This is a genomic window from Rhizobium sp. Leaf321 (assembly GCF_001423215.1).
Lineage (GTDB): Bacteria > Pseudomonadota > Alphaproteobacteria > Rhizobiales > Rhizobiaceae > Neorhizobium > Neorhizobium soli.
The window spans coordinates 342,980-573,665 of record NZ_LMOF01000008.1 but is presented as its reverse complement, the minus strand read 5'-3'; the positions used below and the strand labels follow the sequence as shown (position 1 = coordinate 573,665).

At 61.1% G+C, this 230,686-nt stretch carries 209 protein-coding genes and 1 pseudogene (2 of these 210 cut by a window edge); 73 read left to right on the top strand and 137 right to left on the bottom strand.

Features of this window, described 5'->3' with window-relative positions:
- The 8 genes from ASF70_RS19740 to ASF70_RS19705 all read left to right on the top strand — a co-directional run.
- On the top strand, window positions 1-580 hold the 3' portion of the coding sequence (locus tag ASF70_RS19740) for a TadE/TadG family type IV pilus assembly protein (protein ID WP_062461028.1). The gene continues 641 nt to the left of window position 1, outside the view; 580 of the gene's 1,221 nt are visible here — the last part of the coding sequence; its start codon lies off the left edge, out of view; the stop codon is at window positions 578-580.
- Window positions 581-801: 221 nt separating this feature from the next.
- Entirely contained in the window at window positions 802-3,264 is a 2,463-nt protein-coding gene (locus tag ASF70_RS19735) for a glycogen/starch/alpha-glucan phosphorylase (protein WP_062582182.1), read from the top strand.
- Entirely contained in the window at window positions 3,264-5,471 is a 2,208-nt protein-coding gene (glgB, locus tag ASF70_RS19730; RefSeq protein ID WP_062582180.1) for a 1,4-alpha-glucan branching protein GlgB, read from the top strand. The genes ASF70_RS19735 and glgB overlap by 1 nt, the downstream gene beginning before the upstream one ends.
- An 18-nt stretch (window positions 5,472-5,489) precedes the next feature.
- Window positions 5,490-6,752 (top strand): glucose-1-phosphate adenylyltransferase, encoded by a 1,263-nt coding sequence (gene glgC / locus ASF70_RS19725; protein ID WP_062461037.1) that lies wholly within the window; start codon window positions 5,490-5,492, stop codon window positions 6,750-6,752.
- A gap of 13 nt (window positions 6,753-6,765) precedes the next feature.
- Window positions 6,766-8,211 (top strand): glycogen synthase GlgA, encoded by a 1,446-nt coding sequence (gene glgA / locus ASF70_RS19720; protein ID WP_062582178.1) that lies wholly within the window; start codon window positions 6,766-6,768, stop codon window positions 8,209-8,211.
- Between the two features lies 1 nt (window position 8,212).
- Complete coding sequence (locus ASF70_RS19715) at window positions 8,213-9,841, top strand: alpha-D-glucose phosphate-specific phosphoglucomutase (protein ID WP_062582176.1); 1,629 nt, start codon at window positions 8,213-8,215, stop codon at window positions 9,839-9,841.
- Between the two features lie 204 nt (window positions 9,842-10,045).
- Window positions 10,046-11,989: a glycogen debranching protein GlgX gene (glgX, locus tag ASF70_RS19710; RefSeq protein WP_062583098.1), complete on the top strand. Its 1,944-nt coding sequence runs from the start codon at window positions 10,046-10,048 to the stop codon at window positions 11,987-11,989.
- A 76-nt stretch (window positions 11,990-12,065) separates the two neighbouring features.
- Entirely contained in the window at window positions 12,066-12,551 is a 486-nt protein-coding gene (locus tag ASF70_RS19705) for a MaoC family dehydratase (RefSeq protein ID WP_062582173.1), read from the top strand.
- Between the two features lie 27 nt (window positions 12,552-12,578).
- On the opposite strand, the gene ASF70_RS19700 is transcribed toward ASF70_RS19705, so the two are convergent.
- The 6 genes and pseudogenes from ASF70_RS19700 to ASF70_RS19675 form a co-directional block, all read right to left on the bottom strand.
- On the bottom strand, window positions 12,579-12,899 hold the full coding sequence (locus tag ASF70_RS19700) for a hypothetical protein (RefSeq protein WP_062582172.1): 321 nt from the start codon (window positions 12,897-12,899) through the stop codon (window positions 12,579-12,581).
- A gap of 75 nt (window positions 12,900-12,974) precedes the next feature.
- Window positions 12,975-13,529 carry a sarcosine oxidase subunit gamma gene (locus tag ASF70_RS19695; protein WP_062582169.1) on the bottom strand — a complete coding sequence of 185 codons (555 nt, stop codon included), beginning with the start codon at window positions 13,527-13,529 and terminating at the stop codon, window positions 12,975-12,977.
- A complete protein-coding gene (locus tag ASF70_RS19690; RefSeq protein ID WP_062582167.1) occupies window positions 13,522-16,497 on the bottom strand; it encodes a sarcosine oxidase subunit alpha in 2,976 nt (991 codons plus the stop codon). Before ASF70_RS19690 ends, ASF70_RS19695 begins: the two co-directional genes overlap by 8 nt.
- A gap of 86 nt (window positions 16,498-16,583) precedes the next feature.
- A pseudogene (locus ASF70_RS19685) lies at window positions 16,584-16,850 on the bottom strand (sarcosine oxidase subunit delta); the annotation flags it as partial.
- 19 nt (window positions 16,851-16,869) lie between these two features.
- Complete coding sequence (locus ASF70_RS19680; RefSeq protein WP_062461061.1) at window positions 16,870-18,123, bottom strand: sarcosine oxidase subunit beta family protein; 1,254 nt, start codon at window positions 18,121-18,123, stop codon at window positions 16,870-16,872.
- A gap of 300 nt (window positions 18,124-18,423) precedes the next feature.
- Window positions 18,424-19,398: a zinc-binding dehydrogenase gene (locus ASF70_RS19675; protein ID WP_062582163.1), complete on the bottom strand. Its 975-nt coding sequence runs from the start codon at window positions 19,396-19,398 to the stop codon at window positions 18,424-18,426.
- A gap of 310 nt (window positions 19,399-19,708) precedes the next feature.
- Here ASF70_RS19675 and rpsU point away from each other — a divergent pair, with 310 nt between their 5' ends.
- The 3 genes from rpsU (at window position 19,709) to ASF70_RS19660 (ending at window position 22,089) form a co-directional block, all read left to right on the top strand.
- Complete coding sequence (gene rpsU / locus ASF70_RS19670) at window positions 19,709-19,957, top strand: 30S ribosomal protein S21 (RefSeq protein ID WP_062461068.1); 249 nt, start codon at window positions 19,709-19,711, stop codon at window positions 19,955-19,957.
- Between the two features lie 135 nt (window positions 19,958-20,092).
- Window positions 20,093-20,980: a tetratricopeptide repeat protein gene (locus tag ASF70_RS19665; protein WP_082472031.1), complete on the top strand. Its 888-nt coding sequence runs from the start codon at window positions 20,093-20,095 to the stop codon at window positions 20,978-20,980.
- 14 nt (window positions 20,981-20,994) lie between these two features.
- Window positions 20,995-22,089, top strand: a complete 1,095-nt coding sequence (locus ASF70_RS19660; protein WP_062582162.1) for an FAD-binding oxidoreductase — start codon at window positions 20,995-20,997, stop codon at window positions 22,087-22,089.
- 6 nt (window positions 22,090-22,095) lie between these two features.
- Here the strand turns inward: ASF70_RS19660 and ASF70_RS19655 are convergent, their stop codons facing one another.
- From ASF70_RS19655 to ASF70_RS19640, 4 genes are all read right to left on the bottom strand, one after another.
- Entirely contained in the window at window positions 22,096-23,118 is a 1,023-nt protein-coding gene (locus tag ASF70_RS19655; protein WP_062461071.1) for an LLM class flavin-dependent oxidoreductase, read from the bottom strand.
- A 222-nt stretch (window positions 23,119-23,340) separates the two neighbouring features.
- On the bottom strand, window positions 23,341-23,565 hold the full coding sequence (locus ASF70_RS19650; RefSeq protein ID WP_062582159.1) for an aa3-type cytochrome c oxidase subunit IV: 225 nt from the start codon (window positions 23,563-23,565) through the stop codon (window positions 23,341-23,343).
- Window positions 23,566-23,736: 171 nt separating this feature from the next.
- On the bottom strand, window positions 23,737-24,489 hold the full coding sequence (locus ASF70_RS19645; RefSeq protein WP_062461904.1) for a hypothetical protein: 753 nt from the start codon (window positions 24,487-24,489) through the stop codon (window positions 23,737-23,739).
- 171 nt (window positions 24,490-24,660) lie between these two features.
- Complete coding sequence (locus ASF70_RS19640; RefSeq protein ID WP_062461077.1) at window positions 24,661-26,985, bottom strand: GGDEF domain-containing phosphodiesterase; 2,325 nt, start codon at window positions 26,983-26,985, stop codon at window positions 24,661-24,663.
- 302 nt (window positions 26,986-27,287) lie between these two features.
- On the opposite strand from ASF70_RS19640, the gene ASF70_RS19635 reads away from it, so the two are divergent.
- Both ASF70_RS19635 and ASF70_RS19630 read left to right on the top strand, forming a co-directional pair.
- Window positions 27,288-27,827, top strand: a complete 540-nt coding sequence (locus ASF70_RS19635) for a TRAP transporter small permease subunit (RefSeq protein ID WP_062582157.1) — start codon at window positions 27,288-27,290, stop codon at window positions 27,825-27,827.
- Between the two features lie 31 nt (window positions 27,828-27,858).
- A complete protein-coding gene (locus tag ASF70_RS19630) occupies window positions 27,859-29,376 on the top strand; it encodes a TRAP transporter large permease subunit (protein ID WP_062582155.1) in 1,518 nt (505 codons plus the stop codon).
- A 434-nt stretch (window positions 29,377-29,810) separates the two neighbouring features.
- Here ASF70_RS19630 and ASF70_RS19625 read toward each other — a convergent pair whose 3' ends face one another.
- A complete protein-coding gene (locus tag ASF70_RS19625) occupies window positions 29,811-30,929 on the bottom strand; it encodes a TRAP transporter substrate-binding protein (RefSeq protein ID WP_062461086.1) in 1,119 nt (372 codons plus the stop codon).
- Window positions 30,930-31,187: 258 nt separating this feature from the next.
- Here ASF70_RS19625 and ASF70_RS19620 point away from each other — a divergent pair, with 258 nt between their 5' ends.
- Window positions 31,188-31,988: a gamma-glutamyl-gamma-aminobutyrate hydrolase family protein gene (locus ASF70_RS19620; protein ID WP_062582153.1), complete on the top strand. Its 801-nt coding sequence runs from the start codon at window positions 31,188-31,190 to the stop codon at window positions 31,986-31,988.
- A gap of 27 nt (window positions 31,989-32,015) precedes the next feature.
- Here ASF70_RS19620 and ASF70_RS19615 read toward each other — a convergent pair whose 3' ends face one another.
- From ASF70_RS19615 to ASF70_RS19605, 3 genes are all read right to left on the bottom strand, one after another.
- Complete coding sequence (locus ASF70_RS19615) at window positions 32,016-32,978, bottom strand: 2-hydroxyacid dehydrogenase (RefSeq protein ID WP_062582151.1); 963 nt, start codon at window positions 32,976-32,978, stop codon at window positions 32,016-32,018.
- A 25-nt stretch (window positions 32,979-33,003) separates the two neighbouring features.
- Window positions 33,004-34,023 carry a LacI family DNA-binding transcriptional regulator gene (locus tag ASF70_RS19610; protein WP_062582147.1) on the bottom strand — a complete coding sequence of 340 codons (1,020 nt, stop codon included), beginning with the start codon at window positions 34,021-34,023 and terminating at the stop codon, window positions 33,004-33,006.
- Between the two features lie 132 nt (window positions 34,024-34,155).
- Complete coding sequence (locus ASF70_RS19605; protein ID WP_062461102.1) at window positions 34,156-34,653, bottom strand: MarR family transcriptional regulator; 498 nt, start codon at window positions 34,651-34,653, stop codon at window positions 34,156-34,158.
- An 83-nt stretch (window positions 34,654-34,736) separates the two neighbouring features.
- Between ASF70_RS19605 and ASF70_RS19600 the strand changes: the two genes are divergently transcribed.
- The 5 genes from ASF70_RS19600 (at window position 34,737) to ASF70_RS19580 (ending at window position 38,483) form a co-directional block, all read left to right on the top strand.
- A complete protein-coding gene (locus ASF70_RS19600) occupies window positions 34,737-35,537 on the top strand; it encodes a creatininase family protein (protein WP_062582145.1) in 801 nt (266 codons plus the stop codon).
- 49 nt (window positions 35,538-35,586) lie between these two features.
- Window positions 35,587-35,832 (top strand): type II toxin-antitoxin system VapB family antitoxin, encoded by a 246-nt coding sequence (locus tag ASF70_RS19595; RefSeq protein ID WP_062582142.1) that lies wholly within the window; start codon window positions 35,587-35,589, stop codon window positions 35,830-35,832.
- Between the two features lie 6 nt (window positions 35,833-35,838).
- Window positions 35,839-36,243 (top strand): type II toxin-antitoxin system VapC family toxin, encoded by a 405-nt coding sequence (locus ASF70_RS19590; protein WP_062461111.1) that lies wholly within the window; start codon window positions 35,839-35,841, stop codon window positions 36,241-36,243.
- A 111-nt stretch (window positions 36,244-36,354) separates the two neighbouring features.
- Window positions 36,355-37,497 carry a GTP-binding protein gene (locus ASF70_RS19585; protein ID WP_062582141.1) on the top strand — a complete coding sequence of 381 codons (1,143 nt, stop codon included), beginning with the start codon at window positions 36,355-36,357 and terminating at the stop codon, window positions 37,495-37,497.
- Window positions 37,497-38,483: a WD40 repeat domain-containing protein gene (locus ASF70_RS19580; protein ID WP_062582139.1), complete on the top strand. Its 987-nt coding sequence runs from the start codon at window positions 37,497-37,499 to the stop codon at window positions 38,481-38,483. The genes ASF70_RS19585 and ASF70_RS19580 overlap by 1 nt, the downstream gene beginning before the upstream one ends.
- An 80-nt stretch (window positions 38,484-38,563) precedes the next feature.
- On the opposite strand, the gene ASF70_RS19575 is transcribed toward ASF70_RS19580, so the two are convergent.
- The 3 genes from ASF70_RS19575 to odc2 all read right to left on the bottom strand — a co-directional run bounded on the left by ASF70_RS19575 (window position 38,564) and on the right by odc2 (window position 41,581).
- Window positions 38,564-39,595, bottom strand: a complete 1,032-nt coding sequence (locus ASF70_RS19575; protein WP_062583089.1) for a serine hydrolase — start codon at window positions 39,593-39,595, stop codon at window positions 38,564-38,566.
- A gap of 172 nt (window positions 39,596-39,767) precedes the next feature.
- On the bottom strand, window positions 39,768-40,337 hold the full coding sequence (locus ASF70_RS19570; RefSeq protein ID WP_062582136.1) for an N-acetyltransferase: 570 nt from the start codon (window positions 40,335-40,337) through the stop codon (window positions 39,768-39,770).
- Between the two features lie 110 nt (window positions 40,338-40,447).
- On the bottom strand, window positions 40,448-41,581 hold the full coding sequence (gene odc2, locus ASF70_RS19565) for an ornithine/lysine decarboxylase (protein WP_062461910.1): 1,134 nt from the start codon (window positions 41,579-41,581) through the stop codon (window positions 40,448-40,450).
- A 554-nt stretch (window positions 41,582-42,135) separates the two neighbouring features.
- Here odc2 and ASF70_RS19560 point away from each other — a divergent pair.
- The 4 genes from ASF70_RS19560 to ASF70_RS19545 all read left to right on the top strand — a co-directional run bounded on the left by ASF70_RS19560 (window position 42,136) and on the right by ASF70_RS19545 (window position 45,489).
- Window positions 42,136-42,360 (top strand): hypothetical protein, encoded by a 225-nt coding sequence (locus tag ASF70_RS19560; RefSeq protein WP_062582134.1) that lies wholly within the window; start codon window positions 42,136-42,138, stop codon window positions 42,358-42,360.
- Between the two features lie 354 nt (window positions 42,361-42,714).
- Complete coding sequence (locus tag ASF70_RS19555; protein ID WP_062461123.1) at window positions 42,715-43,608, top strand: LysR family transcriptional regulator; 894 nt, start codon at window positions 42,715-42,717, stop codon at window positions 43,606-43,608.
- 145 nt (window positions 43,609-43,753) lie between these two features.
- The gene (locus tag ASF70_RS19550) at window positions 43,754-44,410 is read left to right on the top strand and encodes a DUF1007 family protein (protein ID WP_062582132.1); all 657 of its coding nucleotides are present in this window, start codon (window positions 43,754-43,756) and stop codon (window positions 44,408-44,410) included.
- Complete coding sequence (locus ASF70_RS19545; protein WP_062582130.1) at window positions 44,404-45,489, top strand: nickel/cobalt transporter; 1,086 nt, start codon at window positions 44,404-44,406, stop codon at window positions 45,487-45,489. The genes ASF70_RS19550 and ASF70_RS19545 overlap by 7 nt, the downstream gene beginning before the upstream one ends.
- A gap of 4 nt (window positions 45,490-45,493) precedes the next feature.
- Here the strand turns inward: ASF70_RS19545 and ASF70_RS19540 are convergent, their stop codons facing one another.
- Entirely contained in the window at window positions 45,494-46,402 is a 909-nt protein-coding gene (locus tag ASF70_RS19540) for a LysR family transcriptional regulator (protein ID WP_062582128.1), read from the bottom strand.
- A 93-nt stretch (window positions 46,403-46,495) separates the two neighbouring features.
- Here ASF70_RS19540 and ASF70_RS19535 point away from each other — a divergent pair, with 93 nt between their 5' ends.
- Window positions 46,496-47,371, top strand: a complete 876-nt coding sequence (locus tag ASF70_RS19535) for an aldo/keto reductase family oxidoreductase (RefSeq protein WP_062582126.1) — start codon at window positions 46,496-46,498, stop codon at window positions 47,369-47,371.
- 93 nt (window positions 47,372-47,464) lie between these two features.
- Here the strand turns inward: ASF70_RS19535 and ASF70_RS19530 are convergent, their stop codons facing one another.
- From ASF70_RS19530 to ASF70_RS19510, 5 genes are all read right to left on the bottom strand, one after another.
- Window positions 47,465-47,665: a hypothetical protein gene (locus ASF70_RS19530; protein ID WP_062582124.1), complete on the bottom strand. Its 201-nt coding sequence runs from the start codon at window positions 47,663-47,665 to the stop codon at window positions 47,465-47,467.
- Window positions 47,662-48,357 carry a GNAT family protein gene (locus ASF70_RS19525; RefSeq protein WP_062582121.1) on the bottom strand — a complete coding sequence of 232 codons (696 nt, stop codon included), beginning with the start codon at window positions 48,355-48,357 and terminating at the stop codon, window positions 47,662-47,664. Before ASF70_RS19525 ends, ASF70_RS19530 begins: the two co-directional genes overlap by 4 nt.
- A 113-nt stretch (window positions 48,358-48,470) precedes the next feature.
- The gene (locus ASF70_RS19520) at window positions 48,471-48,854 is read right to left on the bottom strand and encodes an ester cyclase (RefSeq protein ID WP_062582118.1); all 384 of its coding nucleotides are present in this window, start codon (window positions 48,852-48,854) and stop codon (window positions 48,471-48,473) included.
- An 11-nt stretch (window positions 48,855-48,865) separates the two neighbouring features.
- Window positions 48,866-49,579 (bottom strand): tellurite resistance TerB family protein, encoded by a 714-nt coding sequence (locus ASF70_RS19515; RefSeq protein ID WP_062582116.1) that lies wholly within the window; start codon window positions 49,577-49,579, stop codon window positions 48,866-48,868.
- A 98-nt stretch (window positions 49,580-49,677) separates the two neighbouring features.
- Window positions 49,678-50,340, bottom strand: coding sequence for a 2-dehydro-3-deoxy-phosphogluconate aldolase (locus ASF70_RS19510; RefSeq protein ID WP_062582114.1), 663 nt, complete (start codon window positions 50,338-50,340; stop codon window positions 49,678-49,680).
- 217 nt (window positions 50,341-50,557) lie between these two features.
- Between ASF70_RS19510 and ASF70_RS19505 the strand changes: the two genes are divergently transcribed.
- The 4 genes from ASF70_RS19505 to ASF70_RS19490 are packed head-to-tail and all read left to right on the top strand — an operon-like array spanning window position 50,558 to window position 53,285.
- Window positions 50,558-51,055 (top strand): CYTH domain-containing protein, encoded by a 498-nt coding sequence (locus ASF70_RS19505; RefSeq protein WP_062582112.1) that lies wholly within the window; start codon window positions 50,558-50,560, stop codon window positions 51,053-51,055.
- Window positions 51,030-51,938: a CHAD domain-containing protein gene (locus ASF70_RS19500; protein ID WP_062582110.1), complete on the top strand. Its 909-nt coding sequence runs from the start codon at window positions 51,030-51,032 to the stop codon at window positions 51,936-51,938. Before ASF70_RS19505 ends, ASF70_RS19500 begins: the two co-directional genes overlap by 26 nt.
- 55 nt (window positions 51,939-51,993) lie before the next feature.
- Window positions 51,994-52,938: a rhodanese-related sulfurtransferase gene (locus tag ASF70_RS19495; RefSeq protein WP_062461160.1), complete on the top strand. Its 945-nt coding sequence runs from the start codon at window positions 51,994-51,996 to the stop codon at window positions 52,936-52,938.
- Between the two features lie 26 nt (window positions 52,939-52,964).
- The gene (locus ASF70_RS19490; RefSeq protein WP_062583087.1) at window positions 52,965-53,285 is read left to right on the top strand and encodes a low molecular weight protein tyrosine phosphatase family protein; all 321 of its coding nucleotides are present in this window, start codon (window positions 52,965-52,967) and stop codon (window positions 53,283-53,285) included.
- A gap of 12 nt (window positions 53,286-53,297) precedes the next feature.
- Here the strand turns inward: ASF70_RS19490 and ASF70_RS19485 are convergent, their stop codons facing one another.
- From ASF70_RS19485 to ASF70_RS19380, 22 genes are all read right to left on the bottom strand, one after another.
- Window positions 53,298-55,487 carry an EAL domain-containing protein gene (locus tag ASF70_RS19485; protein ID WP_062582108.1) on the bottom strand — a complete coding sequence of 730 codons (2,190 nt, stop codon included), beginning with the start codon at window positions 55,485-55,487 and terminating at the stop codon, window positions 53,298-53,300.
- A gap of 150 nt (window positions 55,488-55,637) precedes the next feature.
- A complete protein-coding gene (locus tag ASF70_RS19480; RefSeq protein ID WP_062461166.1) occupies window positions 55,638-56,414 on the bottom strand; it encodes a MetQ/NlpA family ABC transporter substrate-binding protein in 777 nt (258 codons plus the stop codon).
- Between the two features lie 43 nt (window positions 56,415-56,457).
- Window positions 56,458-57,126: a methionine ABC transporter permease gene (locus ASF70_RS19475; protein ID WP_062582106.1), complete on the bottom strand. Its 669-nt coding sequence runs from the start codon at window positions 57,124-57,126 to the stop codon at window positions 56,458-56,460.
- Window positions 57,116-58,150 (bottom strand): ATP-binding cassette domain-containing protein, encoded by a 1,035-nt coding sequence (locus ASF70_RS19470; RefSeq protein WP_062583085.1) that lies wholly within the window; start codon window positions 58,148-58,150, stop codon window positions 57,116-57,118. Before ASF70_RS19470 ends, ASF70_RS19475 begins: the two co-directional genes overlap by 11 nt.
- Window positions 58,151-58,445: 295 nt before the next feature.
- Window positions 58,446-59,822, bottom strand: a complete 1,377-nt coding sequence (locus tag ASF70_RS19465; protein WP_062583082.1) for a GH1 family beta-glucosidase — start codon at window positions 59,820-59,822, stop codon at window positions 58,446-58,448.
- A 159-nt stretch (window positions 59,823-59,981) separates the two neighbouring features.
- On the bottom strand, window positions 59,982-60,254 hold the full coding sequence (locus ASF70_RS19460) for a Txe/YoeB family addiction module toxin (protein WP_062461172.1): 273 nt from the start codon (window positions 60,252-60,254) through the stop codon (window positions 59,982-59,984).
- 1 nt (window position 60,255) lies between these two features.
- Complete coding sequence (locus tag ASF70_RS19455) at window positions 60,256-60,507, bottom strand: type II toxin-antitoxin system Phd/YefM family antitoxin (protein ID WP_062582104.1); 252 nt, start codon at window positions 60,505-60,507, stop codon at window positions 60,256-60,258.
- A 290-nt stretch (window positions 60,508-60,797) separates the two neighbouring features.
- Window positions 60,798-61,985: a Gfo/Idh/MocA family oxidoreductase gene (locus tag ASF70_RS19450; protein ID WP_062582101.1), complete on the bottom strand. Its 1,188-nt coding sequence runs from the start codon at window positions 61,983-61,985 to the stop codon at window positions 60,798-60,800.
- A 163-nt stretch (window positions 61,986-62,148) separates the two neighbouring features.
- Entirely contained in the window at window positions 62,149-63,204 is a 1,056-nt protein-coding gene (locus ASF70_RS19445) for a sugar phosphate isomerase/epimerase (RefSeq protein WP_062582098.1), read from the bottom strand.
- Window positions 63,205-63,433: 229 nt separating this feature from the next.
- Window positions 63,434-64,399, bottom strand: a complete 966-nt coding sequence (locus tag ASF70_RS19440) for a substrate-binding domain-containing protein (RefSeq protein ID WP_062582095.1) — start codon at window positions 64,397-64,399, stop codon at window positions 63,434-63,436.
- Window positions 64,400-64,633: 234 nt separating this feature from the next.
- Complete coding sequence (locus ASF70_RS19435; RefSeq protein WP_062582093.1) at window positions 64,634-65,632, bottom strand: ABC transporter permease; 999 nt, start codon at window positions 65,630-65,632, stop codon at window positions 64,634-64,636.
- Window positions 65,629-67,164 carry a sugar ABC transporter ATP-binding protein gene (locus ASF70_RS19430; protein ID WP_062582091.1) on the bottom strand — a complete coding sequence of 512 codons (1,536 nt, stop codon included), beginning with the start codon at window positions 67,162-67,164 and terminating at the stop codon, window positions 65,629-65,631. Before ASF70_RS19430 ends, ASF70_RS19435 begins: the two co-directional genes overlap by 4 nt.
- Window positions 67,165-67,355: 191 nt before the next feature.
- Entirely contained in the window at window positions 67,356-68,447 is a 1,092-nt protein-coding gene (gene pqqE, locus ASF70_RS19425) for a pyrroloquinoline quinone biosynthesis protein PqqE (protein WP_062583080.1), read from the bottom strand.
- 74 nt (window positions 68,448-68,521) lie between these two features.
- Window positions 68,522-68,821 carry a pyrroloquinoline quinone biosynthesis peptide chaperone PqqD gene (gene pqqD, locus ASF70_RS19420; protein ID WP_062582089.1) on the bottom strand — a complete coding sequence of 100 codons (300 nt, stop codon included), beginning with the start codon at window positions 68,819-68,821 and terminating at the stop codon, window positions 68,522-68,524.
- Complete coding sequence (pqqC, locus tag ASF70_RS19415) at window positions 68,818-69,609, bottom strand: pyrroloquinoline-quinone synthase PqqC (RefSeq protein ID WP_156461917.1); 792 nt, start codon at window positions 69,607-69,609, stop codon at window positions 68,818-68,820. The genes pqqD and pqqC overlap by 4 nt, the downstream gene beginning before the upstream one ends.
- A gap of 4 nt (window positions 69,610-69,613) precedes the next feature.
- On the bottom strand, window positions 69,614-70,531 hold the full coding sequence (pqqB, locus tag ASF70_RS19410) for a pyrroloquinoline quinone biosynthesis protein PqqB (protein WP_244474088.1): 918 nt from the start codon (window positions 70,529-70,531) through the stop codon (window positions 69,614-69,616).
- Window positions 70,532-70,551: 20 nt separating this feature from the next.
- The gene (gene pqqA / locus ASF70_RS19405) at window positions 70,552-70,647 is read right to left on the bottom strand and encodes a pyrroloquinoline quinone precursor peptide PqqA (RefSeq protein WP_062461193.1); all 96 of its coding nucleotides are present in this window, start codon (window positions 70,645-70,647) and stop codon (window positions 70,552-70,554) included.
- Window positions 70,648-70,862: 215 nt separating this feature from the next.
- Window positions 70,863-72,173, bottom strand: coding sequence for a xylose isomerase (gene xylA / locus ASF70_RS19400; RefSeq protein ID WP_062461195.1), 1,311 nt, complete (start codon window positions 72,171-72,173; stop codon window positions 70,863-70,865).
- Between the two features lie 132 nt (window positions 72,174-72,305).
- On the bottom strand, window positions 72,306-73,760 hold the full coding sequence (gene xylB / locus ASF70_RS19395; RefSeq protein WP_062582082.1) for a xylulokinase: 1,455 nt from the start codon (window positions 73,758-73,760) through the stop codon (window positions 72,306-72,308).
- 98 nt (window positions 73,761-73,858) lie between these two features.
- Window positions 73,859-74,884: a LacI family DNA-binding transcriptional regulator gene (locus tag ASF70_RS19390; protein WP_062582080.1), complete on the bottom strand. Its 1,026-nt coding sequence runs from the start codon at window positions 74,882-74,884 to the stop codon at window positions 73,859-73,861.
- A 156-nt stretch (window positions 74,885-75,040) separates the two neighbouring features.
- Window positions 75,041-76,654 (bottom strand): DHA2 family efflux MFS transporter permease subunit, encoded by a 1,614-nt coding sequence (locus tag ASF70_RS19385; protein WP_062582078.1) that lies wholly within the window; start codon window positions 76,652-76,654, stop codon window positions 75,041-75,043.
- A gap of 43 nt (window positions 76,655-76,697) precedes the next feature.
- A complete protein-coding gene (locus tag ASF70_RS19380) occupies window positions 76,698-77,897 on the bottom strand; it encodes an HlyD family secretion protein (RefSeq protein WP_062582076.1) in 1,200 nt (399 codons plus the stop codon).
- Between the two features lie 134 nt (window positions 77,898-78,031).
- Between ASF70_RS19380 and ASF70_RS19375 the strand changes: the two genes are divergently transcribed.
- Both ASF70_RS19375 and ASF70_RS19370 read left to right on the top strand, forming a co-directional pair.
- A complete protein-coding gene (locus ASF70_RS19375; protein WP_062582074.1) occupies window positions 78,032-78,736 on the top strand; it encodes a TetR/AcrR family transcriptional regulator in 705 nt (234 codons plus the stop codon).
- Between the two features lie 98 nt (window positions 78,737-78,834).
- Window positions 78,835-79,596: a TerC family protein gene (locus ASF70_RS19370; protein WP_062461215.1), complete on the top strand. Its 762-nt coding sequence runs from the start codon at window positions 78,835-78,837 to the stop codon at window positions 79,594-79,596.
- A gap of 82 nt (window positions 79,597-79,678) precedes the next feature.
- Here ASF70_RS19370 and ASF70_RS19365 read toward each other — a convergent pair whose 3' ends face one another.
- Window positions 79,679-80,221, bottom strand: a complete 543-nt coding sequence (locus ASF70_RS19365) for a glutathione peroxidase (RefSeq protein ID WP_062582072.1) — start codon at window positions 80,219-80,221, stop codon at window positions 79,679-79,681.
- Window positions 80,222-80,461: 240 nt separating this feature from the next.
- On the opposite strand from ASF70_RS19365, the gene ASF70_RS19360 reads away from it, so the two are divergent.
- The 3 genes from ASF70_RS19360 (at window position 80,462) to lysS (ending at window position 85,575) form a co-directional block, all read left to right on the top strand.
- On the top strand, window positions 80,462-82,234 hold the full coding sequence (locus tag ASF70_RS19360; protein ID WP_062461221.1) for an SLC13 family permease: 1,773 nt from the start codon (window positions 80,462-80,464) through the stop codon (window positions 82,232-82,234).
- Between the two features lie 177 nt (window positions 82,235-82,411).
- On the top strand, window positions 82,412-83,869 hold the full coding sequence (gene gltX / locus ASF70_RS19355) for a glutamate--tRNA ligase (RefSeq protein WP_062582070.1): 1,458 nt from the start codon (window positions 82,412-82,414) through the stop codon (window positions 83,867-83,869).
- A gap of 206 nt (window positions 83,870-84,075) precedes the next feature.
- The gene (gene lysS, locus ASF70_RS19350; RefSeq protein ID WP_062582068.1) at window positions 84,076-85,575 is read left to right on the top strand and encodes a lysine--tRNA ligase; all 1,500 of its coding nucleotides are present in this window, start codon (window positions 84,076-84,078) and stop codon (window positions 85,573-85,575) included.
- A 415-nt stretch (window positions 85,576-85,990) separates the two neighbouring features.
- Here the strand turns inward: lysS and ASF70_RS19345 are convergent, their stop codons facing one another.
- The 3 genes from ASF70_RS19345 to tal all read right to left on the bottom strand — a co-directional run bounded on the left by ASF70_RS19345 (window position 85,991) and on the right by tal (window position 90,500).
- The gene (locus tag ASF70_RS19345) at window positions 85,991-87,427 is read right to left on the bottom strand and encodes a hypothetical protein (RefSeq protein WP_062582066.1); all 1,437 of its coding nucleotides are present in this window, start codon (window positions 87,425-87,427) and stop codon (window positions 85,991-85,993) included.
- A gap of 248 nt (window positions 87,428-87,675) precedes the next feature.
- Entirely contained in the window at window positions 87,676-89,382 is a 1,707-nt protein-coding gene (locus tag ASF70_RS19340; protein ID WP_062582063.1) for a PAS domain-containing methyl-accepting chemotaxis protein, read from the bottom strand.
- Window positions 89,383-89,534: 152 nt separating this feature from the next.
- Window positions 89,535-90,500, bottom strand: a complete 966-nt coding sequence (tal, locus tag ASF70_RS19335) for a transaldolase (RefSeq protein ID WP_062582062.1) — start codon at window positions 90,498-90,500, stop codon at window positions 89,535-89,537.
- A 173-nt stretch (window positions 90,501-90,673) separates the two neighbouring features.
- Here tal and ASF70_RS19330 point away from each other — a divergent pair, with 173 nt between their 5' ends.
- A complete protein-coding gene (locus ASF70_RS19330; protein ID WP_062461931.1) occupies window positions 90,674-91,657 on the top strand; it encodes a sugar-binding transcriptional regulator in 984 nt (327 codons plus the stop codon).
- A gap of 304 nt (window positions 91,658-91,961) precedes the next feature.
- Here the strand turns inward: ASF70_RS19330 and ASF70_RS23750 are convergent, their stop codons facing one another.
- The 4 genes from ASF70_RS23750 to ASF70_RS19310 form a co-directional block, all read right to left on the bottom strand.
- On the bottom strand, window positions 91,962-92,120 hold the full coding sequence (locus tag ASF70_RS23750; protein WP_082471984.1) for a type II toxin-antitoxin system ParD family antitoxin: 159 nt from the start codon (window positions 92,118-92,120) through the stop codon (window positions 91,962-91,964).
- Window positions 92,121-92,210: 90 nt separating this feature from the next.
- Window positions 92,211-92,819 carry a dual specificity protein phosphatase family protein gene (locus tag ASF70_RS19320; protein ID WP_082471983.1) on the bottom strand — a complete coding sequence of 203 codons (609 nt, stop codon included), beginning with the start codon at window positions 92,817-92,819 and terminating at the stop codon, window positions 92,211-92,213.
- Between the two features lie 94 nt (window positions 92,820-92,913).
- Window positions 92,914-93,810, bottom strand: a complete 897-nt coding sequence (locus ASF70_RS19315) for a bifunctional helix-turn-helix domain-containing protein/methylated-DNA--[protein]-cysteine S-methyltransferase (protein ID WP_062582058.1) — start codon at window positions 93,808-93,810, stop codon at window positions 92,914-92,916.
- Between the two features lie 66 nt (window positions 93,811-93,876).
- Window positions 93,877-94,374 carry a DUF2244 domain-containing protein gene (locus tag ASF70_RS19310; protein ID WP_062582056.1) on the bottom strand — a complete coding sequence of 166 codons (498 nt, stop codon included), beginning with the start codon at window positions 94,372-94,374 and terminating at the stop codon, window positions 93,877-93,879.
- A gap of 21 nt (window positions 94,375-94,395) precedes the next feature.
- Between ASF70_RS19310 and nth the strand changes: the two genes are divergently transcribed.
- On the top strand, window positions 94,396-95,166 hold the full coding sequence (gene nth, locus ASF70_RS19305) for an endonuclease III (RefSeq protein ID WP_062582054.1): 771 nt from the start codon (window positions 94,396-94,398) through the stop codon (window positions 95,164-95,166).
- Here nth and ASF70_RS19300 read toward each other — a convergent pair.
- Window positions 95,148-95,876: a sulfate transporter family protein gene (locus tag ASF70_RS19300; RefSeq protein ID WP_062582052.1), complete on the bottom strand. Its 729-nt coding sequence runs from the start codon at window positions 95,874-95,876 to the stop codon at window positions 95,148-95,150. The genes nth and ASF70_RS19300 overlap by 19 nt on opposite strands.
- A 141-nt stretch (window positions 95,877-96,017) precedes the next feature.
- Here ASF70_RS19300 and ASF70_RS19295 point away from each other — a divergent pair, with 141 nt between their 5' ends.
- Window positions 96,018-96,668, top strand: coding sequence for an NAD(P)H-binding protein (locus tag ASF70_RS19295; protein ID WP_062582050.1), 651 nt, complete (start codon window positions 96,018-96,020; stop codon window positions 96,666-96,668).
- 8 nt (window positions 96,669-96,676) lie between these two features.
- Here the strand turns inward: ASF70_RS19295 and ASF70_RS19290 are convergent, their stop codons facing one another.
- The 12 genes from ASF70_RS19290 to ASF70_RS19235 form a co-directional block, all read right to left on the bottom strand.
- Window positions 96,677-98,269, bottom strand: a complete 1,593-nt coding sequence (locus tag ASF70_RS19290) for an FGGY-family carbohydrate kinase (protein WP_062582047.1) — start codon at window positions 98,267-98,269, stop codon at window positions 96,677-96,679.
- 73 nt (window positions 98,270-98,342) lie between these two features.
- Complete coding sequence (locus ASF70_RS19285) at window positions 98,343-99,053, bottom strand: HAD family hydrolase (protein ID WP_062583078.1); 711 nt, start codon at window positions 99,051-99,053, stop codon at window positions 98,343-98,345.
- Between the two features lie 19 nt (window positions 99,054-99,072).
- Window positions 99,073-100,557, bottom strand: coding sequence for a mannitol dehydrogenase family protein (locus ASF70_RS19280; protein WP_062582045.1), 1,485 nt, complete (start codon window positions 100,555-100,557; stop codon window positions 99,073-99,075).
- 45 nt (window positions 100,558-100,602) lie between these two features.
- Window positions 100,603-101,607, bottom strand: coding sequence for an ABC transporter ATP-binding protein (locus ASF70_RS19275; protein ID WP_062461262.1), 1,005 nt, complete (start codon window positions 101,605-101,607; stop codon window positions 100,603-100,605).
- A gap of 11 nt (window positions 101,608-101,618) precedes the next feature.
- Window positions 101,619-102,443 carry a carbohydrate ABC transporter permease gene (locus tag ASF70_RS19270; protein WP_062461266.1) on the bottom strand — a complete coding sequence of 275 codons (825 nt, stop codon included), beginning with the start codon at window positions 102,441-102,443 and terminating at the stop codon, window positions 101,619-101,621.
- A gap of 11 nt (window positions 102,444-102,454) precedes the next feature.
- Entirely contained in the window at window positions 102,455-103,327 is an 873-nt protein-coding gene (locus ASF70_RS19265) for a sugar ABC transporter permease (RefSeq protein WP_062461269.1), read from the bottom strand.
- Window positions 103,328-103,504: 177 nt separating this feature from the next.
- Entirely contained in the window at window positions 103,505-104,821 is a 1,317-nt protein-coding gene (locus ASF70_RS19260) for a sugar ABC transporter substrate-binding protein (protein ID WP_062582043.1), read from the bottom strand.
- A gap of 153 nt (window positions 104,822-104,974) precedes the next feature.
- Complete coding sequence (locus ASF70_RS19255; RefSeq protein ID WP_062582041.1) at window positions 104,975-105,928, bottom strand: sugar-binding transcriptional regulator; 954 nt, start codon at window positions 105,926-105,928, stop codon at window positions 104,975-104,977.
- A 519-nt stretch (window positions 105,929-106,447) separates the two neighbouring features.
- On the bottom strand, window positions 106,448-106,705 hold the full coding sequence (locus ASF70_RS19250) for a type II toxin-antitoxin system Phd/YefM family antitoxin (protein WP_062582038.1): 258 nt from the start codon (window positions 106,703-106,705) through the stop codon (window positions 106,448-106,450).
- A 12-nt stretch (window positions 106,706-106,717) separates the two neighbouring features.
- Window positions 106,718-106,912: a hypothetical protein gene (locus tag ASF70_RS19245; RefSeq protein WP_062582036.1), complete on the bottom strand. Its 195-nt coding sequence runs from the start codon at window positions 106,910-106,912 to the stop codon at window positions 106,718-106,720.
- Window positions 106,913-107,011: 99 nt separating this feature from the next.
- On the bottom strand, window positions 107,012-108,859 hold the full coding sequence (locus ASF70_RS19240; protein ID WP_062582034.1) for an ABC transporter ATP-binding protein: 1,848 nt from the start codon (window positions 108,857-108,859) through the stop codon (window positions 107,012-107,014).
- Window positions 108,860-108,935: 76 nt separating this feature from the next.
- A complete protein-coding gene (locus ASF70_RS19235; RefSeq protein ID WP_062582033.1) occupies window positions 108,936-110,099 on the bottom strand; it encodes a M20 aminoacylase family protein in 1,164 nt (387 codons plus the stop codon).
- A 321-nt stretch (window positions 110,100-110,420) separates the two neighbouring features.
- Here ASF70_RS19235 and ASF70_RS19230 point away from each other — a divergent pair, with 321 nt between their 5' ends.
- The 3 genes from ASF70_RS19230 to ASF70_RS19220 all read left to right on the top strand — a co-directional run bounded on the left by ASF70_RS19230 (window position 110,421) and on the right by ASF70_RS19220 (window position 114,230).
- Window positions 110,421-112,130: a peptide ABC transporter substrate-binding protein gene (locus tag ASF70_RS19230; protein ID WP_062583076.1), complete on the top strand. Its 1,710-nt coding sequence runs from the start codon at window positions 110,421-110,423 to the stop codon at window positions 112,128-112,130.
- Window positions 112,131-112,300: 170 nt separating this feature from the next.
- Window positions 112,301-113,311, top strand: a complete 1,011-nt coding sequence (locus ASF70_RS19225) for an ABC transporter permease (protein ID WP_062582030.1) — start codon at window positions 112,301-112,303, stop codon at window positions 113,309-113,311.
- Complete coding sequence (locus tag ASF70_RS19220) at window positions 113,304-114,230, top strand: ABC transporter permease (RefSeq protein ID WP_062582028.1); 927 nt, start codon at window positions 113,304-113,306, stop codon at window positions 114,228-114,230. Before ASF70_RS19225 ends, ASF70_RS19220 begins: the two co-directional genes overlap by 8 nt.
- 414 nt (window positions 114,231-114,644) lie before the next feature.
- On the opposite strand, the gene ASF70_RS19215 is transcribed toward ASF70_RS19220, so the two are convergent.
- Both ASF70_RS19215 and ASF70_RS19210 read right to left on the bottom strand, forming a co-directional pair.
- Complete coding sequence (locus ASF70_RS19215) at window positions 114,645-115,586, bottom strand: sensor histidine kinase (RefSeq protein WP_244474087.1); 942 nt, start codon at window positions 115,584-115,586, stop codon at window positions 114,645-114,647.
- A gap of 381 nt (window positions 115,587-115,967) precedes the next feature.
- On the bottom strand, window positions 115,968-116,762 hold the full coding sequence (locus ASF70_RS19210) for a response regulator (RefSeq protein WP_062461304.1): 795 nt from the start codon (window positions 116,760-116,762) through the stop codon (window positions 115,968-115,970).
- Between the two features lie 168 nt (window positions 116,763-116,930).
- On the opposite strand from ASF70_RS19210, the gene ASF70_RS19205 reads away from it, so the two are divergent.
- Both ASF70_RS19205 and ASF70_RS19200 read left to right on the top strand, forming a co-directional pair.
- Entirely contained in the window at window positions 116,931-117,113 is a 183-nt protein-coding gene (locus ASF70_RS19205) for a NepR family anti-sigma factor (RefSeq protein WP_062461941.1), read from the top strand.
- Window positions 117,110-117,676, top strand: coding sequence for an RNA polymerase sigma factor (locus ASF70_RS19200; protein ID WP_062461307.1), 567 nt, complete (start codon window positions 117,110-117,112; stop codon window positions 117,674-117,676). The genes ASF70_RS19205 and ASF70_RS19200 overlap by 4 nt, the downstream gene beginning before the upstream one ends.
- Before the next feature lie 237 nt (window positions 117,677-117,913).
- Here the strand turns inward: ASF70_RS19200 and ASF70_RS19195 are convergent, their stop codons facing one another.
- The 21 genes from ASF70_RS19195 to ASF70_RS19095 all read right to left on the bottom strand — a co-directional run bounded on the left by ASF70_RS19195 (window position 117,914) and on the right by ASF70_RS19095 (window position 139,709).
- Entirely contained in the window at window positions 117,914-118,363 is a 450-nt protein-coding gene (locus ASF70_RS19195) for a hypothetical protein (RefSeq protein ID WP_062582026.1), read from the bottom strand.
- Between the two features lie 2 nt (window positions 118,364-118,365).
- Window positions 118,366-118,716: a DUF883 family protein gene (locus ASF70_RS19190; protein WP_062461311.1), complete on the bottom strand. Its 351-nt coding sequence runs from the start codon at window positions 118,714-118,716 to the stop codon at window positions 118,366-118,368.
- Between the two features lie 256 nt (window positions 118,717-118,972).
- Window positions 118,973-120,370: an amidase gene (locus ASF70_RS19185; RefSeq protein WP_062582025.1), complete on the bottom strand. Its 1,398-nt coding sequence runs from the start codon at window positions 120,368-120,370 to the stop codon at window positions 118,973-118,975.
- A 33-nt stretch (window positions 120,371-120,403) separates the two neighbouring features.
- Window positions 120,404-121,222 carry an ABC transporter permease gene (locus ASF70_RS19180; RefSeq protein WP_062582021.1) on the bottom strand — a complete coding sequence of 273 codons (819 nt, stop codon included), beginning with the start codon at window positions 121,220-121,222 and terminating at the stop codon, window positions 120,404-120,406.
- Complete coding sequence (locus ASF70_RS19175) at window positions 121,219-122,169, bottom strand: ABC transporter permease (protein ID WP_062582020.1); 951 nt, start codon at window positions 122,167-122,169, stop codon at window positions 121,219-121,221. Before ASF70_RS19175 ends, ASF70_RS19180 begins: the two co-directional genes overlap by 4 nt.
- Window positions 122,170-122,451: 282 nt before the next feature.
- Window positions 122,452-123,978, bottom strand: coding sequence for an ABC transporter substrate-binding protein (locus tag ASF70_RS19170; protein ID WP_062582017.1), 1,527 nt, complete (start codon window positions 123,976-123,978; stop codon window positions 122,452-122,454).
- Between the two features lie 90 nt (window positions 123,979-124,068).
- On the bottom strand, window positions 124,069-124,818 hold the full coding sequence (locus tag ASF70_RS19165) for an ABC transporter ATP-binding protein (protein ID WP_062582015.1): 750 nt from the start codon (window positions 124,816-124,818) through the stop codon (window positions 124,069-124,071).
- Window positions 124,815-125,663 carry an ABC transporter ATP-binding protein gene (locus ASF70_RS19160; RefSeq protein WP_062583074.1) on the bottom strand — a complete coding sequence of 283 codons (849 nt, stop codon included), beginning with the start codon at window positions 125,661-125,663 and terminating at the stop codon, window positions 124,815-124,817. Before ASF70_RS19160 ends, ASF70_RS19165 begins: the two co-directional genes overlap by 4 nt.
- Window positions 125,664-125,703: 40 nt before the next feature.
- Window positions 125,704-126,633 carry an ABC transporter permease gene (locus tag ASF70_RS19155; protein ID WP_062582012.1) on the bottom strand — a complete coding sequence of 310 codons (930 nt, stop codon included), beginning with the start codon at window positions 126,631-126,633 and terminating at the stop codon, window positions 125,704-125,706.
- Complete coding sequence (locus tag ASF70_RS19150; RefSeq protein WP_062461333.1) at window positions 126,630-127,694, bottom strand: ABC transporter permease; 1,065 nt, start codon at window positions 127,692-127,694, stop codon at window positions 126,630-126,632. Before ASF70_RS19150 ends, ASF70_RS19155 begins: the two co-directional genes overlap by 4 nt.
- A 19-nt stretch (window positions 127,695-127,713) precedes the next feature.
- Window positions 127,714-129,372: an ABC transporter substrate-binding protein gene (locus ASF70_RS19145; RefSeq protein WP_062582010.1), complete on the bottom strand. Its 1,659-nt coding sequence runs from the start codon at window positions 129,370-129,372 to the stop codon at window positions 127,714-127,716.
- 67 nt (window positions 129,373-129,439) lie between these two features.
- Window positions 129,440-130,489 (bottom strand): dipeptidase, encoded by a 1,050-nt coding sequence (locus tag ASF70_RS19140; protein ID WP_062582008.1) that lies wholly within the window; start codon window positions 130,487-130,489, stop codon window positions 129,440-129,442.
- A 245-nt stretch (window positions 130,490-130,734) separates the two neighbouring features.
- Window positions 130,735-131,412 carry a phosphoribosyltransferase gene (locus ASF70_RS19135; protein WP_062582006.1) on the bottom strand — a complete coding sequence of 226 codons (678 nt, stop codon included), beginning with the start codon at window positions 131,410-131,412 and terminating at the stop codon, window positions 130,735-130,737.
- A 9-nt stretch (window positions 131,413-131,421) separates the two neighbouring features.
- A complete protein-coding gene (locus ASF70_RS19130; RefSeq protein WP_062582004.1) occupies window positions 131,422-133,221 on the bottom strand; it encodes an adenine deaminase in 1,800 nt (599 codons plus the stop codon).
- A complete protein-coding gene (locus ASF70_RS19125; RefSeq protein WP_062582002.1) occupies window positions 133,221-134,150 on the bottom strand; it encodes a nucleoside hydrolase in 930 nt (309 codons plus the stop codon). The genes ASF70_RS19130 and ASF70_RS19125 overlap by 1 nt, the downstream gene beginning before the upstream one ends.
- A 12-nt stretch (window positions 134,151-134,162) precedes the next feature.
- A complete protein-coding gene (locus ASF70_RS19120; protein WP_062582001.1) occupies window positions 134,163-135,200 on the bottom strand; it encodes an ABC transporter ATP-binding protein in 1,038 nt (345 codons plus the stop codon).
- Entirely contained in the window at window positions 135,193-135,975 is a 783-nt protein-coding gene (locus tag ASF70_RS19115) for an ABC transporter permease (protein ID WP_062581999.1), read from the bottom strand. Before ASF70_RS19115 ends, ASF70_RS19120 begins: the two co-directional genes overlap by 8 nt.
- A complete protein-coding gene (locus tag ASF70_RS19110) occupies window positions 135,972-136,817 on the bottom strand; it encodes an ABC transporter permease (RefSeq protein ID WP_062581997.1) in 846 nt (281 codons plus the stop codon). The genes ASF70_RS19115 and ASF70_RS19110 overlap by 4 nt, the downstream gene beginning before the upstream one ends.
- Window positions 136,818-136,948: 131 nt before the next feature.
- Window positions 136,949-137,971 carry an ABC transporter substrate-binding protein gene (locus ASF70_RS19105; RefSeq protein WP_062581995.1) on the bottom strand — a complete coding sequence of 341 codons (1,023 nt, stop codon included), beginning with the start codon at window positions 137,969-137,971 and terminating at the stop codon, window positions 136,949-136,951.
- The gene (locus tag ASF70_RS19100) at window positions 137,968-139,047 is read right to left on the bottom strand and encodes a LacI family DNA-binding transcriptional regulator (RefSeq protein ID WP_062461364.1); all 1,080 of its coding nucleotides are present in this window, start codon (window positions 139,045-139,047) and stop codon (window positions 137,968-137,970) included. The genes ASF70_RS19105 and ASF70_RS19100 overlap by 4 nt, the downstream gene beginning before the upstream one ends.
- 212 nt (window positions 139,048-139,259) lie before the next feature.
- On the bottom strand, window positions 139,260-139,709 hold the full coding sequence (locus ASF70_RS19095; RefSeq protein WP_062581994.1) for an Rrf2 family transcriptional regulator: 450 nt from the start codon (window positions 139,707-139,709) through the stop codon (window positions 139,260-139,262).
- 129 nt (window positions 139,710-139,838) lie between these two features.
- Here ASF70_RS19095 and ASF70_RS19090 point away from each other — a divergent pair, with 129 nt between their 5' ends.
- Window positions 139,839-140,762, top strand: a complete 924-nt coding sequence (locus ASF70_RS19090) for an NAD(P)/FAD-dependent oxidoreductase (protein WP_062581992.1) — start codon at window positions 139,839-139,841, stop codon at window positions 140,760-140,762.
- Between the two features lie 70 nt (window positions 140,763-140,832).
- On the opposite strand, the gene ASF70_RS19085 is transcribed toward ASF70_RS19090, so the two are convergent.
- Window positions 140,833-141,750: a LysR family transcriptional regulator gene (locus ASF70_RS19085; protein WP_062581991.1), complete on the bottom strand. Its 918-nt coding sequence runs from the start codon at window positions 141,748-141,750 to the stop codon at window positions 140,833-140,835.
- A gap of 110 nt (window positions 141,751-141,860) precedes the next feature.
- On the opposite strand from ASF70_RS19085, the gene ASF70_RS19080 reads away from it, so the two are divergent.
- A complete protein-coding gene (locus tag ASF70_RS19080; protein WP_062461376.1) occupies window positions 141,861-143,036 on the top strand; it encodes an acyl-CoA dehydrogenase in 1,176 nt (391 codons plus the stop codon).
- Window positions 143,037-143,280: 244 nt separating this feature from the next.
- Here the strand turns inward: ASF70_RS19080 and ASF70_RS19075 are convergent, their stop codons facing one another.
- A complete protein-coding gene (locus ASF70_RS19075; protein WP_062581989.1) occupies window positions 143,281-145,014 on the bottom strand; it encodes an ATP-binding protein in 1,734 nt (577 codons plus the stop codon).
- Window positions 145,015-145,348: 334 nt separating this feature from the next.
- Between ASF70_RS19075 and ASF70_RS19070 the strand changes: the two genes are divergently transcribed.
- Together ASF70_RS19070 and ASF70_RS19065 are read left to right on the top strand one after the other, a co-directional pair.
- Window positions 145,349-145,945 (top strand): cupin domain-containing protein, encoded by a 597-nt coding sequence (locus tag ASF70_RS19070; protein ID WP_062581988.1) that lies wholly within the window; start codon window positions 145,349-145,351, stop codon window positions 145,943-145,945.
- A gap of 196 nt (window positions 145,946-146,141) precedes the next feature.
- On the top strand, window positions 146,142-147,578 hold the full coding sequence (locus tag ASF70_RS19065; RefSeq protein WP_062581986.1) for an NAD-dependent succinate-semialdehyde dehydrogenase: 1,437 nt from the start codon (window positions 146,142-146,144) through the stop codon (window positions 147,576-147,578).
- Between the two features lie 105 nt (window positions 147,579-147,683).
- Here the strand turns inward: ASF70_RS19065 and ASF70_RS19060 are convergent, their stop codons facing one another.
- On the bottom strand, window positions 147,684-148,148 hold the full coding sequence (locus ASF70_RS19060; RefSeq protein WP_062581984.1) for a hypothetical protein: 465 nt from the start codon (window positions 148,146-148,148) through the stop codon (window positions 147,684-147,686).
- 341 nt (window positions 148,149-148,489) lie between these two features.
- Window positions 148,490-148,861, bottom strand: coding sequence for a VOC family protein (locus tag ASF70_RS19055; protein WP_062581983.1), 372 nt, complete (start codon window positions 148,859-148,861; stop codon window positions 148,490-148,492).
- 72 nt (window positions 148,862-148,933) lie between these two features.
- On the opposite strand from ASF70_RS19055, the gene ASF70_RS19050 reads away from it, so the two are divergent.
- On the top strand, window positions 148,934-149,380 hold the full coding sequence (locus ASF70_RS19050; protein ID WP_156461884.1) for a MarR family transcriptional regulator: 447 nt from the start codon (window positions 148,934-148,936) through the stop codon (window positions 149,378-149,380).
- A gap of 63 nt (window positions 149,381-149,443) precedes the next feature.
- On the opposite strand, the gene ASF70_RS19045 is transcribed toward ASF70_RS19050, so the two are convergent.
- A complete protein-coding gene (locus ASF70_RS19045; RefSeq protein ID WP_244474086.1) occupies window positions 149,444-150,340 on the bottom strand; it encodes an AraC family transcriptional regulator in 897 nt (298 codons plus the stop codon).
- Window positions 150,341-150,527: 187 nt separating this feature from the next.
- Between ASF70_RS19045 and ASF70_RS19040 the strand changes: the two genes are divergently transcribed.
- Window positions 150,528-151,262, top strand: a complete 735-nt coding sequence (locus ASF70_RS19040) for an SDR family oxidoreductase (RefSeq protein WP_062583069.1) — start codon at window positions 150,528-150,530, stop codon at window positions 151,260-151,262.
- A 69-nt stretch (window positions 151,263-151,331) separates the two neighbouring features.
- Here ASF70_RS19040 and ASF70_RS19035 read toward each other — a convergent pair whose 3' ends face one another.
- Entirely contained in the window at window positions 151,332-153,353 is a 2,022-nt protein-coding gene (locus ASF70_RS19035) for a DEAD/DEAH box helicase (protein WP_062581980.1), read from the bottom strand.
- Between the two features lie 439 nt (window positions 153,354-153,792).
- On the opposite strand from ASF70_RS19035, the gene ASF70_RS19030 reads away from it, so the two are divergent.
- Complete coding sequence (locus ASF70_RS19030) at window positions 153,793-154,374, top strand: DUF1349 domain-containing protein (RefSeq protein WP_082471981.1); 582 nt, start codon at window positions 153,793-153,795, stop codon at window positions 154,372-154,374.
- Between the two features lie 12 nt (window positions 154,375-154,386).
- On the opposite strand, the gene ASF70_RS24685 is transcribed toward ASF70_RS19030, so the two are convergent.
- The 9 genes from ASF70_RS24685 to ASF70_RS18985 all read right to left on the bottom strand — a co-directional run bounded on the left by ASF70_RS24685 (window position 154,387) and on the right by ASF70_RS18985 (window position 165,903).
- Window positions 154,387-154,863, bottom strand: a complete 477-nt coding sequence (locus ASF70_RS24685) for a hypothetical protein (protein WP_244474085.1) — start codon at window positions 154,861-154,863, stop codon at window positions 154,387-154,389.
- Window positions 154,864-155,089: 226 nt separating this feature from the next.
- Window positions 155,090-156,109: a sulfate/molybdate ABC transporter ATP-binding protein gene (locus ASF70_RS19020; protein ID WP_062581978.1), complete on the bottom strand. Its 1,020-nt coding sequence runs from the start codon at window positions 156,107-156,109 to the stop codon at window positions 155,090-155,092.
- Window positions 156,106-156,984 (bottom strand): sulfate ABC transporter permease subunit CysW, encoded by an 879-nt coding sequence (gene cysW, locus ASF70_RS19015; RefSeq protein WP_062581977.1) that lies wholly within the window; start codon window positions 156,982-156,984, stop codon window positions 156,106-156,108. Before cysW ends, ASF70_RS19020 begins: the two co-directional genes overlap by 4 nt.
- Before the next feature lie 4 nt (window positions 156,985-156,988).
- Entirely contained in the window at window positions 156,989-157,813 is an 825-nt protein-coding gene (gene cysT / locus ASF70_RS19010) for a sulfate ABC transporter permease subunit CysT (RefSeq protein WP_062581975.1), read from the bottom strand.
- A 259-nt stretch (window positions 157,814-158,072) separates the two neighbouring features.
- Window positions 158,073-159,056 carry a thiosulfate ABC transporter substrate-binding protein CysP gene (cysP, locus tag ASF70_RS19005; protein ID WP_062581974.1) on the bottom strand — a complete coding sequence of 328 codons (984 nt, stop codon included), beginning with the start codon at window positions 159,054-159,056 and terminating at the stop codon, window positions 158,073-158,075.
- A 556-nt stretch (window positions 159,057-159,612) separates the two neighbouring features.
- The gene (locus tag ASF70_RS19000; protein ID WP_156461883.1) at window positions 159,613-160,698 is read right to left on the bottom strand and encodes an enoyl-CoA hydratase/isomerase family protein; all 1,086 of its coding nucleotides are present in this window, start codon (window positions 160,696-160,698) and stop codon (window positions 159,613-159,615) included.
- 178 nt (window positions 160,699-160,876) lie between these two features.
- Complete coding sequence (locus ASF70_RS18995) at window positions 160,877-164,056, bottom strand: efflux RND transporter permease subunit (protein WP_062581972.1); 3,180 nt, start codon at window positions 164,054-164,056, stop codon at window positions 160,877-160,879.
- A 25-nt stretch (window positions 164,057-164,081) separates the two neighbouring features.
- A complete protein-coding gene (locus ASF70_RS18990) occupies window positions 164,082-165,251 on the bottom strand; it encodes an efflux RND transporter periplasmic adaptor subunit (protein ID WP_062581970.1) in 1,170 nt (389 codons plus the stop codon).
- A gap of 49 nt (window positions 165,252-165,300) precedes the next feature.
- Window positions 165,301-165,903, bottom strand: coding sequence for a TetR family transcriptional regulator (locus tag ASF70_RS18985; protein ID WP_062581968.1), 603 nt, complete (start codon window positions 165,901-165,903; stop codon window positions 165,301-165,303).
- Between the two features lie 167 nt (window positions 165,904-166,070).
- Between ASF70_RS18985 and ASF70_RS18980 the strand changes: the two genes are divergently transcribed.
- Complete coding sequence (locus ASF70_RS18980) at window positions 166,071-168,029, top strand: PAS domain-containing sensor histidine kinase (RefSeq protein ID WP_244474084.1); 1,959 nt, start codon at window positions 166,071-166,073, stop codon at window positions 168,027-168,029.
- 109 nt (window positions 168,030-168,138) lie between these two features.
- Window positions 168,139-168,423, top strand: coding sequence for a BON domain-containing protein (locus tag ASF70_RS18975; RefSeq protein WP_062461431.1), 285 nt, complete (start codon window positions 168,139-168,141; stop codon window positions 168,421-168,423).
- A 91-nt stretch (window positions 168,424-168,514) separates the two neighbouring features.
- On the opposite strand, the gene ASF70_RS18970 is transcribed toward ASF70_RS18975, so the two are convergent.
- Complete coding sequence (locus ASF70_RS18970) at window positions 168,515-170,857, bottom strand: glucose/quinate/shikimate family membrane-bound PQQ-dependent dehydrogenase (protein WP_062581965.1); 2,343 nt, start codon at window positions 170,855-170,857, stop codon at window positions 168,515-168,517.
- 221 nt (window positions 170,858-171,078) lie between these two features.
- Here ASF70_RS18970 and ASF70_RS18965 point away from each other — a divergent pair, with 221 nt between their 5' ends.
- A complete protein-coding gene (locus tag ASF70_RS18965; protein WP_062581963.1) occupies window positions 171,079-171,807 on the top strand; it encodes a glutathione S-transferase in 729 nt (242 codons plus the stop codon).
- Window positions 171,808-171,967: 160 nt separating this feature from the next.
- Here ASF70_RS18965 and ASF70_RS18960 read toward each other — a convergent pair whose 3' ends face one another.
- Window positions 171,968-172,474, bottom strand: coding sequence for a sigma-70 family RNA polymerase sigma factor (locus tag ASF70_RS18960; RefSeq protein WP_244474083.1), 507 nt, complete (start codon window positions 172,472-172,474; stop codon window positions 171,968-171,970).
- 204 nt (window positions 172,475-172,678) lie between these two features.
- On the opposite strand from ASF70_RS18960, the gene ASF70_RS18955 reads away from it, so the two are divergent.
- From ASF70_RS18955 to ASF70_RS18945, 3 genes are all read left to right on the top strand, one after another.
- A complete protein-coding gene (locus ASF70_RS18955; protein WP_062581961.1) occupies window positions 172,679-172,900 on the top strand; it encodes a hypothetical protein in 222 nt (73 codons plus the stop codon).
- Window positions 172,901-173,093: 193 nt separating this feature from the next.
- Complete coding sequence (locus tag ASF70_RS18950; protein WP_062461446.1) at window positions 173,094-173,273, top strand: hypothetical protein; 180 nt, start codon at window positions 173,094-173,096, stop codon at window positions 173,271-173,273.
- Window positions 173,274-173,439: 166 nt separating this feature from the next.
- Entirely contained in the window at window positions 173,440-173,940 is a 501-nt protein-coding gene (locus tag ASF70_RS18945) for a ferritin-like domain-containing protein (protein WP_062461448.1), read from the top strand.
- A gap of 216 nt (window positions 173,941-174,156) precedes the next feature.
- Here ASF70_RS18945 and ASF70_RS24065 read toward each other — a convergent pair whose 3' ends face one another.
- Complete coding sequence (locus ASF70_RS24065) at window positions 174,157-174,396, bottom strand: hypothetical protein (protein WP_139283771.1); 240 nt, start codon at window positions 174,394-174,396, stop codon at window positions 174,157-174,159.
- Window positions 174,397-174,561: 165 nt separating this feature from the next.
- On the opposite strand from ASF70_RS24065, the gene ASF70_RS18940 reads away from it, so the two are divergent.
- The gene (locus ASF70_RS18940) at window positions 174,562-174,927 is read left to right on the top strand and encodes a DUF2934 domain-containing protein (RefSeq protein WP_062461451.1); all 366 of its coding nucleotides are present in this window, start codon (window positions 174,562-174,564) and stop codon (window positions 174,925-174,927) included.
- 379 nt (window positions 174,928-175,306) lie between these two features.
- A complete protein-coding gene (gene glgA / locus ASF70_RS18935; protein ID WP_062581959.1) occupies window positions 175,307-176,782 on the top strand; it encodes a glycogen synthase GlgA in 1,476 nt (491 codons plus the stop codon).
- Window positions 176,783-176,871: 89 nt separating this feature from the next.
- On the opposite strand, the gene ASF70_RS18930 is transcribed toward glgA (ASF70_RS18935), so the two are convergent.
- Window positions 176,872-177,576, bottom strand: a complete 705-nt coding sequence (locus ASF70_RS18930; protein ID WP_062581956.1) for an SDR family oxidoreductase — start codon at window positions 177,574-177,576, stop codon at window positions 176,872-176,874.
- A gap of 173 nt (window positions 177,577-177,749) precedes the next feature.
- Window positions 177,750-179,825, bottom strand: a complete 2,076-nt coding sequence (gene glgX, locus ASF70_RS18925; RefSeq protein WP_062461460.1) for a glycogen debranching protein GlgX — start codon at window positions 179,823-179,825, stop codon at window positions 177,750-177,752.
- A gap of 188 nt (window positions 179,826-180,013) precedes the next feature.
- Between glgX (ASF70_RS18925) and ASF70_RS18920 the strand changes: the two genes are divergently transcribed.
- Window positions 180,014-180,280 carry a hypothetical protein gene (locus ASF70_RS18920; protein WP_062581954.1) on the top strand — a complete coding sequence of 89 codons (267 nt, stop codon included), beginning with the start codon at window positions 180,014-180,016 and terminating at the stop codon, window positions 180,278-180,280.
- A 664-nt stretch (window positions 180,281-180,944) separates the two neighbouring features.
- A complete protein-coding gene (locus ASF70_RS18910; protein ID WP_062461469.1) occupies window positions 180,945-181,505 on the top strand; it encodes a type 1 glutamine amidotransferase domain-containing protein in 561 nt (186 codons plus the stop codon).
- Between the two features lie 110 nt (window positions 181,506-181,615).
- Here ASF70_RS18910 and ASF70_RS18905 read toward each other — a convergent pair whose 3' ends face one another.
- The 7 genes from ASF70_RS18905 to ASF70_RS18875 form a co-directional block, all read right to left on the bottom strand.
- Window positions 181,616-182,641: a DNA topoisomerase IB gene (locus ASF70_RS18905; protein WP_062583059.1), complete on the bottom strand. Its 1,026-nt coding sequence runs from the start codon at window positions 182,639-182,641 to the stop codon at window positions 181,616-181,618.
- Between the two features lie 85 nt (window positions 182,642-182,726).
- A complete protein-coding gene (locus ASF70_RS18900; protein ID WP_062581949.1) occupies window positions 182,727-184,448 on the bottom strand; it encodes a sensor histidine kinase in 1,722 nt (573 codons plus the stop codon).
- A 175-nt stretch (window positions 184,449-184,623) separates the two neighbouring features.
- On the bottom strand, window positions 184,624-186,507 hold the full coding sequence (treZ, locus tag ASF70_RS18895) for a malto-oligosyltrehalose trehalohydrolase (protein WP_062581947.1): 1,884 nt from the start codon (window positions 186,505-186,507) through the stop codon (window positions 184,624-184,626).
- Window positions 186,508-186,641: 134 nt separating this feature from the next.
- A complete protein-coding gene (locus ASF70_RS18890; protein ID WP_062581944.1) occupies window positions 186,642-187,733 on the bottom strand; it encodes an ABC transporter ATP-binding protein in 1,092 nt (363 codons plus the stop codon).
- A 6-nt stretch (window positions 187,734-187,739) separates the two neighbouring features.
- Window positions 187,740-188,621, bottom strand: a complete 882-nt coding sequence (locus ASF70_RS18885) for a carbohydrate ABC transporter permease (protein ID WP_062461481.1) — start codon at window positions 188,619-188,621, stop codon at window positions 187,740-187,742.
- Window positions 188,618-189,520, bottom strand: a complete 903-nt coding sequence (locus ASF70_RS18880) for a sugar ABC transporter permease (RefSeq protein ID WP_062461963.1) — start codon at window positions 189,518-189,520, stop codon at window positions 188,618-188,620. The genes ASF70_RS18885 and ASF70_RS18880 overlap by 4 nt, the downstream gene beginning before the upstream one ends.
- A gap of 224 nt (window positions 189,521-189,744) precedes the next feature.
- The gene (locus tag ASF70_RS18875; protein ID WP_174197229.1) at window positions 189,745-190,995 is read right to left on the bottom strand and encodes an ABC transporter substrate-binding protein; all 1,251 of its coding nucleotides are present in this window, start codon (window positions 190,993-190,995) and stop codon (window positions 189,745-189,747) included.
- 254 nt (window positions 190,996-191,249) lie between these two features.
- Between ASF70_RS18875 and ASF70_RS18870 the strand changes: the two genes are divergently transcribed.
- Window positions 191,250-192,338 (top strand): LacI family transcriptional regulator, encoded by a 1,089-nt coding sequence (locus ASF70_RS18870; RefSeq protein WP_082471978.1) that lies wholly within the window; start codon window positions 191,250-191,252, stop codon window positions 192,336-192,338.
- A 285-nt stretch (window positions 192,339-192,623) separates the two neighbouring features.
- Here ASF70_RS18870 and ASF70_RS18860 read toward each other — a convergent pair whose 3' ends face one another.
- The 5 genes from ASF70_RS18860 to ASF70_RS18840 form a co-directional block, all read right to left on the bottom strand.
- Complete coding sequence (locus ASF70_RS18860; RefSeq protein ID WP_062581938.1) at window positions 192,624-194,129, bottom strand: tripartite tricarboxylate transporter permease; 1,506 nt, start codon at window positions 194,127-194,129, stop codon at window positions 192,624-192,626.
- Between the two features lie 12 nt (window positions 194,130-194,141).
- Window positions 194,142-194,603, bottom strand: a complete 462-nt coding sequence (locus ASF70_RS18855; protein ID WP_062461489.1) for a tripartite tricarboxylate transporter TctB family protein — start codon at window positions 194,601-194,603, stop codon at window positions 194,142-194,144.
- Window positions 194,604-194,861: 258 nt separating this feature from the next.
- Window positions 194,862-195,845, bottom strand: a complete 984-nt coding sequence (locus ASF70_RS18850) for a tripartite tricarboxylate transporter substrate-binding protein (RefSeq protein ID WP_062461492.1) — start codon at window positions 195,843-195,845, stop codon at window positions 194,862-194,864.
- Between the two features lie 240 nt (window positions 195,846-196,085).
- Window positions 196,086-197,465, bottom strand: a complete 1,380-nt coding sequence (locus ASF70_RS18845; RefSeq protein WP_062581936.1) for a sigma-54 dependent transcriptional regulator — start codon at window positions 197,463-197,465, stop codon at window positions 196,086-196,088.
- Entirely contained in the window at window positions 197,462-199,264 is a 1,803-nt protein-coding gene (locus tag ASF70_RS18840) for a sensor histidine kinase (protein WP_082472027.1), read from the bottom strand. Before ASF70_RS18840 ends, ASF70_RS18845 begins: the two co-directional genes overlap by 4 nt.
- A 168-nt stretch (window positions 199,265-199,432) precedes the next feature.
- On the opposite strand from ASF70_RS18840, the gene ASF70_RS18835 reads away from it, so the two are divergent.
- The 3 genes from ASF70_RS18835 to ASF70_RS18825 all read left to right on the top strand — a co-directional run bounded on the left by ASF70_RS18835 (window position 199,433) and on the right by ASF70_RS18825 (window position 201,734).
- A complete protein-coding gene (locus ASF70_RS18835; protein ID WP_062461499.1) occupies window positions 199,433-199,909 on the top strand; it encodes a DUF4126 family protein in 477 nt (158 codons plus the stop codon).
- Between the two features lie 13 nt (window positions 199,910-199,922).
- Window positions 199,923-201,302, top strand: coding sequence for an FAD-containing oxidoreductase (locus tag ASF70_RS18830; protein WP_200943572.1), 1,380 nt, complete (start codon window positions 199,923-199,925; stop codon window positions 201,300-201,302).
- Between the two features lie 210 nt (window positions 201,303-201,512).
- Entirely contained in the window at window positions 201,513-201,734 is a 222-nt protein-coding gene (locus ASF70_RS18825; protein WP_062461504.1) for a hypothetical protein, read from the top strand.
- A 14-nt stretch (window positions 201,735-201,748) separates the two neighbouring features.
- On the opposite strand, the gene ASF70_RS18820 is transcribed toward ASF70_RS18825, so the two are convergent.
- Complete coding sequence (locus tag ASF70_RS18820; RefSeq protein WP_062461507.1) at window positions 201,749-202,255, bottom strand: ferritin-like domain-containing protein; 507 nt, start codon at window positions 202,253-202,255, stop codon at window positions 201,749-201,751.
- 153 nt (window positions 202,256-202,408) lie between these two features.
- Here ASF70_RS18820 and ASF70_RS18815 point away from each other — a divergent pair, with 153 nt between their 5' ends.
- Window positions 202,409-203,947, top strand: coding sequence for a phospholipase D-like domain-containing protein (locus ASF70_RS18815; protein ID WP_062583051.1), 1,539 nt, complete (start codon window positions 202,409-202,411; stop codon window positions 203,945-203,947).
- Here ASF70_RS18815 and ASF70_RS18810 read toward each other — a convergent pair.
- The gene (locus ASF70_RS18810; protein ID WP_062581932.1) at window positions 203,918-204,868 is read right to left on the bottom strand and encodes a lysylphosphatidylglycerol synthase domain-containing protein; all 951 of its coding nucleotides are present in this window, start codon (window positions 204,866-204,868) and stop codon (window positions 203,918-203,920) included. The two genes, ASF70_RS18815 and ASF70_RS18810, sit on opposite strands and share 30 nt — an antisense overlap.
- Window positions 204,869-204,929: 61 nt before the next feature.
- Here ASF70_RS18810 and ASF70_RS18805 point away from each other — a divergent pair, with 61 nt between their 5' ends.
- Complete coding sequence (locus tag ASF70_RS18805) at window positions 204,930-205,703, top strand: endonuclease/exonuclease/phosphatase family protein (RefSeq protein WP_062581929.1); 774 nt, start codon at window positions 204,930-204,932, stop codon at window positions 205,701-205,703.
- Here the strand turns inward: ASF70_RS18805 and ASF70_RS18800 are convergent.
- Both ASF70_RS18800 and ASF70_RS18795 read right to left on the bottom strand, forming a co-directional pair.
- A complete protein-coding gene (locus tag ASF70_RS18800; RefSeq protein ID WP_244474082.1) occupies window positions 205,700-206,410 on the bottom strand; it encodes a phosphoribosyltransferase family protein in 711 nt (236 codons plus the stop codon). The genes ASF70_RS18805 and ASF70_RS18800 overlap by 4 nt on opposite strands.
- 256 nt (window positions 206,411-206,666) lie before the next feature.
- Window positions 206,667-207,221 (bottom strand): XRE family transcriptional regulator, encoded by a 555-nt coding sequence (locus ASF70_RS18795; protein ID WP_062581925.1) that lies wholly within the window; start codon window positions 207,219-207,221, stop codon window positions 206,667-206,669.
- Window positions 207,222-207,316: 95 nt separating this feature from the next.
- On the opposite strand from ASF70_RS18795, the gene ASF70_RS18790 reads away from it, so the two are divergent.
- Both ASF70_RS18790 and ASF70_RS18785 read left to right on the top strand, forming a co-directional pair.
- Entirely contained in the window at window positions 207,317-208,681 is a 1,365-nt protein-coding gene (locus ASF70_RS18790; RefSeq protein WP_244474081.1) for an LLM class flavin-dependent oxidoreductase, read from the top strand.
- Window positions 208,682-208,770: 89 nt separating this feature from the next.
- Window positions 208,771-209,973 (top strand): pyridoxal phosphate-dependent aminotransferase, encoded by a 1,203-nt coding sequence (locus ASF70_RS18785; protein WP_062581923.1) that lies wholly within the window; start codon window positions 208,771-208,773, stop codon window positions 209,971-209,973.
- A 32-nt stretch (window positions 209,974-210,005) separates the two neighbouring features.
- Here ASF70_RS18785 and ASF70_RS18780 read toward each other — a convergent pair whose 3' ends face one another.
- A complete protein-coding gene (locus ASF70_RS18780; RefSeq protein WP_062581921.1) occupies window positions 210,006-210,311 on the bottom strand; it encodes a hypothetical protein in 306 nt (101 codons plus the stop codon).
- A 79-nt stretch (window positions 210,312-210,390) separates the two neighbouring features.
- Window positions 210,391-210,768 carry a helix-turn-helix domain-containing protein gene (locus ASF70_RS18775; protein ID WP_062581919.1) on the bottom strand — a complete coding sequence of 126 codons (378 nt, stop codon included), beginning with the start codon at window positions 210,766-210,768 and terminating at the stop codon, window positions 210,391-210,393.
- Window positions 210,769-210,876: 108 nt separating this feature from the next.
- On the opposite strand from ASF70_RS18775, the gene ASF70_RS18770 reads away from it, so the two are divergent.
- Window positions 210,877-211,938, top strand: a complete 1,062-nt coding sequence (locus ASF70_RS18770) for an SDR family oxidoreductase (RefSeq protein WP_062581917.1) — start codon at window positions 210,877-210,879, stop codon at window positions 211,936-211,938.
- A 106-nt stretch (window positions 211,939-212,044) separates the two neighbouring features.
- Here the strand turns inward: ASF70_RS18770 and ASF70_RS18765 are convergent, their stop codons facing one another.
- The 3 genes from ASF70_RS18765 to ASF70_RS18755 form a co-directional block, all read right to left on the bottom strand.
- Window positions 212,045-212,359: a hypothetical protein gene (locus tag ASF70_RS18765; protein ID WP_156461880.1), complete on the bottom strand. Its 315-nt coding sequence runs from the start codon at window positions 212,357-212,359 to the stop codon at window positions 212,045-212,047.
- A gap of 495 nt (window positions 212,360-212,854) precedes the next feature.
- Entirely contained in the window at window positions 212,855-214,111 is a 1,257-nt protein-coding gene (locus ASF70_RS18760; RefSeq protein ID WP_062581913.1) for a DUF763 domain-containing protein, read from the bottom strand.
- Window positions 214,112-214,137: 26 nt separating this feature from the next.
- Window positions 214,138-215,334: an aminotransferase gene (locus tag ASF70_RS18755; RefSeq protein ID WP_062581911.1), complete on the bottom strand. Its 1,197-nt coding sequence runs from the start codon at window positions 215,332-215,334 to the stop codon at window positions 214,138-214,140.
- Between the two features lie 90 nt (window positions 215,335-215,424).
- On the opposite strand from ASF70_RS18755, the gene ASF70_RS18750 reads away from it, so the two are divergent.
- Window positions 215,425-216,084, top strand: a complete 660-nt coding sequence (locus ASF70_RS18750) for a sulfite oxidase-like oxidoreductase (RefSeq protein ID WP_062581908.1) — start codon at window positions 215,425-215,427, stop codon at window positions 216,082-216,084.
- Between the two features lie 457 nt (window positions 216,085-216,541).
- Here ASF70_RS18750 and ASF70_RS18745 read toward each other — a convergent pair whose 3' ends face one another.
- The 3 genes from ASF70_RS18745 to ASF70_RS18735 are packed head-to-tail and all read right to left on the bottom strand — an operon-like array spanning window position 216,542 to window position 220,324.
- Window positions 216,542-218,833, bottom strand: a complete 2,292-nt coding sequence (locus ASF70_RS18745) for a xanthine dehydrogenase family protein molybdopterin-binding subunit (RefSeq protein ID WP_062581906.1) — start codon at window positions 218,831-218,833, stop codon at window positions 216,542-216,544.
- A complete protein-coding gene (locus ASF70_RS18740) occupies window positions 218,830-219,828 on the bottom strand; it encodes a xanthine dehydrogenase family protein subunit M (RefSeq protein WP_062581904.1) in 999 nt (332 codons plus the stop codon). Before ASF70_RS18740 ends, ASF70_RS18745 begins: the two co-directional genes overlap by 4 nt.
- Window positions 219,821-220,324 (bottom strand): (2Fe-2S)-binding protein, encoded by a 504-nt coding sequence (locus tag ASF70_RS18735; protein WP_062581902.1) that lies wholly within the window; start codon window positions 220,322-220,324, stop codon window positions 219,821-219,823. The genes ASF70_RS18740 and ASF70_RS18735 overlap by 8 nt, the downstream gene beginning before the upstream one ends.
- Before the next feature lie 323 nt (window positions 220,325-220,647).
- On the opposite strand from ASF70_RS18735, the gene ASF70_RS18730 reads away from it, so the two are divergent.
- The 3 genes from ASF70_RS18730 (at window position 220,648) to ASF70_RS18720 (ending at window position 223,440) form a co-directional block, all read left to right on the top strand.
- A complete protein-coding gene (locus ASF70_RS18730; RefSeq protein ID WP_244474080.1) occupies window positions 220,648-221,235 on the top strand; it encodes a TetR/AcrR family transcriptional regulator in 588 nt (195 codons plus the stop codon).
- 79 nt (window positions 221,236-221,314) lie between these two features.
- Window positions 221,315-222,421 carry a carbohydrate kinase gene (locus ASF70_RS18725; RefSeq protein WP_062581897.1) on the top strand — a complete coding sequence of 369 codons (1,107 nt, stop codon included), beginning with the start codon at window positions 221,315-221,317 and terminating at the stop codon, window positions 222,419-222,421.
- Window positions 222,422-222,516: 95 nt separating this feature from the next.
- A complete protein-coding gene (locus ASF70_RS18720; RefSeq protein WP_062581895.1) occupies window positions 222,517-223,440 on the top strand; it encodes a pseudouridine-5'-phosphate glycosidase in 924 nt (307 codons plus the stop codon).
- 100 nt (window positions 223,441-223,540) lie between these two features.
- Here ASF70_RS18720 and ASF70_RS18715 read toward each other — a convergent pair whose 3' ends face one another.
- The gene (locus tag ASF70_RS18715) at window positions 223,541-224,143 is read right to left on the bottom strand and encodes a DUF2026 family protein (protein WP_062581893.1); all 603 of its coding nucleotides are present in this window, start codon (window positions 224,141-224,143) and stop codon (window positions 223,541-223,543) included.
- A gap of 210 nt (window positions 224,144-224,353) precedes the next feature.
- Between ASF70_RS18715 and ASF70_RS18710 the strand changes: the two genes are divergently transcribed.
- Together ASF70_RS18710 and ASF70_RS18705 are read left to right on the top strand one after the other, a co-directional pair.
- Complete coding sequence (locus ASF70_RS18710) at window positions 224,354-224,995, top strand: SatD family protein (protein WP_113111834.1); 642 nt, start codon at window positions 224,354-224,356, stop codon at window positions 224,993-224,995.
- Window positions 224,992-225,396, top strand: coding sequence for a hypothetical protein (locus ASF70_RS18705; RefSeq protein WP_062581889.1), 405 nt, complete (start codon window positions 224,992-224,994; stop codon window positions 225,394-225,396). The genes ASF70_RS18710 and ASF70_RS18705 overlap by 4 nt, the downstream gene beginning before the upstream one ends.
- Window positions 225,397-225,432: 36 nt before the next feature.
- Here ASF70_RS18705 and ASF70_RS18700 read toward each other — a convergent pair whose 3' ends face one another.
- The 3 genes from ASF70_RS18700 to ASF70_RS18690 all read right to left on the bottom strand — a co-directional run.
- Window positions 225,433-226,806 (bottom strand): M20/M25/M40 family metallo-hydrolase, encoded by a 1,374-nt coding sequence (locus ASF70_RS18700; protein WP_062581887.1) that lies wholly within the window; start codon window positions 226,804-226,806, stop codon window positions 225,433-225,435.
- 10 nt (window positions 226,807-226,816) lie between these two features.
- On the bottom strand, window positions 226,817-228,619 hold the full coding sequence (locus ASF70_RS18695; RefSeq protein WP_062581885.1) for an adenine deaminase C-terminal domain-containing protein: 1,803 nt from the start codon (window positions 228,617-228,619) through the stop codon (window positions 226,817-226,819).
- Between the two features lie 168 nt (window positions 228,620-228,787).
- Window positions 228,788-230,686, bottom strand: the 3' portion of a protein-coding gene (locus ASF70_RS18690; RefSeq protein ID WP_062581882.1) for a Wzz/FepE/Etk N-terminal domain-containing protein. The gene runs 441 nt beyond the window's last position; 1,899 of the gene's 2,340 nt are visible here — the last part of the coding sequence; its start codon lies beyond the right edge, outside the window; it ends in the stop codon at window positions 228,788-228,790.

Here is a 230,686-nt window from a genome sequence, read left to right as displayed (position 1 = left end):
CAAGATCGAGGCCCTGCAGACGGCGGCAACGGGGCTGTTCACGTCGCTGAAGACGTCCGACCCGAAAAATACGCTGATCCGTGTCGGTGCGGTTTCCTACACCGATGAGACGCAGTCTCCGACACCGATGACATGGGGCACGACCGAGGCTGCCAAGTACGTGGCGGCGCTTCCAAGCGTTCCGACCGGCGGCACCGATGCCAGCGGCGCGATGACCCTCGCACTGAATGCACTGAAATCGAGCAACACGACCGAGGCAACGGCGCATACGGCCAAGGGCAATGCCACCTTCAACCGCTACATCGTGCTGATGACGGATGGCGAAATGACCGGCAAAAGCGCCAACTGGAATCCGGCGCTGGACAGAACAGTGCGCAGCCAGTGCGAAACCGCCAAGGCCGATGGCATCAAGATCTTCACCGTTGCCTTCATGGCGCCGGACAAGGGCAAGTCGCTGCTGAGCACCTGCGCAAGCGCCAGCGACTACTATTACGAGCCCGAAGACATGACCGATCTCGTCAACGCGTTCGGCGATATCGCCAACAAGGCGGCAAAATCCGCGGTTCGCCTCACCAACTAGGCGGCAGTCTAAGTCTCTCGGAACGTTTGATTATTTGCAGAACCCCGTCCAACCGGCGGGGTTTTGCTTTTTTGCGATTTTACATGCCCATGACATATTTCAAGACCAATATCATTGCCCGTTGCAAGCGTTTCGTAACGGTGCATAACTGGTTTCCCAGATCTTCAACGAGGGTCCGAATCGGACGCAATTCTCACGCTTAACCAGAAAGTTAGCGCGACATGGACAAGACCTCTTCTAACGTCGAACTCCCCTTTCCGGCACCACGCAGCTCCCGGCCTGAAATCATGGCAGAGGAGATCATCGAGCGCCTGACCTATCGGATCGGCAAGGATGCGCAGGTCGCCAAGCCGCATGACTGGCTGACAGCAACGATCCTGGTGGTGCGCGACCGCATTATCGACCGGTGGATGGATTCGACCCGCAAGGTCTACAAGACAGGCGAGAAGCGCGTTTACTATCTATCGCTGGAATTCCTGATCGGCCGCCTGATGCGCGATGCCGTCAGCAATCTCGGCCTGATGTCGGAAATTCGCGATGCGCTGACATCGCTCGGCGTCGATGTGGCTGTCATTGCCGGCCTCGAACCCGACGCAGCCCTCGGCAACGGCGGCCTCGGCCGTCTCGCCGCCTGTTTCATGGAGAGCATGGCAACCGTCGAGATCCCGGCCTATGGCTACGGCATCCGCTACGTCCACGGCCTGTTCCGTCAGCAGATGGCCGATGGCTGGCAGGTGGAACTGCCGGAAACCTGGCTCGCCCACGGCAACCCCTGGGAATTCGAGCGCCGCGAAAGCTCCTACGAAATCGGCTTCGGCGGCACGGTGGACACGGTCGGCGGTTACGACGATGCGCCGCGCTATGTCTGGAAGCCGGCCGAACGCGTCATCGCCATGGCCTACGACACGCCGATCGTTGGCTGGCGTGGCAAGCGCGTCAACACGCTGCGCCTCTGGTCGGCCCAGCCGATCGATCCGATCTTGCTCGATGCCTTCAACGCCGGCGACCACATCGGTGCGCTGCGCGAAAGCAACAAGGCCGAAAGCCTCACCCGCGTCCTCTACCCGGCCGATGCCAATCCGGCCGGCCAGGAACTGCGCCTGCGCCAGGAATTCTTCTTCTCCTCGGCCTCGCTCCAGGACATCCTGCGCCGCCACCTGCAGCAGTATCCGGATTTCACCAATCTTCCCGACAAGGTCGCGATTCAGCTCAACGACACCCATCCGGCGATTTCGATCGGCGAACTGATGCGCCTTCTGGTCGACATCCACGGCGTGGATTTCGACGAGAGCTGGGAAATTGTCCGCAAGACCTTCTCCTACACCAACCACACGCTTCTGCCCGAGGCGTTGGAAAGCTGGCCGGTACCGTTGTTCGAGCGCCTGCTGCCGCGCCACATGCAGCTCGTCTATGCGATCAACACCAAGATCTTGCTGGAAGCGCGCAAGCTGAAGAACTTCTCCGAAACCCAGATCCGTTCGATCTCGCTGATCGACGAGGGCGGCGAGCGCCGCGTGCGCATGGGCAACCTTGCCTTTGTCGGCTCGCATTCGATCAACGGCGTTTCGGCCCTGCATACGGACCTGATGAAGGTCACTGTGTTCCAGGACCTGCACACGCTCTATCCCACCCGCATCAACAACAAGACCAACGGCATCACCCCTCGCCGCTGGCTGATGCAGTGCAATCCGGGCCTCACTTCGCTGATCCAGGACGCCATCGGCGACAAATTCCTTGATGACACCGAGGCGCTGACAGATCTTGAGAAATTCTCAAGCGACAGCGCGTTCCAGGACAAGTTTGCGGCGATCAAGCGCACCAACAAGATCGCACTTGCCAATCTGGTCGGCAGCCGCATGGGCATCAGGCTCGATCCGTCGGCCATGTTCGACATCCAGATCAAGCGCATCCACGAATACAAGCGCCAGCTCCTCAACATCATCGAGGCGGTAGCGCTCTACGACCAGATCCGCTCGCATCCGGAACTTGACTGGGTGCCGCGTGTCAAACTGTTCGCCGGCAAGGCGGCGCCGAGCTACCACAACGCCAAGCTGATCATCAAGCTGGCCAACGACGTCGCTCGCGTCATCAACAACGACCCATCGGTGCGCGGTCTCCTGAAGATCGTCTTCATACCGAACTACAACGTGTCTCTCGCCGAGATCATGGTCCCCGCGGCCGATCTTTCCGAGCAGATCTCGACGGCCGGCATGGAAGCGTCGGGAACCGGCAACATGAAGTTTGCCCTGAACGGGGCACTGACGATCGGCACGCTCGACGGCGCCAATGTCGAAATGCGCGACCATGTCGGGGAAGACAACATCGTCATCTTCGGCCTGAAAGCCGACGAGGTGCAGAAGGTCCGCGACGAGGGCCACGATCCCCGCGCCGTTATCGACCAGTCTCCGGAACTTGCACAGGCCCTGAATGCCATCGCGACCGGCGTGTTCTCGCCGGATGACCGGTCGCGTTTCACGGTCCTGATGGACGGGATCTACAATCACGACTGGTTCATGGTTGCCGCCGACTTCGATGCTTACGCAGCAGCGCAGCGCAGCGTTGACCAAATCTGGTCGGACCCTAAATCATGGTATTCGAAGACTATTCTCAACACCGCCCGCATGGGTTGGTTCTCCTCCGATAGAACCATTCGCCAATACGCGTCGGAAATCTGGAGAGCCTGATGACAAAAGCGCCGCGTACGCTCGATGACGGGAGAGCTCCTGGAGAAATCCCGTTATCCGAGATCGAGGCGATTTTGGAAGGCAGGCATACAAACCTCTTTGCCGTTCTCGGCCTGCACAAGGTCGGGGACGTCTACAGGGTCCGCTGTTTCATCCCCGGCGCCGAGGCCGTCACGGCCACGGCGCTGAACGGCACGGAACTGGGCGAACTCACCTGCCGCCACGAAGCCGGTTATTTCGAAGGCATCGTCTCCGCCTCGCAACGCCAGCCCGTCCGTTATCGCGCCCGCCGCGGTGATGACGAGTGGGCGGTGACGGACCCCTACTCGTTCGGCCCGGTTCTGGGACCGATGGACGATTATTTCGTCCGCGAGGGATCGCATCTTCGCCTGTTCGACAAGATGGGCGCCCATCCGATGAAGCACGAGGGCGTCGAGGGATATCACTTCGCCGTCTGGGCACCGAATGCCAAGCGCGTCTCTGTCGTTGGCGATTTCAACACCTGGGATGGCCGCCGCCACATCATGCGGCTGCGTCAAGACACCGGCATCTGGGAAATCTTCGCGCCCGATATCCTGGCTGGCACCCCCTACAAGTTCGAGATCGTCGGCAGCGACGGCGAAGTTCTGCCCCTCAAGGCCGACCCTTACGCCCGGCGCGCCGAAATGCGCCCGAAGACGGCGTCCGTCACCACGCCGGAACTGGTGCAGAAGTGGGATGACGAGGCGCACCGCGAATTCTGGGAAAAGGCCGATCATCGCCGTCAGGCGATCTCGATCTACGAAGTGCACGCCGGTTCATGGCGCCGCAAGCAGGATGGTTCGTTCCTCTCCTGGGACGAGCTTGCCGCCGAACTCATTCCCTACTGCACCGACATGGGCTTTACCCATATCGAATTCCTTCCGATTACCGAACATCCCTATGATCCGTCCTGGGGCTACCAGACCACCGGCCTCTATGCTCCGTCGGCCCGTTTCGGCGAGCCGGAAGGCTTTGCCCGCTTCGTCAACGGCTGCCACAAGGTCGGCATCGGCGTCATCCTCGACTGGGTGCCCGCCCACTTTCCGGTCGATGCGCACGGGCTTCGCCATTTCGACGGTACCGCACTCTACGAGCATGAAGATCCGCGCCAGGGTTTCCACCCCGACTGGAACACGGCGATCTACAATTTCGGCCGACTGGAAGTCCTGTCCTACCTCGTCAACAACGCGCTCTACTGGTCGGAGAAATTCCACCTCGATGGCCTGCGTGTCGATGCGGTTGCCTCGATGCTCTATCTCGACTATTCCCGCCGCGAGGGCGAATGGGTGCCGAACGAATATGGCGGCCGCGAGAACCTGGAATCTGTCCGCTTCCTGCAGAAGATGAATTCGCTTTCCTACGGCAATCATCCCGGTGTGATGACCATTGCCGAAGAATCCACATCCTGGCCCAAAGTCTCGGCGCCGGTCCACGAAGGCGGTCTCGGCTTCGGGTTCAAGTGGAACATGGGTTTCATGCACGACACGCTGAGCTATCTCGCGCGCGAGCCTGTTCACCGCAAGCATCACCACAGCGCCATCACCTTCGGCATGGTCTACGCCTATTCCGAAAACTTTGTCCTGCCCCTCAGCCATGACGAAGTCGTGCACGGCAAGGGGTCGCTGATCGCCAAGATGGCCGGCGACGACTGGCAGAAATTCGCCAATCTGCGCGCCTATTACGGGTTCATGTGGGGTTATCCCGGCAAGAAGCTGCTGTTCATGGGCCAGGAATTTGCCCAGTGGAGCGAATGGAGCGAGGAGCGGTCGCTGGACTGGAACCTGCTGCAATACAGCCCGCACGAAGGCATGCGCCGTCTCGTCCGCGATCTGAACTTCTGCTACCGCTCCAAGCCCGCCCTGCATGCCCGCGATTGCGAGAGCGAAGGGTTCCGCTGGCTGATTGCCGATGATGCCGAAAACTCCGTGTTTGCCTGGCTGCGTATGGCGCCGGGGGAAAAGCCGGTGGCGGTGATCACGAATTTCACCCCGGTCTACCGGGAAAATTACCGTATTCCCTTGCCAAGCGAGGGCAGATGGCGGGAAATCCTCAACACCGATGCCGAGATCTATGGCGGCACCGGCAAGGGAAATGGCGGACGCGTGCAGGCGGTGAATGCGGGAGGAACGATCACCGCCGACATCACGTTGCCGCCTCTGGCGACGATCATGCTGGAATTGCAATAACGACCGGGAGGGAGAACCATGAACGACAAACGCATACAGCCACTCTCACGCGACGCGATGGCCTATGTCCTGGCCGGCGGCCGCGGCAGTCGCCTGAAGGAACTGACGGATCGCCGCGCCAAGCCAGCGGTCTACTTCGGCGGCAAGGCGCGCATCATCGATTTCGCGCTGTCGAACGCGCTGAATTCCGGCATCCGCCGCATCGGCGTTGCGACCCAGTACAAGGCGCATTCGCTGATCCGCCACATGCAGCGCGGCTGGAACTTCCTGCGTTCAGAGCGCAATGAAAGCTTCGACATCCTGCCCGCCTCCCAGCGCGTTTCGGAAACGCAATGGTATGAAGGCACGGCCGACGCAGTGTTCCAGAACATCGACATCATCGAAGGCTACGCGCCGGAATACATGGTCATCCTTGCCGGCGACCACGTCTACAAGATGGACTACGAGTACATGCTGCAGCAGCACGTGAACTCCGGCGCCGACGTCACCGTCGGTTGCCTCGAGGTTCCGCGCATGGAAGCCACGGGCTTCGGCGTCATGCATGTCAACGAGAAGGACGAGATCATCGATTTCGTCGAAAAGCCGGCCGACCCGCCGGGAATTCCCGGCAATCCCGATTTCGCGCTGGCCTCGATGGGCATCTACGTCTTCCACACCAAATTTCTGATCGAAGCGCTGAAGCGCGACGCGGAAGCCGAAGGCTCCAGCCGGGACTTCGGCAAGGATATCATTCCCTATATCGTCGAGCACGGTAAGGCCGTCGCGCACCGCTTTGCCGATAGCTGCGTCCGGTCCGATTTCGAGCGCGAGCCCTACTGGCGCGATGCAGGGACGGTGGACGCATACTGGCAGGCCAATATCGACCTGACAGAAATCGTGCCCGGCCTTGATCTCTACGACAAGTCCTGGCCGATCTGGACCTTCGGTGAAATTACCCCACCGGCAAAGTTTGTGCATGACGACGAAAACCGCCGCGGTTCGGCAACATCCTCGGTCATTTCCGGCGACTGCATCATTTCCGGTTCGTCGCTCAACCGAAGCCTGCTGTTTACCGGCGTGCGTGCCAATTCCTATTCCAAGCTCGAAGGCGCGGTTGTGCTGCCGAACGTGCGGATCGGACGACGCGCCCAGCTTCGCGACGTCATCATCGACCACGGCGTGACCATTCCGGAAGGCCTGATCGTCGGAGAGGATCCCGAACTCGATGCCAAGCGCTTCCGCCGCACCGAGAGCGGTATCTGCCTGATCACCCAGGCGATGATCGACAAGCTCGAGCTGTGAACGGGATCCTCCGATGAATGTTCTGTCGGTCGCGTCCGAAGTCTTTCCGCTGGTAAAAACCGGCGGCCTCGCCGATGTGGCCGGCGCACTGCCGCTGGCACTCAAGAGCCAGGGCGTCTCGATGAAGACCCTGATGCCGGGCTATCCGGCTGTCATGCGGGTGCTGAAGGATGCAAAACTCGTCATGAGTTTCGACGACCTTCTCGGTGCCAGTGCCGATATCCTCGAAGTCACGCACCAGGGGCTAGACCTCCTGGTGCTCGACTGCCCCATGTTCTTCGACAGGCCGGGCGGCCCCTATCTCGATCAGACGGGCAAGGACCATCCCGACAACTGGAGACGCTTCGCGGCACTGTCCAAGGCGGGTGCGATCATCGCGCAGGACGGTATCGCGGGCTGGCGGCCCGACATCGCACATGTCCATGACTGGCAGGCGGCCATGCTTCCGGCCTTTATGCGCTACTCGGAAACGCCCGAAATCCCGACGCTGATCACCATTCACAACATCGCGTTCCAGGGCATGTTCGGCGCCGATATCTTCCCCTTTCTCGGTCTGCAGGACCATGCCTTTGCGATGGACGGGATCGAATATTTCGGCGGCATCAGCTATTTGAAAGCCGGGCTGGAGACGAGCTGGGCAATCTCTACCGTTTCTCCCTCCTATGCCGAGGAAATTCTGAGCGGCGAATACGGCATGGGGCTCGAGGGTCTGCTCTCCCGCCGCTCCGTGGATCTGACGGGTATCGTCAACGGCATCGACGCTGAAATCTGGGACCCGGAAACCGACATCAACCTGCACACCCGCTACGGTGCCGAAAGCCTTGCAAGCCGCGCCGGCAACAAGCGGGCGATCGAGGAGCGGTTCGGCCTCGTCGAAAGCGACGGTCCGCTGTTTTGCGTCATCTCCCGCCTCACCTCGCAGAAGGGCATGGATCTGCTGGCGCAGGAGATCGACAACCTTGTCGAAGCCGGCGGCAGGCTGGCGGTGCTCGGCTCCGGCGATCAGGCGCTCGAAACCGCATTTCACGCCGCTGCAGGCCGCCATCCGGGCAGCGTTTCGGTTCTGACTACCTATGACGAGCCGCTGTCGCACCTGCTTCAGGGCGGCTCCGATGCCATCATCATCCCCTCCCGGTTCGAGCCGTGTGGCCTTACCCAGCTCTACGGTCTGCGTTACGGCTGCATCCCGGTCGTTGCCCGCACCGGTGGCCTCAACGACACGGTCATCGACGCCAGCCCCGCCGCACTCGCTTCGAAGGCCGCAACCGGTGTCTCCTTCGGCCCGGCAACAGCCGACAATCTTGGCCGCGCCCTGCGCCGCGCCATCCGTCTCTACAAAGACCCTGATGTCTGGACGGAAATGCAGAAGCAGGGCATGAAATCCGACGTTTCCTGGGACAGGAGTGCTGGCCTCTATGCCGCGCTCTATTCCGATCTACTTGCAAGAAAAGGCATTTGAGATGATCAAAACCGTATCGACCACGCCCTATCAGGATCAGAAGCCTGGAACCTCCGGCCTGCGCAAGAAGGTGCCCGTCTTCGCCCAGGAAAACTACGCCGAAAACTTCATCCAGGCGATCTTCGACAGCCTCGAGGGGTTTGAAGGCAAGACGCTGGTGATCGGCGGCGACGGCCGCTATTACAACCGCGAAGTCATCCAGAAGGCGATCAAGATGGCCGCGGCTTCCGGCTTCGGCAAGGTCATGGTCGGCCAGGGCGGTATCCTGTCGACGCCGGCCGCCTCCAACATCATTCGAAAATACCACGCCTTCGGCGGCCTGATCCTGTCGGCCAGCCACAATCCCGGCGGTCCGAACGAAGATTTCGGCATCAAGTACAACACCGGCAATGGCGGCCCGGCGCCTGAAAAGATCACCGACGCGATCTTTGCCCGCACCAAGGTGATCGACACCTACAAGATCGTCGACTCCGCCGATATCGACCTCGACGAAGTCGGAACGTTCAAGATCTCCGGAATGGAAGTCCAGGTCATCGATCCGGTCGCTGACTATGCCGAACTGATGGAGCAGCTGTTCGATTTCGTGGCAATCCGCGCCCTGCTTGCGAGCGGCGTCCGCATTGCTATCGATTCGATGGGCGCCGTCACAGGCCCCTATGCCGTGGAAATCTTCGAGAACCGGCTTGGCGCGCCCGAGGGCTCGGTACGCAACGCGATCCCGCTTCCCGACTTCGGCGGTCATCATCCGGACCCGAACCTTGTCCATGCCAAGGAACTCTATGACGACGTGATGAGTAAGAGCGGCCCGCATTTCGGTGCCGCCTCCGATGGCGACGGCGACCGCAACATGGTCGTCGGCAAGGGCATGTTCGTGACACCGTCGGACAGCCTGGCGATCATCGCAGCAAACGCGACGCTCGCACCGGGCTACGCCAAGGGTATTGCAGGCATTGCCCGTTCGATGCCGACAAGTGCGGCAGCCGACCGCGTGGCCGAAAAGCTGAAGATCGGCATGTACGAAACGCCGACCGGCTGGAAGTTCTTCGGCAATCTGCTCGATGCCGGCAAAGCCACCGTCTGCGGCGAGGAAAGCTTCGGCACCGGTTCCGACCACGTGCGCGAAAAGGACGGCCTCTGGGCGGTTCTGTTCTGGCTGAATATCATGGCAGCCAGAAACGAGAGCGTCGCTGAAATCGTCAAGTCGCATTGGGCCGAATACGGCCGCAACTACTATTCCCGCCACGACTACGAGGAAGTGGATTCGGATGCAGCGAACGCTCTCGTGGCGGCCCTGCGCGAAAAGCTCCCGACGCTCCCCGGCCAGACCTTCGGCGCACTCAAGGTCGAATTTGCTGACGATTTCGCCTATCTCGACCCGATCGACGGCTCCGTTTCGAAGAACCAGGGCATCCGCATCCTGTTCGAAGGTGGCTCCCGCGTCGTGTTCCGCCTGTCGGGCACCGGCACGTCGGGTGCGACGATCCGCGTCTATGTCGAGCGCTACGAACCCGATGCCAGCCGCCACGACATCGAGACCCAGACGGCGCTCGCCGACCTGATCGCAGTGGCAGACGAGATTTCGGATCTCAAGAAGCGCTCCGGCCGGGATGCCCCGACGGTGATCACCTGATCGAGGCTGCCGGGTGACATTGCCCCTCATCCGGCGACAGCAACCTTCTCCCCGCAATCGGGGAGAAGGATTTGCCGCAGCGACACGGGACCCTACTTCCATAGGACATGTCTCTTCTTCCCACCAAGCCGAGAGAAGGCAGGCTGATTGTCAGCCGCGAACGCACGGTCGCTGGCGAAATGGATGAGCGATAAGGAACCCGATATGTCTCACGCACACGCTCAAAGACGCGGCGCTGTTCTCCTGGATAAGATGGCGGAATTCTCGGTCTGGTCGCAGCATGCGGAAAAGATCGAACTCTGCCTGTTCGATGCCGATGGCGAGACGGAAACCGCCCGCCACCCGATGACGCGCGGCGACGACAACCTTTACCGCATCGACCTTCCCTCGATCAGACCCGGCCAGCGCTACGGTTTTCGTGCCCATGGCATCTATGATCCGGATAAAGGCCTCTGGTTCGACCCGTCGAAACTGCTTGTCGACCCCTACGCCAAAGAACTCGACCGCCCCTTCGTCTACGATCCGAACCTCTCGCAGTTCCACTTCGACACGGCCGGCCTGGTGCCCAAGGCGATCGTCACGGAGCACGTCGCAGCCAAGATCGAGGCGCCGCGGTTTAACGCCGGCGGACTGATCTACGAAGTCGCCGTAAAACCCTTCACCATTCTCCACCCCGACGTGCCGGAAGATATCCGCGGCACGGTCGCGGCGCTCGCGCATCCAGCGATCATCGCCCATCTCAAAAGGATCGGCGTCGACGCGATCGAGCTGATGCCAATCACCGCCTGGATCGACGAACGGCACCTCCCGTCGCTGGGTCTCACCAATGGCTGGGGCTACAATCCCATCGCCTTCATGGCGCTCGACCCGCGCCTTTGCCCGGGCGGGGTTGAGGAACTGCGCGACACCGTCGCCACCCTGCACGAGGCCGGCATCGGCGTCATCCTTGATCTCGTGTTCAACCATTCGGGCGAAAGCGATCGCTACGGTGCCACGCTGTCGATGCGCGGGATCGACAACCTCGCCTACTATCGCCACGCGAAAGACGAGCCGGGCCTTCTCATCAACGACACCGGTACCGGCAACACGCTCGCCTGCGACCATCCCGAAGTCCGGCGCCTGATCGTCGATACGTTGCGCCATTTCGTGATCCACGCTGGCGTCGACGGCTTCCGCTTCGATCTGGCGCCGATCCTCGGTCGCACCTCGAACGGTTTCGACGCCGATAGCGAAACGCTGACCGCGATGCTCGAAGACGAGGTCCTGAAAGACCGCGTCATGATCGCCGAACCCTGGGATATCGGCCCCGGCGGCTATCAGCTCGGCAATTTTCCGGAAAAATTCCTCGAGTGGAACGACCGCGCCCGCGACGACATCCGCCGTTACTGGCGCGGCGACGAGTGGACGACAGGCGCGCTCGCCACCCGGCTTGCCGGCTCGTCTGACCTTTTCTCCGGACACACGCGCACGGTCAATTTCCTCGCCGCCCATGACGGCTTCACGCTGATGGATCTCGTGTCCAACGAGCACAAACACAATGAGGCGAACGGCGAAGACAACCGCGACGGTCACGGCGACAACATGTCCTGGAACAACGGCACCGAAGGCGTGACCCGCGACCGCGATATCCTCGCCGACCGTCGAAGGGACGCCGAAGCCCTGCTCTCGACGCTGTTTGCCAGCCGAGGCACGATCATGCTGACGATGGGCGACGAGGCCGGCCGCTCCCAGCGCGGCAACAACAACGCCTATGCGCAGGATAACGAGATCACCTGGATGGACTGGGCAACGCTCGACGAGGCGCTGGTCGAGCACACGGCAATGCTTTCAGCTCTCCGCAAGCGGTTCTCCGTATTCTCCGAAACCAGCCTGCTCACGGGCGATGGCGATATCGAATGGATCTCGCCAAGCGGCCAGCCGATGCAGGTGTCCGACTGGGAAAACCCCGCCAATCCGGTCCTCGGTTTCATGCTGAAAACCGACGATGCAACGACCGGAAAAACCACGCGGCTCGCCATCATCATCAACCGCGGCCACACCCCGCAAACCTTCGCCCTGTCCGACCCGAACTGGCGTAGTTATCCTCAGAACCAGCCGTGGGATACGGCACTTGCCCCCCGGTCGGTCCGCTTTTGCATCGAAAATTGATGCACTGCAAAAACCTGTCGCCAAGTCCTTTAAAGCCTGTAAGAGTCCGCATCACAACCAACGGAAAGAGCAGCGCATGCGTGAAATTTCCCTCGCCGATGTTGCAGGACTGGTCGGTCAGGAACTGGGTGTTTCCGACTGGATTACCGTCAACCAGACAATGATCGACCAGTTCGCCGATGCGACGCTCGATCACCAGTTTATCCACGTGGATCCAGAGCGCGCCAAGGCCGAAAGCCCATTCGGCGGCACCATCGCCCACGGCTTTCTGTCGCTGTCGCTGCTGTCGGCCATGAACTACGAGACCATGCCGAAAATCCGCGAACAGACGATGGGGATCAACTACGGGTTCGACAAGGTCCGCTTCATGTCGCCCGTCAAAAGCGGCGCGCGGGTCCGCGGCCACTTCACGCTGGCCGACAGCCGCTTCCGCGGCGCCGGCATGCTGATGACCACATACGAGGTTTCGATCGAGATCGAGAACGAGAAAAAGCCGGCACTGACCGCCACCTGGATCACCATCGTCCAGTTCGACCCGAAGGATCGGCCGGACGACGCCTGAGTTACCTCCCGTTCATCTCCTGTCGCGTCATCTCAATTCCAGCATCAGCAACCCGATGATCGGCGGCAAGGCGGCACCGATCAGAAGGGGCGCCGTCCGGGATGCCGTCAGCCCCAGCGCAGAACCGGAAATCCCGGCCGCGATCAACCCGGCGATCGGCATCGACAGACTGCGGTCGATTCCCGGCACGAGCGAAGCCAGTAGCGCCGCAATGACCGCTACCCCGCCGACCAGAATGCCCTTCCACAGTTCGACACCGGACAACTTCGCCGCTACCGCGCCCCCGGCAATGGCGGCAGCGATCCCGAGCAAGACCCACTGAATATCCGGCCAACCAGCGTCCACCATAAAAAACCCTCCCATTCTGCAATGGGAGGGTGCGGTATTGTCGAACCCAATTCAAGTCAGGCGATGGTCGAAGAGCTAGAGCGCAGCGTCTTTCGCGCCCTCCGAGAGAAGGCCGAAGGCGTAGTCGGAAAACGACCGCCAGACTTCCATTCGGAACGCCTCCTCGCCCGTACGCAGAAGCACCACTTCCACCTTGCCAAACAGCGTGCGCGAGCAGGCACCGACCGGAAAGACTGATAGCGACAGATCCTGCGGGCAACCCGTGTTGATCGCGGCCTCCGCACCCGGACCCGAAATCAGGATCGCGGTGTTGCGGTGAGACACGTCGGTCGCGGAATGCAGCACACCGGAATTGGCGGCAGCGGTCATCAGGCCGCTTTCGCTTTCGTCGATCAACAGCCACTCGTCCGGTCCGAGCCACAGCGCGGTGCGGCCGTTGGCGGATGCGGACGTCTTCGGCCTTGTCGGCAGATCGACGCCGAGCGAGCCTGAAAGTGCTGAGACATCCTCAGCCTTCGCCCGCAGCGAGATGCGGCCAGCCGGAGCTGCCGGTTCAAGCCGGACGACGGAAGATCCGCCGTGAAAACCGGTCATCGGGAGTACGCGCTGAGGCATTGCAAAATCAGCCATTGATGCGGCCTCCTTCCTTGTCGAAGAACACCATGTCGGTCACTTCCACCGAAATCGTCCTGTCCGCCATCGGCACGTAGAGCGTGCTTCCCATCTTCGCCCGACCGCCGGCAACCAGCGCGATCGCGATCGATCGGCCGAGAGTTTCCGACCAGTAGGACGAGGTCACATGACCGAGCATGGTCATCGGCTTTGGCTGGTTTGGATCGGCAACGATCTGCGCGCCCTCTTCCAGCACATCCGTCGGATCCTTGGTGAACAGGCCGACCAGCTGCTTGCGTCCCTCGCGCACGAGGTCCGGACGCTTCAGCCCTCTGATGCCGACGAAATCGGTCTTCTTCTTCGAGACGGCCCAGCCATAGCCGGAATCGTCAGGCGTGACCGTGCCGTCCGTATCCTGGCCGACGATGATATAGCCCTTTTCGGCGCGAAGAACGTGCATGGTTTCCGTGCCGTAGAGGCAGGCCCCCATCGATTGCGCCCGCTCCCAGATCGCTTTCCACACGGCCGCCCCGAAATCGGCGGGCACGTTGACCTCGAACCCGAGCTCGCCGGTAAACGACATGCGGAACAACCGCCCCGGAACGCCCATGATCGTGCACTCGGCAACGCTCATATGCGGGAAGGCTTCGTTGGAAATGTCGAGCCCGTCGATGAAGGGCGCAATGATCTCGCGCGCCTTCGGACCCTGAACTGCGATGACAGCCCATTGTTCGGTGATCGATGTCAGCCATACGTTGAGATGCGGGAATTCCGTCTGCAGATAGTCTTCCATATGCTGCAGCACCCGCGGCGCACCGCCGGTCGTGGTCGTCACATGGAAACGGTCTTCCGCCAGACGCCCGACGACACCGTCGTCATAGATGAACCCGTCTTCCCTTGTCATGATGCCGTAACGGCTCTTGCCGGGTTTCAGCGTATCCCAGGCATTGGTGTAGAGCAGGTTGAGAAATTTCGCCGCATCCGGGCCAACCACCTCGATCTTGCCGAGCGTCGAGGCATCGAACACGCCGCCGACATCACGCACGGTTCTGCACTCGCGGTTGACGGCTGCGTGCATGTCTTCGCCGCGCTTGGGGAAATACCAGGCGCGTTTCCAGTTGCCCACATCCTCGAACTCGGCGCCCTCAGCCGCTTCGAGCGCATGCATCGGCGTCTTGCGGGCCGGATCGAACAGGTCGCCGCGCGAATGGGCGATCAGCGTGCCGTAGGTGACAGGCGTGTAGGGCGCGCGGAACGTGGTGAGACCCACCTGCGGGATCGGCCGGTCGAGTATTTCCGACGCGATGGCGAGGCCATGCATGTTGGAAAGCTTGCCCTGATCGGACGCCATGCCATTGGTGGTGAAGCGCTTGATATGCTCGATCGAATGCATGCCCTCGCGCACGGCAAGACGGATATCCTTGGCGGTCACGTCATGCTGGAAATCGACGAAGGCCTTGACCGCATCATCAGGTCCGGCCCCTTCGGCCGCACCGATCATGCCGCCGGTCCATTCGAACCGGTTTTCGCCCGAGACAACAGCTGCACCGCCGCCTGCGGCAATCGCCTCGTCGATCAGATCGGCGAGATCGTCGGTTCCGTTGCAGGCCCCGACCGAGATGCAGTTCTGGGCGTAGATATCCGGCAGGAACCGCTGGTTTGCCTCGTCGAAGCGCAGTTTTCCGCGAGACTGCGAGAACAGATGCACTGACGGAGTCCAGCCTGCCGAGATGAGCAGCGCGTCAACCTTGATCTTGCGCGCATTGGCGCCGCCATTGCGGGTGACGGTGATGGAATTGATCCGCAGCCGGCCCGATGTGTCGGTCACGGCATGACCAGTCAGCACGTCGATCCCGAGCGCGCGAGCCTCTGCCAGCACGCCATCGCCCGGATGGCTGCGGCTGTCGACGATCGCCGCGATCGAAACGCCCGCCCGCTTCAGGTCGAACGCCGCCTCATAGGCGCTGTCATGCGCGGTATAGACGCCGACATTGCGGCCGACGGCAACGCCGTGATGGTTGAGGAAGCTGCGCGCGGCAGACGCCAGCATGATGCCCGGTCGGTCATTGTTCGCAAACACCATATGCCGTTCGATCGAGCCGGTCGCCAGCACGACCTTTTTCGCACGCACCTGCCATAGACGCTCGCGCGGCAGATCCCGGCCCGGAAGTGCGACATGGTCGGTCACCCGTTCCACAAGGCCGAGGAAACCGTGGTTGTAATAGCCGAACACGGTGGTGCGGGTCAGCACCGTGACATTGTCCATCGCCTTCAGCTTTGCAGCCATGGCCTGTGCCCAGTCGAAACCGTTTTGGCCGTCGATCACCGTGGAACTGTCGAAATGCAGCGCACCGCCGACTTCCGGCTGTTCGTCGACGAGAATCACCTTACTTCCGGTCGCAGCCGCCGAAAGTGCCGCCGTCAGGCCGGCGACACCGGCGCCGGCGATCAGCACGTCGCAATGCACGTAGCGGCTGGCGTAATGATCGGGATCGGCTTCCTTCGGCGCTTCACCCAGACCCGCGGCGCGACGGATGATCGGCTCGTAGAGTTTGTGCCAGGCTTCCCGCGGCCACATGAAGGTCTTGTAGTAGAAACCCGCGGCAAAGAACGGCGACAGCATGTCGTTGAACGCGCCGATATCGTATTTCAGCGACGGCCAGCGGTTCTGCGAGGCGATCTTGGCGCCATCGAACACTTCCTGCACCGTGGCGCGCACGTTCGGCTGACGGCGAGCGGCATCGCGAGACACGTCGAGCAGCGCATTCGGCTCTTCCGGACCTGATGTCAGGATGCCGCGCGGGCGGTGGTATTTGAACGAGCGGCCGAGCAGATGCACGCCATGCGCCAGAAGCGCTGACGCGACCGTATCGCCCTCCAGCGCCGTATAGCTTTTGCCGTCGAATGTGAAGCGCGCCGTGCGGGCCGGCGTATGACGGCCGGCGCCCTTGATGCGGAATTCGCCCGAGTTGGAAGAAGAACTCATCTCGCGTCTCCTTCCGTAGCTTCCCAGGTTTCGACGGTCTTTTCCTCGGCAACCGCCGCAGCATGGCTTGCGACCGGGATCGGCTGTTTCGGCAGACCCGCCTTGTAGGTCATCAGGAACCTGTCGCTCACCGTATCGCGGGCCGCGTTGAAGAAGCGGCCGCAGCCGTGAATATGCCGCCACCGTTCATAGGTGAGACCCTTCTCGTTGTTGCGCAGGAAGAAGAACTCCGCGAACTCCTCGTCGGAAATCGCCGCGATATTCTCCGGCCGGGCAATATGCGCCTCGCCGGCCCAGCGAAATTCCAGTTCCGAGCGATCTTCTTCGCAATAGGGGCAGTGGATCAAAAGCATCTGGTCTATCCCCTCACTATCAGTGCGCGACGGCAGCGGCTGCCGCCTCGTCGATCAGGCGGCCCGTGCGGAACCGGTCGAGATTGAGACCCGACGCCAGTTTATGCGGTTCGCCCTTAGCGATCAGATGTGCAAACAGGTTGGCCGAGCCCGGCGTTGCCTTGAAGCCACCGGTGCCCCAGCCGCAGTTGACGAACAGCCCGGGAACCGGGGTGACGCCCTGGATCGGCGACCTGTCCGGCGTGTTGTCTGTAATGCCGCCCCACTGCCGCATCATCTTGACGCGGCGGAAGATCGGAAACAGTTCGCAGATCGCGTCGAGCGTATGGGTAATGATCTGCAGGCCGCCGGTCTGCGAGTATGAATTATACTGGTCGGTGCCGGCGCCGATCACCAGCTCGCCCTTGTCGGACTGCGAGATATAGGCATGAACCGTGTTCGACATGACGACGCAGGGGAAGATCGGTTTCAGCGGTTCCGACACCAGTGCCTGCAGCGGGTTGGAATGCAGGGGCACGCGAACGCCCGCCATTTCCATCACCACCGACGAATGGCCGGCCGCCGATACGCCGACCTTGTTGGCACCGATAAAGCCTTTGGAAGTCTCGACGCCCTGAACTTCGCCACCCGGTCCGCGGCGGATGCCGGTGACTTCGCAGTTCTGAATGATATGGACGCCGCGATCGGCCGCCGCGCGCGCATAGCCCCAGGCAACGGCATCGTGGCGGGCTGTGCCGCCGCGGCGCTGCAGGGCGGCGCCATTGATGGCGTAGCGTGCCGTCTTCGAAATATCGAGAACCGGAACGAAGGCCTTGGCCTGTTCCGGCGTCAGCCATTCGTTGTCGATACCGTAGAGCCTGTTGGCATTGATATGGCGCTTGAACGACTGCTGGTCATGAATGTTGTGCGACAGCATCATCACGCCGCGCGGCGAATACATGACGTTGTAGTTGAGCTCCTGGCTCAGGCCTTCCCACAGCTTGAGGGAATGCTCGTAGATATCCATGCTCTCTTCATAGAGATAGTTGGAGCGGATGATGGTCGTGTTGCGGCCGGTGTTGCCGCCGCCGAGCCAGCCCTTCTCGATCACCGCGACATTGGTGATGCCGTGTTCCTTGGCGAGATAATAGGCGGCACCGAGACCATGACCGCCGGCACCGACGATGATCACGTCGTAAGAGCTGCGCGGCTCGGGAGAGGTCCATTGCGCCTCCCATCCCTTGTGGGCGCGCATCGCCTCGCGGGCTATGGCGAAAACCGAATATTTGCGCATGAGGCCGCGTCTCCTTGATCCGCCGGGTAAGGCTCTTGGGTAGAACCATACCCATCGCAAATCAATATGCGCCGCAATGGCCGTTTTGCGACGCCTCAGAGGATTGTTTCGACACGCGCGGAAAACAGGCCCGGGAACCTCGGACGAAAGGCCCGGCCGACGTTCATGTGACGACGGCGGACGGAAGATGGGGTCGTGACGTTAGAGCGACCGGCCGTTAACGCGGCCACAGGCTTCCTGTGAATTTTGGACAGACAGAAACCGGGGAAAGTTTCCCCGGTTTGTCATCGAGAGGCAAAATCAGGCCCGGAGCAGCACCTTGCCGGTGCGGCCGTGCTCGCCGGCTGCCTTGGCCGCCTTGGCGATGTTATCGAGACCAAAGACCTCGGAGACGGTGAGGGTCACGGTGCCGTTGGCGACGGCTTCGACGATCTCGCTGATATGGCTCTTCATCTTTTCCGCAGGAAGCTTGGGCGCGATCTTGGCGAGCCAGAAACCCTTGACCACAGCCTGCTTGAAAATCATGTCGCTGGCTGAAAGCTGCATCGGCGTTCCCGACATGAGTCCGAACGAGATCAGCAGTCCGTTTTCGCCAAGCACCGACAGCAGGTCTCCGGAGGCCGGGCCGCCGACGCCATCGACCCCCGCCTTGATCGCGGCTCCGCCCGAGAGCGCATTGACCGTCTCGCGCCATCCGGTCTGCGACGTCGAGACGACATTCTGGATGCCGAGATCCGCCAGTTCGCGCACCGCCTCGTCACGTCGGACGAGGTTGATGACATTGATTTGACGCGGCTTCGCAAACATCGCGAGCGTCCTGCCGACCGCACCATTGGCCGCGTTCTGGATGATCCAGTCACCTTTTTCGACACCCGCAAAATCGAGCAGTGTCAGGGCGCTGAGCGGCATCGAGATCAGCTGCGCGCCGGCCTCATCGGAAATCGAATCGGGAAGCGGCACGGCTGCCATGGCCGACGCGATATAATACTCCGCCCAGGTGCCCTGCCCTGAGGCCGCCACACGCTGCCCGACCTTCAGGTGCGAGACACCCTCGCCCAGCGCATCAACGACACCGGTTCCTTCGGTGCCGGCGACGGCGGGCAGGTCGGGCTTAAAGCCGTAATCCCCGGAAACCGTCAGAAGATCGTGATTGTGGATCGCCGCCATCGACATGCGGATCCGGATCTGGCCGGGGCCGGGCTGCGGGATTGGGCGATCCTCGATCGACAGGACAGAAGACGGATCGCCGAAACTGGAATGAATGGCACTACGCATGAGATTTCTCCGTTCGGTCCCGCTTGGCTCGGCAGGACAAGGCTTGGGCCGGTTGGGAACAGGTTCCCGCATGGGCGCAAATCGACTATGGCTTGGTGGCGGATATAGGACATCGCTAGGCGGATATAACCCCGCGCGGAGCAGCGGCTGTAAAATTCTTGAGAAGCCCGCAGCCGCGGGTAGACTTTTGACATCTCCTCTGTTAAGTGCCTTCACCAATCGCTTCGGCTATCCGCCGGGCTCCGACATTCTCTCGCCTCGAATCCTGCAGATTCCCTGGCGATAACAAACCAAAGGAACGGGATTTCACGTGCAGGTACTTGTCCGCGACAACAACGTTGATCAGGCTCTCCGCGCTCTCAAGAAGAAGATGCAGCGCGAAGGCATTTTCCGTGAAATGAAGATGCGTGATTACTACGAAAAGCCTTCGGAAAAGCGCGCCCGCGAAAAGGCTGAAGCCGTTCGCCGCGTCCGCAAGCTGGCCCGCAAGCGCATGCAGCGCGAAGGTCTTCTTCCGGCAACGCCGCGCCCGGCAACCGCCCGTCCGGCTGCTCGTTGATCGGTCGTTTTTTCGACGTTTTCATGTGATTATGAGCGGTGGCGACATGGGCGCCGCCGCTTTTTTGATTCGGAACAGTCGACATTCCGACACGTTCTGCCGATCCTGACAGCCCGATACGAGGACATGCGCCTGATGGCCGCCAAGACTGCCGTTTTTTCCGATGGAACCCGAAACTCCGGCCATTCCTTGACCGTCGCCCCAATTCGCAAGGCCCTCGCTCCGATCGGTATCGTGGCAGTGCTCGCGCTGGCCGGCTGCTCGACGACCACGTCGACGGACATGATCAGCGTCGATCGCGCCCAGGGGTCGGAACAGAACATCTCGTCCCTGTCCTCCGTCATCAGCTCGAACCCGTCTGATCCGGAAGGCTACAACATTCGCGGGTCGGCCTATGGTCGCGCCGGCGAATTCAAGCGGGCACTGGAAGACTTCAACCGCGCGCTCCAGATCAATCCGCAGTTCTACCAGGCCTATGCGAACAGGGCGCTCGTCTATCGCAACATGGGCAAGCCTGTCGAAGCCGCGAACGACTACAACCGCGCGCTCCAGATCAATGCCAACTACGACGTCGCCCTGATCGGCCGCGGCAATATCTATCGCCAGGCCGGCCGCCTCAACGAAGCCTTCAGTGACTTCAACAAGGCCATCGATCTCGATACGACCGATGGTCGCGCTTATCACAACCGCGGCCTGATCTATCAGGCCCGCAATCAGCATGCGCAGGCGATCGACGACTTCTCCAAGGCGATCTCGCTCTCCTCCAGCTCGGCCGAGCCTTATAACGGTCGCGGTATTTCCTATCTCGCCATGAACGACGACGAGAATGCGTTTGCCGACTTCAACCGCGCTATCGAGCTGAACGACAAGCTCGCCGAATCCTGGGCCAACCAGGCACTGGTGTATGAGCATCGCGGCGACCGTGCCCGCGCCAACCGTTCGTTCTCGCATGCCGTCCGTCTGGACCCGAACTACAAGCCGGCCCAGGACGGCGCGGCACGTACGCGCGGCGGCAATAGCTAAGCGGAGCCATGACGATGCAGCAGTCCGGTCGCCATGATATCATCGTCATCGGCGGCGGGATTGTCGGCGCCTCGATTGCCTGGCACCTCACAGTGTCAGGCGCCAAAGTCCATCTTCTCTTTGAAAAACCAGGCGGCATAGCGACGCCGAATTCCTTCGCCTGGATCAACGCCAGCTGGGGCAATCCGCGCGCCTATTTCGACCTGCGCATGCGCTCCATCGCCGAATGGAAACGCCTTGCGAAGGACGTCCCCACCCTGCCCCTATCTTTCGCGGGCGGCCTATGCTGGGACATGTCGCAGGCTGACTTGACGACCTACGCCAGCCAGCATTCCGGCTGGGGCTACGATATCGCTGAGGTCGATGCCGTCAGGATTGCCGCCATCGAACCGGCCTTGAACGACGTGCCTAACACCGCGCTTTACGCCGCGATGGAGGGTGTAGCCGAGCCGCAGGCGAGCGCCGAGATCCTCATCGCAGACGCCCAAAGACGCGGCATGCTTCTCACCGAAGGCATCCGGGTCACTGCCCTCAGGCGCGATGGCGAAGGCAATGTCGCAACTGTGGTCACCGACAGCGGCGAATTCACAGCCCGTGAAATCGTGCTCGCCGCCGGCGCCGGCACCACGACCCTTGCCGCTTCTGTCGGAATAGACGTCCCGGTCGAAACACCACCGGGTCTCCTCGTCCACTCGACGCCGGTCGCACCGATGCTCAACGGCCTCGTCATTGCGCCGGAACTGCATGTCCGGCAAACCGCCGACGGTCGGCTCGTCGCCGGGACCGATTTCGGCGGCATGGATCCGGGTACCGATCCGGATGGCGCGGCTGACGAGCTGTTCGGCAAACTGAAGCGGTTCGTCAAAGGCGGCGACAGCCTGGTCATGGACTTCTACACCGTCGGTTATCGCCCCACGCCAAAGGACGGCTTTCCGATCATCGGACGTGCCGAAGATCAGACCGGTCAAACCCTCCCCGGCCTCTACATTGCCGTAACCCATTCGGGCATCACGCTCGCTCCGGCGATCGGCTTGTTTGCCGCCACCGAAATCCTGGAAGGGGCGCAAGAACCTCTTCTCGCCCCCTACCGTCTGTCGCGCTTTAGCTGACAGCCCTCAGCGCCAGCCGAGCGCCGGCGCCACATGCTTCAGGATCGACTCGATGACATGGGCGTTGTAGTCGACGCCGAGCTGGTTCGGCACGGTCAGAAGCAGCGTATCGGCCTCGGCAATGCCCTCATCCTGGCGCAGCTCCTCGATCAGGGCTTCCGGTTCTGCCGCATAGGAACGACCAAAAATCGCCCGCGTGCTATCGTCGATATATCCGACCGAGTCCTGCTCCTTGCCGCCGCGGCCAAAATAGGCCCGGTCGCGATCGTCCGTCAGCGCGAAGATCGAGCGGCTGACCGATACCCGCGGTTCGCGCTGATGGCCGGCCGCCTTCCAGGCGTCGCGATAGGCTCGGATCTGCTTTGCCTGCTGAATGTGGAAAGGCTCGCCCGTCTCGTCGTTCTTCAGGGTCGAGCTCTGCAGGTGCATGCCCTTCCCGGCCGCCCAGACTGCCGTTGCATCGGAGCTTGCGCCCCACCAGATGCGGTCTCGCAACCCTTCCGAATGCGGCTCCAGACGCAGCATGCCCGGCGGGTTAGGAAACATCGGGCGCGGGTTGGGTTTGGCAAAACCCTCGCCCTTCAGCACGTCGAGAAAGACTTCGGCGTGGCGGCGACCCATGTCGGCATCGGTCATTCCTTCGCCCGGCTCGTAGCCAAAATAGCGCCAGCCTTCGATCACCTGTTCCGGCGAACCGCGGCTGATGCCAAGCTGCAGACGTCCTTTCGAAATCAGATCCGCCGATCCCGCATCTTCCGCCATGTAGAGCGGGTTTTCATAGCGCATGTCGATGACGCCAGTGCCGATCTCGATCTTCGACGTGCGCGCACCGACGGCGGCCAGAAGCGGAAACGGCGAAGCCAGCTGGCGGGCGAAATGGTGAACGCGGAAATAGGCGCCGTCGGCACCGAGTTCCTCGGCAGCGACGGCAAGATCGATCGACTGCAACAGCACGTCGCCCGCAGAGCGCGTCTGCGATTGTGGCGACGGCGTCCAGTGGCCGAATGATAGGAAACCGATTTTCTTCATAATAGGGCTCCGGCAATATGCGCATGAGAAGAGGTGTTGCCCCCTACATGGCATGCCGGAGCAGCATCCGTTAGGGCCCTGCCGCGAATTGTGCGCAGACGGATTGTTCGCAGATTGCGAACGAGTGTTGTGAAGATGGAATGAAATAGCGTCTGGAGTACCTGTCGGCAGGGTCGCGCGGGTGCAACGTCACACCCGCGCTCCGACAGAAACAGATCCGGCTTAGCGCAGCAGGAAGACGCCAGCGATGTTCAGGATGATGAAAACGATGAGGCCGCCGAGAAGTCCAGCGCCGCCGAAAAAGCCGGCAGCCATGGCGATCATCAGAACGACGGTGGACATCGTGCCCCATTTTGCAGCGGCCAGAAAACCCTCGTAGGTTTTCTCGTGCTCGCGATAATCCATGGGAGCACCGGTCTCCATAGGTCCGCTCTGGTGATTGTCCATCATCGATCTCCTTCAACGCCGCGCCCACGAGCCGATCACGGCGGGGTGGCGCGGTAGCCTCCTCCTCGCTCTTCGAATCCTTGGCAGATCACCGAAAAGCGCCTCTCGATCCAGATTACACACACCGCTTCAAAGCGCAATCGCGCCACGCCGCGGCTGGTGCTTTAACACCTACTCGGCGAACGCCATTTCCTGAGAGGTCGGCCTTCCCGCGATCCTCGCGGTCGGCAGAACGGTGAGTGGCGGACTGTCGAACTGCGCTTCGTTGCCGAACATCATCCGCCGTTCATAGGCCTCCGACCGGAACAACGGGAACCGCCGCATCAACTGCGGCCTTACCTCCTTGACGCGTGACGCAAGAAGCGTGAGCTCGAAGCCGTAGATGCCGGCCATCGTTGGCGGCACGACGATATCCGCCAGGAAGATGCGCTTGTAGAACGAGGCATGCGGCGGGCGGATATGCTGCAACACCCGGTCGGCATCGAAATGGATCGCAGCCATGATGCTGGGCCGCAGCGTGATATAAGGGATCGTCGGCAATTCGGCGACGACAGCCGGATCGACCGCAAACCGGGCCGGGTCGATCAGCGTCATCCCGGCATCGAGGAAAGCGTGGACCGCATCGGGAAACACGCCTGTCGACTGGCACACACGATGGTCAGGCGTCACGTAATGGACGCGGATCGTCGCGATCAGTTCTTCGTAATGATGAATGCCGAAGACATAGGCGTTGCGGTCGAAATCGATCTCATCGAGCATGTCCACCGCACCAACGGGGAGAACATCCTGCGCCTTGTAGGCTTTGTATCTTAATCTGGCGATATCTTCGAAATCTTCGGCGCTCTGAATGCGGCGGTATTCGATGTGGTCGAGGGATGCGAGGAGCTTTTCGGAAAAGGGTGCTTCAGGAACAGATTGCTTTATCGGCATGTGAATTATCCATGGGACGTTAACCCAGGATTAACCGTGAACTGAGCCTTGATCGCAATCGCCGAAATTATGTTTAACAAATTTTAAACAGAAATAGTTAACCGCCAGCGGTAACCTTATGCCGCGGGTGCAAAAAATAGCCTGTGAAGATATGGGGAAACGCGTCTATCCAGCCGCGCTCAGTGACCGCGGCGCGTCGTTCTTGCGGCCCGATACGGCACGACTACCTGCCTTGCTGAGAGCAACGCCGTTGACGCGCAGACTCTCCAGCGCATCGACCGGCACCGGCGGCGAGAAGATGTAGCCCTGAACCAGGTCCGCAAAATTGTGCTTGCGCACGAGATCCAGCTGTTCCTGGGTTTCGACGCCTTCGAGAACGATGCGGAGATCGAGCTCGCGTGAAAGATGCACGATGCCGCTCAAAAGCTTCATGCGGCGCGGATCGGTACCGATGTCGCGCACGAAGGCGCGGTCGATCTTGACGATATCGATCGGCAGGGAATCCAGATAGCTGAGGCTCGAGAACCCGGTGCCGAAATCGTCGATTGCGATCGTCACGCCGTTGGCGCGCAACCGGCTGAGCGTCGCACTCACGGCGACAGGCTCCTCCATGAAGCAGCTTTCGGTTACTTCCAGATGCAGCCGTGCCGCAGGCAGACTGTAGCGCGCCAAAGTCTCGGCCACCATTGCCGTGATCGCACCGCCACGAAGATCCTTGACCGAGAGATTGACGGAGACCGCCATACCGCCCGACCATTCGGCGCAGTCGGCGCATGCCTTGTCCAGCACGAACCGGGTCACGTCCGAAATCAGGCCCATGCTTTCGGCAAGCGGGATGAAGATGTTGGGGCCGATCCAGCCGCGCTCGGGATGCGACCATCTTACCAGTGCCTCGCAGCATTCCATCTCGGACCCGTCCGGCCGGTACATCGGCTGGTAGACGACGGACAGATGGCCGTTTTCGATGGCATGGCGCAGATCGGTCCGCAGACGCTGCTCGGCCACATACCGACCATCCATTTCCGGCCTGAAGGTTCGAACCGTGCCGTTGCCGGTCGACTTTGCCTCGTTGAGGGCAAGGTCCGCCTTGATCTGCCAGGATTCCATGTCGAAATCTTCAGCGGGCAGAATGACGCAACCGCTGTTGAGCGATACCGAAAGACTGAGCCCGTCGACCCGGTAATCCCCCTCGAATGTCCGATGAATCTCGCGGATACGTGCCTCGATCGCGCAAGAACCGTCTTTGCCGGTCACCAGCAGAACGAACTCGTCGCCCACCAGCCGGCCGATCAGAACCTCGTCGCTCGCAAACGCCGCTGCCCGTTCGGCAATTGCTGCAAGAAGCTTGTCGCCAACCACGTGGCCGCGCATGTCGTTGACATGCTTGAACCCGTCGACATCAAGAATAGCAAGCCCGGCCCACATCTCCGGACCTGCATTTGCCAGCCGACGTTTGACCTGTTCGGTGAAATGTCCCCGTGTCGGCAGGCCGGTCAGCGTGTCGAAACGAACAAGGTGAAGGATTTTCTCTTCGGCAGCGACCCTTGCGCTGACATCCTCGAAGATCATCACGAGACCGCCCTCGGAACGGCGGCTGAGCGAGAATTCCAGATAGGTGTCGTCATTGAGACGCAGCAGCGTCTTGCCCGCCTGCCCTTCCAGCAAGCCGCCGATCTGCGTCAGGATCTCGTCCGGAAACGCATTTTCGCGGTCGCGAAGGGCGGCGATGAAACTCGCGCCCATCAGGTCTTCGGCATCGCCCAGTCCCAGCAATTCGTGCGCGCGCCGGTTGACGACCTGCACCCGGCCATCGGCGTCCAGCATGATCAGCGCATGCGTCATGGTACTGAGCGCACTGTCGAGCTGGTCGGCAACCGTCTTCATCTCGCGCGAAACGATGACGTTCTTGTAGAGAAATTCCCGCACCCCCGTCGCCATCGACTGGGTGGTCAACCCGAACGGCACGAGAAAGAGCGCCATCAGCGCAAGATTGATTTCGCCGGTCAGCACGCAGGCAATGATCAGCGGCAAGCAGCAGCCGGTCGTCTGCAGCGCAACCGCGCGAGCAGACCCGTAGTTGCGGCCGACGATCGACACCATCGACGCCATGGTGACCGCGATGCACATGAAGGCGGCCATCATGTCCCGCAGGACAAGAACCGCATAGGCGCTGCTGATACCGAGAAGGAAAGCAGTCGCCGCGGCGCCGTAGACGTAGCGTGTTTCCCAGCTTTCGATCTCGTCGCGGGAAAGAACCGCACGGTCGAGACTGTCGAAGCGGCGGAACGAGATGACCCGGAACGTGAAGACGGCCAAGAACACCGCAATCAGCATGATATAGAAGGTAGAGCCCGTCGTCGCAAAAATCACTGCGCACGACAGGATATGGACCACCATTCCAGTCCACAGCGTTCCACGATTTCTAAACAGCGATTCGACGAACGACAGATACACTTCTGTCGGCAGCGTTTGCGCTTCCGCATTCTTCATAGGGGCACATTCCCTTGCCATCAGACCGACAATGGAGAAAACGTTTTAAAAATTGATTGTTGTCGGAGTGCGACCCCTTGGATTGTGGGGGTTCGTCGAAAAGCGATCAATGAACGGTAACAGGGATTGCTAAAACTCTCCAAACTCAATTATGCGCTCTCGCGACCACCTTCGCAATAATATTTCGCGCAATGCCTGGAAACGGCATTTATGCGACCTATGGGGGTCTTTTCTTTTAATAAGCGTTCGTTTACATCGCCTCATTCGGGCAGAGGTAAAGACCTGCTGGGGAGCGAGCGAGTATGGCGGGTCTGTTGAAATTCAGCGCGTTAATTGACCGTGTCAGCGAAATCGTCGGAAAATTTGCGGGTTATCTCGTTCTGGCCTGCTGCCTGATCAGTGCCGGTAATGCCTGCATTCGCTATGCGTTCAACTACAGCTCGAATGGTTGGCTGGAAATCCAGTGGTATCTGTTCGCGTTTATCGTTCTCTTGGGCGCATCCCATACGCTTCGTCTCAACGAACACGTCCGCGTCGATCTGATCTACGGCGCCGTCTCGGATCGCAAGCGGTTGTGGATCGATGCGATCGGCCTGGTGATCTTTCTGGTCCCAGCATGCCTCTTTCTGGCATGGCTGTCCTGGCCGTTCTTCTCCCTGTCTTTCATGCAAGGCGAAGTGTCTTCGAATGCCGGCGGCCTGATCCGCTGGCCCGTCAAATTCATCATCGTCTCGGGGTTCGTGCTCCTTGCCTTTCAGGGCCTGTCCGAGCTGATTAAGCGGATCGCCGGCCTTACAGGCACCCTCCAGGTCGACACGACCTACGAAAAGCCACTGCAATAAGACCGCGCCATTCCGGGGGGAAACCAAGCTCATGTTTGAATACGGCGTAATGCCACCGGCCATGTTTCTGGGCATGATAATTTTCATGCTTTACGGCTTTCCGGTCGCCTTTTCCCTTTCCGCGGTCGGGCTGTTTTTCGGCTTCCTGGGTATCTACACCGGTCATTTCGAATATGCGTTCATGCAGGCCCTGCCGCTGCGCATTTTCGGCATCGTCTCCAACGACCTGCTTCTCGCCATTCCCTTCTTCACCTTCATGGGTGCCATTCTTGAACGCTGCGGTCTTGCCGAGGACCTGCTCGAAGGCACCGGAAAACTGTTCGGCGCAATTCCCGGCGGCCTTGCCTATGCGGTGATCATCGTGGGCGCGATCCTCGGCGCCATCACCGGCACGGTTGCCGCATCCGTCATCACCATGGGTGTGATTTCCCTGCCGATCATGCTGAAATACGGCTACAATCCGCGGCTGGCGACCGGCGTAATCGCAGCCTCCGGCACGATCACCCAGGTCATTCCGCCGTCGCTCGTCCTCATCGTTCTGGCCGATCAGCTCGGCCGTTCGGTCGGCGACATGTATCTCGGCGCCATCGGTCCTTCGATCCTGCAGGTCGTGATCTTCCTGCTGTTCATTCTCTTCACCTCGATCGTCCGCCCCCAGGATGTTCCGGCGCTGCCGCCGGAGGCCCGCGGCGAACTCAATGCCGCGCTGGTGTTGAGAGTGCTGTGGGGCATGGTCCCTTCGATCGTGCTCATCTTCCTCGTCCTCGGCACCCTGTTCATGGGACTTGCCACACCGACGGAAGCCGGCGCGCTCGGCGTCGTTGGCGCCATGGCGCTTGCCGCCATGCACCGCCGCCTGACCTGGGACCTCGTCAAGCAGGCCATGCATTCGACCATGACGATCACCTCGATGGTCGTCTTCATCCTGGTTGGCGCCACCTGCTTCAGCCTTGTCTTCCAGGGCATGAACGGCGGGCTCTGGATCGAATTCCTGCTGTCCCATATTCCGGGCGGCGCTCTCGGCTTCCTGATCTTCGTCAACATCTTCATTTTCTTCCTGGCGTTCTTCCTGGATTTCTTCGAGATCGCCTTTATCGTCCTGCCGATGCTGGCACCGGTCGCAACCGCGCTCGGCATCGACCTGATCTGGTTCGGCGTGCTGCTCTGCGTCAACATGCAGACCTCGTTCATGCACCCGCCATTCGGCTTCGCACTCTTCTACCTGCGTTCGATCGCGCCGAAGACTGTGAAGACGAAGGACATCTATCTCGGCGCCATTCCGTGGCTCGGGATGCAGTTGATCCTCGTCGCCATCATCATCTTCTGGCCGGAATCCGTCACCTACTGGCTGGACAAGGCGCCGGACGTCGATCTCAACACGATCAAGATCGAAATCCCCGGCTTCGGCAATGATAGCGGCAACAACCAGATGCCCAATTTCGGCCTGCCGCCGATGGATGGTGCACCCGGCCAGGGCGGCGGCGCGCAACCTGCCCCCGGACTACCCGGCATGCCCAACTTCGGCGAGCCACCGAGGATCAACCCTTAACGGCTTCGTCTTGCCAGAAAACCGGCGCAGTAGTACATTGGAGTGGAGAGCAAAGCGCGAACTCTGCTCTCCCTTTGTTATCTGATGTAGAAAATGAACCGGACGGACACTGACCAGCCCGTCCGGTATTTCCTAACCAGCAACGTAATGCTCAGTGGAAACCACATCGCATCACCTCCTGTTCGACGGCAAGGCTTTTGCCTTAAGTCGGTGAAGCCCGTCTTCACCGATACTCCGGCTGGCCACGGAGTGCTCTGCTTTTGCCTTCGAACGCCACCATCATAGATACCAGCGTGTGATTGTCGAGCCGACACAACCGGGGATACGTGCAGCGCGTCTATTGCGTGAATCCAGTCCGGCGCCATCCCTCAGCTGCAAAAGAAAACCCCGGACCTTGCGATCCGGGGTACGTGTCTAAGCAGCGCTTTAGACGTTCAGATCTTGCCGTTGCGCTGCTGGATCATCATGAACGTGTCGAACGTGTACTCCGAAAGCTGCATCCAGAGGTAACCTTCCTTCTTGAATGCGACCTGGTCGTCGTAGACCTTCTTGAAATCCGCGTTGGTTGCGGAGATACCCTTGTAGACGTCCATTGCAGCCGTGTAGCAGGCCTCGAGGATATCCTGGCTGAACGGCCGCAACGTCGTCCCCTGCGATACGATCTGCTTGATCGCCATCGGGTTCTTCAGGTCGTATTTCGCCATCATGTTGGTATTGGCGAAGGCGCAGGCATCGGTCAGCGCCGACTGATAGTGCTTTGGCAGGCTGTTCCACTTGTCGAGGTTGATGAAGGCATGGATTGTCGGGCCGCCTTCCCAGAAAGCCGGATAGTAGTAATACTTGGCCACCTTGTAGAAGCCGAGCTTGTGGTCGTCATAGGGACCGACCCACTCCGCCGCATCGATCGTGCCCTTTTCCAGCGCCGGATAGATATCGCCTCCGGCGATCTGCTGCGGTACGGCACCGAGCTTTTCCAGCACCTTTCCGGCAATGCCGGCAATGCGCATCTTCACGCCCTTGAAGTCGTCGACGGTGTTGATTTCCTTGCGGAACCAGCCGCCCATCTGGGCCCCGGTATTGCCGGCCGGCATGCCGTAGATCTGATGCTTGGCATAGAACTCGTTCATCAGCGTATTGCCGTTGCCCTGGTAGAACCACGAGTTCGTCAGGCGCGCATTCATGCCGAAGGGGATCGCCGTGCCGATCGCAAAGGTCGGGTCCTTGCCGACAAAATAGTAGGAGCAGGTATGGCACATCTCGACCGTGCCAGCGGAGACCGCATCGGCCGCCTGCAGACCCGGGACGATCTCACCACCTGCAAACGGCTGGATCGTGAAATTGCCGTCGGTGGCGGCTGCAACATGCTTCGCGATATCGTCGGCGCCGCCATAAATCGTGTCCAGCGATTTCGGAAATGACGATGTCAGGCGCCAGTTGATCTTCGGGTTCTGCTGGGCAATGGCAGGTGTCGAAAGCGGAACAGCAAGCACTGTGGCTGCAGCGGCTCCCGCGCCGCCGACTGCCGTCTTTTTCAGGAATGAACGACGATCCATCAAAAATCCTCCCGGGTTGAACAGACCGCGAAGATGTCTCCTCCCATACCTCGCCAGTCCTAGATGAGGTAATCATGTTGCTTGAATGCTTGCAAGCAGACCATGTAACAATGACGGCGGACCAAGGTTAAACCGCATTATACTTTCGTCTTCCGCGATCGTCGTGGTTCACGCTGCACGGCGTCGCTACGGCTTGACTTCACCCCGCCTCCGGCAGCAATACGGGATAAGAACCACTGCCCCGCCTGGAGATTGTTCATGCCCGTCTCGTGCCGCAAGCCCATCGTCGCCGTTCCCGCCGATCTCAGGCAATTCGAAGGCGCCCTCTGGCACGCCACACCCAACCAGTATGTCAATGCGGCGCTGAAAGTGGCGGACGTCATGAGCTTCATCGTTCCCGCCTTCGAGGAGGGCAACGATGTCGACACGATCCTCGACCGGGTCGACGGCGTGCTGGTTTCCGGCGCCGTCAGCAACGTCCACCCGTCGCTCTACGGCCGCGAAGCGACCGAGGGAGACGGCCCCTTCGATCACGGCCGCGACGCCACCTCGCTGCCGATGATCCGCCGCGCGATCGAGCGCGGCATTCCGCTTCTCGCCATCTGTCGCGGCATCCAGGAGCTGAATGTCGCGCTGGGTGGCACGCTGGCAAGCGAGATCCAGGATCAGCCGGGCAACTGGGACCACCGCAAGCCCGACGTGCCAGACCGCGACGCGATGTACGCGATCCGCCAGCCGGTCTTCGTCAAGGAAGGATCCTGCATCGCGGATTTCCTCGGATTTTCCGGCGAAGTCCAGGTGAATTCGCTCCACCGCCAGGCGATTGCAAAGACCGCTACCCGCCTGAAGGTGGAGGCGACGGCCGCAGACGGCACGATCGAGGCGGTGTCGGTGATCGACGCGAAGAATTTCGCCGTTGGCGTCCAGTGGCATCCGGAATACTGGGCCGAAACCGACGCACCGTCGGGCGCCCTGTTCCGGGCGTTCGGCGATGCGGCCCGCGCCTATGCGGCATCGACAAGCGGTGCGACCAGCCCAACGGTTGCCCGCACCGCGTGAAGCAAACGCCCTCGCCGTGTTTGCCAGTTATCCTTTGACGGGGGTTTCCGGAACCGGGGTCAGCACGCGGCCATCCTTGAACCAGCCGATCAGGTTGTCGACGACAAGATCGGCCATCGCATTGCGGGTCTGAACCGACGCGGATGCGACATGCGGCAGAAGGCAGGTATTATCGAGAGCGATCAGCTCCGCCGGTACGTTCGGCTCGTCGAAGAACACGTCAAGCCCGGCCGCGGCAATCGTCTTGTCGCTGAGGGCGGCAATCATTGCCTCCTCGTCAACGCTCGATCCACGTCCGACATTGATAAACACGCCGCCCGGCCCAAGCGCTTCGAAGATCTCCGCATTGATGATCTTGAACGTATCCGGCGTCCCGGGCGCGATGCAGATCAGCGTATCGACGGCCTCAGCCATCTCCTTTAAGGACGGATAGTAGATATAGCCGACATCCGAGCGCTGGCTGCGGCTATAATAGCCGATCGTCACCTTGAACGGCTCAAGCCGCTTTGCGATTTCGAGACCGATGCGGCCAAGGCCGAGAATGCCGATGCTGCGGCCCTTCAGTGAAAACGGCGACAGCGGAAACGGCCCTTCGCTCGCCCACCGGCCTTCGCGCAGATAGGTCTCCGCCTTCGGAAACTGCCGCAGCGTATTGAGGAGCAGCGCGATCGCTGTATCGGCCACTTCATCGTTCAGGACGTCAGGCGTGTTGGTGACGATGATGCCCCGTTCGGCCGCCGTCTTCGTATCGGTGCCGTCGTAACCGACACCGAAGCTGGAGATGACTTCGAGATTGGGAAACGCATCGATGATGGCAGCATCGCATTTGCCGGAAACCGCGATGCCACGCACCCGCGCCCTCGTCTCGGCGTCGACGGATGCCAGTTCGGCATGCGGAGCCGAGATGACCTCGAAACTGTCGTTCAGACGCTCCAGAACGCGCGGATGGATACGGCCCGGCACGAAGATGGTGGCAGGATTCTCAGACATGCAGCAACCTCTTTATGAAGAATAATCAGCGTGGACGAAAGACGCCGGTCGACTGGCGCAGACGCATTTCCGGCTTGATCAGATGGAGACCGTCAGGCTCATGGCTCCCGGCAAGACGATCGAGCAGTGCCCGCGCCGCTAAGCGCCCGACATCGGCCTGTCCGTTGGAAACGGTGGTCAGAGACGGCGTCGAGATCGAAGCTTGTTCCAGATCGTCATAGCCGGTGACGGAAATATCGACGCCCGGTGTCAACCCGGCCCGCGCGATGCCGTTCATCAGGCCGATCGCCACCAGATCGTTCCAGCAGACCGCAGCCGTCGGCTTTTGCGGCAGGGACAGGAAATGCACCGCCGCCTCGAACCCGCCCTGCATCGAACGGGGTCCCGGAATGCGCAGGTTCGGATCGACCTCGATATTGGCTTTCAGCAGCGCGTTGACGTAGCCCTGGTAACGGTCGCGACCGGTCGATGTCTGGTCGGTGCCGCCGATCATGGCGATCGCCCGGTGGCCCAGTCCGATAAGATGGTTGGTGGCAAGCGAAATGCCGTAAGCATCGTCGCCGCGATAGGTCGGCAGGTCGAGGCCTTCCATCGAGCGGGCGACAAGAATGGCCGGCATGCCGTTTTCTTCGGCAAGCTTCATGTCCTCGATCGGCGTGCCGATCGCCGGCGACATGATCACGCCGTCGCCGCCGAGCTGCAGCAGCGTCTCGATGAACGTGCGCTGCTTTTCGACCGAATCGTAATGGTTGGACAGGATGAACGTATGACGGCTGCGGTCGAGCTCGCTCTCGATGGCTTTCAGGATTTCACCGTAGAACGGGTTCATCACGTCATGCACGACGACACCGATAATGCCGGACCGCGAGGTGCGAAGGCTGGCGGCACGGCGGTTGTAGATATAGCCAAGCGCCCGCGCCTGTTCCTTGATCTTCTCGCGGGTATCGGCGGCGACAAGCGGACTGTCCCGGAGAGCAAGCGAAATCGTGGCTGTTGAAAGACCGAGACTTTCGGCAATCGTCGACAGTTTGATTTTCTGCGCCATCTAGCCCCGCGTTCTCATGCAGCCTGCATTCTTACGCAGAGCACCCGAATTAAAGTTTAAATAAACAATTTAATTCCTTGCGACAATCCTGTGACGGGATTTTTCGGACGAGCAGGTTGGCAAACGCAACCCTCAGTCGCGATCGCCCTCATCCGACTGAAGATTGTGCTCGACGGCTTTGAGAAGTTTGAGAAGGGTGCGAACTTCCTTGTCCGAAAGACCTTTGACCGCCAGTTCGCCGCACTCGGCCACCGCGCGGCCGATCTGCTCGACGCTCTTCAGACCAGTCTCCGTCAGATGCACCTTGGTCAGGCGACCATCCGTTCCATCCGACCGGCGCTCCAGAAATCCCTGCGCTTCCATGCGGCCGATCGTGCGGGTCATGGTGGGAGCCTTGACGCCCATGCGGTTCGCAAGATGACCCGGCGTCATGCCGTCTTCTTCGGAAAGCGCCAGGATCACCCCGTCCTGCCCGGCATAAAGGCCGCTTTCGACCAGACTGCGGGACAACGCGGTGCGCATCGACCGGGCGGTCTGTGTAATGACAGGCGCAAGGTCGGTTGCGGAAAGACCAGCGCCGTCCTTCTTCTTGCCCGACTTGGATTTCTTGTCGCCTTTTTTCTTGCTCATAGGCTCCGCCCGTTTTGCGTCATGGAAGTCGGCGCTATAACTATACCACGCCACCCTTATCGAAACCCGGAATTGACCGCCAGATGCCGCATCCCTTGCCGCGCTATCATGACAACGATGTTACGCCCCCGTCCACAGAAAGCGCTAAAAGAGGCGACTGGATCGCCGTTCTGCCGCTCGGCGCCCACGAACAGCACGGTCCGCACCTGCCTTTCGAGACCGATACGCTGATCGCACAGGGCCTTGTCGACCGCATTATCCCTGCCCTTCCGGCTGATCTTCCGGTGACGTTCCTGCCGGTAGAGCCAGTCGGCTACTCGATCGAGCACATGGATGTGGCAGGAACGAAGACGCTGGCCGCCGCCGAGGCCATCGACCGCTGGCTCGGCATCGCCGATGAACTTCACCAGCAAGGCATCCGCAAACTGGTGATGCTGAATGCCCATGGCGGCAACGCGCCGCTGCTGACGATCGTCACGACAGAGGCCCGCGTCCGTTTCAACATGCTGGCGGTGGCGACGAGCTGGACGCGCTTCGGCCAGCCCGAAGGCTGGATCGCTCCGGAGGACAAGGCAATCGATATCCACGGCGGCGATATCGAGACCTCCGTCATGCTGGCACTGTGGCCGGACCGGGTGAACATGGAGAGGGCCGAAAACTTCCCATCGCGCCAGACAGATTTCGCGAAAGACTTTCGTCACCTGCGCGCCTACGGCCCACATGCGTTCGGGTGGAAGATGTCTGACCTCAGCGCCAAGGGCGCCGCCGGCAACGCAACCGCCGCCACCGCAGAACGGGGCGAGCAGCTGGTGAAGCACGCGGTCAACGGCATCATCGAGTTGCTACGGGATGTGGCACGGTTTGATGTTGACGCGTTGAAGTAGCGCTGAGCCGCATAATGTGCGAGACTTGCGCACACGAAGGTGGTGTCTCATGACCCTCAACATTAGCAGTGAAGAAGCTCAGGCACTTGCGAAAGAGCTCGCGCAGATGGATGGAACGACAATCACGCAAGCGGTGGTCACCGCACTGCGGGAAACCATCGACAAGCGCGCGCAGCAGGAGACGCCAGGCGAGACAGCCAGCCGCATCCTTGCAAAGCACGGGCTTTCCTTCAAACAGACTCGACCCGTGCCCCCAGCTTCCGCCTATCACGATCTCGACCACGACCTGGATTGATCGCACATGTTTGTCGATGCTTGTGCGATCGTATCGTTGATGGCTGGCGAAGATACCGCGGAAGCCTATGAAAGGGCGTTGGCAAAATCGACACTGCCATTCACGTCTCCTCTCGCTGCCTGGGAAGCAATTATCGTCCTTTCTCGGCCCGACCAATTAGACTGCGCCTACGGCCAGGCAGAAAGCGCTGTCGTGGAATGGCTCGACGCGCGCGGCATTGATATCCGTGAGGCGGGCTCGCCGCGTGCGCTTCTGAGCTTTGCTGTCGCGGTGGCTCAGAAACATGGCATCGGTAAGCGGCACTTGAGCAACTTCGACTGTTTCCATTACGCGCATGCGAAAGTGGCCGGCGAGCCGCTTCTCACGCTCGACCAGCTTCTTCGGCAAACCGACGCGTCGACATTGCCTTGATGTGATCATATAACATTCAAAACCCCTTTGAACTCGCGCGGCCTTGCCCTTATATGAGGCCAACACGCTTCCGCGCTCCCCCGAGCGCTCCAGAACCCTTAGAGGTTTCCCATGACTGAAAACACCGCTCCCGTCGCTGCAAAGCCAATTCCTGTGACCGTGCTGACCGGCTATCTCGGCGCCGGCAAGACGACCTTGCTCAACCGCATCCTGTCGGAGAGCCACGGCAAGAAATACGCCGTGATCGTCAACGAATTCGGCGAAATCGGCATCGACAACGATCTGATCGTCGAGTCCGACGAAGAGATCTACGAGATGAACAACGGCTGCGTCTGCTGCACGGTTCGTGGCGACCTGATCCGTGTCGTTGAGGGCCTCATGCGCCGCCCGGGCCGCTTCGACGGCATTATCGTCGAGACGACGGGCCTGGCCGATCCGGTTCCGGTCGCCCAGACCTTCTTCATGGACGACGATGTTCGCGCAAAGACCGAACTCGACGCCGTCATTGCTCTGGTCGATGCCAAGCATCTGCCGCTGCGCCTCAAGGATTCCCGCGAGGCCGAAGACCAGATCGCGTTTGCCGACGTCGTGCTGATCAACAAGACCGATCTCGTGACCCCGGAAGAGCTGGCGATCGTCGAAGACGTGGTGCGCGCCATCAATCCGACGGCCCGTATCTACAACACCAGCCGCTCGGGCATCGATCTCGCCCGCGTGCTGGATCAGGGCGCCTTCAATCTGGAACGGGCGCTGGAAAACGATCCGCATTTCCTCGACCACGACCACGAAGACCATGTCTGCGGCCCCGATTGCGGTCACGACCATAGCCACGATCACCACGACCACGGGCATGACCATCACGCGCACGACCACGATCATCATGATCACAAGCATCATGACCACGGCCATCATGCGCATCACGATGCGATGTCGCCGATCCACGATATCACGGTGAAGTCTGTCTCCCTGCGCGGCGGCGAGATGAACCCGGATCGTTTCTTCCCTTGGATCCAGAAGATCACCCAGGCGGAAGGTCCGAACATCCTGCGCCTCAAGGGCATCATCGCCTTCAAGGGCGACGAGGAACGCTATGTCATCCAGGGCGTCCACATGATCGTCGAAGGCGATCACCAGCGTCCGTGGAAGGATGGCGAAAAGCGTGAAAGCCGCCTTGTCTTCATCGGCCGCGAGCTCGATTTCGACAAGATCCAGAAGAGCTTCATGGCTTGCCAGGCTGAGGTTGTTGTCGCCTGATGCCAACCGTTGCACCTCTTGATATCGACGGTCATGTCGTAGCGGCTCACTTTCTCGGCGATATCCCGATCTTTGCTACCGCAGCCGGCACCATTCACCGCCTCGACGGCGGTGAAAAGGTAACGGACGCGCATCATGGCCTGTTGACCTGTATCCGCGATCCCTTCAGCGCCACGCTATTGAGTGGCGGCGAAGACGGCCGGGTGCAGCGCATTTCCCATGACGGCACGGTCAGCACGATTTCGGAAACGCCGCGCAAGTGGATCTCCGTCGTCGCCGGTGGCCCTCAGGGTGCGGTCGCCTGGGCGCAAGGCAAGTCCAGTTTCGTGAAGCTCTCCGACGGCACCGTCAAGGAAGTGAAGGAAGAGCGCAGCGTCGAAGCGATCGCCTTCGCACCCAAGGGCCTGCGGATTGCGGCCGCACGTTATAACGGCGTATCCTTGCATTGGGTCGGCACCAACAGTCCGATGCAGGATCTCGACTGGAAGGGTGCCCATACCGGCGTCACCTTCTCGCCTGACGGCCGCTTCCTCGTGACCATGATGCAGGAAAACGCCCTGCACGGCTGGAAGCTCGACAGCAAGTCGGGCGAAAGCCGCCATATGCGGATGACCGGCTATCCGGCCAAGGTGAAATCTTTGTCCTGGTCGGTCAAGGGCAAATGGCTCGCCTCCTCCGGCGCGCCGGCCGCGATCGTTTGGCCGTTTTCGGCCAAGGACGGCCCCATGGGCAAGGCACCGATGGAACTCGGCACGCGCGCCAATATCATGGTAACGCAGGTGGGGTTTCATCCGCTAGAGGAAGTACTCGCCATCGGCTTTATCGACGGCATGGTCCTCGGTGTGCGCATTGCCGACGGCAAGGAAGCGCTGCTGCGCCGGCCCGGTAAGGGCGCCATCACGGGCTTGAGCTGGAGTGCCAGCGGTAAGCTGCTCGCATTCTCGTCTGAAGCCGGCGACTGCGGCGTGATCGACATTTCCGGCTGAGCCGACTGTCTAAATTCCCAGTGAAACATGCGGGGTCTGCCCCGCATGCTAGTCCCCCATATCACGGCGGAGCTTGGCGCTTACGCCGACGCGACAGCGCCGATAATCTCGGCGAGAAGGTCGTGCAACTGGTCGCGGTAGCCGTTTCGGGAAGACGGACCGCTTTCCCTTGATGTCATCACCACGGTCATATCGAGCGACGGAACCACGTAGACCATCTGCCCGCCATAACCCCAACCGAACTTCACATCGTGTCCGCCCATCTCACGCAGAAACCATCCGTAGCCATAGCCATCGCCGGAAAAGCGCGAGTTCGTGCGCTGGGTCCAGGACTGGTCGATCCAGCTCTGAGAGACCACCTGACGGCCGCTCTTGGTTTTCCCGCCGTTGCGATAGAGCTCCCCGAATGCCAGCAGGGACGCCGCCGTCATCGCCATCTGGTTGCCGCCGAGATAGATGCCCTGCGGATCGCGCTCCCAGGCCCCGATTCGAAACCCGTCGACCGGCTCCAGCCAGTCCCGCGCCAGCGCAAGCGTCGGCCGCTTGCCGACCCGGGTGAGGATAGCCGACAAAAGATGCGTCGAGGCCGTCGAATAGAGCATCTGACCGCCCGGCTCGCCATCGAACGGTTCCGACAGTGCAAACCGCACCCAGTTGGAACTCGCCACCCAGCGCCCGTAATTCGGCCCGGACATGCGAGACAGACCCGCCTGCATGGAGAGAAGATTGCCGATGGTGACCTCGGCGAGCCGCGGATCGGCATTGCGCGGCAAATCGGCGGTGAGGATCGAGGCGATCTTCTGGTCCGGCCCTTCGAGCAGCTTTCGATCGATCGCAATCCCGACAAGGCAGGAGATGATCGATTTCGACGCCGACTTGATATTGGTCGCTGCGTTAAGACTGCTGCCGTTGAACGCTTGTCTCGCGATCGTCTCGCCCTTGCGCGACACCATCACCACCTTCAACGGCTCCAGATCCGCCGCCCTATCCAGCACGGCCTTCAACGTCTGCGGCGCCTGCGCCACGCCCGCCCCACCGGGTTGCTGCGCGAAGGCGCGCACTGACGCGAGGACGAAGGGAGCGGAAAGAAGGGCTGTGCGGCGCGTGATCATGAACATCAATCTAGGTCGAGACCCGCACGCGACTATGGCCGAGCCCAACGATTCACGCGAAGGTGACGGAGCGTGAGACCATTGCGCCAGCCCTCGCCCGTCGAAAAACGAAAGACCCCGCCTCCTTTGTGGGAAGACGGGGTCCTAGGGATCTATCAATTGCAGCAGCCGTTCAGGCGAGCTTGCGCCCACTCGCAACGATCATGCCGGCGGCGCCTTCAAGCCAACCGGATTTCAGCTCCAGCGCCAGGAAGCGCGCGCGGTCGCAGGGGCCGGGCATCACCAGATGCTGGGTCTTGCCACCGAAGAAGCCGAAGCGCTCGTAATAGGCGGCGTCACCGACCAGAAGCACGGCACCATGGCCACGATCATGCGCCTGGCCGATCGCCGCACGCATCAGAGCCGCACCGATGCCCTTGCCCTCATGCGACGAGCAGACGGCGAGCGGTCCAAGCAGAAGCGCGTCGATGGCGTTGCCTTCTGGCGAAATGCCGGCCTCGATGTTCCACAGACGCACGGTGCCGATGACATGACCGTCCTCGTCGCGCGCAACGAGCGCCAGGCCTTCGGCCGGCACGCGGTTCTGGCGGATCTTTTCGGACGACTTCAAGCGTCGGTCGGCGCCCATGGCGCGATCGAGCAGAGTTTCACGAGCCACCACGTCGGCCGGAGTTTCGGCAGTGATGGTGAATGTGGACGCGGGCGCAAACAGCGCACGGACAGAATCAAGAACAGTGGCCATCTTGGCCTCCCGCACTTAAAACCGTTTCAAACGGTATCGGACGATCATTGTGAATTTGCGGCTCCCGTCTGGAGGTCGGGAACCGCGAAAGTAGAAAGGCTTGTAACGCCTTAGATGACGTAGGCCTTGAGCGGGTCGAAGCCGTTAAACGCAACCGCCGAATAGGTGGTCGTGTAGGCGCCGGTGCCCTCGATCAGAACTTCGTCGCCGATCGAAAGCGAGATCGGCAGCGGATACATGTTCTTCTCGTACATCACGTCGGCCGAATCGCAGGTCGGGCCGGCCAGAACGCAAGGCTCCATCGCGTCGCCGTCGCGCTCGGTGCGGATCGGGTAACGGATAGCCTCGTCCATGGTTTCGGCGAGACCACCGAACTTGCCGATGTCGAGGAAGACCCAACGGTGGTTGTCGTTGTCCGACTTCTTCGACACGAGAACGACTTCAGCCTTGATGACGCCTGCATTGCCGACCATGCCGCGACCCGGCTCGATGATCGTCTTCGGCAGGTTGTTGCCGAAATGCTTGCGCAGCGAAGCAAAGATCGCCTGGCCGTATTCTTCTGCCTTCGGCACGTCGCGCAGATACTTGGTCGGGAAACCGCCGCCCATGTTGACCATCTGCAGAACGATACCCTGCTTTGCGAGCTGGCTGAACACGCGCTTGGCATCGGCCAGAGCCGCATCCCAGGCATCGACCTTCGTCATCTGCGAACCGACATGGAACGAGACGCCGTAGCTTTCGAGACCAAGCTGGTGTGCGTAGACGAGAACGTCGACGGCCATCTGCGGCACGCAGCCGAACTTGCGCGACAGCGGCCATTCGGCGCCTTCGCCATCTGTCAGCACGCGGCAGAACACCTTTGCACCGGGAGCTGCACGGGAAATCTTTTCGACTTCCTCATGGCTGTCGACGGCATAGAGGCCAACGCCGAGCGCGAAAGCACGCGCAATGTCGCGTTCCTTCTTGATCGTGTTGCCGAACGAGATGCGCGATGCGTTTGCACCGGCATCGAGTGCCATCTGGATTTCGGCGACGGAGGCGCAGTCGAAGTTGGAACCCATCGAAGCAAGAAGCTTGAGGATTGCCGGCTCGGGATTGGCCTTCACGGCGTAGTAGATCGCGCTGTCCGGCAGGGCATGACGGAAGGCGTTGAAATTGTCGCGCACGACATCGAGATCGACCACGAGGTAGGGACCATCGGGACGCTGGGTCTTGATGAAGTCGAGGATGCGGGCAGTGGTCATGGTCAATCCCTTCCAAATCTCAAAGGCTCCGGCTTGCGAACCGGAGGACAAAGGACGGATGAACATGCGCCAGGATCCAGTCGGTGGAGACACCGGTTCCCTGACACGCTCAAACGCGCGGTAAGTGGATCAACGTTCTGCCAAGAACGAAAATCCGGCTTTGTCTGCCATGGATTGGAGGGAGGTCCCTACCGCACTTCCGGCAATGATGGTGTGCCTCTTCAGTAACCCCGGCTGTTGGAAAGCCGGGAGAGAACAAAAAGGCCCGCACCGTCGTTGCTTTAGATGTCCTCGCATTTCCCGGATGGCCGGAATAGCGACTGGAGGGGTTAGTTCCAGGTACCTTACCGATGACCTCACCAAATAGAGGGTCGGCGGACACCCACGGGCACGTGCGACTTTGGGCTGCACGGGAGATAAGAATATTCGCGGTCATAATCAAGCGGTATTTTGGGCGGGGGGGGAAAATAATCAAAAGGCAGCCCCCGGTAGAATTTCCGCGAGGGCACGCGCACGATTCCACTGGTGGAACAGGCCAGCGTTGGAGATACTGGATGCCGACGGTTGGGAAGCAGACCACACATGGATCACCGTCCTCAACGGTGATCTCGCCTGAAATTCGGGAGCAGCTTCTGGAGCTGAAAAGCCCCGAGGCCCAGGCTCGGCTGGCAGCCGCGATCGCAAGCCTTGGTCCGGAAGAGGAACGTGAGATCCTCGAATGGATGGAGAGGGTTGCGGATTGGAATGAGCACGAGCCAGGCGGGACGCGGCAAGAATGAAACGAGGCGACATCGTCACCCTTTCCATCTCCGGCGACTACGGGAAGCCGCGCCCGGCCATCGTGATCTAGACGAACGCTTTGTCGGATACCTATCCTTCGGTCGTCGTCTGGCCCATGACATCGACACGTCTTGATCTCGACTTCCGCATCCTTGTCGAACCCGATCGGGAAAATGGCCTGCGGCATCCGTCACAGGTCATGACGGACAAGTTCATCGGCGTCTCTTGCTTGAAATTGGCAGCAGATCGGCGCCGTCAGCCAGAAAGACATGCGTCGGCTCAGCACAGCGCTTGTATTTCTGCTTTCCCTGGCGGAGACAGAAGACTTCTGAGATCGGGAGCACCCTTCGCCCATGGACACACTCACCCGCATGCGCGCCTTTATCGACGTGGTCGAGGCCGAGGGCTTTTCGGCCGCCGCCCGTCGCACCGGCCGTTCCAAGGCGCTGCTGTCGAAATATGTCCGCGAGCTCGAAGACGATCTCGGCGCGCTTCTTCTCAACCGGACCACCCGCCAGTTCTCGATGACGGAGGCGGGCCACACCTATTACCGCACCGCTGCCGATATCCTGAAGGAGATCGACAATCTCGCCGACCTCGTGCGCGAGAACAATGCCGATCTCAAGGGCCGCCTGCGGATCTCCGTGCCGCGCACCTTCATCGATGCGGATGTCGGCCAGTCGTTCATCGATTTCGCCAAGGCGCATCCGGACGTCCAGTTGGAAATCGTCGCCGATGACCGGTTTGTCGACCTGATCGAGGAAAATTTCGACCTGGCGATCCGAATCACCCGGCTGGAGGATTCCGGCCTGATCGCCAAGAAGCTTGCCGATTTCCGGGTCCATGCGGTCGCGACGCCCGATGTCGTGGCGCAATACGGGCCCCTCACGCATCCGCAGCAGCTGAACAAGGTGCCGTTCATTATCGACACCAATTCGCGCTGGCACAACAATATCCGCTTCGTCGATCCTGATGGCTCGATGATTTCAGTTGCGGTCTCCGGCCCGATCGAGGTCAACAGTCCGCAGGCAACCTTGCGCGCGGCCCGTGCCGGTCTCGGCGTCGCGATCATCCCCGACTTCGTCGCCATGGCCTCGATCCAGTCGGGCGAACTGGTCAACCTGTTCGACGAATACATCACCCGTGAACGCGGCATCTATGCGGTCTATCCGCATCGCCGCTACCTCCCGGCCAAGGTGAGAAGCTTCGTCGATTTTCTCGCCAACTGGTTCCGCCAGCCGCGCTGACATGTAATGCTGTAACGCCGCAGTCGAAATTCCGTCCCATTTCGGGGCCAGACCACAGCTTGCGGACGGACGAACGACACCCCTTTTGATTTGGCGCAGGTCCGGACGCAATGCCGCTGCGCAACTATGCTGGACCTGCTCGGATATGCGAAACAGACTTGCGACAATTCTGACGGCAGCGGCCCTGGCTGCACCCCTGGCCGTTCCCGCACCGGCTCTTGCCCATCCGCATATCTTCGCCGAGGCGCGGCTGGAAATTGTCGCAGGCGCCGATGGCACCGTGCAGGAACTGCGCAATGTCTGGCGCTTCGATGAAGTGTTCTCCTCGAGCGTCATCCTGGATTTCGACAAGAACGGCGATCTCAAGCTCGATCCGCATGAACTCGCCGAACTCGGCGAAACCATCCGCACCTCGCTTGCCGACTACCACTACTTCTCCACCGTGACGCTGGATGGCGCACAGATCGGCATCCAGAAGCCGGACGTCTTTCACACCACGATGCAGGACAAGCAGTTGATGCTGATCTTTGCGGTGAAGCCTGAAAAGCCGGTCCCTCTCAAGGGCAAGCTCACCTTCGGCATCTACGACCCCACCATGTACACGGCGATCGACTTCCCCACCGACAAGGATCTGGTGCTGAAGGGTGCGGGCTTCGAGAAGTGCCAGCACAAGGTCGTACGGCCCGATCCAGACGACGTGATTTCGCAAAACAGCGCGTCTCTGACAGATGCTTTCTTCAACGATCCGACGGGGACCGACATGACCAAGCTCTTTGCCACCCGCATGGAAGTGACATGCTGAGGAAAGCGTCGACCGGCCTGCTGTTTGCCGCTCTCGCGGCGGCGCTGGTCGCCACCGCCGCCCACGCCCAGTCTCCGCTCGGCGTCGGTGCAGCAGAACCCTCCTTCTCGGTAGGCGGGCCGCTCGCCCCCTTCTTCCAGTGGATCAATGCCTACCAGCAGGGCTTCTACCGCTCTCTGACCGGCGCGCTGCGGGCGATGCGTGAGGATCCGTCCGCGCTTGTCGGGCTCATCGGCCTGTCCTTTGCCTATGGCGTCTTCCACGCCGCCGGCCCCGGCCACGGCAAGGCGGTGATTTCCTCCTACATGATCGCCAACGAAGTCGAACTGCGCCGCGGCGTCACGATCTCCTTCATCTCCGCGCTTTTGCAGGGCCTGGTCGCGATCCTCGTGGTCGGCGCTGCCTTCGTCCTGCTCCGCGGCACCGGCATCACCATGACCCAGGCCACCTGGACCATGGAGGTTGCAAGCTTTGCCATGGTCTCCCTGTTCGGCGCCTGGCTGCTGGTCAAGAAGATCCGGGCACTCCGCATGCGGGTCGTGCGCGCTCCAGACCGCGGCCGCACGGCGGCAGCGGCGACTTCAGCCGGCGGATCGACCGCCATGCTGTTCGACGGCTCTTCCAACGGACGACGCGCGACCGGTCTCAAATTCCAGGCAGTCGAGATCGACGACCACGCATTTCAGGGAGACAGCGACACCTGCGAGGCCTGCGGCATCAGCCACATGCCGGACCCGTCGACGCTTGGCGCCCGCAACTTCAGCCTCAAGGAAGCTTGGTCGGCGATCATTGCCGTCGGACTTCGCCCCTGCTCCGGCGCCATCCTCGTCATGAGCTTCTCGCTTCTGAATGGCCTCTATCTCGGCGGCGTGCTGTCTGTCCTCGCCATGTCGATCGGCACGGCGATCACGGTGACGATCCTTGCAACGCTTGCCGTCGGCGCCAAGGATATCGCGCTGAAATTCGCAGGCCCCGGCTCGCGCAGCGGACGACGCATCGGCCATGCGATCGAGATCGGCGGCGCCCTGTTCATCCTGCTGATCGGCCTTTCCCTGCTCGGCGCCTCGCTGCAGGGCTGAACGCTCAACCCGGCTGCGGCATCGCCTTGATGAAATCGATGAAGGTGCGCAGCGGAGCCGGCACCAGCCGTCGCCCGGGATAATAGAGAAACGGCCCTGAAAATGAGGGCCACCACGGCTCGAGCACCGGTTCCAGCGCACCACTGTCAAAATGCGGCTTCAGCCAGTCCTCGAACAGCGCGACGATACCGGTGCCGGCAATCGCCGCGTCCACACCGAGATCGGACCCGCCGCCCGCCTGCACGATCAGCTGCGCCGGTGGATCCACCACCACCTCCTCGCCATCGCGTTCGAACTCCCAGGGCGTGACCGGACGGTCCCTGAACCGGCTCCGGATGCAGGAATGCGCCAAAAGATCCCGCGGATGGCCCGGTCGGCCCCGCGCGGCAAGATAGGCGGGAGACGCCGCCAATGCGAAACGCTGCACGCGCGGACCGATCGGCACGGCGATCATGTCCTGCTCCAGCCGCTCGTCATAGCGGATGCCGGCGTCGCAGCCGGCAGCGATGATATCGACGAAGCTCTCGTCGGTCATGATGTCGAGACGGATGTCCGGATAGGCAGCCAGAAACGCCGGCACGATCTGCGGCAGGACGATCCGCGCCGCACTGGCCGGCACATTCAGCGTCAACAGTCCCGCCGGCCGCTCCCGAAACCCGGCAGACATGTCGAGCGCCGCTTCCATTTCCGATAGCGCCGGTCCCAGCCGGTCGAGCAGTGCCCTCCCCGCCTCCGTCGGCGTCACGCTGCGGGTCGTGCGGTTGAGAAGCCGGACGCCGATCTTTTCTTCCAGACGCCGGACTGCATCGCTCAGCCCGGAAGCGCTTCCGCCAGTCAGCCGGGCCGCATCGCGAAACCCTTTCGTCCTCGCCACCGCGACGAATGCTCCGAGATCACCAGCGTCGTATTTCATTGTCCGCCCTGCCGTACAGCCCGTCCGAATTGTAACCAATTATCGCGCGGCCTGGATAGCCCTATCTCTGCCTCACCGATAGGGAGTAAAACCATGACCAATCTTGAAAAAGCCGGCACCTATAAACTCGGCGACCGACACGTAAAACGTCTCGGCTACGGCGCCATGCAGCTAGCCGGCAAGGGCGTGTTCGGCCCGCCGAAAGACCGCGCGGAAGCGGTTGCGGTGCTGCGCGAAGCGATCGAAGCCGGCGTCGACCATATCGACACCAGCGACTTCTACGGTCCGCATATTACCAACGAGATCATCCGCGAAGCGCTGCATCCCTATAGCGACGGTCTCGTCATCGTCACCAAGGTCGGCGCCATCAGGGGCGACGACGCATCGTGGAACCCGGCCTTTTCGAAAAAAGCACTCACGAAGGCCGTCCACGATAACCTCAGGAATCTCGGTCTCGATGCGATGGAGGTGGTCAACCTGCGTTCCATGCTGGATGTCCACGGCCCGGCCGAAGGCTCGCTGGAAGAACCGCTGACGGTCCTTGCCGAACTCCAGCACGAGGGCCTCATCAAGCATATCGGCCTGTCGAACGTGACGCGAAAGCAGGTTGAGGATGGCCGCAAGATCACCGAGATCGTCTGCGTCCAGAACCAGTACAATCTCGCGCACCGCGATGACGATGACCTCATCGATCATCTGGCGGCAGAAGGCACGGCCTACGTCCCCTTCTTCCCGCTCGGCGGCTTCTCGCCCCTGCAATCCTCGACGCTGTCGGATGTCGCAGCAAGGCTCGATGCAACGCCGATGCAGGTGGCACTGGCCTGGCTGCTGAAGCGCTCGCCGAACATCCTGCTGATCCCGGGCACCTCGTCGCGCGGGCACCTGCGCGAAAACCTCGCCGTCGCCGATATCGAACTGTCGGAAGATGTGATGGCGGAGCTGGAAGCGATCGGCGCCAAGTCGGCTTAAGGGTGAGCTGCTAGCTCACGACGCTTACCTCATCCCTGTGACAGGCACAGGGATGAGAACGTCTTCACACTTGCGCCCGACCATATCCTGCAATTACTTCCGCCGCTGATACCTTGCTCGCAGCCAGAAGATCAGGAAGAAGCCGAGAACCAGCAGCGCGCCGACGAAAAACGCCAGCAGCGGCGAGTAATTGCCGATCCACAACACGATGGTCGGCATGAGATAGATGACCACCGCCGCGCCGAAGAGAATGGCGGCAGCCGCGATCGCCTGTGATTTCGCTTCTGGCGTCATGTGGTTTTCCCGCCGGCAAATTCGGCCCTGAGATCTTCCAGCCGCTTTTTCTGCCGGCCGTCTTCATTGAAATTATCGGGCGAGAGCCAGGCCTCGAACCCGGCCTTGATCACCGGCCACTCGCTGTCGATCATCGAAAACCAGGCCGTATCGCGGTTGGCACCGCGCGAGATGATGTGCTGCCGGAACACGCCTTCGAAGGTAAAGCCGTAACGCAGCGCCGTCACCTTGGAAGGCTCGTTCTCGTTGTGGCATTTCCATTCGTAGCGACGATAATCAAGCGCCTCGAACACGTGGCGAGCCATCAGGTAATGCAGCTCTGTCGACATCGGCGACCGCTTCATGGCAAGCCCATGCGCCACGGACCCCACCTCGATCACACCGTTCTTCGGGTCCGGCCGCATATAGCTCGCCATGCCGACAACCGCGCCAGAGGCGTTTTCACGCGCAACCAGCGTTACGAAGCCGAGGTTCGCATTCACATTGTCCAGCCACGCGCCAAACTCTTCGGCGGTCGAATATTGATCGTTCGGAAAATAGCGGATCAGCTCGTTGATCCCCTCGGCACCCCCAAATGCATCCCAAAGATCAGCCAGATGCTTCTCCTGGTCATAGGGTTCGAGCGTCAAGAACCGTCCGGCCAGCGTGACGGGTGTCGGAGCGGCAACTTTGTAATTGGCGAGATCGCGCATTCGGGCGGTTCCAGCAAGCTGCGCAAGGGCTGCGTCGCAACCGCTGCAGATGAGGCATCAAGGCTTAGGCCAGCGCCTGTCGAAAGGCAACCGGCGGAAGCGATCGATGGAGCTTACAGCTGCGCCTCGATGGCGGCCTTGTCGACAATCGACCAGACCTGCACGATCTTGCCGTCGCGGAACCGATAAAAGACGTTTTCACCAAACGACACCCGGCGCCCGTTGACCGGAAGCCCGAGAAACTCGGCCCGAGGCGAGCACTCGAACAGCAACCGGCTGACCACATGCGGCGGATCGACGACCAGCAGATCAATGCTGAAGCGAAGGTCGGGAATATCGCTGAAATTTCCGACGAGCATGTCGCGGTAGCCGGACAGCCCGAGCGGCCGGTCATTATGGATGACACCGTCATCCACAAAGTCCCCGAGCCGCTCCCAGTCCTGCCGGTTCAGGCAATGGATGTAATCGCGGTAGATGTCACCGAGATCGTTACCCATGTTCTCGCCCTTTAAGCGGGCACTTTTGCCGCGGTGACCGTCGCATCGATATGCTCGAGCAGAGCATCGGGCAGACCCAGGCGTCCCGCGAGAAGATCGAGGTAACCGCGCTCGGCCCGTGTATCGGGATCGATGGTCATGCGGGTCGCGGTGTAAAGCTCCACCTTCTGCTCCTCCGTGCGGGCAGCAGCGACCAGATCGTCGATATCGACAGGGTTGGCAAGGTCGTCGCGGATAAAGGCTTCCGCCTCGTCGCCGAGATCGACCTCATGCACCTTGTTCATGATGTTGGCCCGCTCGGCCGCATCGATATGGCCGTCCGCCTTGGCGGCAGCGATCATGGCGCGCACCAGGGTCAGGGCGAAATCGTTGGTAAGCTGCGGCGACTGAAGCGAGAACGGGCTGTCCGGCGGCGGCAGCGCGATAGGCTCGGCAGCAGACGGAGCCGGCTGCAGCGCTGCCTGCGGCGACTGGCCGGACTTGTAATTCTTGTAGGCGAGATAGCCGAGACCCGCGACGGCTGCGATGCCACCCACGGTCACCACATTGCCGGCAATCTTGCGGCCGGTCTTGGTGCCGAGAAGTGCGGCGGCAATGCCTGCAGACTTCAACGGATTGTTCTTCGCCATATCGCCGAACTGCCCAGCCCGGCCCTTCACGCTTCCCGAAAGACCGGGAACCTGCGAACCCAGGAACTGGTCAAGAAGCTTCTTTGCGTCGAACATCCGTATCTCCTACTGTTGAATTCGAACACGGAGATAGGAACGGCAGCCCAGGAAAACAATTTTCCCGCGCTGCCGATAACGAAAATGTCAGAACGGCTTTAAGCCCTGAGCGCGAAAGCCTCGGAGGCGAGCTTGGTGATCGCGGCCCAGTCGCCGGCTGCGACCAGTTCCTTCGGGGCTACCCAGGAACCGCCGACGCAGATGACGTTGGGGAGCGACAGATAGTCGTTGGCATTCTTCAGCGAAATCCCGCCGGTCGGGCAAAACAGCGTGCCTGCGAGTGGCGACGAAAGGGCCTTCAGATAGGCGGCGCCACCGGCCTGTTCGGCAGGAAAGAACTTCATCACGTTGTAACCGGCTTCCCGGAGCGTCATCACTTCGCTGGCAGTCGCTGCACCCGGCAAAAGCGGAACCGGCGAATCCTTGGCGGCCGACAGCACGCCCGGAGAAACGCCCGGCGACACGATAAAGGTGGAGCCCGCCTTCACGGCGGCTTCCCAGTCTTTCGCGTTGAGGATCGTGCCGGCTCCGACATTGGCGCCTTCGACTTCGGCTGCAACAGCCTTCACGGCGTCGAGCGCTGCCGGCGTGCGCATGGTGATCTCGATCGCCCGGAGCCCGCCGGCGACCAGCGCCCGCGCAAGCCCGACAGCCGACTTCGCATCGTCAACGATCAGCACCGGAACGACGGGCTGCAATTTCAGGATGGTCAGCAGCTTTTCAGTCTTGCTTGGGTTCTGGCCCGGATTCTGGTCAGCCATGAAGAACACTCCCTAAAACGATTGAAATCCCTTGCCCGGAAATAACGGTCGATCACGTCATTGTCGAGAACAAATCCCCCGATCGACGCAACCTCGGGCCCCTTGCCGACTTCTCTTAAGCACCCGGCCGAAGCACCGCTTTACCATGCTCTTGCCGATACTCTTGCCCTTGTGCATCTTTGCGCTACGGTACATCTCCACAACCAAGACGAGGCCCATGGGACAGGAAATCGAGCGCAAGTATCTGGTCAAGAACGATGCCTGGCGGAACGAGGTCGCATCCTCGTCGCGGTTGCTGCAGGCCTATATCGCCGTTGCCGCTGATCGCTCGGTTCGCGTTCGCATCATGGATGACGAGAAGGCCAAGCTGACGATCAAGATCGGCTCGGAATTGTTCTCGCGCTCGGAGTTCGAATACGAGATCCCGCTCGCCGATGCCAAGGACATGGCAGCTGGTGCCACCGGCATCGTCCTCGACAAGACCCGCTTCAATGTCGAGCATCAGGGCTATACCTGGGAAGTGGATGTCTATGAGGGCGTCTATAACGGCCTGGTTGTCGCCGAGGTCGAACTTCAAAGCGAAACCGAACGTCCGCCGATACCGGACTGGATCGGCGACGACGTCACCGGCGATCGCCGCTATTCCAACGCCGTCATGGCCAACCAGGATCTGAGCAGGGAGCTTCTCGATGGCCTATCGCCTGAGACCCGATAAGCCGTTTACCGCCGAATTCGTTGCGGTTGCCGAGCAGCAGCTGTCGAAGGCTGTCCGTTATCTCGCCGACAAGCCCGACGGAGAACACACGGCGATCCACGATGCGCGCAAGCGTTTCAAGCGCGTGCGGGCGCTGTACCGCCTGATCCAGCCGGATGCCAAGGAATTCAGAAGCCGGGAAAACACCCGGATCGGCGACATGGCCCGCAGCCTCTCTGCCGTGCGCGATGCAACGGCACTTGTCGAAACGGTCGATTATCTCGCCGGTCAATCTACTCTGCCGGAAGAACAGGCAGCCCTTGCATTCGCCCGCGACGCGCTTTCCAAACGCCGCGACGAGATTGCCGAGAGCCAGGAAGACCTGCCCGCCCGCATGGCGACGGCGGTGATCATCTGTCACGAGGCAATCGACGCGCTGCACGGCCTGTCGCTGGACGACAAGCCGGAAAAGACCGCCCACCGGCTTGCCAAGGTCTGGAAGAAACAGCGCCTGCAGGCGCTGGCGGCGATCAAGGAATGCGAAGGCAACGCCCATGCCGAGGCATTCCACGAATTGCGCAAGAGCGGCCAGACCTACTGGATGCATCTTGCCCTCCTGCGCGACATCTGGCCGTCGGCGATGCGCGCCAAACAGGCCGAGGCGAAATCACTGGTCGATCTTTTAGGTCACGAGCACGATCTTTCCGTTCTCTCGGGCCTCGTCAACGAAAGCCCCGACCTTTTCGGCGACAGCGACACGCTGGCGCGGCTACTCGCCGCCATCATCGCCCGCCAGCAGGCGCTCCGGAAGGAAGCACTGCCGATCGCCCAATCGGTGTTTTCCGATAGTGCCGCCACCGAAAGCAGGATGATCGCGCTCCTCTGGAAACACGCGGCGTCGTGAAGACGACAGCGCCCAATCCATTGCGCAACAGCGCATCTGGTTGTATGGGACCGGCATGACCGAAAGCCACCTTCTCCCCCGCCCCGAAGCCACGGGCGCATTTCTCGTTGCCGCGCTCTATCACTTTGCGCGGTTCGAACGATTTGGTGAGTTCCAGACGCCGCTGCAGGCCTTTTGCGACGCGCGCGGCATCAAGGGAACGCTGCTGATCGCCCGCGAAGGCATCAACGGTACGATTGCAGGCTCCGACACTGATATCGCCGAGCTTCTGACGTTTCTGCGCGCCCAGCCGGAATTTTCTGGCCTGGAGCACAAGGAAAGCCGCGCGTCGAAAATGCCCTTCGTGCGCATGAAGGTTAAGCTCAAGAAGGAAATCGTCACGATGGGGGTCGAGGATATCGATCCCAACAGAATCGTCGGCACCTATGTCGAGGCGAAGGACTGGAACGCGCTGATCTCGGATCCCGAGACCATCGTCATCGATACGCGCAACGATTACGAGACGGCGATCGGCATCTTCAAGGGAGCAGTCGACCCCAACACCAAGACGTTTCGCGAGTTTCCGGACTGGGTGAAGAACAATACCGGCCTGCACAACAAGCCGAAGATCGCCATGTACTGCACCGGTGGTATCCGCTGCGAAAAGGCGACAGCCTTCATGAAGCAGCAGGGTTTCGAGGATGTCTACCACCTGAAGGGCGGCATCCTGAAATATCTGGAACAGGTGCCGGAAGAAGAAAGCCTCTGGGAAGGCGCGTGTTTCGTGTTCGACGAGCGCGTCTCCGTTGAGCATGGCCTGAAGGAAGGCAATCACAAGCTCTGCCACGCCTGCCGCAACCCGATCACCGCTGAAGAGATCACCTCGCCCAAGTATGAGGAAGGCGTTTCCTGTTCCCATTGCTACGACAGCCGCACCGAGGAAGACCGGTTGCGCTACCGTCAGCGGCAGTTGCAGATCGCCCTCGCCAAACAGCGCGGCGTCAAGCATATCGGCAGCTAAAGCGTCCGCGAGAAGGATGGACTAACCTGAAAAACATCCTTTTTGTCTGCAGCCAGAACAAGCTGCGGAGCCCGACGGCGGAGCAGGTTTTCGCTGAGTGGCCCGGCGTCGAGGTGTCGTCCGCCGGCACCAACAATGATGCCGAAAACCCTCTCTCAGCCGAATTGATCGAATGGGCCGACATCCTCTTCGTCATGGAACGGACCCACCGGGCAAAGATCCAGCAGAGATACCGATCGAAGCTCAAGGGCAAGCGGCTGATCTGTCTCGATATACCTGACGATTACGACTTCATGGATGCGGGCCTGATTGCAATCCTGAAGACAAAGGTGCCGCGGCATCTCTAGCCTGAGACGTTTTCAGGCAATCCGCTTTCCGTCCCGTCCCCGGTCGGTGCGGTAGATGACGTCGATCTCATGGGCTTCCATCGGCCGACCGAAGAAATAGCCCTGCAATTCATCACAGCCCGTCATCCGCAACTTCAACGCCTGGTCCTCGCTCTCGACGCCTTCCGCCGTCACCGGCATGCCAAGCGAACGGGCAAGCGCCACGGTCGCCTGCAACGTCTGAACCGCGTGGTCACCCTCGGACATCGCATGCACCAGCGAGCGATCGATCTTCATCCGGTCGAAACCGAACTGCCGCAGATATCCGACGCTCGAAAAACCAGCGCCGAAATCGTCGAGAGCGATCTCGACACCGAGCTTTTTCAGCCTGGCAATCGCTGCGCGAGCGCGGTCTGGGTTCTGAATGAAATACCCCTCGGTCATTTCCAGCGTGATGCGCGATGGATCGGTTCCGGTCTTGCGGAACATCGAGGCCACATGCTGCGAAAATTCGGGATCACGGAACTGGCCGGGCGAGATATTGACGGCAAGCTTGATGCCGGGCCAGTCGGCGATGCGCTCGCAGGCCCGGTGCATGACGAACAGACCCAGCTGGTCGATCAGTCCGCTTGATTCCGCAATCGGAATGAACACATCCGGCGGCACCGGTCCGTAACCCTTGCGGGTCCAGCGGGCGAGCGCCTCGACGCCGATCAGCCGCCAGTTCGTTGCATCCACCACGGGCTGGTAGACGATGTTGATTTCGCGCCGCTCGATGGCGATCCGCAGGTCCACTTCCAGCCGGTTGCGCTCCTCGCGCTCGGCATCCATTTCCGGCCGGTAATTCTCATAGCGACCGCGGCCGGTTTCCTTGGCACGGTACATCGCCATGTCGGCCCGACGGACAAGCTCCTCTCCCGGCACGTTGCCGCGCGGCGAGATGGCGACACCGATACTGGTTCCGATCACAGCCACGCGCTCGCCGATGACGAAGGGCTCGCCGAAGAAGCCGAGAATGCGGTCGCAGAGAACAGGTGCCACCGGAGATGCCCCCATCACCGGCAGAGCGATGGCGAATTCGTCGCCGCCGACGCGCGCCAGGATCGCCTCGCTGCCAACAAGCGTCTTCAACCCGGCCGCCACGCCGCGGATCAGCTTGTCGCCGGTCCCGTGACCATAGGCATCGTTGACCTCCTTGAAGCCATCGAGATCCAGATAGAGAAGCAAAACATGCGCGCCCTGCGCCCGGCTTTCGAGAACAAGGGCGTCGAGAGCGGTAAAGAAACCTGAACGGTTCAAAAGCCCGCTCAACCGGTCGCACATCGCGAGCCGTCTCGCATCGGCTTCGTCGCGCTTGAGCTGATTTAGGGTGATGCTGCCACTGACCACGAGCAGCAGGAAAAACAGCCCGACCATGGCAAGCGCGCCATAGACCAGAGGCTGCACCTGGGAGAAGCCGAGGTCGCCCGGACGCCGCGGCTGCCACGAAAGCTTGACCAAAAGCTTGCCGTGCAGGTTGCGAAGTTCGACACTGTTGCTGGTCTGATCGGTCTTGTCGATGAACCGCAAACCCTCGACAACATAGGTCCTTGCAAGTTCCGCCACCTTCCTTTCGTCCAGCTGGCGGGCAAAGACGAGAAACCGTCTCTCCGAGAGCGGCTTGTCGAGCGCGCCGGATTTTTCGCGCACCAGGGCGACGCCGACAGCCGCAACGCCGTCGCGTGTCTGAACAAAGCCCGTGGCTTCCGGCAGACCGTCGCGACCCGTGGACAGGACCCGATCGAACAAGGTCCAGAGCGACGTATCGAAATACTCGCGTGGGTTCCATTCTGCCGGACGTCCCTCCTGATAGGACATCAGCACGTTGCGCTCGGTGTCCATCACGATCGCGATATCGAACAGACCGCTGTTGGACGTCATATCGCCGTAATTGCTGACAACCCAATCCTGGCCGTCCTGGGCATAGACGAACTGGGCAGCATCATCCCATGCCGAATAATCGTTGAGGGTGGCCTGAAGCTGGGTTCGGAAGGTCTGCAGCGCGCCTTCGGTGGTCTGCATCGAGCGGCTGTCGTCATACCGGTTGGCATAATCTGCAATGCGGCCGACGGCCGTCAGAATGAAGACGGTCACGAGCGTGACGACGACTGCGAACAGGACAAGTTGCATCGCCACGACAGACCGACGGCCGGCCGGAACGGAACGCCGGAAATGTGACGGCATGAACAACAATAGCCCGCCCCTTCATTAAGGGGGCTACATTGGACGGCGATCTCTTCAGATATCGTTAACTTCAATAAGAAAAGCCGGTCTCCGCGGAGACCGGCCTCGATTAGATCACTTCACTCTGAGATCCTACCGTCTTTCGACGTGTTACCAGGACGGAATGACGACGCCCTTGAACGTGTCGAGCACGAACTGCTTCACCTCAGGGCTGTGATAGCTGTCGACCAGCGTCTTCACCCAGGCGGCATCCTTGTCCTTCGCGTTGATCGCGATGATGTTGATGTAAGGTGCCTTTTCGCCTTCCTTGGCGATCGTGTCCTTGGCCGGGTTGAGACCACCCTCGACCGCGAAGTTGGTGTTGATCACGGCCGCATCGACGTCATCGAGCGAACGCGGAAGCTGAGCTGCGTCGAGCTCGGCAAATTCGATCTTCTTCGGGTTTTCGGTGACGTCGGCCGGCGTTACCTTGAGGCCCTTGTCGGCATTGAGCTTGATGAGACCCTTGTCGGCCAGGATCAGCAGCGCGCGGCCGCCATTGGTCGGGTCGTTGGGGATCGAAACCGTAGCACCTTCCTTCAGTTCGTCGAGGCTCTTCACCTTCTTGGAATAGACACCCATCGGGAAGTTGACGGTTGTGCCGACGGCGATCAGGTCGAACTTGCGGTCGGTTACCTGATTGTCGAGATACGGCTTGTGCTGGAAGGAATTGGCCTGAAGCTCGCCATCAGCCAGCGCCTGGTTCGGGACGACATAGTCGGAGAATTCGAGGATATCGATGTTGAGGCCCTTGGGGGCTGCGATTTCCTTGACCTTTTCCATGATCTGCGCGTGCGGACCGGGCGTCACGCCGATCTTGATGTCTTCGGCAAAGGCCGATGCGGCAGTGAGCGCACTGAAGGCGGCCGCGAGAATGATGTTCTTCATGTCTGTCTCCTTGGATTTGAAAGAATGAATGGCTTGTTCTTGATCAGGTCTTGCGGTTGCGCCTGTCGAACCGTCGGGCAAGACTGTCGCCGGCGCTCTGGACCAGCTGAACCAGAACGATCAGCACCACGACGACGGCAAGCATGACTTCCGGCATGAAGCGCTGGTAACCGTAGCGGATCCCGAGATCGCCGAGACCACCGCCGCCGACCGCACCGACCATCGCCGAATAGCCGATCAGGCTGACCATGGTCATGGTGAGCGCGAGGATCAGGCCGGGCCGGGCTTCCGCGAGCAGCACCTTGAAGACGATCTGCATCGGCGAAGCCCCCATGGCGCGGGCCGCCTCGATGAGACCCCTGTCGATCTCGCGGATCGCCGCCTCCACGAGCCGCGCAAAGAACGGAATGGTGGCGATCGTCAAAGGCACGATAGCCGCATTGGTGCCGATCGAGGTTCCCGTGATCAACCGGGTAAACGGTATGATCGCAACGACCAGAATGATGAACGGCGTCGAGCGGGCGGCGTTGACGATGAGGCCGATGACGCGATTGGCGGTCGGCGCCGGAAACAGCTCGCCACGGCCGCTGGTGGCGAGGAAGATGCCGATCGGCAGCCCGATGGCCGAGCCGATCAGACCGGCGATCGCCACCATCTGCAGCGTCTGGGTCAGTGCCTTGGTGAGAAGGCTGATGAGCATCTCAAGCGACATAGCCGAGCACCTCCGTCTTCAGGCCGGTTTCGGCATAGAATTGTTGCGCCCGCGCCATCACGGCCGGGTCGGCGGAATAGGAGACGACCAGCGATCCGAACGGCTCGCCCGCGATCTCCTCGATCGCGCCCGCCAGAATGTTGACGTCGGCGCCGAGTTCGGCAACCAGACGCCCCGTCAGCGGCTTGAAGGCCGTGTCGCCGAAAAACACCAGCCGCACCAGCGCCCTGTCCCCCGCCGATGGTTGCCGTTTGATGCCGTTGCGAAGCCATTCCGGCAGGTTGAGCGAAGAGGCGAGCAACGTGCGCGTCGTCTCGTGCCTGGGATCGGCATAGACTTCGAACGTCCGCCCGGCCTCCACGATGCGCCCGGCATCGATCACCGCTACATGGCTGGCAACCGTCTTGACCACTTCCATTTCGTGGGTGATCAAGAGCACGGTCAGCCCGAGTTCGGCATTGATGCGCTTCAGAAGATCAAGGATCGAATGGGTGGTCTCCGGATCGAGCGCCGATGTCGCTTCGTCGGACAGAAGCAGTTTCGGATCGGTCGCCAGCGCGCGGGCAATGCCGACGCGCTGCTTTTGCCCACCCGACAGCTCGGACGGGTAACGCCCGGCCTTGTCGCCGAGACCGACGAGATCGAGCAACGGCCCGACCTTGGCCTTGATCGCGGCCTTGTCCACACCGGCAATCTCGAGCGGCAGCGCCACGTTGTCGAAGGCCGTTCGCGAGGACAGCAGATTGAAATGCTGGAAAATCATGCCGACCTGACGGCGCAGCGAACGCAGTCCGTCTTCACTAAGCCCGCCCACTTCGACGCCATCGACCACGACCGTGCCGGACGTCGCCTTTTCAAGCCCGTTGACCAGCCGGATCAGCGTCGACTTTCCGGCCCCGGAACGGCCGATGATACCGGCGATGGAGCCGCGGGCGACCGAAAAATCGATACCGTCGAGCGCGGTGAATTCCGGCTGTCCGGACGCACCGCCGAACCGCTTCACCACCTTTTCGAACGAAACCATGGGCGCAGCATTCGCCACGTCAGGCGAAGCGGCATCGGCCACGGCAGTAACAAGTGTCATGATAAGCTCACACGTTCAGTCAGGTCATCCCGGCGACAAGGGTCGCCGTCTCAATTCATGCAGCCAAGCGGCACATTCGATGACAGGTGACTTTGCGGAGCATTCGATCGGCTTTCAATGAAGCCGGGAGGCCTCGTTATTGATGGCGCATCAATGCCCCGCCTGCGCCACATTTTACAGGGATGAGATTTCAAATTCGGCGAAAACGAGAAAAAATCTTCTACGCAGCGCAAAATTAAGCCGGTGCGTGGTTACCCTTGGGGAACTCTGCAGCCAGATCCCGATACCATTTGCCGCTCTGCTTGATCGTGCGAACCTGCGTCTGATAGTCGACATGGACGAGGCCGAACCGCATCTGATAGCCCTTGGCCCACTCGAAATTGTCCATCAGGCTCCACGCGAAATAGCCCTTCATCGGATAACCGTCGCGGGCGAGATCCGCGACGACGCCGAGATGTTCGACATAGTAGTCAAGCCGCATCGTGTCATCGATGGTGCCGTCGGCGCCAAGATCGGTATTGTCGCAGGCACCGTTTTCCGTGACGTAGCATTCCGGCAGGTCGTAGCGACGGTAGAGATCCTCGACCAGCAATTTCATGGCGGGCGCATAGATCTCCCAGCCGATATCGGTCACCGCCGTTTCGACGAAGGGCGCAGGCTGCGTTGCCGGGAATTCCGCACCCTCAGCGGTATCGGCAAGAACGCGCATCGGCGTGTAATAATTGAGGCCCCACCAGTCGAGTTTCTGGTTGATGACGGCAAGATCGCCGTCTTCCACTTTCGGCATCCGATCGCCAAGCGCCGACATCAGCGACGCCGGATATTCGCCCTTGAACACCGGGCCGAAAAAGGCGCCGTTGTGGAAGTCGAAGGCACGCTCGGCAGCAGCGCTATCTTCGGCGCTATCGGAACCCGCAATGACGGAATGTGCGTTGAGGACGAGACCAACAGGCACATTCGGCGTCACATGCCGGATCGCTTCGACCGCCAGTCCATGCGCGAGATTGGTGTGGTGCATGGCGGCAAGGGCCGCCTCCATGTTGCGCTCGCCCGGCGCATGCTCGCCGTAGAGGTGGCTCAGCCACACCGAGCACCACGGTTCGTTGAATGTCGCAACCGAATCCAGCCGGTCCCCAAGACGCGCCATCACCACCTTGGCGTAGCGCTGGAAGGCGTAGGCAGTCGATCGCGCGGCCCAGCCGCCGTCGCCCATCAGCGCCAGCGGCAGGTCCCAGTGATAGAGCGTCGCGAAGGCCTTGATGCCGCGCGCCTTCAATCCGTCGATCAGCTTGTCGTAGAAATCGAGCCCCTGCTCGTTGATCCGGCCGGTGCCCTCAGGAATGATCCGCGGCCACGCCAGCGAGAACCGGTAGGCGGAAACGCCCATGTCCGCGATCAGATCGAGATCCGCTTCCCAGCGATTGTAGTGATCGCAGGCGATATCGCCATTGTCGCGGTTGTGAACCCGCCCCGGCATGTTGGAAAACGCATCCCAAATGGACGGCTTCCTGCCATCCGCCTTGGTCGATCCCTCGATCTGGTAGGCGGCGGTCGCAACGCCAAACGTGAAGTCACCCGGGAAGCGGGCTGCGAGAATTTTGGGATCAGTCATGAGGATGCCGCCATATGGAGGTGCGACCGAGACAATGACCCCGGCCGTCATAGCAGCGACGTGTACCCAAATGCCCGCCCGTTGTACAGGTTTTGGAGCGCGAAAACCCGTTCAGCGCGACGAGCTCGTTCGCGATTATCGTCTTAAGTACGCTCTATACTATCTCTCATAGTGAAAACGGCACTGGATGATTTGAAGTTGCTGGGTGCTTCCTTTACCCGACACACAATACACCAGTCGATGCTCCCCAAGAATGCGCCTCGACCAAAACCCGGAGAGACTGCCCTTCAGCGGTTCCGGTTTTCCAAGCCCCTTGAAGGGCGATCTCTTCGTATCCCTGATCAGCTCGTTGATTTTCTCGACCATCGATTGATCGACGCTTTGCCAGTATTGGTACTCTTCCCAGGCGTTTCCCGTCCAGAGAAGGTTCATGTCAGAGAGTCGGGTCTTTTTCGATCAGCTCTTCTCCGCGAAGCTGCGCAATACTCTCGCGCAGCCGATCAGAATTCGCTGGAGTGGAAAGAAGGTGCAGAGTTTCCTGCATGCTCTCGTATTCGCCCTCAGCAATCAGAACCAACGCCTCTGACCCCTGACGCGTGACCAGCAAAGGAGCGCGAGAGGCGATCACGTTGTCGAAGTGGGTCGCAATGTTATGCCTAAACTCGGTCAAACGAACGTGGGCCACAATGCTCTCCTCTCAGAATGTACATATATCTGTACAGATTGAATGGAAATGTCAATATTGGGCTCCTGACACTGGAGGTAGATCCGGCCGCGGCGAGGGTTCCAACGCCTATCCGGGTGCCGCCACCTCTTCCCCAGGCCCCTCATCCGGCTGCGTCCTGCGGACCCTTCTCTCCGCAGTTGGGGAGAAGGTCCTTTGCCGCACGCGCCTTGCCCCGATCGAGCCACGTCCCCTCTCCCCGTCTACGGGGAGAGGGTTAGGGTGAGGGGCAGACGCCGCCCACCAAGTCTTTACACCTTCACCCAAGCACCATTGTTCCGAGACGACTCCACGCAGGCCTCGACAAAGGCGACGCCCTTCACGCCGTCGTCGACGGTTGGATAGATAACCGCCTCGTCCAGTTTCGCGCCCGTCCGGTGGGCGTGAATTGCCAGTGCCGCCTCCGTGTAGATCGTTGCAAAGGCTTCGAGATAACCTTCCGGATGACCCGATGGAATGCGGGAGACACGCGCAGCAGCGGCGCCGGAACCGGCGCCATTGCGGGTGATCAGCCGCTTTTCTTGCCCGAACGGCGTGAACCACAGGTAGTTCGGATCGGCCTGCACCCATTCGATGCCGCCCTTGGTGCCGTAGACGCGGATTTTCAGGCCGTTCTCGTGGCCCGGCGCCACCTGGCTGCACCAGAGCATGCCCTTGGCCGGCTTCTCGCCGTGTCTTGCCGCGAAGCGCAGCATGACATGGGCATTGTCGTCGAGCCGGCGGCCCTCAACGAAACTGTCTAGATCCGCGGCAAGGCTATCGAGCTTCAAGCCGGTGATGAAGCAGGCAAGGTTATAGGCATGCGTGCCGATATCGCCGGTCGAGCCGCCGGCACCCGATTGGGCCGGATCGGTACGCCACACCGCCTGCTTGGCGCCGGTCTGTTCGACCGCCTCGGTCAGCCAGTCCTGCGGATATTCCGCCTGGACGATACGGATATCGCCGAGCACGCCACTCTCGACCATCTCGCGGGCCTGGCGCACCATCGGATAGCCGGTGTAGTTGTGGGTGAGAATGAACAGCGCACCACTCTCGTCGGCCACCTGCTTCAGCGCCTTCGCGTCGGCGAGGTTGGAGGTCAGCGGCTTGTCGCAGATGACGTGAATGCCGCGCTTGAGAAACGCCTTGGCGGCATCGAAATGAACATGGTTCGGCGTAACGATCGACACCGCCTCGATGCCGTCTTCGCGCTCCGCCTCGCGGCTCGCCATCTCCTCGAAGGAACCGTAGGTCCGCTCCGTATCAAGCCCGAGTTCCCGCCCCGATGCCGCCGATTTTTCCGCCGTCGAGGAGAGAGCGCCCGCGACGAGTTCGAACCGGTCATCCAGCCGCGCCGCCATCCGGTGCACCGCGCCGATAAAGGCGCCGGATCCGCCGCCGACCATGCCGAGCCGGATACGGGGTGCGCGTGTCTGTTCGTCCTTGGCTTCGATGGTCATGTCCTGTGTCTCCTTGGAAATTCATTGCGGGGAAAGTCCCCCTCTGGCCTGCCGGCCATCTCCCCCACAAGGGGGGAGAGACCCCTCCGCACCGTCTCCGCTAATGACCGAAAGGTGCGGCAGGTTAAGCCCTCCCCCTTGTGGGGAGGGTGGGGAGGGGTTTCTATGAAAGCCCCAGCATCCGCCGGTTGGCCGCGTCGTCCGTTCCACCCGCCGCAAAGTCGTCGAACGCATGTTCCGTCACGCGGATGATGTGGTGTTTCACGAATTCCGCGCCCTCGCGGGCTCCGTCTTCCGGGTGCTTCAGCGCGCATTCCCATTCGACCACGGCCCAGCCGTCGAAATCGTTGGCTGCCATCTTGGAGAAGATCGCCCCGAAATCCACCTGGCCGTCACCCGGCGAACGGAACCGTCCGGCCCGGTTCACCCAGCTCTGGAAGCCGCCATAGACGCCTTGGCGCCCGGTCGGATTGAACTCCGCATCCTTGACATGGAACATCTTGATCCGGTCTTTGTAGATGTCGATGTTGTCGAGATAATCCAGGCATTGCAGCACGTAATGCGAGGGGTCGTAGAGCATGTTGGCGCGCGGATGGTTCTTTACCCGCTCTAGAAACATCTCGAACGTGACGCCGTCATGCAGGTCCTCGCCGGGGTGGATTTCGTAGCAGACGTCGACGCCGTTTTCGTCCGCATGGTCGAGGATCGGCGTCCAGCGGCGGGCAAGCTCGTCGAAGGCGGTCTCGACCAGACCGGCCGGGCGCTGCGGCCAGGGATAGATGTAGGGCCAGGCGAGCGCGCCGGAAAAGGTGGCATGCGCCGTGATGCCGATATGCTTCGAGGCTGTGATCGCCATCTTCACCTGCTCGACCGCCCATTCCTGACGTGCCTTCGGATTGCCGCGCACTTCCGGCGCCGCGAAGCCGTCGAAGGCGTCATCGTAGGCCGGATGCACGGCGACCAGCTGGCCCTGCAGATGGGTGGACAATTCGGTCACTTCGACACCGTTCTGGCGGGCGACACCGGCGAACTCGTCGCAGTAATCCTTCGACGAGGCAGCTTGTCTGAGGTCGATCAGCTGGCTCGCCCAGGTCGGCACCTGCACACCGAGATAACCCTTGTCGGCCGCCCATTTGGTGATGCCGTCCCAGCTGTCGAACGGCGCCTTGTCTCCGGCAAACTGACCGAGAAAAATGCCCGGACCCTTGATCGTCTTCATGGTGTTTCCTTTCCGATATGCCGCCCTCGATGTCGGGCGCGGTGCGTTCCGCAAACTCTCCGGCATTCCTGTGCTTGTCACAGGAATCCAGTGACCCGATTTCCGTCGGGTCAGAGAAACTTTCTTCAGCCCAGCGACTTGGGCTGGCTTAAATCCCTGGCACGAGCACAGGGATGACGCGAGGAAAGAGGGCGTCTTGCGACAAACGCCCTCTCTCGCCTTGTCGATCTCAGAACGGCGAGTCGGCGAAGTAGAAGTTCTGCGCATTCTCCTTCGTCACCAGCGTGGCGTCGAGGATATAGTTGCCGCTGACCGGGACCTGATCGTAGAAGTTGGCCGCCGTCAGCTGCATGGCGGTTGCCACCATCGCCGGCGGATAGAGCACGTCGACCGGCATCATCTTGTCGCCGTCCATGACGCGCTTGATCATGTCCTTGGAGCCGGCACCACCAACGACATACTGAATGTCGGTGCGCTTCGCCTGCTCGATCGCCTCCAGCACGCCGACGGCCATGTCGTCGTCCTGGCACCAGACCACATCGATCTTCTGATGCTTGGTCAGAAAATCCTGCATCACCTTGAAGGCGTCGTCGCGGCTCCAGTTGCCGTATTGGCGCTCCAGCACCTTCACCTTGGAACCGGCGATCCCCTTGTCGAACCCGTCTTGGCGCTGCTGGTCGATCGGGATCGGCAGGCCGCGGATCACGACGACCTGCGCTTCCGGCGTCTTCTCGGCGATGTACTTTCCAGCCACTTCGCCAAGCGCCGGGTTGTTGCCGGCCACGTAGAGATTACGGATCGTGTTGTCGTTGACCGATGGTGCACGGTCGACCAGCGCCACGAACTTGCCGTCGTCCTTCACCTGCTGGATCGCGGTGACCAGCTGATCCGGATCGCTCGGCAGGATGACGAGCGCATCGATGCCCTGCACCGCCAGATCCTGCACCGCGTTTGCCTGGCTCGCCGGATCCGCCGAGGTCTTCACGATGACATTGAGGCCCTTGTGCTCGGCCATCAGAAGTTTCGCGACGCGTTCGGCATGGAACACCACGCCCGCCGTCCAGCCATGGTCGGCTGCCGGAATGGACACGCCGATCGTGACCTTCTTCGCCTCCTGTGCAAGCCCGAGGCTTGGTGCGGCGGCAACCGACGCTGCAAGACCTGCAACGCCGAGACCGAATGTTCTTCTATGCATGTTCTCTCTCCCAGAGTTTAAGGGGTCATCCTCCCGAAACCGGACCCGCCCCAGAGGCCCGGCCAAACCATTGGTCTCAGCGACCCGAAACCCCTCCCCGCCCTGCCCACAAGGGGGCGGGCTTAATCCAGCAGCTATCGCCAACACTCGATCGAGGCAGGCGATTGCGGCAAGTCTTCTCCCCCCCTTGTTGGGGAGATGGCCGGCAGGCCGGAGGGGTCCCGTAACAACCTCTTACTTTCGCATCAGCGACCTCTGCACCAGCATGGCGATGATGATGATCGCGCCCTGGATCGCCCCGATCAGATATTCCGACACGAAGTTCGACAGGATCATGATGTTGCCGACGATTTCCAGAATGAAGGCGCCGCAGATCGTGCCCCAGATGCGACCGACCCCGCCGCGAAGTGCCGTCCCGCCAACGACGACCGCAGTGATCGCCTGCAACTCCCACAGGATCCCTGTCGTCGCGGACGTCGATCCCAGCCGCGGCACGTAGATCATGACAGCGACCGCCACGCAGAGGCCCTGCACCACATAGGCGATGGTGCGCACCTTGTTGACCGAAATGCCCGAATAGCGCGCCACTTCCTCGTTCGATCCGACGGCGATCACATGACGGCCATACCGGGTGCGGTAGAGTACGAAGGCCGCGAGTGCCGCCGTCACGAAGATCACGATGATCGGGATCGGCACGCCGAACACGTCGCCGAAATAGACCGGCCGGTAAAGCTGCTGCAACTGCCGGTCCTTGAGCGTGATCGCGCCGCCCTGGGAAAGCCAGGTCGTCAGGCCGCGATAGATGCCCATCGTGCCGAGCGTCGCGATAAACGGCTCGATCCGCCCGAGCGTGGTGATAAGCCCGTTCGCCAGCCCGCAGGCAGCCCCCAGAACCAGCGCCACCGCCATGCCGGCCATCAGCATCAGCATCGGATCTGCAATCACGCCGGAATTCATGAACAGGATCATCAGGCTCGCGACAAAGGCGACCATCGCTCCGACCGAGAGATCCAGTCCCCCGGCCGAAATCACATAGGTCGCCCCAAGCGCGATCACCGCGATAAAGGCGCTGCGGGTGATGACATTGGTGAGGTTGGCCAGCGACACGAAATTCGGGTTGGCGAAATAGCCGAGCACCAGAAGCAGCGCCAGCGCCACAAACGGCGCGATGGCCGCCATGTCCCAGTCGCGCGAAGTCTTCGGCGCCTTCGTCTCAGTTACGATTGCACTCATGCCGCCTCCCCCGCATCACGGCCGACATTGACCCCGGTTGCAAGCTGGACGATCTCGTTTTCCGTCATGTGGTCTCCCTGAACTTCGCCGACGATGCGGCCGCCGCGCATCACCAGAATGCGGTCGCAGATGCCGATCAGCTCCGGCATTTCGGAAGAGACGACGATGATCGAGCGCCCTTCCGCAGCCAGAGCGGCGATGAATTTGTAGATCTGTTCCTTGTTGCCGATATCGATGCCGCGCGTCGGCTCGTCGATGATGACAACCTGCGGATCGAGCAGCATCATCTTGGCAAGCAGCAGCTTCTGCTGGTTGCCGCCGGAAAGCTGTCCCGCGAGGATCGTCTTCGTGCCGGTGCGAATGTCGAAATCCTCGATCGCCTTGTCGAGCGCCTGCGCTTCCCGCTTGCGATCGATCTGCAGGCCGCGGATGAACTTGCCGAGCGAGGCGAGCGTCAGGTTTACGGTGAGGTCCTTGGTCAAGAGCAAGCCCTTGCCCTTGCGATCCTCGGAGAGATAGGCGACGCCCGCCTTGAGGCTCGAATGTACGTCGGTAAACTGAACCGGCCGGCCCCGCAGCGTCACCTTGCCCTTGGCCGGTCGAAGCCCGACAAGCCCTTCCATGAGCTCCGTGCGACCGGCGCCGATCAGTCCGGCAAAGCCGAGGATTTCGCCCTTGTGCAGGGTGAAACCGGCATTGCGGGCATAGCCCGGCACGTCGAAGCCTTTAACCTCGAGCACCGTTTCGGGCGCGATGGCCGCCTGCCGGTCCGGATAGAGCTTTGCCACGTCGCGACCCACCATCAGCCGCGCCATGTCGGCCGGTTCCAGCTCGCTTGTCGGGTGCGAAGCGACCAGCCGCCCGTCGCGCAGCACCGTCACGCGGTCGGCGATCTCCTTTACCTCCGGCAGCCGGTGCGAGATGTAGAGCACGCCGACGCCCTTGGCGCGGATATCGGTGATGACCTTCAACAGCGCTTCGGTTTCGTGCGGCGTCAGCGAAGCCGTCGGTTCGTCGAAGATGACGATGCGATGCGGCACCAGCAGGACCCGCGCGATCTGCACCAGCTGGCGCTGCGCGATCGAAAGCCGCGAGACGATGGTCTCGGGATCGATATCGGCGCCCAGATCGCGGATCGCCTCTGCGGCGCCCGTGTTCATCGCACGGTCGTCCAGCGCGATGCCCTTTCGAACCTCGCGTCCGAGATAGATGTTCTGCGCCACCGTCAGATCCGGTGCGAGAAGGATTTCCTGGTGCACCAGCACGATGCCATGCTTTTCCGCATCAACCGGCCCCGAAAAGCTGACGACCTGTCCGTCGATCGCGAGTTCGCCGTGGGTCGGCTGATGGTTGCCGGCAAGAATCTTCATCAAGGTGGATTTGCCGGCGCCGTTCTCGCCGATGATCGCGTGGACCTCTCCGGCGCGAACGGTGAGCGCGATATCCTTGAGGACTTCGACAATGCCGAACGTCTTTGAAAGGCCGCGCGCATCGAGCAGAGGCGCAGCCGTATGCCCAGGCGCATCAACCATGCACCGGCCTCAAAATCAGAAGCGTCGTGAAGCAGCCGCAACGCGGCACGCCCACAACACCTGCCTCCTCGCAAGTGGTGTGATGCACTGAAATTCCTCCCTGAATTTCAGGCTATCGAAGAATTTGAGGTACGTAAAGCAGTTTCAGCTCATGAGCTTCGTTCACATTCGCGACACCACCGGAAGTGGCGTTAGCGGCCGCGATAGACGAATTCAGGCGGCTCGGCGCGGCTGTCGATCTCTGCCTGCTCGACCAGGAGATGGCGCATCGGCGACAGGATGCAGACCGGGTCGGTGTTGGCGGCATCGCCGGCCAGCGCCATCGCCTGGCAACGGCAACCGCCAAAATCCACGCCCTTGCGATCGCAGGACCGGCAGAGATCCGGCATCCAGCTATCGCCTCTGTAGGCGTTGAACGCCTGGCTGTCATACCAGATGTCGGTCAGCGACATGTCGCGCACGGTCTCGAAGTTGAGCGACGGAATGCTTTCGGCCGCATGGCAGGGCAGAACCTTGCCCGATGGCGTAACATTCAGGCCCGTGCGTCCCCAGCCGCCCATGCAGGCCTTCGGAAAGGTCGAGTGGTGATCGGCCGGCACGTAATCGATGACGATGATGCCTTCCAGCCGTTTGCGCGCTTCCTCAACAAAGGCGTTGGCGTGCAGCACCTGTTCCTTGGTCGGCATCAGCGCTTTGCGGTTCTTCTCGGCCCAGCCGTGAAACTGCACGGTGGCGATCTCGATGCGGCGCGCACCGAGTTCGACGGCAAGATCCAGCATGGCGCCCAGCTCGTCCATGTTCTGCTTGTGGCAGACGGCGTTGACGGTGAGCGGAATGCCGGCCGCATGTGTCCACTCGGCCACCGCGATCTTGCGATCGTAACCGCCTTTGTAACCACCCACCTTGTCCGCCAGAACAGGCGTCGCGCCCTGGATCGAGAGCTGCAGATGGTCGAGCCCGGCTGCGGACAGCTCGGCGATGCGCTTCTCATTGAGGCCGATGCCGGACGTGATCAGGTTGGTATAGAGCCCGGCCTTGGCGGCCGCCGCCGTGAGCTCCACCAGATCGCGCCGCGACGCCGGTTCGCCACCCGAGAGATGCAGGTGCAGCACGCCAAGTGCTGCTGCCTCCTGAAACACCCGGATCCATTCCTGCGTGGAAAGCTCGGTACTGATGCCTTCGAGCTCCAGCGGATTTGAGCAATAGGGGCAGGCCAGCGGACAGCGATGCGTCAGCTCCGCAAGCATGGCGATCGGTGCCGGGATGCGGATACGACCCGTCACGCCGTCCCGGTCGGTCCATTCGCTCGTTCTGTCGGTGGTCTTGGCACTTGTCCGCGCAATGCTGACATGCTCGTTCACGATTTCAACTCCAGCATGCGCCGCTTGGAAAACTCGTCGACGAAGGCAATCACGTCGACCAGGATCTGCTCCTTGGGCGCTTCGAATTTTACGGAGAACTCCTGCGCGATCGCATCGAGATCACGCACACCGTCGAGCGCGTTGACGATCATCACGGCGATCTCGTCGAGCGCAAGCGCCCGTTCTGGCGCAAGCAGCACCGTCTGACCGCGCACCGGGTCTTCCCGAAGCCGCACACCGCGGGCAAGCTTCGCAATCGTCTGCGCCGTCACGGTGACTGCGGAAGGTTCGCTCATTCGGCAGCTCCCCGCACAGGCTCTCTCAGAGCCGGCTGGTCGAGAGCGCCGATCACGCCCTCCTTGCCGTCCCATCCACCCGGCGGCAGAAGTGCCGGCGATACGTAAGCGCTCTGCAACGCATCGAGCTGCGCCCAAAGCACATCCGTCTTGAAGGTCAGCGCAGCGGCAGCCGCATCCTGCTTTTCCAGCGTGTCGGCATGGTCGAGCACGTAGTTCAGCCCGAAGGCGACATCGACCGGCGCCTCGTCCAGACGCTTGCGGAAATAGGAGAGCGCGTCCTCATTGGCGAAGGCGTAGTGCTCGAGCAGTCCGGCAATGCGGTTCTTATGGATCGTCGGCGCGAAAAGCTCCGTCAGGGAAGCGGCAACCGCATCGAGCATCGGCATATCACGCACGAAACGCACATAGGCGTCGCAGGCAAACCGCGTACCCGGCAAAACGCCGCGGTTGGACGCAACGTAATCCGGATCGAGCCCGACAGCCTCGGCAAGCTTCAGCCAGCGCCGGATACCGCCGCCCTCTTCGCGGCCGCCGTCGTGATCCTCGATCCGTTTGCGCCAGGCGCGCCGGATCGAGATATCCTCGCAGCGCGACATGAAGGCGGCATCCTTCAGCGGAATACGGCTCTGATAGTAGAACCGGTTGATCACCCATGCGCGCACCTGCGTCATCGAACATCCGCCACCATGCAGCATGCCGTGAAACGGATGCTTGTCGTGATAGCGCGCAGCACCGATGGCGCGCAGCCGGGCTTCAAAATCGGTTCTGTTCAGGGCAGGATTCAGGGCGTCAGGCAAGTTCGATCTCCATGCCGTCATGGCCGACTTCGAAGCCGGCTTCGGTAACAGCGTCCCGCTCCGGGCCTTGGCGCCAGATCGGGTTCGTATTGTTGATATGGACATAGACCATGCGGCCTATGCCGAGCTTGGACAGCGCTTCCAGGCTACCGCCGCCCCCGGCGTCGTCGCCAGTAATCGGCATGTGCCCCATTCGCTGGCCGGTCTTGATGCCGGTGCCGACGCGGATCATCTCGTCGTCGGTAAACACGGTGCCATCGAAGAACACGAGGTCGGCGCCGCTTATGCGATCGCAAAGCCAGTCCGGCAGCGTCGCACAGCCCGGAATATAGTAGGCGCGCTTGCCGTTTGCCACGAACTCGACGCCGATTGTCTGCTCGCCTTCAAGACCAAGCTCAGGCTCGCCGTCCTCCAGAAACAGAGCGACCTTGCCGGGCACAGCGAAGATGCGTGCCTCAAGCCCGTCGAGGGGTGAAAAATCCTCGTCAAGACGGATCGTCTTGCGCGCCACGAAATCAGGATCGAGCACCCGAAACACGGGGTTGGCGTCGAGCACCGAGCCGATCGCTGATGTCGAAAACAGCGAAAATGCCTGCTTTTCGCGGATCGTCAGAAGACCGCCGATATGATCCACATCGGCATTGGTGATGACGACGCTCGCAATCGGGCTGTGGCGAAGTGCTTTCGGATGAAGCTGCGGCGTCTGCTGGATTTGCTGGCGAATATCCGGCGAGGCGTTGAAGACCGCCCAGTTTTCACCGTCAACACTGACGGCCAGCGACGACTGCGTCTGCGGCAGGATCCCCGAAGACGGATCGCGGGCGGCGGCGCAGTTGGAACAATTGCAGTTCCACTGCGGTAATCCGCCGCCGGCTGCAGAGCCGAGCACCAGAAACCGGAGACCGGTCATGGGTCCCGTGCTCGTCATGATTAAAACAGAACCGGCTCGCTGCCGTCTGCAGGTGCGTAACGGTTGATTTCCATGCCGCAGCTTACTTCGACAAACTTAGGTGCAGTCCACTTCATGTCATTCTCCTTCGTGTCGTTGGAGGCCTTTGCCGACCGCTTTCGCGACCGAGGCCCCGGCAGAACTCACGTTTGAAAGGGTCGCAGGATGATCCCGTTCGCCAAGCCTTAACATAAGCACGGGATCAAACGTTTCCAGCCCCGAAATGTTGCGCTGAAGGTCAGCATTTCGGGGCCGTTCACAGCTTTGTCACAGCACGATGGGGTAGCGTTGATCAGACGTAGCGGTTTATCACGTTTTCGAGATATTCCTGGCGTCCGGACTTCGGCTCGGGATTGATCCCTTCCTTCTCGACGCGGGCAGCGATTTCGTCGAGCTTGTACTCGCCGCGCAGCATCTTTTGCGCCTCCGGGCTGTCCCACTTTTCGTAGCGTGCATCGAGCGGCGTCTTCAGCGCACCGTCATCGATCATCTTCGCCGCTGCCTTCAGGCCACGGGCGCAGCAATCCATGCCGCCGATATGACCGATCAGCAGATCTGCCGGATCGAGCGACTGGCGGCGCAGCTTGGAATCGAAGTTAGTGCCGCCGTTCTTGAACCCGCCGCCGGCGAGAACATGATAATAGGCCAGCGCCATTTCCGGCACGTTGTTCGGGAACTGGTCCGTATCCCAGCCGGACTGGTAGTCGTTGCGGTTCATATCGATCGAGCCGAAAATGCCGAACGTGTTCGCCATGGCGATTTCATGCTCGAAGGAATGGCCGGCGAGAACCGCGTGGCCCTGTTCGATATTGACCTTCACTTCCTTGTCCAGACCGTGCTTCTGCAGGAAGGCATAGACGGTGGAAACGTCGTAGTCGTACTGGTGCTTGGTCGGCTCCTGCGGCTTCGGCTCGATCAGGATCGTGCCTTCAAAGCCGATCTTGTACTTGTATTCGACGACGAGGTTGAGGAAGCGGCCCATCTGGTCGAGTTCGCGGGTGAAGTCGGTGTTGAGGATCGTCTCGTAACCCTCGCGACCGCCCCACAGGACATAGTTCGCACCGCCGAGACGCTTGGTGGCGTCCAGGCAGGTTTTGACGGTCGCCGCCGAAAAGGCAAACACGTCGGGATCGGGATTGGTGGCAGCGCCCGACATGTAACGACGATGCGAAAACAGGTTCGCCGTGCCCCACAGGAGCTTGACGCCGGTGTCGGCCTGCTTCTTTTCGAAGTAGTCGACGATCTCGTTGAGGTTCTTCGTGTTTTCCGCAAAGTTTGCGCCTTCAGGACGTACATCCGCATCGTGGAAGCAGTAATAGGGCGAACCGAGCAGATCGAAGAATTCGAAGGCAACATCCGCCTTTAGCTTGGCCGCCTGCATGCTGTCGTCGAACCACGGACGCTCGAATGTCTGGCCGCCGAAGGGATCGCCGCCCGGCCATGTGAACGTGTGCCAGTAGGCAACGGCAAACCGCAGATGCTCTTCCATCCGCTTGCCGCCGACCATTTCATCCGGGTTGTAGTGCCGGAATGCCAGCGGATTGGTGCTGTCAGGACCTTCGTACTTGATCTTGGTGATATCGCCGAAAAAGCCTGTGCTCATGGTGGTTTCCTCCTTGGTAGAAACTTGGTTCTGGTAAGTCGGCCACAGTGAGGTACGTACCTCACTGTGGCCGGTAAAGCGTGGTTCGAGTTGCCCGACTTGGGGGAGGAGATGTCTCCTCCCCTTTGCCGGTTAGTTCATCAAGCCGCGAATTGCAGGATAGGCAGCCCGGTAGCGCTGGTATGCCGCCTCATAGGCGTCGTGAAGACCAGCTTCCGGTTCGATCACCGATTCCGTTTTGGGAGCGGAGCAGACCGCAACCGGATCGGCACCGGTTGCCGCGATCAGCCCGAGCCGGGCCGCGCCAAACGCCGCACCGAAATCGCCGTCGGCCGGAATATCCACGGGAACGCCAAGCGAGGTCGCAATCGACGACAGCCAGTAGCGCGAGCGCGAACCGCCGCCGATCGCGGTCACGCGGGAGATCGAGGTTCCCGCCGATTTCAGCGCTTCGAGATTGTCGCGGATCGCAAAGGTCACGCCTTCCAGCACCGCCTGGGTCAGCACCGCACGGCTGCTCTCATGTTCTAGCCCGAGAAAGGCACCGCGAATGACGGCATCGTTATGCGGCGTGCGCTCGCCGGAAAGGTAGGGCAAGAAGGTGACGCCGGTCGGGGCCTTGAGGCCTTCGCCAAGCTCGGCAACCAGATCGGCAGCAGGCTTGCCGGACACTTTCGAATGCCAGTTGAGCGCATCCGTGGCCGACAGGATGACGCCCATCTGGTGCCAGGTCGTCGGCAGCGCGTGGCAGAACGCATGTACGGCACTTTCCGGCTTCGGCAGATAGGAGGCGTTGGCGGCAAACAGCACGCCGGATGTTCCCAGCGAGACGAACGCATTTCCCTCGGCGACCGTGCCCATGCCGCAGGCAGACGCCGCATTGTCGCCGGCCCCACCGGCCACCACGACATCGCCGGCAATCCCCCATTTCGATTTCAGCTCGCCCCGCAGGCGACCGGCTTCCTCGGTGCCCTCGACCAACGACGGCATCTGATCCTCGGTAAGATCGGTCGCTGCCAAGAGTTCCGATGACCACTTGCGCGCGCCCGTATCGAGCCAGGACGTACCGGCCGAATCGGACATTTCGGAAATGTGCTCACCCGTCAGCCACAGCCGCAGGTAATCCTTGGGCAGCAGGACCTTGGCAACCTTCGCAAAAATCTCGGGCTCGTTGTTCTTCACCCAGGCAAGCTTCGGCGCAGTAAAGCCCGGAAACACGATATTGCCGGTGATGGCCCGGAAACGCGGATCCGCATCGAGCGCCGCTGCCTCCTTAAACGAGCGTGTGTCGTTCCACAGGATGCAGGGCCGCAGCACCTTGTCGTCGGCATCGAGCAAGGTCGCACCATGCATCTGGCCGGAAAGGCCGATACCCTTTACTGCGGCAAGCTCCTTGGGAAACTTCGCCTTCAGCCCGTCGATCGCCTCTTCGCAGGCGCGGATCCAGTGAGCCGGCTCCTGTTCCGACCAACCCGAATGCGGGCGCGATACGTCGAGCGACCCGTTGCCCGAGCCGATGATCGTCTGATCGCCGTCGATCAGCATCGCCTTGACGCCGGAAGTGCCCAGATCGAGACCGAGATACATGCTTGCCTTCTCCTGTTGCTGCCGCGTTTCGGCAGATCTTTGTTTCGCCACGCGTCGTGTCCGAGCCGCTTAACACGTTCCGGAGCGCGATTTGCCCGTCAGGGCAGGTTATCCTTCAAGAATATGTCGATACGAATGCGCTCCTGCGCGGCGATCACGGGAAGCCCGTCCGCCTTCGCCTTCAGCACCCTTATGGCGCTGCGCACTTCATGGCCCGCATCCTGGTTCAGCACCGCATCGACGACACCGTCGGCCAGCGCTGCCCGCGTCGATCGCGTCAGCTCATGCGCGATAATCACAGGTCTGCGTGCTTCCGGCAGGCTGCGCACAGCCTTGAGGATCCCGCGATTGCCGGCGCCGAGGCTGTAGAGCCCGATCACATCCGGATAGCGGCGAAACAGGCCCGTCACCAATTCCTCGGCAATAGCAGGATCGTCGCGCGCTTCGATCACCGGCAGGATGGCAAGCCGCGGAAAATCCTCCGATAGCACGGACAGAAACCCTTCCAGCCGCTCGCGGTGATCGCGCACCAGCATCGATCCGGCAACCATCGCCACCCGCCCGTCGCGACCGCTGAGAAACCTTCCGAGGAGATTGGCAGCGGTGCGCCCGGCCGCATGGTTGTCGATCCCGGCAAAATGGTGCCGCTGCGAGCCCGGCAGGTCCGACACCAGCGTCACGACGGCAATGCCCGCCTCCCGCAACCGTGCGACTGCTGCCTGCACGTCGCTGCTTTCGACCGCCACGAACGCGACACCGTCAGGCCTGTCGGCAAGCACGCCGTCCAGCATGGTCGACAAGGCCTGCCCGTCGAAAGGCGGCACGTCGACGACGCGGATACGGGTTCGTTCGGCGCCGGAGCGACCAACCGCCTGCTCCACCTCTTCGCGCAAGCCGATCATAAACGAGTTGTCGTTCTCAGGCAGCACGAAGGTGAAGGCGTAAGTCCGTCCCTTGGCAAGGTTCGCAGCCGCCACGTCCCGCACGTAGCCGAGGACGGCGATCGCCTCCTCGACCTTCTCCTGGGTGATGCGCCGCACGCCCGGCCGACCGTTCAGCACACGGTCGACGGTCGCCAGGCTGACGCCGGCGCTACGCGCGATATCGTGTACGGTTGGCTTCATGCGGTCCTCCGCCGATCTTCGTAACGGAGAATTTGAGGTACGTAAATCAAATTTATTCGAACAACGCGCTGGATGAATCGCAAAGGGGCCGCCGCGGTTTGCGACGACCCCTCTGCAGGCGGTGGTTCTTAGAAATCTTCAGCGCGAAGTCCGCGATCAGTGGCCGCTACCACCGCCACCGCCCTGGGGGGCTGGCTTTTCGATGGCGGCAACGCCGAGGATCATCATCGCAAACAGCACGGTCAGGATCAGGAAAACGTCCGAGAATGACATCACCACGGCCTGCTTGGTCACCAGTTGCACCATCTGCCGGATCGCGCCGGTCGCGCCATCTAGACCGTAGGTGTTCAGATTGGACGCCATCGAGTCGAGCTGGTCGGAAGCGATCCGGTTGCCCCAGTCGAGATGCTCGCGCAGCCGCTCGTAATGCACGTCCTGGCGGTTGGACAAAAGCGTGCTGATGATCGCAAGCCCCACCGCGCCACCAAGGTTGCGGGTCAGGTTGAACAGGCCGGACGCCCCCCGGATGCGGGCCGGAGACAAAGTGCCAAGCGCGATATTATTGATCGGCACCATGCACATCATCAGGCCAAAACCGCGCAGGATCTGCGGGATCAGAAGCTCGTAGAAGTCCCAATCGGCGGTGATGCCGGTCATGATATAGGTGCCGGAGGCAAAGCTGATGAAACCGATCACCATCATCGCTCTCAGGTCCATCTTGGTCGACAGCTTGCCTGCGATCGGCGCCGTGACGAACATGGCAAGACCCGAGACGAACATGGTCTCGCCGATCATCTGGCTGTCGTAACCGCGGATGCGGCTGAGATAGACCGGGTAGATATAGGTGAGCCCGTAGAGCCCGATACCCATCACGAAGGAGAAGATCGAGCCGAACGCGAAGTTCCGGTTCGTAAACGCCGTCAGGTCCACGACGGGAAATTCCGAGGTAAAGGCGCGATAGAAGAAGACCAGGCAGCCAAGCCCCGATGCGATGGCACCGATGACGATCATGTGGTCGTTGAACCAATCGTTGGAATTGCCCTCTTCCAGCACATACTCGAGACCGCCGAGGAACACGCCCATCGCTACAAGACCCCACCAGTCGAACTTCTTGAACAGCGACAGTTCCGGCTTGTCGAAGTCGATGAACCGCCAGGTCAGGATCGTCACAAAGATGCCGGGAATGATGTTGACCAGAAACAGCCAGTGCCACGAAAACGCGTTCGAGAGATAACCGCCGACCGTTGGTCCGATCGTGGGCGCAAGCGTCGCGATGAGCCCGATGATCGGCGAGACGAACGCCCGCTTCGATGGCGGGAAAATGGTGAAGGCTGCCGCAAACACAGACGGAATCATACCGCCGCCGATAAAGCCCTGGATCGCGCGGTAGACGATCATCTGGTCGATATTGGATGCGGTCGCCGCAAGCGCGCTCGCAGCCGTAAAGCCGGCAGCCGAGAACGCAAACAGATAGCGCGTCGAGACGATACGCGCCAAGGTGCCAGAAAGCGGGATCATGATGACTTCGGCGATCAGATACGACGTCTGTACCCAGCCGATCTCGTCCGAACCGGCCGAAAGACCCGCCTGAATTTCAGACAGCGACGCAGACACGATCTGGATGTCGAGGATCGACATGAACATGCCGACCACCATCGCGAAAAACGCAATCAGCCGGCCGGTCGGCATCTTCTCGTCCACCTTGGGAGCAGACGATGCCGGCGCAGCAGACGATATCGATCCTGCAGTTGTCGTTGCGCTCCCAGCCATGGGACCACCTCCGCCCCGATGGGGCTGTTAGGCCAAAGCCCAGTTACTTCTTGGGTGCGGTGCGGATGTCCACGTCGACGACAACGCTCAGACCCGCCCTGAGACGACCGCTGTCGAGCGCATCCTGCGGCAGGGCGATCCTGACCGGAACGCGCTGGATGATCTTGGTGAAGTTGCCCGTCGCGTTTTCCGGCGGCAGCAGCGAGAATACCGAGCCCGAAGCCGGCGCAAGCGATTCTACCGTCCCGATGATCGGCTCCTCGCTATAGGCATCCACATGCACTTCCACCTTGGAGCCGATCTCCAGATGCTGGATCTGCGTTTCCTTGAAATTGGCGTCGATATAGAGCTGACGCGTCGGCACCAGCGCCATCAGCCGCTGTCCCGGCGAAACGAGATCTCCTTCCTGCACCGAGCGATTGCCGACAATCCCGTCATAGGGCGCCTTCAGAACGGTAAAGGACAAGTCGCGGGCCGCTTTGTCGCGCTGCAGTTCGAGCGTCCGGACCTGGCCTTCTGCTTCCTTGCGCTGCGCTTCAAGAATGGTGATGTTGGCTTCTGCCGACTTGATCGACGCATCGCCGCCGACAAGGTTGGCCTTGGCCTGATCGAGCGCAATCGTGGCGCTGTCGAGATCGGCGGTCGTGCCGACCGACTTGGCCGCAAGCTCGGTCTGGCGCTTGAGCGTGATCTCGGCACCGCGGACCGCTGCCTGCAGTGCAACCTTGGAGGCCTGCGCCTGGGCAAGGGTTGCCTGCGCACCTTCGACCTGTGCATCGATGCGGGTCAGCGACAGCTTGCCGGTTTCGATGGCGGCATTGGCCTGATCAAGCGCGTTCTGGTAATCGCCATTGTCGAGCGTCGCCAGCACATCGCCGGCCTTGACCTGCTGGTTGGCGGCGACATTCACTTTCGAAACGAAAGCCGTGACCTTTGGGGAAATCGTGGCAATATCGCCTTCGATATAGGCATCGTCCGTCGACACCATGAAACGGCCCGTCGTCCACCACTGATATCCATACCAGCCGCCACCGGCGAGCAGCGCCAGCACGATGATCGGCAGGATAAGGCCACGCTTGCCCTTCTTTGCCGGCGCGTCGGCCTTGGCTTCGGGCGATGGCGTTGCAACAGGTGCCGCAGGTTTCTCGGCAGCCGGCGACGCGTCGTCGCGCGCCGTGTCATCGGCATTCACATCTTCGTTTTTTACGGTGCGCAGCGCGCCGGCATTCTTGGAGGCCGTCATTGTCGTAACCATCTTTGAAAAGCGAAAACCGATCGAACCGATCAGTTCGGAGCGTTGACATAAAGCCTTCGATCACACATATCAAGACCACATCGAACCAATCGGTTCGAAAAAAACCGGAATGCTGAATTATAATGCCGAAACCGTTAAAGAGATCCGCGCCGCGAGACACGTCCCCCCGCACTGCAGGGCGTTTTGCTGCGGGCGAGGATCCGGCCAAGCGCAGTCAGATCATGGAAGGCGCGACGCGGGTTTTCATGAAGGTTGGTTTCGAAGCCGCAAGCATGAACGACATCACGCGCGAGGCCGGCGTTTCGAAGGGAACGATCTACGTCTACTTCCAGAACAAGGAAGATCTGTTCGTCGCCATGGTGGAACAGGAGCGCGCCGCCTTCCTCGCCACTGTTCGGTCCGTTCTGTCGACCAACGGCAATGTGGAAAAGAGCCTCTACGATTTTGGCGTCTCGTTCCTCAGCCACATGACGGAAGAGAAAATCATCACCGCGATGCGGACCGTGCTTGGCGTCCGCGAGCGTATGCCGGACCTGTGTCGGCGCTTTTTCCGCGGACCCGAAAACCTGCGCACAGTGATGCGCGACTTTCTCGCCCTCCACGTCGAGGCCGGCAGGCTGAATATCGACGATATCGAACTTGCCGCAGGCCAGTATATCGACCTCGTTAGCGGCGGCTATTTCAAGGTTCGTCTGTTCGGGTCCATGGAAGACGCCCCGTCAGACGAGGAAATCCACCGGACCATCCAAGGTGCAGTCCGCGTTTTCATGGCGGCCTACGGTTGTCATAACAAACCCGTGATCGATAATGGGGCTGATTCCGCCTGATTCTGGTCGGTCCATATTCAACCTACTCTTGTTTTTAATGGGTCGATCCCCAAATGCGGCGGGAAATTGCGCCCTTTGATTGAAAACAGGAGAGATGGATGGACATTGCAGCGCTGGTAGCAGACCCGACGGCCTGGGTAGCGCTCGTTACACTTGTGGTCATGGAAGTGGTGCTTGGCATCGACAACCTGATCTTCATCTCCATCCTCACCAACAAGCTGCCACCTGAGCATCGGGAAAAGGCACGCAAGATCGGTATCGGCCTGGCGCTGGTCATGCGTCTTGGTCTGCTTGGCACCGTTGCCTGGATCGTTCAGCTTACCAATCCGGTCTTTGAAGCCTTCGGTCACCCCTTCTCCTGGAAGGACATGATCCTGATCGCCGGTGGTCTGTTCCTCGTTTACAAGGCGACCAAGGAAATCCACCATTCCGTGGATGTGGTCGACAACAAGGAAGACATGGTCGGCGCCGGCAAGGAAGTCGTGCAGATGAGCTTCAGCGCCGCCATCGTGCAGATCCTGATCCTCGACCTGGTTTTCTCGATCGACAGCATCATCACCGCAGTCGGCATGACGCCGCATCTGCCGATCATGATCGTGGCCGTCGTCGCCGCTGTCACCGTGATGCTTCTGGCAGCAACCCCGCTCGCCAACTTCATCGAGAGAAACCCGACCATCGTCATGCTGGCTCTCGCCTTCCTGCTGATGATCGGCGGCACCTTGATCGTCGAAGGTTTCGGCGTGCACGTTCCGAAGGGCTATATCTACGCCGCCATGGCCTTCTCGGCCGGCGTCGAGGCCCTCAACATGTTCGCGAAGGGCGCCCGCGCCAAGAAAAAGGCCTCCGGCACGCTGCATTGACGTTGCTACAAACATCGACACGCAAAGGGCGCCCGCGAGGCGCCCTTTTTTGTGTTCGGCCCAAGGGCCTAGACCCGGCGGATCACCGCTCGGACAGTTCCCGGTCCAGCGCTTCGAGCAGCCGGTTATCGTCTGCGGTCACGTCAGGCGCGAAGCGTGCCTTGATCCGGCCATCGCGTCCGATCAGAAACTTTTCGAAGTTCCAGACGATCTCGCCATCCTTGATCTCCATGCCGCGGCCGCGCAGGCGCGCCTTCATCGGACCGTCGCCGGTGGTGGGCACCGGATCTGCGGTCAGCGCCTTGTAGAGCGGATGCTTGGCATCGCCCTTGACGGAAATCTTTGAGAAGATCGGAAACTTCACGTCATAGGTCAGCTGGCAGAATTCGACGATTTCCGTATCCGAGCCGGGCTCCTGCCCCATGAAGTCGTTGGCCGGAAAGGCTGCGATGACAAAGCCCCTGTCCCGCTTTTGCTCATAGAGTTTTTCCAACCCTTCATACTGCGTGGTCAGGCCGCATTTGGACGCGACGTTGACCACCAGCATGACTTTTCCACGGTATTCGGCAAGCGTCGTGTTCCGGCCGTCGGCAAGCTTGACGGGGATGGCAAGGATATCGGTCATGACGGCTCCGGGGGCTTTGGCGCAGGGGAATTGGCGCAAACAACTGCAGTTGATATCGTCTACTTATGCGTCCACCACGGTTTGTCCAGCAGACACGCCCTGAGCGGCGATAGACGCGTTTTGCGAAACGTCATCAGACTTTGCAACATTTGTGGCACTGGGGCATTCTAGGGCACGATCTTATCACCACGCCGATCATCGCCTCTCGCTGCATCCCATTTCCAGCGCCCCCGGAGCCACATGACAACCCAGCAGATCCTTGCCTTTTCCGTCATCGCCGTGATGATGGCCGTCTTCATCTGGGATCGCTTCCGCTACGATGTGGTCGCCTGCTGTGCGCTCGTCGTGGCGGTGACGGTGGGGATCGTTCCGGTCGACCAGGCGTTTTCCGGGTTCTCGGATGATATCGTCATCATCGTCGGCAGCGCGCTGGTCGTTTCGGCAGGCGTTGCCCGCTCCGGCATCGTCGACATGGCGATCAAGAAATTCTTCCCCAACCTCAACACGCTGCACACCCAGCTGGCCTTGCTGATGATCGTCGTCGCCGTGCTGTCGGCCTTCATCAAGAATATCGGCGCGCTTGCGATCATGATGCCGGTGGCGTTCCAGTTCGCCCGCAAATCCGGCGCCTCGCCGTCGAAATACCTGATGCCGATGGCTTTCGCCGCTTTGCTCGGTGGCCTGATGACGCAGATCGGCACCTCGCCCAATATCGTCGTGTCGCGGATCCGCCAGGAACTGACCGGCGAATCCTTCACGATGTTCGACTTCACCCCGATGGGTGCGATCCTCGCCTTTGTCGGCATTACTTTTCTTCTGTTCTTCCACTGGCTGGTGCCCAGCCGCACAAAGCAGAACGATTCCCTCGAGGAAGCGGTCGAGATCACCAACTATACGTCCGAGGTGATGATTACTCCGCTGTCGACTGTTCTTGAAAAGACGGTCGCCGAGCTGTTGAAGATCGGTGACGGCGAGGTGATTGCCAATGCCGTCCTGCGCGGTCCATCGCGCATGGCACCCTTCCCGGACCTCATCCTGCGTGAAAACGATGTCGTGCTGCTCGAAGGCCCGTCAAAGGCGCTCGACCGGATGGTCTCCGGCGGCAGGCTGCAGCTCTCCGGCAAGCCGCTGATGGAAAACGGACAGGCCCAGGCAGATGTCATCTCCATAGAGGCGATCATCACCCAGGATTCCCCGCTCAAGGGGCTTTCCGCCAAGGAACTGGCACTGTCCTACACCCGTGGCGTCAATCTTCTGGCAATCAGCCGGCATGGCGAACGCCTCAAGCAGCGTCTTGGCACCATCACCCTGATGGCGGGCGACGTGATCGTGTTGCAGGGCAGCCGCAAGAACATGCCGACGGTGATGCAGGACTTCTCGCTTTTGCCGCTCGCTCAGCGCGAAGTGCTGCTCGGCACGCGGAGGCAGGCCTTCATTCCACTGATCATCCTGGCACTGGCGATGGGCACGACGGCCGTCGGGCTTGCCCCTGTGCCGGTCGCTTTCTTCGCGGCCGCTCTCGGCATGGTGGTTTTCCGCGCCATTCCGTTGACCGATTTCTACAAATCCGTTGATGGCCCGATCCTCGTCATGCTGGCGGCGCTCATCCCGGTTTCGGATTCTCTGCGAACCTCCGGCGGTAGCGAACTGATCGCCGGATGGCTCGGCCAGGCCGCAGCGACCTTGCCTGCCTGGGGCGCGATCGGTCTGATCCTCATCACCGCCATGGCTGTCACGCCGTTCCTCAACAACGCAGCAACCGTGCTGGTCATGGGGCCGATCGCCGCAAGCTTTGCCACCAATCTGGGCTTTCGCCCCGAACCCTTCCTGATGGCTGTGGCAATCGGCGCCGGCTGCGATTTCCTCACCCCCGTCGGCCACCAGTGCAACACATTGGTGTTCGGCCCGGGGGGCTACAAGTTCTCCGATTATCCGCGGCTTGGCCTGCCTTTGTCGTTCCTGATCATCGTCGTCAGCGTCCCCGCCCTCCTCTATATCTGGCCGGTAAATTAGTCCTCCCCGCGCTCAACGGACCCAGGCTAACCCCGTCCCTCAATGAGGGACGGGGTGGCGGCCGTTTTCGCCAAAAACCTTGACGCTCTCGCCTGAATATGGCCTAAGCCTGCGCCAATCCCTATTCAAAGGCACAGGCTTTGCGCAGCCATGCGCGCCGTGGAAAGAGCAGTATCCATGATCAATCCGACCCCTCGCGTCCGCATTGCCCCATCGCCCACCGGCGAGCCCCATGTCGGCACCGCTTACATCGCCCTCTTCAACTACCTTTTCGCGAAAAAGCACGGCGGCGAATTCATCCTGCGCATCGAAGATACCGACGCGACCCGCTCGACGCTCGAATACGAGCAGAAGGTGCTGGACGCGCTGAAATGGACCGGGCTTACCTGGGCGGAAGGTCCAGATATCGGCGGTCCCTACGGCCCCTACCGTCAGTCGGACCGCAAGGACATGTACTGGCCGCACGCCCAGGACCTGCTCGACAAGGGCCACGCCTTCCGCTGCTTCTGCACGCCGGAGCGTCTGGAGCAGATGCGCGAAGGCCAGCGCGCCGCCGGCAAGCCGCCGAAGTATGACGGTCTCTGCCTGAAATACTCGGCCGAGGAAGTCACCGAAAAGATGGCGGCCGGCGAACAGTCCGTCGTGCGCATGAAAATCCCGACCGAAGGCTCGTGCGATTTCACAGACGGCGTCTATGGCGATGTCTCGATCCCGTGGGATTCGGTCGACATGCAGGTCCTGATCAAGGGCGACGGCATGCCAACCTATCACATGGCCAACGTCATCGACGACCATCTGATGAAGATCACCCACGTCGCTCGCGGCGAAGAGTGGCTGGCGTCGGTGCCCAAGCACATTCTTCTCTATCGCTATTTCGGCTGGGAAGCGCCGGTCTTCATGCATCTCTCCCTCATGAGAAATGCCGACAAGTCTAAACTGTCGAAGCGCAAGAACCCGACCTCGATCAGCTATTACTCGGCGCTCGGCTACCTGCCGGAAGCCCTGATGAACTTCCTCGGTCTGTTCTTCGTGCAGATCGCAGAAGGCGAAGAGCTTCTAACCATGGATGAGATGATCAGCAGCTTCGATCCGGAAGCTCTGTCCAAGGCCGGCGCCATCTTCGATCTGCAGAAGCTGGACTGGGTGAACGGCCGTTGGCTGCGCGAAAAGCTGTCGCCGGATGAGTTCGTGTCGCGCACGCTGGAATGGGCGATGGAAAATCAGCGCCTGATCGAGGGCCTGAAGCACTCGCAGAGCCGCGTTTCCAAGCTCGGCGACCTGCCCAACCTCGCCGGTTTCCTGCTCGCCGCCGACGTCAACCTGACACCGGCCTCGTTCGCGGGTCTGAAGACCTCGCCGGAAGACACGCTCGCGATCATCACCATGGTCCAGGCCGACATCGAGAAGATGATCGAGTGGAACGTCGAGGCGATCGATGCCGAACTGCGCGCCGTTGCCGACAAGCTCGAAAAGAAGCTGCGCGTCGTCACCCCGCCGTTGTTCATCGCCATGTCCGGCTCGCAGCGCTCGCTGCCGCTGTTCGACAGCATGGCAATCCTCGGCCGCTCGGTCGTGCGCCAGCGCCTGAAGATCGCCGCCGCCGTGGTGTCATCCATGGTGGGTGCGCAGAAGTAACAACTGCGGAGGCGAGGTCTCACCTTCGCCTCGCTCATTCCTGTGCTTGTCACAGAAATCCAGCCACGGCGCGTCTGCGCCGTGAAAGAATGAAAAGAGTATTCCGCGCCCAAAGACTTGGCCGCACTGGATTCCTGTGACAAGCACAGGAATGAGGGATACGGAAGCGAAGCTCGCCGCGGCAGCGCCGTTACAGGAATAAAACCATGACCGAGAACACCAAGACCGAAACCGCCCTCTCCTCCGACGCGACAGAAGTGCGCGCCCAGAAACTGGCAAAGCTGCGCGAAACCGTCGGCGACGTCTATCCGGCCCATTTCCACCGCACGATGACCAATGCGGAACTGGCGGAAAAGTACAAGGATCTCGAGGCTGACGTCGAAACCACCGATGTCGTCACGGTTGCCGGCCGCGTCTTTTCCTCGCGCAATTCAGGCATGTTCATGGATATCCATGACGCCGGCGGCAAGATCCAGATCTTCTCCCACAAGGACGTGACGCCCGAGGAAGCCCGGGCGATGCTGTCGATGATCGATCTTGGCGACATCATCGGCGTCACCGGCATCGTGCGCCGCACCAAGCGCGGCGAGTTGTCCATCAGCGCCCGCGAAATCACCATGCTGACCAAGTCGCTTCTGCCGATGCCGGAAAAGTGGAACGGCATTGCCGATGTCGAGATCCGCTACCGCAAGCGCCACCTCGACATCCTCAGCAACGAGGAAAGCAAGCTCCGCTTCCAGCAGCGCTCGAAGATCGTCTCCGGCATCCGCCGGTTCATGGAAGACGACGGCTTCATGGAAGTCGAAACGCCGATGCTGCATTCCGTCTATGGCGGCGCCACGGCCGAACCCTTCAAGACCCACCACAACACGCTGAAGCTCGACATGTACCTGCGCATCGCGCCGGAACTGTTCTTGAAGCGCACGCTGGTGTCGGGCCTGACCGACAAGGTGTTCGAGATCAACCGCAACTTCCGCAACGAAGGCGTCTCCACCCGGCACAATCCTGAATTCACCATGATGGAATGCTACTGGGCCTATGCCGACTACGAGGACATCATGGACCTCGTCGAACGCCTGTTCGCCGACCTTGCCATGAAGATCCACGGCTCGACCGAGTTCGCCTATGGCGACAAGCAACTGTCGTTCAAGGGCCCGTTCAAGCGCGTGCCGATGCCAGACGCCGTCAAGGAAGTCACCGGCATCGACTTCCTCGCCATGAAGACCGACGAGGAAGCCCGCACTGCAGCCAAGGCCGCCGGCTTCGAAGTCGAGAAGGACTGGACCTGGGGCGAATGCCTCGCCTTCATCTTCGAGGAAAAGGTCGAGGCCACGCTGATCCAGCCGAGCCACGTCACCCATTTCCCGAAGGACATCTCGCCCTTTGCCAAGGAAGTCCCGGGCGAACCGCGCCTCGTTGAACGTTTCGAGACCTATTGCAACGCCTGGGAACTGGGCAATGCCTTCTCGGAACTGAACGACCCTGAAGAGCAGCGCAAGCGCATGGTCGAGCAGCTCGAGCAGGCCCATGCCCGCGGCGAAAAAGACAAGCAGCTGGACGACGAATTCCTTGACGCCATCGACCAGGGCATGCCCCCCGCCGGCGGCCTCGGCATCGGCGTCGACCGCCTGATCATGCTCCTGACCAACGCCCCCTCCATCCGCGACGTCATCCTCTTCCCAGCCCGCCGCGCCAAGGCGGATTGATCAGACAGACCTGCTCCTCTCCCCTGAAACAGGGAGAGTGTCAGACTGCCGACAAACGCTGAATAAGCTTGTTTGGCGAGAGCGACACCCCACTCTCCCTCATCCTTGCCCTTGCGGCGGTCATCCAGCGACACGACGTCCGTCGGGTCAAAGACTCTCTCAGCTCAAGGACTTGAGCTGACGGGATCCCCGCCAAAAGGGCGAGGATGAGGGGAGGTTGCCAACCGGATCGTTTCCAAAATGACATCAAGAGTTGTTTGACAAGACCTTTGTCAGCAACCTGACTCCTCTCCCTGAAACGGGGAGAGGATCAGTGGATCTTCTCGCAGGTTCCGACCATACGCACGCCTTGCCAACGGGGATCGATGGCAAGGGCCTCTCTGGACGATGGAGCAACCGATAGGTTGTTTTTTGACTAGGGCTTGCTGGCCGACCCAGCCTGTTGCGCCCGCAGCTTCTCAAGCCACGCGGCACCTGCCGCATCCGCGGCGTTGGAACCGCCTGCCGCCGCGCCCGGCTGATCCGACGCTTGCGCAACAGCCGGCGCGGCGGCCTTGTCGTCATGCGCGGCGTCGCTTGCTGAAGGCCCGCCGGAACGGATCTCGTCGCTGCCATCCTGCTTCGACCAGCGCTTGCCGCCCTCGGCAGAGGTGCGTGGCTCTGGCGCGGGCTCGGTCTTTGGCAGAGCGGGTTCCGCGGAAGCTTCGTCATGCGTGGCGTCCGGAGCATTGTCACTGGAACCGAAGAGCATCTCCTTCATGGAAGAGACAAAACTCTTCTCTTCGGTCGGTGCAGGTGTTTCTGCCGGCGCAGAGATAGGCTCGCCCTTTGCTGCATGCTCTTTCGAACCGTCGGCTGTGTCATCCGCCGCTGCGGATGGAGCTGGTGCATGACCATCCGGCTTCGCGTCGATTGGATGCTCGCCGCCTTGCGGTGCAGCGTGCCCCTCGCCGTCCGGCGCATGCGCGGCGGCGGCAGGCGCTGCTTCCTCTTTCGAACCGAAGAGCATGCCAGTAACCGAACTCAGGAGACCGCCGCTTTCCTTGGCGGCAGGTTCCCCGCCCTCGCCATGGCCCGAGGCCGCTGCCTCGCCATGTCCTTCGGCAGGCGCGCTGCCGTGCTCGGCTGCCGACGCCTCTCCGTCAGCTGCAGGTGCGTCATGCCCACCGGAGGCTTCGCCATGTCCGGCAGGTTCATGACCCTTGGCAGGCTTCTTGTCATGCCCCTTGGTGGCGCCGTGTCCCCCTGCGGCTGCAGCCTCGGCCGCGGCGATCGCCACGGGGTCGATACAATCGGTCTTGTCGGTGAGACTTGCTTCGAGATGCTCGATATCGGCGAGCGGCATGTCGATGCGCTGGCCGTAATACTCGCCCTTGGATGTCGCAGCACCCTCGACATAAAATGCGGAATAGGGTTCCCGCGCTGCGCCATCAGGTGCCTTGGAAACATCTGGAATGTAGACGACCTGCGCGCCAATCATGCGGCCGCGCATTTCGGCACGGTCCTTCGGACCTGCCTTGGAGACCATCGCCACCTGGACGATGTCGGCCTTTTCCTTCTCCTGGATGGATTTTGCCACGCGCAATGCGGTGCGGATGCGGGCCATGCCGTCACCAACGCCATCCGCCGAGGCAACCTCGTCGGCATTCACATAGCGGCGCACCCAGGTGCGTCCGTCGCGCTTGGTCGTGAACGTCTGCAACACCGAACAGGTCAGGCCGTTGAGATCGGCGTAGGACGGGCCGAAAAACTTTTCTTTGCCCACGAACACGGCCGCCGCGCCGCTGCCGGCGCAGAGCACGGAAACACCGCCGACGACCGCGAGCAGCTTCTTCGATAGCCGGATCTTCACGCGCCGAACTCCGGCATCATCACCCCATCACGCACAACAAGACATGGAATACTCAAGCCGCAGTCTGCGCTACTCTGATTGAAGAAGCTTTAAGCCTGGGCTTTTCCTTTGCCCAACGCCTGTCCCGGAATGAGGCTCCCGAAGCGCATCCACGCTCCGGCCGGCACATCGCCCATCATGCCTGACCTTCAGACGACAAAAGGCCCGCATGACGCGGGCCTCTCCACCGGTCGTCGCTCGCTGTTGCGTCAAGCGGCCCTGCGGCCGCCGCCGGCACGCGGTGAACCCGTTTCGCGCATTTCGCCGCGCCTGTTGAGCTTGAAATGTCCGACCAGTTCCGACAACAGAGCCGCGCCGCTTGCAAGCTGGCGGCTGATGCCGGTCGTGTGCTCCACCATCGCCGCGTTCTGCTGCGTCATCCGGTCGAGCTGCGAAACCGTCTGGTTGATGTCGGACAGGCCACCCGACTGTTCCTGCGCCGCAGTGGCCAGCGACTGGACATTCTGGTCGATCGAGGCGACAAACCGTTCGATCTCGTGCAGCGCGGCGCCCGTCGCGTCGACAAGGCGCACGCCCTCCGTGACCTGCCGGCCGGAATTCTCGATCAGTCCCTTGATCTCCTTGGCGGCTTTGGCGGAACGCTGCGCCAGTTCACGCACCTCCTGTGCCACAACCGCAAAGCCCTTGCCCGCCTCGCCCGCACGGGCCGCCTCGACGCCGGCATTGAGCGCCAGAAGATTGGTCTGGAACGCGATCTCGTCGATCACGCTGATGATCTTGGTAATCTCGGACGATGCGCCTTCGATCCGCTTCATCGCCGTGATGGTTTCCTGCACCACGCAGGAGGACGTGGTCGCAGATTGCAGCGCCCCCTTGACCAGCTTGCGGGTTTCCTCCGCATTGGTGTTGGAGGACCTTACCGTCTCCGTCACCTGCTCCAGCGCCGCCGTCGTTTCTCGAAGCGACGCTGCCTGCTCCTTGGTGCGGGCGGACAGCTGGTCGGCCGCCACCTGCATGTCCTGGCTGCTGTCGTTGAGGCTGGAAGTCTGCTGCAGGACCCCCATCAGCGTCTTCTGGAACGCCCCGATCGAGGCGTTGAAGTCCCGGCGCAGCGGCTCGAATTCCACGATGAAGGGCGTATCCAGCGTCTGCTGGATATTGCAATCGGCGAGACGTGCAAGTCCGGTGCCGAGATCGTTGACCACCCTTACCCGTTCGCTCACATCCGTTGCGAACTTGACGACCTTGAACACCCGTCCGCTGTCGTCGATGATCGGGTTGTAGGATGCCTGGATATAGATCTTCTCGCCGGTCTTGGTGATGCGGGTGAACTGATCGGCCGAAAATGTGCCGCGTCCGAGCTTCTTCCAGAACTCCTGATAGTCCGACGAGCGCGCATAGTCGGGTTCGCAGAAGATAGAATGGTGCTTGCCGACGATCTCATCGAGACGGTAGCCGACGGCGGCACAGAAATTGTCGTTGGCGTTGAGAATCTCGCCTGTCGGCGAAAATTCGATGATCGCCTGCGCCCGCGACAGTGCCTCAAGCTTGCCCCGGTCCTCGAGCGCCCGCTTGCGCGCTTCCGTGATGTCGGTCGCAAACTTCACGACCTTGTAAGGCTTGCCGCCTTTCAGAATCGGATTGTAGGTGGCTTCGATCCAGATCTCGCGGCCGCTTTTGCCAACGCGTTTGTATTTCCCCTGATCGAACGCGCCGGTGGAAAGCCCTGCCCAGAACGCCGCGTAGTCCGGGGAAGCTGCATCGGCCGGATCGACGAACATGCTGTGATGCCTGCCGACGATCTCGTCCAGGCGGTAGCCGAGCGCATTGCAGAAGTTTTCGTTGGCATCGAGTATAATGCCCTTCAGGTCGAATTCGATGATCGCCTGCGACCGGTTGAGGGCCTTGATCACGGCGGCGTTGGACAAGATACGGCCAAAAGAAATCCCAGCCATCGATGCGCTCCAGCTTCAAAGTGATTTGTAGGCTGAAAGATCTAGGAGTTCCGGCTAAACGTTCGGTTAACCCTGTGCCTCGGCCGTGCACATTAGGAAAACGAAAAAGACCCGCACGAGGCGGGCCTTGTCATTGGAAAACGTTGAGGAAATCAGGCCGCGGCGCGGACCAGTTCCTTCTTCACGAGCTCGCGGAGCGCGCCGAGATCCTTGTTGAACGCCCGGATGCCGTCCGAAAGCTTTTCGGTCGCCATCTGGTCTTCGTTGAGCATCCAGCGGAAGGTCTTTTCGTCCATCTTGATCGGCGCGGCCGGCTCGAACTTTTCAGGCGAAAGCTTGCGCTCGAGCGTGCCTTCAGCCTTGTCGAGCTCGTCGAGCAGGTTCGGCGAAATCGTCAGGCGGTCGCAACCGGCAAGAGCTTCGATCTCGCCGACATTGCGGAACGAGGCGCCCATGACGATCGTCGAGATGCCGTTCGCCTTGTAGTAATTGTAGATCGAACGCACCGAGACGACGCCCGGATCGGTCTCGGACGTGTAGTCTTCACCGGTCGACTTCTTGTACCAATCGAGAATGCGCCCAACGAAAGGTGAGATCAGGAACGCCTTGGCGTCCGCGCAGGCAACGGCCTGGGCATGGCTGAACAGAAGCGTCAGATTGCAGTCGATGCCTTCGGCCTGCAGGACTTCGGCAGCCTTGATGCCTTCCCAGGTGGAGGCAAGCTTGATCAGGATGCGTTCGCGCTCGATGCCGCGATCCTTGTAGGCTGCAATGATCTTGTGCGCCTTGGTAATCGAACCTTCGGTATCGAAGGAAAGGTCGGCATCCACTTCGGTCGAAACGCGGCCGGGGACAATTCCAGAAAGCGCCGCGCCCACGTCGATGGCGAGCTTGTCAGCTATGGCAACCGTGATCGCGTCGTCGCTGCCGCCCTGTTTGCGGCCCCAGGCAACCGTTTCCTGGAACGTGTCGGCAAATGCCGGCGAACCGATCGCCTTCAGAACGATCGACGGGTTGGTGGTGCAATCGACCGGCTTGAGGCGGGTCACCGCCTCGATGTCGCCCGTGTCGGCGACGACCGTTGTCATGGAACGAAGCTGCTCTAGTTTCGACGTCATCCGAATAAATCCTTGTTAAGCGAATACAAACGCTCGGGGCGTCGTATGGTTTCTGGATCGCTGTTGACCGGATAACAACCCTTCAGGGTAAAGAAGTCAAGACATTTGTCCTTCACAATTGACATATGTTTCACGTCAGCCCTATGGTCCTGAATGAAAAAGGACATCAGAATTTGGCCAAGCTGAGACGCGATACCCACACCGCATATTCGGAAGCGTCCTCCCTGCGGCTTCGCGCTGCCTGGCTCTACTACAACCAGGGCCTGACGCAGAAGGAGGTAGCCGAGCGGCTCGGCATCAGTCGCTCGACCGTCATCCGCCTTCTCGACGAGGCAATGAAACGCTCCGAAGTGCAGATCTGGATCTCGGAAGGCATCGACACCTGCGTCGAGCTGGCGACCAAGCTTGAACGCGCCTACGGACTGGATGAGGCGGTCGTGGTGCCCGCCCCGCGCGACAACAGCGCCGATGCACTGGCCGGCGCCGTCGGTCTGGCGCTCGGCCAGTTCCTGTCGGAAGCAATCCAGAACGACATGACGATCGGCGTCGGCTGGGGCCGCACGATGACGGCAGCGCTTTCGAGCTTCCGCCCGCCCCGTCGCGAACGCTGCAAGGTCGTCTCGCTGCTCGGCGGCATCGTCGCCGTCCACCAGACCAACCCGATCGACTTCACCTGGCGCTTTGCCGGTCAGCTGGGCGCCGAATGCTTCATGTTCCTTGCCCCGCTTCTGGTCGACAGCGTCGCCACCAAACGGGCGCTGATCGAGAAATGCGGCCTCGATGCCGTCTATGACCTCGCCGAGAGCCTCGATCTCGCCGTCGTCAGCTGCGGTGATATCGGCCCGCATTCGACCTCGCTGTCGGAAGGCTTCATTTCAGCCACCGAACTCGAGCGGCTGATCGCCGCCGGCTGTGTCTGCGACACGATGTTCAATTTCCTCGACGAGGAAGGCCGGTCCGTCGATCAGAAGCTCAACGAGCGGGTCATGTCCGTCGACCTCGATACGCTCGCCAAGGCAAAACACATCGTCCTCTCCTCCGGCGGCACACACCGCGCCATCGCCATCCGCGCCACCATCCGACGCATCGGCTGCAACACCCTCATCACCGACGAAACCGCCGCAGTGGAACTGCTGCGGCTGGCGGAGGTGGATTAGGACCGCCCGCTTTCATCGCCGAATGCTGACGGGAGGTGCCTTTCGAGATCGACAGCGTCATGAAGCACGCGACCGATCCCGATAAGCGACAATTCAAGATACCGATAGAGAATGAAGTGGCGGGCTGCACGACCAGTCCGCTTGCGTGCTTAGCCCTCGTCCGGCTACGCCTGAGATGGAAGCTGCGTATGCCTAACCCAAGCTCCGCCCTATCGATTGAACCCGGGTCCGGTCTTGCGACAAATCGCGAAAGGCAGTCACGAGAAGCTGTTCGTCACGGCGCCTTGCGCCGCGTCCGAAGTTCTCATCCGTATAGGCAATGATCTTGGTGATGTCGGCCTGGGCAGATAAGCCGCAGTGCATCGCCCACGATTTCGCTGGCGTTCTGATAGCGTCCCGTTTCCAGAAGCCGCGCGATCACCTGCTGGTGGTGCTCTGTCAGAACGACGTTGCATGTTGGCATGATGGCTCCTTGGAACTGGCCGAGATCCTAGCGCATTGGGCACGACCCGCCAACTGCCACAGGAGTTTCCCAGCCTCGGCCGCAACGACGTCAGAGGTCGATATCCGTTGTCAGCAATGCAATCCTGTCGCGCCAGGAATGGTGCTCGAGCCGCTCCCATGTCCTATCCATGGCATAGGCCGACGAGATGACCGGAATACCGATATGGCCGAAGTAGAGGGAAAGCTGGCGCTCGGCGATCTCTTCGGACATGCCGGCGATCTCGCTGCTGTAGAGCCCGGCGGCAAGGCCGGTGCGGTCGGAACCCGAGCGGCAATGGATCAGGATCGGCTTCGGTGCGTCCCGCATCATCGTGACAAGCCGGTCCGCCTCCGCTTCGCTCAACTGCCTGGAAGCCGACATCCGGAAATCCAGATGCGTCAGGCCAAGCCTTTTTGCGGCGGAGACCTCCTCAGCATACCATCCGGCCTTGTCGTCCTCACCGCGCAGGTTGACGATGGTGCGGATGCCGTAGGTCTTTGCATAGGTCTCGATATCGGCGGCACCCGGCTGGGCAGACCGGTAGAGCTCGCCGTCGATCACCGTATGGAAATTGCCGCTGAGCTGCAGATACTCGAGATAGGCCCCAAAACCCAGAGCGGCAGCGAAAATCGCCGAGGCTCCCATGCGAAACCAGCTTCTGACGCGTGACTGTTCCATGCTGCCGTCCGTTGAAGTGCAGGATGGCAATCATTTCGGCCTGTTTGCTGACACGCACCTGAAGGACGGCAGGTTGTCGGGCGGACTGTGCGGCTCAGGCGTTGCCTGTCTCCCAGCCCAGGATCGCCCGCTTGCGGGTCAGACCCCAGTGATACCCGGTCAAAGCCCCGTTCTTCGCCACAGCCCGGTGGCAGGGCACGACGAAGGAGATCGGGTTGGCGCCGATTGCGGCACCCACCGCCCGGCTTGCCGTCGGCTGGCCGATGTCGGAGGCGACGGCGGAATAGGTGACCGCCTTGCCGAACGGGATCTTCAACAGGCTTTGCCACACTTTCAGCTGAAAATCAGTGCCGATCAGAACGACATTGAGCGGCCGGTCGGCCGTCCATTGGCCCCGGTCGAAGATGCGGCCGATATAGGGCGCCGTCGCGTCTTTGTCCTCGACATAGGCGGCATTCGGCCAGCGCCGCACCATGTCCTCGAAGGCCGGCTTTTCGCCGCCGAGATCGGAAAACGCCAGTCCCGAAAGCCCACGCTCCGTCGCCATGACCAGCGCCATGCCGAATGGCGACGGGTGGAACCCGTAGCGGATCGTCAGACCCGCGCCCCTTCCCTTCCATTCGCCCGGCGACATCGCCTCGTGGGTCACGAACAGATCGTGCAGACGGCCGGGACCCGACAGCCCGAGTTCGTAGGAGGTTTCGAGAAGCGGCAGACCTTCCTGGCCGAGCAGCCGCTTGGCATGATCGAGCGTCACCGCCTGCAGGAATGCCTTGGGCGATAGGCCTGCCCAACGGGTGAACACCTTCTGCAACTGCGTCGGCGACTGGCCAAGTTCGGCCGCGATCGTTTCGAGCGAAGGCTGCGCGCGATAATCGAGCGTCAGCATCTCGATGACACGCCGCACGGTTTCATAGTCGGAGCCATCAGGCGTCACGTCGATGCCGGGTGCGGACATGTCGGGCCTGGAAAGCGAAGCAAGAGCGTTCATGGCAATCTCCCTGTGCCCTATAGATGCACGCTCGATCCCATCAGAGCCACCCGTTTCTTGTCGGGGTCACAATCGTCTCGTGACGGTCGCCAGCGCTCCGCGAAATGCCCTCGCAAAGCTCTCACGATCGTCCGGGTTGAGAAACGAACCGATTTCGGTCTGCCGTCCCTCACCCGAGACCTGCATCGCCGTAATCCCGAATTCCTCGTGCCTGCTGACATTGAATCGCGCCCAAAACGGGTTGTAGCGATGCTCCACCATCCGCCCCGTTGGTGAAAATTTCCGGATCGAAAGATTGGTCCTCGACACCGTGACTTCCTCGCGCTGCCGGCCGGAACGGTAGCTGAGTTTCAGCGCGCCATAGAGAAGCAGGAAATCAAAACCGAGAAACAGCCCGATCGGCCAAGCGCCGGTCGCCAGGAAGAAAAGGCCGTAGAACAGGCAGACGGCACCCGATATCGACAGCACGACGAAAAACCCGCGTCGGCCGAGCGACCGATAGGGCGTCAGTTCGGCCGCAAAGACCGGTTTCTCATCCATCGGCTGCGCGTTGATTTCCGTCATGGGGCGAGACTATACAGTGTCATGGCCCTTGCGAAAATCAAATCCACGAAAACCCCGGCGACAAAAAGCAGCATCTCCAAAGGCCGGAAGCCCAAGCGCTTCAAGCCGGCCTATACGCCTGACGAAATGGTGGAGATCTTCCGCCGCTTCTCGGTGCAGCGGCCGGAGCCGAAGGGCGAGCTCGAGCACGTCAATCCGTTCACGCTCGTGGTCGCCGTGGCGCTGTCGGCGCAGGCAACCGACGCAGGCGTCAACAAGGCGACCCGCGACCTGTTCAAGATTGCCGACACGCCGGAAAAGATGCTGGCGCTCGGCGAGGACGGCGTCATCGCCCATATCAGGACGATCGGCCTCTATCGCAACAAGGCCAAGAACGTCGTCGCGCTCTGTCGCATGCTGATCGACGAGTTCGGATCCGAGGTGCCAAGCACGCGCGAGGACCTGGTGCGCCTGCCGGGCGTCGGCCGCAAGACGGCCAATGTGGTGATGTCCATGGCCTTCGGCATCCCGACGCTTGCCGTCGATACCCACGTGTTTCGCATCGGCAACCGCTGCCTGATGGCGCCGGGCAGAACGCCGGATGAGGTCGAGGAGCAGTTCCTGAAGGTCATTCCCGACCAGTATCTGTTCCACGCCCATCACTGGCTGATCCTGCACGGTCGCTATACCTGCAAGGCGCGCAAGCCCGAATGCGAGCACTGCGTCATCGCCGACCTTTGTCGGTCGCCCGAAAAGACCTGTCCCATCCCAGCACCGCTGGTCGAGCTACCGCCTCAGGTGATCGGCGCCTGAAGCCGGAAGGACGGATCGCGCTTGGACACCTTCTTGTGCAGATGCACCATCAACCCGGCCGCAAAAAGCGGCGTCAGCAGGTTGACGAAGGGGATCGCCAGGAAGCCGGCGATCAAAAGGCCCGCCATGAACACGGTCGAGGAATGCTTCGAGCGGAAAGCCCGCGCCTCTGCCGGCGGCCGGAACCGCATCGCGGCGAACTCGAAGAACTCCCGCCCCAGCAGATACCCGTTCACCAGGAAGAACGCGATGAGGTTGACGCCGGGAATGAACAGCAAAAGCAGCGCTATGATATTGCCGATGATGACGATGCCGAGAAACTGGATCGAACCGAGGATCGCCTGGCCAAGCGGCATTTCCCGGCCCGGCATGTCATCGGGATAGTCGCGCTTTTCGATCACCGCCGCCACGTCGTCGAGAAACAGGCCCGCAATCAGCGCGGTGATCGGCGCGATCAGCAAGGCAAGCACGAGCGCCAGCCCGATCCCGGCCGCGATCGCCGCAAACAGCGTCAGCCATCCCGTCCAATCCGGCACATCCGGAAAGAAGGCGGCAAACCAGGGCCAGAGATAGAGCGCGAAAAGCTCGCGCAAGCCGAACCACAACCCGATCAGGATCAGGAATGTCAGCCCCAGCGTCTTCCAGAAGGCCGATCTCGTCTCGGGCGCAAACAGGTTGACCAGCGATAGGCGTGCGGCGTCGAGGATCATCGGCGTCTCCAGGTTAGGCCCGCAGCATGTAGGTCAACCATCGCCCTGGAACAAGCGCCGGTGGATATAGGAATCTGGCCGCGAGAATCGTATACTCACCGGCAGACACCCGCACCGGGCGTGGTAGTGACGGAGATCCGCATGACAAGCCTGCTGCTCCTTGGCGCGACCGGATTAGTCGGCGGCCACGTCCTCGAACTGGCGCTCAAGGACGACCGGGTCACCCGCGTCGTCGCGCCCACCCGCCGGCCGCTGCCTCCGACCGCCTTGCCGGCCCATCCGAAGCTCGAAAATCCCATCACCGATCTCAGCAGCGGTCTGCCCGAGGCGGACTGGTGGACCGTCGACGCGGTCATTTCGGCGCTCGGCACCACGCGGGCAAAGGCGGGATCGGACGAGGCCTTCCGTCTGGTGGATTATGCCACGCCGCTCGGTGCGGCCCGGCGCGCGCATGAACGAGGTGCAACCCGTTTCTCGCTCGTCTCGTCCACCGGCGCCAATTCGAAGTCCAGCCTGCTTTACCTGCGTACCAAGGGCGAGCTTGAAGCTGCCATCCGCGCCATCGGCTTTTCCACGCTCACCATCGTCAGGCCCGGCCTTCTGGGTGGCGATCGCAGCGAATTCCGGCTCGGCGAACGGCTTGCAAGCATGGCGCTGAAGATCGCCCATCCCATCCTGCCGCGACGGCTGCGCATCAGCCCGGCCCATGTGGTGGCAAAAGTTCTGCTGGATGCGGCAATCGGCGGTGAAAAGGGAGAGCGCATCGTCGAGGCGGATCAGCTTTCGGGATGAGTTGCAGCTTAGTCCAGCGACCGCAGCTCTTCGCGGTGACGGATCATCGCGAGGAACCGCCGGTAGTCGCGCTCATAAAGGTCTCGTCCCGTGCTGGGTAGCCGCTCGCTGCCACCGCTGTTCATCGCATGTCCGGCATCAAGCAACGAGCCATGCAGACCGCCCGCAACCGCGGCAGCCATGGCCGTTCCGAGCAGAACCGCATCGCGGTTGTGCGGGATGACCACCTTGCAGCCCGTGACATCCGCATAGAGTTCCACCAGCAGCGGGTTGTTCACATGCCCGCCGGTCACGTGCAGCGTCTCGAACCGGTACCCAAAGTCAGCCATCGCATCGAGAATATGACGGATGCCGAGCGCGATCGACACGCAGGTCCGCCAATAGCGGCGGCAAAGCCCGTCGAAGGACGTATCGAGCGTCAGCCCGCTGATGACGCCGGTCGCATGCGGGTCCGCAAGCGGCGACCGGTTGCCGTGAAAGTCGGGCAGAATGTGCAGATCCGGCGCAATCTCGTCATCGCCTGCTGCCGCACGCATCTCGCCGACTCGGGCAATGATTCTCTCATGCAGATCGGTGGTCGGCTCGCCGCCGGCTGCGTGCATCATGACGATATGATCGAGCAGAGCGCCCGCCGCCGACTGTCCGCCTTCGACCAGCCAATGGTCGGGCAGTACCGCCTCGTAATACGGGCCCCAAAGGCTGCGACCGGGTTTCGGCTCCCTGGTGAAGGCGACGATGCAGCTCGATGTACCTCCGATAAGCGCAACGCTCGTTTCCAGCGACGAGCCTGGCAGGCTTTTCGCCCCAACACCGCCAAGCACGCCATAGGCACCCGCGTAAGCGTCGATCATTCCCGGCGCGACCTGCACGCCGGTATCGAGGCCAAGTTCGGCCGCCGCCTTTTCGCTGAGCGGTCCGATCGAGCCGCCGACACCGATCGTATCGTCCGGCAGACCGCCCTTCTCAATAAGGTCGTCGAGCCCGGCAAGCGCCAGATAATCCGCGCTCCAGCCGGGCGTCTCATGCGCCAGGAAATTCCATTTGGCCGTCAGCGTGCAGCGCGAACGCGACGCGGAACCTGTGGCTTTCCAGGTCAGGAAATCGGCAAGATCGAAGAAAAAACCCGCGCGGCTCCAGCTTTCCGGAAGGTTCTGCTTCAGCCACATCAGCTTGGGCATTTCCATTTCCGGCGAGATCGATCCGCCAGCGAAATCGAGCACCGCATGGCCGCTTCTTGACAGCGTCTCCGCCTGACTTATCGCCCGGTGGTCGTGCCAGACGATCGTATCCTGATGCGCGTTGCCGCTGACCGAAACGCTCAGCGGTGCGCCGTCGCGGTCCCGCGCCACAAGCGAGCAAGTCGCGTCAAAGCCGATGGCCGCCACCTGGGATGCAGAAATCCCAGCCTCGGCCAACGCCGCTTTCACGGAGATGCAGGTTGCGGACCAGATGTCTTCGGAGGAATGTTCGGCGTGCTTATCCCGCGGGCGGAACATCAGGATCGGATGTTTGGATTTCGCAATCAGCGTTCCGTCGCGGCCGAACACGCCGGCACGGGCGCTTGCCGTGCCGATATCGACCGCAACGAGAAAATCACGCATCCCGATTTGTTTCCTGTCCCTTTAAGTCGCGCAGACTGTCCCCGTCGCGTCCCGCCAGCCTGAAAGCCGAGCTTCAGGTGTTCGCGGAAACCGAACCGTTGCGATCCTCGATATATTTTTGGACAAGGTGGAGCAAATCCGGCATCGCGTCAAACACGACGTCGGGCGATAGCGCCTCGATCCGGTCACGGTATCCGGAAGTGTGGGTGTGCGATCCGCCGGTAAAGGCGAATGACGCCATGCCCGCCCGCTGGGCCGCCTCGATGCCCGCGGGGCTGTCTTCAATGACGATGCAATCTTCCGGCCCGAACCCCATTTCGCTTGCTGCCAGCAGAAAGAGGTCCGGCGCGGGCTTGCCGTTCTTCACCATTGTGGCACTAAAGATATGGGGATCGAGCTTGTCGATCAGGCCGGTGATCGTCAGCGACAGCCGGATGCGGTCGGGATTGCTGGAGGATGCGACGCAGGCTTGAAGCCCGAGCGCCTCGAGCGTCTCGGCAATGCCGGGGATCGGCTTCAGCTCGGCCTTGAACAGGCTGTAGAGATCGGTGCGCATACCCTCGAGAAATTCCGGCCCGGTGTGGAAACCGTATTCCTCGTCCATGACCTGGCGCATGGTCGCCAGGCTGCGACCGAGGAAGCGCTCATAGGCTTCCTCCTCGGCCATTTCGATACCGTGGCGGTTGAGCGCAGCCACCAGAACCCGCACCGACAGCGGCTCGCTGTCGACAAGGACGCCGTCGCAATCGAAGATCACGAGATGGCGTGGTTTGATTGCACTAATTCCCGTCACGGTGTTCACCTCAATTCTTGACGAGCTGGTCGTCGAGATAGAGCTGCAGCGTCTTGGCCGTGCCCTGTGTCCATAGCGTCTTCAGCGCATGCGCAAACCGCTTGCGGAACAGTTCCGACGTCGAGACTTCGCCGAAGATCTCGTCGAACACCAGGAACGCATCCGGGTCGTCCTTGGCCTTGATCGCTGCAGCCTGCAGCTTCTCGGCACTCGTATCGTTGAACACGATCTGGCGACCGCTGTCCGATGTGCCCGCAAAATAGCGGCACCACAGCGCCGACACAAGCGACAGGCCGACGATGTCGAGGCCCTGGTCCAGCCGGTCGCGGGTCGATGGCAGGATGAACTTCGGCTGGCGGTTGGAACCGTCCTGCGCCAGGCGCGGAATAGTGTCGCCGATCTTCGGGTTGAGGAAGCGGTGCTCGATCAGGTCGAAATAGTCGTCGAGGCTGGTATCTGGAACCGGCGGCACGATCGGGATGATCTCTTCCTTCTCGAGCTTGGCAAGGAAGGCCCGGATCAGCGGATGCTCCATTGCCTCGTGCACGAAATGGATGTCCAGCAACTCGCCGGGATAAGCGATCGTCGCATGGCCGCCGTTGAGGATGCGCAGCTTCATCAGCTCGTAGGGCGCGACGTCGGGCACGAACTGAACGCCGACTTCTTCAAGCGCCGGACGGCCGAGTGGGAAATGATCTTCCATTACCCACTGCTTGAACTCTTCGCAGAACACCGGCCAGTTATCGTCGATATTGTAGTCGTTCTTCAGGATATCGACTTCGCGCTGACCGGTGGCCGGCGTGATGCGGTCGACCATCGAATTCGGGAAGGCGACATTGTCGTGGATCCAGGTCGCAAAATCCGGGTCCGAAAGCTTGGCGAGACCGACGACGGTGTTTTCCGTCACGTGGCCGTTGCCGGGAATGTTGTCGCAAGACATGATCGTGAATGGCGCAAGGCCGCGCGAACGGCGAAGCTTGAGGCCGGCAAGGATCAGGCCGAACACCGTCTTCGGAGCATCCGGGTTGCTGCCGTCTTCGACCATGGCCGGATGGGCCGGGTTGAAGTGACCGGACGCGTCGATGAAATAGCCGCCCTCGGTGATCGTCATGGAAACGATGCGGATGGTCGGATCGGCCAGCTTCTCGATCAGCGCCTGCTTGTCGTCAGGCGCGATGATGTCGATCATCGGGGCGGTCACGCGGGCGCCGGTCTTGTTGTTGTCCTGCTCCACGACGGTGGTGAGGAAATCCTGCGCCTTCAGCTTGTCGCGCATGGCCGCATCGGACGGCATCACGCCGGCACCGATGATGGCCCAGTCGTGGCCCTTGCCGATGTTGAACAGGTCGTCCAGGTAGATCGCCTGGTGGGCGCGGTGAAAATTGCCGACGCCGAAATGCACGATGCCGGGGGAGAGCGTCTTCGGATCGTAGGCGGGCACGCCAGCGGTCGCTGCGGCATCCTTGAGAGTTGCCAACGAAAGCTTCACAGTCATTTTCTCATACTCCGATTGGCCTGCTGTTCAGGCCTTTGGGATCATTCAGGCCCGGATCGCAAGACCCTTGTCGTCGAAGCGATGCAGTTTGGTTTCATCCGGCGTCAGGTAGACCGTGTCGCCGTAGCTCGCGCCGAACTCGCCGCCGGCACGCGCCGTGATCGGGCCGATACCATCGACGTCGAGATGCAGGAACGTGTCGGCGCCCAGATGTTCGGCAACCGAAACCCGGCCTTTCCACAGACCGCTGTCCTTGGAAAGCCCGATATGTTCGGGACGAACGCCCACGGTCTTGCCGTTTTTCGCCTTGGCGTAGTCACCTTCGAGCAGGTTCATCTTCGGCGAACCGATAAAGCCTGCGACAAACAGATTGCGCGGCGACTTGTAGAGCTCGAGCGGCGAGCCGACCTGCTCGATATTGCCGCGGTTGAGCACCACGATCTTGTCGGCCATGGTCATGGCTTCGATCTGGTCGTGGGTAACGTAGACCATCGTGGTCTTCAGCTGGTTGTGCAGGTCGCTGATCTCCAGACGCATCGTGCCGCGCAGTGCCGCATCGAGGTTGGAGAGCGGCTCGTCGAACAGGAAGGCCGAAGGTTCGCGCACGATCGCACGGCCGATGGCCACGCGCTGGCGCTGGCCGCCCGACAGCTGACCGGGGCGACGCTCGAGATAATCGGTGAGGTTGAGGATGTGCGCCGCATCGGCGACCTTCTTGTCGATCGCCGACTGTTCCATCTTCGCCATCTTGAGCGGGAAAGCGATGTTCTTGCGCACGCTCATATGCGGATACAGCGCATAGGACTGGAACACCATCGCAAGGCCGCGTTCGGCCGGAGCGGCGTCCGTCACGTCGCGACCGTCGATCTTGATCTGGCCGCCGGTCACGTCTTCAAGCCCCGCAATGAGACGCAGAAGCGTGGACTTGCCGCAACCCGAAGGTCCGACGAACACGACGAACTCGCCGTCGTTGATTTCGAGATCGATCGACGGAATGACCTTGGCTTCGCCGAACGTCTTCGAGACTTTGGAAAGAGTAATGCTGCCCATAAGAGTGATCCTTACTTAACCGCGCCAAACGTGAGGCCGCGAACGAGTTGCTTCTGGCTGAACCAGCCGAGGATGAGGATCGGCGCGATGGCCATGGTCGAGGCCGCCGAAAGCTTTGCCCAGAACAGACCCTGCGGCGAGGAGAAGGAGGCGATGAAGGCCGTCAGCGGAGCCGCGTTTGTCGTGGTCAGCTGGATCGTCCAGAACGCTTCGTTCCAGGCAAGGATGATGTTGAGGAGCAGCGTCGAGGCGATGCCGGGAACCGCCATCGGCGTCAGCACGTAGACGATTTCCTTCCACAGGTTGGCGCCGTCCATCCGTGCCGCTTCCAGGATTTCGCCCGGAATTTCGCGGAAGTATGTGTAGAGCATCCACACCACGATCGGCAGGTTGATCAGCGTCAGCATGATGGTGAGGCCGATGCGGCTGTCGAGCAGGCCGAAGTTGCGGAACAGGATGAAGATTGGCAGCAGCACCGCCACGGCCGGCATCATCTTGGTCGACAGCATCCACATCAGGATGTCCTTGGTACGCTTGCCGGGCGCGAACGCCATCGCCCAGGCCCCGGGGATCGCGATGATCAGCGCGAGGATGGTGGAGCCGACCGACAGGATCACCGAGTTCATGAACGGCTTGAAATAGTCGCGCTGCGTCTGCACCGTGATGTAGTTCTCAAGCGTGCCCGATGGGATCAGGCTGAAGCCGGCGATCGCTTCCTGCTCCGTCTTCAGGCTGGTGATCAGCGCGTAGAGGATCGGGAAGAAGATCAGGAGTGCGACGACCCAGGCCAGGATTGTCCAGCCGATCTTCGCTCCGGTTGTTACTTTGCGAGCCATGATCGTTCCTCCTACTTGTCCAGGTTCTTGCCGACGGCGCGCATCAGGAAGAAGGCGACGATGTTGGCAAGCACGACGGCGATGATACCACCCGCTGCACCCCCGCCGACGTCATAGCCGAGACGTGCAGTGCGGTAGATTAGGAAGGTGAGGTTGGTGGACGCATAGCCCGGACCGCCATTGGTGGTGACCAGGATTTCAGCGTAAATGCCGAGCAGGAAGATCGTCTGGATCAGGATGACGACAGTGATCGCGCGCGAAAGATGCGGCAGCGTCAGGTAGATGAAGCGGTTGAAGAAGTTGGCGCCATCCATTTCGGCTGCTTCGCGCTGCTCGCTGTCGAGCGACTGAAGCGCCGTCAAAAGGATAAGCGTCGCAAACGGCAACCATTGCCAGGCGACGATGATGATCACCGCAAACAGCGGATACTGGGCAAACCAGTCGATCGGCTGAACCCCGAAGAACCGCGCGAGATCCGCCAGCACGCCGTAGCCCGGATGCATGATCATGTTCTTCCAGATCAGCGCGGCCACCGGCGGCATCACGAAGAACGGCGAGATCACCAGAATGCGGACAATGCCCTGGCCGAAGATCGGCTGGTCGAGCAGAAGCGCGATCGCGACACCGCCGATGACGGTAATGCCGAGCACGCCGAGCACCAGCAGCATCGTGTTCCAGATCGACTGGAAGAAGGCCGGGTCCGTGTAGAAATACTGGTAATTGAAGAAGCCTGCGAAGCTCACGTTCTGCGGCGTCAGCAGGTTGTAGTTCTGGAACGAGTAGTACAGCGTCATTGCGAGCGGTACGGCCATCCAAACCAAAAGAACGATGACGGAGGGCGCCATCATCAGGCGTGCCAACGTCTTGGTATTTTGCGTTGCCATCTTTGAGGCCCCTCCCCGGAGGTAAGCGCGCCGCACGCGGCCAGAGGAGGACGCGAAGGCATGATCTTGTTTTTATAGGGTAGCGTGCTGGAACAGCGAGATGCGGTTCAGCATCCAATCGTCATCCTGTGATCTGCTGCCCGGCACGGATGCCGGACAGCAGTGTCTTGACCAAGCTTACTTGATGTAACCGGCGCGGGTCATGTCGCGGGTTGCCGTTGCCTGAGCGGCGGCAAGCGCGTCATCGACCGTGGACTGGCCGGCGACAACAGCCGAGAACAACTGACCGACCGTGGTGCCGAGAGCCTGGAATTCAGGGATCGCGACGAACTGGCCACCGGTATAAGGCACCGGCTTGACGGTTGGCTTGGTGATGTCGGCAGCGTCCATGGCAGCAAGCGTCGGAGCTGCGAAGGCGGCGGCCTTCTGGTAGTCCGCGTTCTTGTAGAGCGAGGTGCGCGTGCCCGGAGGAACGTTGGCCCAGCCTTCCTTGGCAGCAACAAGCGTCGTGTATTCCTTGCTGGTTGCCCAGGAGATGAACTTCTGAGCCGATTCAGCCTTCTTGGACGATGCCGGAACGGCAAGGTTCCAGGACCAGAGCCAGTTGCCGTGGTTGGCGACGCCTTCCTTGCTTGGGAAGAGCGCATAACCGACCTTGTCGGCAACCTTGGAGTCCTTCGGGTTCGACACGAACGATGCAGCGACGGTCGCGTCGATCCACATGCCGCATTTGCCCTGCTGGAACAGCGTCAGGTTTTCGTTGAAGCCGTTGGAAGAAGCGCCCGACGGGCCGGAATTCTTCATCATGTCGGCGTAGAAGGTAAGTGCTGCCTTCCATTCCGGCTGATCGAACTGCGGCTTCCAGTTTTCGTCGAACCAGCGTCCGCCGAACGAGTTGGTCAGCGCCGAAACGAAGGCCATGTTCTCGCCCCAGCCGGCCTTGCCACGAAGGCACATGCCGCTGATGTCGGCCTTGCGGTCGGTCATCTTCTCGGCAGCGTCAGCGATGAATTCCCAGGTCGGGGTTTCCGGCATTTTCAGGCCGGCTTTTTCGAACAGGTCCTTGCGGTACATGATCATGGCGGATTCGCCGTAGAACGGTGCCGCATAGAGCTTGTTGTCGACCGAAAGACCACCGCGGATCGCCGGCAGCAGGTCGTCCATGTCGTACTTGTCGCCGAGACCTTCGAGCGGCAGAAGCCACTTCTGCTTGGCCCAGATCGGAACTTCGTAGTTGCCGATCGTGACGATGTCGTACTGGCCGCCACCGGCCGCGATATCCGTCGTCACGCGTTCGCGCAGGACGTTTTCTTCGAGCGTGACCCACTCGACCTGAATGTCCGGGTTCGCCTTGGTGAACTCGGACGTCAGGCCCTGCATGCGGACCATGTCGCCGTTGTTGACTGTCGCAATGGTGAGGGTTTCGGCAGATGCAGTCGTGGCCACAAAGGCCAGAGCTGAGCAGGCGCCCAGCAGAATAGTTTTCATGGTCATATCTTCCTCCCGAGAAGATGGAATGCGAGCATTCGCTTTGCTCATGGGCAATTACCCACATAAAGCTAGCGCAAGTCAATGGGAATTCATCGCTGCGATGCAACCGAAAGCGACAATTCACTGAAATTTCAGGCAGAATTCTATCTGCCGCGCTTAAGCAGTAAGCAGATACCGCGCTGCGGCCTCGTCGGTGATGATGCCGTTGAGCAGTCCGCCTTTCAGGGCTGCGCGCATGGCGACCCATTTCTTCTTGCCTTGGGCAATGCCAATGACACAGCATGTCTCGCGCGACGGGATCGGCACGGAGGCCACCCGGCCGTTGACGGCACTGTCGAGCAACTCACCCTGCTGATCGTAGATCCAGCCGCAAATTTCGCCCGCGGCACCGCGATCCACCAGCGACACCATTTCGTCGCGCTCCAGAAATCCGTCGACGCAGAGCGGCGCATCGACGCCGAGTTCGCCGATCCCGACAAAGGTGACGTCGGCTTGCGCCCCGAGCGCAAGCGTCGAGCGCACGAGCGCCTGGTCATGCAGCGTGTCGCGCTCCTCGATGGAGGCACAAAGGACCGGCAGCGGCATGGGAAAATGCCGCGCCTTGATGGCATCGGCCATCGAGAAGATGACGTTGTAATAGGCGGCCGACCCGTCCGGCCCGATATTGCCGGTCAGCGACACGATACGGTGCTGCGGGCATTCCATCGGCGGCAGCTGATCGACAGCGGCTTTCAGCGTCCGACCTGTCCCCACGGCGATGATGATCGGATCCGGCCGTTTCAGCCAGCGCTCGATCTCGCCCGCCCCCGCTTCGGCGATACCGACCGTGGATGAACTGCCGCCCGGATCGCTCGGCACGATTTCCGCATGCTTGAGATCGTATTTCTTGCGCAGCCCTTCAGCGAGTTCGAGACAAGCGGAGATCGGATGGTCGAGCCGGACCTTGATCAACCGCTCGGCAACCGCAAGCGACACGAGCCGCTGGGCCGACTGGCGGGAAATGCCCATGGCATTGGCGATCTCGTCCTGGGTCCTCCCCGCGACGTAATAGAGCCAGCCCGCGCGTGCAGCATCGTCGAGCCGGCCTTGGGTGTCACTCCGCTTAGCCATGGCAGTAAATCTCCTCTGGTCGATTTGCTGACATGTTTTTTGAGGGGCTGTCAAATGGCGATGGGGAAGGAGTGTCACTCCTCCGCTTTGACGGCGACATCGCGATTGACCGCTTTCGCCCGTACATCGCGAATTGATTGTCGTATTCCGTCAAGAACATCGACCATCATGGCTTTCGGAAGAAAAGCCCTGGCCTCGTCCGACCGGCCGCACGTCTGGCCCAGGCCATGTGAATACGTTGAGATCGTCTGTTTTCACCCAAGAAGGTTGCGCGTCTAGGCCAAGACGCCGTTTGGTTTCTGGTGGCAGCTCAACCGCATACTTCATATCTGTCGGCGGGCTGTGCGTGATCGGCGCGACATATAAGAGTAACCGACCTGCTTCAGATCTGACCGCGAGGACAACAGCGCAGGGCCGATCTTTTCCCTCCTCCTGCCCACGGAGAACCTCGTTACGCCACAGATAAGCGTATCGAATAACAAGACCTGGGCGGGGCTCTGAAGTCAGCAGAGCCCTCCTTTACTTGTATTCATGATCGAACCGAGCTGTTTCTTCCGGAACTTCAACCAAATCCAGGGCGGCAATGACCTCGTTTGGCAATTCCCATGGATAAACGGCTTGCCTGTCATCATAGACCTTGAGCCGTTTATATTCTTCAGCGGACATGATGACGACGCTGTCCTCGCCTTTTTTCTCTATCGACACGGGCTCACGCTGCGCCATATCGAGATAACGTTCGAAGTCGTCCTGCAACTGGGTGACTGTGATCGTGACCATGTACGATCCGTCCTATTGTTTGCTTTTCGTTTCGGCTTGTACTCGAATCCTGCTGGTGACATAGGCAATTGCCTGATCCGGCGAAAACCCCTCTCGATCGAACATTTCGAACATGGCTAAATCGTCAGCATCGAGGGGGTTACCCTCGATCATCTGCAGGTGCGCCGCTTCCAGTGTGCGCTGGCGGATATCATCCCTGTCGCTCATGCAGCCACCATACTGCAGATCGCGAAATCCGACAAATGATAGATGCGAGGCGGCGCCCCAGTTGGCGCCGCATTCGCGTTCGTTCCGGGCCGACCGCCGTCAGGCCACCTGCACCAGATGTCCTACGCCGACTTCGCGATATTCCCGTACCGGCGGCACGAAATCGACAGACCGGATCGGGCTCTTGATTTCCTCGGTGGAAAGGTTGCGCTTGATCCGGCGTCGCGAGGGATCGGGCACCGGCACCGCCGACATCAACTTCTTCGTATAGGGATGCTGCGGATTTTCAAACACCGCCGCCCGCGGGCCGATCTCGACGATTTCGCCCAGATACATCACCGCCACCCGGTGGCTTACCCGTTCCACCACGGCCATGTCGTGGGAGATAAACAGGAAGGCGAGATTGAGAGACTGCTGCAGGTCGAGCAGCAGGTTGCAGACCTGCGCCTTGATCGACACGTCCAGCGCCGACACCGCTTCGTCGGCAACGATCACCTTCGGATCGAGCATCAAAGCCCTGGCGATCGCGATGCGCTGCCGCTGGCCGCCGGAAAACTCGTGCGGGAAGCGCCGCATCATGTCGGCCGAAAGTCCGACCTTTTCCAGAAGGTTCGCCGCCTTTTCGCGCGCCTGCGCCTTGGTGCCGAGCTTGTGCTCGATAAACGGTTCGGCGACGGCCGACCCCACGCTCATGCGCGGGTTCAAGGAAGCGAACGGATCCTGGAACACCATCTGGATCGACCGACGCATGGTTCGAAGCGCATGCTGATCGAGGCTCATCACGTCATAGCCGTCCACCTGCACGGTGCCGCTGGTCGGCGTGATCAGCCGCGTCACGGACCGTCCGGTGGTCGACTTGCCGCAACCGGATTCACCCACCAGCGCAAGCGTTTCGCCGGCATAGAGATCGAACGAGACCTTTTCCACCGCATGCACCGCCCCGGACTTGCGTCCGAGAAGGCCGGAATGGATGTCGAACCGCGTCGTCAGATCCTTCACGTCGAGGATCGGCGTCTTGCCCTTGGCGACCGTGTCGAACACTTCGCCGAGAACCTGCTGTTCGCCCGTATTGACGTCGATCAGCGGAAACCGCATCGGCAGCTTGCTCTGCCCCATAGACCCGAGCCTCGGCACGGCGGACAGAAGCGCTCGCGTATAGGCATGCTGGCCGCGATGGAAGATATCGCCGGTCTGGCCGGTTTCCACCGCATCGCCTCGGAACATCACGATCGTCCGGTCGGCCACCTCCGCCACCACACCCATGTCATGGGTGATGAACAGGACCGACATGCCCTCCTCTTCCTGCAGCATCTTGATGAGGTCGAGGATCTGCCCCTGGATCGTCACGTCGAGCGCCGTCGTCGGCTCGTCGGCGATCAGAAGCTTCGGCTTGGCCGCAAGTGCCATGGCGATCATCACGCGCTGGCGCATGCCGCCGGAAAATTGGTGCGGGTATTCGTCGAAACGGCTCTTGGCGTTGGGGATGCGAACCTTCTCGAGAAGCCGTATCACCTCCGCCTTTGCCTCGGCCTTGGAGATGTTGGTGTGAACCGTCAGCGCCTCGGCGATCTGCTTTCCGATCGGAAAGATCGGATTGAGCGAGGTCATCGGCTCCTGGAAGATCATCGAGATGTCGTTGCCGCGCACCCGACGCATCTCCTCCTCCGGCAGGGCCAGAAGCTCCTTGCCCTGAAGAAAGACCTGCCCCTCGATGCGGCTCGAATTCTTCTGCAACAGCCGCATGATCGATAGCGACGTCACCGATTTTCCGGAGCCGCTTTCGCCCACGATCGCAACCGTCTCGCGCGGTGCCACATCAAACGAGATGTTGCGCACAACCGTCTTCCATTCGTCGTTCACCTTGAACGACGTCGTCAGGTTCTTCACAGACAGGACCGGAGTGACCGATCCGCCAGACTGTTCCATCGCAGGTCCGGAAAGCAGCATGCATGTTTCCTTGATTTGGGCGGCCCCGTCGCGACTGGTGGCGGCATCGCGAGGGGCCGGTCGGAAGAGTATACGATCAGGCGGCGAGCGCCGTTTCGGCAAGCGAAACCCAGTAGCTCACGCCGTAGGGAATGGCCTCGTCGTTGAAGTCGTAGGCCGCATTGTGAAGATTGGCGGTATCGCCATTGCCGAGGAAGATGAAGGCACCCGGCCGCTGCTCCAGCATGTAGGAGAAGTCTTCAGCGCCCATATGCGGTGCCGCATTGGCGTCGACCTTGCCCTGGCCCGCCACTTTCGAGGCGATCCCGACAGCAAAATCGGTCTCGTTGTCATGGTTGAAGGTGACCGGATAGCCGCGATTGTAGACGACCTCGGCCGTAGCACCATGTGCGATTGCGGTTGCCTCAGCCACTTCCTTCAGGCGCTTTTCGGCAAAGTCGCGGGTTTCCGGTAGAAGCGTGCGCACGGTACCGGCCAGCGTCACGAAGGCCGGGATGACGTTGCTCGCCTGGCCGCCATGGATGGAAGCGACGGTGACGACGAGGGATTTGAGCGGATCCGTCTCGCGCGAAACGACCGACTGTAGCGCGATCACCACATGCGACGCGGTCAGTACCGGGTCGATCGACAGATGCGGCTGGGCGGCATGGCTGCCACGGCCGGAAATGGTGATCTCGAACGTATCGGCCGCCGCCATGATGCCGCCCTTGCGGATCGAGAAACTGCCGACCGGGAGCGCCGGTGCATTGTGCATGCCGTAGACTTCCTTGATGGAAAACTTATCCATCATTCCGTCCTCGATCATCGCAAGTGCGCCCGCACCGCCCTCTTCGGCCGGCTGGAAAATCACAGCGACGGAACCCTTGAAATTGCGGGTCTCGGCGAGATACTGGGCCGCACCCAGAAGCATTGCGGTATGTCCGTCATGGCCGCAGGAATGCGCCTTGCCCGGTGTTTTCGAAGCCCACGGCACGCCCGATGTCTCAAGAATCGGCAGCGCATCCATGTCGGCACGGAAGCCGATAACCGGGCCATCGCCCTGGCTGCCCTTGATGATGCCGACGACGCCCGTCTTGCCGATGCCGCTCTCAACCACGTCGCAACCAAAGGCTTTCAGCTTCTCGGCAACGAAGGCGGATGTGTAGTGAACGTCGTAGAGAAGCTCCGGATTCTCGTGCAGATGGCGTCTCCATTCTGCAACCTGATCCTGCATTTCGGCGACGCGATTGATGACAGGCATTTGGACAATCCTTTAGATTTCTTAGCATTTCCGGTCTCGAAGGCTTGGATATTGCGACGGCTTCGTTTGAATTTGCAAGCGTCAATTTTCGCCCTTGAACACAAAATAGGCCTATGCTTAGATGGCTCAAATTTTGATCACCTCGGCATATTGCGGGTATCAAATGTCATATACGACATACTTTTCAGGAGGATGCGGGAATTCTAATCTGCGACGCGCCAAGGAAGACAGGGCGCCATGCAGCTCGACGGCATCGACACCGGCAAACGGGCGATCCGGGCACTAAAATCGAGACAAATCAACATCAAGGGGAATAGCAGCATGAAGAAGTTGAAGCGCCTACTGGTCGGCACGGTTGCCGTGCTCGCCCTGGGTGGCACCGCAGCCCACGCCGAGCGCGGCACTGACGGAGACCTGAAGGCCCTGTTCTGGCAGGCGGTTTCCACGCTGAATCCGTATCTTTCGGCTGGCACGAAGGAAGTCTATGCGTCCTCGATCGTGATTGAGCCCCTCGCCCGCTACGACGAGAAGGGCGAACTGGTTCCGTGGCTCGTGACCGAGATCCCGACGGTTGAAAACGGCGGCGTGGCAAAAGACCTTCTCAGCATGACCTGGAAGATCAAGCCGGGCGTCAAATGGTCCGACGGAACGGCGTTTACCGCTGAAGACGTGATCTTCACCTGGAAATACTGCACGGCGCCGGATGGCGGCTGCGCCCAGGCGGCTCAGTACGAAGGCGTCAAGAACGTCGAGGCGATCGACCCGAACACCGTCAAGATCACCTTTACCGAGCCGAAGCCCTACCCCTATTCGGCTTTTGTGGGCGCCCAGTCGCCGGTCATCCAGGCCAAGCAGTTCAAGGATTGCGTCGGCGCCAAGGCTCCCGGCTGCACGGCCGCCAACTTCGGTCCGATCGGCACCGGCGCCTTCATGGTCGCCGATTTCAAGCCGAACGACGTCATCACCTTCAAGGCCAACCCGAACTACCGTGATCCGGCAAAGCCTGCCTTCGCATCGATCACCCTGAAGGGTGGCGGCGATGCGGCATCGGCTGCCCGTGCCGTGCTTGAAACCGGCGAATACGATTACGCCTGGAATGCTCAGGTCGAGCCTGAAGTGCTGCAGACCATGCTCGCTGCCGGCAAGGGCCGTCTTGAAATCTCGTTCGGCACCCAGGTCGAGCGTATCAACCTCAACCACTTCAATGCCGATCCTTCGCTGGGCGCCAAGCGCTCCACCAAGGAAGCCGGCCCGCATCCGTCGCTCAAGGATCCGGCCGTTCGCCGTGCACTGTCGCTTGCCATCGACCGCGACATCATCGTCGAGGCCGGCTACGGCCAGTCCGGCAGGGCCACCTGCAACATCCTGCCCGCTCCGGAAGTCGTTGCTTCCACCAAGAACGACAGCTGGTGCCTGAAGCAGGATATCGAGGGCGCCAACAAGCTGCTCGAAGATGCCGGCTGGAAGAAGGGTTCCGATGGCATCCGCGCCAAGGATGGCGTGCGCCTTTCCTACCTTTACTCCACCTCGACCAACTCGGTTCGCCAGGCGACCCAGGAACTGGTCAAGGCGATGTGGGCGGAAATCGGCGTTGATGCGGAACTCCGCAACGCGTCTGCCTCCGTCTTCTTCGGTGGCGACCCGGCAAGCCCGGACACGTTCCAGAAGTTCTATGCCGACGTTGAAATGTACACCAACAACTTCGATGGCACCGATCCTGAAAAGTACATGGCGGAATGGCTGTGCGACAAGATCCCCGGCCCGGCAAACGGCTGGCAGGGGCAGAACATCCCGCGCTACTGCAACCCTGACTACGACAAGCTGGTCAGCGAACTGTCCAGAACCGCAGATCTCGACAAGCGCGCAGCAATCGCCAAGCAGCTCAACGACATGCTGACCGAGGAAGGCGCACATATCGCGCTCGTCCACCGCGGTGACCAGTCGTCCTTCGCGCTCACGCTCGACGGCATCAAGATGAACTCCTGGGACAGCCAGGTGTGGAACATCGCAGACTGGTCGCGCAAGAAGTAAGGAGACAGCCGGCAGCCCTCAGCGGTTGCCGGCGCTCTGTCTCACGCTTCGTATGGCATGATCTTCCCGGGGCTCATCGGCCCGGGAAAATCTGATGCGGCACATCAGGACTTCGCGCCCTATCACCGCATTCTGCGGCATGATCCGGCGTCGTCTGGAGAAATTCGTACATGTTCACATACACGTTGCGACGATTGTTCTTCGCAATACCGACCCTGCTGATCATCAGCTTCGTCATCTTCGCGCTGCTCGATCTGGCACCAAACGATCCGACTGGCGACCTGCCCCTGACGATCCCGCCGGAAGTCCGCGCACAGATCCGTGCCTCGCTCGGCATGGATCAGCCCTTCCTCCTGCGCTATCTCTACTGGCTGCAGCAATTCTTCATCAACGAGCCGCTGAATATTCTCGAACGTCTGACAGGCTGGCAGTTCGGCGATGGTCAGCGCATGCGTGTCCTCTCCTGGGCAACCCGCAGCCCTGTCGTTGATCTCATCGTCCAGCGCCTGCCACAGACGCTCTGGGTCGTTGGCCTCGCCTATCTGTTCGGCATTCTGATCGCTGTTCCGATCGGCGTCATCTCCGCCTACAAGCAGTATTCGATCTTCGACCAGGTCGGCACGTTCGTCTCGATGGTCGGCTATTCGGTGCCGACCTTCTTCACCGGCGTGCTTCTGATCGTCATCTTCTCGTCCTACCTCCAGTGGTTCCCGTCGGTCTACGACACCAATCTGCAGGTCACGAGCTTTGCCACCTTCGTTGCGCAGGCAAAGCAGATGGCAATGCCGGTGGCGGTTCTGGCGCTTTACAACGCGTCGCAGATCACCCGGTTCGTGCGCGCATCCATGCTCGACAACCTGCATCAGGATTATGTCCGCACCGCCCGCGCCAAGGGCGTCAAGGAAAACGTCGTGCTGCTCGTCCACGTTCTGCGCAACAGCCTGATCCCGGTCGTGACGGTGATCGCGCTCGGCGTACCCACCATCTTCTCCGGCGCCATCATCACCGAACAGATCTTCCGCGTGAACGGGTTGGGGCAGTTGCTGATCGTCGCCGTCCAGGGCGCCGATATCCCTCTCGTTCAGACGCTGACCTTCATCTTTGCGGTGCTGATCGTACTCTTCAACCTGATCGCCGACGTTCTCTACGGCATTCTTGACCCGAGGATCCGGTATGACTGACGCGACAATCACCAACCCCGCGCCCGCCAAGGCATCATCTCCCACGCGCTCCGCGATGGCCGACATGTGGCGGCAGTTCCGGGCGCACAAGGGCGGCGTTGCCGGCCTCATCGTCTTCACCTTCATCGTTCTGGCTGTCTATGTCGGCCCCTATATCCACAGGGTCGCGCCCAACCAGCTGAACATCCGCGAGAAGAACCAGTGGCCGTCGCTGGCGCATCCGTTCGGAACCGATAATCTCGGCAAGGACATGCTGGCCCAGGTTCTGGCCGGTGGCCGCATCTCGCTTGCGGTCGGCATCACCGCCATGCTGCTCGCCCTCTTCCTGGGCACGCTGGTGGGGGTCCTCTCGGGCTACTTCCGCAGGCTCGATGGGCCGTTGATGCGGTTGACGGACCTGTTCCTGGCCCTGCCGCTTCTGCCGCTTCTGCTCGTGATCCTGCTTCTGTTCCGCGATACGCTGCGCGCAGCCTTCGGACCGGAGACCGGCATCTTCATCCTGATCGTGGTCGTCATCGGCGTCACGAGCTGGATGCACACGGCACGTATCGTGCGTGGCGATGTGCTTGCGGTGAAAAGCCAGGAATTCATCCTGGCGGCGAAATCGAGCGGAATGCGGGAATACCGGATCGTGCTGCGGCATATCCTGCCCAACGTCCTGTCCTCGATCATGGTGTCTGCGACGCTCGGCATTGCCTCGGCCATTATCACGGAATCGTCGCTGTCCTTCCTCGGCCTCGGCTTCCCGTCGGATTTCCCGACCTGGGGACGATTGCTGTTTGACGGCGCCAACTTCCTGCAGCTGACGCCATCACGCGTGCTATGGCCAGGCCTTGCGATTTCTGCAACGGTTCTGAGCGTCAACTACATGGGCGATGCAATCCGCGATGCGCTCGATCCGAGAACCCTGAAGCGCTGATTTCAGCGCTCCAGATACGACCCGGAACGGCGGCGAAAGCCGCCGTTTTCCGTTGCGTCGTCCGCTCTCATTTTTTCTTCGATTTTTTGAAAATATGCCGGAACCTAATTCCCGGACGCCCGTTCTACTGATGTCTGAAGGCGACCCCCCGTCCCCCGCCCTACAAAGAGCCTTCGGACATACTCTTCAATCCCCCTCGAAGAGAAGAACTGGCTCGGCTCCCTAGTGGAACCGAGCCAGCTCCGTTTTGGGCAGCCGCTATCGCCGGCACGACTTATTCCCTTGTGACGTGAAAACATTGCGCCGAGCAACGAGCCCCGCATGGGGCTATCCCCGTGGCTCGACATTCGCGAACAGCCCGATGCTTCGATCATCGGGCCTTCGCGTCATGTGGGGAATTGGTAGGCCCGACCTTCAGTCGCTGGCGCCTTCGAGCGGAAAGCTCAGGCGGTACTGAATGCGATCGTTGGAGATCACATATCGTGCCTTGCCGTTGACGGACGCAGGTACCACCCGTTCGAGAACGGTGCTGCCGAAATGCGATCGCATCCCATCCTCGCTGACGTCGACGCTGTCGTTTTCTATCAACGCCTCGTCCCAGACGATCTCAAGAACGTCATGCCCATCCACGTGCACCCGGTTGGCCGCCACTTCGATCGGCAGGCGGCTGCGCATGACGGAGCCGTGACTGACGGCGTTGACCACCAGCTCGTGCAGTGCCAGCCCCACATGCAGCGATGCATTGGGCGTCAGCAGCACGTTGTCACCGCCCATGCGGACGAGATGCTTGTTATCAGGAAGATACTTTTCGGTCTGTTGCTGAACCAGATCGAACAGATAGGCGCCGCGCCAACTCGAATCGGTGATCAGGTCCTGACTCTGCGACAGCGAATAGAGCCGCCCCCGGAACTTGTGCAGGAAAAGATCGAGCGACCCCGAATAGCGCGCCGTCTGAAGCGCGATGCTCTGGATGATCGCAAGCAGGTTCTTGGAGCGGTGACTGACTTCGCGCAGCAAGGCCCGGAGCAACCGCTCACGATGCCGCTCTTCCGACCGGTCATTGATCGTGGTGACCAGATGCAGGTTCCCGCCTTCGACGCCGACGGCCTGGACGCGGAATTCGAAGACCTGGTCCGAACCCGCCGTGACCTCGATATGGCCTTTGCGGCCAAGCTCGGTCATTTCCGATTTCAGCGTGTGGAGTTTCGCAGCCACGTCGTCGCCGAACAGGCTTGCATCGCTTGGCGCATCCACGCCTTGAAGCGACCAGACCTGAGGCAGGTTGGCAACGAGAAGGTAATTCTGCTGGGTGTCCTGGATAATGATGCATGCGCCGAGATCAATCAGCGCTGGCATGAAAAACTCACGCAACTTGTCATCACTCTGACCAGCTTGCTGCCATGTCAGCGGATGCGTCACTTGGTAAACTCCGTTGCGACTTCCAGGCGAACGGAAGTCTGAATATAGACTTCCGCAACTCATTCAAGTTCAAAATCTTATAAAGTGTCGGTCTTGTCGAAACAACCCAACCCTTTGGTAATCCTTAGCTCTAACGAGACGTACCAACCAGGCCAAATCTCTTTTTCAATATCCGCAGGTAAGTATCCCACGGACGCTTTAAATCAAGGGAAGACATCGCTCGGCATCATAGCGGGAAAGCAAGCGGGGCGTTCCGATATCCCAGAACGCCTCTCTTTGGGGTTTGTTCCTGCCTAAAATCGATCGATGGCAGATAGATCAGGCAGCAGCCTTAACCGCGTCATTGAAGAACAAGGCCTGGCTGATCAGAGCCTTCACCATATCCGGATTGAAAGGCTTGGTGACGAGGAAAGCAGGCTCAGGCCGCTCGCCGGTCAGCAGACGCTCCGGGAATGCCGTGATGAAGATCACAGGGACATTGGAGGACTTCAGGATCTCGTTGACCGCGTCGATGCCGGAGCTTCCGTCCGCCAGCTGGATATCGGCGAGAACCATCTTCGGCTGCGATGTCTGGAACAGCGATACCGCTTCCTTGTGGGTACGGGCGATACCCGTGACGCGGTGACCAAGGTCCTGTACCATCTGCTCGATGTCGAGCGCGATCAGCGGCTCGTCTTCGATGATCATGATATCGGTCGCGACCTGGCGGGAGATTTCGCGCGAGGCTTCGTCGAGAAGCTTGTTCACTTCACCAACGCTGATATCGAGAACTTCAGCCGCTTCCTCAATCGTGAAGCCTTCGACCGAAATCAGAAGGAAGGCATGACGGGACTGCGACGGAAGGTTCGAAAGGTTAGCCGCTGCGCGCTGTTCCCAAGCAAACGGCGAGTCGATCGGCCGGATCTCGATTGAAGTGGAACCAAAAATTGCGACAAACAGTTTGTAAAGCGATACACGATCCTTAGACGACTCCGGAAAGATGGAGACGTCCGCGATCAGGGCCTCGAGGACCGCCGCGACATAGGCGTCTCCCGATGTCTGCGATCCGGTAACGGCCCGCGCATAGCGGCGCAGATATGGAAGATGAGACGCAACGCGTGAGGTCAGTGACATAAAAAAATACTCCCCGGGACCCAATGAGGGCAATTGACGGACTAATAACGTGGGTACTTAAAAAAAGTTCCGCAAGGGTGGAACTTTTTTTCGATCCGCGAATTGTGAGGTGACGATATCGAACAGGCCATTTGAGTGATGAGTGACGACAACACAAAAAAAGATGACATGACAACAAGCCAATCTCAAGAAGCAAGGCCTGGGTCAGTGTCTCCCAACGCCTCGATCTCTCGAAAACTGCGTGAATTTTATGACGCAGTCCAGGAGGAGGGTATCCCCGATCGCTTCCTCGATCTGCTCGAACGGCTCGACCATGCCGAGCGCAACGCCAAATCGGTGGATGCGAAATGAGCAAGGAAGAAGATAACGACGATCGCATTTTCAAGCGCGACCTTTTGGCATCGCTGCCGAACCTGCGCGCTTTTGCCGTCTCGCTGACCGGTCGTCACGACAAGGCCGATGACCTTGTCCAGGATACGATCATGAAGGCGTGGGCGAACCAGAAGAGCTTTACGGCCGGCACCAACATGCGGGCCTGGCTGTTCACGATCCTGCGCAACGAATTCTACAGCCAGATGCGCAAGCGTGGCCGCGAAGTGCAAGACAGCGACGGCCTGTTCTCCGAACGCTTTTCCGTGCACCCCGAACAGTATGGTCGCCTTGACCTGCAGGATTTTCGTGCAGCGCTCGACAAGCTTCCGGACGATCAGCGCGAAGCGATTGTTCTCGTCGGCGCCGCAGGCTTTGCCTATGAGGAAGCTGCAGAGATCTGCGGTTGCGCTGTCGGCACGATCAAGAGCCGCGTCTCGCGCGCCCGTACACGCCTACAGGAACTGCTTGGCGTATCCGGCGAGGTCGATTACGGCCCGGATGCCGGTGACGCAGCCATCACGTCCCGCGCCTTCGGCGGCTGAACGTTCAGCGAAGTACATGTAAACTCATAGACGCCGCCTTCACGGGCGGCGTTTTTGTGTGTTTCGCGTAGCGCCAGACAACTGCCCTCCCCCGTGTTTGCAGAATTCTGAATAGCACGCATCCCTTCGCTCCGGGCGAGCGTCGACCAGAGCCTCATGACAATCCGACAAGACACAAAAAAAGCTGCCGGAACTTGTCCGGCAGCTCAATGATCGAAAGACGAGTAACGGCTGGTGTTACTCTCCAGAATTTGTAAAGCGATGACGCGTCCTGCCACCGCTCAGGGCGAGGAAGCCGAGGCCCCCCGCGATCGATGCAAACATCAGGGGCTTCGACTTCAGAAGAAGCGGAACCGCTGTGAGTGCTGCCGTCAAAGCCAGCGTCTTGCCGCTATTGGCGGCCACTGCCTGCTTCTTGCGCTTGACTTCCGCTCTCGCGGTGAGCGTCACCGAAAGGTAGAAAATAACGGCCAGCAGCAGCGCGCCGCCTGCAACCACCAGAAGCGCTATGGGAAGGCCCCAGAACTGCGACAGATGAACGGCAAGTGCCGCAACGCCCAGCACATAGGCCGTCAGCACGAAAAGTGCAGCCAACCCATACAGCATGATGTTGCGCTTCAGCCGCTCCGTAAATGCCGCGATATCCATCGCGGCAAACGAAGCGATAAGGGGACCAAGGCCCATCATCTTTAGCGACGCGACAGAAGAGCGAAGACGAAGCCAACGCCGGCTGCGATCGCGATCGACTGGATCGGTGCCTTGCGGATCTTCGCTTCCAGGTCGCGCTCGAACGAGATCGCCTGCTCGCGGGCAGCTTCAACCATCTGCATGGACGCATCGGTCGCATCGGATGCGGCGCGACGGGCCTTGCCCTTCACTTCACTCGCCGTGCTGCTGCCGACGGCGCCGACGGTCTTGGCAAGCGACGAGATATCTTCGCGGAGCTGCTGCAGCTGCGCTTCGATGTCAGACGTCGTAGCAGCACCGGCGGCGGTGCGAGCGCGGGCAATTTCGGCATTCGTGGAAGTAGCTGCGGCCATGGAGATCTCCTGTTTCTACGGATCTTGGCGCCGCGCGGAAGGCGCGGGCTTTGCGGAAAGGTTCAAACGACATGCAAACTGTGAGGCTTGGCGAAGATCGGGATATCAGGCCCGGTCATGTTCGAAAGGTTGCCTCTCGCACATCATACTCCACCAGACGCAAAGTGCACGCATTCGTCTGCCAAAATGAAACGCGGCGAAACCGTGAAGGTTCCATCGCCGATTTTTGCGCTCGGACCGTCACTCGATGCGCAGATCAGGGCGTAAGTCTCGGGTCTGGCCAGTTGGTCACGCCGCCGGTCCACTGCTCAAACGCATGCGACAGCTTCAGAACGAGCAAGTCTGCGAACCGGGGCCCGACGATCTGCAGCCCGATTGGCATTCCGCTGCGGGAGAAACCGCAGTTGATCGAGGCGGCCGGCTGCTCCGACATGTTCCACGGCACCGTGTAGCCGATATGCTCGAACGGTTTCAAGGGATCGTTGGTCGGCGATGCCCAGTCGGCCGGATAGGAGACGATTGGGTTGGTCGGCGACAAAACCGCATCGACGCCGGAGAAGAGTCTCGCACAGGCCTTGCGCATCTCGATCGTCTGGTTGAAACCGCGCACCGCCTCGACGCCGGAAACCGAAGCCCCGCCCTTTGCCCATTCGAAGATGTAGGGCAGGATCTGCGCCTTGCGCTCGTCCGGCATCGTCTCGATATCGCCCCAGAACCGCGCCCGCCAGAAACTGTCGAGCCCGTCCAGCATCGTCCGCGTCATGACGGGCGAAACCTCCACGATCTCGGCCCCCGCCGCCTCGAACCGCTTTGCCGCAGCCGTCACCGCCGCGCGGACCTCGTCGTCGAGAGAGATCCCGATGCCCGCATCCAGCATAAGCCCGATCTTCATCCCCCTGACGTCGATGTCGAGATCCACCCAGTCGAAGGCGTTGGGCGGCAGCGATGACGCGTCGCGCCAGTCGGGGCGCGACAGGGTCGCCATGGCGATCGCACTGTCTTCCACCGTCCGCGTCATCGGGCCGGCACAGCGCCCGACAAAGAACGGATCGACCGGAATGCGGCCCTGGCTGGGCTTGAAGCCGAAAAGCCCCGTCCAGCCGGCCGGCAGCCGGATCGAACCGCCGATATCGGTGCCGATATGCAGGGGTCCGAAGCTCGAAGCCGCAGCAGACGCCGCGCCGGCACTGGATCCGCCCGGGTTCTGCGTCAGGTTCCAGGGATTGCGGCTCAAAGGGTGAAAGCTGGAAAGCCCTGACGACAGCATGCCGTAATCGGGACATGTGGTCTTTGCGAAGATCACCGCGCCGTCCTCGCGCAGCCGTGCAGCGGCCGGCGCATCGCTGGCCGCCGCCGTCAGCTCCGTCGCGGCGGTCCCGAGCGGCACCGGATGCCCTTTCGTGGCGATCAGTTCCTTGATCGTCACCGGAATGCCGTCGAGCATCCCCAGCGTCTCGCCCTTCGCCCAGCGCTCGGTGGAGGCTTTCGCCTGTTGCCGTGCGCTTTCCGGATCGTAGAGGTAGAGCGCCTGAACTTGGTGTTCGAACGCCGCAACCCGTGCCTCGACCACCTCCCAGTATTCGAGCGGCGAAAGCTTCTTCTGCGCATAAAGAGAAAGAATGTCCCGGATCGTCAGTTTCAAAAGGGCGTTCATGAAAAGTCTTTCACTCAGGTCGTCGTTTAAAAATCAGGGTGTCGAGCGCGGATCGAGAAGGTCGCGCAGACCATCACCGAGCATGTTGAGGCCCAGCACCGCGATCGCGATCGCCAGACCCGGCATCAAGGCGAGCCAAGGCGCCTGTCCAAGGAACGTCTGCGAATCCGCAAGCATCCGCCCCCAGGTCGGGTTCGGCGGCGGCATGCCGAGCCCGAGATAGGAAAGCCCCGCCTCGGTCAGGATCGCGAGACCGAGCTGGATCGTCACCTGCACGATGATCTGGTTCGAAATATTGGGCAGGATGTGGACGAAGGTGATTGTCAGCTTCGAACGCCCCATGCCGATAGCCGCCGCCACATAGTCGCGCGTCCAGATCTGCCGGGCCGCGGCCAGCGTGAGGCGTGCGAAGACGGGCACCATGAACGTGGCAATAGCGATGACCGCCGTGAACCGGCCGGATCCGATAAAGGCGCCGAGCATCATCGCCGACAGGATCGGCGGAACCGCGAAGATGATGTCGCAGCCGCGCATCACGATCTGTTCGACCCAGCCGCGCCGCATCGCCACCACGGTGCCGACCGCCGTGCCGATCGTGGCGCCGATCGCCACCGCAAGCAGCGCCGTAGACAGCGAATTCCAGGCGCCGACCATCAGCGCGGAAGCGACATCGCGTCCGAACTGGTCGGTCCCGAGCAGGCCGAATTCGAATGGCGGCTTCAGCTTGTGGACGATGTTCATCTTCGACGGCGGATAAGGCGTCCAGACCAGCGAAAGCAACGCCACCAGAAACAGGAACAGCGTCACGACAAGCCCGGCAAGAAGAACGGGACGGCGCAGAAGTTGCCTCATCTCACCCCCACCCTCAGCCGCGGATCGATCACCAGGTAAAGAAGGTCGACGAGGAAATTGACGACGATGACAAGGGCTGAGAAAAACAGGACGACGTCCTGCATGACCACGATGTCACGCTGCGCCAGCGACTGGTAGGCAAGCCTTCCCAGACCCGGCAGGTTGAAGACGTTTTCGACCAGCACTGCACCGGCGATCAGAAAGGTGAACTGCATGCCGATCATCGTCACCACAGGCACAAGCGCATTCGGCACCGCATGGCGCCAGAGTGCCGCCCCCTCGCCCAGCCCCTTGGCGCGGGCGGTGCGCACATAATCCTCGTTCATCACGTCCAGCACCGCGGCCCGCGCAACGCGTGTCAACACGCCCGCCTGCGGCAGCGCCAGCGCGATCGCTGGCAGCAGCAACGCCTGCAACCCGGCCAGCAGCCCCGCGTCCCAGCCCGGGAATCCACCTGCCGGGATCCAGCCGAGCAGCGTCGAAAACAGGATGATCGACAGCAGCCCCACCCAGAAGGCCGGCACCGCGATACTGACGTAAGAGACTGCGCCGACAACGGCGTCGAACATGCCGTTATGCTTTTTCGCGGCCTGCACGCCGAGTGGCACGGCAATTCCGACCGACATCAGAACCGCCATCAGCGCCAACGGCAGCGTCACCGTCAGCCGCTCCGCGATCAGCCCCGCGACCGGCACGCCATAGGTATAGGACTGCCCGAAATCGCCCTGAAAAACACCCCATAACCAGGCGAGATAACGCACCGGCAGGGGCTGATCGAGCCCCATCTGGGTTCTGAGCGCCGCCAGCGTTTCCGGGCTTGCTGACGTCCCCAGCACAATCGCCGCGGGATCACCCGGCAAGAGATCCATGACGACGAAGATCAGCAGCGACACGACGAGAAGCGTGACGATGAGCGACAGGATGCGGCGGATAAGGATGGAGATCATGGGCCGCACCCTCCAACATCCACCATGCCTACGCCAGTCGCCCCTCCCCACCCTCCCCACAAGGGGGAGGGCTTAACCCAGCCGAACCGCCGGGCCACGATCGAGGCAATCGGGTGCCGCATACCTTCTCCCCCCTTGTGGGGGAGATGGCCGGCAGGCCAGAGGGGGATTTCAGTCATCCGCGATTAAGCCCCATCTTTCCCAAGGCCACCTCATCGCAAAGCTTAACGCCTCTCGCGTTGTCGGAAACGTCACCGGCGCAGATCACGGCGAGACGCATCGTCATTCTTCCCAGAACACCTCGGTCAGCACGTTCGATGGGATCGGCTCGTTCTCCCACAGCCCCTTCAGCTTCGCGTCCCATATGCCGAGCTTCGGCATCACGAACAGGAACAAGGCCGGGACGTCCTCTGCCAGGATCGTCTGCGCCTCGCCGTAGAGCTTGTCCTGTTCCGCAGGATCGGCGGTCGCCTCGACCTTGGCGAGGATCTCGTTGAAGGCGGGGTTCTTGTAGTGGAAGTAATAGGGGTCGCGGGCGTAGATATCGATGTCCATCGGCTCCGCATGGGCAACGATGGTCATGTCGTAGTCGCCGGCTTTCAGCACGTCCGATACCCATTTTGCGGGAAACTCGGTCGTTTCGATATTCATCGTGACGCCGATTTCGGCAAACATCGCCTGCAGGATCTGCGACGAGCGCTGCGCATAAGCCATCTGCGGCGCCTTCATGGTGAAGGAGAAGCCGTTCGGATATCCGGCCTCGCTCAAAAGCGCCTTCGCCTTTTCGGCGTCGTAGGGGTAGACGCCGGTTAAGTCCTTGAAGCCGCGGTCGTTCGGCGTGTAGTGGCTGCCGATCGGCGTGCCGTAACCCGACCATGCACCTTCGACAACGGTCGCACGATCCACCGCCATCATCAGCGCTTGGCGAACCTTCTTGTCGTCGAATGGCTTGCGCGAATTGTTCATGCCAGCCACGACCTTGAGCTCGGTATTGCCGATCACGGTCGTGAGCTTCGTGTCGCCCTCGAAGGAGGAGACCAGTTCCGGCGCGCCGAACTCCGGAAACGCGTCGACATCGCCGGCCTTCAGGGCCGCTGCCTGCGCCTGCGGATCGGCGATGAACCGGAAGACCGCTGTCTCGAGCTTCACCGAAACGGACTTGTTCCAGTAGTCAGTGTTCTTCGCCAGATCGACCTTCGAGCCCTTCTGCCAGGACACGAACTTGAACGGACCGGTGCCGACCGGCGTGGTCTTGTTGTCGGCAGCGGATTTCGGCTCGACCATGACAGATGCCGGCCAGCCGAGCCAGTAGAGCAGGCTGCCCGCCGGCTGCTTCAGCTTCAGCACCAGCGTTGCGGCATCGGGCGTCTCCACTGTCTCGATCGAGGCGAAATAGCGCTTCTGCGGATTGACGCTGTCGGCGCCGCGAGCCCGGTCGATCGCAAATTTCGCAACGGACGAGTCGAAGGCGACGCCGTTGTGGAAGGTCACGCCCTGGCGCAGCTTGAACGTATAGGTCTTCCCATCCGAGGAAATCTCCCAGCTTTCCGCAAGCTGCGGCTGCACCTTGCCGGCGCTGTCGACCGTCGTCAGGCCCTCAAAGATATTCTGCCAGCTCACCTGCCCGATCGCGACAGGGGCGGCAATCGTCGGATCGAGACCAATGGGTTCGATCGTCATGCCGATCGTGACCGACGTCTTTGCCGCGGCAAACGCCCCGCTTCCCATCGAGGCGGCAAGGCCAAGCGCAACAGACGCCGCAATCACGCTCCGGCGCGAAAACACACCCCAACCAGCAACCGTCTTCATGGCATTGTTCCCCTGCTTATTGATCTCTTAACCGCGATCTTACGGGCATTTCGCAGGTGCACAATAGCATTCTGCCGCCCGCCACAAGGATTAGCCGCGGCTGAAGCCTTCGCTCGCCACCAGCAGCTGTCGGGTGTAATCCGCCGAGAACTCGCGGTTTTCAAGCGCCTGCGCCGGCACGGTTTCCACCACCTTGCCGCTCTTCATCACCGCAAGACGGCCGCACATATGGCTGATCACACCGAGATCATGGCTGACCATCACGAACGTCAATCCGCGGTCGCGCTTTGCCTGCTCCAGCAAATTGAGGATTTCCGCCTGGATCGACGCATCGAGCGCCGAAGTCGGCTCGTCCAGCAGCAGGATCTTCGGTTCGAGGATGAGTGCCCGGGCAATCGCGATGCGCTGCCGCTGGCCGCCGGAAAGCTGGTGCGAATACCGGAAGCGGAAACCCGCTCCCAGCCCGACCTCATCCAGCGCGCGGGCAATCCGCACATCGACGTCGCTAAAACCGTGGATCGCCAGCGGCTCCAGCAGCAGCCGGTCCACCGTCTGGCGCGGATGCAGCGATCCGTAGGGATCCTGGAACACCATCTGGACAGTGCGGTAGAATTCCTTGGTCCTCGCCTGCCCCGAATAGGTCTGTCCCGCGACCGTCAGCGAGCCACTGTCGAACCCTGCCAGCCCGGAAACGGCGCGCAACAGCGTCGATTTCCCCGAGCCCGATTCACCGACGATCCCGAAACTTTCGCCCTCTTCCACATCCATGCTGACATGATCGAGTGCGGCAAAGTCGTCATAGGTGACGAGCATGTCTCGGATGGAGATGATGGCACTCATAGCGACCACTCCGGCTTGCGGTCGAGCACCGGCAGCGGATGCCGGTTTGAGCCTATCGTCGGCAGGCAATTGAGAAGCCCCAGCGTATAGGGATGGCTCGCCTTGGAAAGATCGGCAGACGCCAGTTCCTCCACCACCCGTCCGGCATACATCACCAGCACCCGGTCGCAGAAGGAGGAGACCAGACGCAGATCGTGAGACACGAAGATCAGCCCCATGCCGCGCTCGGACACCAGCTTGTCGAGAATGTCGAGAACGTCGAGTTGCACGGTCACGTCGAGCGCCGAGGTGGGTTCGTCCGCGATCAGAAGCTCCGGCCCGCAGATCAGCATCATCGCGATCATTACCCGCTGCCCCATGCCGCCGGAAACCTCGTGCGGATAGAGATCGTAGACGCGGCCCGGATCGCGGATCTGCACCGATTCCAGCATCGCAATCACGCGGTCCTTGGCCTGCGATCCCGAGACCTTTTCATGGGTCTTCAGCGTTTCAACGATCTGCCGACCGATGGTCATGACCGGATTAAGCGAATATTTCGGGTCCTGCAGGATCATCGCGATCTGCTTGCCGCGAATATGCCGCCGCTCGGATTTCGGCATCGACAGAAGATCGCGCCCTCTGAATTCCAGCTTGTTCGCGGTGATCTTCGCATGCCCCGCCGTCAGCCCCATGATGGCGCGCCCGGTCTGCGACTTGCCGGAACCGGATTCCCCGACGATGCCGAGACGTTCCTTGCCGAGCGTGAACGAGACGCCGCGCACAGCGGTTACCTCGCCGGTGCGGGTCGGAAACGTCACGCGCAGGTCGTCGACCGCAAGCAGCGGCGCTTCGGTGGTAGCAGTCATGTTGACGGAAGGATTGCCCATCATCATTGGCCTTTCTCCGTCATTGTCCGGCCTCCTTCGGATCCAGCGCATCGCGCAATCCGTCGCCGAGAAGGTTGAAGCCGAGGCTGACGATCAGGATGGCGATACCGGGCATGGCGGCCACCCACCACTGGTCGAGAATGAAACGGCGACCGGATGCAATCATCGCACCCCATTCCGGCAGCGGCGGCTGTGCACCGAGACCCAGAAAGCCGAGACCGGCGGCGGTCAGGATGATGCCTGCCATATCGAGCGTGACGCGCACGATCAGCGACGACATGCAGAGCGGCATGACGTGGCGAAGCACAATGCGAAACGGCGAGGCACCCATCAGCTTCACCGCCGAAATGAATTCCGAATTGCGGAACGTCATCGTTTCGGCGCGGGCGATACGCGCATAGGGCGGCCAGGACGTAACCGCGATGGCAAGCACCGCGTTCTCAATGCCGGGCCCGAGTGCTGCGACCAGCGCCAGAGCCAGCACGAGCTTCGGAAAGGCGAGAAAGATGTCGGTGATCCGCATCAGGACCGCATCCACCCAGCCGCCGGCGTAACCGGAGACGGTGCCGACGATCAGCCCGACCGGCGCGGCGATGACCGCAACCAGCACCACGACGAACAGCGTCAGTCGCGATCCGTAGAGCAGCCGCGAAAGGATATCGCGGCCCTGGTCGTCGGTGCCGAGCAGGAAGCCGGCCGAACCCGGCGGCAGCAGACGGGAATTGCGCAGGTCGCCCTGCACCGGGTTATGCGGCGCAAGAACGTTGGCGAAGATGGCGATGAAAATCAGGCCTAGAATGATGAACAGGCCAAGCAGTGCCAGCCGGTTTTCGGAAAACTGCCGCCAGACCACATAGGCGCGGCCGACGCGGGCCTGATGGCGGGAGGTCGGCCGGTCGGACAGAAGCCACGCCCGGCTATAGGGTTTCAACGGTTCAACGACACTCATCGGCGCGTCCTCGGGTCGAGCGTCCGATAGAGAAGATCGGAAAACAGGTTGATGGCGACGAACACCATGCCGATCACAAGTGTGCCCCCGAGCACCGCGTTCATGTCGGCATTTTGCAGCGAGTTGGTGATGTAGAGGCCAAGCCCCGGCCAGGAGAAGATGGTTTCGGTCAGAACCGAGCCTTCCAGCAGTCCCGCATAGGAGAGCGCGATGACGGTGATCAACGGCACGGCCGCGTTACGCAGCGCGTGGAACCAGATGATCCGCGTTTCCGAAAGGCCCTTGGCCCGCGCCGCGACCACATATTCCTGCGAAAGCTCAGTCAGCATGAACGAGCGCGTCATGCGGCTGATATAGGCGAGCGAGAAATAGCCGAGCAGGCATCCGGGAAGGATGATGTGACGGAACAGGTCCCAGACCACCTCCCACTCCCGCTGCCAGATGGCATCGACCAGAAAGAAGCCGGTCACGGACGTGAACGTGTATTCGTAGGCGATGTCGATGCGGCCGGGATAGGCGACCCAGCGGAGCTTCGCATAGAACACCACGAGCGACAGCAGTCCCAGCCAGAAGATTGGCACCGAATAGCCGATCAGGCCGATGATACGCACGATCTGGTCGGCGATCGAGCCCCGCTTGACGGCCGCCAGTACGCCGAGCGGCACGCCGATGACGGCGCCGATCAGCGTGCCGATCGTGGCAAGCTCGATCGTTGCCGGAAACACCCGGGCAATATCGGTCATGACAGGGTTCGTCGTCAGCACCGAGGTGCCGAAATCACCGGTCAGCGCCTGTTTTATGTAGATCCAGAACTGATGATAGAGCGGCAGGTTGAGGCCCAGTTCCTCGCGCACCCGCTCCACCACATGAGCCGGTGCGCGGTCACCGACGATCGCCAGTGCCGGATCGATCGGCACCACGCGGCCGATGAAGAAGGTGACGGCCAGAAGGCCGAGAAAAGTGGTCGCCGCGGTGATCAGAAACCGCAGCGTACCTTTGACAATGGAGGGAGCACGGCGCCGGTTGCGCCGTGTCACAGTCGTTACATCGGGAAGCGTCAAGGAAATCGTCCCCTATCGGCTATTCCTTCGAGACCGGAGCAACGAAGTTGGTGTCGAAGCTCGGGCCGAGCTTGTAACCCTTCACCTTGGACGAATAGCCGGCCACTTCCGTCTGCTGGAAGACGATCACGAACGGGCTGGTGGCCAGAACCTTTCTCTGCAGGTCCTCGTAGGTGGCCGCGCGCTTGGCGGCATCCTTTTCGAGAAGCGCGCCCTTGCTGGCGTCAGACAGTTCCTTCGGCACGTCCCAGGCATTGCGCCAGGCGAGCGTCTTCGTGGTGCCCGTATCGGCATTGTCAGGATTGACGGTAAACGTCTCGGCATTCGAGTTCGGGTCGAAATAGTCCGAACCCCACTGGCCGATATAGATGTCGTGGGTGCGGGCGCGGTACTTGGTCAGGGTCTGCTTGCCATCGCCCGGAATGATTTCCAGCTTGATATTGGCCTGCGCCAGCGTCTGCTGCACGCTTTCGGCAATGCCGGTCACCGGCTGCGTGTTGCGCACGTCCATGGTCACGGTAAAGCCGTCGGCAAGACCCGCCTTGGCCAGCAGTTCCTTCGCCTTCGCCACATCCAGCTTGTAGGGGTTGTCGGAGAGCGCGCCGAGCTGGCCCTTCGGCAGGAAGGTCTGGTGGATTTCGCCGATACCCTTGATCAGCGTCGCGCCGATCGCATCATAGTCGACCAGATACTTCATCGCCTCGACCACTTCCGGCTTGGCGAGGTTCTTGTTCTTCTGGTTGAGGCTGAAATAGTAGACGGTGCCCTTCGGCGCAGACGTGAGCGAGATGCCCTCCTTCTTCGACACGGCGTCCATGTCGTTCGGCTCGAGATTGCGGGCGACGTCGATATCGCCGTTCTCAAGCGCCAGGCGCTGACCCGAGCTTTCCTTCATGTGGCGGTAGATGACCCGTTTCAGCTTCGGCTTCTCGCCGTAATAATTGGGGTTGGCTTCCATCACGACCGCCTCGTTGGCGCGCCATGCGACCACCTTGAACGGGCCGGACCCCGCATAGCCGGTCTTCATCCATTCATTGCCGAAATCGGTGTCGAACTTGTATTCGGCAGTCGGGGTCACGGATTTCGCATGCTCCATCACCACCTTCTTGTCGACCACGGCGGTCACTGTTGCGGTCAGCACGTTCAGCACGAAGCTCGGCGCATAGGCCTTGTCGACCACGAAGGTAAACGTGTCGGCGCCGGATGCCTTCGCCTTTTCAGTGACGTTGTCAGCGCTCAACCCGAACTGGGTCAGAAGGAACGCCGGAGACTTGTCGAGCTTCACGGCGCGCTCGAACGAGAAGGCCACGTCTTCTGCGGTGATCGGGTTGCCGGACGCAAATTTCAGGTTGGGCTTCAGCTTGAACGTATAGGTCATGCCATCGTCGGACACCGTCCAGCTGTCGGCGAGATCGCCGATCACCTTCGACGTGTCGGACGGATCGAGCGTCACGAGCTTGCTGTAGCTGTTGGCGGTCACTTCAGCCGCCGAAAGCTCGAAGGCTTCGCCCGGATCGATGCTGATAATGTCGTCGATCGCAAAGCCTTCGACCAGCGTATCGGCCGGCGTCGCGGCCATCGCCTCTCCGGAAAGACCATAGGGTGCGGCAAACGAAAGCAGCGACAGCGCTGCGGTCGCCGACAGCATTCGAAGAGTGTGGGAGCGAAGATGAAGCATGTGATTTCCCCTGTTCCGTACGTTGCGGAAGCCTGTTTCTAACCCGTTCGAAGCCCGTCTTCCGAGCCTATTCCTGCCAGGCCTTGCCCAGAACCCTCAACCAGTTTTCACGGCAAAGCTTTGCGAGATCCTCGTCAGCGTATCCCTCAGTTTTGAGGGCCGCAACCAGATTTTGATTGCCTGCAGCATCGCTGATCTGCTGCGGTATCGTGGCGCCGTCGAAGTCCGATCCGAGCGCCACGCAGTCGATCCCCATCCGCTCGACCATGTAGTTGATGTGGCGCACCATGTCGGAAAGCGGGGTCGCCGCATCGTCGCGCCCGTCGGGCCGCAGCATGGTCACCGCATAGTTCAGCCCGGCCAGACCGCCGCTCTCCCTGATCGCGTCCATCTGCCTGTCCGTCAGGTTGCGGGCAACCGGCGTCAGCGCATGCGCGTTGGAATGGCTGGCGATCAGCGGCTGGTCGGTGGTCTTTGCCACATCCCAGAACCCCTTTTCGGTGATATGCGAAAGGTCGATCGCGATCCCGAGCCGGTTGCATTCCTTGACCAGCCGGAAGCCGGCATCGGTGAGCCCCGGCCCCGTATCGGTCGTCATAGGAAAGGCGAACGGCACGCCATGGCCAAAGATGTTGTGGCGGCTCCAGACGGGACCGAGCGACCGCAGGCCCGCCGCATGGAACACGTCGAGATTGACGAGATCCGCATCGATCGCCTCACAGCCCTCCATATGCATCACGGCGGCAAACACACCGTCCTCGACCGCCTTGCGGATTTCGCTGACGGACCGGCACAACCGCCAAGCCCCGGCCCGGTCGAGCCGCAGTGCGATGGACGCCATTTCCAGTGCGATATCGAGCGACGGCGCATAGTCGAGCGGCGCTGCCAGCGGCGTCGCATAATGTCCGTCCGCATCCGGATCCGACAGAACCAGATCGCCCGAGGGAATGTAGATGGCGCAGAGCCCACCTGCGAGACCGCCCTTTTTCGCGCGCGGCGCATCAATATGCCCCCCCGCCGTCCCCCCGGCAAACTCCGCCACCGGATCCCCACCAGCCTTCATGTTCCGCCAGAGCCGCAAAAGCACATCGTTATGGCCGTCGAACACCAATTGCATGATTTCATTCCCGATATCGTGATTGTCAGAAGCGGTGGGTGATCGCGATCCTATCCCGCCGGCCGTGTTTCGCAAGGTGGAAATGCGCTCTGATGCACCTGTCGAAATCATAGCCAATCAAGAGCTCCCCGCATTGCGGACGCGATGGCAATGGATTCCTGTGACAAGCTCCCTCATCACTTTGCTCGTCACAGGAACCCGGCCGCGCGAAGTCCTTCGCGTGAGAGAACACTTTTGGACTGACGTCACACCCCCCACAACCCCTCGCCCGCGTTAACCAGCAGCGGCGTCCCGAACACCCCCACCGCCCTCTCCCGCCACTCGGCGCCATACCCATCCAGCCTGTCATGCCAGCGCACCGATTGCAGCATCGCCGCGCCGATTGCGACCGGCTCGATGCCCTGCGACTTCAGCAGCGAGAGACCTGCGACAATCGAGGTACCGGAGGAGATAACGTCGTCCACCAGCACCACGCGCTTGCCCGTGATGAGAGGCAGCATGCGCGGATCGACATAGAGGCGTTTCACCTGGTCGGGTGTGGTGATCGACGACAGCGGCACAGACATCGTCTCGTTGTACCAAAATTTCCTGGAGGTCCCGAGAGGAACGTAGCGCGGCAATCCCAGCGCGCGGGCGACGGCTGAGGCGAGCGTCAGGCCAAGCGTCGGCAGGCCGACGATCACCTCGGGGCGGTAGGGTTCGAGTTTCTTTGCGAGATCCGCCGCCAGCGCATCCTGCACCTCGAAGCTCGCCTGGTTGATGATCAGCGAGGCGAGTGCGTGTTTGCCGTCGGAAAGCGGGCGGATCGGCAGGCGCAGCTGCCGCCCGTCATCGAGGCTGACGGGAAAGAACCCAGAAAACGGCGCCTCGCATGAAAACGTGCCCGCCGGATGCATCTCCTGCCAGAAGTCGTGCGGCTGCATGAACGCCCCTTATCCGAGAATTTCGAGAACGGGGCTTTCCAGCACCTTGCCTGTTGCGACATCTGCGATGCCCCTGTCGGTCTGGTGCGGACCGGGATTGCAGGCAAGTGTCGCCCCAAAGCAGGCCTTGAACACAAGATAGGGCGGCGTCCAGTCGACGATACCGTCCATCGCGGCGCGGATGGCCCGAAAGCCGTCTGCTACCTCTTCCATCGGCGCTTCCGAGACGAGGCCCGAAAGCGGCAGCGGCAGCAGCACCTCCACCTTGCCGTTGATCGCCACCGCCATGCCGCCACCGGCGGAAATCACCGCATTGGCGGCAACGGCCATATCGACTGGATCGGCGCCGAACACGGTCAGGTTATGGCTGTCATGCGCAAGAGTGGTGGCAAAGGCGCCGCGCCATGTGCCCCAGCCGGTGAGGAAACCGACCCGGGTGCGGCAGTCCGCCCGGCCGTGGCGGTGGGTCACGGCAATCAGCGTCGCACCCTCAGGCGGCACCACGAAACCATCGACGACATCGGCATCCGCTGTCCCCCAGCGGGTGAACCGTGGCCGGTCGATCGTGGCAAGGCGCACCTTCGTGCCCTCCGACCGAACCCGGAAATCGTCTGCCTGCAAAGGCTTGAGCTTGACCGAAGCCGTCAGCGGGGCCGGATCGGTCGGTTTGATCTCGACCGAAATCGCTCCGCGGCAGCCAACTTCCGTACCGCTGGCCAGCACATGCCGGGGGCGAAATTCCGTGAGATCCTCGAAGATGGCGATATCGGCACGACGCCCGGCGGCAATCAGGCCGAGATCGGCGCGTCCGATGCGCTGGGCCGCGTTCAGCGTTGCGGCCTGAAGCGCCCATTCCGGCTTCATGCCGTAGCGCACCAGCCTGCGCACCACATCGTCCAGCCCGCCGCCATCGACGAGATCGTCGGGAAACACGTCGTCGGTGCAGAGCGTCAGCGTCTGCGGCAGACGGCCGAGTTCGCCAAGCGCTGCGACGAACTCCGGCAGAAGATGGTCATGGCTGCCGCGCAGCTCCACCGTCAGTCCGGCGCGCAGCTTGGCGATCAGGTCCGCGCCGGAGACAAGCTCGTGGTCGGAGGTGATGCCCGACGCCATGAAGGCATTGAGATCCGCATCGGCAAGCCCGCGGGCATGGCCGCAGACCAGCTTTTCCGCAGCCAGCGCCACTTGGACGATCTCGCTCATGCGCGGGTCGCGATCAATTACGCCGCGCATGTTCATCACTTCGGCAAGACCGGCGATCTTCGGCCAGTAAAGCATTTCCTCGATCGCGCCGGCATCGAAACTGGCGCCCGCCATTTCGAGGCCCGGTGCAGACGGTACGCAGGACGGCGCAAGAACCAGGCACCGCAGCGGCAGGCACTTCACCGCCTCGACCGCCCAGCGCACGCCATCGACACCGTTGACGTTGCCGAATTCGTGCGGATCCCACACGACGGTGGTGACGCCGCGCGGCAGCACGGTTTGCGCGTAGGTGGCCGGCGTCACCATCGAGCTTTCGATATGCATATGCGTATCGATCAGCCCCGGCGACACAAAGGCACCGCCGGCATCGATCACCCGGTCGGCATCGCTGCGGCTAGCAGGCGCGTGGACGCTGGCGATCAGCGGCCCGACAATGCCGATATCGGCCGCGCGGAGTTCGCCCGTCACCATGTCGACGAGGGTGCCGCCGGTGATCAGGATATCGAAAGGCGCATCGCCGCGGGCAGCGATCACGGCCCGGTCGCGCAAGCCCGCATCGGTAAACCCGTAGATGTCAGTCACGATGGTCTTCATCTCGCCGCTCATCACCACGTTGCCTCCGCCTTGAGGGTTTCAAGGATCGTATCGCGCGCCTTTTCGACGTCTATCTCGGCCGCATAGGATCCGTTGAAACCGCTAACCTTGGCCGCCCGGGTCTCCACCACGGTCCGCCCACGCGTCACGGTACCGGCGGTTTCCATGTCGATGCGCGCCTCGCGCCAGGTGACGTGATCCGGATAGGCGAAGGCGAAAGCGGCAACCGCATCGTAAAGCGCCATCGCCGGCCGGCCGCGGCTGGTGGCGATCTCGACGAAGCCGGCCAGAAGATCGGCCACCAGCGTCGCATTGCGTCCGCCGGCAGCGCGGATCGGCGCCACGTCATCCGGAAAGCACAGAACCTTGCGGCAGATATCGAGATCGACCATCCTGAGCGGGATCTGATGCGCAAGCACGATGGCCACTGCTTCCGGATCGGCATAGGCGTTGAATTCGGCAGATGCGGTGTGATTGCCGGCCGTCAGGCTTCCGCCCATCCAGGTGAGATCGGTGATCTTGGCGGCAAGATCCGGCCGTGCCAGCGCAACGGCTGCGATATTGGTGAGCGGCCCAAGGGCCAGGATCCGGCGCGCGTCGCCGTCGCTCGTTTCCAGCCACCGGCACAGCGCCTCGAAAGCATCGTCGTGAAATGTGTCGGGCATGTCCGGCAGGTGCAGACCGGCGCTCGGCATGCCTTCATCGCCCAGCACGTCCTGCGCCGTCTCAAGCCTGCCCATCACCGGAAAGGCCCGGCCTGCGTGAACCGGGAACGGCCACACGAACGCCGCACAGGCACCGGCCGCATTGCCGCGCACCCGCTCGATCGGCGCATTGCCGAACACAAGCGAAACCCCGTCCACGCCGAGACCGGCATGCGCCGCGACCATGATCGCGGCGATGTCGTCGAACCCCATATCGGTATCGATCCAGATGCCCATGGCTATATCTCCTCAGGCAATGCGCGAAAGTTGCGCGGCCTTGTGTACCGGCAGGTCGAAGGACAGGTCCGAGCCGGACACATGCACCGGTTCGGAAGCATCCACCTCAGCCTTGATCGGACCGAGCGCGCTGTCCAGCAAATATTCGCGGGAATGGCCGGCAAACGATGTGCCGCGCACAGTTCCGCGGAACGGGCCGGTTCCAAGCGTCACCATGCGCGGACGCCAGGCGAGACCCGCAGCCTGAGGCGCCTCGGTTCCGGGTGCGGTCGAAAGCGGCACGCTGCCATTGGCGGTCTTCAGGGCGCCGTCTTCAAGCGCAAAGATGTTCTCGAAGCCGACGAAATCCGCCACGAACGAGGAGGTCGGCCGGTTGTAGATATCTTCAGGCGTGCCGATCTGCTCGATCGCGCCGTTCTTCATGACGACGATACGGTCGGCAAGCGACAGGGCTTCCGCCTGGTCGTGGGTAACGAAGATCATCGTCACGCCGGTCTCGCGCTGCACGCGCTGCAGTTCGGTGCGCATTTCCAGCCGCAGCCGGGCATCGAGGTTGGACAGCGGCTCGTCGAGCAGCAGAACCTTCGGCTCCATCACCATCGAGCGGGCAAGCGCCACGCGCTGCTGCTGGCCGCCGGAAAGCTCGGCCGGCTTGCGGTCGGCAAATTTTGCCAGACCGACGGAGGTGATGCCGGACTGCACCTTGGCATCCAGTTCGGCGCCTTTCATGCCCTTCAGCCGCAACCCGAAGGCAACGTTTTCGTAGACGGAGAGATGCGGGAACAGTGCATAGGACTGGAACACCAGCCCCACGGCACGCTTGTTCGGCGCCGTGCGCGTCATGTCCTCGCCGTCGAGGATGACCTTGCCGGATTTCACAGGCAACAGCCCGGCGATTGCCCGCATGGTCGTCGTCTTGCCGCAGCCGGAGGGGCCGAGCAGCGCGATGAGTTCGCCGCGCCGGACCGACAGGTCGAGATCGGCAACGGCCACGCTGTCGCCATAGGCAAGCGTCAGCTTTTCAAGCGAGAGATAGGATTGATCAGACATAGCGGGAAAATCCGAGAAAGCGTTCAGCAGCAAAAACGATGCCGATGGACAGGAAGGCGAGCAGCGACGAGAGCGCCGCAACCGACGGATCGAAGACGATTTCCATATAGGCCATCATGTCGATCGGCAGCGTGCGCACGCCGGGACCGGACAGGAACAGCGATACGGGCACCTGGTTGAACGAGGTGACGAAGCCGAGGATGAAAGCCGAAAGAATGCCGCCCTTGATGTTGGGCATGACCACCCGGAAGAAGGCACCGAGCCGGGAGGAACCAAGCAGCACTGCCGCCTCCTCGATATCCGAGCGCAGGTTGTCGAGGCTCGCCGAAACGACGCGCACCGCATAGGGCAGGATCAGCGCGGTATGGGCGAGAAACAGCGCCAGCGTGATGCCGACGCCGAACGGCACGACCACATAACGCAGCAGCGAAAGGCCGACGATGATGCCGGGCACGATGATCGGTGCGGAAACGACGGTGCGGATGATTTCTGCTCCCGGCAGACGGTAGCGCGACAGCGCGTAGGATGCGGGAATGCCGAGCACCAGCGCTGCCGCCGTGCCGCCGATCGCCAGAAACATCGACATCGCGAACGAAGCACGGAAGCTTTCCACCGTGAAGACCTTGAGGATCCACTGCAGCGAAAAGCCCTGCGGCGGAAAGGCCAGCGTCTCGCCAGCCGAAAACGACGCCGCGACGATGATCAGAAATGGCCCGATCAGAAAGGTCGCCAGCAGAAACAGCGTGGCGGGGACGAACAGGCTGCGAGCGGTCATCGGGCGGCCTTTCTCTGCGTGTTGCGCGCCGTTGCCACCCGCTTCAGAAGAAGGTTGGCGGCAAAGCTCATGACGATCAGGATGCAGGCGATGACGCTTGCGGCGACGAAATTGTTGCTGACGGCAACCTGCTGGTACATCAGCGTTTCCAGCATCAGCACCTTGGAGCCGCCAAGGATGGCCGGCGTGATATAGGCGGTGAGGCAACCGGTGAAGACCAGCGTACCGCCGATGACCAACCCCTCCTTGGTGAGCGGCAGGATGACCTTCCAGAACACCTGGAACCAGTTGGCGCCGAGCACCCGTGCTGCTGGAACCGCATCCTTCGGCATATTCTCGAGCGCCGAGATCAGCGAGATGATCATCAGGGGCAGGAACAGCTGCAACAGGCCGATAAAGATCGCCGTTTCGGAAAACAGGATGCGCAGCGGCGCCTCGCTCAGCCCCAGCGCCTGGAAGGCCTGGTTGACGATGCCGGTCCGGCCGAGAATGACGATCCAGGCATAGGTGCGTGCCACCGGCGAGATCATCAGCGGCAAAACGACCAGCCCGGTCATGCGCCCCTTGGCGGTGGGCGACAGGCTGACGATGGAAAATGCCGCCGCATAGCCGATCACCGCCGAAACCACCGTCACCAGCGCGCCGAGCTTCAGCGTGCGCAGAAACACCGCCTGATTGAGCGGCGAGGAAAAGAACTCGCCATAGGCGGCAAGCGTCCAGCCGCCATCAAGGCTCCTGAACCCGTCGGACAGCAGGATCAGCACGGGCACCAGAAACACCGCCGCCGCGAAAATCGCGGCAGGCAATGCCAGTGCAAACGCTTCGGCCCTGTTTTGAAACATGCGTGGTCTCCGGTGGTATCGTCGGACTGTGTCTCGTCATCATTCCCGCGCGCTTCGCAGGTCGCGCCCTTTCAGCCCGGAACCCGGGCCGAAAGGTTTGCGGCGCCGCAAGGCGCGCGGTTTGCTGAAGCTTACTGCCCCACCTTGTCGTTCCAGGTCTTGATCCAGCCGGCGCGGTTATCGAGAGCGATGGCCGAGGGGATGAACTTGAGGCTTTCGGCGGTTGCCTTGCCGAAGGTGAGATTGCCGGCGATCTCGTCCGACACCTTCACTTCGCTATTGGCAGGGCTATCCACCAGCTTTTCGGCAAGCTTGGTCTGGATCTCGGTCGACAGCCAGAAATCCATGAACTGCAGCGCCAGGTCGCGGTTCTTGGAACCCTTGGTGACGACCATGACATTCATGCCGCCCGCCTGGCCTTCCTTAGGCGTGGCCCATGCCATCGGCAGGCCCAGCTTGGTAAACGGCGCCCAGGCGAAACGGCCGGCGGGCGCTGCCCAGATCTCTTCCTGCTTCATCAGCTGCACCAGCTGCGAGGACTTCTCGTAGAAAGTGACGATCTCGTCCTTGTTTTCGCCGATCGTCGCGATCGGGGCTGCAAGGTCAGGCGTATCCTTCCCCAGCGCCTGGCCGAGCATATAGAGCGTTGGTGCCGCGCCATTGGTGGTGATGTTCGGGAACGCGATATGGCCGACATATTCCGGCTTGAACAGATCCGCCCAGCTTTCGATCTTCATCTTGTCAGACCGGTAGACGATCGAGTTGGCGTAGAACGTGTAGCCGACGCTCTTGCCGTCCTGGTTCGGATCCTTGGCGATGTCGTACAGCGCGTTGAAGCTCTTGAGCTTGGCTGTGTCGATCGTGTCGGTCAGATCCTTGCGGGACGCGGACAGCGCATCGGCCATCGAGACGACGGCCATGTCGATGACCGGATTGGCCTTGTTGGCCTCCATCTTGGCCACCCGCTCGACGCTGTTGCCGGTCTCGACCACCAGCTTGCAGCCGCAGATCGCCTGGAAGGGATCATAGACGATCTGCTTGTACTCGTCCTGCGCCAGCGCATAGACGGAAATGGTCAGCGTCTTTTCCTGTGCCTGGGCAAGGCCCGTCGTGGCAAGCAAAAGCGTGGCGGATAAGGTAATCAGGGTCTTCATGGGTCATTCCCTTCCAAGGCTGGGGATGCGGGTGAAAATTGGGGGCTGGAAACGGATGCGGTGGTCTGGCGGGCAACGAGTGTCATCGGCACGCGATCGGTCTTTGCAACGGCTGTGACGCCGACCGTTATGGTCGCGGCATCAGGCTCGGCCGCATCATCGCCGATCACGCCGACCAGCGCGCCGACGGCAATCTCGGCAATCGCCGCCATATCCTGGCGCACGGTGGTAAGGCCCGGCGAAACCACCGACGACCAGACGAGATCGTCGAAGCCGGTGACGCTTGCCTGCTGCGGAATGCGGATGCCGGATTGCTGCAATTCGGTCAGCGCACGCAGCGCATGCAGATCGCTCGTGGCGGCAAAGGCGGTAAAGCCGAGCTCGACCTTCTGCTTCAAACCGAGCGAACAACCGGCTCCCGCCAGTGCCTCAAGCTTTTCGATCCAGATCGTCTCGAAGCGGGCACCCTTCGGCAGGCGCGATTTCATGCCGCCGATGCGATCGTTCTGAACGTTCGAGAGCGGATTGGCGCCGATCAGCACGAAATTCCGGTGCCCGAGCCCGACCAGATGATCGGCGACCACCTGGCCACCCTGCCAATGATCGGAAGAAACCGTGTTGCCTGGAGTCGACGGGCTGTCGATGACGGCGACCGGGCAACCGAGGTCGGCAATGCGGGTACCGAGCCGCGGCACGATGACGATCCCGTCGACCTGGCGCTCGACCAGCCGCTGGATCGCAAGCGTCTGCATCGAACTGTCGCCACGGCTGTCGGCGATCAAAACGCCGTAACCGGCATCGGCTGCAGCATTCTCGATCGCCTGGGCAATCTGCGGGAAAAGCGGATTGGCAATATCGGGAAGCACCAGCCCGATGACGCGGCTGCGCCCCGTGCGAAGCGCCCGCGCCGTCACGCTCGGCACATACCCAAGCTCCTCGGCCTTCGCCCGTATCTTCGCCCCAAGCTCCGGCGAAACCCGCCCCTTGCCCGACAACGCATTCGACACGGTGGCCGCCGACACGCCAAGGGCGCTCGCTATCGCAGTCATGTTCGAACCGGGGCGGATGGGAGCCATCGAGGCGCTCTGATTAATCGTTTAATCAGAAAAGCAGAAAACGGATGAGGAGTCGAGTCCTGCCGGATGGTTGCAAACTCACGCCCTGGGCGGCCAGAGCGAAAATCCGGCACCACAGCATGGGCTTGGGGCACACCCAGCGTGAAGCAGAGGGCTTGGTCTACTAAGGGGTCAATCCGCGGCCGAAGACATGGCTGGGGTGTCGCCTGCGGTCATGGCGTGCATCGTTGACCGCCGTCCTGTTCGCTCGAGCCTTGAAACCCGTTGGCGATATCGGCAAGCGTTACCCCGGCAAACCTCTTGCGCAGCAGCTCCTCTGCTTCGTTGAAGACGTCCGTCAAAGTCCCGTTGACCGCCTGTTCGATCGGACATCCCGGCATGTCGTAAGCGGGTCCAACCGCAAAGATCGACGGTTCTCCGACCGCCCGGTAGATATCGAGAAGCGTCAGTTCCTCGAGAGGACGCGCCAGCGTCCAGCCGCCACCATGCCCTTTTACGGAGCTGACATACCCTTCGTCGCGCAATCCCGCCATGGTGCGCCGGATGACGACAGGGTTGGCGTCGAGCATCTGTGCGATCATCTCGGATGTCATCGCCCCGTCATGTCGCCCCATATGGATCAACACATGCAGCATGCGCGATAGCCGACTATCCTGCCTCATGTTCTACTCCCTCGCGTTCTTTCCCCACCGACACTAGCACAATCGTCATTCACGATACAATCGAAGTGCCATGAGGCTTGACCCGTCTTTTCATGACACTTATGTTGTTGCGAGATAGAGGAGAAAGTCATGAGCGACACGATCTACGACGTCATCATCATCGGAGGCAGCTACGCCGGGCTGTCGGCAGCGCTTCAACTCGGCCGCGCGCGTCGAAAGGTTCTGATGATCGACGAAGGCCTCAGGCGCAATCGGTTCGCATCCCACTCGCATGGCTTCCTCACCCAGGACCATGTCGATCCCGCTGAAATTGCAGCCGAGGCCCGGTCACAGGTCATGGAGTACCCAACGGTGGATTGGGTCTCGGGTCGTGCAGAGACTGTTCAGCGCAACGGTGAGAAAGGCTCGGGAGCGGCTCATGTCACCGTTTTGGTGAAAGACACCCGTTACCGTTCGCGCCGGCTGATCCTGGCGCTGGGCGTACGCGACATTCTTCCTGACATCGAGGGGTTGAAGGAGCGTTGGGGCAAAAGCGTGTTCCATTGCCCCTACTGCCACGGCTACGAACTCAACCAGGGCAAGATCGGCGTCATCGCCGGCTCGGCGCTCTCGATGCACCATGCGCTGATGCTTCCCGATTGGGGACCGACAACCCTGCTTCTCAACCAGGCATTCGAGCCGGATAGAGATCAGCTTCAATCCCTCGCAGCGCGCGGCGTCGTCATCGAGCGCTCCCCCGTGAAGGCCCTCACCGATCACGCCGATGTGCAGCTTGCCGATGGAAGGACCCTGTCTTTCTCCGGCCTGTTCGCGCTTGCTCCCTTCGAGGTCTCCACCTCGATCGCGCAGCAGCTCGGCCTCGACATGGAGCAAGGCCCCCTTGGCGCTACCATCAAGACTGATGCGATGAAGGAAACCAGCCTGCCCGGCGTCTTCGCCTGCGGCGACGCCGCGCGGCCGATGGCCTCTGTTGCACTCGCGGTCGGCGATGGAAGCCTGGCGGGCGTGGCTGCTCACCGGTCGTTGCTGTTAGCGACCATCAACGATGAATAGGTTCAAGGAGCGACGGATGGCTTATGGTGAAGGGGCGGGACGCACCGTTCCGTCACCCCTCGCCGCCCACTCACCATCCCACCACCTCCTGCCCATACCGCGCCACCTCCTCCATCAGCCACTCGCGAAACGCCACCACCGGCCTGAAATCGCGTTTGCTGATGGGTGCCACCGCGTAATAGGCGCTGGGGCTTGTGACTTCATGCGGGAAGGCTTCGACGAGCTGGCCGCTCGCCAGTTCGGAATCGATCAGGAACAGCGGCATCAGCGCCACGCCCAGCCCCGCAATCGCCGCCTGCGCAACGCTTGAGAACTGTTCAAAACGCATTGCCTGGGAGGGTGCCGTGTCGATGCCAAGGCTTGCGAACCAGTGGCTCCAGGCGCCGGGGCGCGATGCCATGTGCAGAAGCGGCAGCCGCAGCAGGTCCTCGCCCGCGCGGATCGGGTGGCTGGCCAGAAACTCCGGCGAGCAGACCGGCGCCACCATTTCGCTCATCAGATAGGTGCATTCGGCCCCCGGCCAGTCGGGCGTGCCCACATGGATCGCCATGTCGATGCCTTCGCGGTCAAAATCGAACACGCCGATGCGGGTCGCGAAATTCAGCGTCACCTGCGGATGCCGGGCCACGAATTGCGGAATGCGCGGCATCAGCCAGCGGGTGCCGAATGTCGGCAAGATCGCAAGGTTCAGCTGGTCGCCATGCCGTTTGCTCATGGCGGCAAGCGAGGCCGAGCGGATCTGAGAGAGCGCCACGCTGATCGATTTGGCATAGTCCGCCCCGGTCTCGGTCAGCACCACGCCGCGGCTGGTGCGCTCGAACAGCGGCATGCCCAGCTGCTCCTCAAGCCCGGAAACCTGCCGGCTGATGGCGCCTTGCGTCAAAGACAGCTCTTCGGCGGCCGCCGAAAAGCTGCCGAGCCTGGCAACGGAATCGAAGGCGGCAAGCGCCGAGGTGGACGGCAGAAGCTTTCGCGACAGGGTGAGCATGCCCTATGACTATAGATCATGACGGTTTGAGTAAACGGGTCTTGCCCTCGAGCGCCCCACGGCGATAATCGCCATCAACAGAATTGCTGAAATCCGGAGGCCTCAGAAGCATGGCGTTTAACTGGAACGATCCCTTTCTCATCGAAGACCAACTGAGCGACGAAGAGCGGATGATCCGCGATGCGGCCGCAAGCTTTGCCAAGGCCGAACTCGCGCCCCGCATCAACGATGCCTATCTCGACGAGACCACCGACAAGGACCTGTTCAAGCTGATGGGCCAGACCGGCCTTCTCGGCGTGACGCTGCCCGAGGAATATGGCGCCGCCAACGCTTCTTATGTCGCCTACGGCCTCGTCGCCCGCGAGATCGAACGCATCGACTCTGGCTATCGCTCGATGATGAGCGTCCAGTCGTCGCTGGTGATCTATCCGATCTTCACCTACGGCTCCGATGAGCAGAAACAGAAGTATCTGCCCGGCCTCGTCTCCGGTGACCTGATCGGCTGTTTCGGCCTGACCGAACCGGACGCCGGCTCCGACCCCGGCGGCATGAAGACCCGCGCCGAAAAGATCGAAGGCGGTTATCGCCTGCGCGGCGCAAAAACCTGGATCTCCAACGCCCCGATCGCCGACGTCTTCGTCGTCTGGGCGAAATCGGAAGCCCATAACAACGAGATCCGCGGCTTTGTGCTCGAAAAGGGCATGAAGGGACTTTCGGCCCCGAAGATCGGCGGCAAGCTTTCGCTGCGCGCCTCGATCACAGGCGAAATCGTCATGGACGGCGTGGAAGTGACCGAAGATGCCATCCTGCCCAACGTGTCTGGCCTGAAAGGCCCGTTCGGCTGCCTCAACCGCGCCCGCTACGGCATTTCCTGGGGCGTGATGGGCGCTGCCGAAGACTGCTGGTTCCGCGCCCGCCAGTATGGCCTGGATCGCAAGCAGTTCGGCAAGCCGCTCGCCGGCACCCAGCTCTACCAGAAGAAGCTAGCCGACATGCAGACCGAAATCACGCTCGGCCTGCAGGCATCGCTTCGCGTCGGCCAGCTGATGGACCAGCACAAGATGGCCCCGGAAATGATCTCCATCGTCAAGCGCAACAATTGCGGCAAGGCACTCGACATCGCCCGTCAAGCCCGCGACATGCACGGCGGCAACGGCATCCAGATCGAATACCACGTCATGCGCCACGCCCAGAACCTCGAAACGGTCAACACGTATGAAGGCACGCATGACGTCCACGCGCTGATCCTCGGCCGTGCGCAGACGGGGATACAGGCGTTTTTCTGAGACGGGATTTGGTGTGAAACAAGCCCGGCGCGCTGTTGAGTGCCGGGCTTGTTGTTGCGCGAGATGCGGATGGGGGTGGTTGGTTTGGGGCGGAAGCGGTCATGGCTGCGACCTAGAGGAACGACAGAGTTGGGGCCGACAGCTGCCAATCAGCTTTGAGTTTAAATGCCGCAGGAGCGGAGAACAGCCAAGCTAATCTCGTCAGTATGCTGTAGCGACGCTGCCTGGAGCATCCTTGGCCGGTTTACCAGTTGATCGCTTGCTTCATCATGCTTTGAAGCCCTAAATTTCTGAGTTTAAGAGCGATGCTGGAAGACTGATCGATTGCGCCCTTTCGATGCAGGGCATCGTTGTACACCACCCCTAGCAGAAGGCATGCTTCCGGGACGAGGATACCAATAGACTCGGCAAACTCTAGTTTGTTTGCAGTGCCATTACACTCGAGCAGATAATTCTCTCGATCTGGCTGAGTTTGGATTTTAGAGTAAGCGCACTGCTCGATCTTAACTCGGACATAGGCACATACTGCAAAAGGATCGTAGCCTCCCCCGCCAGCAACACACTTGTCCCATTCTTCTTTCAAAAACTCGTAGAATCCATGACTTTTACCGTGTTTCTTCGGCAGTCCGTATGTGGCGTTGAATATCTCTGAGATGTCATGGTCGGCGGGGTGGTAATGAAGGAAGTGTCGTGAAAGGTCTGCTGCCCAACATATATCGTCTCGGTGCGCAATTACCTTCCGCATAGTTTCACTAATTTTCTGCGTTGCGTCCCCAAGGTATACGGTCTGCTGGCGCTTAAGCGCGTAGCCTTTAAAATACAGTGGGTCTAAGTGGGTTAGGAGGCAAATGTAAATCTGTCTCCCGTCTTCCCGATACGCATCGATTAACTTGCTCATAAAATATTGAGCAACAACTATGTTTGCATCATCGAGATAATCGAAGACTTCATCGATCAAAAGGATGCAGGGTTTCGTGCTAGTTGTCTCCCGCGTTCGTAGCAAATTGCAACCGAAGTACAGAAGATCGCGCTGCCCATTTGAGAGCGATGAGGCGTCGGGGAAATTGACTAAGACGCGACCTTTGGTTTCTTTTATTTCAGCAGTTACCCACGCTCCATTGATGTCTCCGATGAAATCTTTCAAAGATTTCAGGCGTCGGGAATAAACGGCGTATTGCAACCATTTCTTCAGGTTCGGCCTGTCGGATCGGCCCAAGTCCATCAGTATGAAGCATATGATGGTGCTATCAAGCCAAGTGATCCCTTGCCCATGCCTCATCACCACATCGAAGACGGCCTTGAGATGCGGAAGTTCGTCAATTTTCCGAGCGTATTCGGCTTCGACCTTGTCGCTAATTGATGCCTTTGTTCCGGTTAAACCCTTTACCGTCTCGATCATTTCATCGAACAAGTCAGACGTTTTTTTTTGCGCAAGCTTGTCGATAGAGGCGAGCACGCCAAACAGTTCACTTCTGAGAAGCTCGTCGTCGCACCGGGTAGATAGGTTAGGGACAACTTTAGAATTGTCCCCGAATAACGGCTTGTAACTATCTATGTTGAAATTTATTTTCTGTTTATCAAATGTTGGTCCGAGGTCTAGTGCGGGAATTTCTAAGTACGGCTTCGCAACTGTGAAGCCATGAATTTTTGGCAATTTTGCTTTTGGTTCAATGTTTGACTTAATTACATGAATATCGAATGCGCCTGATATTTCATTGATGTTTGAATTTGCATGCAGCGTATTGCCATCGTGATCAATGGAAAGACGTGATACCGCCGAATCCTTCTTTTTGTGCTTGTCTTTTTCGTCAACATTGAGCTTGCTCCCTCTAGCGCAGTTGAAAGCCGTAGATATGCTGCTCTTGCCAAAGCCGTTCGGGGCAACAAGGATGTTAGTGCAATTTGGGCGAAGATTAACCGCCAAACTCACCTTTTCAAAACCACGAATATTTTCGATGTGAATTTTCGAGATCGTCATATCTCACCCTACGAATCGTCTGCCATTGCAATTATTCTAGTTTAAGGCGAACTTCCGCGCTTCAGCAAGCGAAAGGAGTATTGCCAGCTTTCCTAGAGCAGGCCGTCGCAAGCCTTCTCATTTGCGGCAACTCAGCGTCCTCAAAACTCGTATGTCGTAGTCGGACAGTTATTGGAGTGGAGGGTAGACCATTAGGAGACTTCGTTGATGTCACGTCCCCTCCCCCCTCACCCCCCACGCCGCTTTTCGTCATTGGCCATCTCCCACCCTTCGGTGTATCACAAGTCCCTGCCGCCGCTTGGGGCGTGGCGATGCATGAAGGCGCGCGCGAAGAATGCACGGAACGGAAAAATCGGAAACCGATCACCCGCACAGCGAACCCGAAGCGGCGTTCGATGTCGGCGATCGGCTCCGGCTGGTGCGCCAGGCGCACGGGCTGTCGCAGCGGGCCCTGGCGGTGAAGGCCGGTGTCACCCATTCGCTGGTCTCGCTGATTGAAAAGAACAAGGTCAGCCCCTCGGTCGCCTCGCTGAAGAAGATCCTGGAAGCGATCAACTATCCGATGACCGATTTCTTCGCCCTGACGCTGCCGCCCGTCGACCAGATCTTTTACCGTGCCGACGAACTGACGCCCTTGTCGACAGGCGCGCTGACGCTGTTGCAGGTGGGCGATGCCAAATCCCACAGCGTGCAGGTGTTTCACGAATTCTACGAGCCCGGCGCCGATACCGGCGAAACCATGCTCAGCCACGAGGCGGAGGAAGGCGGCGTCGTTGTTGCCGGCGAACTGGAAGTCACCGTCGGCACCCAGACCCGTATCCTGAAGCGCGGCGATGCCTATCTGTTCGACAGCCGCCTGCCGCATCGCTACCGAAATGTCGGACCTGAGCGCTGCGAGGTGGTCAGCGCCGTCACGCCTCCCTATCTATAGAGCACGCGGGGGCACGGCAGCTGAAAACGCTGCCCGGTTTAATCGATATAAGTATGACTTATTCGATGCCCGCCGTTGATTGTCTCCCGTCTTTGTCTTAACTCAGGCACCGGAACATTTGACACCTCTGCCGGCGGCCGGACGAACCTCCTCGGCCCCTGCCCTTGCGCGAATTTCACGAACGAAAGTGGACCCTATGCAGACCTATCCCGACGTAAAGCTCTTCATCAACGGCGAATGGCGCGATGCGATCGCCGGCGAGACGATCGAAGTCACCGATCCCGCGACCGACGAAGTGATCGGCAAGATTGCCCATGCCCGTAAGGCGGATCTCGATCTGGCGCTTGAAGCGGCCGACAAGGGTTTCAAGATCTGGCGCGACACCTCGCCCTTCGACCGTTCCAAGATGATGCGCAAGGCAGCCGACCTGCTGCGTGAGCGCGCCGATAGCATTGCCTTCATGATGACCCGCGAACAGGGCAAGCCGCTTGCCCAGTCGAAGATGGAAATCATGGGCGCCGCCGATACGATCGACTGGTTTGCCGAAGAAGCCCGCCGCACCTATGGCCAGATCATTCCGGCCCGTTTCTCCGGCGTCAACCAGATGACGATCAAGCTGCCGGTTGGCCCGGTTGCGGCGTTCACACCGTGGAACTTCCCGATCAACCAGATCGTCCGCAAGCTGTCCGCAGCGGTTGCCACCGGTTGCTCCATCATCGTCAAGGCACCTGAGGAAACTCCGGCATCGCCGGCCGAACTGATCCGCGCCTTTGCAGATGCCGGCGTGCCTGCAGGCGTCATCGGCCTCGTCTACGGCATTCCCTCGGAAGTTTCGGAATACCTCATTCCGCATCCGGTCATCCGCAAGATCTCGTTCACCGGCTCGACGCCGATCGGCAAGCATCTCGCAGCGCTCGCCGGCAAGCACATGAAGCGCGCCACGATGGAACTCGGCGGCCACGCACCGGTCCTGATCTTCAATGACGCCGATCTCGACAAGGCGATCGAAGTGACGGCCATGTCGAAATTCCGCAACGCCGGCCAGGTCTGCGTCGCGCCGACCCGCTTCCTCATCCAGGACGGCGTCGCCGACAAGTTCCTCGAAGGCTTCGTCAAGGCTGCCGAAGCCCTCAAGGTCGGCAACGGCATGGACGCCGGCACCACAATGGGCCCGCTTGCCAACGAACGCCGCATCCCGGCCATGGAAGCACTGATCCAGGACGCCGTCTCGTCCGGCGCCGAACTGAAGACCGGCGGCAAGCGCATCGGCAACAAGGGCAACTTCTTCGAACCGACGGTTCTCGCCAACGTGCCGACGTCCGCCAAGATCATGAACGACGAGCCTTTCGGCCCGATCGCCATCGTCAACCGCTTCTCGACCTATGAAGAGGCCATCACCGAGGCAAACCGCCTGCCCTTCGGCCTCGCATCCTACGCCTTCACCGGCTCGGTCAAGACCGCCCACGCGCTCGGCCGTGAAGTGGAAGCCGGCATGCTGACCATCAACCACAACGGCCTCGCCCTCCCCGAAGTCCCCTTCGGCGGCGTCAAGGATTCCGGCTACGGCACCGAAGGCGGCTCCGAAGCGGTCGCGGCCTATCTGGAAACGAAGTATGTCAGCCAGATGAACTGATCGGCTGATTGATGAAATGCGGAACGGCCGGAGTGGAAGCTCCGGCCGTTTTTTTGTTTTGGGGCGATAGTATCGGTTCAGGCAGGCGTATTGGGCTGAGGTTTTTTAAGCCCGGGCGTCGTCGCTGGAAGTCTCGTCCTGATACTGCTGCATAGTCTCCATGGCTTTCTCGAGCATACCGCGCGTAACCTCGTCATGGCGCGATATCGCCCCCTCGATGCCGGCGCCAACCTTTTCCGTGAAATCAACGCGTTCGCCATCATCGGAAGCCTGCAACGCGCCGGCAGTACCCCCACCCACCGGAATTTTCATCGTCATCGCCATAAAGGGCAGGCCTTCATCAAGCGACATGTTGCCGCTGCGGATCTGCTCATTGCTCCACTCCTGCATTTCCTGGCGGGTCATGCTGGTAAAGTCGGTCTGCTCGGCACCCTCTGCCTCCGACTGGGACGTACCCGCTGTGGCAGTGTTCAGCGCGGCCGAAAACGATGCCGAGGTGTCGTCGGAAGCCGCAGATATCTGCGTGCTCTGGCTCGCGTAGAGGCGACTTGTTGATTGTTCGATTTTCATTGTAGCAATACCTTAAGTATAGAAATGGTACTGCACTATCGAATGCAGAGCTTGCGCCAAGCATTTCGGCCTCTTGGCCTTGGAAATAGACATAAATCGACAATATTTTCGAATATTTCATAATAATGATATGAAAATTAGAAGAGTTGCTCTGAACTTAGCTCAACGTGTTCATATTGCTTCCGTTCCTTCTGGCGGAAAACACAAAATGGCAGGTGTCGGGATTTTCGGGCGCTGTTTTAGAGCGAAGTGCTTTCATCGAACGCACTTCGCTCTAGTCTTATGACGCTAAAGCATTTGATCCGCCTCAGGCTGCCGTCACCTGAAGCCAAATGCTCTGATCACAGCGTTGAGACGTTATGCGCCGTTATCGTATATCCAAATGGATCAACGAATGCGAAGTAGCGCCCGAACGGCCCGTCTTTGGGCGGGAATACTATCGGCACATCCCTCTCGGAAAGATGCGCGTGCAATTCGTCAGCGTCATCACAACCAAACCAGATTGCAACGCCCGTTCCGAGCTTTACCTTCTCATCAAAGTCCTCGATCGGCGTGCGAACGGCGAATGGAATAGGGTGCGTTTCGAAAACAACCGCGCCGGGAGGTGCTTTTGCCGAGGGCGTAAGCCCGACGACATCCCGATAGAAGGTGAGTGCGGCGTCCAGATCCTTCGTCTGGATGCCGATGAAATCCGGTCCAATTAATCGAGCCATAGGCTGCCTATCCTTTTCAATGAGACCCGGTATTATCAGGGTACTGACATCTGATAGTATAAGGGCCCTGATATGTCCACTCTCATGGATCCACCGGTCGATGACACATACCGCTCGCTCGGATACGCGCTGAAGCGAGCGCAGCAAGCGCTGCGGGGCCATCTCGACAACAAGCTGAGAGATATCGGACTGACGACCCCACAATATTCGGTACTGGCGGGATTGGAGTTCAGCGCGGGCTTATCAAGTGCGGACTTGGCCCGGCGCGCCTTCGTGACACCGCAGACGATGCAGTCCATCATAGCCACACTCGAACGGGACGGCCTGATCAAGCGCATCGCTCATCCGGTACGCGGCCGGGTTCTCACAACCGAGCTTACACCGGAGGGCCGGACCGCATTGTGTGCGGCCCATAAAATCGCCGCCGACGCCGAGACCATTGCCCGAAATGCCGTAGCACCAGACAACCCGGAGATCATATACGCGGCCCTGCTCCGTATAGCAGAGGCAATGCGTTAAACTCCTTGGTCGAACCTAACGCCCGACCAAAGGCCCAGCCGCTCACCACCCCAACTGCACCACCTAGCCCATCAACTCACCATACCCCGGCGGCCCCACCGGCGAGGTCGCCCGCAAATTCCTGATATCGCGGGCGGGTGGCGATCCGAACATTCTTGCGTATTCACGGGTGAACTGGGACAGGCTTTCATAGCCGACGGCGAGTGCGACGGCTGCCACATCTCCCGGCCTTGCAAACAGCATCCCGCGCGCCTCGTAGAGCCTGATCCGCTTTTGATACTGGATCGGCGACAGGCCTGTGCTCGTCTTGAAGCGCCGCTGGAAGGCGGACGGGCTCATGTTTGAAGCGGAGGCAAGCTCGTCCACGTGGAAGGTGGTGGCATAGTCCTTGCGCAGCCGGACCAGCGCGTTCCTGATCTGCGAGAACCGATCGTCGATGCTGGCGACTTGCCGCAGCACGGCGCCTTGCGGGCCGCGCAGCAATCGGAACAGGATTTCCCGTTCCAGCAAGGGTGCCATCACCGCAATCTCATCCGGCTGCTCCATCAGGCGCAGCATCCTCAGCCAGGCGTCGATCAGTCTGTCGCTTGCGTGACTGACGCAAAAACTGGGCGTGTCGGACGACACAGCCGGGCCGGGATCGTCCAGCAGCAAATCGGCGATCATCGCGCGATCGAAGGTGAGCCTGACCGCGAGATAGGGGCCCTTCGCACTCGCATGAACGATCTCGCCGATGACAGGCAGCGCCACCGACGCTATGAACGTTTGCCCGGCTGTGTAATTCATCACCTGGCTCCCGATCAGCAGGCGCTTCTCGCCTTGCAGGATCAGGCTAACCAGCGGCTGATAGATTTCGGGAAACAGCTCGGTCGGTTCGGTTACCTTGAGGATGTCGACGCGGGGAATGCCCGTGGTCGTGAGCACGCCTGCAGCGCGTTTTTCCACAAACTCCTTCAACATCCTGATGGCAGCGCTCATGAGCAGAGATGTGGCACGGCTTTCCCTCCAGAGCAACGCATAAGCAGGAATGTGCAAATTTCAGATCGGATCGGACACGCGCCGGGATCGCCTTCTGTCTACGGATACTCACCCGCGCAGCCTTGTTGCGATGCTGCGCGGGACACCATTTTATGAAGGAACATTCCAGATGGAAATCAAAGACGCGGTTGTGATTGTCACCGGCGCTTCCTCGGGTATCGGCGAAGCAACGGCGCGCGCTGCGGCCTTGTCCGGCGCGCGGGTCGTTTTGCTGGCCCGCAGGAAAGATCGCATCGAAGCGCTGGCACGGGAGATTGGCAATGAGGCGCTCGCGGTGGTTTGTGATGTCACGCACCCGGAGCAGGTTAAACAAGCCGTCCAGGCCGCCGCTCAGAAATACGGTCGCATCGATGTTCTGGTCAACAACGCCGGACAGGGCCTGCATGCCACGATCGAAGAGATCGGCATTGAGGATTTCAAAGATGTGCTAGATCTCAACTGCGTAGCGCCGTTGGTCATGATGCAGGCGGTCATTCCCCATATGCGCAGCCAAGGTGCCGGCAGCATCGTCAATGTCAGCTCAGGCGCAACGCTTGCCACCTATCCGGGCTCGGCTGCCTATACCAGCTCCAAGGCAGCGCTGAACATGCTTTCAAGTGTCGCTCGCCTGGAGCTTGCCGATGCCGGCATTGCCGTCTCGATCATGCATCCGTTCATCACCGCGACCGAGTTTTACGGCGCTGTCAGGTCTGGGCTGGAATCGGCAAAGACACAGGAGATCCAAACCGCATCCTTCGCACACCCGCCCGAACGTGTGGCAGACATGATCCTTGAACTTGTGCGGAGTGGCAATGCGCAGGCCGACCTCGTCCCGAAGGACTATGGCGGCAGCTTCGAGGGCTAGGGGATGTAACCTGCCCGCCCGATCTGCCAATAAACAAACGGGGGACGAAACCTCGCCCCCCGCTATCAACTACTTGCGCTTGTCGAACCCGCCCTTGGGGGCCGGCTTCTTGAACGGCTTGTCGCCACCAGCCTTGTTGAACGGCTTGTCGCCAGGCTTCTTGGCGAAATTGGACTTCGGCTTTTCGCCCCAGACTTCGTCGTCGACGCGGCGGTCGACATTGGCGCCGGCGGGCTTGGCTTTCCAGTCCTTGCGCGGCGCGTCACCGTAAGGCTTGGCACCGGCCGGCTTGTCCTTGTTGAAAGGCTTGTCGCCGTAGGGCTTGTCTTTGTTGAACGGCTTGTCGCTGCGCGGGCCGTCCTTGCTGAACGGCTTGTTGTCCTTGTAGGGCTTGTCGAGACGCGGGCCTTCGCGCTTGACGAAGCCTTCGTCATCGCCGCGCGAGAACTTGCTGAAATCCGGAACGCCTTCGAGACGCGTCACGCGCACGCCGCGTTCCATCATCCCGTCCTTGCCGAGCTTGGCCATGAACTTGTCGGCATGGGCGGCGGCAATTTCCACGAAAGTCTCGTCGGCCTGCATCTTGATCGCGCCGATCTCGTGCTTGGTGAGATCACCGGCGCGGCAGATGGTGGGGATCAGCCAGCGCGGTTCGGCGCGCTGCTTGCGACCGACCGACAGCGAGAACCACACGGCAGCGCCGAAATCGCCACGCGGCGTCAGCGGCCGCGGTGCGGAATCGTTGCCGCCTTCGCGGGGCTTGCGGGTCTCGAGCGACACTTCGGTAATGTCTTCCGGCGCCGAATTCTTGCCGCGATAGAGGCTGACGAAGGCGGACGCCAGCTTCGTCGCGTCAAAACGCGCCACCAGCTTGTCGATCAGGCCCTGTTCTTCCTCGTCCTTGGCGATCTCTTCAAAGATCGGATCGGCAAACAGACGTTCCTCGTCGCGCGCGGTCACCTCTTCGGCCGATGGCGGGCGGGCCCAGGTGGGCTCGACCTGCGCGCCGGCGAGAAGACGCTCGGCCTTGCGGCGCTGGCTGACCGGAACGATCAGGGCGCTGACGCCCTTGCGCCCCGCACGGCCGGTGCGGCCCGAACGGTGCAGCAGCGTTTCCGAATTGGTCGGCAGATCCGCATGGATGACGAGTTCGAGGCCTGGCAGGTCGATACCGCGGGCAGCGACGTCGGTTGCGATGCAGACGCGGGCGCGGCCATCACGCATGGCCTGCAGCGCATGGGTGCGCTCGGTCTGCGTCAGCTCGCCCGAAAGGGCCACAACGGAGAAATTGCGATTGGCAAGACGGGCATGCAGATGGTTGACGGCAGCACGCGTCGAGCAGAACACGATTGCGTTCGGCGCCTCGTAAAAGCGCAGCGCATTGACGATCGCATGCTCGCGGTCCGCCGGGGTCACGACCAGCGCGCGATATTCGATATCCACATGCTGCTTCTGTTCGGACGCGGTGGCGATGCGCACGGCATTGCGCTGGTAGCTCTTGGCAAGCTTGGCAATGGCCGACGGAACGGTTGCCGAAAACATCAGCGTGCGGCGTTCGGCAGGGGCTGCCTCAAGAATGTATTCGAGATCTTCGCGGAAACCGAGATCGAGCATCTCGTCGGCTTCGTCGAGCACGGCCACGCGGATTTCCGTCATGTCGAGCGCGTTGCGGCGGATATGGTCGCAGATACGGCCGGGCGTACCGACAACGATATGGGCGCCACGTTCCAGCGAACGACGCTCGGCGCGAATATCCATGCCGCCGACGCAGGAGGTGATCACGGCGTCCGCTTCGGCGTAGAGCCAGTCAAGTTCGCGCTTCACCTGCATGGCAAGCTCGCGGGTCGGCGCAATGACCAGTGCGAGAGGTGCCGCAGCCCGGCCGAATTTCTCGCCATCGTCGAGCAACGTGCGCGCCATGGCCATGCCGAAGGCAACCGTCTTGCCGGAGCCGGTCTGGGCGGAAACGAGCGCATCGGCGGTTTCAAGCGCGGGATCAAGCATGGCCAGCTGGACGGGGGTTAGCGTCTCATAGCCGCGCTTTTGCAAAGCCTTCGCGATCGCCGGGGCGGCGCCGTTGATATCGGTCATCAAATCTGTCTTTCGGATATGTCGGGCTCAAAGGCCCCATGGCTGCAACGATCGCAGCCGAACGTTTGCGCCGTCCCTATAGGCTTCGGCGCGAAAAGTCAAAGGATGGGTGGCCGCGGGGTTACGGTTGGTCGCGAGTAGATCTGTCCCTCACCCCGACCGATGCCCGGGCGCGGAGCTGAGTTTGGCCCGAATGAGAGAGGAATGCCCTATCGTTTTATGCCCCGTCACGACCACTCCTGCGCCGCGCAGGAGCTCTGCTGCTGGCCGAAGGAAGAGTAATCGTCGTACGCTATCATTCCACATTCTCCTCGCAGCTCTTGGCACGACGCAGAAATTCTCTGTCAGTCCTTTTTTGTTGGCAGTTCATGCGCTCTCGCAATAATCTCTCGACGAAATATGCGGCAAAGAAGTCCGCCGGTTGTCATAGGAGCCACTATTGCAGAGCCTTAAGAATGGACAGTGGATCAATCAGCCCGCAAATTCAGAAGCTTCGGATCTCGCACTCTCTGTCACGACTGACGCCAGCACGGATTTCTGGCGAGAGACACATTATGGCTTTGTCCGCGACAACGGCCACTTCTACGCATTCCAGACCGACGGCGACTTCACCGCCCAGGTTCGGGTCCATGCCCATTTTGAGCATCTTTACGACCAGGCTGGCCTCATGGTCAGGCTTGACGAAAGACGGTGGGTCAAGACCGGGATCGAGTTCTCGGACGGCTATGGCTTGCTCGGCAGTGTGCTGACGAATGACGCCTCCGACTGGGCCACGGGACGATACGACGGCGACCCATCAGATTTTTGGATAAGAGTGACCGTCGACAGCGGCGTTCTCAGAATACAGGCGTCAGCCGATGGCAAGACTTGGCCACTCGTCCGCCTTTGTCCATTCCCAAAAGCGGATCATTACTTCGTTGGCCCGATGTGCTGTACTCCCGAAAGAGCCGGCCTGGAGGTAAGTTTCAGTGAGTGGCAGATCGGGCAGGCCTTGGGCAAAAACCTCCACGACCTGTCATAGCCGCCAGAGCGCTTAAATTTCCGTGCCGAGAGCAACATACTTATCGAGATGCCTGAGCCATTTGCGCTCGATGGCCGCCTCGATGTCGATTTCGTTTGCGCGAAGATACAAAACGAACTGCCCGAACAAGTCGGCCGCTTCGTTTTCCAGGGCTTCGCGCGTACCGCCTGAACCATCGGCATTTGGCTTCGCCCGACCGGCCATCAGGAGATGCTCAGCGGTCAGTTCGCCAAGTTCCTCGGTAAGCTTAAGAAGATACCAGTCGGCGCTCCGTTCAATGGCATGCACCCTGGCATAGAGGTCGCCGACTTGACCAATCCGGTCACTCAGCTCCTTGAAGGTCGCACTCATTCTGTCCTCGGCAATCGTAGAAAGACGCAGTTTGGCGACGCTAACACCGATTTGCGACAGGAGCGCTGCGATGACGGCAAATGGCGGATTAGAGAAGTCGCCAATCTCAACGTTTGAAAACTGACGCTTCACGTTCACTGACGACGGTCATGCGTCCGGCAGATGATGATGCCTCGTGATCATCCGCAATGACCGCGTCTTGCGATGGCAGACGTCTGACCTCCCTCATTCCTGCGCTCCTCACAGGAACCTAGCAGCGTCGCGTCTGCGGCGCGAAAGGGTCTTTTCACGCGAAGGACTTCGCGTGACTGGATTCCTGTGACGAGCACAGGAATGAGGGGTGTGGGTGGGGTAACGCTCCCCCCTAAACCGCAAACACCTTCCCCCGCCGCAGCGTCACAAACCCGCCCTCACCGGCTGAAACGTGGCGTTCCGGCTCCACGTCGAATTCCAGCTGTTCGCCGGTTTCCGTCACCGCCAGCACGCGGCGGCTGTCGGGGCGGTCGAGGACGCGGGAGATCGTTGCGGCGATGCCGGGTGCCTGCGCCGACCAATCGAGATCGGCGGGGCGGGCGTAGAGCTCGGCCTTGCCATCTGGTAATCCCGATGCATCGACCGATAAGCTGCCGGCATGGGCGCGGCCGTCGCGGACCTGGGCTGAGAGCACGTTGGCATCGCCCAGGAACTTCATCACGAAGGCCGATTGTGGATCGCGGCAGACTTGCTGCGGCGTGCCTTGCTGAACGATCTGCCCGTCCTTCAGGATCACCACCCGGTCGGCGAGATCGAGCGCCTCTTCCTGATCGTGGGTGACGAAGATCGTGGTGATGCCGAGTTCGGAATGGATCTCGCGCAGCCAGCGGCGCAGGTCGTGCCGGACATTCGCATCGAGCGCACCGAACGGTTCGTCGAGCAGCAGCACCTTCGGATCGACCGAGAGCGCCCGTGCGAGCGCCACGCGCTGCCGCTGACCGCCGGAGATCTGGGCCGGAAAACGGTCGCCGAGACCGTCGAGCCGCACCAGCCGCAGCAGGTCCGTGACGCGGGCATCGATCGCCGCCTTGTCGCGCTTCACCTTGGAAACCTTCATGCCGAAGGCGATGTTCTGCGCCACCGTCATATGCGGGAACAGCGCGTAATGCTGGAACACGAAGCCGACGCCGCGGTCGCGCACCGGAATGTCGGTCGCATCCTGATCGCCGAAATAGATGGCGCCGCCATCGGCATATTCGAGCCCCGCCACCATGCGCAGGATGGTCGTCTTGCCAGAGCCGGAGGGGCCGAGCAGCGCCACCAGTTCGCCGCTTTCGATATCGAGCGACACGCCCTTTACGGCACGGAAGGTGTCGAAGGTTTTGACGACGTTTTCGAGACGGATCTTCATGCTGTTTTCTCTGCCGGACTGGCGGTTTTGCGGACGCGGCCCGCACCCTGGCGCTCGAGCGCGACCTTGGCGATGATGGTAAGGACGGCGATCAACGCCAGGATGGAAGCCGACGCGAAGGCGCCCGCCGCCTGATAGTCGTGATAGAGCAGCTCGATATGCAAAGGCAGCGTATTGGTCTGGCCGCGGATATTGCCCGACACGACGGAGACGGCGCCGAACTCGCCCATCACGCGTGCATTGCAGAGGATGACGCCGTAGAGCAGCGCCCATTTGACGTTCGGCAGCGTCACCGAGAAGAAGGTGCGGAAACCGGATGCACCAAGCGAGGTCGAGGCCTCCTCGAGGTCACGGCCCTGCGCCTGCATCAGCGGGATCAGTTCGCGGGCAACAAAGGGTGCCGTCACGAACATCGAGGCGATGATGATGCCCGGCACCGCAAACAGGATCTTGATCCCGTAGGCATCGAGAACCGGCCCGAACAGGCCCTGCAGGCCATAGACGAACAGATAGGCGACGCCGGCAACGATCGGCGAGACCGAAAACGGGATCTCGATCACCACCAGCAGAAACCGACGCCCCCAGAAATCGAACTTGGTGATCGCCCAGGCGGCCGCGATGCCGAAGGCGGTGTTGACGGGAACCGCGATCAGCGCCGCCACCACGGTGAGCATGATCGCGTGGCGGGTATCCGGATGGAGGATCGTATCGCGATAGATCGCCCAGCCCTTCGAGAATGCCTCGACACCGATGATGATCAGCGGCGCGACGATGACGAAGCCGACGAGCACCACCACGATGCCGATCAGCGTGCGGCGGAACACCGTGTTGTCGCCGACCCGCGGCGGCTTGCGATGGGATGAAACAGCACTCATGGTCTTATCCCTTCACCGTGTAACGCAGCGCCCGCGACTGCAGCCAGTTGGTAACGGCCAGCATCGTAAACGCCGCAAGCAGCAGCACGGAGGCGATGGCGGCGGCGGCCTGGTAATCGTATTCTTCGAGCCGGATGAAGATCAGCAGTGCTGTGATTTCCGTCGACATCGGCTGGTTGCCGGCGATGAAGATGATCGCCCCGAATTCGCCAAGGCTGCGGGCAAACGACAGGGAAAGGCCGGCCAGCAGTGCCGGCGTCAGAAGCGGCAGGATGACCTTTGTAAAAATCGTCCAGTCGGAACCGCCGAGCGATTGCGCCGCTTCTTCGAGCGCCGGATCAAGATCCTCCAGCACCGGCTGCACCGTGCGCACGATAAACGGCAGCGAAGTGAAACACATGGCGATCATGATGCCGAGCGGCGTATAGGCAACCTTGATGCCGTAGCCTTCCAGCACCGAACCGAACCAGCCGTTGTTGGCAAACAGCGCCGTCAGCGCAATGCCGGCAACCGCCGTCGGCAGCGCGAACGGCAGGTCGACCATGGCATCGATGATGCGGCGGCCGGGAAACCGGTAGCGGGTAATGACCCAGGCAAGTGACAGCCCGAAAAACAGGTTGAACACGGTGGCACCAAGCGCCGACAGCACGGTCACCCGGTAACTGGCAAGCGCCCGCGACGAGGAGACGATCCGCCAATAGTCTTCAGGCCCCAGGCTCGCGGCCTTGATGACAAGCGCCGCCAGCGGCAGCACGACGATCAGGCCGACATAAAACAGGGTCACGCCCAGCGATAGCGGCAAGCCAGGCAGGACATTGCGTCGTCTCAAATGATCAGTTCCTCGTTTTCAACTGCAACAAAGTCTTCAACAGCAAGAACCGGCGGACGAATATCCACCGGTCTGGTTTCGCAGTTCTTTAGCGTCCCCCATTCTTGTGGCGGTCACACAGGACCCGACGCGTGCCGGGAAGGGTTTTTTCAGCCTAACGACTTAGGCTGGCTGGATTCCTGTGACAAGCACAGGAATGAGGGTGAGTGGGTAGCAATCCTTGAGAAACAACTCACCTCAGCCAAGCAACAAAACCCAATCAGCGGCTGCCGTAAAGCTTGTCGAGCGTGCCGCCGGAGGCGAAGTGTTCGGATTGGATCTTGGACCAGCCACCGAACACGTCGTCGACCTTGACGAGGCGGATTTCGGGGAACTGGCTTTTGAACTCGGCCGAGACCTTTTCGTTATGGACGCGGTGGCCGAATTCGGCGGCGATCTTCTGGCCTTCCTCGGTGTAGAGGAATTCCAGATAGGTCTTTGCCAGCGCTTCCGTCCCATGCTTCTTGGCGACCTTGTCGACGACCGCGACCGGGAATTCCGCAAGCAGCGAGACCGACGGAATGACGTTTTCGACCTTGTCCTTGCCGAACTGCTTCTCGATGCCGCGGGTTTCGGCCTCGAAGGTAATCAGCACGTCGCCCTGGCCGCGTTCGACGAAGGTAGTCGTCGCGGCGCGGCCACCGGTATCAAACACCGGAACGTTGTCGAAGATCTTCGTGATATAGGCCTCGATCTTCTCTTGGTCGTCCTTGAACTCTTCCTTCGCCCAGGCCGTTGCCGCGAGATAGGTGTAGCGTGCGTTGCCGGATGTTTTCGGGTTCGGGAAGATCGCGTGGACATCGTCGCGGGCGAGATCGCCCCAGTCCTTGATGTTTTTCGGATTGCCGGCGCGCACGAGGAAGGCTGGGAAGGAATAGAAGGGCGAGGCGTTGTTCGGGAACGCCTTGTTCCAGTCCGCGGCAACAAAACCCTGCTTTGCCAGGAAATCGACGTCGGTCGACTGGTTGAAGGTGACGACGTCAGCCTCGAGCCCCTCGACGATCGAGCGTGCCTGCTTGGACGTACCCGCATGCGACTGATCGATCGTGACGCCCGGATGCGCCTTCACGAAGGCCTCGTTCTCGGCCACGAACAGCTCGCGGGCGACGTCATAGGAAGCGTTGAGCAGTTTCTGCTCCTGCGCAAACGCCGGCTGCACGAAGAGGGCGGCAAGTGCCGTGCCGAGGATAAGAAGGCGGTTCATCAGTGTCTCCGGAATGGGAAGTTGAGGCGACACTACCGGGAGTATCGGTAGACCGCGAGGAACCGCCCTCTCCTGCAGGTGATACACGGAGAAATTTCATCCATTTATCGCAGCATTCGGCGATGGTTTTGCCGGAAGGCGCCAAAGCGCAGTGGATCGCCCCGATCCGGGGGCAAAGAGGATACGGCTGTTTTGGGCCGTGAGGACGAAACGGGCAGCATGTTTTTGTTAAGCCCCTGAAAGACAAGCGAAGAAAAATTCGTCGTAGCCTTTTTCATCCTCACGCCTGAAAGCCACGCGATAATGGCGTCGTCATCGGATGGGAAACCGTTTTCGCGAACCGGTCCCCGACGGTTCAGCGCTTCTGAGGACGAAGCTCGGTTTCCGGTGATGGTCGAACGACATGCGGTCTCTCGGGAACTGACATCTCCCGAAAATATCGCAGGAAACTCGATCGGGGCAGGCAGATCATCATCTCCCTCATACCCACGATACCGCTGCCTGCCCCACTCCCGTTTCAACCATGCCGGTTTCGCCGGTGTGGGCGGTTTTGCTGCTACAACCGATGATCGGCAAACAGGACCGGGTGATCGGCTGCAAGATAAGGAGCAAGATCGGCTTCCGTCACCTCGGCAAGGCTTGCCGGTTGCCAGCGCGGATTGCGGTCCTTGTCGATCACGGCGGCCCGTACGCCCTCGTAGAAATCATGGTGTTTCAGCAGTTCGCAAGCGGCGGTAAATTCCCGCTCCAGGCATTCGACGAGGCTTGAACTGTCACGGCCGAGCCGCAACAGTTTCAGCGTCAGCTTGAGGCTGGTCGGCGAGCGTTTCGACAGAGTCTCGAGGGTTCGGGCGGCGAATTCTCCCGTCTCGCGGCTGAGCGCCGCAAGGATCTCCTCGACCGTATCATGCGCAAAGGTTCGGTCGATTACGTCACGGTTCTGCGCAAGCCTGCCACCTTCGGCGGACACGGTGAAACCATCGATCACGGCTTGGATTGCCTCAGCCTCTGAGCCTCCGGGAAGCTGTCCAATTGCGGCGACGAGATCATCCAACTTCTCTGATGGCACGAACGAATCCGCCAACCCGGCATGGATCGCATCGGCACCGTCAACCACGTCACCGGTCAGCCCCATCCAGGTTCCCGCCTCGCCGGGCGCCCGGGGCAAAAGCCACGTCGCGCCCACATCTGGCACATAGCCGATCCCGGTTTCAGGCATGGCGAGTTTCGTGCGCTCGGTAACGATGCGGTGGCTCCCATGCGCCGAAATGCCGACACCGCCGCCCATCACAATCCCGTCCATCAGCGCCACATAGGGTTTCTCATAGCGCGAGATGCGGTAATTGAACGGCATCTCCTCCCGCCAGAACCGCGTCACCTCAGGGTCGGACGCCCGCCCTGCCTGATGAATGGCCCGGATATCGCCACCAGCACACAGGCCACGCTCGCCCTCGCCCCTGATGATGACGCAGGAGATCTCAGGGTCAGCGGCGCAGCGGTCGAGTATCTCATCGAGCGCCCGCACCATGGACAGATTGAGGCTGTTCAGCGCCTTCGGCCGGTTGAGCGAGACCACCGCAGCAGACCCGCGGCGACTGAACAGCACCTCGGCTTCAGTTGCAGGTTGCACTGGATTGGCCATTGTGTCCTCCATCCTCTACCCCACCCACCCTCATTCCTGTGCTTGTCACAGGAATCCAGCCGACACGCATCTGCGTGGCGAAAGAGGGTTTGCAGCCCCAAGGACTTGGGGCAGCTGGATCCCTGTGACAAGCACAGGGATGAGGGAGATTATGGCGCTTTCCCACCGGGAAAGCCCCTCACTCCGCCGCCATCGGCATATCATGCTTGTCCTCGAACAGCTCGCCCTGGTTGGCGGGCGTCTCGGACTTGTCGTCTTTCTTCGCCTTCGGCTCGCGGCCGAAGAAGAGGGAGTAGCCGGCAGGCAGCACGATGATGGTGAGGACGGTAGCGACGAGGATGCCGCCCATCATGGCATAGGCGAGCGGTCCCCAGAACAGGCCGCGCGAGATCGGGATCAGTGCCAGCACCGCCGTGAGCGCGGTCAGCATGATCGGCCGGAAACGCCTGACGGCGGCACCTACGATCGCTTCCTGGCGATGCATGCCCGCCGCGATATCCTGGTCGATCTGGTCGATCAGGATGATCGAGTTGCGAATGATGATGCCGAGCAGCGCGATGACGCCGAGGATGGCGACGAAGCCGAACGGTGCACCGGTGATCAGAAGCGCCATTGCAGCGCCGATGATGCCGAGCGGACCGGTCGACAGAACCAGCATCGCCTTGCCGAAATGCTTGAGCTGCATCATCAGGAGCAGCATGATGACAAGCAGCATGATCGGGGCCTTTGCCGCGATCGAGGCCTGGCTTTCGGCCGCATCTTCGGCGCCGCCCTGGATGTCCACGGAATAGCCGGCCGGCAGGGCCGCCCGCAGGTCGGCCATCGAGTTATAGAGGTTTACCGAGGCCTGCGTCGGCTCGACGCCGTCAGGCAGGGTCGCCTTGACGGTAATCGTCGGCAGACGGTCGCGACGCCACTCGATACCCTGTTCGAGGACAGGCTCGACACGCGCCACCTGCGAAGCCGGCACGAAGGTGCCGAGATCGGTCGGAATATAGACCGACTGGACGGCGGCCAGCAGGTTGCGGGTGGCATCCGGCTCGCGCACCACGATCGAAACGGTCTCCTCGCCATCGCGGAAATCGCTGATCGGAGCGCCCGACGTTGCCGCCTGCAGCATCTGCCGAACCCGCTGCGACGAGACGCCGAGCGCACGCGCGCGGTCCTGATCGATGACGAGCTTCATGCCCGCGACCGGCTCCATCCAGTCGTCGTGAATGGCGCCGAAGTCTGGCTGCTGTTCGTACCGTGCCTTGACCTGGTCGGCGATGCGGCGGACTTCCGCCTTGTCGGGACCGACGACGCGCATCTGCACGGCCCAGCCGGTGGGAGGGCCGAGGAAGAGACGGTCGACCTTGCCGCGCACCGTCGGGAATTCTTCGGCAAGGATCTTTCGCAGCTTGACGATCATCCGCTCGCGTTCTTCGAGACCGTTCGACATGATCAGGAGCTGGGCGTAGTTCGGGTTGCGCAACTGCTGGTCGAGCGGCAGGAAGAACCGGGGCGCACCCTCGCCGATATAGGTGGCGACAAAGCTCTTGTCGGGGTCGTCGAGGATCCGGTCTTCGAGCGCCTTGGCCTGACGTTCCACTTCCTTGATCGCGGTGCCCTCCGGCAGCCACATGTCGACCAGAATTTCTGGTCGCGACGACTGCGGGAAGAAGCTCTGCGGAATGAACTGAAACGACCAGAGGCTGGCTGCAAACGCGCCGAGCGTGGCGATGAGCACGATCGCCTTGTGGCGCACGGACCAGCCAACTGCATGGCGCACGCTACGATACATACGGGTGTCATAGGCATCGTGATGATCGCCGCTGCCCGCATGACTGCGCTGCTTGAGGATCATGTAGCCGAGCCATGGGGTGAAATAGACGGCCACGAACCAGGATACGACGAGCGCGATGCCGACGACGTAGAACAGCGACCGTACGTATTCGCCGGCGGTCGAATCCGCGAAGCCGACGGGGATAAAGCCGGCGGTGGTGATCAGCGTCCCGGTCAGCATCGGGAAGGCGGTGGAGGAATAGGCAAAGCTTGCCGCATCGAGCCGCTCGAACCCCTCCTCCAGCTTTCTTTCCATCAACTCGACGACGATCATCGCATCGTCGACGAGCAGTCCAAGCGCGATGATCAGCGCGCCGAGCGAGATACGCTGCAGCTCGATGCCGAGATAGAACATGATGGCAAGCGTTGCCGAGAGAACCAGCGGAATGGCGATCGCAATCACGATGCCCGAGCGCCAGCCGATCGAGATCAGCGACACGACCAGCACGATGACCAGCGCTTCGAGAAGCGCCTGCGTGAACTCGCCGACGGCTTCGGTGACGACCTCAGGCTGGTTGGAGATCTGCTCTACCTGGACGCCGACCGGCAGCGTCTCCTCGAAGCGCTTGTAGGTTTCCTCCACCGCATGACCGACGTCGGTCACCTTGTAACCGTTCGCCATCACCACGCCGAGCTGCACGCTGTCATGGCCGTTGAAGCGGAACTTGCGCTGATACGGGTCCTCGAGACCTTCCTTCACCGTGGCGATATCGCCAAGACGGAAGACCTGGTCGCCGGCGCGCAGCCGCAGCGCCTTGATATCATCTGGCGTGGTCACGCCACCCTCGACCGAGATCCGCACGGAGCGATCGGCGGTTTCCACCGAGCCGGACGCATCGACATCGTTCTGGCCGGCCAGCGCGGTGCTGATGTCATTGACGGTGAGGCCGCGCTCGGCAAGCGCCTGCGACGACACGTCGATGAAGATCTTCTGCGGCTGGTCGCCGAGGATCGTTGCCTTTTCGACGCCCGGCGTGGCCAGCAGCATGTCGCGGGCCTGGATGGCGTATTGCTTCAGCTCCGGATAGCTGTAGCCCTCGCCGGTAATGGCGTTGAGAGTGATATAGGTATCGCCGAACTCGTCGTTGAAATAGGGCCCGTAGATACCGGACGGGAGATCCTGGCGAATGTCGCCGATCTTCTTGCGCACCTGGTAGAAGGCATCTGCAACGTCCTGCGCATTCGTGTCGCCCTTCACCTGGATCGTGGTGATCGAGATGCCGGCGCGGGTGTAGGATTTGACCCAGTCGAGATGCGGGGTTTCCTGCAGCTTGCGCTCGATCTTGTTGACCACCTGGTTCTGCATGTCCTCGATCGAGGCACCCGGCCACTGGGCCTGCACGACCATGACGCGGAAGGTAAAGTCCGGATCTTCCTTCTGGCCCATGTTCATGATGCCAAGCGCACCCATGACGATGATGAGACCGAACAGAAAACGCGCGATGCTGGGATGGCCGATGGCCCATCGGGACAGGTTGAAACTGCCCTTTTCCTTCTGCTTTTCCAGCGGATTGGCCTGATGATCGGAACTCATGATCTTGATCCTCTAACCGGAAATATCAGGGCTGGACGGAAGCGGTGGACTGGCTCGACACCGAGCCGAAGCGTGTCGCGACCGTTTCCGGCAGCTTCACCTTCATATCGTCCTTCATGAACTGGGTGCCGGCCGAGACGATGAGATCGCCTTCGGCAAGGCCTTCCGAGATGCGCACGCCGTCATCGGAAAAATCCGCCACCTTGACCGGACGCGACGCGACAATTCCCTTGCCGCGATCGACCACCCAGACGATCGGCTGGTCACCCTTCTTGGAAAGCGCTGCAAGCGGAATGGCAAAGGCCTTGACCGCGTTTCCGGCGACAGCCTCGATCGATGCGGTCATGCCGAGCAGGATCTTCGGGTCGGCCGGAAGGCTCACCCGCACCGCGAACGTGCGTGACTGGGCATCGGCGCTCTGCGCGACTTCACGCACCTTGCCGTCGATCACGAGATCGGCAGACGACCAGATCCGCGCCTTGACCCCGTCGCCCGGCTTGAAATGCGAGACATCCATTTCCGGAACCGCGATCTGGACTTCCTTCTCGCCATCGACGGCGACCGTGACGACGGAGGTGCCGGTGCTCACCACCTGGCCGCGATCGGCGCTGACGGCCGTGACGATACCGTCGCGGTCGGATTTGAGTTCGGAATAGGCAACCTGATTGCGGGCCTTTTCGAGCGCAGACTGCGCTGAATCCCGTTGTGCCAGGGCCTGCTCGCTGCTGAGCTGCGCCTGTTCCAGCTGCGATTTCGACGTGACGTCCTTGGCCGCCAGCGTTTCCGCGCGGCGAAGCGCCAGACCGGAGATCTCGACCTGCTTGGTGGCCGATGCGAGATCGGCTTCGGCGCTGCCGAGATCAAGCTTGTAATCGGTGGAATCGATCCGAGCGAGCACTTCGCCCGGCGTGACGCGGTCGCCTACATCCACAAGCCGCTCGGTGATCTTGCCCGCGACCCTGAAGCCGAGATTCATTTCGGTGCGGGCACGCACGGAACCGGAATAGACGAGCTTGCGGCCCTCATCTGGCGCACCGATCTGCGTCACCTTGACCGGCCGCACGATCTCCGGCGCCTCGGCCTTTTTCTCTTCGGAACATGCCGCGAGCGAAAGAAGCGCCGCAGCGACTGCAACGCCTTTCAAGGCGGAAGGAAAATGACGGGCTGCGACGAAAGACTTTCCTCGGAAAGACATGATCCCACTCCATAAGGCGGGTTACGGTGAGCGCGACAAGCGCAGGTTCTTATTTCAGCGCCCTGAGGGCGAAATCGACGACATCGGCCGGCGTGGCGCGCCGGGTTTCAAACAGACATTCGGCAATGATCTGCGGGTGACACAGCGTAACCGTGCAATCACAGAGGCATTCTGCGGCAAGCTCAGCGTCCTGTGCGCGGAACTCTCCCATTGCAATCCCCTCCTCGACGAGACCTGCGACGATCGCTCGAAGCTGCATGATATGGTCTTCGATCACCGACCACTGTTCCTCGATCGCCACGACAACCATCTCGTGGACCTTGTTTTCGTGCAGCAGCGTCTCGACCGTGATGCGGTGCTGCTGCAGAAAATGGTCACGCAGTCGCTCGGTGGCACTGACAGCGCGCTTTGCATTCTCCCAGGCAACGGCTCGGCTCGCCTCGAGCATGCGGTTGGCAAGCGCCTTGTGGATCTCGGATTTCGACCCGAAGAACCGGTAGATATTGGCCGGCGACATGCCGAGATCCTTGGCGATGTCGGCCACTGTCGTCTTGGCGTAACCGTAATGCTTGAACAGTCGCTCGGCGGCTTCGAGGATGCGGACCACGTTTTCCTGGCGTGTATCCTCGGGAGTGCTGACGGGAACGTCCATAACGGAATGGCTTTCAATTAACGACTGACGAATTTCATTTTTCGTCACTATTCATCTTTAACCTCATTGTGTCAAGGCACTCGTATTTTTCTGCAATGCAAGGCATGGTGGACCCACTGGCGCCTCGAGACGTAAGCTCGGGATACATCGCATATTGAGTTTGGGCGGTGGGAAAGTTGAAGACCGTGCAGGAAGGCCATCAGGTATCCCCGTTTAACGAGGAGCGGTATCGGCTTCTGATTGATTCCATCACGGATTACGCGATCTACATGCTGGATCCGAAAGGCCACATCGCCAGCTGGAATCCGGGCGCCCGGCGCTTCAAGGGGTTCGAGGAATCCGAAATCCTCGGCCAGCATTTCTCCAGATTCTATACGGAGGAAGATCGGCTCGACCATCTGCCGGAACGCGCACTGAGGATTGCCGCGGCGGAAGGCCGGTTCGAGAACGAAGGCTGGAGGGTTCGCAAGGACGGCAGCCGTTTCTGGGCGCATGTCATCATCGATCCTATCCGCGACGGCGATGGCCAGCTCCTCGGCTTTGCCAAGGTCACCCGCGATCTCACCGAGCGCAGGAATGCCGAAGCAGACCTGAAACGCAGCGAGCGGCAGTTCGAGGTCCTGGTGCAAGGGGTCAGCGACTACGCGCTCTACATGCTCGATGGCAAGGGCAATGTCAGCAACTGGAACCACGGTGCCGAACGCATCAAGGGCTACAGCGCCGAGGAGATCGTCGGCGAGCATTTTTCGACCTTCTACACGGTGGACGACCGCGCCGCCGGCGAACCGACAAAAAATCTTGCAACGGCTCTGCGGGACGGCCGCTTCGAGGGCGAGGGTTGGCGCCACCGCAAGGACGGCACCCGTTTCTGGGCGCATGTGATCATTGACGCGATCCGCGACGAGACCGGAGAGCTGAAAGGGTTCGCCAAGATCACCCGCGACATCACGGAAAAGATCGAGGCGCAGAAGGCGCTGACCGTCGCCCGTGAGGATCTGTTTCAGGCGCAGAAACTGGAAGCGATCGGCCAACTGACTGGCGGCATCGCCCATGACTTCAACAACCTGCTGATGGCGGTGCTGGGAAGCCTTGAAATCCTCAAGAAGAGATTGCCGGACGACCCGTCGCTAATGCCGCTTCTGCAAAACGCCATTCAGGGCGCCGAGCGCGGTGCAGCGCTGACACAGCGCATGCTGGCCTTTTCGAGGCGGCAGGAACTCCACATGGCCCCGATCGGCGTTGCCGGTCTGATCGATGGCATGATGAATTTCTTCGAGCGTTCGCTGAGATCTGACCTCACAATCAGAACCGACATTCCCGACAGCCTGCCCCCGGTTCTAAGCGACGCTGTGCAGCTCGAGAGCGCGCTTCTGAACCTCGTCGTCAATGCCCGTGACGCGATGACAACAGGCGGAACCGTGACGATCACCGCCATTGATGTGCACTTCGCGCAAGGCGACGACAGGCTCCAGCCGGGTCACTACGTCAAGATCAGCGTTTCCGATACGGGCGAAGGCATGGATCCGGAAACGCTTGCCCGCGCTACCACACCGTTCTTCACCACCAAGGGCGTCGGCAAGGGAACGGGTCTCGGCCTGCCCATGGTGCAGGGCCTGACCGAGCAGTCGGGCGGCCGGCTTTCGATCGACAGCGAAGAGGGCAAGGGAACCACGGTTTCCCTGTTTCTGCCCGTTGCCCGTCTTGAAGACTGCCCGGAGGAAAAGAAGCCCGCGTCGGATCTCCCTGCGGCGCGACCGAAGGAGAGGCTGACGGTGCTGGCCGTCGACGACGACGCGCTGGTGCTGATGAACACATCCCTGATGCTGGAGGATCTCGGCCACACGGTGATCGAAGCCCATAACGGCCGCGAAGCGCTGGCTGCGCTAGCCCGCACGGATACGATCGATCTCGTCGTCACGGACCATTCCATGCCGGGAATGACCGGAAGCGAACTCGCGTCGGAGATCAACCGCCAGTGGCCGGGCCTGCCGGTGGTGCTGGCCACCGGCTATGCCGAACTGCCGCCCGGCGAGGACGACCGCCTGCAACTGCCGCGATTGCCGAAGCCGTTCTCCCAGAACCAGCTGGCGGACGTGATCGCCACCATGCTCGGAAGCGCGAGCTGAACCAACGGCTGTGCGCCGCGTTGTATCTCCTGATGATCCGCAGGTGCCGCGCGAGGGTCGTTTCGCCCTCATCTCCTGCTGGACGCGACGACATCAGGGAGAACGTCACATGGTATTCAAACATCCGCAGTTTAACGAAACCGCGCCGGAGATCGAAGTCGAGTTCCCGGCTTACGCCCAGCTGGAAGGCAAGGTCGCCGACGCGCTTGCCTCGGCCGGCGGCATTGATGCAAGCGAAGTGACCGTCACCGTCACCGGAACCTCCATTGCCCTCGCAGGCCGGGTCGCCGACGCCCGCGAGATCGCCCGCGCCGAGGAAGTGGTCCGCAGCGTTGAAGGCGTGACCGAGGTGCGCAACAGCATCACCGCCGAAGCCGGCAGCCATCTCACCTGAGGGTTCGAAAGCCTTCAATGCAAAAAGCCCGGAAGCAGACGCTTCCGGGCTTTTTTGTTGGCTGAGAGCAGGCCGCCTGAGCGACTGCCGCTTAACGCGGCAGCGCGTAGGCGATGACGTAGTCGCCGGGTGTGGTGCCGACCGAGCCGTGGCCGCCTGCGACCATGACGACGAACTGGCGTCCGTCCTCGACCGCGTAGGTCATCGGCGTCGCCTGACCGCCGGCCGGAAGCCGGGCTTCCCACAGCGTCTTGCCGTTCTTCAGGTCATAGGCACGCAGGTAGTTGTCGACGGCGGCACCGAGGAAGGCAACGCCACCCTTGGTGATCATCGGGCCACCGATGCCGGGAACGCCGACCTTGAACGGCAGCGGCAGCGGGGTCATGTCGTGGACAGTACCGTTGCGATGCTTGTAGGCGGTCTTGCCGGTGCGAAGATCGACGCCGGCGACATAACCCCATGGCGGTGCCTGGCAAGGAATGTTCAACGGACCGAGGAACGGACCCATCAACACGCCGTAAGGAGCGCCATCATTGCGGTTGAGACCCTGTTCCGAACCCTTTTCGTCCTGACCCTTCGCCGGGATATCCGCACGCGGAACCAGCTTGGAGGTAAAGGCGAGATAGGTCGGCATGCCGAACATCACCTGGCGTTCGGGATCGACTGCGACGGAGCCCCAGTTGAACGTGCCGAAATTGCCGGGATAGATGATCGAACCGTTGAGCGACGGCGGGGTATAGCGACCCTCGTAGTTATACTGGTGGTACCAGATGCGGCACACCATCTGGTCGAGCATCGAAACGCCCCACATGTCGCTTTCCTTCAGCGGCTCCGGCTTGAAGGAGACGGCCGAGGTCGGCTGGGTTGGCGCAGTGAAATCCTCCGGGATGGCACCCTTTGGAGCAGGCTCCTCGGTGATCGGGAAGACCGGCTCGCCCGTGCGACGGTCAAGAACGTAGATGTCGCCCTGCTTGGTGGGGCCAACCAGCGCCGGCACCACGGAATTGTCCGGGCGCGACAGGTCGATCAACACCGGCTGGGCCGGCACGTCCATGTCCCAGAGATCGTGATGCACCGTCTGGCGAACCCAGCGGTCGGCACCGGTATTGATGTCGAGAGCAACGATCGAGGACGAGTATTTCTCGACGCTTTCCGAACGGTTCATGCCGAGCTGGTCGGGCACCTGGTTGCCGAGCGGGATGTAGACGAGACCGAGTTCCTCATCGACCGAGAACACCGACCAGCTGTTGGGCGAGTTGGTCGTGTAGGTCTGGCCCTCGGGAAGCGGCTGGGTCTGGCTCGGATTGCCCGAATCCCAGTTCCAGATCAGATCGCCGGTGTTGACGTCGAAGGCGCGGATGACGCCGGACTGTTCCTGCGTCGAGTAGTTGTCGTTGACGGCGCCGCCGATGATGATCTTGTTGCCGACGATCGCAGGCGGCGATGTGGAATAGTAGTAGCCGGCCGGATTGTGCTGCATGCCGGTTTCCAGACGCAGCGTGCCGTTCTGCGCAAAGGCCGGGCAGACCTGACCGTTGGCCGCATCAAGCGCGATCAAACGGGCATCGGATGTCGGAAGATAGACGCGCTCGGCGCATGCGGAACCGGCAGCGGCCGCCTGGTCCTTGTAATAACTGACGCCGCGGCAGGTCTGGTGCTGGCGGTCCGGGTTCATGCCGGAATTCGGGTCGTAGCGCCACTTCTCCTTGCCGGTCGTCGCATCGAGCGCGATGGCGAGATTGTGCGGCGTGCAGAGATAAAGCGAGCTGCCGACCTTGAGCGGCGTGACCTGATAGGTGGTCTCGCCCACGTCGTCCGGTCGCTTCACGTCACCGGTCTGGTAGCGCCAGACTTCCGTGAGGTTGGCAACGTTGTCCACATTGACCTGGTCGAGCGGCGAATAGCGCTGGCCATAGGGGGTGCGGCCATACTGGTGCCATTCGCCATCCGGCACATCACCGCCGAGCTTCGGGGCGGCTGCGACCGACTGGTCCGGCAGCTCGCCGCTCTGGTCGTAGGGATCGAAGAACATCGAGGCGACGGCGACGACCACGGCAATGACCGAGGCGATGGCCAGCGGTACGGCACTGGCGCTGTATTGCATGCCGGATGGGCTGAGAAAGCCGAGCGGCTTGCGGATCCACGGTGTCAGCAGCCAGAAGCCGAGGACGATGATGAGACCGCCGCGCGGGCCGAGCTGCCACCAGTCGAAACCGACTTCCCAAAGCGCCCAGACGAGCGAAACGATGACAATACCGGCATAGACATGCAGTGCCGCGCGTTTCTTAAGGAAAAGCAGAATGGCGGTCAGCACGAAGGCAAGGCCGCAGATGAGATAATAAACGCTACCCCCCAGCATGACGAGCTGTCCGCCGCCGATGGCGAGAGCGAGCCCGAGCAGGGTGAAGATGATGGCGGTGATCTTGAGAGCCATGGTGGTTTCCGTTCCGAACTGAAGACGGGCATTATAGGTGGCAAGCCGGACATTCAGCCGGTGTCGCGTGGTAATCTAGCGCTCTCCGGAGATGTTCAAGATACGATACGGAATGCCAGCCGTGCAGAAGTGCGAGAACAAACGGGCGCTCTGCTCGTTCGGAAAGAGAACGCCGCAGCGATCGACGGCGACCCACTCAAACAGGGATTGCAAGCACAGCCATGGCATATGAACTTTACTACTGGGACGGCCTGCAGGGTCGCGGCGAATTCGTCAGACTGGCGCTGGAAGACGCCGGTGCGGACTATCTCGACGTGGCGAGAACCACGGACGGGTCCGAAAAGATGATGAATTACCTGAAGGGCAGCCAAGCCTATCCCGACCTGCCATTCGCTCCGCCGTTTCTGAAAGATGGCGAGATCGTCGTCTCGCATGTCGCCAACATCCTGCACTATCTCGGCCCGAAGCTCGGGCTTGCTCCCGATGACGAACGGTTGCGTGTGTTTGCGCAGGGTCTGCAGCTGACGATCACCGACTTCGTGGCAGAGGTTCACGACACCCACCATCCGATCAGCACCGGGGACTATTACGAGGATCAGAAGCCGGAGGCCAAGGCGCGCACAAAGGCGTTTCTTGCGCAGCGGGTGCCAAAGTTTCTCGGTTATTTCAACGGCGTGATCGGATCAAACCCGACCGGCGAAGGCTGGGCTGTCGGCGGCGCGATCACCTATGTGGACCTGTCGCTCTTCCAGATCGCCGAAGGGTTGACCTACGCTTTCCCGCGGGCGATGGCATCGCTGGACAGCCGGTATCCGAATGTGGCGAGACTTCGCGACGCCGTCGGGAAAAGGCCGAGGGTCGCTGCCTATCTCAAATCGGAGCGCCGCATCGCTTTCAACGAGAGCGGTATCTTTCGCCACTATCCCGAACTCGACGAGGATCCGGCATAGGCGCTTTGGCGCCTTGACGTTTCTGGCTAGATAAATGCGAAGACAGGAGCGACCGTGGCTATCATGATCGCGGTCGCGATCAGTACGAACTTCATGTCCTTGCGCTCCTGAGCATTGATGGCTGCCTCTTCGGGCAGCCGCGTTTGAATGACGATCGGGGTTATCTTGCTTCCTCCCCCAGTTCCTGAAGGATCTGGTGCCGTGCGCGATTGAGACGGCTCTTGACCGTTCCAACAGCGCAGCCGCAGATTTCGGCCGTTGCCTCGTAGCTCTCACCGAGAATGGCAACCAGCGTCAGTACCTCGCGGTAATGGGGAGGCAGCTTTACGAGAGCGTCGCGAACTTCCTTCGCCCTGATTGCCATTTCCTGCGAAGCAGCTATCGGCGTATCGCCCGACACGTTTTCTTCGAGCCCTGGAGCCTCGCGGCCTAAAATCTTGGATCGGGTATAGAACGTGTTGCGCATGATGGTGAAGAGCCAGGACTTCAGCCGCGTGCCGCGCTCGAACTTGTCGAGGTTGGCCAGCGCCTTCATCAGTGTTTCCTGCACGAGATCGTCGGCATCCGTCGTATTGCGGCAGAACGTACGCGCGAAGGCACGAAGCGCCGGTATAAGCTTCACGATATCTGCCCGCGCAGGATCGCCATTCAACTGTGATTCAGACACCGTTGCCTACCTCTCCCAAGTCTCGACGGCCGGATTGACTTCTGCAAACGCGTGCCCCTTCATTTTGGTTCCGCCCTCTCAACCCCACCCGGAGATTGCCGGCAGATCACCTTGAAAATATGGGGCTCTTGCCGGCCTGCCGGAACAAACTGAAGCAGCAAGCCGTTTTTTCAGCATCATCGGCAACGCCAAGGAGGGAATGTCATGAGCTTTACCGACAAAACCAACGACAACGACCAGAACAGCGCCCAGAGCGACGAGTGGAAGGCCAAGAAGGCTGAGCAGTCGGCGCGCGAAAAGGGCAGCGACGCTGACCTCGAACAGCAGCTCGACGAGGGCCTGGAAGATACGTTTCCGGCAAGCGATCCGGTCGCCGCAACAATAACGTCCATTCCGGCCGGTACCCCGGAGCCGCCAAAGAACTGATACCGACCCGGACCATTGGAACAAAGTGGGCGGCCTCCGAATAGGAGGTCGCCCTTTTTCATTCTTCGCTGTGACTTTTTCGGGATATCCGAAATTAATCTTATTGGTATAAGAGGTTTCTAAAGGGCTCGGGAATGCGGGCGAAAGCGTCCGGCAGAGGGTGTTTTCGGTGGCGGTGACGTCAGAGGTCGGAATGAAGAAGCAGAGCAAGCCGGTGGAAGAAAAAGACGCGAGTTTCGGACGCAGCGTCAACCGCAAGGTTTCCGTTCTGTTGGCGGAGATCGAGAAGGAAGACGTGCCCGATCGCCTGCTCGGTCTTGCCCTGCAGCTTCAGAAGGAATTGTCCGAAAAGCTCGACGGTAAAGGCAGCTGACCGCCTGACCTCGAGATGAGCGCCCGCCGGCGCATGCGCGAACATCTGATCTGCGGACCAACCGCAAGCTGTCGCCCCATCTCGACCTTTTTCACAAATATGTGAGGAACTTTCAGCTTCTGCTTTGGTTCATTGGGTGCGAATTCGACTCTCAAGGAGATCCACCATGGCTAAAGACAAAACCCTCGAAGACCTGTTCTACGAAACGCTGAAGGACATCTACTACGCCGAGCGCCAGATCGTGAAAGCGCTGCCGAAAATGGCCCGCGGTGCCCAGGATCCGAAGCTGAAGGCCGCTTTCGAGACCCATAAGGAAGAGACCGAAGGCCAGATCGAACGCCTGAAGCAGGTTTTCGAACTGATCGGCAAGCGCGCTCAGGGCAAGACCTGCGACGCGATCGAAGGCATCCTGTCCGAAGGCGAGGAAATCCTCGAAGAATTCAAGGGCACATCGGCTCTCGACGCCGGCCTTCTGGCCGCTGCACAGGCAGTCGAACACTATGAGATCAGCCGTTACGGCACGCTGCGCACATGGGCGACCGAACTCGGCCTGAAGGACGTAGCAAAGCTTCTCGACGAGACGCTTGCCGAAGAAAGCAAGACCGACGAAGCGCTGTCTGCACTGGCACAGTCCACCGTCAACGCCGCTGCCAAGAAGGCAGCCTGATCGCGCAGCGACAGACGCCCGGTCACCAGATCGGGCGTTTCTTCGCGAACGTGACGCCAGAAAAACGAAAAGGTCCGGCACATGCCGGACTTTTTTGGATTGAGTTGCGACCAGCGACATCGGCGCCCGGACTATGGCCAAAACAAAAACGCTCCGCAGTCCCACAGGATTGCGAAGACGTATGAATGACTTGGCAGCCAAAAAAAACGGTGTCAATCAGCTATGGTAAGCGGCTTTCGGAATGCCGGATTTCGGCAGCATTTCGATCGGAGCCATCTTTCCATCCACACCAAGCCTGCGGAAAACTCCGGCATGGAATCGTCCACGCCGCAGCAGCTGGACCTTCGCCGCCTCCACGGCAAGTTCCACTGTATGGAAGTACGAAGTTGAATGTACCCCGTCAATTACATAGACCCAGCCCGTTGCGTCTGGAACAATATCGCAGTAGTTTTGCATTGCAGCGTCTCCTCCCGGCGGTCTCGAACGCGTAACTCCTCGAATAGTTCCGTCCGGTCGGTTGTTTGTGCCAACACGATTTGAATCAATCGAATTTCTGTCGTGAAATCCATGGAACTTATTCCCAACAAGGTCGTTTCGGCTTTTGGGTGAATGGAGACAAAGATGGCTGATTCCGAACAAGACTGGATCAAGCACCGCGCGTATGCGCTCTGGGAGGAAGAGGGGTATCCTTCAGGCAAAGATACGGAGCACTGGGAGCGCGCCAAACTGGAGTTTGCGACGCTGAAGCCGACTGCGTCGGCACCGGCCGCCCACGAACAGCCTGCAGCATCCGCGCCGAAACTGCCCACCGCAAATGCCAAGGATTCCACCGCCAAAGCAGCTAAGCCTGCCAAGTCAGCGGCGGCGGGGTCCGAAAAATCGAAAAAAGCGCTCGCCTCCGAGGCCTCAAGCGAAAAGAAGTCCGTGCCGGTTTCTCCGGCCCCGGTTCCCGCGGGCAAACAGCCTGCCAAGAAGCGGTCCCGATAGGCCGGGCTGGCCTTTGACGCCAGCCGGGTCACGCAGACAAGAGCGGACATGACGGGCCGCGGCAGTCTCTGCCGCGGGGTAATCATTACATCTGAAAGACGGCAATGGCTTTTGCGTATTCGTGTATTTCTCTGACTGGTTTCCCCATTTCGGCGGTCGCTGACACAGGTCTCCCCTCCGGCACTGATGTGAAATGGCATGGACAAGGGTGGGAGTTGGCATGATGGACGCGTACGGCCCCTTGGATGGCCCCATCGAAATAGCATCAGTTGATGACCCGGTTGCCAGTCAGAGTACTGACCGTTCGCACTCGTCGGACGCCGTTCCCGGGCGTAGCACGCAGCGGAGCCTTGGGGGACGCAGTGGGGAAAATTTCGCGATGAAAGTATTGTCGGTCACCTCGGAAATCTTCCCGCTGGTCAAGACCGGCGGATTGGCCGATGTGACAGGATCGCTGCCGAAGGCGCTTGCTGCCCTCGGGATCGATACCATAACGCTCATTCCGGGTTATCCGAAAGTGATGGCCCAGGTAAGCTCCGGCGTGACGCCGCTTGCTCTGTTCGACGACCTGCTCGGTACCCGCGCGTCGCTGCTGCATGTGAAAATCGAAGGCCTGAACCTGTTCGTGCTCGACGCGCCGGAACTCTATGACCGGCTTGGCGGACCTTATGTCGACGAGCATGGCAACGACCACCACGACAACTGGCGGCGCTTCGCAGCTCTGTCGAAGGCTGCGGCGGAAATCGCCGGTGGGCTTCTCCCGGGTTTCGTACCCGATGTCGTTCATACCCATGACTGGCAGTCGGCGATGACGTCGGTCTACATGCGCGAAATGGGCTGCGCCATTCCGAGCGTGATCACCATCCACAATATCGCGTTCCAGGGGCAGTATTCCGCAGACATCCTTCCCGCGATCGGCCTTCCCAGCTCGCTGTTTTCAATCAACGGGATCGAATATTTCGGTGGCATCAGCTACCTGAAGGGTGGATTGCTGACAGCCGACGCGATCACCACGGTCAGCCCCACCTATGCCAGGGAGATCCTCACGCCGCGTTTCGGCATGGGCCTTGACGGTGTCCTGAACGAGCGCGTGACCGTGTTGCGCGGCATCGTCAACGGCACAGACCTCGACATCTGGGACCCGGCAACGGATCCGCATATTCCGCGCAATTACGATGTCTCCTCGCTGAAGCGCAAGCGCGACAACAAGACCGTATTGATGGAAAAGTTCGGGCTCGACCCTGAAGGCAACGGACCGATCTTTTCCGCCGTCAGCCGCCTCACCTGGCAGAAGGGTTTCGACATGTTCGCCGATACGGCGGACGAGGTCATCCACAATGGCGGTCGTATCATCGTGTTCGGCCAGGGCGACAAGGATATCGAACAGGCGCTGCTGGATACGGCTGCGCACTATCCCGGCAAGATGGCCGTCCACATCGGCTACGACGAACCGACCGCGCATCTCATCCATGCCGGTTCGGACGCGATCGTGCAGCCATCGCGGTTCGAGCCGTGCGGCCTGACGCAACTCTACGCGCTTCGCTACGGCACCGTGCCCGTCGTCTCGCGCACCGGCGGGCTGTCGGAAACCATCATCGATGCGAATGATGCGGCGATGTCGGCACGGGTTGCGACCGGCTTCCAGTTCCACCCTGTGACGACCGACGGACTGCGTCTCGCGCTGCGCCGGGCCATGCACGCCTACCAGGAACCGAAAATGTGGGCCCGGCTGCAGAACCAGGCGATGAAGGCGAAATTCTCATGGGAGCGCAGCGCCCAGCAATACGCCACCGTCTACACCAACCTGGTGCGCAAGGCCGGCAACTCCTCCGCGGATCGACGAGCGAGCTACTGATCCGGCAGGTGCCGTGATCGGCACCTGCGTCGTTTGATTCCTTGACGAACACGGCGCACACAGCGTTCGGCTAACGAGAACCGCAGGTCTCAGACCGACCGCGTCAAACCACCGTCCACCTTCAGGTTCTGCCCGGTGATGTACCCGGCACCTTCGGATGCCAGGAATGCCACGGTTGCGGCGATTTCCTCGCTTGTGCCGTAGCGCTTCATCGGCACGCTGTCGCGCCGGTCATCGGTTGCCGGCAGGCTGTCGATCCATCCGGGCAAAACGTTGTTGATGCGCACATTGTCGGCCGCATAGGTATCTGCAAAGATTTTCGTAAAAGCGGCGAGCCCGGCGCGAAACACCGCCGATGTCGGGAACATCGCGGACGGCTCGAAGGCCCAGGCGGTCGAGATATTGACGATCGAGCCCGACTTCTGGGCCTGCATGATCGGCGCCACCAGCCGCACCGGACGGATGACATTGAGCAGATAGACATCGAGGCCGGTATGCCACTGGTCGTCGGTGATTTCGACGATCTGCGCACGTGGTCCATGGCCGGCGCTGTTGACCAGCACGTCGATCCGTCCCCATGCCTCCATAGTCGCATCAACGAGCCGCTTCAGATCGTCGTTGGACTGGTTGGAGCCGGTGATGCCGAGCCCCCCGAGTTCCTGCGCCAAGGCCTCGCCCTTACCTGAAGAGGATAGGATCGCTACCTTGAACCCATCAGCCGCGAGCTTCTTCGCAGACGCCGCTCCCATACCGCTTCCGCCCGCTGTGACGATCGCTACCTTTTCTGCCGACATACTGTGCTTCCCTCCCTGCATCGTGGTGTGAACAGAGACATAGCATGAGGAAAAGCTGTCATCGAATGAGTTCGGCTGAAGGCTGGTGAGTTCTGCCCTTGGGGCATACCACCCAAACGAAAAACCCCGCCGGAGACCGGCGGGGCTTGGAGATCAGAGTATTCAGGCTGCCATCACGGACGGCGGAACAGTGCCAGGCTGCGGCCTTCGAGTTCGAAGTCCCGTTCCTTGGTGATCACGAGACCCTTCTTGGAATAATCCGATGTGGTCATCTCCAGCACCCAGCCACCTTCGCCGAACTGCGGGATCTGGAACGGCACGTTGCCTTCGAACGGGTTGAACAGCAGCAGCACGTCGTGCCAGATGCCTTCTTCTTCCTTCAGGTCGCCACGGCCAATGTAGAGACCGATCGTCGAGCCTTCGTCCCACTGTTCGGAGGTCTGGAAACCACCGCCGGCGTTGAACCACTTGATGTCCATGCCATCGCGCCAGTTCTCGCGGCGCAGCAACGGCTGCTCGTGCCGGAGCTTGATGATCTGGCGGGTAAACTCGCGCAGCTGCTCATTGCTTTCCGGCAGGTTTTCCCAGGCAACCCAGGAGATCTCGCTGTCCTGGCAGTAGCCGTTGTTGTTGCCGAGCTGGCTGCGACCGAACTCGTCACCGGCCAGCAGCATCGGCGTGCCGTGCGAGAACATGAGCGTGGCGAGGAAGTTGCGCTTCTGGCGCTCACGCACCGCGTTGATGCCCTCGTCTTCCGTCGGGCCTTCCTCACCGTAATTGTAGCTACGGTTGTCGTTATGGCCGTCGTTATTGTCCTCGCCGTTCTCGTCGTTGTGCTTCTCGTTGTAAGAAACCATGTCGTTCAAGGTGAAGCCGTCATGGGCGGTGATGAAGTTGACGGATGCCCAGGGACGACGACCGCGCTGATCGTAGAGATCGCCGGAACCGAGAAGGCGCGCCGCAAAGTCCGTCGAGACGTTGTCGCCCTTCCAGTATTCGCGCACCGTATCACGGTACTTGTCGTTCCATTCTGCCCAGCCGGGCGGAAAGCCGCCGACCTGGTAGCCGCCCGGACCGATATCCCAAGGCTCGCCGATCAGCTTGACCTTGGACAGGACCGGATCCTGCGTGATGGCATCGAAGAAGCCACCGCGCTCGTTGAAGCCTTCCGGCTCGCGACCGAGAATGGTGCCAAGATCGAAGCGGAAGCCGTCGATATGCATCGCTTCGGCCCAGTAGCGCAGGGAGTCGGTGACCATCTGCAGTACGCGCGGATGCGAAGTGTTGACGGTGTTACCGGTGCCGGTGTCGTTGATGTAGTAACGATGCTGGTCGGGCATCGTGCGGTAGTAGGAAAAGTTGTCGATGCCCTTGAACGACAGGGTCGGTCCAAGCTCGTTGCCTTCGGCCGTGTGGTTGTACACCACGTCGAGAATGACCTCGACGCCGGCATCGTGGAAGTTCCGCACCATCTCGCGGAAACCCTGGATGCCCTTCGGTCCGAAGTAGCGCGAGGCCGGCGAGAAGAAGTTGAGGGTGTTGTAGCCCCAGAAATTCTTCAGGCCACGATCGAGCAGGTGCTGGTCATCCGGGAAGGAGTGGACCGGCAGCAGCTCCACCGAGGTGATGCCGAGGTTCTTGATGTAATCGACCGTCGCCTTGTGGCCCATGCCTTCGTACGTGCCGCGCAAGTCGATCGGAACGCCGGGATTGAGCTGGGTAAAGCCCTTCACGTGCGTTTCATAGAGGACTGTCTGTGGCCAGCTGATCTTCGGACGGTTGTTGTCGTGCCAGTCGAAATTCGGGTCGATGACGACGCCCTTCGGTGTATAGGGACCGCTGTCGCGTTCGTCGAAGGTCAGGTCCTTGTCTTCGGCAAGGAGGTCATAGGCAAAATGTGCCTCGTTCCACTCAACGTCGCCGAACAGTTCGCGTGCATAGGGGTCGATCAGCAGCTTGTTGGGGTTGAAGCGATGGCCGTTTTCCGGGTCATAGGGGCCATGGACGCGGTAGCCGTAGAGGGCGCCGGGCTTCAGGCCGGGGATATAGCCGTGCCAGATCTCGTGGGTGTATTCCGGCAGCTCGAGGCGGGCGATTTCCACCTTGCCGCTCGGGTCGTACAGGCAGAGTTCAACGCGCTCGGCATGCGCCGAGAAAATCGCGAAGTTGACGCCATCGCCGTCGTAATTTGCACCCAGCTGCAGCCAGGAACCCGGGTGAACGACAAAGTGGCTCGATTTCGTATCCATATTTCCCCGCTGGTCATACCAATTGAAACTTTCGCCTATAGAAGGTGCGAGGCTGCAATTCGTTCCAGAGGCCCTGCAATTTAGGAGGTTTCGCAAGTTGCCCGCGAAATTTTGAGGGCGGCACGCGTTTCCGGATGGGCCGCCTCCCCTATCTCTCTGTTGGTACCCATAACAGCAGGGAGAAGACCATGACGACCATGTCCCCGGAAGAGCTCGAAGGCCGGCTGAACGCGCATCGCGAACTGATGATCGATCTGATCGCTGCAATGATTGGCGGCGAGCTGACGACCACCCGTTTCGTGCAGCGGCTGCGTGACGACGCTACATTCAAGGACAACGAGGAAGATCCCGGTTTCTCCCCCGATGGTGCCTTCGCGATCGAAAACGCCATGGCCCGCGAAGTGCGCTCGGTGCTGGAAGCGGCACGTGCAAGGGCAGAAGCCGACAAGAGTTAATCAAATTTTATGAATAAGGCCGTTTCGCCGCATTTGTGGCCATTTCGTGGAACCATGATTCCGTATCGCAGTTGATAGGCTTTAGGAGTGTGGCGGGAGGCAATCATGGTCAAGGAATGGATCGAGGCTGCAGGTTTTGTGATGGTCATTGCGGCCTGTTACATGATGGTCGTTCCGATCTAGCGATCGACCGGTCATCCGATTGACTGACACCAGCGACACATGACTGTGGCTGGCCTCTTCGCTGACGCCAACCTTTTATCGGCGAGACTTCCTGTGAGCTTGGCGCGTTCGAGTCGTTCAGTAACGTAATATTACATCGTGTAAGATCTGGAACGAAATGACACCGGTCGGGTTGGACATCCAGTGACCGGGCGAAAAACCTTGTGTTCACGACGGGAGATCCATCATGCATCACGTTCTGACAATGCTGAAGAACCGGTTCCTTTCGCATCGCAGCTTCGGCCATCCAAAGCATCTTGCGGCCAAAAGCCCGCAAGAGCTTAGGGTCCTTGTGCCCGATGCCGTCGTACTGCCGCTTCCCAGAACAGCGCGAGAGGAGATCAGTGTCCCCGCGTCTATCAATGGCAGGGATCTCTCGACTGGCCGCCTTTAACCGGGCCGGCCCACGACAACAGTCCATGACAATAAAAAGGAGTGAAACATGGCTGACATGAAGTCCGCTTCCATCCTGATTCTTGCAACCGACGGCTATGAGCGCTCGGAGCTCCGGTTTCCGCTCGATGAACTGCGCAAACGTGGTGCTGACGTGAAGATCGCTTCGATCAAGTCTGGAGAGATCAGAAGCTGGGACGAGACCGACTGGGGTGACTCTGTCGCGGTCGACCTTGAAGCGAAGGACGTCAAGGCAAGCGATTTCGATGCGCTGGTTCTGCCCGGCGGACAGATCAATCCCGATGTGCTGCGCAAGGATGAAACGGCGATCAGCGTCGTGCGAGATTTTGTGGCGAGCGGCAAGCCTGTTGCTGCCATCTGCCATGGTCCATGGCTGCTGATCGAGGCGGATGCCCTGCGTGGCCGCAAGGCGACATCCTACCCGTCGATCCGGACCGACGTTCGCAATGCAGGCGCGTCCTGGCAGGACGAAGCCGTGGTCTGCGATAACGGCATCATCACATCGCGGTCACCCGACGACCTGCAGCAGTTCGTCGACAAGATCGTCGAGGAAGTCAACGAGGGCCGTCACAACAGACAGGCCGCTTGATTGCAGAATGACTGGTAACGAAAGCCCGCTCCGCCATGGTCGGTGCGGGCTTTCTCTTGTCTGCGTGCCATGAGATCATACGCTGGCTGATGGAGCGAGAACCGGTCCGGTCAGGTCTGTTCCTGCTTCAGGAATGCCAGAAGCCGGCGCTCGTTCATGCGCAGACCACGGCGGCCGTCCGTCGGCAGGGTCTTCGCGTTCATGATCTTTTCGAGCGGCGAGACATCCTCGGCAAGGCCCAGGATCTGCGGATGGATATAGCTGGTGCGGCAGACGGCAGGCGTGTTGTGCAGCGCTTCGGAAGCCGCGTTGCACAGTGCCTTGATCTTGGGGCGGTGTCCGTCCTCAGCCATTGTATTCCAGGCTGACATGAAGGCTGCGAGGCTTCCGCCCCAGGTGCGGAACGTCTTTGCCGTGACCGGAAAGCCGGCGGCCTTGGCGAGATAGGCGTTAAGCCGGCCAGAATCGATCGGTCGCGGCGTACCGTGTTCATCGGGAAACGAAAACAGCTGGCGTCCCGGAAGGTCGGCGACGTCTTCCAGGATACGTTGCAGACGCGGATGTTTCAGCGTGTGCTGCACCCGCTTGCCACCCTTGGCGGTGAATTTCAAAAGGATGCCGTCGCCGGACAAAACCATGTGCCGCTTCAGAAGCGTCGTTGCGCCATAGGTGCGGTTTTCCTTGGCATAGGCGCGGTTGCCGACCCTCAGATGTGTCATGTCCATCAGCGCCACAAGTGCGGCGATCACCGCCTCGGACTTGTCGAGACCATGCGACAGATCGCGGGCAGCTCTGGACCTGATGCGCGGCAAGGCCTCGCCAAACTGGGCAAGCTGGTCGAATTTGCGCTCGCTGCGGAAATTCTGCCAGTCCGTGTGATAACGATACTGCTTGCGGCCGCGGCTGTCATAGCCGGTTGCCTGCAGATGGCCGCTGGCATCGAGACAGATCCAGACGTTTTCGTAGGCTGGCGGCAGTCCGAGTGCGGAGATGCGGGTATGGTGGTCATCCTCAACCAGCAAGCCACCATCCGGCAACCGATAACTGAACCCCTTGCCGCGTCGTTCCCGCCGAATGCCGGGTTCGGTATCGTTGACATAGGTGAGGCCGATCGTCTTGAGAGACTCGACGTCAATTTCAATGGTGCTGACTAACGTATCCATAACCGCTAAACTGAGATGGATATCGCTTCGTTCCCACGCATTGAAACACCCAGAGAACTTAAAGAGGGACGTCGCGCAAGCCTTCCGAAGCGTCCGGGCGCTCCAGGTTGGCACGCGGTACCGTCATCCGCCAGACCAGGCCGCCGGGCCGGAAATCAATATCGACAGTGCCGCTGAATGCTGCGGTGGCGTGGCGCTTGATGATGGTCGTGCCGAACCCGGTGCGGGTGGGCGGCTTTACCGTCGGGCCGCCGCTTTCTTCCCAGACCAGAAGTAGGTTCACACCACGGCTCTCGCCGTCTCCATCCGAGACGGTCTCCTCGGCGATATCGCTCCATGAGATCCGTACCGTACCATGGGGTACAGACAATGCGCCGTATTTGACGGAATTGGTGGCGAGTTCATGCAGCACCAAGCCGAGATTCTGAACTGCACCCGCCTTCAGCACAAAATCCTCGCCCTGGATCTGGACGCGGTCCGCCGCTTCCGCAAACGTGCTCATGTGGATCTCGACGACCCGATGCATCGGAACACCGCCCCATTGCTCTTCGGCGAGAGCCTCGATCGATTTCCCCAGCCCCTGGAGGCGGGTGCTGATTGCCCTCTGGAACTCGTCCATCGGCGTATCCTTGCGTGCCAGCTGGCGCATCATAGCCTGGACAAGCGTGAGGATGTTCTTTGTCCGGTGAACCAGCTCGTGCAGGATGAGATGGATACGGTCTTCTGCCTGGCTTCGGTCGAACGAAGCGTTCGAAAGCGCGACGGCGATCTGGTTCGCCTCGGTGATCTTGGTCTCCACCGGCGAGACGATTTCGCCCTTGCCGATCCGTTCGGCCATGTCGGCGATCTGCCTAATCGGGATCCGCAGCTGCCAGGCGACGAGGTAGGCGACGACCATGGCTATGGCGAGAAAGACGATGCCGCCCGCAACGAGCTGCCGCCAGGTGGAGATAATGTTTTCCTGCGCGGACGCGATCGGCCCCCAGACGACGGTCTTCCAGGCCCAGCCGGTAATCTGCGCATAGCCGTACATCTGTTTGCCCGCACCATCGACATCTTCGATCGTGCCGCGAAAACCGGTCATCAGCCGCAGAGTTTCGCTGGGAAACCTGGCGCCCTCCGCCATCTTTGCGGCACCGACCGAGGTGACGACCTGACCGCTGCCATCGAGGACCGCGGCAGACCAGCCATCCGGCAGGCCATCGACGGACAGTAGCTTTTGCAGATCCTCGGCATTCTGCGTGATGATCATCGCAGCGCCCGAGGCGTTTGTCTTCTCAGACAGCGGCATCGCGACGTTGAAGACCCACTTTCCGCTGGTCGTGCCGCGAAACATGCTGGAGGCTTCCGTCAAGCCGCTGCGCAGCATGGATTCGAGCGCTGGCATGTTAGCGGTCTTGCCGAGCGGCGTGTCGAACGGGACGCGGGTATTCAGCCGAAGCTGTCCGTCCCGGTCTGCGACGATCACGAAAAGCTTGGTGGAACGCAGGCTCGACCGGGTCCGCTCGTGGAAGGCGCGAAGGTCACCGGACTCCAGCTCGGGAGAACTGACCAGCAGGCGCAGCGTCGTTGCCATGTCCTGCAGCTCGCGGTCGACCGCACGAGCGATCATCTGGGCGTCTTCTGCCGTATTCGACGAGAGCATGTCCCGTTCGTGCTCTTCCAGCTGCAGCATGAGAAAGGCGCCGAAGACAAGCAGCGGCAAAGCCACGCCCACGACGAGCGCGATCAGATAAGCCCCGATCGGTGCCGTCGGGAAGAGCCGCGCAAACCTAGCCATCCCGCACGACCGTTGCGCGGGAAGGTTGGCAGGCAGCAGAGCCGCCGCGCTGGTGATCCATTCGTAGCCCCGTCCCTTGGCTTTGAAAGCAACGCCATGAGTTTTAGCGGCTTTTGGAACACTGGCCAAGGACTTGGTGATGCGGCCGTCACCTTTCCGTCGAATATTCGAATATTCAGTGCCGCGAGATCGCCGCAAGCAGCGACGTTGCCGGCATGACCAGCGGCCCAATTCCATCGGCAACGACGGTTTCCGGCACCCGGTGGATCACAAACCCGGAAATGCCAGGTGCTTCGACCTCAGACGCGCTCAGATTGGCACGCAGTTGCACGAGACGATCCGACAGCTGCCAGTCGATTGCGATTGTCTCCGGCGCCGAGGCAAGAACGCGACCGACGCTGTGAGGCATGCCGGAAAGCCCTGGAACCACGTGCTCGCGCCGCTTTCCGATCAGATCCCGGATCTTCCCGTAGGCGGCAGAGCCCTCCGCCGTGTCGCGACGCTCCCAGCGCAGTTTCGATTTCTCGAACGCTTCCGGCGCATTCGGATTGTCCAACTGCCAAGGTTCTGTGACGCCTTCCGGCAGGCCGCCGAATTTTTCCGCCTCGATCAACCGGTTGGCCCAGGTGGTCATGGCGATGTCGCCCTCGTATTCGGCAAAGAACGCGAACGGCTGCACTTCCCCATATTCCTCGCCCATGAACATCATCGGCACCTGCGGCGACAGAAGCAGCATTGAAGTCATGACGTCGAGAAGCCCCGGCTCCGACAGGGAGATCAATCGTTCGCCATGGGCGCGATTGCCCACATGATCATGGTTCTGCAGGAAGTGGATATACGAGGTAAGCGGCGAAGATCCGCCCGCGTCCGCGTCTGACCTCGCGTCTTGCTCGTCATCGTCCTGCGACGGCATGCCGCCATGCGCGAGGCAAGCGGCGAGCTTGGCGACCGGCTGCGCGGCAAAAGGTCCGGCATGGCCCACGGCCTCGCCTGTCGCGATCACATGTGCGGCGTGGTAGGCGTCGTTGTTCCATCCGGCCACAAACGCATCCGGCGTACCGCCACGTTCCGGGTTGCGCAGGATGGCGCGATGGTCCTCCATCACGAGATGGCGCCGCCGACCCGTCGTTTCGGAATGAACGCGCTCTGCAAGTTCGACGAGAATGTGCTTCTCTGACGTTTCATCCAGGATTTCGTCCACCGCATCGATGCGAAGGCCATCGAGATTGAACTCTTCCAGCCAGTAGAGCGCGTTTTCGATGAAGAAAGCACGCACGGCTGGTTGGGCAAAGTTGATCGACGGACCCCACGGCGTGATAAACTGCGGATCGAAGAAAGACGGGATGTTCGAGACGATCAGGTTTCCAGCCGGGCCGAAGTGGTTGTAGACGACATCCAGCATGACCGACAGGCCGACCCGGTGGGCGGCATCAACGAAAGCCTTCATGTCATCAGGCGAACCGTAGGCGTGGTGCGGGGCATACGGGAGCGCGCTGTCATAGCCCCAGCCGCGATCGCCCGGAAATTCGCTGACCGGCATCAGCTGAATGACAGTGAAGCCGAGATCGGCAAGGTCGGCGAGACGCGACGCTGCGGCGCGAAACGTGCCCTCGGACGTGAAGGTGCCGATATGCATCTCGTAAATCACAGCCTCTTCCCAGGCATGCCCCTTCCAGGCCGGCATGTTCCAGCGGTAGAAGGCCGGATCGACGATCATCGAGTGGCCATCGACGCCACCGTCCTGCGCTCGCGATGCGGGATCCGCGAAGGCCTTACCGTCGGGCATGACGAACTGGTAGGGCGTGCCGGGCTCGACGCCCTCGACGGTCAGCGTGAACCAGCCCTGCCCGGCCGGCAGCATTTCGCGGTTGCGGCCGGCGATGCGGAGGCGCAGGCGCTCGATGTCCGGCGCCCAGAGGCGGAACAGAACGCTGTTTTCGCCGACATGTTCGGCACCCCAGGATTTGGGGAAGGATCGGCGCACGGGCGCGCCGGACGAGACGTGGCCGGAAGCGGTCCGGCGCGAATCGTAGGGCGTGAAATCGCGGGTCAGCGACATGGCATCTCTCCCTTGTTTCAGTCACAAGGGAAACACGGGGCGGACAGGAATAGTTCCCTATTGCCCCGTAACGACCGGATTCGGGATAGGAAAATTGTCTTTTGTCAAGTCAATTTTCTGGCCCGATCATGGACTTAGCCGATGCGGTTGCCGCTTTCCGGATCAAACACGACGGCCTTGTCGAGATTGAAGGCGAAGCGGAATGTCTGGCCAAGCGTGACCGGTACTTCGGCGCGAGCGCGTCCCGTGAAACTCACCCCGTCCATCCGACCGGTCACGAACGTGTCGGAGCCCGTCGGCTCGACCATAGTTACCTGCGCATCAACGAATGCAATCGCATGCGCCGTCGGATCGGCAAGGCCGGAATCGGTGATCGCTTCGGGGCGCAGGCCGAGAATGACATCCTTGCCCGCGGGCAAAGCAGACGTCACTGTTGGCGGCACGGCAACCGTCGTCGAACCGCCGAACAGGGCGACGCCGTCGGAGACGACCTTGCCCTTCAGCATGTTCATTGCCGGCGAGCCCATGAAATCGGCGACAAACAGGTTGGCCGGCAGATTGTAGATTTCGGCCGGCGTTCCGACCTGCTGTACGATGCCTTCCTTGAGGACGACGATCTTGGTCGCAAGCGTCATCGCCTCGATCTGGTCGTGGGTAACATAGACGATCGTCGCATTGGTGTTCTGGTGCAGCGCCTTGATCTCGGCCCGCACCTCGACGCGCAGCTTTGCATCGAGGTTGGAGAGCGGTTCATCGAACAGGAACACGCGCGGCTTGCGCACCAGCGCCCGGCCCATGGCGACGCGCTGACGCTGGCCGCCGGAAAGCTGGCTCGGACGACGCTTCAGGAGATGCTCGATCTGCAGGGTCTTTGCCACGCTTGCGACGGCCGTTTCCCGCTCCGCCTTGTCGATGCCGCGCATCTCCAGCGCAAACGCGATGTTTTCCTCCACCGTCATGTTCGGGTAGAGCGCGTAGGACTGGAACACCATGGCGATATCGCGCTTGGACGGATGCAGGTCTGTCACCACCTCGCCATCGATGACGATGTCACCCGATGTCGGCGGCAGCAGGCCGGCAATCGCGTTGAGCAGCGTGGACTTGCCGCAGCCGGACGGGCCGACCAGCACGAGAAAGCCGCCCTTTTCCAGATCGATGTCGATGCCCTTGAGGATCTCGACATTGCCGATCTTCTTGCGGATATTCTTGATCTCGAGAAAGCTCATGTTGGATCAACCCTTGACTGCGCCGGCCATCAGGCCACGCACGAAATAACGTCCGGCGACGACATAGACGAACAGCGTCGGCAATGCCGCGAACACAGCGGCGGCCATGTCGACATTGTATTCCTTGACGCCGGTGGAAGACGAAACGAGGTTGTTGAGCGCCACCGTCATCGGCGAGGCCTCGCCCGACGAGAAGGAGACGCCGAACAGGAAGTCGTTCCAGATATTGGTGAACTGGTAGATGACCGTGACGACGATGATCGGGCCGGAGCTTGGCAGCAGGATGCGCCAGAAGATCTTGAAGAAGCCGGCGCCATCCATCATCGCAGCCTTGACCAGCTCGTCCGGAAACGCCTCGTAATAGTTGCGGAAGAACAAGGTGGTGAAGCCGAGGCCGTAGACCACATGGACGAACACGAGGCCGGCGGTGGAATTCGACATACCCATCGCACCCAGCAGACGCGCCATCGGGATCAGCACCGCCTGGAACGGGATGAAGCAGGCAAACAACATCATGCCGAACACCAGCTTGTGGCCGGGAAAGCGCCACTTGGTGAGAACATAGCCGTTGAGCGCGCCGAGCAGCGTTGAGATGGCGACAGCCGGAACCACCATTTTCAGCGAGTTCCAGAAATAGCCCTTGATGCCGACGCAGGAGACGCCGATGCAGGCCTCGCCCCAGGCCTTGACCCAGGCGGCGATGGACGGATCGGACGGCAGCGCCAGCATGTCGCCGCCGCGGATCTCATCCAGCGACTTCAGCGACGTGGTAAGCATCACATAGAGCGGTAGCAGATAGACGGCGGCAAGGATGATCAGTGCGCCATAGATGAAATAGCGGACGGTGCGGACCGACCCGGCGCTGACATTTTCAGGGATCGCGCTCAATGGTTCTTCTCCCGAAGCTCGGAATAGAGATAGGGGACGATGATCGCGGTAATGCCCATCAGCATCATCACGGCGCTGGCCGAGCCCACATTCATCTGGTTGCGGGTAAACGTGTAGGAATACATGAAGGTGGACGGAAGTTCGGTGGCATTGCCCGGCCCGCCGCCCGTGAGCGCGATGACAAGGTCATAGGACTTGATCGCCATATGAGCGAGCACGATGAAGGCCGACAGGAAGACCGGGCGCAGCATCGGAATGATGATGCGGCGATAGATCGAGACCGTTGAGGCGCCGTCGATCTGGGCCGCCTTGACGATCTCGCCGTCGATGCCGCGCAGGCCGGCCAGAAACATCGCCATGATAAAGCCCGAGGCCTGCCAGACGCCGGCAATGACGACGGTGTAGATCGCCATTTTCGGGTTGACCAGCCAGTCGAACTTGAAGCTTTCCCAGCCGAGATTGTGCATCGTGTTCTCAAGCCCGAGGCCCGGATTGAGGAACCACTTCCAGGCCGTACCTGTCACGACGAAGGACAGCGCCATCGGATAGAGAAAGATCGGCCGCAGAACGCCCTCGGCGCGGATGCGCTGATCCATCAGGATCGCGATGAAAAGCCCGATCGCCGTGCAGAGCACGATGTAGAGAACGCCGAAAATGGCGAGGTTCTGCATCGCCACATACCAGTTGGGCTGCGACCAGAGCCGGTAATAGGCATCGAACCCGCCCCACTTGTAGATCGGCATCATCTTCGACGTGGTGAACGACAGATAGACGGTCCACAGGATGAAGCCGTAGACGAACACCAGAATGATGGCGAAGGACGGCGCCAGAACAAGCTTCGGCAAGCCGTTGCGCAAACCATCGGCCATGGACCGCCGCGGCCTGGTCGGCGTCACCATCGGAGCCGGTTCGATTGTCGTCATGGGGGATCTCCGGATGCGAATAGAGACGTTTGAAGGTGCGCCAACAAAAACACCCCCTCTGGCCTGCCGGCCATCTCCCCCACAAGGGGGGAGAAAACCTGTGGGCACCCACCGACCAAATCGGGCCCAGACAGTGCGGCTGGGTTAAGCCCCTCCCCCTTGTGGGGAGGGGTTTGGGGCGGGGTCTTTTTGCTTTTTGACTACTTCGCGGCAGCAACCGCTTCCGGCAGGCGCTTCAGCGCGGCATCCGTGGTCAGCTGGCCATTCAGATGCTGGGTGATGACGTCGAGCATGGCTTCCTTGACGGCCGCCGGCTGGGCGTAACCATGGGCGAGCGAGCCCATCAGCGTGCCCTTGGACGAGGCTTCCGCCAGATCCTTCATGCCCTTCTTGGCGCAATCGTCGAACTTTTCGTCCGAGACGTCGGTCCGTGCAGGCACGGAACCCTTGACCGTGTTGAAGGCGATCTGGAACGCGGGATCTTCGACGGCGGATGCCATCTTCATCTGTGCGTCCTTCTGCTCTTCACCCACGTCGAACATCATGAACTGGTCAGCGTTGAACAGGACGGAGCCCTGTGTGCCGGGGAAGCGCATGCAGACGAAATCGGTGCCGGGGGTCTTCTTGGCGCGCAGCCATTCGCCCTTCGACCAGTCGCCCATTTCCTGAGCGCCGGCCTTGCCTTCGATGACGAGCGCGGTGGAGAGGTTCCATTCGCGGCCGGAGAAGTTGGGATCGAAATAGGTGCGAAGCTTCGACATATCGTCGAACACCTTCTTCATCGTATCACCCGACAGCGCCGTCGGATCGGCGTCGAGCACGGCCTTCTTGTAGAAATCAGGACCGCCGACGGAGAGAACCACGGCTTCCCAGAGGGTGCCGTCCTGCCACGGAACGCCGCCATGGGCGAGCGCGGTGATGCCCTGCGCCTTGAAGGCGTCGAGCATGGTGAACAGCTCGTCCATATTCGTCGGCTGCTTGCCGCCGGCCTTGTCAAAGGCAGCCTTGTTCAGCCACAGCCAGTTGGTGGAGTGAATGTTGACGGGGGCAGCAACCCAGTGGCCATCATACTTGGAAAACGCCTGCAGCGCTTCCGGAATGACCTTGTCCCAGCCTTCCTTGGCGGCGAGATCGTCAAGATTGGCGGCGACGCCCATCTCGGACCAGTCGCGCAGGTCGAAACCGAGCAGCTGGACGGCGGTCGGCGGATCGCCGGCGGTCACACGGGCGCGCAGCGCCGTCATCGCGGCAGAACCGGCACCACCGGCAACCGGCATGTCTTTCCAGCCGATACCCTGCTTGGCCAGGTTTTCCTTGAGCACGTTGAGCGCCGCGGCTTCGCCGCCGGACGTCCACCAGTGCAGAACTTCAACCTGTTCGGCTGCCTTTGCGGCGCCAGCGGTCAGCGCAATCATAGCCGCACCGGCGGCCAGTTTGCCGATCAAACGAATAGTCATTGAAATATCTCCCTCAAAGCCGGGCTCCTCTCCGGACATCGATTTATAACGATATAACCGATGTAAGTGTCAACCCCGTAGGGGACAGAATTTCTGTGATGCTAAAGATCCGGCATCACCCTGTTATAGAACGATAAAAGCGATCTTTCCCGTTTGCGACGGTGAAGAGTTGATTTGCCCTTGCCGAATTTGCGGCGTTTTGCAACGATACAAACAGGCCGCCTGGAGGGGCGCTGGAGGAGACAGGAATGCCGCTTGACGACCGGGATGACCGGGGTGAGGACATCGACCCGGATACGCTGCAGCAGGGACGCCCGGCGCGGCCGCACGCGAACCGCTTGCCCCGCGATACAGCCCAGAAGAAACCGACGCTGAAGACCGTCGCCGAACTGACCGAGCTTGCGGTCACGACCGTGTCGAGGGCGCTCTCCGACGATCCCCAGATTGCGCTCGAAACCCGCATCCGCGTGCGCCAGGCGGCCGAAGATGTCGGCTATCTGCCGGATCGCGCGGCGCAGCGGTTGCGCACCGGACGCACCAACGTGATCAGCCTCGTCCTTGATCCGCACGAGGAAATCCTCGGCTACGGCACATCGATGATCCGCGGCATGAGTGCGGCACTGCGCGGCACCAGGTACCACTTGGTGATCACGCCGCATTTTTCAGACACGCCGCAGATCGATCCGGTCAAGCATATCGTCCGCAACCGGATGGCCGACGGCATCCTGTTCAGCCGCACCGAAGCCGCCGACGAGCGCGTGAAATTCCTGATGGAACAGGGTTTTCCCTTCGTGTGCCACGGCCGCACCGAGCTTGCGACGCCGCATCCTTACGTGGATTACGACAATTACGCCTTTAGCTATCGTGCCGCGAAAAGCCTGATCGCTGCTGGCTGTCGGCGGCTGTTCATCATCCTGCCGCCCGCCCAGTTCACCTTCGCCCATCACATGCGCCACGGCTTCATGACGGCGGTGCGCGAGGAAGGCGTTGCCTTCGAGATTTCCGACCGTGTCTCGCTCGACAGCAAGTCCGATGCGATCCGCGATCACGTGGCGGAACGACTGGCGGCCGACGACGCGCCCGACGGCTTCATCTGCGGCGGCGAGGTCTCCGCCATGGCCGTGATGTCGGCAGCCTACGACACCGGCCGCATCATCGGCCAAGATGTGCGCCTGGTCGCCAAACAGACGTCCGGCCTGTTCGACCAGGTCCGCCCGCGTATCGAAACGATCTACGAGGACCTCGCGGAGGCGGGTCGTCTTATGGCCGCGCTGCTTCTGAAGCAGATGGGTGGAGAGGTGCCGGTCGAGGAACTGCAGGCGCTGCAGACGGTGTAATGAAGGGGACTTCGGCAGCCCCAACCTCCCCTCATTTTTGTGCTCGCCACAGGAACCCAGCCGACGCGTCCGCAACCCCCGCCCCCCTCATTCCTGTGCTTGTCACAGGAATCCAGTGGCGCCGCGTCTGCGGCGCTGAAGGGTCTTTTCACGCGAATGACTTCGCGTGGCTGGATCCCTGTGACAGGCACAGGGATGAGGAGGAGAGGAAACGCTTCCCCTCCTCCCCCAAGATCTACCGGCAACTCATACTCGTCCGCGACGGCCTGTAAGAGCCGCCACCCCTCAATCCTCTTCGACAAACACCTCTTCGCGCTTCTTGCGGACGCTTGGCAGGAAGACGACGATGAGCACGATGGCGGCAAGCGCGAGCAGGCCGGCGCTGATGGGGCGGGTGATGAAGGTGGTGGCGTCGCCGCGCGAGAGGATCATTGCGCGACGCAGGTTTTCTTCCAGGAGCGGGCCAAGAACGAAACCGAGCAGAAGCGGTGCCGGCTCGCAGCGCAGCTTCAAAAGCACGTACCCGAGCAGACCGAAGAAGGCGACGGCATAGAGATCGAAGACGTTGGAATTGACGCTGTAGACCCCGATGGCGCAGAACGCCATGATGATCGGGAAGAGCACGTAATAGGGGATCGTCAGAAGCTTTACCCACAACCCGATCAGCGGCAGGTTGAGGATCACAAGCATCAGGTTGCCGATCCACATGGACGCGATGATGCCCCAGAACAGCGCCGGCTGTTCGACGGCAACGTTCGGACCTGGAACGATGCCCTGGATGATCATCGCGCCGACCATCAGCGCCATGACCGGGTTGGCCGGAATGCCGAGCGTCAGGAGCGGGATGAACGAGGTCTGTGCACCCGCATTGTTGGCCGATTCCGGCCCGGCAACGCCGGCGACCGCGCCGTGGCCGAATTCTTCCGGATGTTTCGATACCTTCTTCTCGACCGTATAGGACGCAAATGCCGCAAGGATCGCGCCGCCGCCCGGCAGGATGCCGAGGATGGAGCCGATCGCCGTGCCGCGCAGAACGGGGCCGACCATCGCCTTGAAGTCCTCGCGCGACGGCATCAGGTTGGACACCTTCGCCATCAGCACGGTGCGGGTCTTTTCGCTTTCGAGATTGCGCAGGATTTCAGCGATACCGAAGACGCCGACTGCGACCGCGACGAAGTTCAGACCGTCGGCATATTCCCGGATTCCGAGCGTGAAGCGCGGCGTGCCGGTGTAGATATCGGTGCCGACGAGGCCAAGCAGCAGGCCAAGGCAGACCATGGCGAGCGCCTTGATGATCGACCCGTGAGCAAGCGCGATCGACGAAACGAGACCGACGACCATCAGCGAGAAATATTCCGCGGCACCGAACTGCAGCGCGATCGAGGTCAGCGGCGGCGCGAAGATCGCCACAAGAAAGGTGGAAACCGTGCCGGCGAAGAACGATCCGATGGCAGCGATGGCAAGCGCCGGTCCCGCCTTGCCCTTGCGCGCCATCTGGTAACCGTCGATGGCGGTGACCGCCGACGAAGATTCGCCGGGCATATTGATGAGGATGGCCGTGGTGGAGCCGCCATACTGCGCGCCGTAATAGATACCCGCGAGCATGATCAGCGACGACACGGGTTCGAGCTGGAAGGTGATCGGCAACAGCATGGCGATCGTCGCCGTTGCGCCGATGCCGGGCAGGACGCCGATCAGCGTGCCAAGCAGCACCCCGATGAGGCAGAAGAACAGGTTCTCGATCGACGTGGCGGTGGAGAAACCGAGGGCGAGATTGTTGAATAATTCCATGAACCGAGCCCCTTACATGCCCAGCCACGGCCCGAACCGCCGGAACGGCAGACCAAGACCATAGCTGAAGACGAGAACCGAAAAGACCGTGAGCAGAGCCGCCAGGATGACGGCCATCAACGGCTTCATCTTGTGCGAGGCGAATGCCGCGATCAGCGCCGTAAAGAAGATCGCCGGCACGAAGCCTAAACCGCGCACGGTGAGACCAAAGAAGATCGGTGCCGGCAGGATGAAGGCCATCCCGCGCCAGGCAAGCGCACCCACCGGTTCGCCGTGAACGCGAATGGCCTGGAAGACGATCACGCCGCCCAAGAGCACGAGAACGCAGGCGAGGATGAACGGAAAATAGCCCGGCCCCATGCGAAGCGCCGTGCCGAGTTCCAGTTCGATCGATTGATAGGCAAAGAACAGGCCGGTCAGCATGAGCGCCAGCCCGCAGACCAGATTGGTCCTGTCGATATTGAGTGAATTCATGATGGCTCCGAAATATTGGAAGAGCTCTGCGGATCTGCGCCGCGGGTCGGCATGGTCGCTAGCAGGAGTGTCGCTTGCCGGTGGGGTCCTTGCAGACGTTCGCGCCGATCAGCGGTCGATCTGAGCGATCAGCTTGCCGGCAATTTCTCCCCCGCGGGGGAGAAGGACGAAAGGTTGCGGGCTCCAAGGCCGATCGAGCAGAACCCCTCACCCTGCCCAGAGAGGGGCCAGGGTGAGGGGCAGTGCCGTGACGAGAGATCAGTCGGCGTACTGGCCGGCTGCCTCGATGACCGGCTTCCAGCGGGCGATTTCGCTTTCCAGCTTGGTCTTCAGCGCCTCAGGCGTGGCGTCGGCTTCCGGCGAAGGCTTGGTGCCGAGTTCGCCGAAACGGGCAACGACGTTCGGGTCTTTGAGTGCCACCTTGAGTGCCGCCGACAGCTTGTCGTTGGCTTCCTTCGGCGTGCCCTTCGGCGTGTAGATGCCGTGCCAGATGCCCACTTCCATCTGCGGATAACCGGCTTCCTTGACGGTCGGCAGGTCCTTCAGGATGTCGAGGCGGTCAGCGGAGGTGACGGCGTAGGCCTTTACCGTGCCGCCCTGGATCTGCTTTGTCGTATTGGTGGTCTGGTCGCACATGATATCGACCTGTCCGCCGAGGAGATCGGTCATGGCCGGGCCGGTGCCCTTGTAGGGAACGGTCACGAGCGGCGTTTCGATCGAGCTCATGAACAGCATACCGCAGAGATGCGACGCAGCGCCGATGCCGGCATTGGCGACCGTCACCTTGTCCTTGTTGGCCTTGGCGTATTCGATCAGGCCCTTGAAATCGGTGGCTTCCATGTCCTTGCGGGCGAGAAGCGTCATCGGCACTTCCGTGACGAGACCGACATATTCGAACGCGTTCAGCGTGTCATAGGCGAGCTTGCGATAGAGCGTGGCGCTGGTCGCCATGCCGATATGGTGCAGGAGGACGGTATAACCGTCTGCTTCCGCATTGGCGACGCGGCCGGCACCGAGCGAACCGCCGGCACCGCCGACATTCTCGACGACGATCTGCTGGCCGAGATCGCGCGACATGGATTCAGCCACAAGACGCGCAACCGTATCGGTCGGGCCACCGGCCGCAAACGGTACGATCATCGTGATCTGGCGTTCCGGATAGCTCTGCGCATTGGCAGAAGCCGAAAACAGCGACATTGCGGCCAGAGCCGTTGCGCCGATCATGGCGTTGACGATTTTCATGAATTGTCCTCCCGAGCGTGAAAATCAGCATGCAAACTGGTGTGCTGGCGACAGTCCTCCCCCGCCAGCCTTGGTGCCATTTGCAGTGGTGATTTCACTGGCCGCAATCAGGCGGGACGCAGCGTTGCTAAGTTTATCGCTGGCGTGCAATGCAGCATGGGTGGATTAGGGAACAATCACATCAAAGCCTGGGTGGAAATCCACCCAGTGCGGGGTTTCAAGACTTAGTTCGTCACCCATTCAATCGTCCTGAAGCATCTGGTCGGCCGAGATCAGCCGCTTGTCGAGCCCGTGTTTCTGCATCTTTTCGTAGAGCGTCTTGCGCGAAATGCCGAGCGATTCGTAGACGGGGCGCAGCGCACCGCCATGGGCAGCGATTTCGCCGGCGATCAGGTTGCGCTCGAAGGCGGCGACCTTGTCTGCCAGCCGACCGGCCGGATCGCGAAGCCTGCCGTTGGAATCCGTCGACGGAAGATCGAGACCCAGCACCAGCCGATCGGCGGCGTTGCGCAACTCGCGGACATTCCCCGGCCAGGCCTGGTCGCCGATCGTGGCAATCACATCGACGGGAACGTCGAGATCGTCACGGCCATAGCGGGCGGAGGCTTCGCGGACCAGCTGCAGAAACAGAAGCGCGATATCGGCCCGCCGCTCCCGCAGCGACGGCACATGGATGGTTGCGACGTTGAGACGGTAGAGGAGATCGGCACGGAACCGGCCGGCTGCGACCTCCGCCTCCAGATCCACCTTGCTGGTGGCGATAAAGCGGACGTCGAGCGCCACGGTTTCGTTGGAGCCGAGCCGGGTGATGACCCGCTCCTGCAGGACGCGCAGGAATTTTGCCTGCAGGTCGAAGGGCATAGAACCGATCTCGTCGAGCAGGATCGTGCCGCCGCGGCCGTGCTCGAACTTGCCGTAGCGCGGCCTGATCGCGCCGGGAAAGGCGCCCGCCTCGTGGCCGAACAACTCGCTTTCGATCAGCGTTTCCGGAAGTGCCGCGCAGTTGATGGCGATAAACGGCCGGTTGGCGCGCGGGCTGACATCGTGCAGCGCCCGCGCCACCACTTCCTTGCCGGCGCCGGTCTCGCCGATGATCAGCGTATCGGCATCGGTGGCGCCGATCGCGCGGATCCGGTAGCGCAGGTCGACCATCACCTGGGTGCGGCCGGGCATGCGGGTTTCCAGATCGTCGCGCTTGCCGGCCACCGCCTTCAGTCGGCGGTTCTCCATGACCAGCGCGCGGCGATCGAGCGCTCTGCGGATGACACCAGCCAGATGCTGCGGCGTGAACGGCTTTTCCAGAAAATCATAGGCGCCCTCGCGCATCGCCTTGACCGCAAGCTGCACATCGCCGTGGCCGGTGACGAGAATGATCGGGATTTCCGCATCGAGTTCGCGCACCCGCTGCAGAAGCGTCATGCCGTCTGTTCCGGGCATGCGGATATCGCTGACGATAACGCCCTCGAAGCCGAAACCGGCAAGCTCGAGAACATGATCGGCATTGGAAAAGGTCTGCACTGAGAGCCCGAACAGCTCCAGCGCCTGGGCGGTGGATCGGCGCAGCTCCTCTTCGTCGTCAACCAGCAAAACCCTTTGCGCCGCATCCCTTGCTTCGCTCACTCGGCAGCCTCCATCAGGTTTTCATCGGCAATGTCGAGCTCGATGGTGAACACGGCCCCCCCATCGGGATCATCGGTGACGGAAAGGCTACCACCGAAATCCTTGACGATGTTGTAGGAGATCGACAACCCGAGGCCGAGACCCTTGCCGATGCCCTTGGTGGTAAAGAAGGGATCGAAGATGCGCTCGCGAATCGACGCCGGCACACCCGGCCCGCCATCGCGCACCTGCACCGTGATGGTATCGTGGGTTCTTGATGCCGAAACGGCGATGCGCCGGTCGGCTAGTCCCTCGACGGCATCTGCGGCATTGCCGATGACGTTGACCAGCACCTGCTGCAGACGGATCGAACCGGCCCTTACCTTCGGAAGGTTAGCTGGGATGTCGACGACGAGATCCGCATCGGCCGCCTTCAGCCGCGCCGCGACGATTTCCAGCGTGTCGTCCATCACCTCCTGCAGCGAAACGGCACCGAGCTTTTCGTTCGGCTTGCGGGCGAAGTTGCGCAGATGCTTGCTGATCGAGGCCATGCGATCGATCAGTGCCGATATGCGTCTAACGTTGTCGCGCGCCTCTTCCGTGCGGTCGAGATCCATCAGCACGCCGGCTGTCTCTGCATAGGTTTTGGCCGCGGCGAGCGGCTGGTTGAGCTCGTGCGACAGCGCCGCCGACATCTGGCCGAGACCGGCAAGCTTGCCGGCTTGGATGAGATCGGCCTGGGTCTGGCGCAGCCGCTGTTCGGTCGCCCGGCGCTCGGCCACCTCCTCCTCGATCTGGGCGTTGACGCGGGCAAGATCGGCGGTGCGCTCGGCAACCCGGTGTTCGAGCGCATTCTGCGCTTCCGCTTGGAGATGCATGCGCTCGGCAAGCCGCGCCCGGCGCTGCAGGATGACCGCAAGCCCGAGGACGGCGAGACACAAAGATAGAAGCAGGGCAGCGACGGTCGTCTTTGCCTGGGCATGCACGGACCCGGTATCCATCAGCACGCTGACGGTCCAGCCGGCGTCGGGCATCGGTTGCGACACGACGAGATATTCCCGGTCGCCACCGTTGTCGGCAATCGTCATCACCTCGTGACCGGCGAATTCGCCGCGCCGCACCGGCAGCTCGCGCAGTTTCGCATCCGCATAGCGCCGCGAGGTCTGGGTGCGGGCGATGCGCCCCGGCGACAGCGGCAGGGTCGTGGCATAGAGCCATTCCGGCCGGCTGGTCATGAAGATGATGCCCTCGGGGTCGGCAACGAAGATGCGGTCTTCGGTGCCTTGGGCGGTCCCCTTCCCCCAGCTGTCCTCGACCAGATCGATATCGACCTTGAAGACGATGACGCCGCGGATCACCCCGGCGATCTCGATCGGCGACGAGAAGTAGTAGCCGCGTTTGAGCGACGTCGTGCCGAGCGCATAAAAGCGCGACTGGCGGCCCTTCGCGGCTTCCTGGAAGTAGGGACGGTAGGAAAAATTCTCGCCGACGAAACTGACGTCGCTGTCATGGTTGCTGGCAGCGATCGTCTGCCCGTCCATCGTCATCAGATAGATGTCGGAGGATTTGAGGAGCGCGTTGGTGTCTTTCAAATAGGCGTTGGTGGCGGCCTGCAGGGTTGTGTTAGACGGATCAAGCACGAAAGCCTCGACATTCTGCTGGTCGGCAATCAGCGCCGGCAGCGCCTCGTAGCGCTTCAGGTGCCCGTCGAGACCGGAAACGGCAAGCCTCAGCGTGGTGTTGGCCTGCGCCTTCGCCTCCTCCATGTAGCCGCTCGCGATCATGCCGGCGCCCTGGACATAGATGCCCAGACCGATCATGACCGCCACGCCCGCCGCTGCAAGGATTGCGTATCTCACCAGATGCCGGGCTCCTCCTCCCAACTCGTCCTCGGTCGTCACCTTAAAATCCGGCACTGGCGAATTCCACTAAAACTTGCGAAGACTTGTTTTCACCGGCATCCGTCGGCGGCGGCAAAGGGAATCATCATGAGTTACATGCTTGCACTCGTCATCGGCGCGGTGGCCGGACTTCGCGCCATGACGGCACCGGCGATCGTCAGCTGGGCGGCCGGTCTCGGCTGGCTCGATCTCTCCGGCACCTGGCTCGCCTTCATGGGCTCCAAATGGGCCGTGCTGATCCTGACGCTGATCGCCATCGTCGAATTCATCACCGACCAGTTGCCCTCGACGCCGAGCCGCAAGGTGCCGCAGCAATTCGGTGCGCGCATCTTGACCGGCGCGCTCTCGGGTGCTGCGATTGGAATGCCCTACGGCTACTGGCTGGCCGGCCTCGTCTCCGGCATTATCGGCGCCGTGATCGGAACGCTGGGTGGCGCCGCAGTGCGGGCAAAGCTTGCCGCCCATTTCGGCAAGGATGCACCGGCAGCCTTTATCGAGGACGGCGTGGCCGTCGTCGCAGCCCTGATTGTCATCCTGCTTTTGCCGGGAACGCCGGCCGCCTAACGGAGATCTGAGCATCATGCAGACATTCGACGCGATCATCATCGGCGCCGGCCAGGCCGGGCCATCGCTTGCCGGACGCTTCAACGACGCGGGCAAGACCGTCGCCATCGTCGAGCGCAAGCATGTGGGCGGCACCTGCGTCAACACCGGCTGCAAGCCGACCAAGACGCTGGTGGCAAGCGCCTACACCGCGCATCTTGCCCGCCGCAGCGCTGATTACGGCATCGGCATCGGTGGCGAGGTGACGGTCGACATGCCGGCTGTGATGCGGCGGGCGTTGAAAGTGACGATGGACAGCCGCGGCAGCAACGAAAGCTGGCTGGAGAAGATGCCCCACTGCACGCTGATCCGCGGCCATGCGCGCTTTGAGAGCGCCGAGACGATCCGCGTCGGCGACGAATTGCTGACGGCGGCGCAGATTTTCCTGAATGTCGGCGCCCGCGCCACCATTCCGGATTTCGAGGGCGTCGACGACATCCCCTATATGACCAACAGCGACATCGTCGGGCTGGACAGGGTGCCGGAGCATCTGGTGATCATCGGCGGCAGTTATATCGGGCTTGAATATGCGCAGATGTATCGCCGCTTCGGCGCGAAGGTAACCGTCGTGGAGCGCGGCGAGCGTATCGTCAGCCGCGAGGATGCGGAGATCTCGCAATCCATCCATGAGATGCTGGAAGCCGAAGGGATCGTCATCAGAACGGGTGCCGACTGCATCCGCTTCAGGAAGACGGACGACGGCATTGCAGTCGGCCTCAGTTGCGACGAAGGCGAGCCTGAAGTCATCGGCTCCGACGTGCTGCTGGCGGTCGGACGCCGTCCCAACACCGACGATCTCGGGCTCGACAAGGCAGGCGTAACGCTCGATGAGCGCGGCTACATTGAGGTGGGCGACGATCTGTCGACCAGCGTCGCGGGCATCTGGGCGATGGGCGACTGCAACGGCCGCGGCGCCTTCACCCACACCGCCTACAACGACTTCGAGATCGTTGCGGCCAATCTGCTCGATGGCGAGAGCCGCAAGGTCTCCGACCGCCTGCTTGGTTATGCGCTCTATACCGACCCGCCGCTCGGCCGTGTCGGCATGACCGAGCACCAGGCGGTGAAGGCAGGCCACAAGGTTCTCGTCGGCACGCGGCCGATGAGCCAGGTGGGACGTGCCGTGGAAAAGGGCGAGACGATCGGCCTGATGAAGATCGTGGCCGATGCGGAGACGAAAAAGATCCTGGGCGCCGCCCTTCTCGGCACCGGCGGCGACGAGGCGATCCACGGCGTGCTGGACATGATGAATGCCGGCGCGACTTATGATGCCCTGCGCTGGGCCGTGCCCATCCACCCCACCGTTTCGGAACTGTGGCCGACCGTGGTCCAGTCGATGAAGCCGGCAGGCTGACGAAACCATCAGGAATGGCGGGGCGTTCACGCGCTGCGGCGCGCTCGCTGACAATCCCGTCATTACAGGAATTTAACCTTCTCCCTCCCTTTGCAACGGGGGGGAGTTTGCTTAGACTTCACCCATCGTCGGCACAATCGAAGGCCGCCGGCGACGGGAAGACATCAGAGCGATCTCCCCCAACATCCATTCCACGACGGGAGGCCACAGATGAATACACCTGCATTCAATGCGGCGATGGAACCGCGGGAACTGGATTTCCTGCAGCACGTCTTCGATGCCGCCTGCGCCGAACGCGGCTTGTCTGGCGAAAGCACGGCGGCAAAGAACCTCGCGGCCGAGATCATCGATCTCTACCAGCACGGCGCCTGCGACGAAGGCGCCCTCCAGCATCGGCTGGACCTGTCAGGTCTTCTGAAAAGTCAGGACTGAAGCAGAGGCATCTACTACCGCTTCGCCTGGAGATCCCGCTCGTCGCGCATCAGGAATATCCGCGTGATGCTGTCGATATTGTCGTTCAGCCATTCCGCCATGTCTTCTTCCTCGGACAGGATGTGTTCGAAGACGGCGACGGCTTCCGGTTCGTCCAGTTCGTCGGCAGCGGCTATCAGCACCTTGTAGGTCGCGATTTCCGTGTGCTCGAATGCGAAGGCAGTCGTCATCGTCTTGATGACCTCGTCGCTGACCAGCAATCCGCCGACACCTTGGGCCGTTGCGGCAAGCTTGGCGGTCATGTCCTTGAAGGTCGGCGTCGTCACGGCGAACTTTTCCAGCATCTCGGTCAGCGCCGCGACGTGGCCGCGGGTTTCCTCGAGATGCTCCAGAACGCGGTCCTTGAGATCCGGGTAGCTTTCGATCCGGCGTGCCTGAGCTGTCAGAAGCGTGACTGCCTGTTCCTCCATCGCATGGGCATTGCGTAGCCAAGTAATGAAATTGTCCCGCGCATGCGTCATGTTCACGTCCTCCTCGTTACGTCTTCCCCCGGGTCGATTTGGTACGCAACGACTGTAAACCCGTCAACGTCCGCGATGTTCCAGCGTCCCTGGAACATCTAGCAGCTTAGCGCGTTAATGGGCCACGCAATTGACGGGGGTCAAAAGGTGGACGTGTCTAATTTTTCTTCAAAAACTTCGCCGAGCCAGACAGGCTCTTCCGCACTTTCGTCCTGGCGCCGGTCGGAGCCATCCGGCCGTGCGATCATTCGACCCGGCCGCAACGTCTGGCGCAGCGCCGAGGCCGAGCGCGTCGGCTTCCTGATCGATGGCGAGGAATACTACCAGCGCCTGGACGACGTGTTGAAACAGGCCGAACGGTCCGTGATGATCCTCGGCTGGGACTTCAACCCTGGTATCAAGCTGCGTCCGCGCGATCCTGATTGCCCGACGCTTGGTGCCACGCTGCGCCGCATGGTCGAGGAAAAGCCGGAACTGGAAATCCGTATCCTCGTCTGGGGCATGGGCCCGGTCTATTCCGGCAAGAGCCTGAAGATGTTCGGCAAGATGGACTGGAACGACCATCCGCGCATCGAACTGCGCTTCGATTTCGAACATCCGCTGCGCGCCAGCCATCACCAGAAAATCGTCGTGGTCGACGACAGGACCGCCTTTGTCGGCGGCATCGATCTGACCGCGCGCCGCTGGGACGACCGTGGGCATGCTTGCATCAACCCGGCCCGCACCTCCCCCGACGGCACGACCTATGGTCCCGTTCACGACATGCAGACGATCGTCACTGGCGATATCGCCCGGCTGATCGGCGACGTGACGCGCCGGCGCTGGAAAAAGGTGACGAAGATCGAGCTCGAACCGGTCACGGTTGCGGGCGAAGCCGCTTGGCCGCAGGATCTCGAACCCAATCTCACCAATTGCCGCAGCGGACTTGCGCTGACCGAGCCGTGGAAATGGAAGGGTCGCCGCGGTCATCGCGAGGCGATCAAGCTTACCCATGATGCGCTGAAGGCAGCCGAGCGGCACCTCTATATCGAGACGCAGTATCTCGCCTCCTTCGGCGTGGCGCGCACACTTGCCCGCAAGCTCAAGGCAGCGCAGGGCCCGGAAATCGTCATCATCGTGACGCGCGAATCCCACGGCTTCCTCGAAAAGCTGATGATGGGCAACAACCGCACCCGCCTGATCCGCCGCCTGAAGCGCGCCGATCGCTACGGCCGGCTGCGGATCTACTACGCCACGACCCCGGATGCCGACGGCAACGATCGCGAGATCATCGTCCATTCCAAGCTGATCGTCGTCGACGACCGCTTCGTGCGGGTTGGCTCGTCCAACCTCAACAACCGATCGGAAGGGCTCGATACGGAATGCGATATCGCGCTCGAGACTGTCGAGGCCGCGTCGCAGAAGGCAATCCTTGATCTGCGCGACGATCTTCTGGCCGAGCATCTCTGTGCCAACAAGGAAGATGTCTCGCGCATCATTCAGCAAACCGGATCGATGCTGGCGGCGATCGACATCCTGAACGTCAACCCACGTTGCCTGCGGCCTTTCGAGGTGGATACGCTGAAGGGCGAGATCACCTCGCTGATCGGCACCGGCATTGTCGATCCGAAACAGCCGTTCTGGCCGATCCCGGAGATCAAGTCCGGGATCAGGAAGCTGTTTTCACGCCTTTCCTTCCGCCGCGCGGCCTGAATAGGCACTTCCCTGACGCCGGTAATAGGCCTCGCTTGCGATCAGCACCGGTACGCCGATCGCGAGCGGCACGAAGAAGTAGAGGACGCGGAAGGCGATCAGTGCGCCGATCGCCGATGTGCCCGGCAACAGGTTCAGCATGACCGCTTCCAGCACGCCGAGACCGCCAGGCACGTGGCTAACCAGCGCGCCGAGATTGGCGGTCACGTAGGCGCTGGCGACCTGCAGGAATCCGACATCGGTAAACGCAAGCAGCAGCTGGCGGATTGCGGAGGCGACACAGAGGAAATTCAGTGTGCCGACGATGATCTGGCCGATCGCGAGCGACAGATCCGGCGGCGTGAAACGCCAGGAGCGGACGGGCAACGGCCGGCGCACGAAAGCGCAAAGCAGTAGATAGGCAGCCGGCACGGCCAGACAGGCGACGCCGATGGCGGCCCTCTCTCCCCTGCCAAGGCCGAAGAAGTCGTCCGATCCATTGACATCGAGCAGCATGGCAATGCCGCCCAGTGTGGCAAGCCCCAACCCAACAGTCGCGCCGCAAAATACGATGACCTTGGCGATGTCCTGAGGCTGAAGGCCCCAGCGGGAGTAGAACCGGTAACGGACCGCGCCGCTGCTGAGCGCTGCCATGCCGACATTGTGGCCGATCGACAGGCTTGCGAAGGACGCGAGTGCCGTCTTATGGTAGGCAAGCGGCTTGCCCGCATAGCGCACGCCAAGCGCATCGAACATGCCAAGGCAGGCATAGGAGAGAATGACGAAGCCGAACGCGGCCACCAACCGAATGCCGGCGATGGACAGCACGGACTCCTCGATTTCGTCCCATGTGTAGCGTTGCAGGCTGCGGTAGACGAGGAGTGCGGCAAGGCAGACCGCGGCAACCACAAGACATTTGATGAGGGGCCGCCAGATCTTCATTCCATCTCCATTCATGCTGTGCAGGGTGGAACGAAATGACTGTCCAAGGTGTTCCCGCGCTATGATCGATGCGCTTCCCAAACCGCCCTCCGACACCTCGCCTCAAACTTCCTCCCGGCGCCGCCTGAAAATTCTGAGCTACAACGTGCATAGCTGCATCGGCACCGATCGACGGCTTGATCCCGCGCGGATCGCCGACGTCATCTCGGAGTTGAAGCCTGATATTATCGGCCTGCAGGAACTGGATGTCGGCCGCTCGCGCACCGGTGGCGTCGATCAGGTCGATATCATCGCCCGCGAGGTGGAGATGGACTACCATTTTCACGCGGCGCTGCATGTGGCCGAGGAACGCTACGGCGACGCCATTCTGACATCCCTGCCGCTGAAAGTGATCAAGGCCGACATGCTTTCCTCGATCGGCGAGCAGCGCGGCGCAGTCTGGGTGGAAATCGACGTCGGTGGCAAACCGCTGCAGGTCTTCAACACCCATCTCGGACTCCGCGGTAAAGACCGGATGGCGCAGATGACGGAGCTGACGGGCCCGGACTGGCTCGGCGGCCTCGAGAAGGAAAACCCGGCGCGCATTCTGATCGGCGACTTCAACTCGACACCGATCACGAGGACCTACCGGCATGCGGCCAAGCGCCTGACCGATGTGCAGACGGCGCTTGTCAAACCGTGGCGGGCAACGTTTCCGTCCCGCTTTCCGCTGCTTCGGCTCGACCACATCTTTGTTTCCGACAGCATCAAGGTGATCGATGCGGAAGTGGTCTCGACACCGCTGACGCGGCGGGCATCCGACCACTTGCCGTTGTTGGCGACGATTGAAATCTAGTTGAGCAACCGCTCCGACCGTTTGGCTTCCTTGAGCAGCCGGACGACGTCCTGATCGGTGGTTTCCGGGAAATCCTCGTAGTGGTCACCGACATCGCCGAATGATGGCGGGATCGACAGGCAGACCACGTCTTCAACCTTGTCCCTGATTGCATCGAGCGTGTCCTGCGAGGCGACCGGTACGGCAAGGGTAATGATCGCGACACCCAGCTGCCTGAGCGCGTGGATGCTGACCTCCATCGACCCGGCATCGGAAAGCCCCTCATCGATCAGTATGACGTGACGCCCGGCAAGATCCTGCTCGTCGGCGTGATCCTCGCCGAAATACATCCGGTGATGGCGGTCGACCTCGGCGATCTGATGCTGCCGCTCCTCGTTAAGATAGCCAGGAGGCAGGGGAAAGCGCCGCACGTTTCCCTCGTCGATATGGACAATTGGTTCTTTAGCGTCGACAACGGTGCCGATGCTTAATTCCGGGTGGCCGGGGGCAGCGATCCTGCGCAGGATCAAGAGATCGAGATGCAGTCCAAGCCGCTGCGCCACTTCGAACGCCACCGGCACGCCGCCGCGCGGCACGGCGACCACCACGGGATCGCCGGCGACAGAGGACAAGGATTGTGAGATTTGCAGTGCCTCGGCCAGCTGCCGGCCGGCATCACTGCGATCGGCAAACTCGGGCGTTGCCGTTTCCGCCTTGCGGGCCTGCACCCGTTTCCAGAAATGACCCAATCCCAGCATCGCATCCTCCTCCCAGGCTTCGATCCGTTCTTGCGGTGTAACCGACAGGATATCGGATCGTTCCGGGCAAGAAAAGGATTTCACACTTTCTGCGGGAACAAACCGCTAGGGGTTCGTGTTCACGGACTTGTAGGTCGCATCCATCAGCGCGACCGGCAAAGTCACAATCTCCCCAACTGGCGCTTCCTTCGGGAAGCGCCTTTTTCACGTCTGCCGTTCTGCTCCGTTACCTTCGGGAAAGCGCCACAACGTAACGCGCCGGGACCTTACCGGGATTGAAGAAGACGCAGTCGGCGGGCGGCCCCAGCATGAGACAATCGCCCTCCTTCAAAGAATGCAGCACCGTGCCTTCGATGAAATCGAGCGCGCCCGCGAGAAGCCAGATCTGCTGATGCTGGAAGGCGAAGGCGGAGGCCGGATAGGGAACGCGCACGGCAGGCGGCAGCAGAACCTCGATCAGTTCGAGCGGCGCATTGGGCGGCGACAGTGCCCGGCGGGTATAGCCGGTCTCGGGATCGGTCCAGACCGGCTGACCGGACTGGACGCGCAGCCGCTCCTCCCCGCCTTCCGCCAGTGCCAGAAGCACCGACAGCGGCAGGCCGAAGGCGCCGGACAGCCGGCCAAGCACGGCGGCCGATGGGCTCGCCTCGCCACGCTCGATCTTGCTGATCATCGCCTTCGACACGCCAGAGCGTTCGGCGAGGTCCGCAAGCGACCATTTGCGTGTCTCGCGTTCCGTTTTGAGACGCGATGCAATAGCATCTCCAACATCTGCTTCCATGGCTTTATCCGCTTGCCTCCGAACGATCGTCTTCTATAGTGGACGATAGGAACTTATAAGAGACGCACCAGATCTGCAACGCGGGGGAATGCTCTTTGCGCGAAATCCGATTCAACGCCTTCGACATGAACTGTATCAGCCACATCCAGCACGGATTGTGGACGCATCCGCGCGACCAGTCCAACCGTTACACCGAGCTTGCCTATTGGACGGATTACGCCAAACGGCTGGAGGCCGGCCTGTTCGACGGGATTTTCCTGGCCGACGTGGTGGGCGTCTACGACGTCTACGGCGAAAGCCCGGATGCGGCCTTGAGGGGCGCCGTGCAGGTGCCGGTCAACGATCCGATGCTGCTGGTGCCGGCGATGGCCGCCGTGACCAAGCACCTATCTTTCGGAGTCACCGCGAACCTCACCTACGAGCAACCCTTCCTGTTTGCCCGCCGCATGTCGACGCTCGATCACCTGACCGGTGGTCGCATCGGCTGGAATATCGTGACGGGCTATCTCGACAGCGCGGCCAAGGCGATCGGCCTCGATGCGCAGATGGCGCATGACGATCGCTACGATCTCGCCGACGAATACATGGACGTGATCTACAAGCTGCTGGAAGGCAGTTGGGACGACGATGCCGTCGTGTTCGATCGCGCCGCCGGAGTCTATGCCGATCCGGCCAAGGTTCGAAAGATCAGCCACGAAGGCCGGCAGTACCGGCTGGACGCGATGCATCTTTCCGCCCCCTCCCCGCAGAGAACGCCGGTTCTCTATCAGGCCGGCTCTTCCACCCGCGGCCGCGCCTTTGCCGCCACCCATGCCGAATGCGTCTTCGTCAACGGCCAGAAGATGGAAGGCGTGCGGGACCTCGTCGACGATATTCGCGCCCGCGCGATTGCCGGAGGCCGAACCGCCGATGATCTCAAAGTCTTTGTTGGCGCAACGATCATCACCGGCCGCACGGAAAAGGAAGCGCAGGAGAAGTTCGAGGATTATCGCAGCCATGCCAGTTCCGAGGCGGCCCTTGTGCATGCCAGCGCATCGCTCGGCATCGATTTTGCGCGCTACGATCTCGACGAACCGATCCAGACCGGCAAAAGCGATGCCATCGTCTCCAATGTCGAGGCGATGACCCGCAGCGCCGGACCGCAATGGACGAAGCGAAAGCTGCTGGACCAGATGATTCTCGGCAGCCGCCAGATGCCGATGGTGGGCTCTGCCGAGCAGATCGCCGACCGTCTCCAGGAGTGGATGGAGAAAGCCGATGTCGACGGCTTCAACCTGTCGCGCACCGTGGTGCCGGAATGTTTCGACGACGTGATCGAGCTGGTGATCCCCATTCTGCAGGAACGCGGCGTCTACAAAACCGGCTATCGCGAGGGCACGCTGCGCGAAAAACTGTTCGGTGCACCGAGATTGCCGGCCCGGCATGTGGGCGGTCGTTACCGGACGGGAAACAAGGATTGAGTGCCGATCACCCATGCCGCGCCATTTGCTCCGGCGCGGCGTATTTGCTAGAGGCGGCCCATCCTAATCCTCGAACATGAGGCCTATTCATGCGCTATGCCACGATCACCGACCGTCTCGCCCATCTCGGTTCAGGCCGCTGGGCGCTGCATCTGACTGCAAGGCGCATGAAGGCCGAGGGCGAGGACGTGGTCGAGCTGACGATCGGCGAGCCTGACGTCGTGCCCGACAAGGCGCTGCTGGATGAAGCCGCGCGCGCCATGTATGCCGGCCGCACCCGCTATTCCAACGGAAGAGGCGAGCCGGATACGCTGAAGGCGCTTGTTGCGAAATATTCGAAACGCCGCAGCAGCGTGACGGAAAAGAACTTCCTCTGCTTTCCAGGCACCCAGAGCGCGCTTTACTGCGTCATGACCGGTCTGGTTGGCGCTGGCGATGGCGTGCTGGTCGGCGATCCGCTCTACGCGACCTATGAAGGCGTGATTGCCTCCACCGGCGCCCATATGATCCCCGTGCCGCTGCGGCCGGAGAAGAAATTCCACATGCAGCTGGACGATCTGGAACGGGCCGTGACGCCGGAAGCACGCGTGCTGCTTCTGAACACGCCGCACAACCCGACCGGTGCCGTTCTGTCAGCCTCCGAAATCGCAAGGATCGGCGAGATCTGCCGCAAGCACGATCTCTGGATCATCTGCGACGAGGTTTATGAGCAGCTGATCTTCGACGGCACCAGCTTTGCCTCACCCTTTGACATGGCGGAACTGGCGGAGCGCACGATCGTGGTCTCGTCCATCTCCAAGTCGCACGCGGCACCCGGATTCAGATCCGGCTGGGCAGCCGGCCCGGAGGAATTTTGCGAACGTCTGCTGCCGGTGTCCGAAATCATGCTGTTCGGCGTGCAGCCCTTTATTGCCGACATGACCGCAATGGCGCTGTCTGAAAACTTCCCGACAGCCGACGTGATGCGCGCCAATTATCACAGGCGCGCCGCGATCGTCGAAACTGTGCTGAAGGGCAACAATCTGGTCAAGCCGATGATGCCGGAAGGTGGGATGTTCATCCTGCTCGACGTGACGGCAACAGGCCTCGGTGGCGAGGAATTTGCCTGGGAACTGCTGCGCGAGGAAAAGGTGGCAGTCATGCCCGGCACGTCCTTCGGCGATCAGGCGGCAGGCTTTCTGCGCATATCGCTGACGGTGCCTGATGATGTGCTGGAGGGAGCGATCCGCCGCATCGGCGAACTCGCCGGCCGGATCGCGGCGCGCGAAGAAGCGCCGCCGCATATCCAGTAGTCTCTCACCCGCGGCGACCGCGCGTGGAAGTCTCAGCCGCCGATGTCGCCGGCGTCGGCCTCATGATCGCTCGGGACGCCGGAGCCTTCGGCTCCAGCCGCCTTGCGGGCGCGATTGAGTTCGACGGTTGCCTCATCCGTCTTGCGCACTGACCCATCCTCGCCGGTACCAAAGCTCTTCTCGACCTTGTGGTCAGCCTGTACATCCTCAGCCGCATCGGCGGCCGGGTGGATGCTATCCCTTGACTGTTCGGAAACCTTGGGCTGGCTGCTGCCGAACCGGGTCGCTTCCTTGGAAGCCGTATCGGCTGCGAGGTCGACGTCTTTGTGGTCTGACATAGCAAGTCTCCCTTGTTCCCAAGGAGAACACGGGCCGGCCACCATCGTTCCATCCGAACTGGGAGGCCCAATCCCTGATCTAGGCTCCCTCGCCCTTCTTCGCTTTGAGCGCGTCCAGCGCATCGGCATTGTCTCGACCCCAACCGTAGAGCAGATCGATCAGCTCGACGAAACGCTTGCCGAGCGGCGTCAGCGTATAGTCGACTGCCGGGGGCACCGTGCCATAGACGCGCCTGATGACAAGACCCGAGGCTTCCATGTCGCGCAGGGTCTGGGTCAGCATCTTCTTGGAAATGCCGGGCAGGCTGCGCAGCAGAACGCCGGTCCGCGCACAGCCTTCCAGCCGCGTATCGAGCACATGCAGGATCATGCTCGTCCATTTCGAGGAGAAAAGGTCGAGGACGCGGCGCGGTGCGCAGTCTTCGCGCCATTCGTTGTCAGGTGAGCCTGGCTGCATGATCTGTTCCCCATCTGGTTACGTCAGGGTGCCTATGTCCCATTCGGGTGCCTTCTGGCACAGTCTGCCGCAAGACACTAGATCAGGCTCAGAACGACAGGAGCAATTATGACAAAAAAAGCATTGATCGTGGGCGCAAGCGGCATTGTCGGCAGCGCAACAGCAAAGGTTCTGGGCGACGACGGCTGGCAGGTTCTCGGCCTGTCGCGCACACCGCAGCAGCAGACGAACGTGACACCGGTGGCCGCGGATCTTCTCGATCCGGCCTCGCTTTCGAAAGCGCTGGCGGGTCTTGATCCCTCGCATGTGTTCATCTCGAGCTGGCTGCGGCAGTCGACCGAAGCCGAAAACATCCGCGTCAACTCGTCGATGGTGCGCAATGTCCTCGACGCGCTGTCTCCGGCAGGCTCCGTCAAGCATGTGGCGCTGGTGACGGGCCTCAAGCATTATCTCGGCCCGTTCGAGAACTACGGCAAGGGCGCCCTGCCGCAGACGCCGTTCCGCGAGGAACAGGGCCGGCTCGAGGTCGATAATTTCTACTACGCCCAGGAAGACGAAGTGTTTGCGGCAGCCGCCCGCGACGGCTTCACCTGGAGCGTCCATCGCCCGCACACGATCGTCGGCAAGGCTGTCGGCAATGCCATGAACATGGGCACGACGCTTGCCGTCTACGCTGCGATCTGCAAGCACACCGGCCGCCCCTTCCGCTTCCCGGGCGTCGAGATGCAGTGGGAGGGGCTGACCGACATGACCAGCGCCAACCTTCTCGCCCGCCATCTCCTGTGGGCTTCCACGACACCGGGTGCAGCCAACGGCGAATTCAACGTCGTCAACGGTGATGTCTTCCGCTGGAAGTGGATGTGGAGCCGCATCGCCGCCTGGTTCGAGCTGGAACCCGCCACCTTCGATGGCACCGTACAGCCGCTCGAAAAGCAGATGGCCGAGGATGCTGCGATCTGGCGCGAGATTGCAGAACGCCACAATCTGGCCGAACCGGACATGAACCGCCTCGTGTCGCCCTGGCATACGGATGCCGATCTCGGACGCCCGATCGAAGTCGTCACCGACATGTCGAAAAGCCGCCGTCTCGGCTTCCTCGAGTACCAGCCAACCGACGATGCCTTCTTCGATCTGTTCGAAGATCTGCGCGCAAACCGTCTGATCCCGTAAAGAAAGCTGAGTGCCGATACGTTGGATCGGCACTGAGAATAACGGTGCCCGGGGATTTCTTCCCGGGCGCTTTACGGCTTCATGGTTCCCAGTTGAACTTCCTGATTCAATGCTCTTTCAACCAAGCCATTAGCTCTTCCTGAAAAGCCTTATCTCCGATTCTGAGCATATCAATATAAAGGCCGGGAGCGAGTTCGTCGTAATACTGCTCCGGGTTGCGCGTCGTGATGATGAAGTACATCTCCCATGTTGCCAAAAGAATTGTTTCCATGGTTTCTCCCTCGCGGCCTGCATTGGATACGGCAAACTCGGCCAAAGCCCTCACGAACCAAGGATGATGCTCTTTCGCCTCCAATAGCCATCGATCGATCCGCGCGGCATCGCCAGGGCTCTCTATTCCTTCCCCGATTTGTGACATCATCAGATTGAACATTTTGGAAGAAGGAGGCCATCGCCGCTTTGGCTCCTGAACAAAATTTAAATGGCAGGCCCTACAACGAAATCGCTGTGTGCCCCGCACTATCCCGTTCTTCACAGCATCTCTGCTATGGCACTCGGGACAGTTATAGTCCTCGTGTTCATTGGTAGTATCCACCTTATTTCCGCTCCCGTGAAGGGCGCCTGCGCCAGCTTCTCAACTCCCGTAGAAGCGAGCTGATTGCTGCGATCAGACCGGTGGTGGCGACAATAGCTGCAGTTAGCGAGAACAAATCCAATTGCCACTCCTGATGGCTGTTCGATATGCACCTTAGGATATGACTTGCCGCCTCATCTGCAACGATGAATTTTACGCAAAATTAAGAGATAGATGGAGCGCGAGAAAAGTCTGGACGCTTCAGAATTCGGACAAAACCGGCTCGGTAGCATACCGATACCCATCTGCCACTGCATCCTGCGACGGAGGGCAATGCCCTACTTATCCCGTCCGTTTATCGTCTTCTGCCGCCGGCTCCCAGCCGAACACGCTGCGTCCGCCCCAGTCGTGCGAGCGCGAAAACTCGCCGGCGACGATTTCCTTGAGGTCGGGGCCGGTCACGTATTTTTCGAGCTGGCGGGCCTGGTCGTCGAGGCGGCGCAGTGCCTGCATTTCCTCGTCGCGGCCAAGCCTTGCCTTGCCGACGGCCGATTTCATCACCCTGATCGTCTCGTCATAGACCCGGATCGGCACCGGGAACGGATGCCGGTCCTTGCCGCCGTGGGCGAGCGAAAACCGCGCCGGATCGGAAAACCGGCAGGGCGCGCCGTGCACGACTTCGGCGACCATGGCGAGCGCCGACACCGTGCGGGCTCCGACGCCAGGCGTCAGAAGCAGATCCTCGAAATCCTTCGGGCCACGATCGGCAGCGGCGGCAAGCGTGCCATGCAGGCGCTTCATGTTGACGTCTTCTTCGCGGACGTCGTGATGATCAGGCATGATCAGATGCGGCAGCATCGGCTGCGACAGATCCTTCTTGCGCTGCCGGCCCGGATCGATCGCGATCACTTCGCGGACAATGCGGTCGGGACCGAGCGATGCGAGCAGATCGAGCTGGCCGTGGCGCGAGGCCTCTGCCCGGTGATCGGCGAGGTTGACGATGTCGCCCTGGCCGCGGCCCTCGATCGCCGCATGCGGCGAATCCACGAAGCTTTTCAGGCCCTGCGACTGCCAGTGATAGCGTCGCGCCTGCTTCCGGTCACCGTTCATGCCCTGCTGGACGACGACCCATTTGCCATCGTCGGTGACGATGAAACCGTGCAGATAGAGATCGAAACCATCCTGAACGGCGGCGCTGTCCACCTTGGCGACGAGCCGGCTGGTCTTGGCAAGCGCGAAACCATCGATGCCGACGCGGTTGCCGATGGCGATCAACTCGTCCGGCGTCTGCCGCGAATTGCGACCGCGACCGCCGCAGACATGAATACCAAGTTCGCCCGACATGGGCGTCAGTCCGCGTTTGAGCGCGCCGATGACGCTGGTGGTGATGCCGGACGAATGCCAGTCCATGCCCATCACCGCCCCGAAGGATTGAAACCAGAACGGATGCGCCAACCGGCTGAGCAGCTCGTCACGGCCGTAGTGAAGGACGATGGCTTCGGTGATGACGGCGCCGAGCTTGGTCATGCGGTCGCCCAGCCACCGGGGAACCCGGCCGCCATGAAGCGGAAGATCGGCGCTGCCTGCTCTCTGAACCATGGTTCCTTATAGAGCCGACAGCCGCTTTACGACAGCGAAAAGTTCCGCAAACGTTCTTCCAGAAGACCGATGGTTTCGACATCAGCGTTGGCGAAGGCAAACCGCAGATAGCCATCCTGCGCTTGCCCGAAATAGACGCCGGGGATGCAGCTGATGCCGGCGCGTTTGGCGAGCTGTTCGGCCACTTCCGCCGAGCCCTTCCCCGGGTAGGGATGCCGCACGAAGGCGAAATAGGCGCCGATCGCATCGAGCTTCCAACCGGAGACGCCGCGCATGACGGCTTTCAGCGCTTCGGCACGACGGCCGATTTCCTGACGATTTTCCTCGCGCCAGGCGGCGAGCAGCGGCAGCGCTTCGGCAACGGCTGCCTGGGCGGCACGCGGGGCGCAGATCTGCAGATTGTCCATGATCTTGGCGATCTGACCGATCGCCGCCTCGCCGGCGGTGATGGCGCCGAGCCGGTGACCGGGAATGCAGAAGGATTTGGAAAAGCTGTAGAGGCTGATCAGCGTTTCTTCCCAGCCGGACTGCGAAAACAGGCCATGGGCACGGCTTCCGGCTTGCGGCAGGAAATCGCGATAGGTCTCGTCGAGGATCAGCCAGATGCCTTTTTCCTGACATAGCCTAAAGATCGCCTCGAGCAGGGACGCCGGATAGATGGCGCCGGTCGGATTGTTGGGCGACACCAGCGCCAGCGCTTTCACCCCATCCGTCATCGCCGCTTCGAGCGACACCAGATCCGGCAGGAACCCGTTTTCGGCAGAACAAGGCACGAAGGCGGTGCCGATGCCCATCATCGCAAGCGTCGTTTCATGGTTGAAATAGAACGGCTCGGTCATCAGGATGGTGCTGCCGGGACCGGCGACCGTCATCGCCGCGCAGACGAAAGCCTGGTTGCAGCCGGAGGTGATGTGGATGTTTTCTTCGCCAAGTGCTGCGCCATAGACCTCCGAGACGTGGCTTGCATAGCCGGTGCGCAGAACCGTCTCGCCCTCGATCGGGCCGTAGCCGGTATAGGCCTTGGACGACGCCGCCTCGCCGAGGAGCCGCAGCATGTCCGGATGGGCGGGGTAGCCGGGCACCGCCTGCGACAGGTCGATCAGCGGCCCCAGAGCCTTGTCATAGGCACGCCCCCAGGCCGCGACGGCTGGAACCGGTGGCAGGGACAGTTGTTCGATCAAGGGGTTGAAGCGGGCATTCAGGCGCGGATGGGAGGCGGGCATGGGGTCTCGACGAAATCTTGGGAAGGTGCATCAGGAATTGATTGCCCTTGTTGTTTATCAGATTATCCTCGGAGGCAAGGAGAACCACTTATGGACGACAATCTTCCGCAGGATTCCAAGCTCACCAGCACCAAGCGCAAATGGGCCGATGAGGGAAAATTCCTGACCGGCCGGCATGCGCGGCCAGATACCGACCGCCTGCCGCCCGGCCAGCATCTGGTCAAGAACTGGCCGGTGCTCGATCTCGGCCAGCAGCCCAGCATTTCGCCGGCGCAGTGGAAGCTCGACATCTACGGTCTCGTCAACAAGCCGACGACCTTCAACTGGGACAGTTTCCAGGCGCTGCCGCAGACCGAGATGCGCTCCGATATCCATTGCGTGACGACCTGGTCGCGCTACGACAACGACTGGAAGGGCGTGTCCACCCGCGATCTGCTCGATGCCGTGGAGCCGACCGACAAGGCGACCGCGGTGATGCTGACCGCCTATGACGGCTACACGACCAACGTCCTCCTCTCCGATTTCGCAGTCCCCGACGCGCTCATTGTGACCCACTGGGAGGGCAAGCCGCTGACGGAAGAGCATGGTGGACCGGTGCGCCTCGTCGTGCCGCATCTCTATTTCTGGAAAAGCGCGAAATGGCTGAAGCGAATCGACTTCCTCGGCATCGACAATGCCGGCTTCTGGGAAAAGAACGGCTACCACATGCGCGGTGATCCATGGGCCGAGGAACGGTATTCGGAGGATTGAGCGGCGTCGGCCTATCCCGTTGCTTTGCCTGAAAGAATATGCAACGGAAAGTTGATCACCCTTCCGTTGCTCCAGGAATTTTCATGCGTCCGATAGCCCTATTCTTACTGAGCTTTCTCGTCGTCGGCTGCAGTCCTGGCGAAAGGATTGGAGAGGTCCTGATCAGGACAGATTCAGCGGGAAAAATGGCCACAGTTTCCATGAGAAAATCGACCGGAAATCCCAAGGCAGATGCCCGCGTCATGCTGTATGCGCGCACTACGTTTCCGTCCAGAGTGCCGGATGCAAAGCCTAACTCAAGCTATACCCACTCGGTCCTTGGTGATCCGAAAAGAAGTTCTGGCGACGTAAGGGTGTGGGGACCTCTTGGGTTGCGGTAACGCCGCAAGCGACGTTCAAGCCAGCCGATACCGCAAAGTGTGAGAAAGGCTGCCGCCAGAGGCGACAGCCCATATGATCACATCAGTTTTTCCAGCGTGATCGGCAGGTCGCGGATGCGTTTGCCGGTCGCGTGGAAGACGGCGTTGGCGATTGCCGGGGCGACGCCGACGATGCCGACTTCGCCTACCCCTTTGCCGCCGAGCGTGGACGCGTCGAGATCCGGCACGCCGACCGAGATCACCTCGATATCCGGAATGTCGGCATTGGTCGGCACCAGATAGTCGGCCATGTTGCTGTTGATGGTGCGGCCGTTGCGCGGATCGACGACACCTTCCTCAAGCAGTGCCTGGCCGATGCCCATGATGATGCCGCCCTTCCACTGGCTTTCCACCAGCTTCGGATTGTAGAGACGGCCGCAATCGAAGGCAGAGACCATGCGCGACACCCGGATCGTCCCGAAATCCTCATCGATGCGGACTTCGACGAAATGGGCAGCCCAGCTGTGCATGGAGAGGTCGCCCGAGGTCGGCCCCTGCACTTTCGACATGGTCGTCCAGGCCTGTTTCTGATCATCAGGAGTCTGCGCGTTTTCGGCAAGCGTGTTGCGGCGGATCTCTAGCTCATTGCGGCCGACAGCCTGCATCAACTCCTGCAGCGACAGCGAAGGTCCACCGCCACGCGAGGCCTCGATCCGCCCGCCAACCAGCGACAGCGTGTTGGCGCCGGTATCGCGGAACGGCGAGCCGGTCTCGTTGAGCGCAAGGCCAATCAGTTCGTCGCGGGCTGCGATCGCCGCCTTGTGCACGGCACCGGTGATGGATCCCGCCAGCATCGATCCGCCGGCGATCGACGAACCCGGCATGCGGCTGTCACCCAGGAGCACGTCGACTTCTGAGACCGGCACGCCGAGCGCTTCGGCTGCCGTCTGGGCAAGGATCGTATAGGTGCCCTGCCCCATATCGATCGAGCCGCTGACCACCTCGACGCGGCCGTTCGCGAGGACGCGGATCATCGCTTCCGACGGTGCCCGGATAACCGGGAACGTGCCGCAACCGATGCCCCAGCCGATCAGCGTCTTGCCGTCGCGCATCGAGCGGGGCTGATGGCTGCGCTTCTCCCAGCCGAAGGCGGCAGCCCCTTGCGTCAAGGCTTCGCGCAGCATCCGCGTCGACCAAGGCTTGCCGGACTGATAGTCGTGATCGGCATAGTTCTTCAGCCGCAGTTCCAGCGGATCCATATCCAGCTTGTAGGCAAGCTCTTCCATGGCGCTTTCGATGCCGTAGGCGCTGGGGTTCTTGCCCGGTCCCCGAAGCGCGCCCGGTGTGACGGTGTTGACCGGCACGACGCGCGACTGGGAGGAGAAGTTCTCCACCTTGTAGAGGATGGGCGTCGCCGCTCCCGTCTGTTCCGGGTAATCCATATAGACTGACGTCTCTGTCCTGCCGCGATGGACGATCGCCTGCAGCACGCCGTCTTCGGAAGCGCCGAGCGCGATCGTCTGGCGGGTTGCCGCACGACCGCCGTAGCTGGTGAAGTTCTGCGGCCGTGTGACGGCAAGCTGGACCGGTCGCCCGAGCTTTCTCGCCGCCGCAACCGCCACCGCGCCATAGGCGAGCGGCTGGCCCTTGGAGCCGAAACCGCCGCCGATATAGGGCGAGATGATCCGCACCTTTTCGTAGTCCATGCCGAACCATTCGGCATACATGCGGGCCATGCCGTGCGACCACTGGCTCGGTTCCCAGATCGTCAGCTCGTCGCCGTCCCACTTGGCCGTCAGCCCGTGCGGCTCCATGGCGCAGTGGTATTCGCGCGGCGTGCTGTATTCGCCCTCGATCCGGACCGGCGATGCCGCAAGGGCTGCTTCCGCATCTCCCCAGCCGATGGTGAGATTGTCCATCAGCTTGCCTTCGCCAGCCGCCGGATCGTCGATGCTCATGACCGGCGACGTTTCCTCATAGGTAACGACAACAAGCTTTGCGGCTTCCGTCGCCTGTTCGCGGCTTTCGGCGATCACCGCTGCAATCGACTGGCCGTTGAACTGCACCTCGCGCGGCAGCGGATGATAGGCCTTGTCTTCCGGCCGGTTGCCTTGCCAGTCGGCGGAAACGCGCAGTCCGAGATCGTCTTCGGGTGTCAGCACCATCAGGACGCCGGGCGAGGCGATCGCTCTGCTCGCATCGACGCTGACGACGCGGCCCGCGGCGATCGTGCTCTGCACGAGAGCCGCGTGGGCAAGGTTATCGATCGGGTATTCCAGCGCATAGGTGGCAGCACCTGTGAGCTTGAGGCTGCCTTCGAACCGGGTCAGACGTCCGCCAACCATGCCGTCAGAGGCATCGCCGTGTTTGCGGGGGGGCATAATAGTCATGCGAGACCTCCAGATTTGTCCGTCGAGACCGTCTCGATCGCCCGGGCAACGACCCGTGGCACAAGATCGATCTTGTATTGATTGTCGCCTTGGGCAACGGCGCCCTCCATGGCAAGCAGGCTCGCCGTCTTGATGGTAGCAGCGTCGAGCACTTTGCCGATCAGCGCCTGTTCGACGGCGCGCGCCCGCCATGGCTTGGTGGCAACGCCGCCAAGTGCCACGCGAATATCCCTGACCGTGCGGCCATCGTCTTCCAGTTCCAGACCGACGGCAGCGCTTGCGGCGGCGAACTCGTAGGACTGGCGGTCTCGGACCTTCAGGTAGGTGGAGTTCTTCGCTGCAGCGCTTTTGGGGATCGACAGGCCGATGATCATCTCGCCGGGCTGAAGCACGGTTTCCCGATCCGGGGTATCGCCGGGCAGGAGGAAGAACTCGTCGAACGGGACCGTGCGGGACCCGAGATCGACGACCGTGTCGAATGCGACCAGCGCCACAGCCAGATCGCCCGGATTGGAGGCGAGACAGTGCTCGCTGGTGCCGAGAACCGCATGGTTGCGGGTGATGCCGCCAAGCGCCGAACAGCCGGAGCCGGGATTGCGCTTGTTGCAGGCCGGAAACGTGCCGGGATCGCGGAAATACGGACAGCGCGTGCGCTGCATCACGTTACCGCCGATCGTCGCCATGTTGCGCAGCTGCGCCGACGCCGCCAGCAGGAGCGATTCCGAGACAGCCGGCATTTCCGCCTGGATGCCGGAATGATCGGCCACATCCGACATGCGCGAAAGCGCGCCGATGGTGACGGACTGGGGTGTGACCTCGATGCCGGAGAGACCTTTGAGATGGGAGATATCGACGACCGTTTCCGGTTCGGCGACGCCGCATTTGGCAAGATCGATCAGGGTCGTGCCGCCGGCCAGAATGGAAGCCCCTGCCTGCAGCACCGCCTGGCGGGCTTCATCGAGGGTGGCTGCACGAAGATAGGAAAAATCACGCATCGGCCATCTCCTTCGTTGCAGGAACGACGGCCTGCGCCGCCTGGCGCACCGCGGCCACGATGCTGTTGTAGGCGCCGCAGCGACAGAGATTGCCGGACATATATTCGCGGATTTCCGCATCCGATCCCGCATGGCCCTCACGGATGCAGGCGACTGCCGACATGATCTGGCCCGGCGTGCAATAGCCGCACTGAAAAGCGTCCTGCTCCAGGAATGCAGCCTGAACCGCATGCAGGGTTCCGTCGGCAGCGGACAGTCCTTCGATCGTTTCTACCTGGCGGCCTTCGACCTGGGCCGCCAGGGTGAGACAGGATAACACCCGTCGGCCATCCACATGGCAGGTGCAGGCGCCGCACTGGCCCTGGTCGCAACCCTTTTTGGTGCCGGTGAGAACAAGATGGTCGCGCAGCGCATCGAGCAGCGTCACGCGCGGCTCGACATCGAGGTCGTAACCCTTGCCGTTGATATCGAGGTTGAGGTGAATGGTTCGTGTCATGACAGGCTCCTGCAATCTTCACGAAGAGAATTTCAAAGAATTAGGCTGGACCGGCCGTCTGGCGAGGGCACTGGTCATTGCTATCGTCTAAACGCGCGCCGCCGATCGCGGTCGATAAGGCGGAGTGACATCTTTCGACATGACATCCGGCCGCCTTCTGATCTAAAAAGACATATGCGCCGCCTCAAACGGAGGCAACTCCGTTTAAACTAGCCGCTCGCTGAGATCAGTCAAGGCTGGATTTCGAAAACATCCGTTTCAGGATGCTGGAAACCAGAATTGCGACCTCAGAGAGCCTAACCACTGGAACAGGATTTCGGGCTTTGGCCACGCCGAAAAATGCACAGACCCCGGCTCCGAAACTTCGCGCGGACGCTCGCCGCAACCGCGACAAGCTGGTTGAAGTGGCAGCCCAGGCATTTGCGGAAAAGGGCGTCGAGACCTCGCTGGAAGAGATTGCCCGCCAGGCCGGCGTCGGCATCGGCACGCTCTATCGGCATTTCCCGACCCGTGAACATCTGGTCGAACTCGTCTATCGCCGCGAGCTGACGGCACTGGCGGCAGCAGCGGACGAACTTGCAGCCATCCACCCGGCCGACAAGGCACTGGAGCTCTGGATGCTGCGCTTCGTGGGCTATATGGCGACCAAGCGCGGCATGGCCAACAGCCTGAAAATCATCGCCAGTTCCAACACGACACTGTTTGCGGAGGGGTTCGGTACCATCCGGCAGGCACTCGACAGGCTCCTAACAAACGGCCGCGAGGCAAATCTCATCCGCAGCGATATAGGCCAGGCGGATCTGATGCACGCTATGTCGAGCATCTATTCCATTCCGGATTCGCCCGAATGGCGCGCCAGCGGCAATCGGCTGATTATGCTTTTGATGGACGGTCTTCGGGTGCGCAACTGACGGCGTGAAGCGCGAACAAAACAATTGTTGACTCGATGAACAGTTGTTTATAAACCGTGATCCTTCACGGGAAGCCACGATGGACGATCTGACCAGCCAGGAAGCCGCCGTTCTCGGCATTATCAGGGACAATCCTTTTGCGGGACAGCAGGAGATTGCCGAGATGCTGGGGCTCGCCCGCTCCACGGTGGCAGCCCATATCGTGCAGCTGATGCAGAAGGGCCATGTTCTCGGCCGCGGCTATGTCATGCCGCAGCCGTCACGCGCGATCTGTCTCGGCGGCGCCGTTCTCGACCGGAAATACCACGCGAAGCAGGAAATCGTTCAGGGCACGTCCAACCCCGTCGACAGCACCCGCTCGATGGGTGGCGTCGCCCGCAACGTGGCTGAAAACCTCGCCCGTCTCGGTACGCAAACCGGCTTCATCTCGATCGTCGGCGACGACGAGGGCGGCCGCACGCTGATGACCTATATGCGCGAGCGCGGCATCGACGTCAGCCAGATGATCATCAGCACCGAGCGACCGACCGCGGAATATGCAGCCATCCTTGATCCGCGCGGCGATCTTTCGCTCGGCATTGCCGACATGGGCATATTCGACCTGCTGCGGCCTGAACATCTCGACCGCGTCTGGCCCCATCTGGCTTCCGCAAGCTTCGTGTTCTCCGACTGCAACCCACCAGCCGAAACACTGGCGGCGCTGATCACGAGGAGACGCGACGCACGCTTCCGGCTGGCGATCGACGCCGTCTCCACCGTCAAAGCCATGCGCCTGCCGAAGGACCTCTCCGGTATCGACCTGCTGTTCATGAATATCGACGAGGCGAACGCCATTCTCGGCCTGTCGGCCCGCGAGACGATCGACGATGCGCTGAAGGCGGCACGTGGCCTGCAGGCGGCCGGCGCCCGCGAGGCAGTGGTGACGATGGGTGCGGCCGGCATTGCCGTTGCCGGCATCGATGCGTCAGCCAGTTTCGAAGCAGTCGAAGCAAAAGCGATCGACATGACCGGCGCCGGCGACGCGATGATTGCCGGAACCCTGCACCGGGTGATCGCCGGCGACGATATCCACACCGCTGCCCGCATCGGCGCACTGGTTGCAACGCTCACGACCGAAAGCGCTGCGAGCGTCCATCCCGAACTCTCCGAGGCCTTTTTGCAGGTCCATATGCACCGTTTGTCCTGAAGTACGCGAGTGCTTCCAGTGTTTAATCCCAACGCAGGTCCAGACGCAAAACCGCTTCATGGCTTTGCCGGAACTGCTTCCAGAAAGGAAATCCAATGTCTCTGCTGAAGCCGAAACTCAGCCAGGAAGTTGCAGACGCTCTCGCAAACGGCGGTGCCATCGTGGCGCTCGAATCGACCATCATCACCCATGGCATGCCCTATCCGGCCAATCTGGAAACGGCGCTGTCTGTCGAGGCTGTCGTGCGTGAAAACGGTGCCGTGCCGGCAACTATCGCCGTCATCGACGGTGAACTCCGCGTCGGCCTGGAACACGATGAGCTGGAAAAGCTCGCCCAGGCCAAGGGCGTGGTCAAGGCTTCCGGCCGCGATCTCGCGGTTGCCATGGTGCGCGGCCAGACGGCGGGCACGACGGTGTCCGCCACCATGCTTCTGGCAGACCTCGCCGGCATCGAGATCTTCGCAACCGGCGGCGTCGGCGGTGTGCATCGCGGCGCCGAACAGACATTCGACATTTCCGCCGACCTGACCGAGCTTGGTCGCACCAAGACGGCCGTCGTCTGCGCCGGCGTGAAATCGATCCTCGATATCGCAAAGACGCTCGAATATCTGGAAACCCAGCGCGTGCCGGTCATTGCCTACGGCACCGAGGACTTCCCGGCCTTCTTCACCCGCCAGAGCGGCTACAAGGCCGATCACCGGCTGGATACGGCAGAAGAGATTGCAAGCGCCATGCATTTCCACCACCAGCTCGGCACCGGCACTGGCCTCCTGATCGCCAACCCGATCCCGGAAGAAGCCGCCCTGACCCCTGACTTCATCGACGGCACGATTGCCGATGCGGTGCGCGAAGCAGATGAGCGCGGCATCGGCCGCAAGGAACTGACCCCGTTCCTGCTCGCCCGCATCAACGAGCTGTCGAAGGGCGAAAGCCTGAAAGCCAATATCGAGCTGGTCCGAAACAACGCCCGCCTCGCCGCCAAGATGGCGGTGGCCTACGCTGCGCTGAAGAAGGGCTGACATCACGAGTGGCGGGGTGCCCGAGCATCCCGCCCTCTAACGCCCCGTAGCGGAGCTCGCCGCTATCGGCGAGCCTGTCCCGGCCCGCAAGCCTCCGACATCACCAGGCGCCCGAAAGCGCATTCCTCAGCAACGGCACGCTCTTTCCCGGCTCGCTTGCGATGGACAGTGACTTCGGCATCTGCTTGGGCGATTTCCGGAACCAGTTTGCGGCAACCGAGGCGAGATCCCCGATCATGGCGTGCTTGTGCCAATCCGCAAACCGCCTTGCGCTCGCCTCCGGCTCCGACTGATAGAAGAAATCGCCGGACTGTCCGAGATCGTTGATGCTCGAAGCCATGGACGACAGAGGCCGCTGGAACATCTTCGAAGGCACCCGAAGCTCGGATGCGCTTTGCGAAAACGCCGGCGCCATGAAATCGATCGCCCAGCCGTCGGCCTCCACCCAGCAATGAAAATTCTCGCCAGCACCCGTGACATACCCGTCTTCGCGCTGATCTGCGAAGAGAATGCGGGTTCCGCCGAGATTATAGGCAGCTAGCCCACTCTTCGGCGTGGCAGTGACCCCATAATGCTGGCGCAGGATGAACGCGCCAAACGTGCTGAAATACATGCCTGCAACGGCGGTATTGGCATTCTCGTTGACGAGCAGGCTGTTGATGACCCGGTAAATGCGGTGATAGTCGCTCTGCTTGATCAACATGATCCGTAACCTGCCCGTTCCTGATATGGCACCCTGCCTAGGCGGCCAGCGCGGCAATGTAAACTGCAGCGTTGCAGTGGGGGTTGAACCGGTTGGAAAGGGGCAGGAGCTTTGAACCAGATTGGGGTCAATTTTCTGATTGACCCTTTTTTGGGTAAATCGTAGATTTGACCCATGATAGGGTCAAACAAAAATCCTCTTGCGATCATCATGGGTGATATCGTTCAAAGCGAGATCAGCCCATCTATCGAACGCCTCCATGAACAATTTAACGCAGCGATCGACCGTCAGAACACCGAATCTGCTCGAATCCTGGCCTCGCCGCTTACGATCACCTTGGGAGACGAGTTCCAGGGTTTCGCGACCTCGCTTGCTGGTGCGATGCGGATTGCCCGCAAGATTCGATACGATTTGATGCGCGATTCCATCGACTGCCGGTTTGCAATCGGAGTTGCCGCGTTGAAAACGCCGCTCAACCCAGAGCGCGCCTGGAACATGATGGGGACGGGTCTCGCCGCCACGAGGGCGAAGCTCAACGAGAAAGCGGCCACCACCTATTACCGGTTCCACATTCCAGGCTATCAGGTGCTCGAGACCCTGCTGGAGGCAGGCGGCGCAACGCTGACCGCCATCGAACGTCGATGGACGCCGACCCAGCGTCACGACATCCAGGCCTTTCTGGCGGGAAAGACGGCAAGCGAGATCGCGAAACTACGCAATGTTTCCGTGCACAGCATCTACAAGGTCAGAAACTCTGGAGACTTTGATCTTTACCTGCTTCAATGGAATGCCATTCAAGAGGCCCTTGCCGAACTGGACGGTTCATTGTCGCTCGAAAGGCAGCACGCATGATCCACGCACTCGTCTATACGGCTGTCGCACTGGGCTTGCTGACTTACGGAGGCAACTGGCTATGTCGCAAGCTTTTCGATCTGACCGGCCTGAAGGACATGGTCTCGGAAAGTCCTCCCTCGACCATCAGCGCCGGACGAGTGATCGGCATTCTGGAGAGGCTGATACTCGCGGCCGGGATCGTTGTTCACAGTTGGGAGATCCTCGCCGCCGTGATAGCACTGAAAACGGTCGCCAGGTTCCAGAAGCTGGATCAGCGTGAATTCGCCGAATATTTTCTGGTCGGATCCCTGTTCAGCGTCCTATGGGCACTTATTATAACCAGCGCATGGGCAGCCTACGACCACAGCCTCGGCATAGATCTTCGACAGACCATTGCCAACATGCTGGTGATCGACTGAGCGGTTTGGCGAAATCCACCATCCCTGCCCTACCATTCACCCCTTCATCTCACCCAGCTTCGCCAGCAGCGCAGCACCGGTGCGGATGCCGGCGTGGAAGAGGTCGAGCTTGAGGTTTTCGTTGGGGGCGTGGTTTGCCTGGTCGGCATTGGCATAGGGCACGACGAAAGCGGGCTTGCCGAGGATTTTGGTGAAGACGTAGTCCGGGAGGCTGCCGCCGAGGCTTGGGTAGAGTAGTGGCTCGACGCCGCGGGCAGCAACGATCGCTTCGCGGATCACGGATGCGAACGGGCTGTCCATCGGCGTTTTCGATGGCAGCATGGAGTTTTGCGGCACGAACTCCACGTCGGGTGCGTGCTTTTCAACATGCGCCCGGACTTTTTCGAACACGTAGTCCGGCGTCAGGCTCTCGACGAGGCGGATATCGCATTTGGCATAGGCTTCGCTCGGCAGCACCGTCTTTTGCCCCGGCCCGCCATAGCCGCCATGCAACCCGTTGATGGTGAGCGTCGGCTGGAACATCAGCCGCTCGTAATAGGGACGATCCACCGGCTCTTCGATCGCCGTCATGCCAAGCTCGGCCTTGATCTTGTCGACATCCAGCGGCAGCGCGGCCATGGCCTGCAGTTCCAGATCGGTCGGCGGCACCACCGGATCGTAGATACCATCTATGGTAATCTCGCCGCGGTCGTTCTTCATGGTTGCGAGCAGATGCACGAGCTTCCAGATCGCGTTCGGCATGACGCCGCCGAAATTGCCGGAATGGGCGTCGCGGTTGGCAGTCTTTGCACGTAGCTCGAAGGAAGCGACGCCGCGCACGCCAAACGTGACGACCGGGCGGCCGCTGTCATGCAGCGAGCCATCCGAGGTCACGACGAGATCGGCATTGAGCTTGTCGGCATGTTCGGCGACGAATTCCGCCATATGGGGACTGCCGATCTCCTCCTCGCCTTCGAGCAGGAAGATCACATTGCAGGGCAGTTCGCCAACCACCTTGAGATAGGATTCAATCGCCAGCAACTGGGCGAAATGCTGGCCCTTGTTGTCGCCGATGCCGCGCGCGTAGATGCGGCCGTCGCGGATCTCGGGCTCGAAGGGCGGGCTTTTCCAGAGGTCGAGCGGTTCTGGCGGCTGCACGTCGTAATGGCCGTAGAGAAGCACGGTGGGCTTGCCGGGCTGGTTCTCCATGCGGCCGATCACCATCGGGTGGTTGCGGGTGGTGATCGCCTGGGCCTGCATGCCGAGACCATTGAGGATGCCGACGAGGATATCGGCGGCCTCCGTGATACCCTCGTTGGAGGCGCTGATCGACTTGTGCTTCACATACTCCATAACCCGTTCGACGAAACTGTCGCTGTTGGCGTCGATATGGGCGAGAACACGGGCGAGATCGGTGTTTTCAGGTGTCATGCTCAAAAACTCATGCCGGTTCGAACAGGGTCTGGATCTGCATTTCCGGCACCAGCACGAGGCCCTTGTCGGTAATGCGGATATCCGGAATGACCGACAACGGAATGAGATTGAAGCCCATATAGGCGATCGTGCATTCGGCCTTTTCCCATTCGAGCTTCAACGCCTTCACCTCGTCGGCGACCTCGTGGACGCGCTTGTCGGACAAGAGCCCCGCGATCGGCAGCGGCACCATGGCGGTCACCTTGCCATCCATCACCACGCAGACGCCGCCCTGGACCGCCTCGATGGCATCGAGCGCCACCTGCATGTCGCGTTCATTGGTGCCGGCAACGATGATATTGTGGCTGTCATGCCCGACCGAGGAGGCGACGGCCCCCTTCTTCAGGCCGAAGCCGTTGAGCAGACCGTGCGCGACATTGCCCGGCGATTTGCCGTGACGTTCCACGACCGTGACAAAGCAAAGCCCGTGGCGATCGAACTGGGTCTGCCAGTCGTTGGCGGGTTCGAGCGTGACGGTGACGTGGCCGAGCGTGATGCCCGGCAGCTCCGTCTTGATCGTGTGGGCAATGACGGTCTCGGTCGGCAGGTCAGGCGTCAGCTTGAGGTTCTTCGGCAGCTTGACCGTGTGATAGGCGGCCTCCGGATAGCGATAGGGTTTGGACAGTGCCTCATCGAGAACAGGCGTGATCTTCTTCTGGTCCACGACCAGTTCGCCGCCGTACCAGGTACTGACCGGCTCCAGGTTGTCGGAGAGGAGCACCAGATCCGCCCTGCGTCCGCCGCCGAGACCGCCGATCTCGTTTTCCATGCCGAAGCGGGTGGCGCCATGCAGCGAACCCATCGCCCAGGCCTGTTCCGGCGTCATGCCATATTTGACCGCCTCGCGGGTCACCCAGTCCATTCCGAAGGCGAGCAGATCCTCGGCGTCGCGGTCGTCGGTGCAAACGGCGACGCGCTTGTGCGAGGCGCCAAGCTCGGTGATGGTCTTGATCGCCTGTGGCAGCGAATGCCAGGGCGTGGTCGGCGGGCCGCCGCGCAGGAACAGCCAGACGCCCGCCTCCAGCAGATCGTCGGCAATATCGCGGTCGATCGCCTCATGGGTGTCGGTGACGCCGGAGGCGGCATAGGCCGCGACGAATTCACGGCCGTAGACATGGCCCGATACGGGACGGCCGCGTGACAGAGCGGCAGCGAGGATCGCATGGCTGCGTTCGTCGCCCATCGCGACAGGTACGAAATCCATCTTTTCGCCGAGCGCCACCGCTTCCGGCCATTTGTCGAACAGCGCTGCAATCTTGTCCGGCGTCAGGTCGCCGCCGGCGGTTTCCAGCTCCGGCGAGGTGGCGGGAACCGTGCTCGGCACCGTCAGGAAGATCGACAGCGGCGCCATGCGCGCGTCTTCCAGCATCGCCTCGACACCGGCGACATCCATGACATTGCCGATCTCGTGGCTGTCGCAGAAGATCGTGGTGGTGCCATTGAGAAGGGCAGCCTCCGCATAGGCGCAGGCCGTCACCATCGAGGATTCGATATGGATATGCGGATCGACGAGGCCAGGCGCGAGAATGCCGCCCTTTGCGTCGTAAATCTTGGCCGATGTTCCCTTGTAGGAACCGGTGGGCTTTACCGCGGCGATACGGCCGCCGGAGAGCCAGATTTCCCGCCCGGGCAGGATGCGCTCCGAATAGGTCGACAGCATCCGTGCATCCCGGATGACCAGATCAGGCTCGCGCCGTGCCGACGCGACGTCGGCGAGCAATCGCGTCATGGATGCCAGCGGGTGAACGGAGAAACGGTTGAGAGTGCTCATGAAATTCGGCCTCGCGGATCATCGGACTGGGGACATGGTAGGGAATTTTGTTCCCGCACGGAAGCACGCATTGGCGCTAAAGGCACACGGCAACCACTGAAACGTGAAAGGCCGCCGGTTCCTCAGGGAGCGGCGGCCTTCGATCAGTCTTTCGGAACGTGCCGCAACTTAGCGCGGCACGCCGGGAATGGCATCCTTGTAATAGGACGAGTAGCTCGAATGCAGGCGCTCTGGCGCGCCCGGATCGGCATATTTGCGCAGCTCGCCCATCTCGGTCTTGTTGAGGATGACGCCGATCGTCTTTGCGGCGATCTGCGGTTCCGACTGAAGAACGCTCTGCACGGCCTTGACCGGCGTGACGCCCCATTCGGTGACGAAGATGAAGCCGTCGACATAGGGCTCGAAGGCCTTCGCATCGATGACAGGGATCAGCGGTGCAAGGTCGACGATGATGACGTCGAACGTGTCCTTGATGCTTTCGAGGAACTGGCTCATGCCGGTCGAGGCGAGAAGCTCCGATGTATGGGCCAGCTGACGGCTGCGGGTGGTCATCGGCAGGATCGTCAGGCGCGAGCGGCGGTCGACGCGGGCGGCAGCCGTCCATGGAACCTTCTGCAGCACGACGTCGATCAGGCCGACATCCGGCTCGCTCGCCAGCATCTTGGACAGACCCGGATTGCGCAGATCGCCATCGATGACCAGCGTGCGAACGCCGTTGGACGAGATCAGGCCGGCAAGGTTTGCCGCAACCATCGACTTGCCTTCGCCGGGAAGGCAGGAGACGACGCCGATGACAGAGCATTTGCGACCCTGCAGCACGATATCGGCGGCAAGCTTGGCATTGCGCAGCGTTTCGGCAAACTGCGAGCGCGGTGCTTCGACGGCGACACGCATCTTGCGGCGAAGCGCGATCGGATCACCCTCCGGCAGGATCTGGCCGTCGATGGCGTCGGCTGGCTTGTCGGAGCCGTTGTCGTCGGTCTGGGCGCTGCCAATCTTCGGGAGGTAACCGAGGAAGCGGACGCCGAGCTTGTCCTGCACGTCGGCGCCGGTGCGGAAGAAGCGCTCGCGGAATTCCAGAAGCGCTGCAAGTGCGCCGCCGAGCAGCAGTCCAAGCACGACGGATAGCGCCATGGTGAGCGTCTTGCGCGGGCTGGACGGCGAGATCGGCACGCCGGCTTCCGAGATGACGCGGGCCTTGGCGATCGGCAGCGATTGCAGCTGCGACGCCTGTTCGAACCGCTGCAGATAGGACTGGTAGAGCGTCTTCAGAGCATCGGCGCGCTGCTGCAGTTCCTGCAGCTGTACCATGGAGACATTGGCATCCTGGTTGCGGCCGGCGACGCTTTCGATGCTGGCGCGCAGCGACTGCTCGCGCGAGCTTGCGACATCCAGCTCGTTGCGGAACGAACCGGTCAGCTGCTGCAACTCGCGCAGGATCTGTTGCGCCAGGTCCTGCTTTTCGGAGCGGAGTGCGATTGCCTGAGGATGCTCGGCGCCATACTGCTCGACCACGCTTCTTTCGCGGTCGTTGACCGTCGTATAGCGCTGGCGAAGGTTCTGCAGCACCGTGTTGTCGGTATCTCTGTTGGCCACGACGGCGTTTTCGACCGCGGCTTCCGAGCCCTTGTCGATGATCACCTTGTACTGATTGTAGCGGGCCTGGGCGCTGGCGACTTCGGCCTGTGCCGAGATCAGCTGGGTATTGAGATCAGACAGCTGCTGGGCGGACATCAGCTCGCCGCGTGGCGATACGAGGCCGTTGTCGCGCTTATACTGCTCGACCGTCAGCGATGCCTGCTGTGCCCGGATATTGAGGTCGTTCAAACGCTCCTGGAGCCATACGGAAGCGCGCTCGGTCGCGTCGAAATTGGCGTTAAGCTCTTCCGTGAGGAAGGAACTGGCATAGGTCTTGGCAAGCTGGGCGGAAAGAACCGGGTCTGGCGAGCGGACGGAGAGCGAGATGACCGAGCTGCGTCCGACGCGCTCGACGGTGATCGACTGCTGAAGGATGGCGGCAGCCTTTTCACGGCGCCCGGCGCGCACCTGGTCTTCGCTCGGCAACGG

Coding starts and splice junctions, on each gene's coding strand:
- ASF70_RS19735 (WP_062582182.1), top strand. CDS start 802: ATGGACAAGACCTCTTCTAACGTCGAACTCCCCTTTCCGGCACCACGC.
- glgB (WP_062582180.1), top strand. CDS start 3,264: ATGACAAAAGCGCCGCGTACGCTCGATGACGGGAGAGCTCCTGGAGAA.
- glgC (WP_062461037.1), top strand. CDS start 5,490: ATGAACGACAAACGCATACAGCCACTCTCACGCGACGCGATGGCCTAT.
- glgA (WP_062582178.1), top strand. CDS start 6,766: ATGAATGTTCTGTCGGTCGCGTCCGAAGTCTTTCCGCTGGTAAAAACC.
- ASF70_RS19715 (WP_062582176.1), top strand. CDS start 8,213: ATGATCAAAACCGTATCGACCACGCCCTATCAGGATCAGAAGCCTGGA.
- glgX (WP_062583098.1), top strand. CDS start 10,046: ATGTCTCACGCACACGCTCAAAGACGCGGCGCTGTTCTCCTGGATAAG.
- ASF70_RS19705 (WP_062582173.1), top strand. CDS start 12,066: ATGCGTGAAATTTCCCTCGCCGATGTTGCAGGACTGGTCGGTCAGGAA.
- ASF70_RS19700 (WP_062582172.1), bottom strand. CDS start 12,899: ATGGTGGACGCTGGTTGGCCGGATATTCAGTGGGTCTTGCTCGGGATC.
- ASF70_RS19695 (WP_062582169.1), bottom strand. CDS start 13,529: ATGGCTGATTTTGCAATGCCTCAGCGCGTACTCCCGATGACCGGTTTT.
- ASF70_RS19690 (WP_062582167.1), bottom strand. CDS start 16,497: ATGAGTTCTTCTTCCAACTCGGGCGAATTCCGCATCAAGGGCGCCGGC.
- ASF70_RS19680 (WP_062461061.1), bottom strand. CDS start 18,123: ATGCGCAAATATTCGGTTTTCGCCATAGCCCGCGAGGCGATGCGCGCC.
- ASF70_RS19675 (WP_062582163.1), bottom strand. CDS start 19,398: ATGCGTAGTGCCATTCATTCCAGTTTCGGCGATCCGTCTTCTGTCCTG.
- ASF70_RS19665 (WP_082472031.1), top strand. CDS start 20,093: ATGGCCGCCAAGACTGCCGTTTTTTCCGATGGAACCCGAAACTCCGGC.
- ASF70_RS19660 (WP_062582162.1), top strand. CDS start 20,995: ATGCAGCAGTCCGGTCGCCATGATATCATCGTCATCGGCGGCGGGATT.
- ASF70_RS19655 (WP_062461071.1), bottom strand. CDS start 23,118: ATGAAGAAAATCGGTTTCCTATCATTCGGCCACTGGACGCCGTCGCCA.
- ASF70_RS19650 (WP_062582159.1), bottom strand. CDS start 23,565: ATGGACAATCACCAGAGCGGACCTATGGAGACCGGTGCTCCCATGGAT.
- ASF70_RS19640 (WP_062461077.1), bottom strand. CDS start 26,985: ATGAAGAATGCGGAAGCGCAAACGCTGCCGACAGAAGTGTATCTGTCG.
- ASF70_RS19635 (WP_062582157.1), top strand. CDS start 27,288: ATGGCGGGTCTGTTGAAATTCAGCGCGTTAATTGACCGTGTCAGCGAA.
- ASF70_RS19630 (WP_062582155.1), top strand. CDS start 27,859: ATGTTTGAATACGGCGTAATGCCACCGGCCATGTTTCTGGGCATGATA.
- ASF70_RS19625 (WP_062461086.1), bottom strand. CDS start 30,929: ATGGATCGTCGTTCATTCCTGAAAAAGACGGCAGTCGGCGGCGCGGGA.
- ASF70_RS19620 (WP_062582153.1), top strand. CDS start 31,188: ATGCCCGTCTCGTGCCGCAAGCCCATCGTCGCCGTTCCCGCCGATCTC.
- ASF70_RS19615 (WP_062582151.1), bottom strand. CDS start 32,978: ATGTCTGAGAATCCTGCCACCATCTTCGTGCCGGGCCGTATCCATCCG.
- ASF70_RS19610 (WP_062582147.1), bottom strand. CDS start 34,023: ATGGCGCAGAAAATCAAACTGTCGACGATTGCCGAAAGTCTCGGTCTT.
- ASF70_RS19605 (WP_062461102.1), bottom strand. CDS start 34,653: ATGAGCAAGAAAAAAGGCGACAAGAAATCCAAGTCGGGCAAGAAGAAG.
- ASF70_RS19600 (WP_062582145.1), top strand. CDS start 34,737: ATGCCGCATCCCTTGCCGCGCTATCATGACAACGATGTTACGCCCCCG.
- ASF70_RS19595 (WP_062582142.1), top strand. CDS start 35,587: ATGACCCTCAACATTAGCAGTGAAGAAGCTCAGGCACTTGCGAAAGAG.
- ASF70_RS19590 (WP_062461111.1), top strand. CDS start 35,839: ATGTTTGTCGATGCTTGTGCGATCGTATCGTTGATGGCTGGCGAAGAT.
- ASF70_RS19585 (WP_062582141.1), top strand. CDS start 36,355: ATGACTGAAAACACCGCTCCCGTCGCTGCAAAGCCAATTCCTGTGACC.
- ASF70_RS19580 (WP_062582139.1), top strand. CDS start 37,497: ATGCCAACCGTTGCACCTCTTGATATCGACGGTCATGTCGTAGCGGCT.
- ASF70_RS19575 (WP_062583089.1), bottom strand. CDS start 39,595: ATGATCACGCGCCGCACAGCCCTTCTTTCCGCTCCCTTCGTCCTCGCG.
- ASF70_RS19570 (WP_062582136.1), bottom strand. CDS start 40,337: ATGGCCACTGTTCTTGATTCTGTCCGTGCGCTGTTTGCGCCCGCGTCC.
- odc2 (WP_062461910.1), bottom strand. CDS start 41,581: ATGACCACTGCCCGCATCCTCGACTTCATCAAGACCCAGCGTCCCGAT.
- ASF70_RS19560 (WP_062582134.1), top strand. CDS start 42,136: ATGCCGACGGTTGGGAAGCAGACCACACATGGATCACCGTCCTCAACG.
- ASF70_RS19555 (WP_062461123.1), top strand. CDS start 42,715: ATGGACACACTCACCCGCATGCGCGCCTTTATCGACGTGGTCGAGGCC.
- ASF70_RS19550 (WP_062582132.1), top strand. CDS start 43,754: ATGCGAAACAGACTTGCGACAATTCTGACGGCAGCGGCCCTGGCTGCA.
- ASF70_RS19545 (WP_062582130.1), top strand. CDS start 44,404: ATGCTGAGGAAAGCGTCGACCGGCCTGCTGTTTGCCGCTCTCGCGGCG.
- ASF70_RS19540 (WP_062582128.1), bottom strand. CDS start 46,402: ATGAAATACGACGCTGGTGATCTCGGAGCATTCGTCGCGGTGGCGAGG.
- ASF70_RS19535 (WP_062582126.1), top strand. CDS start 46,496: ATGACCAATCTTGAAAAAGCCGGCACCTATAAACTCGGCGACCGACAC.
- ASF70_RS19530 (WP_062582124.1), bottom strand. CDS start 47,665: ATGACGCCAGAAGCGAAATCACAGGCGATCGCGGCTGCCGCCATTCTC.
- ASF70_RS19525 (WP_062582121.1), bottom strand. CDS start 48,357: ATGCGCGATCTCGCCAATTACAAAGTTGCCGCTCCGACACCCGTCACG.
- ASF70_RS19520 (WP_062582118.1), bottom strand. CDS start 48,854: ATGGGTAACGATCTCGGTGACATCTACCGCGATTACATCCATTGCCTG.
- ASF70_RS19515 (WP_062582116.1), bottom strand. CDS start 49,579: ATGTTCGACGCAAAGAAGCTTCTTGACCAGTTCCTGGGTTCGCAGGTT.
- ASF70_RS19510 (WP_062582114.1), bottom strand. CDS start 50,340: ATGGCTGACCAGAATCCGGGCCAGAACCCAAGCAAGACTGAAAAGCTG.
- ASF70_RS19505 (WP_062582112.1), top strand. CDS start 50,558: ATGGGACAGGAAATCGAGCGCAAGTATCTGGTCAAGAACGATGCCTGG.
- ASF70_RS19500 (WP_062582110.1), top strand. CDS start 51,030: ATGGCCTATCGCCTGAGACCCGATAAGCCGTTTACCGCCGAATTCGTT.
- ASF70_RS19495 (WP_062461160.1), top strand. CDS start 51,994: ATGACCGAAAGCCACCTTCTCCCCCGCCCCGAAGCCACGGGCGCATTT.
- ASF70_RS19485 (WP_062582108.1), bottom strand. CDS start 55,487: ATGCCGTCACATTTCCGGCGTTCCGTTCCGGCCGGCCGTCGGTCTGTC.
- ASF70_RS19480 (WP_062461166.1), bottom strand. CDS start 56,414: ATGAAGAACATCATTCTCGCGGCCGCCTTCAGTGCGCTCACTGCCGCA.
- ASF70_RS19475 (WP_062582106.1), bottom strand. CDS start 57,126: ATGTCGCTTGAGATGCTCATCAGCCTTCTCACCAAGGCACTGACCCAG.
- ASF70_RS19470 (WP_062583085.1), bottom strand. CDS start 58,150: ATGGTTTCGTTCGAAAAGGTGGTGAAGCGGTTCGGCGGTGCGTCCGGA.
- ASF70_RS19465 (WP_062583082.1), bottom strand. CDS start 59,822: ATGACTGATCCCAAAATTCTCGCAGCCCGCTTCCCGGGTGACTTCACG.
- ASF70_RS19460 (WP_062461172.1), bottom strand. CDS start 60,254: ATGAACCTTCTCTGGACGGGAAACGCCTGGGAAGAGTACCAATACTGG.
- ASF70_RS19450 (WP_062582101.1), bottom strand. CDS start 61,985: ATGACCATCGAAGCCAAGGACGAACAGACACGCGCACCCCGTATCCGG.
- ASF70_RS19445 (WP_062582098.1), bottom strand. CDS start 63,204: ATGAAGACGATCAAGGGTCCGGGCATTTTTCTCGGTCAGTTTGCCGGA.
- ASF70_RS19440 (WP_062582095.1), bottom strand. CDS start 64,399: ATGCATAGAAGAACATTCGGTCTCGGCGTTGCAGGTCTTGCAGCGTCG.
- ASF70_RS19435 (WP_062582093.1), bottom strand. CDS start 65,632: ATGAGTGCAATCGTAACTGAGACGAAGGCGCCGAAGACTTCGCGCGAC.
- ASF70_RS19430 (WP_062582091.1), bottom strand. CDS start 67,164: ATGGTTGATGCGCCTGGGCATACGGCTGCGCCTCTGCTCGATGCGCGC.
- pqqD (WP_062582089.1), bottom strand. CDS start 68,821: ATGAGCGAACCTTCCGCAGTCACCGTGACGGCGCAGACGATTGCGAAG.
- pqqB (WP_244474088.1), bottom strand. CDS start 70,531: ATGACCGGTCTCCGGTTTCTGGTGCTCGGCTCTGCAGCCGGCGGCGGA.
- pqqA (WP_062461193.1), bottom strand. CDS start 70,647: ATGAAGTGGACTGCACCTAAGTTTGTCGAAGTAAGCTGCGGCATGGAA.
- xylA (WP_062461195.1), bottom strand. CDS start 72,173: ATGAGCACAGGCTTTTTCGGCGATATCACCAAGATCAAGTACGAAGGT.
- xylB (WP_062582082.1), bottom strand. CDS start 73,760: ATGTATCTCGGTCTCGATCTGGGCACTTCCGGCGTCAAGGCGATGCTG.
- ASF70_RS19390 (WP_062582080.1), bottom strand. CDS start 74,884: ATGAAGCCAACCGTACACGATATCGCGCGTAGCGCCGGCGTCAGCCTG.
- ASF70_RS19385 (WP_062582078.1), bottom strand. CDS start 76,654: ATGGCTGGGAGCGCAACGACAACTGCAGGATCGATATCGTCTGCTGCG.
- ASF70_RS19380 (WP_062582076.1), bottom strand. CDS start 77,897: ATGACGGCCTCCAAGAATGCCGGCGCGCTGCGCACCGTAAAAAACGAA.
- ASF70_RS19375 (WP_062582074.1), top strand. CDS start 78,032: ATGCCGAAACCGTTAAAGAGATCCGCGCCGCGAGACACGTCCCCCCGC.
- ASF70_RS19370 (WP_062461215.1), top strand. CDS start 78,835: ATGGACATTGCAGCGCTGGTAGCAGACCCGACGGCCTGGGTAGCGCTC.
- ASF70_RS19365 (WP_062582072.1), bottom strand. CDS start 80,221: ATGACCGATATCCTTGCCATCCCCGTCAAGCTTGCCGACGGCCGGAAC.
- ASF70_RS19360 (WP_062461221.1), top strand. CDS start 80,462: ATGACAACCCAGCAGATCCTTGCCTTTTCCGTCATCGCCGTGATGATG.
- gltX (WP_062582070.1), top strand. CDS start 82,412: ATGATCAATCCGACCCCTCGCGTCCGCATTGCCCCATCGCCCACCGGC.
- lysS (WP_062582068.1), top strand. CDS start 84,076: ATGACCGAGAACACCAAGACCGAAACCGCCCTCTCCTCCGACGCGACA.
- ASF70_RS19340 (WP_062582063.1), bottom strand. CDS start 89,382: ATGGCTGGGATTTCTTTTGGCCGTATCTTGTCCAACGCCGCCGTGATC.
- tal (WP_062582062.1), bottom strand. CDS start 90,500: ATGACGTCGAAACTAGAGCAGCTTCGTTCCATGACAACGGTCGTCGCC.
- ASF70_RS23750 (WP_082471984.1), bottom strand. CDS start 92,120: ATGCCAACATGCAACGTCGTTCTGACAGAGCACCACCAGCAGGTGATC.
- ASF70_RS19320 (WP_082471983.1), bottom strand. CDS start 92,819: ATGGAACAGTCACGCGTCAGAAGCTGGTTTCGCATGGGAGCCTCGGCG.
- ASF70_RS19315 (WP_062582058.1), bottom strand. CDS start 93,810: ATGAACGCTCTTGCTTCGCTTTCCAGGCCCGACATGTCCGCACCCGGC.
- ASF70_RS19310 (WP_062582056.1), bottom strand. CDS start 94,374: ATGACGGAAATCAACGCGCAGCCGATGGATGAGAAACCGGTCTTTGCG.
- nth (WP_062582054.1), top strand. CDS start 94,396: ATGGCCCTTGCGAAAATCAAATCCACGAAAACCCCGGCGACAAAAAGC.
- ASF70_RS19300 (WP_062582052.1), bottom strand. CDS start 95,876: ATGATCCTCGACGCCGCACGCCTATCGCTGGTCAACCTGTTTGCGCCC.
- ASF70_RS19295 (WP_062582050.1), top strand. CDS start 96,018: ATGACAAGCCTGCTGCTCCTTGGCGCGACCGGATTAGTCGGCGGCCAC.
- ASF70_RS19290 (WP_062582047.1), bottom strand. CDS start 98,269: ATGCGTGATTTTCTCGTTGCGGTCGATATCGGCACGGCAAGCGCCCGT.
- ASF70_RS19280 (WP_062582045.1), bottom strand. CDS start 100,557: ATGACTGTGAAGCTTTCGTTGGCAACTCTCAAGGATGCCGCAGCGACC.
- ASF70_RS19275 (WP_062461262.1), bottom strand. CDS start 101,607: ATGGGCAGCATTACTCTTTCCAAAGTCTCGAAGACGTTCGGCGAAGCC.
- ASF70_RS19270 (WP_062461266.1), bottom strand. CDS start 102,443: ATGGCTCGCAAAGTAACAACCGGAGCGAAGATCGGCTGGACAATCCTG.
- ASF70_RS19265 (WP_062461269.1), bottom strand. CDS start 103,327: ATGGCAACGCAAAATACCAAGACGTTGGCACGCCTGATGATGGCGCCC.
- ASF70_RS19260 (WP_062582043.1), bottom strand. CDS start 104,821: ATGACCATGAAAACTATTCTGCTGGGCGCCTGCTCAGCTCTGGCCTTT.
- ASF70_RS19255 (WP_062582041.1), bottom strand. CDS start 105,928: ATGGCTAAGCGGAGTGACACCCAAGGCCGGCTCGACGATGCTGCACGC.
- ASF70_RS19250 (WP_062582038.1), bottom strand. CDS start 106,705: ATGGTCACGATCACAGTCACCCAGTTGCAGGACGACTTCGAACGTTAT.
- ASF70_RS19245 (WP_062582036.1), bottom strand. CDS start 106,912: ATGAGCGACAGGGATGATATCCGCCAGCGCACACTGGAAGCGGCGCAC.
- ASF70_RS19240 (WP_062582034.1), bottom strand. CDS start 108,859: ATGCTGCTTTCCGGACCTGCGATGGAACAGTCTGGCGGATCGGTCACT.
- ASF70_RS19235 (WP_062582033.1), bottom strand. CDS start 110,099: ATGCCTGTCATCAATCGCGTCGCCGAAATGCAGGATCAGGTTGCAGAA.
- ASF70_RS19230 (WP_062583076.1), top strand. CDS start 110,421: ATGAAGAAGTTGAAGCGCCTACTGGTCGGCACGGTTGCCGTGCTCGCC.
- ASF70_RS19225 (WP_062582030.1), top strand. CDS start 112,301: ATGTTCACATACACGTTGCGACGATTGTTCTTCGCAATACCGACCCTG.
- ASF70_RS19220 (WP_062582028.1), top strand. CDS start 113,304: ATGACTGACGCGACAATCACCAACCCCGCGCCCGCCAAGGCATCATCT.
- ASF70_RS19215 (WP_244474087.1), bottom strand. CDS start 115,586: ATGCCAGCGCTGATTGATCTCGGCGCATGCATCATTATCCAGGACACC.
- ASF70_RS19210 (WP_062461304.1), bottom strand. CDS start 116,762: ATGTCACTGACCTCACGCGTTGCGTCTCATCTTCCATATCTGCGCCGC.
- ASF70_RS19205 (WP_062461941.1), top strand. CDS start 116,931: ATGACAACAAGCCAATCTCAAGAAGCAAGGCCTGGGTCAGTGTCTCCC.
- ASF70_RS19200 (WP_062461307.1), top strand. CDS start 117,110: ATGAGCAAGGAAGAAGATAACGACGATCGCATTTTCAAGCGCGACCTT.
- ASF70_RS19195 (WP_062582026.1), bottom strand. CDS start 118,363: ATGATGGGCCTTGGTCCCCTTATCGCTTCGTTTGCCGCGATGGATATC.
- ASF70_RS19190 (WP_062461311.1), bottom strand. CDS start 118,716: ATGGCCGCAGCTACTTCCACGAATGCCGAAATTGCCCGCGCTCGCACC.
- ASF70_RS19185 (WP_062582025.1), bottom strand. CDS start 120,370: ATGAACGCCCTTTTGAAACTGACGATCCGGGACATTCTTTCTCTTTAT.
- ASF70_RS19180 (WP_062582021.1), bottom strand. CDS start 121,222: ATGAGGCAACTTCTGCGCCGTCCCGTTCTTCTTGCCGGGCTTGTCGTG.
- ASF70_RS19175 (WP_062582020.1), bottom strand. CDS start 122,169: ATGATCTCCATCCTTATCCGCCGCATCCTGTCGCTCATCGTCACGCTT.
- ASF70_RS19170 (WP_062582017.1), bottom strand. CDS start 123,978: ATGAAGACGGTTGCTGGTTGGGGTGTGTTTTCGCGCCGGAGCGTGATT.
- ASF70_RS19165 (WP_062582015.1), bottom strand. CDS start 124,818: ATGAGTGCCATCATCTCCATCCGAGACATGCTCGTCACCTATGACGAC.
- ASF70_RS19160 (WP_062583074.1), bottom strand. CDS start 125,663: ATGACTGCTACCACCGAAGCGCCGCTGCTTGCGGTCGACGACCTGCGC.
- ASF70_RS19155 (WP_062582012.1), bottom strand. CDS start 126,633: ATGAGTGTCGTTGAACCGTTGAAACCCTATAGCCGGGCGTGGCTTCTG.
- ASF70_RS19145 (WP_062582010.1), bottom strand. CDS start 129,372: ATGCTTCATCTTCGCTCCCACACTCTTCGAATGCTGTCGGCGACCGCA.
- ASF70_RS19140 (WP_062582008.1), bottom strand. CDS start 130,489: ATGCAATTGGTGTTCGACGGCCATAACGATGTGCTTTTGCGGCTCTGG.
- ASF70_RS19135 (WP_062582006.1), bottom strand. CDS start 131,412: ATGCAGCCGCACGACTTCTGGCAGGAGATGCATCCGGCGGGCACGTTT.
- ASF70_RS19130 (WP_062582004.1), bottom strand. CDS start 133,221: ATGAGCGGCGAGATGAAGACCATCGTGACTGACATCTACGGGTTTACC.
- ASF70_RS19125 (WP_062582002.1), bottom strand. CDS start 134,150: ATGGGCATCTGGATCGATACCGATATGGGGTTCGACGACATCGCCGCG.
- ASF70_RS19120 (WP_062582001.1), bottom strand. CDS start 135,200: ATGTCTGATCAATCCTATCTCTCGCTTGAAAAGCTGACGCTTGCCTAT.
- ASF70_RS19115 (WP_062581999.1), bottom strand. CDS start 135,975: ATGACCGCTCGCAGCCTGTTCGTCCCCGCCACGCTGTTTCTGCTGGCG.
- ASF70_RS19110 (WP_062581997.1), bottom strand. CDS start 136,817: ATGTTTCAAAACAGGGCCGAAGCGTTTGCACTGGCATTGCCTGCCGCG.
- ASF70_RS19105 (WP_062581995.1), bottom strand. CDS start 137,971: ATGAAGACCCTGATTACCTTATCCGCCACGCTTTTGCTTGCCACGACG.
- ASF70_RS19100 (WP_062461364.1), bottom strand. CDS start 139,047: ATGGCTCCCATCCGCCCCGGTTCGAACATGACTGCGATAGCGAGCGCC.
- ASF70_RS19095 (WP_062581994.1), bottom strand. CDS start 139,709: ATGAGGCAGGATAGTCGGCTATCGCGCATGCTGCATGTGTTGATCCAT.
- ASF70_RS19090 (WP_062581992.1), top strand. CDS start 139,839: ATGAGCGACACGATCTACGACGTCATCATCATCGGAGGCAGCTACGCC.
- ASF70_RS19085 (WP_062581991.1), bottom strand. CDS start 141,750: ATGCTCACCCTGTCGCGAAAGCTTCTGCCGTCCACCTCGGCGCTTGCC.
- ASF70_RS19080 (WP_062461376.1), top strand. CDS start 141,861: ATGGCGTTTAACTGGAACGATCCCTTTCTCATCGAAGACCAACTGAGC.
- ASF70_RS19075 (WP_062581989.1), bottom strand. CDS start 145,014: ATGACGATCTCGAAAATTCACATCGAAAATATTCGTGGTTTTGAAAAG.
- ASF70_RS19070 (WP_062581988.1), top strand. CDS start 145,349: ATGCACGGAACGGAAAAATCGGAAACCGATCACCCGCACAGCGAACCC.
- ASF70_RS19065 (WP_062581986.1), top strand. CDS start 146,142: ATGCAGACCTATCCCGACGTAAAGCTCTTCATCAACGGCGAATGGCGC.
- ASF70_RS19060 (WP_062581984.1), bottom strand. CDS start 148,148: ATGAAAATCGAACAATCAACAAGTCGCCTCTACGCGAGCCAGAGCACG.
- ASF70_RS19055 (WP_062581983.1), bottom strand. CDS start 148,861: ATGGCTCGATTAATTGGACCGGATTTCATCGGCATCCAGACGAAGGAT.
- ASF70_RS19050 (WP_156461884.1), top strand. CDS start 148,934: ATGTCCACTCTCATGGATCCACCGGTCGATGACACATACCGCTCGCTC.
- ASF70_RS19045 (WP_244474086.1), bottom strand. CDS start 150,340: ATGTTGAAGGAGTTTGTGGAAAAACGCGCTGCAGGCGTGCTCACGACC.
- ASF70_RS19040 (WP_062583069.1), top strand. CDS start 150,528: ATGGAAATCAAAGACGCGGTTGTGATTGTCACCGGCGCTTCCTCGGGT.
- ASF70_RS19035 (WP_062581980.1), bottom strand. CDS start 153,353: ATGACCGATATCAACGGCGCCGCCCCGGCGATCGCGAAGGCTTTGCAA.
- ASF70_RS19020 (WP_062581978.1), bottom strand. CDS start 156,109: ATGAAGATCCGTCTCGAAAACGTCGTCAAAACCTTCGACACCTTCCGT.
- cysW (WP_062581977.1), bottom strand. CDS start 156,984: ATGAGTGCTGTTTCATCCCATCGCAAGCCGCCGCGGGTCGGCGACAAC.
- cysP (WP_062581974.1), bottom strand. CDS start 159,056: ATGAACCGCCTTCTTATCCTCGGCACGGCACTTGCCGCCCTCTTCGTG.
- ASF70_RS19000 (WP_156461883.1), bottom strand. CDS start 160,698: ATGGCCAATCCAGTGCAACCTGCAACTGAAGCCGAGGTGCTGTTCAGT.
- ASF70_RS18995 (WP_062581972.1), bottom strand. CDS start 164,056: ATGAGTTCCGATCATCAGGCCAATCCGCTGGAAAAGCAGAAGGAAAAG.
- ASF70_RS18990 (WP_062581970.1), bottom strand. CDS start 165,251: ATGTCTTTCCGAGGAAAGTCTTTCGTCGCAGCCCGTCATTTTCCTTCC.
- ASF70_RS18985 (WP_062581968.1), bottom strand. CDS start 165,903: ATGGACGTTCCCGTCAGCACTCCCGAGGATACACGCCAGGAAAACGTG.
- ASF70_RS18975 (WP_062461431.1), top strand. CDS start 168,139: ATGGTATTCAAACATCCGCAGTTTAACGAAACCGCGCCGGAGATCGAA.
- ASF70_RS18970 (WP_062581965.1), bottom strand. CDS start 170,857: ATGGCTCTCAAGATCACCGCCATCATCTTCACCCTGCTCGGGCTCGCT.
- ASF70_RS18965 (WP_062581963.1), top strand. CDS start 171,079: ATGGCATATGAACTTTACTACTGGGACGGCCTGCAGGGTCGCGGCGAA.
- ASF70_RS18955 (WP_062581961.1), top strand. CDS start 172,679: ATGAGCTTTACCGACAAAACCAACGACAACGACCAGAACAGCGCCCAG.
- ASF70_RS18950 (WP_062461446.1), top strand. CDS start 173,094: ATGAAGAAGCAGAGCAAGCCGGTGGAAGAAAAAGACGCGAGTTTCGGA.
- ASF70_RS18945 (WP_062461448.1), top strand. CDS start 173,440: ATGGCTAAAGACAAAACCCTCGAAGACCTGTTCTACGAAACGCTGAAG.
- ASF70_RS24065 (WP_139283771.1), bottom strand. CDS start 174,396: ATGCAAAACTACTGCGATATTGTTCCAGACGCAACGGGCTGGGTCTAT.
- ASF70_RS18940 (WP_062461451.1), top strand. CDS start 174,562: ATGGCTGATTCCGAACAAGACTGGATCAAGCACCGCGCGTATGCGCTC.
- glgA (WP_062581959.1), top strand. CDS start 175,307: ATGAAAGTATTGTCGGTCACCTCGGAAATCTTCCCGCTGGTCAAGACC.
- ASF70_RS18930 (WP_062581956.1), bottom strand. CDS start 177,576: ATGTCGGCAGAAAAGGTAGCGATCGTCACAGCGGGCGGAAGCGGTATG.
- glgX (WP_062461460.1), bottom strand. CDS start 179,825: ATGGATACGAAATCGAGCCACTTTGTCGTTCACCCGGGTTCCTGGCTG.
- ASF70_RS18920 (WP_062581954.1), top strand. CDS start 180,014: ATGACGACCATGTCCCCGGAAGAGCTCGAAGGCCGGCTGAACGCGCAT.
- ASF70_RS18910 (WP_062461469.1), top strand. CDS start 180,945: ATGGCTGACATGAAGTCCGCTTCCATCCTGATTCTTGCAACCGACGGC.
- ASF70_RS18900 (WP_062581949.1), bottom strand. CDS start 184,448: ATGGCTAGGTTTGCGCGGCTCTTCCCGACGGCACCGATCGGGGCTTAT.
- treZ (WP_062581947.1), bottom strand. CDS start 186,507: ATGTCGCTGACCCGCGATTTCACGCCCTACGATTCGCGCCGGACCGCT.
- ASF70_RS18890 (WP_062581944.1), bottom strand. CDS start 187,733: ATGAGCTTTCTCGAGATCAAGAATATCCGCAAGAAGATCGGCAATGTC.
- ASF70_RS18880 (WP_062461963.1), bottom strand. CDS start 189,520: ATGGTGACGCCGACCAGGCCGCGGCGGTCCATGGCCGATGGTTTGCGC.
- ASF70_RS18870 (WP_082471978.1), top strand. CDS start 191,250: ATGCCGCTTGACGACCGGGATGACCGGGGTGAGGACATCGACCCGGAT.
- ASF70_RS18860 (WP_062581938.1), bottom strand. CDS start 194,129: ATGGAATTATTCAACAATCTCGCCCTCGGTTTCTCCACCGCCACGTCG.
- ASF70_RS18855 (WP_062461489.1), bottom strand. CDS start 194,603: ATGAATTCACTCAATATCGACAGGACCAATCTGGTCTGCGGGCTGGCG.
- ASF70_RS18850 (WP_062461492.1), bottom strand. CDS start 195,845: ATGAAAATCGTCAACGCCATGATCGGCGCAACGGCTCTGGCCGCAATG.
- ASF70_RS18840 (WP_082472027.1), bottom strand. CDS start 199,264: ATGATCGGTCTGGGCATCTATGTCCAGGGCGCCGGCATGATCGCGAGC.
- ASF70_RS18835 (WP_062461499.1), top strand. CDS start 199,433: ATGAGTTACATGCTTGCACTCGTCATCGGCGCGGTGGCCGGACTTCGC.
- ASF70_RS18825 (WP_062461504.1), top strand. CDS start 201,513: ATGAATACACCTGCATTCAATGCGGCGATGGAACCGCGGGAACTGGAT.
- ASF70_RS18820 (WP_062461507.1), bottom strand. CDS start 202,255: ATGACGCATGCGCGGGACAATTTCATTACTTGGCTACGCAATGCCCAT.
- ASF70_RS18810 (WP_062581932.1), bottom strand. CDS start 204,868: ATGAAGATCTGGCGGCCCCTCATCAAATGTCTTGTGGTTGCCGCGGTC.
- ASF70_RS18805 (WP_062581929.1), top strand. CDS start 204,930: ATGATCGATGCGCTTCCCAAACCGCCCTCCGACACCTCGCCTCAAACT.
- ASF70_RS18795 (WP_062581925.1), bottom strand. CDS start 207,221: ATGGAAGCAGATGTTGGAGATGCTATTGCATCGCGTCTCAAAACGGAA.
- ASF70_RS18785 (WP_062581923.1), top strand. CDS start 208,771: ATGCGCTATGCCACGATCACCGACCGTCTCGCCCATCTCGGTTCAGGC.
- ASF70_RS18780 (WP_062581921.1), bottom strand. CDS start 210,311: ATGTCAGACCACAAAGACGTCGACCTCGCAGCCGATACGGCTTCCAAG.
- ASF70_RS18775 (WP_062581919.1), bottom strand. CDS start 210,768: ATGCAGCCAGGCTCACCTGACAACGAATGGCGCGAAGACTGCGCACCG.
- ASF70_RS18770 (WP_062581917.1), top strand. CDS start 210,877: ATGACAAAAAAAGCATTGATCGTGGGCGCAAGCGGCATTGTCGGCAGC.
- ASF70_RS18765 (WP_156461880.1), bottom strand. CDS start 212,359: ATGATGTCACAAATCGGGGAAGGAATAGAGAGCCCTGGCGATGCCGCG.
- ASF70_RS18760 (WP_062581913.1), bottom strand. CDS start 214,111: ATGGTTCAGAGAGCAGGCAGCGCCGATCTTCCGCTTCATGGCGGCCGG.
- ASF70_RS18755 (WP_062581911.1), bottom strand. CDS start 215,334: ATGCCCGCCTCCCATCCGCGCCTGAATGCCCGCTTCAACCCCTTGATC.
- ASF70_RS18750 (WP_062581908.1), top strand. CDS start 215,425: ATGGACGACAATCTTCCGCAGGATTCCAAGCTCACCAGCACCAAGCGC.
- ASF70_RS18745 (WP_062581906.1), bottom strand. CDS start 218,833: ATGACTATTATGCCCCCCCGCAAACACGGCGATGCCTCTGACGGCATG.
- ASF70_RS18740 (WP_062581904.1), bottom strand. CDS start 219,828: ATGCGTGATTTTTCCTATCTTCGTGCAGCCACCCTCGATGAAGCCCGC.
- ASF70_RS18735 (WP_062581902.1), bottom strand. CDS start 220,324: ATGACACGAACCATTCACCTCAACCTCGATATCAACGGCAAGGGTTAC.
- ASF70_RS18725 (WP_062581897.1), top strand. CDS start 221,315: ATGGACGATCTGACCAGCCAGGAAGCCGCCGTTCTCGGCATTATCAGG.
- ASF70_RS18720 (WP_062581895.1), top strand. CDS start 222,517: ATGTCTCTGCTGAAGCCGAAACTCAGCCAGGAAGTTGCAGACGCTCTC.
- ASF70_RS18715 (WP_062581893.1), bottom strand. CDS start 224,143: ATGTTGATCAAGCAGAGCGACTATCACCGCATTTACCGGGTCATCAAC.
- ASF70_RS18710 (WP_113111834.1), top strand. CDS start 224,354: ATGGGTGATATCGTTCAAAGCGAGATCAGCCCATCTATCGAACGCCTC.
- ASF70_RS18705 (WP_062581889.1), top strand. CDS start 224,992: ATGATCCACGCACTCGTCTATACGGCTGTCGCACTGGGCTTGCTGACT.
- ASF70_RS18700 (WP_062581887.1), bottom strand. CDS start 226,806: ATGACACCTGAAAACACCGATCTCGCCCGTGTTCTCGCCCATATCGAC.
- ASF70_RS18695 (WP_062581885.1), bottom strand. CDS start 228,619: ATGAGCACTCTCAACCGTTTCTCCGTTCACCCGCTGGCATCCATGACG.